A 229115-nucleotide genomic window follows, 5' to 3' on the forward strand; every position below is an offset into this window, starting at 1 on the left:
TTCAGCTCGTGGTTCGCGCGGGCGAGCACGAGCTCGTGCATCCGCCTGCGCGCCTCGGGGGCGTAGCGGGAGTCCGGATACTTCTCGACCAGCAGCTTGAAGACGTCGAAGGCATCGCGCGCGGCGTTCGCATCGCGGTCGGAGATGTCCTGCTTGGTGAGCCGGGCGAAGAATCCCTCGTCCTCGTTGAGCGTCGCGAGCGCCTTCAGGTAGAGCACGTAGTCGCTGGCCGGATGGTTCGGGTAGGAGCGCAGGAACCGGTCGCAGGCCTGGATGGCGGCCTCCGGGTCCTCGTCCTTCCAGGCGGCGTAGGCCATTTCGATCTGAGCCTGCTGCGCGTAGCGGCCGAACGGATAGCGGCTCTCCAGCTTCGTGTAGTACTCTTTGGCAAGCGACCAGTTGCTGTCGTCCAGCGCATCGCGGGCCTCGCTGTAGAGCCGGTCAGCAGACCACTCCGCGGTCGGGTCATCGGTCTTCGACGACATCCACGAGCACGACGACGTGACGGCGGCAACGGCGCAAAAGCAGGCGGCTAGCGCAAAGCGGTGAAGGGCTTTCTTCATTTAGAGGACAAACGATCAATTGAAAGGTTCTGTCGATTATAACCGGGACAACCCGGGGGCTGACGCAACCGAGGACAGCCTCTCGGAGTTCGTGGTCGGAGCGGAAATGAACGGCGTGAGGCTCGACAAGGCTCTCGCCGCCCTGATGCCCTCAGTGTCCCGCTCCCGGCTGCAGTGCTGGATCAAAGACGGCGCGGTGCTCGTGAACGGCCGGCCCGCGCGCCGCGTGAGGGACGCCGTGCTCTCAGGCGACGTGATCTCGGTGAGCGCCCAGCCCACGCCCGAGGAGCTCGCCTTCACCGCCCGGGACGTGCCTTTCGAAACGGTCTATGAGGACGAGGCCCTCCTTGTCGTCAACAAGCGCGCGGGGCTCGTGGTCCATCCCGGCGCCGGGCACTGGGACGACACGCTGCTGAACGGCCTGCTCTTTGCGCGCCCGGCCCTCGCGGCGCTTCCGAGGGCGGGGATCGTGCACCGGCTCGACCGGGACACGAGCGGGCTCATGGTGGTCGCAAAAACCCTGGCCGCGCAGACCTCGCTCGTGCGCCAGCTGCAGAGCCGCAGCGTCAAGCGCGAGTACTGGGCGCTGCTGCGCGGCCAGGCCCCCGAGCGCACCCTGATCGACCGCCCGATCGGCCGCGACCCGAGGAATCCCCTGCGGTTTGCCGTGGAGGTGCCGGGCTCGATGCGCGAGGCCCGCACCCGGCTCGCCACGGTCGCCCGCGCGAGCTGCGGCGGCCGCGCCATCTCCTGGGCCGCCTGCCGGCTCGAGACCGGCCGCACGCACCAGATCCGCGTCCACTGCGAGAGCATCGGGCTGCCGCTGCTGGGCGACCCCGTCTACCGCGGCGGGCTCGCGCCCTGGCCGCAGGACGGGACGCCTCTGGCTGCCATGAAGCGGCAGTGCCTGCACGCGAGCCGCCTCGGGCTCGTCCACCCGGAGAGCGGGCAGCGCCTGGAGTGGTTCGCTCCCCCGCCGCAGGACCTCGCCCGGGTCATGGAATTCCTGGGCTTCGGGCCGCTCGACCGCCCGGTTTCGGTGTTTGAGGAAGCGCTCGGGGGAAAGCCTCTTTAAAATGAACGCATCCGGGCGCAGCGCCGCTTCGCCCGCCCCTTCATTCCTCACCCGGCAGACCTGATGACCAACCTGCAGAACCCCTCCCTCGGGCTCATACGAGCCGACTGGGCCGCCCCGAAGCGCGTCCATGCCCTCTTCACGCTGCGCACCGGGGGCGTCTCCTCGGGGCCCTTTGGCGGCATCGACGGGCTGAGCGGAATGAACGTGGGCCTGTACTGCGGGGACGTCCCCGCCTGCGTGCGCGCGAACCGCGCGATCCTCGCCTCCCTGGCCGGAGCGCAGCCGCACTGGCTGCGCCAGGTGCACGGCACCGCGGTCGTTCAGGCCGACCTCGCCGCGCCCGAGCAGGAGGCCGACGGCCTGTGGACCGCTTCCCCCGGGGTCGTCCTCGCCATCCAGACCGCGGACTGCCTGCCCGTGGTCCTCGCCGATTCCGAAGGCCGCGCGGTGGCCGCGCTGCACGCGGGCTGGAAGGGACTGGCCGCGGGCATCCTGCAAAAGGGCGTGAGGACGCTCCGCGGCGCGCTCGGCCCCGGCGCGAGGATTCTCGCCTGGCTCGCCCCGAGAATCGGCCCCGAGTCCTTCGAAGTGGGCGGCGACGTGCTCGAGGCCATGGGAAAGACCCTGCCGCGGGCGGATCTGGCCTTCGCCCCCGGGCCGAAGCCCGGGAAATGGATGGCCGACCTCGCCTGCCTCGCCCGCGAGGCGCTCGCCCAGGAAGGCGTCGCCGCGGAGGACGTCTCGGACTGCGGGCTCTCGACCGCCGCCGATCCGCAGCGCTTTTTCAGCTACCGGCGCGACAAGGGCAGGACCGGCCGGCACGCCACCCTCGTGTGGATGGAGCCCTGACTCTCCCGGGCCGGCCCGCTTCGCCTGGAAAACCACAAAGACCCCGACAAAGGCAACAAATGACAGCACATATTCCCACCATTGGTTTTGTTTCGCTCGGCTGCGCGAAGGCCCTGGTCGACACCGAGCGGGTGATCACCGAGCTGCGCGCCGAAGGCTATCGGATCGCGGGCGACTACAAGAACTCGGACCTCGTCATCATCAACACCTGCGGCTTCATCAACGAGGCGATCGCAGAGAGCCTTGACGCGGTCGCCGAGGCGCTGCGCGAAAACGGCCGGGTAATCGTCATGGGCTGCCTCGGGGGAAAGAAGAACGCGGACGGCTCCAATTACGTGCAGGGGCTGCACCCCGCGGTGCTGGGCGTGGTGGGGCCTGAGGAGGAAAAGAAAGTCCTCGAGCTCGTGCACCGGCACCTGCCCGCCCCGCACCCCGCCTTCGGGGAGCTGCGCCCGGGCGCGGGCGTGCGCCTCACGCCGCATCACTACGCCTACCTCAAGATCTCCGAGGGCTGCAACAACCACTGCACGTTCTGCATCATCCCGCAGCTGCGCGGCAGGCTCGTCTCCCGCCCGATGAACTCCATCATGATGGAGGCCGAGGCGCTCAAGGAAGACGGCGTGAAGGAGATCATGGTGATCGCCGAGGACACGCCGGCCTACGGCTCGGACCTCGGCTACCGCCTCTCCTTCGCGGGCGGCCGGCCCGTTCATACGAGAATCGAGGACCTGTGCCGGGAGCTCGGCAGGCTCGGCCTCTGGATCCGCCTGCACTACGTCTACCCCTACCCCGCGGTCGACAGGATCATCCCGCTCATGGCCGAGGGAAAAATCCTGCCTTATCTCGACATGCCCCTGCAGCACTCCGACCCGGAGGTCCTGCGCGCGATGGCCCGCCCCGCGCACGCCGACCGCACGCTCGAGCGCATCGAGGCCTGGAGGAAGCTCTGCCCGGACCTCACCCTGCGCTCGACCTTCATCGTGGGGTTCCCCGGGGAGACGGAGCGGCAGTTCGAGAACCTGCTCGAGTTCCTGCGCGAGGCGCAGCTCGACCGCGTGGGCTGCTTCGCCTACTCGCCGGTCGAGGGCGCGAAGGCGAACAGCCTGCCGGGAGCCGTGCCCGAAGAGGTGAAGGAGGAGCGCAGGCAGAGGCTCATGGAGCTGCAGGCGGAGATTTCCGCCGCGAAGCTCGCGCACCGCGTGGGCGGCGTTGAAAAGGTGCTGATCGACGAGCCGGAAAACGAGGACGGAGTGGCCGTTGGCCGCACGGTCCACGAAGCCCCGGAAGTGGACGGCGTGGTCTATGTGACGACCGGAAAGCCCGTGAATCCGGGCGACTTCGTCGAGGCGAAGATCGTCCGCACCGAAGAGCACGACCTCGTCGCGCTGCGGGTGGACGACGGGGACTGAAAAAAAGAGCGCTGCATCAGGCCCGCCTCGGACGAAGGCCGCTCGCGGCGCCGTCTGACGAAGGCGCCTCAGTCGTCGGGCGGCGGGAAGCCGCGGCGCAGCCGCGAGCCGCGGAGCATGGCGGCCGAATAAGCCACCGTCCCCCAGAGCAGGCAAAGCAGCAGAAGCTGCAGCACGATCGGCCGCGCGGAGGCGAGCGAGGCCCCGTTCTGGCTCACGGCGAGCATGCCGTTGATGCCCGGCACCGCGGGGATGATCTGCGCAAACGCGTGGGCCCACCAGGCGAAGTTCTCGGAAGGATAGATGCAGCCCGCGAGGAAGACCGAAGGCGCCGAGGTGATGACGGCGAAGGCCGTGGTGTTGTGGTTGCTGCCGAAGGCAAAGGTGAAGGCGAGCGCGAAGAAGGCGAGCAGCGCCGCGTAGACTGTCCCGAGGACCAGGGTTCCGGTCACATCGCCCATGGTCGGGAACTCCGTGATTCCAAAGTAAAAGCCCTCGGCGTATAGCACCCAGAAAAGCGCGACGGCGAACACGGCGGCCCACATTCCGAAAAAGCCCCAGGGCTTTTCCATCGCGGCCCGCACGAACGGCTCGCGCCGGCGCCTCGAGATGAAGTCCCCGACGCTCACCGAAATGCCGATCAGCAGCACCGACTGGATGATCAGCACGCCCACCATCGGCACGAGGTAGTTCCGGTAGCCGCCGATCGTGTTGAACATGTCGCCCTGGACGAGCAGGGGCGGCGCGAGCCTCGAGCGGGCGAGCGAGTCGGCCGGCGCCCCGTGGGTGAGCAGGTAGTGGGCAGAGGCCGCGGAGGCCCTCGCGTTCACAAGCGACATCATCATGCCGTAGACGGTGTGGGCCTGGGCCGGGAAGGCGCCGTTGCCGAAAACGGTGACCGAAGTCCGGCGGCCCCCGCCGAGATCCGACTCAAAGTCCCGCGGGATCAGGATCGCGGCGTTCACCTTGTCGGCGCGCAGCATCTCCACGGCCTCGCGCTCGTCAGAGACCAGCGCGACGGGCTTGACCTTGGAGGTGCCCGAAATGTCACGGATGAGGTTTCGCGACGCGGCCGAGCCGTCCAGGTCCACAATCACGGTGGGCACCTGGGTGATCTGCTGGGCGCTGTAGGGCCAGCCGTAGAAAATGAGATAGAAGGCGATGCCGCCCGCAAGCACCGGAAAGGAATTGACGTTGAAGATGATCCGCTTCAGCGTGATGCGGAAAACGTCCCAGGCGCAGCTGCAGGGCTCCTCGCGGGGCTGCGCGGGCGGCTTTGCCGGGCTTTGCGCCCGGCGCCTGATGCGCCGCAGCAGCAGCGGCAGGCACAGCGCCTGGGGCACCACGGCAAAGAGCAGTGCGATGCCCAGCGTCGGCAGCCAGACGGAGGCCGGGGACCCGAGGACCCACTGCTGCTCCTGGCCGTGGATATACCAGGTGAGCGGCAGCAGGTGCGAGAGCGTCCTCGCCCCGAGATCCATGTTGAAGTCCGGGAAGGTGAAGCCCGTGAACGGGATGGTCGGCGCGGTCGTGATCACGCACATCACCATGGCGGCGAACCAGGTGGGGGCGACCGAGCAGAAGAGGACCGCAAGCGAAACCATGCCCGCCACGAAGGCGAGGCCAAAGAGCAGCCACACCGCCATGCTGCCCGCGGGCTGCGCGCCCTGAACCGCAGAGAACCAGGCGATGAAAGTGAACATGTAGACCGTGTAGACCCCGAACCAGAAAAGCAGCTTGCCAAGAACCGCCGCAGAGGGCGATCCGGCGGCCCGCACCAGCACGGCCTCGCGGTTCCGGCGCCATTCGCGCACGAGCGAGTTGCTCACCGCGAGCACGCAGGAGAGCCCGATCAGCATCGGGATGAGGCCGCTCAGCAGATAGGAGCGGAAGTTGAAGGCCTGGTTGCCGAGAAGCACCTCGTTCAGCTCGAAAAGCCCTGTGATCCTCGCCGTCCCCTCGGTGCCCCCCATCGGCATGATCTGCAGCCGCGTCTTATCGACCGACCAGCTGCTCAGGGCCTTCTTCACGTCAAGCTCGAGCATCGTGCTCACGGCAAAAAGCGTGCGAGACACATAAAGCTGCAGGGACTTCCCGCCCGGGCGCCGCCAGGTCTCGGACCAGCCCCGGGGAATGAGGAGCATGCCCTTGAGCTCCCCGGAGCGCAGCTGCTCCACGGCCTGCTGCTGGGGCAGTTCGACCAGTTTCAGGGAAGGCAGCGCCCGCACCTGCCGGACCACTTCTGAGGCAAGCGGCGTCTGGTCCTCGTTCACAATGCCGAAGGGAATGCTCCTGTACAGGCCCTGGTTGAACAGCCCAGCCAGAAGCACGCACCAGACGACCGGCATCACCAAGCAGGAAAGCACCTCCCTCGGGCTCGAGAACACAGTCGAGACCTCAAGAAAGAGGGCCCTGCGCAGGCTTCTGAACCAGCTTCCGGCAGACATGTCCCGGCCCGTCCGAAGCTCAGCGCTCGATGAGCGCCGTCATCCCGGGCCGCAGCCCCTCGACCGGGCTTACGGGCCGCGCCCTCACCTCGAAGGTGCGCAGGTCGTAGCCCGAGTTCTGGCGCGTGGCGCGCCAGTTGGCGTAGTCGGCCTTGGGATTGATGAAGTAGATCTTGAAGTCATGCGCCCCGCCGCCGATCGCCGGGATCTTCACCCGGATCACGGAGCCCATCCTCAGGTCCTTGAGCTCGTCCTCGCGCAGGTTGAAGGAGGCCCACTGGTCGTTGAGGTTCACCACGGTCACGACGGCAAAGCCCTGGGGGGCCACCTCGCCCTCGCGCAGCAGCACCCGCGAGACCTCGCCCGAGATGGGCGAGACAATCTTCGCCTCCTCGGCATAGGACTTCGCCTCAGCCACGGTGCCCGCAGCCTGGGCGGCCAGCGCGGCCGCGGCCTGCTTTTCCTGGCGCCGCGCGCCGGTCTGCGCGATGCTCCACTGCTCGCGCGCCGCCTGCGACTGCTTGCGGGCGGCCTTGAGGTTCGCGGTCACCTCGTCCAGGCGCTGCGCGGGAACGAACCCCTCGCGGTAGAGCCTCGAGATGCGCTCGTAGGTCTTCTGCGCGAGCTCCTCTGCGGCCTGGGCCCGCTCATACTGCGCCTTCGCCGCCTGGATTTCCTGCGGCCGGGCGCCTTCCTGCGCGAGGCTTTCCTGAGCCTGGCGGGCCTTCTCGTAGGCCTCGGCCTGGCGCACCTTCGCCTCGATCTCAGGCACGTAGAGGGTTGCGATCACCTGCCCCTTGCTCACCTGGTCGCCTTCCTTCACATTCACCGTCTCCAGCCTTCCGGGCACTTTGGCCGCCACATCGATCGTGGTCGCGTCCATCTGCCCCTGCAGCGGAGGCGCCTTCGGGTGGCTTGCGAGCCACACGCCCCAGACGATGAAGCCGATCAGAGCGAGGCCCGCCGCCGCGGCGACCGCGCCCAGGATACGGCTTCTCCTGCGGCGCGCCGTGCGCTCGTCCGGGCGCTCGGGGAGAGTCTGCGACGTTTCTTTTTCCGTAGGCGTAGGCATCCGTACAGTCCTTATTTCTCAATGGTTTTATCGGAGCGCTCGAGCGACTCGCTGAAGCGCTCCATCGTGCCGGCGGCGGAGTTGAGCTCCGCCCAGGCGACGACGAATCGATAGGCCGCCACCTTCTGTTCGACCCGCGCCCCGGTGAGCTTGGTGCGGGCGTCCCAGACTTCGTTGGCGGTCGACAGGCCCGTCGCGAAGGCTGACTCGCGCATGCGCAGGTTCTCCGCCGCGAGATCCACGGTGCTGCGCGTGAGCTCGTACTGGCTCTGCATCTGCGTCGTGCGCAGCCACGCCACCTCGACTCCGGTGAGCAGCTGGTTTCTCGCCTCGGCGGTCCCCGCCTCGGCCTTCGCCCGGGTGGCGCGCGCCGAGGCGATCGAGGCGTTGCGGTCGCGGTTGTTCCACAGCGTGTAGGACACCCCGACGCCCGCGATCCAGTCCGGCTCGGTGAGCGTGAGGTAGTGCTTGATCACGTTTTTCGCCCCGAAGGCGTAAAGGGTCGGCTTCCAGGCGCCGCGCGCGGCCCGCAGAAGCTGTTCGGCCTGTTCGGTTTTCGCGCCGTAGGCGGCGAGAACCGGACTGGAGGCGAGGGCCTGGTCCTGCCAGCGCCTGAGCGGATCGATCGGCCCGCGGAGAACGAAAAGCGGGGTGGACAGGCCCCCGAGGCTGCCCTCCCGCAGCAGCCGCCCGAGCTCGGCCTCGGCCACCTTCTGGTCGGACTGCGCGGCAAGCAGCTCGCGCCTTGCCTTGTCGCGGTTCACTTCGACGGAAAGCCGCTCGAGGCGACTTACCGTTCCGGCGCGCTCGAACCCCCGGGCCCGGCGCACCTCGCGCTCCTGGTCCTCGAGTGCCTCCTCGCGCAGCTTCGTAATCGAGCGGGCGAGCTGGACGGCGAAGTACTTTCGCGCCAGCTCGGTGTCGAGCCTGTCGTTCTCGTTCTGCAGGCTGTCCTTCGCCTCGCGGGCTGCGGCCTCGCTCGCCTTCTGGCGCGCCTCGATGCGGCCGCCCGTGTAAATCGGCCAGTAGCCTTCGAGCGTCACCCGCGGGCCGTCCAGATCCGTCTTGGCGTGCAGCGGGATGCGAAGTCCCGAAAGCCCTTCGCGCAGCCCCTGGGGAAGCCCCTGCAGGGCCTGTCCCAGAGCCGGGCTTGAAGAAAGCGCCCTGGGGGCCGCGCCCCCGACGTCCAGCGTCCCGTAGTCGATCGTCTTCGTGCCCCAGTCGTACTGGGTGTTCACGACGACCTTCGGCTGCGAGAGGCTGCGGTCGGCCTCGGCCGCCTGCTGCCGGGCCTCCAGCTCCGCCTCGCTCGCGCGCAGGCGGTCCGAGCGGCCCCGCAGCAGCGCGCGGGCCTCCTGGAAGGCAAGCCCCCGGGCGGCGCTGCCGCGGGCGATCTCCGAAAGGGATTCTGCGGGCGCCGCGGCCTCCGAGGCCGAAGCACAGCCGCAGGCCGACGCGCACAGAAGCGCGGCCAGCAGTGGCTGCAGAGCGAGGCTGTTTTTCATTTTTGTTTTCCGCATCCGCGGCTTGGGTGAAAATTTTCTTATAAAAAGCTGTCCAACATCTTACGGCTTTCCGGCCGGTGGAGGCGGATTTTAGCTTTTTATTTGCGGCTATATTGATTAGCCTCTGCTAATATGGGCGTCCAAAGCCCGGTCCGGCCGGGCTAAAAAGACTAGGTCTCTTCTTAAATAAGTGTTAAATTCTTTTTCAATCAGCCGCACTTCGTAAGGACGAGCCCCTCTCTGGGCTGGCGCCCCCGCAGAGCGGCCCTTGAAGCACTTTATCCGTTACCTGAGTAAAGGACAGAACATGGAGAATATTTTCCAGGAACCCGATTTTGATCCGGACACTCGCAGGAACCTCGGCCCCCTCAAGCACCTTGCCGGAGTCTGGGAGGGCAAGCTCGGCGAAGACACCCATCCGGAGGAAAGCGGCCCGGTGACCGAGCCGTACGTCGAACGCTGGGAGTTTGAGGTGATCGACCCGCAGACCAACGGCCCGCAGCTCTTCTACGGGCTGCGCTACCACCAGCACGTGACCCGCCCGGGCGAACTCGAGGCCTTCCACGACCAGGTGGGCTATCTGCTCTGGGAGCCGGCGACCAAGCAGCTCTACATGACGGCCTCCATTCCGCGCGGCCAGACGGTGCTCGCCGTCGGCACGACCGAGGAGAACGCCCTCGAGTGGACCGTTCAGGCCGCCAAGGGCGACGAGGTGAGCGGCATCCTCTCCAACCCCTTCCTCGAGAAGAACTTCAACACCGTGGGCTTCAGCTTCAAGCTGACCTACAACGACGACGGCACCGTGAGCTACGAGGAGACGACGGTCCTCAAGGTGGCGGGCAGCGACCAGGCTTTCCTGCACACCGACCGCGACACGCTCCAGCTGGTCGAAGCCCCCGTCGCCCTCAACCCGTCGGCCATCCAGGCCGGCAAGTGGTCGAAGCGCTGATCAGGGCCTCCTTTTGAAGGAGGACTCCGGCCGCCCCTTCAGGCGCGGCCGGAAACGCCAAAGCCCGGCTCCCTTTTGAAGGGACGCCGGGCTTTTTCGCCTTAAGGGGCCGGAAAACAAACGCCTCAGGCGCTCGCCTTCTCCCTTCTCGGCGCGGTCCCGAGCCTGCACTTCGACTCGACGAAGAACTTCCGCTCGAGGAACTCGCCCTGCTTGCCGATGTTAAAGGACTGGACCGGACGGTGATAGCCCATCACCCGGGTCCAGACTTCGCACTTCTGCCGCTCGCTGTCCTTCAGCTCGATTTCACTCATCTTTTTTCCTCCGGGGGACGCACCCGCCCCACGGCGGGCCGCATCCCCTCTATATTCATCTTGGCCCAATTGATTGGGCCGGCTTCGAAAGAATACCACAATCTATGGCCCGCCGAACCCTCCGAAAGGGGGATCCGGCGCTCAGCGCCCCGCGGCTGCGCTGCCGGGCTCCGGGATGAAGCTGAGCGCCACCTCCTCGTTCGAGGTCCGCCCGAAGCCGGGCAGGCTCATGATGACCCTGCGGCCGTAGGAATGCCACTTGTCGAAGGCCCTCGGGTCGCACAGGATCAGCACGCCCCGGTCGGTTTCGCTGCGGATCAGGCGGCCCGCGCCCTGGCGCAGCGCCGTCACCATTTCCGGCACCTGGTAGTCGAGGAAGGGGCTGCCGCCGTTTTGCTCGATCCACTCGCGGCGCGCCGCGACCACCGGGTCGTCGGGCGGCGCGAAGGGAAACTTGTCGATCACGACGATCGAAAGCGCGTCGCCCTTGATGTCGATGCCTTCCCAGAAGCTCATCGAGCCCACGAGGACCGCGTGCTTTTCCTCGCGGTACTGCTCGAGCAGCCCCTTTCGGGTGCCGCTGCCCTGGCGGAGCACCCGCAGCTGCACCCCGGCCTCGAGCGCGAGGGACTCGAGCCGGTCGGCCACCGCCTCCACCGCCTTCAGGCTCGTGCACAGGAAAAAGGCGCGGCCCCCGGCCTTGCGGACGAAGGGCCAGGCGCACTCCGCCACGAACTGCGGGAAGCCGGGCGCGCGGGGATCGGAGGGCAGCCCCTTCGGAATGTAGAGCGCCGCGTGCGTGGCAAAGTCAAAGGGCGACTCCCAGGCCGCGGTCTTCGCGTCCTCGAGCCCGAGCTCGGTGAGAAAGTGCGTGAAGTCGCCCGCGGTCGAGAGCGTGGCCGAGGTGAGCACCCAGGCCTCGCCCTTCTCCTCGCGGATCGCGCGGATCTTGTCCCCCACGGAGAGCGGCGTGTCGCACAGCCTCAGCCCGAGCTTGCCCATCTGCAGCCAGCGCACATGCGGGGCGGTGCCGTCTTCACTCCGGGGCTCCCCGTCCCGGATGAAGGCGTTCCACGAGTCGGCCTGCTCCATGTAGCCCGCGCAGCGCGGCAGCAGCAGGTCGAGGTCGGGGTCGCGGCCCGCGTTCTCCGAGAGCGCGGCGGCCAGCTGCGAGAGCTTCGAAGAGAGCCTGGAAAGCGGCCCGGAGAGCCCCCCGAGCTCCTTTTCCCCGGCCCTCACGCGGTCGCCCTCCTCGAGCCCGAGGCTTTCGGCCGCCGCGGCCGGAATCTCCTTGGCCGCGAGGCTCACCGCCTGCGTGAGCTCGTCCCAGCGGGCGCCGCCCGGCGCCTTCGTCTTGGCCAGCAGCAGCGCCTCGCGCGCGAAGTCCACCACCGAGTAGGTGGAAAAGACGCTGCCGAAGAAGTCCGTGGCGATCGCGGGCAGCTGGTGCGCTTCGTCGATCACGGTGACGGGCATCGCGGGCAGCAGCTCCTCGGCCCCCTCCTCCCCGATCGCAAGCGAGGACAGAAAGAGGTGGTGGTTCACGACGAGGATGTCGGAGGCCCGGGCGCGCTTTCTCGCCTTGTTGAGGAAGCAGTCCTTGAAGCAGGGGCACTTCTGCCCGGTGCAGTTTTCCCTCGTCGAGGTGACGAGCGGCCAGATCGGGTCGTTTTCGGGAATGTGGACGAGCTCCGAGCGGTCCCCCGCGGCGTTCGTTTCGGCGAAAATCCGGATGTCGCGCAGGTAGGCCACGTCCTCGCGGGTCGGAAGCCGCTGCACCTCCCGCAGCCGCTTGAGGCAGATGTAGTTCGAGCGCCCCTTGAGGATCGCGCAGTCGGCCTGCAGCCGCAGCGCCCGAAGAATCTGCGGCAGGTCCCTGCCGAAGAGCTGGTCCTGCAGGGGCTTGCCCGCGGTGGAGACCAGGACCCGGGCCCCGGCCAGAAGAGCCGGCACCAGGTAGGCGAAGGTCTTGCCGGTGCCGGTGCCGGCCTCCGCGACGAGAGTGCCGCGGCTGATGATCGTGCGGGCCACCTCGAGGGCGAAGCCGCGCTGGCTGTCGCGGGGGACGAACCCCGGAAGCGCGCGCTGCAGGGCTCCCCCGGGGCTGAAGGCCTCCTGCACTTTCCGCAGGAGCTCCTCCCCGGCCTTGATTTCGTTTGCGAGCGGCATGATGGCGTGCGGACTCCCTTTCCCGGAGGTCACTGGAAGGGGTTCAGGGACTTCTGCCGCTTTTTCTTTTCCTCGTCGTAGCGCTGCTGGGCCGCGGCGCGCTTTTCGCGCTCGGCCTGGGCGGCGGCGCGGCGGCGCTCGCGCTGCTCCTGCAGCCGGGCTCCCTGCTCAGCACTCTTTTTCTCGCGCTCGGCGGCCTGCTGCTCGCGGCGCTGTGAGGCCTTCTCATAGCTCGGGTCCTCGGCGCGGCGCTGCGCGGCCTTCTGCCGGTTGGCCGCCACGCGCTCCCGGGTCTTTTCAGCGCTCGCGGCGCGCTCGGCCGCCTTCTGGCGGTTCTCCTCGGCCTTCGCGCGGCGCTCCGCGAGCGAAGCCTCGCGTTTGGCGGCGTCGGCCTGCGCCTGCAGCTCCTTGCTCTGCTTCTCCAGCGCGTCGGCCCGGGCCTTCGCCACGCGCTCTTCGGCCGCGGCCTGGCGGCGCAGCCGCTCGTCGGCGTCGGCCTGGCGGCGGGTGGCCCGCTCGATGCTGCCCGCGGCGAGGGCGCGCTCCTCGGGCGTGAGCTCGACGCCCTCCTCAATCTTCGCCGCGAGCTTCTTGTTCTGCTCCTTCTCCGTGTTTTCCGCGCGGATGAAGTTCTTCGCCTCGAGCTCCACGCGGCGGAACTCCTTCTCGCGGTTAAAGCGCGCGGTGCGGACGCGATCCCAGCAGTTCGAGACGAGGAAATGCCCGATGCAGACATCGTGCGCCTCGTCGGCTTCCCGCTCCATGGCGCTTCTCGAGCGGTCCACGTCCTTCAGGGCCGCCTCGGCCTTGTCGTGGCTCGTGATGGAGCCCTCGGGCCAGCGCTCGAGAATCGAGCGGTCGTCGATCCCCGCGGGCAGCTTCGCAAAAAGCGCGTCCCATTTGTCCTTGAGCACCGAGCTCTTAGCCGGCGCGGCCGGGTCCTTCGCGGGCGTCGTGGACGCGATCACGGCCCGGGCCTCGGCGGCGGCCCGGTCGAGCTCCTTCATGCGGGCGTTCGCGGCCGAGCGCACGCGGCCCCGGCAGTAGTCCATGAAGATCGTCCCGTCCTTGCAGGCGAGGTGCTTCTTCAGGGCCGCGTCATGGACGCGGCCGCGCAGCTCCTCGATGTCCTTCAGGGCCTGGCGGGCCTGCCCGGGCGTCTGAATAGACCCTTCGGGCCAGCGCTGCGGGATCTGCCTTTCGTCGTAGATGTTGAAGTCCGGCGCGGCCTCGTCCCCGCCCGGGGCGGCGTTCTGCGGCGCCGGCCGCGAAACAACGGGAGCCGGGCTCCCTTTTTCCGTGACGATCTGCGAGCCTTCAAGCACGGCCCCCAGGGGCTCGGCCAGGGCGGCCGCGCAGCCAAGCATCGACAGGCAGAAGACGGTGGACTTCATGCGTTGTTTCATGAAAAGCAAACCCGAAAAGAAAAACCTTCTGGCAACAGGGGAATTTTAAAGGCATTGGCCGAAGAAAAGAGGCGCGCTTCGAATCCCGCCCGGGCCGGAGCTGAAAAAGAGCTCTGCGGAAACCTTTCAGGGCCCCGGCCCTTTCGTTAAAATGAACCCGTTTACCTAGGCCTCCGGCGCACAGACTCCGCCGGGAGCGGCGAAAGGAGAAACAAAACTTATGACCTGTCCAGCCAATCACCCCAAACTGAATCCTACGGTGCGCGTCACCATCACCGGCGCGGCCGGCAACATCGGCTACGCGCTGCTTTTCAGGATCGCAAGCGGCGCGGTCTTCGGCCCGAACACGCCGGTGCAGCTGCAGCTGCTCGAGCGCGACAACGAGCAGTCCAAGGCCTCGCTGAACGGCGTGTGCATGGAGCTCTTTGACAGCGCCTTCCCGCTGCTCACCCGCGTGATCACGACGACCGACCCGCTCGAGGCCTTCGAAAAGACCCAGGCGGCCTTCCTCGTGGGCTCCATGCCCCGCGGCCCCGGCATGGCCCGCTCGGACCTGCTGCTCGCAAATGGCCCGATCTTCCAGAGCCAGGGCGAAGCCCTCGACCAGACGGCGGACCGCAACGTGAAGGTGCTCGTGGTGGGCAACCCCTGCAACACGAACGCCTACATCGCGATGCACAACGCCCCGTCGCTCTCGCCCAAGTGCTTCAGCGCCATGATGCGCCTCGACCACAACCGCGCGGTCGCGCAGCTCGCGCAGAAGACCGGCAGGCCCGTGTGCTCGATTTCCGGGCTCAAGGTCTGGGGCAACCACTCGAACTCCATGTACCCCGACATCTCCCAGTGCACGATCGCGGGCGTCAAGGCGACGGAGCTCGTTGACGAAGCCTGGTACAACGACTACTTCCTGCCCACCGTCGCCAAGCGCGGCAGCGCCATCATCAAGGCGCGCGGCAAGTCCTCCGCGGCCTCCGCGGCCTCCGCCGCCATCGACCACATGCACGACTGGTGGAACGGCTCGAACGGCCGCATCGTCACGATGGCCGTTCCTTCCGACGGCTCCTACGGCGTGCCCGAGGGCCTGGTCTGCGGCTTCCCCTGCATCTGCACCGGCGGCGGCGAGTACGAGATCGTGAAGGACCTGCCGATCACCGCCTCGGGCCGCGCGAGGCTCGATGCGACGATCGCCGAGCTCGTGAAGGAGCACGACACGGTCGCCCAGCTCTGCGAGTAAGCAGCGCGGTCCTTTGCGGCGCCCCGGCCAAGCGGGGCGCCCGCTCCTCGCCTGCCGGGCGGTTCTCCGGCAGGCGTTGTTTTTCCCCAAAAGACTCATGCCCAAAAGCTCAGAAATAAAGGCATTCCTCAGCCTCCTGCGCTCAGGCGGCGAGAGCGCTGAAATCCCGAAAGGCCTCCCCGCGGCGGTGATCGACACCAACGTGCTCATGGACTTCTGGCATTTCAGGGATCCGCAGGCCCTGCCCCTGCTCGCGCTGCTTGAGGCCGGAGCCTTCACGGCGGTCCGCGACGAGGACACGGAAAACGAATTCGCGGAGGTTCTCGGCCGGCCGCAGTTCGGCGAGCCCCTCGAGCGCCAGAAGGAGATCCTCGGGCGCTGGCACCGGCTCGCGCGGCCCGCGCCGGGGCGCGCCTGCTCGCCCTTCGGCTGCCGCGACCCCCTCGACCAGAAGCTCTTCGACCTCGCGGAGGCTGCGGGCGCGAGCCTGATCGTCACCAAGGACCGCCTGGTGCTGAAGGCCGGGCGGAAAACCGCGCGCTCGGGGCTGCGGATCCTCATGCCGGCCCAGGCCGCCGAAGCGCTCCGGAAGCCCCGGGAGTAAGGGGCCGGGCCCTTTTTTCAGGCCTCCCCGGACTCCCCGGAGGGCTTCTGAGGAGCTTCGGCCGCCGCCTGCCCGCCGTTCTGGAGCGCCCCGGGGCGCTCCGGGGCCTCGATCCCTTCGAGGCTGCGGCTCATCCGGCGCGTGCGGCTCTGCACGCGGTTCACGGCCTCCTCGGCCTGGGAGAGCTTTTTCTGCACCGAGTCCATGGCGCCCGCGAAGGCCGCGAACTCCGACTTCACGGCCGCGAGCAGCTTCCAGACCTCGGCGGAGCGCTCCTGCACCGCAAGCGTCCGGAACCCGACCTGAAGGGAGTTGAGAAGGGCGGCGGTCACCGTGGGGCCCGCGGGCATCACGTGCAGCTCGCGCTGCAGCTTTTCGGCCAGCCCGGGCATTCGGAGCAGCTCTGCATAGAGGTTCTCGGTGGGCAGGAACATCACGGCGAAGGCCGTGGTCTCGGGCGCGCGCAGGTACTTCGCGGAAATGTCCTTCGCCTCGGACTCGAAGCGGGTCCGGAGCGCCTTCTGCGCGGCCTGCTCCATTTCCCGGTCGCCCGAGGAGCGCGCGTCCTCGAGCCGCTCCCAGTCCTCGCGCGGGAACTTGGAGTCGATCGGCAGCCAGACCGTCTCGCCCGGGGCGGCGCCGGGCATCTTCAGCGCGAACTCCACCCGCCTGCCGGATCCGGGCACCGTCTCGACGTTCTCGGCGTACTGCCCGGGGGCGAGGAACTGGGAGAGGATCGCCCCGAGCTGCACCTCGCCCAGGGTGCCGCGGACCTTGACGTTGGTCATCACGCGCGTGAGCGTGTCAACGCTACCCGCAAGGGAACGCATTTCGCCCAGCCCCTTTTCCACCTCGCCCAGCTGCGCGGCGAGCAGCCTGAAGTGCTCGTTCAGGCGCGACTGCAGCACCGTCTCCATCTTCTCCTCGACCGTGGCGCGCATCGCCTCGAGCTTTTCTTCGTTGGAGGCCCGCAGCGTCGAGAGCTGCGCGTTCACGGCCTGGCTCACGGAGGCGAAGTTCTCGGAAAACGCCCGGGTCATTCCGGCCAGCTGCCGGTTCTGCACGTCGGAGAGCCCCTGGGCCTGCCGCAGCATCGACTCGCGCATCTGATCGATCGAGCCGCGCAGCAGGCTGTCGGCCTGGGCAAGCCTCATCTGAAGCCGGTTGTCGCGGGCCTCGGCCGCCTCGGCCTCGCGCCCGAGCCCCTCCTGGAGGGCCGCGAGGAGCTCCCGCCTCAGCTCCTCGCGGTCCCGCCGCAGCCGCAGCGCGAAAAGGACGGCAGGCGCTGCCGCGAGCGCGAGAAGAACCAGAACGGCATAGAGGGGAATGCTGGGCATGAAGGAGGCCTGGTGAAAAAGGAATCGAACGGAAACGCCGCGCCCCTGATCTTAGCCCGCGGGGACGGGTGCGGTGTTTTTTCAGGATCCGGGGCCTTTGGCGCCCTTTGAAGGGGCGCCCGCAGAAAAAGCAGGCAAAACGAAACCCCGGTCTGAAACTTCAGATCGGGGCTCTGAATTAATCTTCAGCAGCTACACCGCGCGGGTGCAGGCTTCCAGATTAGTTCTTGGCAGCGGCGGAAGAAGCCGGAGCAGAAGCAGCGGCAGAAGCCGGAGCAGAAGCAGCGGCAGAAGCCGGAGCGGAAGCGGCGGCGGAAGAAGCCGGGGCGGAAGCGGCGTCAGAAGCCGGAGCGGAAGCGGCCATGGAAGAAGCCGGGGCGGAAGCAGCGGCGGAAGAGGCCGGAGCGGAAGCGGGCTTCGAGCAGGCAACAGCCATCATGGCAACGGCAGCGGCAGCGACGATCTTAAGAGCGGTATTCATCGGTATACACCTCAAAAACGTCCATCTAGGATGGAATTGAAATTTATCATTTGTTCCTCCCAGAAGTGACGGTAGATAAATTACCCGCTTCATTTCTGGTGAACGACGTCATTCTTCCACGTCCGAGAGATGCTTGCAAGTGAAATTAGAACAAACACCAATCGGATAAAACCCTGAAAAAACGGAGCGTTCCGAGGAAACTTCGTTTCCCATCGCCGGACGGTTTTCCGCCGGTTAAAAACCCTTTTGGAAACAATTCCAAAAGGGTTGGGATTCGTGGTGCGCCCGGTAGGATTCGAACCCGCGACCCCCTGGTTCGTAGCCAGGTGCTCTATCCAACTGAGCTACGGGCGCGCACGGATGGGGCATATTACTGAGAAAAAGAAAACTTGTCAATAAAATGGCACAAACGAAGTACCGCCTTTGAGGGATCTTCAGCCCCCGCCGCCTGAAAAACCGCGCGGCCGAAGCCTTGCGCGGGCGCTACTCCCGCCCAGGGGGCCGCCCCGCAGGCGGGAGAGAACCGTCCGGCAGGGCCCGGAGGCCTGGTCCGGCGCCCCGGCCTCGTCCGGCCGGACTAAGACGATCGCATGAAATGTGAAAACTGCATTATTAATAATAAAAAATAACCATTGGCTATTCATGACCTGCCTTTTTAAACTCGGGCCTAAGCGCGGATGTCCCGCGCCGTCAGTTCAGGGAGCCATTTCATCATGACGAGTTTTTCCAGACGTTCTGTCCTCATGGCCGCGGCGGCAGCGGGTCTGACCGGCGAGGCCTCGGCCTCCGCCCCGCAGGAGGCCGGCCCGGATCCAGAGCTTGACGCGATCCGCCGCCGGCTCCTGACATTAAAGAGCCGCGCCCCAAGCCTTTCCACGGATCAGAAATACTGCGTGCTGCTTGCCGTGGTGACCGCTGGGGGCACGCCCGGGGAAGCGGGGCTGCTCACCCGGCTCGCGCTGCGCGACGGGGTCTCCCCCGAGGTGATCCATGAAAGCATATTCCAGACTTCGCCCTACAGCGGGCTCGCCCGGGCCGAGGCCGCGCTGCGCGCCGCGGCGCTGGCCCTCCGGGAGGCGGGCAGGAGCTTTCCCCGGGGGCTCGGCACGACCGACGACTCGAACCGCTTCAGCAAAGGGCTCGAAGTCCAGAAGAAGATCTTCGGGGCCGCCATCGACAAGATGCACCAGTCGGCGGCCGACTCCGAGCGGGCGCTCATCGTGGACGACCTGACCGGGTGGTGCTTCGGCGACTACTACACCCGAAAGGGGCTTGCGGTGCGCGAGCGGGAGCTCGTCACCTTTTCCGCCATCGCGGCGCTGGGCGGCTGCGAGCCGCAGCTCGCGGCCCACGCGGGAGCCTGCCTCAGAAGCGGCCTCACCCGGCAGAACCTGATCGACGCGCTCCAGGCCGGAGCCCCCTATCTGGGGTTCCCGAGGACGCTCAACGCCCTGGCCGTCGTGAGAAAGGCCTGAGGCGGCTCAGGCTCCCCCGCAAAGCGCCGAGAGCTCGTTCCAGAAAAGCTCGGGCGCGCGGGCGAGCCGCCCCTGGCGGCGGCGGATCAGCCGGTGGCCGGTCCGGATCTCCGGCTCGATCGGCACAAAGCGGCACTCGGGCGAGGGGCGGATCGCGAAGGCGCCCTCGATGCAGACGGCGGCTCCGATGCCCGCCTCAATCAGAGGAAACGCGTTTGAGACCAGGCTCACCCTGCCCGCCGTGCGCAGCGTCCCGGGGACGTTTTCAAACCAGCCGGAGACGGCGTCGTCGACGATGCTGCGGTAAGGCAGGATGAGCGGCTGAGCCTTGAGCTCCGCGAGACTCACGCTGTCGAGCTCCCAAAGCGCGCTCGCCTTCCCGACCAGCGCGCCCCAGCGCTCGGTGACGGGGAACACCAGCGATTCGTACTTCGCCACCTCCACCGGCTCTATCACCACCCCCATGTCCAGGGTGCCGCGGTCAAGGCCCGAGGAGATGCTGTCGCTCGTGGCCGACAGGATTTCGAATTCGACCCGCGGGTGCTCGGCGCGCCACCGGCCGATCTCGCGCGCGAGAACTTTCATGGCGTTTGACTCGACCACGCCGATTCTCACGCGCCCGGCAAGCTCCCCGGAGCGAAGCGCCTGCCGGACCTCGGCCGCAGCGTCTTCGGCCAGCGCCAGAATGGCCGCCGCGCGCTTCTGGAAAAGCAGCCCGCCCTCGGTGAGCGTCACCTGGCGCCTGCTGCGCAGGAACAGCGGCGCCCCGAGCTCCTCCTCAAGCTCCTGAATCTGCCTGGACAGAGCCGGCTGCGACAGGTGGAGGAGTTCAGAGGCGCGCGTGATGTTGCCCGTGCGGCAGACCATTAAAAAAGACTTCAGTACACGCAGGTTCATGAGTGCCTCTCCGCTCTGGCAGGCCGCGGCCTTCCGGCCCTGCGGGCGCTGTCTTCCGTGCCGGCAAGGCCGCGGATCCAGGGAATGATCTTCACCTCCTCGGGCACCACATCCCGCACATAGGCGGCCTTGAGCACCCCGGCCACCTTTTCGGCGCAGCGCGGATCCGCCCCCGCCTTCGTGACCACGCTCGCCCGGCGCATCAGCTGCGCGCCCGGAACCGGAAAAACCCGCACCTCGCGCGCGAGCTCCGGGTGCTGGGCGAGCGTCGCCGGCTTGGTGACGCCCCAGCCGAGGCCCCTTGCCACAAACTGCAGCAGCAGGGCGTTTTCATTCACCACGAGCCGGCTGAGGAACACAACGCCCTGCTCGCTCATATTCTTCTGCTCCTCCTCGGTTGTGGCGTTCATTTTGGCGCACCTTACATAAGGCAGCCCGCAGGTCTGCAGATCGTGCCAGCCCGGAGCACTGCCGGCGGCGGCAAGCGGGGCCCCCTTTGGAAAGATGAGCACCATCGGCTCCTCGAAGACGAAATGGAAGGCGAGGTCGTTGCGGTTGACGAAGGGGTTCGAGCAGAAAAGCATGTCGAGGTCCCCCGCGTCCATCTGGGCGAGCAGGCTGTAGCTCGCCCCGACCAGAATGGTCATGGAGGAAAAGCCGCTCTTCGCCTCCTGCGCGAGCGCCGAGGAGAAGCTCCAGCTCAGGCTCTCGCAGATGCCGATTCGCAACGGCTGCCGGACGGCGTTCTCGCTCCTGAGGCCCGTGAGCAGATGCGACAGCCTCGCGTGCTCGCCCTTCAGGAATTCCCTCAGGGCCCTGCCCTCCGGGGTGAGCCGCACCGGGCGCACGCTGCGGTCAAGCAGCTCCACGCAGAGATCCGCCTCGAGCGCGGCGACCGAGCGCGAGACCGCGGGCTGGCTTTTTCCCAGCCGGGCCGCGGCTTCCTGGAAGCTCATGGTCTCGCCCAGAACCAGGAAGGCGCGCACGCCCTCCTGCAGGACTCCGGCGGTCACGTCCGGCTGCTTTTCACGACCCAGCGCTTTCTTTCCCATGTTCAGAACTTATCCGATTTAACGGTACAACATAAAGAATATTCGAAAAATGCATATTTATTTTGTCAGATTATGCGGATTTATATGATTAAGAAAGTCCGCGGCGATTCCAACCACAACTCAACCAGCGCCGCGGCCCGCTAAAAAGGAGACTTAAAAATGACAGGCATTGACTTGACCCGCCGCAGCGTCTTCCGCGCCGGCGCCGTTCTGGCCGCCGCCACGACGATCAGCGGCATTCCGATTGTGGCCCAGGCCGCGGAGGAACAGAAAAAGGTCCGCCCGCTCACGGGCAAGAACCTGAAGATGAAGGACGTTCTCGACCGGGCCCGTGAAATGATGATGCCGCGCTGCTACGTCTGCGCCGAGTGCAACGGGCGCGGACCGTGCATCGGCCAGGTGCCGGGCTTCGGCGGCATGGGCGCGAGCCGCTCCTTCCAGGCGAACTACGACGCCCTCGCCGCAGTGCGCCTCAATGCCCGCATGGTTCACGACGTCCACAAGCCCGACACCTCGATCGACTTCTTCGGCACGAAGCTCTCCATGCCGGTGATGGCGGCCCCGACCGGCGGCACGACCTACAACATGGGCGGGCGGCTCACGGAAGAGGAGTTCGTGACCGCGATCTGCGGCGGCTGCACGGCCGCCGGCACCCTGGGCGCCGTGGCCGACGGCATCGGGGATCCCCTCGAGGTCTTTGAAAAGAGACTGCAGACCCTGAAGTCCAAGGGCTTCAAGGCGATCGTGGGCCTCAAGCCCCGCCGCCAGGCCGACATCATTGAACGCATGAAGATCGCCGCAAACGCCGGCGTGGTCGCCTTCACCATCGACCTGGACTCCGCCGGCCGCGCGGCCCGCGCGACCAAAGGCCAGACCGTTGAGCCGAAGACCCCCGCGCAGCTGCGCGAGCTGGTGAAGGCTTCGCCCCTGCCGCTGCTCTTCAAGGGCATCATGACCGTGGACGAAGCGAAGGCCTGCCTGAACGCCGGAGCCGCCGGCATCGTCGTGTCGAACCACGGCGGCCGCACCCTTGCCGACACCCCGGGGACGGCAGAAGTTCTGCCTGAAATCGCGGACGCCGTGAAGGGACGCTGCATGATCCTGGTCGACGGCTGCGTCAAGCGCGGCACCGATGTTGAAAAGTACATCGCGCTCGGCGCGAACGGCTGCCTCGCCGGGCGGCACTTCGTGCGCGCGGCCCACGGCGCGCTGGCCGACGGCGTGGAGCTGTTCGCCCGCACGATCCGCAACGAGCTCGTCGTCGCAATGACCCTGACCGGCGCGGCCTCCGTGAAGGACATCAGCCGCCGGATGATCCGCATGACCCCTCCGCCGCCGCTCGCCTTCGGCGTTCCGGCCTGACGGGGCACCAGGCGCCTGAGCGGTCTGGCGCGGCGCGTCCTGCTGCCCGCGCCAGGCCTCTCTGAAGCGAAGACCGGGAAGGGACTCTCTCCCCCTTCCCGTTTTTTTTATTCCTTTTTTGAGCCATTACCTGCCCGGGGCCCGCGCCGGCGACGCAGCCTTGCACCCGGTGAGGCAGAATGGGGCCACAGGATGCAGCCCGGGCAGGGCCGGGTCCGCCCCCTGCGGCCCGCCCCCGCCGCCCGGCCGTCCCTTCCTTTCAGAAATTCAGGAGCCCAGAGCCATGTCACAGAGAACCCGCCCGCCATTCAGAGCCGACATCGTCGGCAGCTTCCTGCGCCCGCCCGAGGTAAAGGCCGCCCGCGCCGACTTCGCCGCCGGACGAATCAGCCGCGAAGAGCTTGACGCCGTCACCCGCCGGGCGATCGCGGAGCTGGTCCGGCATGAAAAAGAGTGCGGACTGCAGGCCGTCACCGACGGGGAGTTCCCCCGCGCGCTCTGGCACCTGGACTTCCTCGAGGCCCTCGAGGGGGTGAAGAAGGTGAGCGCCGAGGAATGGTCCGTCCATTTCAAGGGAGCCTCGCCCAAAGGCGCCCAGCTGGTCTTTACGGAGAAAATCGGCTTCGGGAACCATCCGTTCCTTCAGGCCTTCAGGAACATCCGGGACATCGCCGGCCCGCAGCAGCTCGTGAAGTTCACCATCCCGTCGCCGTCCATGCTGCATCTGATCCCGTGCGTGCGGGGGCTGCAGAACTACAGGCCCATCGAACGCTACCGCAGCGAGGACGTGCTGTTTGACGACATCGTCCAGACCTACCGCGACGCACTTCTCGCCTTTTACCGGGAAGGCTGCCGCTACCTGCAGTTCGACGACACCTCCTGGGGCGAGTTCTGCGACCGGGAGAAGCGCGCCGCCTACAGCGCCCAGGGCATCGACCTCGACCGGCTCGAGCGCCGCTACGTCGACACCATCAACCGGATCCTCGAAGTGAAGCCCGAGGACATGACGGTCACGATGCATATCTGCCGCGGCAATTTCCGCTCCACCTGGTTCTCCTCCGGCGGCTACGACCCGGTCGCCCCCATCCTCTTTGCCAACGCCCGCGTCGACGGCTTCTTCCTCGAATACGATTCAGACCGCGCCGGCGGCTTCGAGCCGCTGCGCTTCATCAGGGACCAGATCGTGGTGCTGGGGCTCGTCACCTCGAAGTTCCCGCAGCTCGAGGATCCTGAGGCCGTCAAGGCGAGGATCAGGGAAGCCTCGAAATTCGTGCCGCTCGAGCGGCTGTGCCTGTCCCCGCAGTGCGGCTTCTCGTCCACCGAGGAGGGCAACGTGCTCACCGAGGAGGATCAGTGGAAAAAGCTCCGGCTGATCCGCCGAATCGCCGACGAGGTCTGGGGAAGATAAAGCCTGCTGAACGGCTGCTCCGCCGCGGGGGAAGAGCCCCTGAGGCGGGGCGTCTCCTCCCTTTCGTCGGGCCGCAGCGCCGGGTTAAAATAGCCCCAGATACGCCCTCTTCCGACGGGGCTTACCCTTTGGGCCTCCCTTCGATGAAACAAAACGTTCCCTCTCTTGGCACCTATGTCTACAACGAACTGCTCAAGAAGATCAGTTCCCCCGCGGCCTTCCCTGCCGGCGCAAGACTGCCTTCCGAGGAGCGGCTCGCCCAGGAGTTCAAGGTCTCACGCCCCATCGTCCGCGAGGCCCTGTCGCAGCTCAGGGAAGACGGCATCATTCAGTCAAGGAGAGGAGCCGGCTCCTTTATCGTGCGCAAGCCCCAGCCGCTGCTGCCCGACAGCGAGACCGTAGACAACTGGAACGACCTGCTCCAGGGCTACGAGTACCGGTCTGTGCTCGAGAGCAACATCGCTTACCTTGCCGCGCTCCGGGCAACGACCGAGGACAAGGAAAGCATCCGGCGCGCCTATCTGCGCGTCATCAACGAGTACCACAGCAACACCGACGGGACGGTCCCGGGAACGGACTCCGACATGGATCGGGACACGGCCTTTCACATGGCGGTGGCCCGGGCCACCCACAACCACTACTACGTCGAGGCCCTTCAGGCGCTGCTCGATCAGATGAAGGCCACCATGCTGATGATCGTCAAGATCTTCAGCGGCAACCCCGCGCGCCACATCCAGATCCTCACCGATGAGCACAGCTGGATCGTGAACGCCATCCTCTACGGAAACCCGGAGCAGGCGAAGGCCGCCATGATGCTTCACATCCAGAACGCCCGCGATTCCATTCTGCCCACCGAGCTGACGAACAAAATGCAGGGGCTTCCCCTGGAGTCCCGCCTCACGCGGCGGTAGTCTTCATACTGGAAAATACAACTTCTCTCGAAAATTCTGCTCGAAAAGGAACTGAACTCCCAACTATTTGGGCATTTTCAGCCTATACAAGTAAAAATTAGTAATAATTAGTTGTTTGTCATGCGTCAAAAAAGTAAAAATAATTTACTTCTTTTGGTAAAACTTGTAAAAATAAGTGCTATTCTGGATGCTGAAGTCTCCAGAAAGCTGCTTTTTTCGTGATTTTATTTACAACTTGTTTTCCATTGTCGTGCACAGCCCGAGGGGGAGCCGCCCCGACGGCTGCGGCGCGGCTGTTGGGGAGAAGAAGCCATGACAACTCAAATGATCATCGCTCAGGTGCTGATGGTGATCACGCTGATCATCATGATCACCGGTAAAACGCCTATCTACCTCACCGCCATCGTCGGGGCCGCCGTGGCGGGCATTGCGGCCGGATTTCCGATATCCGGCAAAGCCCCGATGACCATCGCCAAAATGATCAATGCGGGCCTCAACCCCGTGATCGCGGACATGACCGGCATCCTGCTGTTCATCGGCATCATGCAGGCCACCGGCTTCCTTGACGTCATCGTGCGCGACATCGTCCTGGTGGGCAACAAAATAGGCGGGGGCCCGGGCGTGTGCACCGCGGGCGGCATCGCCGCCGGCCTGATCGGCGCCCTCACCGGATTCACCCAGCCGGTAATCACTGCTGTGATTACCGGCCCGGCGGCTGTCCGTCTGGGCGTTGACCCCAACAAGGTGGCCGGCATCCAGGCCCACGCAGGGCACATCGGCAACCTGGCGGGCTTCACCCATCCGACCCAGGTCGCCATTCTCGCCACGGCCGGCATCGGCTACGGACTGTTCAACGTGCTCGGCCTCATCGCCGCGCTGTCCATCTTCGCCTTGTCCTACTTCCGGGTTATCGCCGACATGCGCCGCAGGGGCGTCAACATTTCGGCTGCAGACCGCGAGAAGGTCATCGAGCAGATCAAGGCGAAGAAGTACACCACGACCTCGTTGCGCGCCTTCACCCCGTTCCTGATCCTGTTCATCGGGTTCGTGATCGGGCTGCCGATTTTCCTCGTGGGCGTAGCCGCGGCCATCGTGACCGCCCTGCTTGCTGCGAAGAACTTCAAGGAAGCTGAAAAGGACATGCTCAAGGGCGTGGGCCTGATCGCCACTCCGCTGGTGGCCACGATCGGCTTTCTGTTCATGTCGACCGTGATCAAGCAGATCGGCCTGGTCAGCACCATTTCGCAGTTCGCCGCCCCGGTGCTGTCGCTCTCCCCGATCCTCGTGATGTTTGCCGTCGCTTTCGTCACCGGCTTCATGACGCAGTCCTATGCGGCCTCAGTGGCCGTGCTGGTGCCTTTCCTGCAGGTGGTTCTGGGCACCGGGGCCGACCCGTTCGCCGCTGCCTTCGCGGCCGCCTCGGGCGCGTCCCTCATCCAGTATTTCCTCACCGGCGGCCCCGTGGCTGCCCTGGCGACCGTGATCCCGGTGATCCCGGGCTCCGACCTGAAGACCGCGAACGCCTTCCAGCGTCCCTCCATCCTCTTCGGCTGCCTGGTAGCCTTCATCATCACGGTTATCCTCACGCTGGTCTGACGCGCTGAGGAACCGGCAGGCCGGCGGAGCACTCCGCCGGCCGCCTTCCTTCAGTCCAGCAAATGAATGATTCTGGCTCCCTAAAAAACAAAAGAGACAAAAAAATGAAAAAAGTTATCGTGTTTACAACCGGCGGGACCATCGCCATGAAATACGACGAGGCCCGCGGAGGACTCGTCCCGGCCGTCAGCGGCGAGGATCTTGCCGCCGCCGTCCCCGGCCTGGGCAGCCTCGCCCGGGTGGAGGTCCGGGAGTTTTCCAACGTCGCCTCCTGCAACATGAGCCCGCAGAAGATGTTTGAACTCTCGCAGCAGATCGAATCCGCTCTGGCCGACAGCGAAGTAGCCGGCGCGGTGATCACGCACGGCACGGACACCCTGGAGGAAACCGCCTATTTCCTCGACCTCCTGCACGGTTCGGACAAGCCGGTCTGCGTCGTGGGCGCCATGAGGGGAGCCTCCGACACTTCGCCCGACGGCCCCGCGAACATCTACTGCGCCGTCCAGACCGCCGCTTCCGAAAATGCCCGCGGCAAAGGGGTTCTGGTCGTCCTCAACAACGTCATACACGCGGCCGGCCAGGTTCGGAAAACCCACTCCGCCAACTGCGCCACCTTTGAGTCGCCCTGGTGGGGCCCTCTGGGCTACTGCGACCAAGACCGGGTCATCTTCAGGCGCGCCCCGGTCGGCCGCCAGGTCTTTCACCCAAGGACCCTCACGGCGCGGGTCGACCTCATTCCCGCCCAGACCGGGCTGGGGCCCGAGTACATTGACTTCGCGCTGTCGCGGGGCTGCCAGGGCATTGTGATCGAGGGCTACGGGCGCGGGAACATTCCGCCGGCACTCGAGGACGGCATCGCAAGGGCCGCCGCTCAGGGCGTCGCTGTCGTCATAGCCACCCGCGCCTTCGCCGGACGCCCCTATGAGACCTACGCTTATCCCGGTTCGGTCGGAGACTCGAAGAAGCACGGCGCGGTCCGCGGCGGGGAGGCCTCGGGCGCCAAAACCAGGCTCAAGCTCATGATCGTGCTCTCCGAGCGCCCCGAGCTCGCTCGAGATCCCGCGGCGCTCGAAAAGGTCATGGACAGCTGACGGACAGGCCTCCTGCCCTCAGGCTGCGGTCGGCCCGGCATCATGCACGCCTGCACGATGCCCACACGGCCGAGGGCATTGTCCTTGCGCGCTGGGCGGCCGCGCACCTTTCGGAGCTGTGCGGAAAGCTGAAGCTCATCTTCCAGCCTGCGGAGGAAGGCACGCGCGGGGCCGCGGCCATGGTGTCCGCAGGAGCGGTCGACGACGCCGACTGGTTCATAGGCTCCCATGTCGAGGCCCCCGCCCGCCTCGGGGAGATTCGCATCTGCGCCGAAAGGTTCATAGCGACCACAAAGTTCGATGTGGACTTCACCGGAATCGCCTCGCATGCGGGATCCCGCCCGGAGGCGGGCCGAAGCGCCCTTATCGCGGCCGCGACCGCTTCCGCTGCTGCTCACCGCCATTCCCCACGCCTCTCAGGGCGACACCCGGGTTTCGGTCGGGCTGCTTAACGCGGGAGAGGGCCGCAACATCACCCACGCCCACCTCAAGTTCGAAGTGCGCGGCAGCACCCACGAGGCCAACGCCTTCATGGCCTCGCGCGCGATCGAGGCCGTGCGCGGAAGCGCGGCCGCCCTGGGCGTCCGCTCCGACATCCCCAGGGCGGGCTAGGCCGATGCGATCACCTCGACGCAGGCCTCCTGCGTCCTGCTTATGGAGTGCGCCGCCGCGATTCCCGGCGCAAGGCCCATGCTCGTGCATGAAGCGGCCGGCAGCGACGACTGCACGCTCTACATGCACCGGGTCGTGGAGCGCGGCGGAAACGCCGGATTTTTCCTCTACGGCTGCAACACCCGGGGGCATCACCGGCCAGACTTCGACATCGGGGGCATGGAAAGTATGGGGCCGGGCTTTCTCATGCTGAGCGGCGCCGTGAGCCGGATTCTCGGCCTCAAGGCGGCGGGCGGCTGCCCGCGCCTGAAGTGAAGGCGCAGTCCGTTTTTTTCGCCCTAAAAAAAGCCGCCGGCGGCGCTAGCCCGCCCCCCAGACGGGCAGCGGAAAAAGGAGGCTCCTTCCTGGACTGACCCAAAAAGTTAAGACACTCCGTAATATTCAAAAAGAGTGTCTTCCGTGGTCAAACGCCTCACCTTCCAAGAACGCATCGATGTCGTCAAATACGCCGCGAGGCACGGCAACTCAGGCACCGCCCGCCACTTCGGCATTACCGCAACGCAAGTGGATTCCTGGACGGCATTTGAGAAGGCCGGCCGCCGTGAGCTCTATGAGCCCGCTTACAAGCCGCCAAAAATCACTGAGGAGCTACTTCAGAGCATCTTTTTCGACCTGGACAACGGATTATCGCTTTTGCAAGCCTGCGTCAAATACGGCTTCAAGAACACAGGCAACCTCTGCGTCGCCTTGGAGAAATCAAGGAGTGAAAAGTCCCTGCCGGCGCGGCCGTCGGCCAAAGGATCCCGGGGCCCAGGCTCCTGACCCGCTTAACGAAAAGTTGCCGGAGATAAAGCCGAGGGCCATCAGGCAGGAGCTCGGGGCACTGTGCAGGAAACAGGCAGACCTGCTCAAGGCATTTAAGGAGGAGCTAATGCAGGGCTGACCTGCTAAAAAATTCGGAGCCTTAGTCCGCGACTCACTCAAAAACAGCGGCGGGTGCTGATTGTGAAAGCGATCGATGAACTAAGGCGAAGCTATCCGCTGGCCCTGCTGTGCAGGCTTGCCGGCTTCAGCGTCAAGACGTTTTGCTACCAGAAGAAGCCTGCCGCCGGTCTGGACAAGTACGCCGCCGCCAGACAGGGCATTCTGGAGATCTGGAAGCGCCACAGGAGCTGCTGCAGGTATGACCGCCTTACCCATCCCTCAAGGCCGAGGCTGGCCTCTCCCTGGACCGCAAGACCGTGTACAGGCTGATGAAGGAGATGGACATCGCCGGCAGGGCTGCCCGGCGCAAGTACAGCTCCTGCAAGGGCGATGCGCACTGATGCATTCCCAATGAACTCAAGCGGGATTTCAACCCGCCGGCTCCGTTCAGGAGCTTCGTCACCGCCATCTCGATGTTCAGCGTCAAAGGCCAGTGGGTGTACCTCTCGCCGATCATGGACTTGTACAGCCGCGAGATTGTCGGGCTTGCCTGCGGCACCGGCCAGAGCAGGCTCTTGATCAAGGCCATGCTCGATGACTTCAAGCAAAACATGGATGCGCGCGGCGTCAGCCTGGCAGGATTGCTGCTGCACAGCGACATGGGATGGCAGTACCAGCACGGCACCTATCGCAGCGCCCTGGCCCGGATGGGGATGCGGCAAAGCATAAGCCGCAAGGGTAACTGCCTTGACAAGGCAATCATCGAGATTTTCTTCGGGAGGCTCAAAGTGGAGCTGTTCTACGGGCAGGAGAGGAAATTCAAAACCGCCCAGGAACTGATCGATGCCTTGCCGGCCATGATTCGCTGGTACAACAGGAGCGCATCAGCAAACGCACAGGCTGGAAACCCTTCGCTGAATACTCTGCAGAATATGAAAGCGCCCGCCGGATGGCGGGCGCTTTGGCGGAAACTCCCGCGATCCTAGCTCCAGAAGGGGTTGACGCAGGACAAACTCAGGCCAAATTAATTTCAAATATCCCGGAAATTCAATGATTTGAATTTGCCGGGATATTTATTTTATGGTAACATAGTCTATAATTAATAAAAACATGCTATCGCCATGGATTCTTCTGAAAACGCCTCCGGCAAAATGAACTTTTCCACTTACACGGACAAACAGGGAAGGACCTATGTCTACACCTACCGCAACAAGTGGGATCCAAAGAAGCATCAGTCGCGCATTGCGGAGCGGCATCATGTCGGCAGGCTGGATCCGCAGACCCGTCAGGTCCGTGTGGGAAAAGCCTTTCTTGCCCTTCATCCGGAATACGCCGGCAGGGACTGGTACTGGGCTGGAAACTCACTGGTCAGCGCACAGGACGTCGGAGAAGCGGAGCCGCAGGAACCGGCTTCCGATGAAGGCTGGGAGCAGAACGAGACCGTTTCCATGGGCTGCACCTGGGCGGCCCGGGAATACTGCATTCTCCACGGCATCAGGGATGACCTGAAGTCCGTGTTTGGTGCGGATCTTGCTGAAAAGCTCATGGATCTGGCCATCTTCCAGTTTGACGCCGGCCAGGCCATGATGCTCTACAGCGACTGGCTCTCAGGGGTTTATCTGCCGGGGGCCCGGCCTTTGTCCAGCCAGAGAATTTCCGAAGTTCTGGAACAGGTGGACCGCGACAAGCTCAAGGCCTATTTCAAGCTCCGCTTCAAACGCTCTGCCGAGGAAGCCCGGCAGCGCAGCGCCCTGATCAAAGCCTCGCTCAAGCCCGGCAGCTATGTCCCGCCGCAAATGCTGGCGCTGGACAGCACGAGCATCTCCACCTACTCCGAGACGATCAGAGACGCCGCCTACGGTCATGCCAAACAGAACCCGGAACTCAGGCAGGTCAACCTCGCCTTCGTCTGCGACTACGTCACCGGAGAGGCAGTCTTCGCCCACATTTACGAGGGGTCCATCAATGACGCGGCCTCTTTCCGTGAAATCCTTTTCCAGATGCGGGACGAAGGCATTGAACTGGACAAGATGCTCCTTGTCACGGACCGCGGCTACAGCAGCATCATGAACACCCAGAAATCCCTGGAGCTGAACCTGCGGTTCGTCCAGGGCGTGCGGGTCGTCGAGGACTCGGTCAAACGAAAGTTCGACAAACACAGGAAGGATTTTGAAAAACCCGCCTGCCAGTCCGGCCTGCTGGAGGTTGCCGCCGTCACCGCGCCTGACGCCGAATGGCGCTCCAACCGCCAGGACGTCAAGGTTGCCCTCCATCTCTACAGAAACAACATCCGGGCAGCAAAGGAATCTTTTGACCTGCTCAAGGCCATCGAGAAAGCCTTGAAAAAGAAGAATGAAGGGCGTTCTGTCGACAGCCAGGCCTGGCAGGACGTTAAAAATTTTCTGACCTGCACAAAGGATGACTCAGGACGCCCGGTATGGAAGCCTGACTACGAAGCAATCGAAAAGGAAACGCGCTATTACGGCTGCTTTGTCATCCGCACCAATGAGATTGCGGATCCTTTCGCCGCTTTGGAAATCTATCGGGAAAGGAATGTGGTCGAGCAGTCCTTTGACCAGTTTAAAAACGAAATCCACGGCGACAGGATCCGCTCGACGGACAGCACCTACATCGGCCGGCTGTTCATTTACATCCTCGCGCAGACCCTCAGGACCAGGATGTCCTTCAGTGCGAGGGCTCAGACTCAAAGAAATTCTGATCTGAAGCTCCCGGGCAATTCCCTGACCCTCGCACTGGCCAAACTCAGGAACGTCCAGGCCACGAAGCTGAAGACTCACAACAAATGGGTCAGCCAGCAGTTAGCAAAAAAGCATCGTGATTTGTTCACGATGCTTGGTCTTCCCGTTCCTCCCAGGGTTCTTAAAGACTAGAAACCCCGGGAGTTCAGGCTTTGGGATAAAAACAGAGTGCCTAAACTTTAAGGGTTAGTCTATTCCGAATCCCCCTCTTTTATCCCGAAGCCATCAGCCGGAGTCTTTCCTGCCGGCCGTTACATGCAGGCCTTGAACTCGCCTTCGAGCTTTTCGAGGGCACTGTCGATCTGAGCGCGCAGTTTCTGCGCCTCGGCCTTCCCGGCCTCAAGCTTCGCGCCGAACTCCTTGATCATCGCGTCCACCTCAGCCGGGGCGCAGCTCCCCTCGGTCTTCCTGCCCTCCACGATCTTCTTCGGATCCAGGGCGTCCAGGAACTCCGCCTCGCTCAACGGCAGCTCCGGGGAGGCCTCGGGGAACTCCTGCTCGATCTCCTCGCGGTAGATCTTCTTCATCTGCTCGTAAGGGAAGGCCTTCGGCAGCACGTTGTTCGCGCGAGCCCAGGAAACCATGCGACTGGCCATGTGGTGCCCGATACGGAAGGGCAGTCCGTGGTCGCGCATCAGCCGGTCGGCGATTTCCTGCGAGGCCGTCCAGTCGCTGTTGAGCTCCTCGAGAGCGCGCTCTGGGTTGATCCGCAGCGCACCCAGCACCTTGAGGAAGCGCTGCAGCATCGCCACCGCGCGGGAGGCCATGCGGCTGTTCTTGGCCGAGCTCTTGCCGTCGACCATGCCAGGCACGAGGTTGTGGGCGCGGATGTAGACCGCGTTCATTTCGGCGAGCACGTCGGAGGCGTCGGCGCGGCAGTTGTTCATGAGCCCGGGGTTCCTCTTCTGGGGCATTGCGGAGGACACGTAGGTGTTCTCGCCGCCTTCCTGCAGGATGATCCAGGGGCGCGGCTGCGCATACTGGACCATGACGTCGCTCACAAAAGAACCCACGTGGATCGCAATCGAGCCAGCGATTGAGGCGACCTCGAGCGGGAAGTCCACGGGCGTCTCGCAGGTGCAGTCGAAGGCGTTGCGGCGCGGACGGTCGAACCCGAGCGCCTCGGCCATGGCCCTGCGGTCCAGCGGCCAGCCGGTGCCGTTGAGAACCGTAGCGCCCATGGAGCACTCGTTGCTGCGCACGAGGCACTGCGCGAGCCGCTCGCGGTCGCGCTGGAACGCGGCGATGAAGCCGAGCAGGTAGTGCGCGTAGCTGTTGGGCTGCGCGGCCACGCCGTTCGTGTAGTTGGGGACGATCGTGCCGCGGTTCGCGCGGGCGAGCTCCAGCATCTTTTCAATCACGGCATCGAGCGCCCCGCAGATGGAAAGCGCGTCGTCGCGGTCGATCGCGACTCTCATCGTCGAGAGGATGTCCTGGCTCGAGCGGCCTGCGTGAATCGCGGTCACTTCGGGGCCGGTGGCGGCAATGAGCATCGGCTCATAGGTGATGTACTTGTTCACGCGCTTTGCGGGATCTTCTTCCGCGGCCTTTTCGACCGCGGCGATTCCCCGCGCCGCCTCGGAGGCGAGCTGCCTGGTGAGAAGGCCGTGCTTCAGGTTGACGACGACGGTCGCCTTGTTGATTTCAGAGATCCAGAAAAATTCGTCACGCTTCACTTCGACCTCCTTTTTGGGCCTAAGCTTGATTTGTTAAGCAAAGTGTCTTAGTTTGAAAGAAGCTTCACAACGCTCTCACTGCAAAACTATTTTGCGGCAGGGGCAAACCGCGAAGCCCGGCCGCCCCAGGGCGGCGGAGCTTCCAAAAGTGCATAATCCTATGCATAAGCAGCATCTTATACCCATTAACCCATGTCAAAAGCCGATGATCTGACCTGCTGGCGCTACTTCGCCGCCTTCGCGAAAGCCGGAACACTCACGGCCGCCGCGAACGCCCTGCAGGTGGAAGTCTCCAGCATCTCGCGCGCCATCTCGGGACTCGAGAAGGCGCTGGGCTGCGCGCTGATCCGCCACAGCTCCCGCCCCCAGACCCTCACCGAGGCGGGACAGACTGCGCTCAAGCGCATCACGCCGATCCTGAGGGCCCACGAGTCTCTCAAGCAGACCCTGATGGACGACAAGAAAACGCTCTCGGGGAACATCCGCCTGTCCTCCGCACCGGGGTTCGCCTCGCGGCAGCTCATCCCGTTGCTGCAGGAGTTCAAGAAGCTCTATTCCGCCATCACCGTGGAAATCCTCACCGGATTCAAGGAAAGCGACGTGCAGAAGGGCCTGTGCGACGTGGCGACGCTCACCGGCGTGCCGCAGCTGCCGGGGCTGTGCTTCATGAGCCGCGGGCGCAACGTCTACCTGCCGGTGGCGAGTCCGCGCTACATCGAGCAGCACGGCATGCCGCTCGAGCCGCGGCAGCTCAAGAACCACGCGGGCCTCGTCTACAACGGGCCAGTGAGGCCGGAGACCCGGGCGCTGCAGCGCGGGGAGCGCACCGAGCCGGTCATTTTTTCCACCTGCACCCGCTCGACCGACATTCTCGCGATCCGGACCGCGCTCCTCGACGGCCTGGGGGTAGCCGTGGACATGCCGCTCGTGCAGATCTACCAGGACCTCAACAAGGGCACGCTCGTTCCCATCCTTCCGGGCTGGTTCAGGCCGCCCCTCGAGTGCTTCATCGTGACCAGCCGCTCCGCCTGGCACCTGAAGCGCATCCGCATTTTCCTCGAGTGGTACGCAACGATCATGCAGAAGCAGTTCGCCTTCTACGAGTCGCAGGTGGAAGGCATCGTCGCGCTGCCGAAGGACTCCGGCCGCTGGGACAAGAAGGAGCTCTACAGAACCTGACCGGCAGGGACCCTCCGCCCCCTCTTTTCCCTTTGCGCAAACTGCAAAACTATTTTGGGCAACGGGTCTTGGGAAGAGGGCGGCGCCAACCTATGCTCTTCGTATGGCCCATAAAGCCGAGTTTCGCCGCAGCGGCCCCGCGGGCCGCTTGGGCCGGCCGAAACGAAGGCCCCGCGGCCCGGAAAAAGGAGAAGGCAATGAATACGATGTGGAAGAAGTGCATCTGCGCAGCGGCCGTCATGACCCTGATGGGGTCGGCCGCAGCCCTGGAAAACACGGTGAAGCCCCAGGTCACCGAACCGATCGCCAAAGCCCCGAAGGTGGCCCTGCTGATCGGAAACTCATACTCCTTCTACAACTGCGGCGTGCACGGCTACCTGCGCGGCTTCATGAAGGAGTCGAATCCGAAGCTCGGCATGAAGACGCGCATGATCACCATCAGCTCGGGGCCGCTTTCCTTCCACGACATGAAGTTCTACCTGAGCCCGCATGAGCAGGATCCGTACGCCCATGTGGAAAACGGCAGGCTCACGAAACCGATGTTCGACGTCGTGATCATGCAGGGGCACTCTGAGGCGGCCACCTCGGACAAGCGCCTGCCCTACTTCCGCAAGTACGCGGTGCAGGACGCGAAGCTCGTGCGCGAGGCGGGCAGCACCCCGCTGCTGGTCATGACCTGGCCGCGCCAGAACAAGCCCGCCGACATCAAAAAGATCGCCGACCGCACGATCGAGATCGGCAATGAAGCCGGCGTGCGTGTCGTGCCCGTGGGGCTCGCCTTCGCCGAAGCGCTCAAGGAGAAGCCCGATCTCGTGATGTACCAGCCCGACAAGAGCCACCCGAGCGCCGCGGGCTCATACCTTTACGGCGCGGTGCTCTACTCGGTCCTTTTCCATAAGTCGCCCGAGGCGATCAACTACCTCGGCGAGTGCGAAAAGCCCCTGCCCCCCGAGACCGCCCAGTTCCTGCGCAGAATCGCCTGGAAGACCGTGACGGAATTCTACGGCTGGAAGCTGCCTTAAAAAAAATGCTTCCCCGGCCGCTGCGTCCGCCGCCATACCCTCCCAGGCCCGGATGCGGCGGCTTTTTTGCGTCCTGCGGAAAGCGCGGCCGTCCCCGGACGGCCTCGGTCCTTGCCGCGTTGCTGTTGGCCGCCTCCCAGGCCCCGGCCGGACAGCCCCCGGGCATCCTGATCACCGGAAATTCCTACTCTTATTACAACTGCGGCGCGGACGAAGTTCTGCGCGGGCTCATGCGGGAGACCAGGCTCCGGCTGCGCTCCAAGGTCACGCTTGAGGCGGTGAGGGCGGCGCCGTCGCCGCGCATCCGCTGCCGCAGCTGCTCCGGTCACGCGGCGGCCTCCCGGGGCCCGGCATCGTGATCCTGCAGGGCAATTCGGCCGCTGCGGCTGCGGGGCACTCCGGCTTTTACCGCCGCGGAGTCCTCGTCCAGGCCGAGGCCGCGAGGCGCTTCGGGCCGGACGCGAAGCCCGCCTGAAGGTGATCCCGGTCGGGCTCGCCTTCGAACTCGCTGAAAAAACGGGGCGGGCGAAGCTTCGGATGCCCGACGGGCGGCATCCGTCGGCCGCCGGCACCTACCTCTACGGCGCTGTGCTCTACTCATCGCTTTTCGGCCGCTCGCCCGAGGGCCTCGCCTACCGCGGAGGCTGCGAAAAGCCGCTCGAGCCCGCTCTGGCCCGCTTCCTGCAGGGCTGCGCCTGGAAGGCGGTCACGGACTTCAGCGCCGGGCAGGACGGGCAGAAGGAGCGCTGAAGGCTGGGGAAGTGAGGCCGGCACAGCAGCCTCTTTTCCCCTTCCGGCCTCAAAGCGCCCGGGCGCGCACCGCCGCGGGTTCGCGGCCTCCTTCAGGACCGTCCCGCAGGAATCCCTCTTACGCGGGAGGCCGCTCCCGCAAAGGCGCATCCCGCACAAGCGTTATGCAGGATCCGAAGCGTCCCGCATAAGAAGAAATTCTTATTTATTAATAACGAGTTACCTAATACATAAAACAAATTTTCGAGCAATCCCATAAATGCGGTATAGACTTTGTATCTACCGTGTTTTCATCGTTATTCAAACAAAGAATAGCCGAAACGTGCTTCACGCATAGAAAAAATGCGCTAAGTGTAAACGCTTACTACTACAAGTTTACGCAAACCGCATTCAAAAAAGGAAAAACGTTCGGCTTTCGAAGGCGGCACCCCTCCTTGCGGCGAATTCCTCCCGCGGTCAAGCCCGTGGAAGATGGCTCTTGAAACAAGAAGCAGGCTTGTTTTGAATCCACTCGGCCGCCTCGCGCTGAACCTGTTCCCCCGGGAGACCAGACGGGGAAAAAGAGGCGGCAGGAGCCACTAAAAAAACACTCCACCGTAGGAGATCGACAATGGAAGTTTCCCGCAGAAGTTTCTTTAAGCGCGGTTTTCTTTTGGGAGGACTCGGGACCGGACTGTCCGGCGCCGCAGCTGCCGCCTCCGGCCATAAAAAGGCGCCCTACAAGCTCACCGGGGTCCAGGAATTCACCAACATCTGCTGCTACTGCTCCGGCGGCTGCGGCACGATCTGCTCGACGCGCAACGGCGAGCTCGTGAACCTCGAGGGCGACCCCGACAATCCGGTGAACCTCGGCGGCCTGTGCCCGAAGGGAGCGGCCATGTGGGGGCTGCGCAGCATCGTCACCGCGGACCGCCGCGTCCAGGCGCACCCCGACCGCGTCATCTATCCGATGGTGCGCCGCCCGGGCTCGAAGAAATGGGAAAGGATCAGTTGGGAGCAGGCCGCCAGCGAAATCGCGCGCCACGTGAAAAAGACCCGCGACGCGACCTTCGTTGAGAAGGAGTCCGGAGTCACCGTGAACCGCTGCGACGGCATCGCCACCTTCGGCGCGGCCCAGCTCAACAACGAGGAGGCCTGGCTCGTACAGAAGTTCACGCGCAGCCTCGGCTCGGTCACGATCGACAACCAGACGCGCGTGTGCCACTCCTCGACCGTCTCGGGCCTCGCCCCGAGCTTCGGCCGCGGCTCGATGACAAACCACTGGTGCGATCTCGCCAACTCCGACGTCCTCATGACGATCGGCTCGAACAACGTCGAAAACCACCCGCTGTCCTCGCGCTGGGTCGAGCGCGCCCAGGACAAGGGCGCAACCTGGATCGTGGTCGACCCCCGCTTCTCGCGCTCGGCAGCCCGCGCCGACATCTACGCGCGCATCCGCCCCGGCACAGACATCGCCTTTTTCGGCGGCCTCATCAACTACATCCTGCAAAACGAGCTCTACCAGAAAGAGTACGTCCTGCACTACACGAACGCGGCCTGCCTGATCAGCCCGGACTTCAGCTTCGATCCCGAGACCGGCCTGTTCTCGGGCTGGGATCCGAAGACGAAGCGCTATTCGAACAAGACCTGGGGCTACAACTACGACAAGACCGCGGCCTGGAAGACCGACGCGGGCTCGCAGTTCGCCTGGGTGAAGAAGCCCGGAACCCCGAAGTTCAAGACGCCGGATCTGGAGATCCTCAAGCGCGACATGACGCTCAAGGACCCGAACTGCGTGCTCAACATCATGAAGCGCCACTACGCGCGCTACACCCCCGAGGCAGTCTCGCGCGTGACCGGAATGGACATCGACGTGATGAAGAAGGTCTGGCAGGTCTACGCCTCGACCGGCAGGCCCGAGCGCTCCGGCACCTTCATCTACGCCCTCGGCCTCACGCAGCACACCTACGGCTCGCAGAACTGCCGCGCGATGTGCGTGATCCAGCTGCTGCTCGGCAACGTGGGCGTGGCCGGCGGCGGCATCAACGCGCTGCGCGGCGAGCCCAACGTCCAGGGCTCGACCGACGTCGGCGCGACCTCCCACCAGGCCCCGGGCTACCTCAACTGGCCTGACGCGAACAAGCACCCGACGCTCGCCGACTACCTCTCGCGCGAAACTTACGCAGCCGGCTACTACTCGAACAAGCCGAAGTTCTGGGTCTCGGCCCTGAAGGAATGGTTCGGCAAAAACGCGACCTACGACAACGACTACTGCTACGACCTGCTGCCTAAGATCGGCGTGGGCCGCGACGGCGGGGACTACTCCACGATCATGTCGTTCAACGAGATGCGCGACAACAAGATCAAAGGCTACTTCGTCTGGGGCATGAATCCGGCGCATTCGGCCGCGAACGCGAAGCACGTGCGCCACGCGATGGCCAACCTCGACTGGATGGTCGTCGCCGACTGGTTCCAGACGGAAACCTCGACCTTCTGGGAAGCCCCGGACATGAAGCCCGAGGAGGTGAAGACCGAGGTCTACTTCCTGCCGGCCGCGCTCATCTACGAGAAGGCGGGCTCGATCAACAACTCCGGCCGCTGGATGCAGTGGCGCCAGAAGGCCGTGGAGCCCGCCGGCGAGGCGAAGTCCGACTTCGAGATCATGATGGACCTCTGGGCCCACATCCGCGCGCTTTACGACAAGGAAGGCGGCGCCTGCAAGGACCAGATCCTCAAGGCGAACTTCGACTACACGATCGACGGCAAGCCCGACCTGCGCGCGCTGTGCTGGGCGATCAACGGCTACGAGTGCGACAGCGGCCGGCTTCTCAAGGGCTACAGCGAGCTCGGCGCCGACGGCTCGACCGCCTGCGGCATCTGGATCTTCTCGGGCTACTACAACAACGAGGCCGACAAGATGGACCCGATGAAGCAGCCCACCGCGCGCCGCGGCAAGGAAGACCCCACCGGGCTCGGGCTCTTCCCGCAGTGGTCGTTCGCCTGGCCCGCGAACCGCAGGATCATCTACAACCGCGCTTCGGCCGACCCGCAGGGACGGCCCTGGAACCCGAAAAAGGCGCTCGTCGCCTGGGACGGCCAGAAGTGGATCCAGAACGACGTGGGCGACTTCGTCACCGCGAAGGGCCCCGACGACAACGCTTTCTTCATGACCTGGGAGCAGCGCGCCAGGCTCTTCGCCTATCCGATGGCCGACGGACCGCTGCCCGAGCACTTCGAGCCGCTCGAGGCCCCGGTCAAGAACGGCCTGAACGGGCAGGGCTCGAACCCCTGCATGCGCTTTGCCGACGATCCCTCCGTGCAGCGCGGCACCCCCGAGGAGTTCCCCTACGCGGTCACGACCTACTCGGTGGTCGAGCACTGGCAGTCCGGCACCCAGACCCGCAACATCCCCTGGCTCGACGAGATCATGCCCAGCAACTTCATCGAGATTTCCACCGAGCTTGCCAAGGAAAAGGGCATCAAGAACGGCGACATGGTCCGCGTCTGGAACAAGCGCGGCTCGGTCAAGGTGCCCGCCATGGTCACGATCCGCATGAAGCCGATGCAGGTGGAGGGCAAGACCGTGCACGTCGTCGGCATGCCGCACCACTTCTCCTGGGCCACGAAGTTCGCCACCGGCGACAACGTGAACGACCTGACCCCCAATGTCGGAGATCCGAACTCCTGGATCCCGGAGTACAAGGCGTTCCTCGTCAACCTTGAGAAAGCGGCTTGATGCGCGCAGAGAATTTAGGAGATACAGATGGCTAACAACAAGGAAGTCGCCATACTTTTCGACGCTTCGCACTGCACGGGCTGCAAGGGCTGCCAGGTCGCCTGCAAGCAGTGGAACGTCCTTCCGTCCCCGCTGGGGCTCAACGCCACGCCCTTCACGGGGTCCTACCAGTGCCCGCCGGATTTAAACGGCGACACCCGGCTCATCATGACCTTCAAGGAGACCGAGTCGGGCGACAAGTACCATCCGATCAACCTGGCGATCGGCCGCCGCTCGTGCTTCCACTGCACGGACGCGGGCTGCGTGAAGGCCTGCTCTTCGGGCGCCCTCTACAAGAAGGAAAACGGCATCGTCGCCATTGACCCGGAAAAGTGCAACGGCTGCACCTTCTGCCAGAGCGGCTGTCCCTTCGACGTGCCCCGCTACCGCCCCGGCGACGGGATCGTCGACAAGTGCACGCTGTGCATGGACCGCATCGAGGAGGGCGGCGTCCCCGCCTGCGTGAAGACCTGCCAGCCCGAAGCGCTCAAGTTCGGGCCGCGCGAGAAGATGATCGCCGCCGGGCGCGCCAGGGTCGAATTCCTGAAGAAAAAGGGATTCGAAAAGGCCGAGCTCTACGGCGAGAAGGAATGCGGCGGCCTGCACATCCTTACGGTCTGCCAGTACGGCCACGAGGCCTACGGGCTGCCCACTGACCCGCATCCGAAGGCCGTGCTCGGCGCCATCCGCGGCATGAAGGCCGTCACGGGCGTGGGGACCGCCGCCGTCGTGGCCGGGCTCGCGGTTTCGTTTGCCGCCGCAGCCGGCTACCGCAGGAAGAAGGTCTCGCTCGAGGAGGCCAAGAAGAGCTGGACGCCTGAGCAGCGCGCGAAGGCGGACCGCGAAGTCAAGGAACTTCTTGAAAAAGAAGCGTCTGGAAAATAAGGAGAGCCGATCATGACACGTTACATCCAGCGCCATTCGCTGCTCACCCGGGTCACGCACGGCGTGGTGGCCATCGCCTGCATCGGGCTCGCCGTCACGGGCGTCTTCGTCTTCGTCCCGAGCTTGGGCGGAGACCTGATGGGCGGGCGCTTCACCCACGTGATGAGGGTCCTGCACCGCATCATCGCCATACCCTTCATCCTTTTCCCGATCTACTCGCTGCTCAGGTCCCCCAAGGGAGCCGCCAAGCTCTTCAAGGAGGACATCTTCGGCAAGTGGGACAAGGACGACGTCGCCTGGGCGATGAAGTTCCCGCTTTACCTGTTTGCGCCCGCGAAGGTGCACATGCCCCCGCAGCACCACGTGAAGTCCGCCCAGAGGCTGGCTGACGGCGGACTCGTGTTCTGCTGCCTGTTCATGGCGCTCTCGGGCCTCGTGCTCTGGCTCAACACCGGGCTGCTGCCCGGCGGAGGCGCCAAAGTGGCCTTCGGCGCCGAGACGCTGCTCGCGGCCCGGCTGGTCCACGACGTCTTCTTCTGCCTCACGGTGATCCTGAGCCTCGCGCACATCTACCTCGGCGCGGGCATCTGGCAGCCCTACCGCGGCACTGCCCGGATCATGTGGGGCGACGGCAAGGTGAGCGAGGCCGACGCCGCCTACCACTGGGGCTACTGGGCGAACCAGGAGCTCGCGCTGGGCAAGAACGTCACTGAAGTGAAGGACGAAAAGGAAGGAAAAGCCTGAGCCTGAAACTCAAGGGGCGCCTCCCGCTCCGGTTCTCCGGGCGGGAGGCCCGTCCGGAAAGAAGCCCTGAAGGCCCGCATGAAGCGGCTTCTTTCCAGACGCAGGCCCCCCAAAAGCCTCGCCTCAAAAACAAGAAAAGGAGATTTTCCTGATGCTCAACGCAAAGAAAATTGAAAAAGCCGTCACGCACTACGCCTCGCACAAGGACGAGAGCGTCCGCGCCAATCTGAGGGCCTTCGCCCCGGCGCTCCTCAAGGCCGCGGAGCTTCGGGCGAGGCTCGACCGCCCGGTGCCCGAATGGTCGGATCAGGAGATCAAGTCGGCGGCCCTCGGGCGCGCGAGCCTGCTGTCGGCGAGAGCCCCGGAGATCGACCCCGGGCAGTTCCTCGAGGCCGCCGGGGAAATCGCCGCCGCCCTGCGCGGGGGGCTCGGGCCGCAGGAGTCCGGGGCGCTCGAGGCCGTCGATTTTTCCGCCTATGCGGATGCCTCCGCGCTGCAGCTGGCCGCCCGGGATCCGATGGCGTGGCTCGCCGAGGTGGAGGAAAAAGCCGCCGGGCTGCCCGCGCTGGACTCCTACGTGCTGCCCGTCCTGGGCCTCACGCTGCGGGTGTTCCTCGAAGCCGCGGCTGACGCGGCCTCGAGGCGGATCGATCCGCTCATCCGGGACTACGCCCACCACAACCGGCCGCTTCGCTGCCCGGTCTGCGGCTCGGAGGCCGCCGTGGCCTGCGTGGCCGAGACCCAGAGCAACGGCAGCGTGAAGCGCCTCTTCTGCACCTGCTGCGGGGCCGACTGGCTTTTCGAGCGGATCCGCTGCGCGCACTGCGGCACCCAGGTCGTCTCCGACCTCTCCTACGTCCACGACGAGGCCGACCAGGAGCACCGGCTGCACCTGTGCAGGCACTGCGGCAGCGCCTTCCCCACGGTCTTTGCCAAAGACTCCGAACGGTTCTCGCCCGAAGTGGAGGAAATCGTGATGTCGGGGCTCGAGGCCTTCTACGCCGGGCAGTCCGGGCGCTGAGCGGCGGCTTCTTTGAAAGGCAGAACACACACTGGGGAGATCCGGCCATGAACGTCTGGGAAAACGAAGGAATGGAGGTCCGCGCCGCGGCGGCGGGCTTCGGCGCGGAAACCTTGAGCGGCGCGCCCGAGGGCGGCCCGGAGGTCAAGCTGATGGGAGCGCGCACCGTGGGCATGCGCCGCATGAACGCCCCGGCCGACGAAACGGACTGGGTGGCCGAAGAGGCTCCCGTGGCGCTGGTCTACAACGGGATATCGCACGCCGTGATGATGGCCGTTCCGAAAGACCTGGAGGCTTTCGGGCTCGGATTCTCCCTGTCGGAGGGCATCATCCCCGACCCCTCCTGCCTTTACGACATCGAGGCGCGGCAGGCCTGCGGGGGATACGAGGTGTCGATGCGGATTTCCTCCGAATGCTTCTGGAAGCTGAAGGATCACCGCCGCTCGATGGCCGGCCGCACGGGCTGCGGGATCTGCGGCATCGAGAGCCTGCGCGGCATCGCGCACGCGGCGGGCCCCGTGGGCCACGAGGAGACGTTCAGCATGAGGCACTACGAAGGCGCCCTCAGGTACCTGAAGAAGGTCGAGCAGCTGGGCAGCCTCACCGGCTGCACCCATGCCGCCGTCTGGATCCGCCCGGACGGGTCGCTGGCCGGAGGAGCCGAGGACGTGGGCCGGCACGTGGCCCTCGACAAGCTGCTCGGCATGAGGGTGCAGAAGGGCTGGCGGCACGGGGCGCTGCTGATCAGCTCCCGCGCGTCCTTTGAAATGGTGCAGAAGGCGGCGCTCTGCGGCGTGGAGATCCTGCTGGCCGTCTCCGCCCCCACGGGGCTCGCGATCGACCTCGCCCGCAGGGCCGGAATGACGCTCGCGGGCTTCTGCCGCAGGGGCAGCGCCAACGTCTACTCGCACCCCGAGCGCCTGATCGGGCTCTGAGAAGAAAGAGCGGGGGGCGGGAGGCCCCCTTTCCCCGCCGCCCCTTCTCCCGGCTCCGGGCTCTGCGGGCGGGAAGCACAAAGGCTGCGGACAAAGAAATCCCCGGAAATCAATCGCTTGACTCCGGGGATCCATATTTCTTAATGGCGGAGAAGGAGGGATTCGAACCCTCGAGGCCCGTAAATTTGGACCTGCACCCTTAGCAGGGGTGTGCCTTCAGCCACTCGGCCACTTCTCCACCAAGGCGAATCGCTTCGCCGAAACCGATTGTATTGCTGCCGGGAAGCGGCTTTGATTCACCGCCCCCTAACAGTTAGCCCTGAAAACTTCCGCTTTCAGGGCTAATAAAAAATTGGTGCGCCCGGTAGGATTCGAACCCGCGACCCCCTGGTTCGTAGCCAGGTGCTCTATCCAACTGAGCTACGGGCGCAATCGAGATTTAGAATACTACGCCTGCAATTTAAAAAAAGCAAGTCTTTTTTCTTTCTTCCCGCAAAAAATGAAAATCCGGCCTGGAAAACTTCTCCTCGCGCTCGCCCTGTCGGCTTGGATCGCGGCCATTCTCGCGGGCACGGCGCTGCTCGTGCACAGGCTCTCGGGCTCCTGGGCCGCGGCGGCGGCCGCAGCCGCCGCCTGCCTCGCGCTGCGGCTCACGCTCATTCCAAGCCTGCTCACGGCCTGGTACCTCTTCGCGTACACCGACTGGAGCGCGGCCGCGCTCATCGCGGGCGGCTTCGGCTTCGGCGGCTCCTGGTCGAAGGACGGCCCCCGGGGCCTGCCCGACCTCGCGCTCAGGCTTTTCCGAGAGGGGCTGGGGCTGAAGCCTGACGGCCCTTCGGATCACCCAGATCGTTCGAATCCTCCGCGCAGATCTCATTGAGCCGGTTCTGCAGCGCCACCACGATGCTGTAGTGGTTCACGATGTCGCGCACGAACTGCAGGAAGGTCATGTAGAGCTCGCAGCCGCGCAGCGACAGGCGGTACTCCGAAATGCCCGCGAGAAGCGCTTCCTGGTCGCGCGCGACCTGGTCGATCATCTTCTGGGCCTTCTTCTGAACGTCCGCGGCGCTCGCCCACCCTTCGCTGAAGTCGCGGATCACCTCCTCGGTGTCGGAGAGCTGCCCGGCGAGGTGCACCAGGTTCTCCGCAAGGTCTCCGCTGAAGATGCGGTGGCGGTTGGCCACGTGCTCCTGGGCCTGGGAGGCCACGCGCTGCAGCGAGCGGCACACCTCCTTCATGTTGGTGAGGCTGCGGTAGTAGAGGAAGCGCGCGTCGAGGTCGTCGTGCGTGCCGTGGTACTTCGCCATCGCGTAGTAGAGCGAGCGGCTCGCGGAGACCTCGTCCATCAGCACCGTGGCGCGGTTGTTCGTGTGCCGCAGCGCCCGCTCGCTGTCGGCAAGCAGCGCGTTCACCACTTCGCCGAAGATGCTCACCGAGGCAATGTAGTTGCGGGCGACGTCTTCGTTCAGGAGCGTGCGCACCCCGAACCGGTCGAGGCTGCGGACGTCGATTCTCTTTTTCTTCTGGTCCCTGCGCTTCGACAGATTCATCCGCACGATCACGGCGAGCACGAGCACGATGAGCAGGATGCTCACCGGGCGCCCGCCGTAGAGCACCAGGGTGGCCACGAGCGAGGCGGCGATGAAGGCCGTGAGCGCCGTGAGGAACCATCCCACCACGACCACGAGGACGCCGGAGATGCGGTAGACGGCCGACTCCCGGTCCCAGGCGCGGTCGGCAAGCGACGAGCCCATCCCGACCATGAAGGTGACGTAGGTGGTCGACAGCGGCAGCTGCATCGAAGTGGCCGTGGAGATGAGGATCGCCGTGAGGATGAGGTTCACCGAGGCGCGCACGTAGTCAAAGGGCAGGGGCTCGGTCCCCGCGGGAGGCTCCACGGGCTCGAAGCGGCGGTTGACCGCCCTCTGCAGGGAAAGCGGGATGAAGGCGAGCACGACCTGCCCCACCCCCATCATGGTCCGCACGATGAGCCGGCCTGGCGCCGAGGCCCCGAACTGCTCGCGGTCTCCCGTCGAGGATGAGGAGAGGTTGAGCGAGGTTTCGATCACGCGCCGCGCGCTTTTGGAAAACCGCAGCGTGAGCACCATCACGATGCCCGAGAGCAGCAGCAGGATCGTGGGCGGGGCGATCGGCAGCGCGAGCGCGTCCATGTAGAAGGCCTCGGGGGGAACCGCCCCGCCGCCCGCGCTGTAGATCTTCCAGCTGTCGAGCGCGGCGATCGGCACGCCCACGAAATTGACGAGGTCGTTGCCCGCGAAGGCGAAGGCGAGCGCGAACGTGCCCGCAAGGATGACGACCCGGAAGACGTTGAGGCGGAAAAACACCATCCCCAGCTGCAGGATGACGCTGCCCGCGGCGAAGATCGTGCCGAGGATCTGCCAGGTGTGGCCGTCAAGGAAGGCGAGCAGCTCCGGGGTCATGAAGGAGGCGCCGCGCGCGCCCTTCATCACGAGGAAGTAGAAGACCATCGCGAGGCTGAAGCCGCCGAAAAGGCCGCCCAGCTTCCGGAAAGTCTTCTCGTAGCGGAAGGTGAAGACGATCCGCATGAGATACTGCACGACCACGCCGCTCACGAAGGCGACCACCACCGAAGCGAGGATCGCCGCGATCATGGCGAAGGCCTTCTCGTTGTTGATGTAGCCGCCCAGCTCCGAGAGCGTCCCGCCGTCCGCGAGTATCTCGTTGGCGGCGACCCCCACGGAGGCGCCGAGCAGCTCGAAGACGATTGACACCGAAGTCGAGGTCGGCAGCCCCAGCGTGTTGAAGAAATTGAGCAGCATCACGTCGGTCACCATGACCGACAGATAGATCACCATCACGGACTTGAAGGTGAACATCCCGGGGTTGAAGACGCCGCTTTTCGCGATCTCCATCATGCCGCCCGAGAAGGTGGCGCCCAGCAGCACGCCCGCGCCCGCCACCGCGAGAATCACCTTGAAGGGGGCGATCCTGCAGCCCACCGCCGAATTAAGGAAGTTGGTGGCGTCGTTGCTCACCCCCACGAAGAGGTCGATGACGGCAAGCAGCGCGAGAAAGCCAAGAATGACTAGATAAAAGGTTTCCATACGTGGAAATGGAGGCAAAGACCGCAGGCCGAAAACCGGTGAGCCGCCGGGCCGCCCCGGGCTCCTTTCAGAGCCGGAAGCCGCCTTCTTCGAGAGCTTTTCTGCGCCTGGCGCGCGGATTTCGTCCGAAGAATATTAAACGCTGGCGACTTCGAAGGAAAGTCTGAGGAGACCGAAAGCGCAAAAAATCACCGCTCGATAAGGGAGCCCTGAACACCCCATCTCTTTTTTGAGGGCAGGGGCGGGGAAAACGGGCCCGCCGCCCCTTTTTGTCCCCGCCCTGCCTTTTCAGGCCTCAGATCTTTTCAAGCTTTGCCATGGCGGCGAGCAGCTGCTTCACGCCCGCTCCCGCAAAAGCGACCTGCACCTTGGTGAGGGCTCCGGAGCCCGAGACCGAAATCACCACGCCCTTGCCGAACTTCGGGTGCCTCACGTGCTGCCCCGCGCTCCATCCCGCCTCGGTCCTCTTCTTAAGAAGCGGCTCCGTCTTCGAGCCGTTGTAGGAGCTGTCCGCGCCGCGGGGCCGCCAGGAGTAGCCGTAGGAGGCGCGCTCCTGCCCGGAGTCCTCGTCCCCGCTGCGGCGTCCCGCCCAGCCGCCCCGGGCCGATGCCGCGCCCCTGCGGCCGCCGCCCTCGTCCCAGGCCCCCGCCTCCTCGCTCAGGCCCGCGGGGCTGCGGCGCCAGACGAGGTGCTCGCGGGGAATCTCGTCCAAGAACGAGGACTGCTGCTCGTTCTGGTACGTGCCGTTGATGAAGCGGCGCGCCGCGTAGGTGAGGTAGAGCTCGCGCTTCGCGCGGGTGATCGCGACGTACATGAGCCGGCGCTCCTCCTCGCGCCCCGCCTGCCCGCCCTCGCGCAGCGAGCTCACGTGCGGGAAGAGGTTCTCCTCGAGCCCGGTGATGAAAACCACCGGGAACTCGAGCCCTTTGGCCGCGTGCACCGTCATGAGCTGCACGGCGTCGGCCTCGGCGCCGGCCTGGTTGTCGCCCGCCTCGAGCGTGGCCAGCGCGAGGAAGGACGAAAGGGGCGAAAGCTCGTCCTCGCCCCGGGGCTCCATCGCGTCGGCCTCCGGGTCGATGTCCGCGCTTTTCAGGAAGGCCGCGGCGGCGTTGACGATTTCGGCGAGGTCCTCGGCCTTCGCGCTTTTTTCCCGGCGGTCCAGGTCCGCGTAATAGGCCTTGAGGGTCGACCGCTCGAGCACGATTCTCACCAGGTCGGTGAGGCTGCGCCCGGAGGCGGCCCGGCGGATGCCCATCACGAGCTCGCCGAAGCCGCGCAGCTTCGAGGCCGCCGCGCCCTTCATTTCGGAGACCGCGCCCATGAGCGAGAGGTCCGCGGCCCGGGCGGTCTCGGCCAGCTTTTCAAGCGTCTTCGCCCCGACGCCCCGCGCGGGCGTGTTCACCGCGCGCAGGAACGCGGTGTTGTCGGAGGGGTTCTCCACGAGCCGCAGGTAGGCGAGCACGTCCTTCACGTGCGCGCGCTCGAAGAACCTGTGCCCGCCGTAGATGCGGTACGGGATCCCGCCCGCCATGAGCACCGACTCGATCGCGCGCGACTGGGCGTTGGAGCGGTAGAGCACCGCGAAGTCCCGGTAGGCGCGCCCCCGGGAGTGCCCGGATTCGATTTCCTCGGCCACGAAGCGCGCCTCGGCCTCGCCCGAGGGGCAGGGCATCACCTGGATGCGGCTGCCTTCGCCCGCGTCCGTCCAGAGGTTCTTGCCCAGCCGCTTCGTGTTGCAGCCGATCAGGGCGTTGGCGGCCCCGAGGATGTGGCCGGTCGAGCGGTAGTTCTGCTCGAGCCTGATCACCTTCCGCACGCCCAGCTCGCGCCTGAAGTCGTCCATGTTCCCGACGTTCGCGCCGCGGAAGGCGTAGATCGACTGGTCGTCGTCGCCCACGGCGAAGATCGTGTTCGCGGCGCCCTCCTCGCGCACCGGCCCCCGGCCGTAGCCCGCGAGGGTCTTGAGCCAGCGGTACTGCAGCACGTTCGTGTCCTGGAACTCGTCGACGAGGATGTGCGAGAAGCGCTGCTCGTAGTGGCGGCGGATGAGCTCGTTTCGCTGCAGCAGCTCGTAGCTGCGCAGCAGCAGCTCCGCGAAGTCGACGATGCCCTCCTCGACGCAGAGCCTTTCGTAGGCGCGGTAGAGCTGCAGCGCGACCGCGGCGTTCGCGGTGTGCATGTCCGGTCCCTTCACCTCCGAGGCCCGCAGCCCCTCCTCCTTCATGCGGGAGATGTAGTTCTGCACGGCCCGCGGCTCGATCGTCTCCTTGCCCACGCCCGCGGCCTTCATGACGCGCTTAACCACCGAGAGCTGGTCGGCCTGGTCGATGATCTGGAAGGACGGCTGCAGGCCCGCCTCGGCCGCGTGGACGCGCAGCAACCGGTTGCACAGCCCGTGGAACGTCCCCACCCACATGCCGCGGGTCGACACCCCCGGCATCTGCCGCTCAATTCGCTCGAGCATCTCGCGCGAGGCCTTGTTCGTGAAGGTGACGGCGAGAATTCCCGAGGGCCTCGCCCGGCCCTCGCGGATCAGCCAGGCGATGCGGCTGGTGAGCACGCGGGTCTTTCCTGAGCCCGCCCCTGCGAGCACGAGCACGTTCTGGTCGGGAAATGTCACGGCTTCCCGCTGCTGGGGGTTGAGCCCCGCGGTCAAAGGATCTTCCTGGGTCATGGATTCAGACGTCGGGGAGCGCGCCGCGCCCGCCCGCCGGAAAAAGAAGGGATGAAAAGAAGCACACGCATTCTACCCGCAAAGCGCTCCGCGCACCTCGCGCCCGCCCTAGGCGCGGGTCTGCCGGTACTATACTTACTGGATTGTTTTCATTTTTCAAAGACTGGAACTCCACAAATGCGTGAGAATTATTCCCCGGAGCTCGTCGAAGCCGAAATCCAGGCCAAATGGAAGGCGCAGGACGTCTACCGGGCCGTGGAACACGCGCTTGACGCGAACGGCAGGGAAAAGCCGAAGTACTACGTCTGCTCGATGCTGCCCTATCCGTCGGGCAAGCTGCACATGGGGCACGTGAGGAACTACACCCTGAACGACGTCCTCTACCGCTACCGCCGCATGTGCGGCTACAACGTCATGACGCCGATGGGCTGGGACTCCTTCGGGCTGCCCGCAGAGAACGCCGCGCTCGCCAAGAAGGTCCCGCCCGCGAAGTGGACGTACAGCAACATCGCCGACATGAAGGCGCAGATGGCCCCGCTCGGGCTCGCTTTCGACTGGTCGCGCGAGGTGACCACCTGCAAGCCCGAGTACTACCGTTGGAACCAGTGGCTCTTCCTCAAGATGCTCGAGCGCGGCATCGCCTACCGCAAGACCCAGGTCGTCAACTGGGACCCGGTCGACAAGACCGTGCTCGCCAACGAGCAGGTGATCGAGGGCCGCGGCTGGCGCTCCGGCGCGATCGTCGAGAAGAAGGAGATCCCGGGCTACTACCTGCGCATCACCCAGTACGCCCAGGAGCTGCTCGACGACCTGGACAAGCTCGGAGGCTGGCCCGAAGAGGTCCGCACGATGCAGCGCCACTGGATCGGGCGCTCCGAGGGCGTTGACTTCGCCTTCCCGTACACGCTTGAAGGAGAAGAGCGGCAGCTGCGCGTCTACACGACCCGCGCCGACACGATCATGGGCGTCACCTTCGTCGCCGTCGCGGCCGAACATCCGCTCGCCAAGTACGCGGCCAAGAGCGACCCGAAGGTCGCCGCCTTCATCGAGGAGTGCGCGAAGGGCGGCGTCTCCGAGGCCGACCTCGCCACCCGCGAGAAAAAGGGCGTGAAGACCTCGCTCACCGTGCGCCACCCCCTCACCGGAGAGGAAATCCCGGTCTGGGTCGGCAACTACGTGCTCATGACCTTCGGCGAAGGCGCCGTGATGGGCGTGCCCGCCCACGACGAGCGCGACTTCGCCTTCGCCAAGAAATTCGGCATCGCGATCCGCCAGGCGGTGAACGTCGACGGCGTCGAGCCCTTCACCACGGATCACTGGCAGGAGTGGTACGGCGACAAGACGCTCAATCCCTACTGCGTGAACTCCGGCCGCTTTGACGGGCTGCACCTGCACGAGGCGATCGACGCAGTGGCCGAGGCGCTGCACGAGAAGGGCCTCGGAGAAAAGAAGGTGCAGTTCAGGCTGCGCGACTGGTCGATTTCGCGCCAGCGCTACTGGGGCACCCCGATCCCGATGATCAACTGCCCGAAATGCGGCGCCGTCCCCGTCCCCGAAAAGGACCTTCCCGTGATCCTCCCCGAGGATCAGATTCCCGACGGCTCGGGCAACCCCCTCAACAAGGACGAGGCGTTCCTCAACGTGCGCTGCCCGAAGTGCGGCGGCCCGGCCCGGCGCGAGACCGACACGATGGACACCTTCGTCGACTCGAGCTGGTACTTCATGCGCTACTGCTGCCCGGGCGCGAAGGACCGCATGGTCGACGAGCGCAACGACTACTGGATGCCGATGGACCAGTACATCGGCGGCATCGAGCACGCGGTGCTGCACCTGCTCTATGCCCGCTTCTGGACGAAGGTGATGCGCGACCTCGGGCTCGTGAAGTTCGACGAGCCCTTCACGCGGCTGTTCACGCAGGGCATGCTCTGCGCCGAGGCGTTCTACCGCGACCTGCCCGACGGGCACAAGCGCTGGTACTACCCCGACGAGATTGAGATCAAGACCGACGAAAAGGGCAGGCCCGCGGGAGCGGTCGCGAAGGAAGACGGCCAGCCCGTCGTCTCGGCCGGCATCCAGAAGATGTCGAAGTCGAAGTGCAACGTGGTCGAGCCGCGCGACATCATCAAGAAGTACGGCGCCGACACGGCCCGCACGTTCGTGATGTTCGCCGGACCCCCGGACCAGTCCGCCGCCTGGAGCAACGCGGGCGCGGAGGGCACCTACCGGTTCCTCAAGCGCCTGTGGGCCTGGGTCTACGCGCACCACGACGAGCTGCTCGCGGCGCGCCCCTACGACGCCGCGCGCGCCTCCGAGCCTGAAAAGGCGCTCCGGCGCGAGATGTACGTGAACGTCGCCCAGGCGACCGCCGACCTCGACCGCATGCAGTACAACACGGTGGTCTCGGCCGCCATGAAGATGATGAACGCGATCGAGGCCTTCAAGGACGACGGCAGCGAGGGCGCGGCCGCGGTTCTGCGCGAGTCGATGTCGCTGCTGCTGCGCGTGCTCTACCCGCTCGCGCCCCACATCACGACCTCGCTCTGGGACGAGCTGGGGTTCGTGCGCCAGATCTCCGAACTGATCGACGCGCCGTGGCCCCGCCCGACGGAGGCCGACCTCGCGGCCGACGAGATCCAGCTCGTGGTCCAGGTTAACGGCAAGCTGCGCGGCCGCATCATGGTGCCCGCCGGCGCGGCGAAGGAGCAGATCGAAAAAGCCGCGCTCGAGAACCCGGACGTGAAGCGTTTCATCGGCGAGGCGCCCGTGAAGCGCGTCATCATCGTTCCCAAGCGTCTTGTGAACATCGTGGCCTCCGTTCCCAAGAACTGAGGCTTACAGGCCGCTGAACCCGCCGCCCTCCTTTGGCTCGCATCGAAGGAGAGCGGCGGGTTTTTGATTATGCGAAGCTAAACCAATGAAACCTACAGATGGTTCGTTCTATAACGGTTCGGCGTTTTGTTTTTTCCTTCGCATTACCTTCCTGCCTGGCCGAACTGAAGAGACGAGGCTTCATGCCGCCTCATCCGCAAGCGCCTAATTTCAATTCACAACGGACACCTCCTTCTATTTATTAGCTAATTGGCTAATTTGCCAATTAGCAGGCATTTTAAAGAGATGTCTCTAGTTATTTTTTCTGAAAAACAAGATATCTATTATTGCAAAAGGTAATAGCGTTAAAAACGCCGTAACCCTCATGGCTGACATACCAACCGCCTCTGCCGCCCCTTATCTCTATGAGCAAGGACTGCGCTTGAAGACATCTGAATTCCCCAAAAAGCTTTCTAGAACACTTCGGGCGCACGAAACTTGTTTTATAATTTGGCAAAAAAGGAAAGAATGTATGCAGCTGCAAGATCCTCTTTTGCTTGAACAGGCCCAGATTTTCAAGGCCCTCGGGCACCCCAGCCGTCTTCTTATCGTTGAGACGCTGCGCGGCGGCCCGCGCTGCGTCTGCGAGCTTCAGGCCCTCGTCGGCAGCGATCTGTCCACTGTGTCCAAGCATCTGTCCGTGCTCCGGCAGGCCGGCATCGTGACTTCTGAAAAAAAAGGCACCAGCATCTATTACCGGCTCGCCATGCCCTGCCTCGAACGATTCCTGAGCTGTCTCTGCGACATTGTTGAAAAACGCTGCGCGGCCCGGCAGCAAATTCTGGACGACGCCCTTCGGGCCCTCAGGGACGAAAGGAGGGCCGGGAAGTGAAGGCGCTCCCGTTTCGACTTCGCCCGGCGTTGCTCGGCCTGGTCCTTTTCGCTGGCTGGTCCGCCACTTACGCGGCGCTTCCTGCCTCTTCCCGGCTCTTTGCCTTTCGCGTCCTAGGACTGGATCCCGCCTCAGCCGCCGGGCAGGCCGCGGAGTTCTTTTTCTATGACTCGACCAAGATCCTGATGCTGCTCGTGCTGATGATCTATGTCATCAGCTGGCTCAGAGCCGGGCTGAAGCTGGAGCGGGTCCGCAGCTGCCTTGCCGGCCGGGGACGGCTGCCAGGCTACGCCCTGGCCGCGCTGTTCGGGGCGGTAACTCCCTTTTGCTCCTGCTCCAGCATTCCGCTTTTCCTTGGCTTTACTTCTGCGGGCATTCCCTTCGGGATCACGATGGCTTTCCTGATTACCTCGCCGCTCGTCAACGAAGTGGCCGTGCTGCTGCTCTGGGGGCTGCTTGGCTGGAAGTTCACAATCCTGTACGTCCTGACCGGGCTGGCCGCCGGGGTGGCCGGCGGCCTGCTGATGGACGCGATGCGCGCCGAGCGCTGGCTGCGTCCCTTCGCCCGTGAACTCTCCGGACAGGCTCCCGCGCCAGCCGCCGCAGGAGCGCCCCCTCGACCTTTCGGCTTTGCCGAGCGCCATGCGTTTGCCGCAACAGAAACCAGGGACATCCTGAAGCGCGTCTGGCCCTGGGTTCTGGCCGGCGTCGCCGTCGGGGCGCTGCTACACGGCTATGTGCCGCAGTCCTGGATCCAAAGCCGCCTCGGCGCGGGTCAGTGGTGGGCAACTCCCGCGGCCGTGGCTCTGGGCATCCCGCTTTATGCGAACGCCACCGGCATTATCCCCGTCATGGAAAGCCTGATGACAAAGGGCCTTCCGCTCGGAACCACGCTCGCCTTTTGCATGAGCACCGTCGGGGCCAGCCTGCCGGAGGCGATGATGCTGCGGCAGGTCATGACCGGCAGGCTGCTTGTCCTTTTTTTCGGGACCCTCCTGGTGCTTTTCACGCTCACAGGCTGGTTTTTCAACCTGTGCCAGTCTTTTCTCTTCCCTTCATTTTCTTAACGGAGCATCTGATGAACATTAAAGTCGTTGGGCCGGGCTGTCCGAGGTGCGGAAAGACCGCAGAGATCGTCGTCGAGGCGCTGCAGGACTCCGGGCTGCAGGCCGAGGTGAAAAAAGTGACGGACCTGAAGGAAATGGTGGCCGCCGGCATCATGGCCACGCCCGCCGTCCTGATCGACGAACGGGTTGTCTGCTCGGGGCGCGTTCCCTCGAAAAAGGAAGTGCTCGGCTGGCTGCAGGAAGCCCGGGAAAAAGAGTCCGGCCGGGGCTGACCGGAAAAAGGGTGCCGAGGGCGGCCTCCTTCCGTCCCGCCGCCCGAAGAGGCTGCCACTGGACCCCGCAACGCCCTCAGGCACCCCGTATAATGAACGCATCGTCTTTTCACCGTTTGGGGGAGCGTCATGTCAGAACTCGGCCTTTCAAGGCGAGGGATCCTTGCCGCCGTTGCCGCAGCGGCTCTCGCCTCGGGGTGCGGCTTTCGTCCGCGCGGCCGCTTTTCCGTTCCCTTCAAGACACTCTACATCGAGATGAGCGGCCAGTCGCCCCTCACCCACGAAATCCGCCGCCGGATCGAGGCGGAGACCTCCGCCACCGTAGTGGACGACATCCGGGATGCCGAGGCGATCCTCTCGACCGACTCGACCAGCCGCACCCGCGTCGTCAACTCCTACAACGACAGCGGCGACGCCCGCGAATACCGCCTGGGGCTCGACATCACCTTCAGGCTCACCTCGCCCGAAGGCTACGAGTTCATGCCGGCCACGACGCTTTCGGCGAGGCGCGACATCCCCTACACCTACAAGAACTACCTTTCCCGCGAAACGGAAGAGGCGACGCTCTACCGCGACATTGAAAAAGACATCGCGATACAGCTGCTGCGCCGCCTCGAGGCGGCCAAGCCCCATGCGGTTCAATAGCGCGGCGCTCTCCCCGAAGCTTGCCGCCCAGAAGAAGGCGGGCGCGGTCGATCCCCTCTGGCTGATCGCGGACCGCGAGCCGCTTCTCGCCCAGGAGGCGGCCAACGCGATCCGGGCGGCCGCGCGGGCCGCCGGCTGCTCGGAGCGGCGCGTGCTCGTGCTGGGCGCCGGCAGCGACTGGCGGCAGCTCGCCGAGGCCGTGGGCGAAACCTCGCTTTTTTCGGAGCGCAGGATCATCGAGGCGAGGCTCTCGGCCCCCTCGCCCGGAGTGCGGGGGGCGGCCGCCCTCGAGCAGCTCGCGCAGACGCCCCTGCCGGGCCTGTGCGTCATGGTTTCCGTTCCGCAGGCCGACTGGCGCGTCGCCAAAAGCCAGTGGTTCAAGGCCCTCGCCGCCGCGGGGAACCTGGTGGACTGCGACCCCGTCGCGCGCGCGCAGCTTCCTGCCTGGCTCGGCCGCAGGCTGAAGGGCGAAGGGCTCGAGGCGACCGAGGAGGCCCTGCGGTGCCTCGCCGACCAGACCGAGGGAAACCTCCTTGCCGCGGCGCAGGAAATCCGCAAGCTCGCCCTGCTGCACGACTCCGAGGGGCCCGTGACGCTCGAGGAGGTCGAGGCCTCGGTGCTCGACAATTCGCGCTACGATGTGGCCACGGTCTCGACCTCAGCGATGCTGGGCGACGGGGCGCGGGCCTGCCGGGCGATCGAAGGGCTGCGGGGCGAATTCACGACAAGCCAGGTGATGCCCATCCTGCTCTACACATTCAGCGAGGACATCCGCCGGATGATCGCCCTGCGGGCGCGGCTCGACCAGGGCGAAAACGCGCAGGCTGCGGCGCACGAGCTGCGGATATTCCCGCGCGAGAAGGCCGCCGCGGTCATCGCGGGCGCGAAGCGCCTGAGCACCGCAAAGCTCAGGAACGCGCTTGTCGTGTGCGCCGACATCGATCAGATCTACAAGGGGCTCGAGGTGCCGGGCAGGGACTCCGACCCGTGGATCGAACTCAAGTCGGTCGCGGCGTTTCTCTCGCGCTGAAAAAAAGGCCGATGGCTCAAACAAATTGTTGAAGGAACTCCGGCGGCGGCCTCCAGCGCAGGCGCCCCGGCTCGCTCCGGGAGGACACACAAGGAAATGGCAGACGAAAATCTGGATCCCGCGCTTTACATGAAGCGCCTCGGGCAGGACGCCCGCAAAGCCTCCAGGGAGCTCGCGCGAGCCTCCACCCGGGCCAAGAACGAGGCCCTGCTCGCGCTCGCGGCCCTGATCCGCGCCCGCGCGGCCGACATCCGCTCCGAAAACGAAAAGGACCTCGAGGCGGCTCGCTCCGAAAACTACCCTGCGGCGTTCCTCGACCGGCTTGCCGCGACCCCCGCGGTGATCGCGCGCATGGCCGAAAGCCTCGAGCAGACCGCGCGGCTCCCAGACCCCGTGGGCAGCGTCGAGGAGCTGCGCCCGCAGCCCTCCGGCATCATCGTGGGCCGGATGCGCGTACCGCTCGGCGTGATCGGCATCATCTACGAGAGCCGCCCCAACGTCACCGTGGAGGCCGCGGCCCTCGCGCTGAAAAGCGGGAACTGCGCGATCCTGCGCGGCGGCAGCGAATCGATCCGCACGAACCGGTTGCTCGCCCGGCTCGTCTCCGAGGCGCTGCAGAAGGCGGGGCTGCCGGCCCTGGCGGTTCAGTACGTGGAGACGACGGACCGCGCCATGGTCGACCAGATGATCACCTCGCCCCAGTGGATCGACGTCATCATCCCGCGCGGCGGCAAAGGGCTCATCTCGCGGCTCATGGGAAAAGCGCGCGTGCCGATGATCAAGCACCTGAACGGCATCTGCCACACCTACGTGGACAGCCCCTGCGACCTGGAGCTTGCCGTGCGGGTGACCGACAACGCGAAGACCCAGCGCTACTCGCCCTGCAACGCGACTGAAACGCTGCTCGTGCACGAGAAGTCCGCCGTCGAGTTCCTGCCGCGCATCGCCCGGATTTTCCACGACAAGGGCGTCGAGATGCGCTGCGACGAGGCGAGCCTCTCGCTCGTGCAGAACGCGGGCTACGCCGCGATCGAGGCTACGCCCGAGGACTGGGACACCGAGTACAACGCCCCCGTGATTTCGATCGCGGTGGTCAGGAGCCTCTCCGAGGCGATCGACTTCATCAACGAGCACGGCTCGCACCACACCGACGCCATCATCACCTCGAGCCACGAGGCGGCCGAGCGGTTCCTGCGCGAGGTGGACTCCGCCTCCGTCATGGTGAACACCTCGACGCGCTTCGCCGACGGGTTCGAGTACGGGCTCGGGGCCGAGATCGGCATCTCGACCGACAAGCTGCACGCCCGCGGCCCCGTGGGGCTCGAGGGCCTCACAAGCCAGAAGTACATCGTGCTCGGGCACGGGGAGCTGCGGGCCTGAGAAAAGGGGCCTGCGCCTGCAAACTAAACAGAAGAGCGCTGCGATGACAGACCGAAAGAACCACCGTTTTTACGCCGCCTGCCCCTGGGGGCTTGAAAAGCTCCTCGAAGAGGAGGCCCGCTCGTGCGGAGCGAAACGCACGCGTGCGACCCCTTCGGGCGTTGCCTTCGAGGGGCCGCGCCAGGCCGCCTGGGAGCTTTGCCTGCGGTCTCGCCTCGCCTCGCGGGTGCTCGAGGAAGTGGGATTCCACGACTATTGGGACAGCCGGGACATCTACGCGCTCGCCAGATCCGTCGCCTGGGAAAACTACTTCCTGCCCTCGCAGTCGATCCGCGTTTCGGTCTCCGCGCACCGCGCGCCGCTCAAGTCCCTCGACTTCACGACGCTGCGCATCAAGGACGCGGTCTGCGACCACTTCGTGCAGGCCTGCGGCAGCCGCCCCGACGTGGACCGCGACAGCCCGGACGTCCAGATCGCGGCCTACCTGGATGAAAAGTACTGCACCCTCTACGTCGACCTCGCGGGGGAGCCCCTTTTCAAGCGCGGCTGGCGCACGGACAAGGGCGAGGCGCCGCTCAAGGAGAATCTCGCCTCGGGGCTGCTGATGCTCTCGGGCTGGGAGCCCGGGACGACGCTGCTCGACCCCTTCTGCGGCTCGGGCACCATCGCGATCGAGGCGGCCTGCGCGGCCTGCGGCGTCGCGCCGGGCCTGCGGCGGCACTTTGCCTTCGAGCAGCTGCTCAGCTTCGAGCCGGAAACCTGGCAGGAGCTCCTCGAAGACGCGAAAAGCGAGGTGAACCTGCACCGGGAGCTGCGGATCGAGGCGAGCGACATCTCCTCGATCGTGGTCGGAAAAGCGCACGCGAACGCCCTGCGCGCCGGGCTCGCGCCGCTGCTTGAGGACGGGAGGCTCTCCTTCCGCACGGGCGACGCGCGCGAGATCGTGCCTCCCGAAGGAACGGAGCCGGGGCTGATCGTCGCCAATCCTCCCTACGGCGAGCAGTCCTCGCCGCGCAGCGCCACGGTGGGCTCGATGATGCGAAAGGTGGCCGACAACCTAAAGCACGCCTTCCCGGGCTGGAGGGCGTGGATGCTCACCTCGGACCTGCACCTGCCGGGAGAGATGCACCTGAAGGAGAGCCGCCGCACGGTGCTCTTCAACGGCCCACTCGAATGCCGCTTCTTCCGCTTCGACCTGGTCGCAGGCTCAAACCGCAGGCAGAAAAAAGGCGGCGCCGGCCGCCCCGGCACGCCCTGAGAAGGCCGCAGGAGGAGGGCTCCCCCGCCCTTCCCGCCCACGGCCGGGGAGCGCCGCGGCCTTCCTGCGCCGTCTTGTGGAAAAAAAAGGAAGTCCCGATGAAAAAAGGGCTTCCTTTTTCTCTTGGACCAGGCGCTCAGGCCCCGGCCTTCTGCCCGATGATGTAGCCCTGCGTCAGTGTGCGGCCCAGCCCGTGCTGGCTGCAGCCCCCGGCGCTTTCTCCTCCGCAGTAAAGGCCCTCGATCACCCGTCCCCTCAGGTCGAGCACCCGGCAGTTCTCGTCGATCCGCAGACCCGCATAGGAGTCGTGCACCGCAAAGCTCGCCCAGGCCGCGTAGAAGGGCCCGGTCTCGATCTTGAAGCGCGGCGACGGCTTGTCAAAGTCCTCGTCCCTGCGCGCATCGACAAACCCGTTGTAGCGCCGCACGGTCTCGGCGAGCACCTTCGGGTCCATCTTCGACCTCTGCCAGGGCGAGGTGTTGATTTTCTGCGCGAGCTCCTCAATCGTGGGGGCCGAGAAGAACACCTGGGGATCGCAGCAGCCCGGCTCGATTTTCATGTGCTCGCGAGCCGCGCCCTTTGAGTCAAAGACCGCCCACTGGGGGCCGGCGGAGAAAAGCGGCGGCTTCGAGCCCTCGTTCAGCGCCAGCGCCGCGTCGATGTAGTTGCGGGGCCGGAACTTGATTCTCGTCGTGTTGCGCCAGCTGCCCTGCACATAGGGCGCGCCGTCCTTGTAGAAGCCCTCGTGGGTGCCGTTGGGGTAGCCGTTCTCGAGCTCGCTGTAGAAGCGCCGGCCCGCCTGGTTCACGATGATCGCGTCCTGCCAGTTGAGGATCCGCAGCCCCGGGTATTTCACGAACGGGAACACAGGCGACTTCTTCGTCCAGCTCACGTAGTTCGTGCGCACGCCGATCACCTGGCGCTTGCGCAGCGACCCGTTCCTGTCCATCGCCTGGTTGGCCGCGCCCCAGAGCGAAGCGCCCACCGCCATCGCCGCAAGCTCCCCGGAGGCGTCCTGCGGCGAGTACTCGCCCGCGGCATTCGCATACTCCCCGGTGAGCCTCGGGTCGAAGATGCGCCGGAACTCGACGTTGCCGGAGTTCCCGCCGGTCGCGATCACGACCGCCTTTCTCGCGCGAACCGTGACGGAGGGCTCGCGGCAGTCGATGCCGCCCTCGCTTCTGAAGCTCTCGAGGCGCTTCCCGTCGGGCAGGATCCGGGGCGTGTAGCGGGCCTGGATCCCGCAGACGCGGCCGCGCCCGCCGTCCTCGCGAAAAATCTCGTCCATGTGGTAGTTGAGAAGGAAGCGCACGCCCTTTTTCCGGGCCGAGTACTCAAGCGGCCGCATGAGAGCGGCCCCTCCGGCCCCCGCCGGGCTCTCAGCGCACTGGCCCGATTTCCAGACGCAGTGGTGCTCGCGGCGGGCCGAGATGCCCACGGCGTGCGCGCCGAGATTGTCAGGGGCGCGGTCCTCGAAGCGCACGCCGTGGGCGACGAGGAAGTCGTAGGTCCGGGCGGCGTTCATCGCGATCGCGTACTGCACGGTCCGGTCGTTGTAGCGGTAGTCAGGCATCCCGCTCGTCTCCACGACCGACCAGTCCGTGAGGTCGCGGAAATAGGTCATGGGGTCGTCCCTGATGCCGTACTTCTTTTGCTGAGCCGTACCGCCGCCCAGCGGCACGTTGCCGCCCGAGACGATCGCGTGTCCGCCCACGTCGTAGTTCGCGTCGACCACGATGACGGAAAGCCCCCGGTCGCGCGCCCCGATCGCAGCGGGCAGGCCCGCCCCGCCGCCGCCCACGACGACCACATCGGCCTCATAGGTCCAGGCGCGCGGCAGCGCCGAGGGTCCCGAGGCGAGGGCCGGCATCGCCGCCAGGCCGCCCGCGGCGGCGCTGCCCTTGAGAAAACTTCTGCGGGAAATCTCTTTCATGGCTGCTCCTCTTCAAATCCGGCCGCGGAGGTCGCTCCGCGCGGCTTCAAACAGCGACAGGCGCCTGCGGCCCCTAGTGTTCTCACCAATTCCATTATATTGAACCGAAGCTATGAAACAGCAGAAATAAAAAACGCCGCCCTGATCGGGGCGGCGTTTCTGTCGGCGGCCCTGCGGCCGGGGCGCAGGGCCCCGGGGCCGAAGGGCGGCCTGACGACGGGAAGCTTTTTTAGAAGAGCTTCGTCGCAAGGAACCCGAGCGCCACGCTGAACACGATGGCGAGGATGCCGGGAAGGAAGAAGGCGTGGTTGAAGACCCACTTGCCAATGCGGGTGGTGCCGGTGTCGTCCATCTGAACCGCGCCGAGCAGGGTCGGATAGGTGGGCAGAACGAACAGAGCCGAGACGGCCGCGAAGCAGGCGACCAGCATGTAGGAGTCGCCGGGGTTCGAAGAGGTGATGCCGAGGGCGGCAACGATGGCCGGGGTGATCGCCTTCGCGGTGGCGGCCTGCGAGTACAGCAGCATGGCCGCGAAGAAGAACACGACGGCAAGCAGGGCCGGGTAGGCGGCGACCGTAGAGGCCGCGAAGCTCTTGATCTCGGCGCTGTGGCCCGAGACGAAGGTGTCGCCAAGCCAGGCGACGCCCAGCACGCAGATGATGGCAACCATGCCGCTCTTGAAGACACTCGTGGAGGCGACGTTGCTGATGTCAGCCTTGCAGCACACGGTGATCAGGAAGCCGACCAGCATCATGAGGCTGATGATGGCCGCGTCGCGCGGGACGATCACATGCTTGATGAGGCCCACGGCCGGGGAGATGGCCGAGGCGTAGAACACCACGGCGAGCACGCCCAGCAGGAAGATCCCCACGGAGCGCTTGGCAAAGGGCTTGAGGGTCTTCACGGCGGAAGGCTCCGGAGCCTTCACGAGCCCCTTGGCGAGGCGCTGCTGATAGACCGGGTCGGAGTCCAGATCCATGTTCTGGATGTGGGTCATGATAAAGGCGGTGATCATGCAGCCGATGAACGTCGTCGCCAGCCAGATCACGAGCAGCACCGGATAGCTCCAGCCGAAGTTCTCCAGCACGCCGCTCATGTAGATCACGGCCGCGGAAACCGGCGAAGCCGTGATGGCGATCTGGGAGGCCACCACTGCGATCGACAGCGGGCACACCGGCTTGATGTGCTGCTCCTTGGCGACCTCGACGATCACCGGGATCATGGAGAAGGCCGTGTGGCCGGTGCCCGCGAAGATCGTGAGGAAGTAGGTCACGATCGGGGCGAGGTAATTGATGTGCTTCGGATTGCTGCGCAGGATCCGCTCGGCGATCTGCACGAGGAAGTCGAGGCCGCCCGCGAGCTGCATGGCGGAGATAGCCGAAATCACGGACGCGATGATGAGGATCACGTCCCACGGGATGTTGCCCGGCTTCATGCCGAGCACGAGCCCGAGAATAAGGACGCCGGCGCCGCCGGCGTAGCCGATGCCGATGCCGCCCAGCCTGACGCCGATGAAGATCGCGCCCAGCAGAACGATGATCTGCAGAATCAACATGATATCCATTTTGCTTTTATCAGCCCGCCCGGGAAAAAACAGCTCTCCCGGGTTCGCTGTCCCTGGTTGATTGATATGCGGGGGGCCTTCGGTTGCGGCCCGCCCGTCCACCGGCTCCCGTCATCTTCCGGATCCGGTCGTCTGCCGGACCGCCCGCTCCTTTGTTCCGGCGGTCCGGCCCGGAGGCCCCTTTGAACAGGCCTCCGGTCTGCCCTGGGGGCAAATTACATTTCGAACTTCGGCGCGATGAGGTTCTGGAAGGAGAACACCTCGTTCCACTTCTCTTCGGTCATGAGCCTGCGCTCCTCGACCACAATCTGGTGCAGGGACTTGTGCTGCAGGTAGCCTTCCTTCGCCATCTCGGCGCACAGCATGTAGCCGAAGTGGGGCTTGAGCAGCGTCACGATCCCCAAGGAGTTCATGACGAGGTCCTTCGTGTGCTCGGCGTTCGCGGTGATGCCGTCAACGCACTTCTCGCGCAGCGTCACCATGGCGTTCGTGAGGACCTTCATCGAGGTGAAGACCGCAAACGAGATCACCGGCTCCATCACGTTGAGCTCGAGCTGGCCGGCGGAGGCGGCGAGCATTACGGTGGTGTCAAGGCCGATCGCGAGGAAGCAGGCCTGGTTGGTCACCTCCGGGATCACCGGGTTCACCTTGCCCGGCATGATCGAGGAGCCGGGCTGGCGCATCGGCAGGTTGATTTCGGACAGACCCGTGCGGGGGCCCGAGGCGAGCAGCCGGATGTCGTTGCAGACCTTCGTGAGCTTCACGGCGAGGCTCTTCAGGGCCGAGGAAATCGCGACGTAGGCGCCGCAGTCGGAGGTGGCGGCGATGAGGTCCGTGCTGTTGTGGAAGTCAATGCCGGTCTGCTCGGAGAGGTACTTCACGGCCTTCGCCGGATAGTCCGGATGGCAGGTGACGGTGGTGCCGATCGCGGTGGCGCCCAGGTTGATCACGCGCAGATGCTTCTGGGCGTCCTTGATCGTCTCGATCTCGTCCTCGATCGTGCGGCCCCAGCCGTGGAACTCCTGGCCCATCGACATCGGGACGGCATCCTGCAGGTGGGTGCGGCCCATCTTGAGCACGTTCTTGAATTCATCGGCCTTCTTGTAGAAGGAGTCGCGCAGCTGCCCCAGGGCCTTCAGCAAATCCTCGGAGCGCAGGTACATCGCGAGGTGCAGCGCGGTCGGATAGGTGTCGTTCGTGGACTGGCCGAAGTTCGCGTGGTCGTTGGGCGAGACCTGCTTCTGGGAGCCCTTGGGCAGCCCCAACTTCTCGCAGGCGATGTTGCAGATCACCTCGTTCGTGTTCATGTTGGTGGAGGTGCCCGCCCCGCCCTGCAGCCAGTCGGTCACGAACTGGTCGTGGTACTTGCCCGCGATCAGGTCGTCGCAGGCGGAGATGAGGGCATCGGCGACGTTGGCCGGAATCGTGCCCAGCTCCTTGTTCGTGCGGGCGGCGGCCTTCTTCACCTGGGCGAAGGCCTCGATGAAGTACTTGTCCTCGCGCATGGAGTGCTCGGTGATGTGGAAGTTCTCCTTGCCGCGCAGCGACTGCACGCCGTAGTAGACGTCATCCGGGATCTCAAGATCGCCGAGGAAATCGTGTTCGATTCGAGACATCGCTCTCTCCTGTAAAGACCCGGGTCCCGCCCGGGTCATGCATTGTTTCGGGGTGGAGGGAAGGCATGCACCCGCCCTCGCTGACTACAATTTTTTACCTAAGGCGTTTTACCTACGAGACGAAACTATACCATATTATTTTGTCTTAGGGAATAGTATGTAGTTTATTGAGAGCTATTTGCTATAAATATATAAATATCAATATGTTATATTATAATTTTATTGCTGTTCATTTTAGTAATTGTTATTCTCATTTTTGTTTATAGGAAATACAGGAATCTGAAAACGACAGGGGGCCGGCCCGCAGCAGCGGGGTGGAGAAAGCAGCTGGGGGGAGGGACGGAGCGCCTGCGCGCAGGGCGGACTTCCGCATAAAAAAGGGCGCCCTGCCAAGCCCCGGCACTCAGGCCGGGACCCGGAAGGCGCCCTTCCCGCCGCCCGCCCCTGAGGCCGGACGCCGGGACTTTTTATCAGGCCGCGCCGGAAGCGAGGCCCTCGGTTCCGGAAGAACCCCGGACCACGCGCAGCGGGCCGCGCGAGCGCTCGATGTCCTTCTTGATCTCCGGGGCAGCCCGCATCAGCCTCAGGGCGCTCGCCACCACGATGAGCGTCACGCCCGTGTCGGCGAAGACTGCCATCCACATGGTGGCCAGCCCTATGAAGTCTAGCAGCGCGAAGGCGGCCTTCACCGAAAGCGCGAAGACGATGTTCCCGACGAGGAAACGCCAGGTCTTCTGCGAGAGGCGCTTGAAGAAGGCGATCTTGCCGATGTTGTCGTCCATCAGCATCACGCCCGAGGCCTCCAGCGCCGAGTCCGCGCCCTTCACCCCCATCGCGAAGCCGATATCGGCGGCCGCAAGGGCCGGCGCGTCGTTGATGCCGTCGCCCGCCATCGCGGTGAGGCCCTCCTTCCTGATCTCTTCAATCTTGGCGAGCTTTCCCTCGGGCCGCAGCCCGGAGGCGACGTGCTCTATCCCGACCTCGCCGGCCGCGGCGCGCGCCGCCTGCTCGCCGTCGCCGGTGAGAATCCAGGGCACGAGCCCGGCGGCCTTCAGATCGGCCACGGCTTCGCGCGCCCCGCTCTTCACGCGGTCGGCGACGCCGAAGGCGGCGACCGGCCCAAGAGCGTCAAGGAGAATCGAAACCGACTTGCCCCCGGTCTGCAGCGCCCTGACCGAGGCGGCCGCAGAAGCCGACAGTGCTCCGGCCGCAGCCGCGGACACGAGCCTCAGCCTGCAGCTGCCGCACCGGGCCTCGATGCCCGAGCCCGGAATCGCCTTCAGAGACGAAGCGGGTTCGCCCAGCGCGTGCTCGGCGGCGGCAAGCCTCGTGATGGCAGCCGACACCGGATGGTCCGAAAGCCTCGACAGCGAGGACGCGGCGCGCAGCAGCGAGGCGCGGTCCTTCGCGGGCCCGAGCGCAATCACGTCCGTGCACACCGGCCTGCCGGTCGTGATCGTCCCGGTCTTGTCAAGCGCCACGTTCCTGAGCCTGCGCCCCATCTCGAGGTACACGCCGCCCTTGATGATGATGCCCTCGCGCACCGCGCAGGCCAGCGAGGAGATGATCGTGACGGGCGTGCCGATCACGAGGGCGCAGGGGCAGCCGATCACGAGCAGCACGAGACCGCGGTAAATCCACTCGAGCCACTCGCCGCCAAGGAAAAGCGGAGGCAGCAGCGCGGTGGCCAGCGCCAGCGCGAACACCGAGGGCGTGTACCACGCGGCAAAGCGGTCGACAAAGCGCTGCACCGGAGCCTTCTTCTGCTCGGCCTCCTCGACCGAGGCGATGATGCGCGAGGCGCTCGAGTCGCGGGCCTCGGCCTTCACCCGCACTTCAAGCACCCCCGTGGAGTTGACGGTTCCGGCCATGACGGGACTGCCCGGACGCTTGGCGGCCGGGATGGGCTCGCCCGTGAGCATGGACTCGTCGGCCGAGGATTCGCCCGAAATCACTTCGCCGTCGGCCGGTATGCGCTCGCCGGCGAGCACCCGGACCGTGTCGCCCACGCGCAGCTCCTCGACGGACACGTCAACGAAAGCCCCGCCGCGCTTCACCGAGGCCGTCTGCGGAACAATCGAAAGCAGGGACTTCACCGCGTTCCTGGATTTTTCAAGGCAGAGCTGCTCAATGCCCTCCGAGAGCTCGAAAAGCGCCATCACCATGGCGCCCTCGGCCCAGTTGCCGGTAAGAAAGGCCCCTGCCACCGCCAGCGCCATGAGAGCGCTCATGTTGAAGCGCAGCCTGAAAAACGAAGCGAAGCCTTTTTTCAGAGTCTTCAAGCCCGAAAGCGCCACGGCCGCCAGCGCGAGAACAAAGCCCGCCGCCGCGGCAGCGCTCACGGACCAGACCCCGGAGCCGATCGCCGGGCCGGGAATCCCGGCCGCCTCGAGCGCCTCGGGGATGATTTCCGCGCAGAGAGCGAACGCGAAGGCGAGACCGAGCCGCTTCCAAGGAATCCGGCTCGAGTGAGCAGGGTCCGCCGCGCGCCGCCCGATCTGCAGGCTCGCCTCAAACCCCGCCCGGTGGATCGCCTCGATGATCTCGGGGGCGGCCCCGCGCCCCGTGCGGAAGGCGATCGTGCGCCGGGCCGTGTCGTACGTCCCTTCGGGCAGGCCGGGCAGCGCCTTAAGCGCCCGGCGGATCTCGGCCTCCTCGGCCGGGCAGTCCATCTCCGGAACCGAGATGACAATGCCGCCGTCTTCCTGCCCGGACTGCGTCTGCACGCTGCCCGGGTGCCCGGCGGCCTCAAGCGTCGCGAGGATTTCCGGCACGAGCGCCGGATCCGCCTCGAAGCGGATCGTGCGCTTTTCCGTGCTGTAAGTTCCCTGCGGAATTTCCGGATGCTTCTTCATTTCCGCCCGGATCTCGCCCTCCTCGACCGGACAGTCCATGTCCGGCACGCGGATGAGGATCTGCCGCGCGGCGGACGCCTCCTGCAGGCTGCCCGGGTGCCCCGCGGCCTTAAGCGCCGCTAGGATTTCGGGAACGAGGGCCGCGTCCGCCTCAAAGCGGATCGTGCGCTTTCCCGTGCTGTAAATCCCTTCCGGTATCTCCGGATGCTTTTTCATTTCCGCCCGGATCTCGCCCTCCTCGACCGGACAGTCCATGTCCGGCACGCTGATCACCAGGCTACTCTTAGAATCAGGCATTTTCCGTGCCTCCCTCAAGTCTTATGGCTTCATTAAAAAGCCTGCAGTAACTGCAGAGTCAAGGCAGGGAAAAAAGCGCGGAGCTCCCCGATGAGGAGTTCCGCGCCTTGAGGGACGCCGGGCCGAAGCCCTGCGGATGCCCTTAGAAGCGGTAGACGAAGCCCGCGCCAAGCAGGTAGGAGTTGAGGCTCTTGAAGTGCCCCACCTTCTCGCCCGAGCTCGTGTAGTCCGAATAGAGGTCGCGGTTGCCGAAGGCGTGCACGTGCATGGCCGCGAGGTCGAACTGCCAGCGGTCATTCAGGCGGTAGGAGGCGCCCAGCGACAGCCATCCGCGGTTCGCGTCCGGGATGATCGCCGTGCGGTAGCGCGCGTCCTTGATCGGGGAGCGGTCGTAGGCGACGCCGCCGCGGATCGTCCACTTCGGGGTGATGTCGAGGTCATAGCCGAGGGACACGAACCAGGTGTCGCGCCACTTCATCGGGATGTCGGTCGAGCTGTGCGGAAGGTTTCCCGCGGTGATGATGAGCTTGTCGAAGCTGCTCCAGTCCGTCCAGCGGATGGTGCTCGACAGGCGCAGTTTCGGAGAGTACTTCCAGACCACCGTAAAGTTCGCGTTGGCCGGCGACTTCATGTTCGCGCCGCCCGGCAGCGTCATCGAGCCGCTCGAGGCGAGGCTCATGAGGGCCGAGGAGCTGATGCCGTTTTGAGCGGCCAGCGCCTTCAGCTGGGCCATGATCGCAGAATTCGCGCTCGCGGCCTTCAAAAGGTTCTGGATGCCGCTCTGGGAAGCGCTGTCTGCCGTGAGCTTCACGTGCCCGTGGGCGTTATGGTTCATCTGCGAGCGGTACCCGAAGCCGAAGCGAAGCGTCTCGCTCGGCTCCCACATCGCCCCGACGTTCCAGCCGAAGCCCCAGTCGTCGGCCTCCAGACGGCTGTAGGCGCCGTAGCCCATGACGTTTTTCTTCATGGAAACAGTGGCGTCGATGTGCTGGGCCTGGAAGCCCGCGCCCACGGAGACCTTGTCGGTGAGCTTCCACGCGAGCGACGGATTGATCGTGACCGCGAGCAGCCTCGCGTCATAGCCGCGCTGGTTCTGCGCCCAGTCGACGCCGTAGGAAGTCGACAGCCCGTAGGGCATGACGATCGCCAGCCCGCCCCAGAGCCTGTCGCTGAACTGGTGGCTCATCATCTGGTGCAGAATCGGCGAAGAGCGCTTGCGGCCGTTCTCAGAACTGCCGTCCTTGCCCTTGTAGTCAAGGTCGAGCTCGACGTCCACGCCGCCCACCTGGATCTGAGTCCCGGGCAGAAGAGTGAGGCCCGCAGGGTTGTACCAGGCGGCCGAGACGTCGTCGCCCATGATGCCTTCGCCCGCATAAGAGCGGCCCATGCCGACGATGGACTGCTCGTTAAGCTGGAAGCCTGCGGCAAAGGCGCCGCTCGAGGCGAGCGCCGCGGCCACACCGGCCGCCGCAGCGGCGAGTTTTCTGAAATGAGTCATTTTTCTTCTAAAAAAGAGACAAAAAACGGATCGGCTCGCCGCGCGGAGGTAAATCTGCGCTGGGGAAAGCCTCTTCTTCCTTTAGCGTGGATGTATTCTATGGAGCCGCGCCCGGCAGAAAAAAAGAGGGTTTTTAAGCACAAACCCTAAGATGCCGCGCAAGGCTTCGGGTTACACACCATAATGTGCTGATTTTTTAATCTTTTAAGAATTTTGAAAACACCTCCCGGTCCGCTGCCGGCGGCTTTTCGAAGGTCATAGCGCGGATAGGCTAATCCTCGCGGACCGGTCCTTCGCGAGGGGTGTTTTCCGGAGAAGAAACCGCTTTATGTCAGTGCTCTTGCCAGGAATCGAGGGTCGGATCCGCAGCATTCAGGAAAGGATGAAGGCGGCCTGCGAGCGCTCGTCGCGCGGCCCGGGGGAGGTGCGGCTGCTCGCCGTCTCCAAGACTTTCCCCGCCTCGGCGGTGGAGGAGGCCGCGGCCGCGGGCCTGAGGGCCTTCGGGGAGAACTACGCCCAGGAAGGGTGCGAAAAAGTGGACTGGTTCCGCGAGAACCGCCCCGGGCTCAAGCTCGAATGGCACTTCATCGGGCCGCTGCAGTCCAACAAGACGCGGATGGTGGCCGAGCGCTTCGACTGGGTGCAGAGCGTGAACCGGATGAAAATCGCCCGGCGGCTCTCCGAGCAGCGGCCGCAGGACCTGCCCGACCTCAACGTCCTCGTCGAAGTGAACATCGACGGCGAAGCGAGCAAAAGCGGCCTCGCGCCGCAGGAGGCCGTCGCGTTCGCGCTCGAGGCCTCGAAGCTGCCTCGGCTGCGGGTGCGCGGCTTCATGGCGATTCCCGCTCCGGCCAGCGACCCCGCCAGCCAGGCCGGGCCCTTCAAGGCCATGCGAAGCCTCTTTTTGTCGGCGCAGGAGGCGGGGCTGCCGGTTGACACGCTCTCCATGGGCATGAGCGGGGACTTCGAGGAAGCGATCGCCTGCGGCAGCACGATGGTGCGGATCGGAAGCGCCATTTTCGGCCCGCGCGACTACGGCCCCGGGCACTGAACGGCGCGCCTTTTCAGGAGGACGGGACCGCCGGAGACCCGGCCGCCTTCAAGCTTCGAGGAACCCCTCGCGCTGTGCGAACCAGCGCTTCGCGTGCCGCAGCGCCGTCTGCGGATCGGTCCTCAGCCACTCGGCCGCGGCCTCGCGCGCGAGGTCGATCAGATCACCGTCTTCCTCAAGGCTCGCGAAGCGCAGCATCGGCATGCCCGACTGGCGCGCCCCGAGAAACTCCCCGGGCCCGCGCAGCTCGAGGTCCTTTCTCGCAATTTCAAAGCCGTCGCTGCTCTGGCGGATCACGCGCAGCCTCTCGCGGCCGGTCTCGGACAGGGGCTCGCCGTAGAGCAGCACACACCAGCTTTTCTCAGACCCGCGGCCGACCCGCCCCCGCAGCTGGTGCAGCTGCGCCAGCCCGAACCTCTCGGCGTGCTCGATCACCATCACGGTGGCGTTGGGCACGTCCACTCCCACCTCGATCACCGTGGTAGCGACGAGCAGATCCGTCTTTCCCTCCTTGAAGGACTCCATGACCGCATCTTTCTCGGCCTGGGGAAGAGCCCCGTGGATCAGCCCCACGCTCGCCGCGGGCAGCTTTGAGCGGATCTCCTCGAAGGCCGTCTTCGCGGGGGTGAGGTCGAGCTGTTCGTTCTCGTCGATCAGCGGGCAGACCCAGTAGGCCTGGCGGCCCCGGGAGATTTCGGAGCCGACCGCGGCGATGAGCTCGTCGCGCCGGGCGATCGACACGAGCCTCGTCGACACGGGCTTGCGGCCCGGCGGCAGCTCGTCAATCACCGAGACGTCGAAGTCGGCGAGGTAGCTCATCGCCAGCGTCCGGGGAATGGGCGTGGCCGAGAGCATGAGAAGATGGGGCGTGAGCCCGCCCGAGCCGCCGCGCAGCGCGAGGCGCTGCTCCACGCCGAAGCGGTGCTGCTCGTCGATAATCGCGAGCCCCAGACTGTGGAAGGCGACGCCGTCCTGGATGAGGGCGTGGGTGCCGACGACAAACTGCGCCTCGCCCGAGGCGATGCGGGCGGACATCTCGCGCTTCTCCGACCCCTTCATGTGGCCCGAGAGCCAGGCCGTGCGGACGCCCAGGGGCTCGAGCCAGCGCGAAATCCCCCGATAGTGCTGTTCGGCCAGGATCTCGGTGGGCGCCATAAGGGCGGCCTGCCGCCCCGACTCGATCGCGCGGCAGGCGGCAAGCGCGGCGATCACGGTCTTGCCGGAACCCACGTCGCCCTGGACGAGCCGGTTCATGGGAGAGGCGGAGGCGAGATCCGCGGCGACCTCCTTCCAGACCCGCAGCTGCGCCCCGGTGAGAGCAAAGGGCAGGCCTTCGATCAGCCTCGAGGTGAGGCGCCCTCCGTCCTGCGGCGCAAGCCTCGGCGCGCGGGCCGCCGAGCGCAGCGCCCTCGAGTGGCGCAGCGCGATCTGCTGGGCGAGCAGCTCGTCGAACTTGAGCCTCTTCCAGGCCGGGGCCGTGCGCTCCTGCAGCGCCGACAGATCCGCCCCGGGCGGCGGGCGGTGGAGATAAAGGAGCGCCTCGCGCAGCCGCGGCAGCCCGAGCTTTTCGCGCAGGGCCTGCGGCATCAGATCCGAGAGGTCCACGTCGAGCAGCGCCCGGGCGATCCTTTTTCTGAGCCAGAGCTGCGTGATGCCCTCGCCGGCCGGGTAGACGGGAGTGAGGGTCGAAGGCAGCCGCTCGCCCTCGGCGAGGGCCCGGCGCACCTTCGGGTGCACCATCTCGAGCCCGCCCGCGCCCCAGGCGGGCCGCGCCTCGCCGTAAAGGCGGACGCGGGAGCCGCGCTCGAGCTGGCGCACCTGCGAGGGATAGAAGTGCAGCAGCCTCACCTGCAGCCGCCCCGTCGCGTCGGCGACCTCGGCGGTGAGCGACCGGGGCGTCACCCGCTCGAGCGTCACCTCGCCCTCGACCTGGGCTGTCACCCCGGCCTTGAGCGAGCCGATCGGGACGATCGCGGTCTCGTCCTCGTAGCGCAGCGGCAGGTGCAGCACGAAGTCCCAGTCCGAGGCGAGCCCGATTCGGGCGAGCCGCTCGGAAAGCGGCGCGAGCTTTTCGCCCTTCTGCCTGAGCTTCGGGCGGCCCGCTCCGTGGTAATAGTCTTCTTTCGGTGCTGGCATGGCTTGGGCGCTTCGGAGCGGCTTTCCTTCTCTATTGTCTGTACGCTTATCATTTTATCCGCCCGATCCCCGTCCCTTCAGGAGGGAAACACGGTCGAAGTCAAGGTATTAGGTGTTTACTATATAAATCTAAATAGGTATAAAGTTTCTCCTTCTGACGGTCTCCTCCCCGAGGGGAGGAGGCCGCGGTCTCCGTATCAAATTCCGTGATCCGGCCCGGTCCCTGTTTGCGTGGAGCCGGCACAGCCTTATGGACAACGGCATTTAAAAGGGTTTTCCCTACTAGTTCGAACGGCGTATCGTTCACTACACTTCGTCCGTCCTTTTAAAATAAAGTTGGTTAGGGAATCCCACCTATCCGCAAAGAGGTGCATGCAGACCCGCGGCAAGGCGAAACAGCGTCCTGCCCGCCCTGAGACTCACGGCATGCGCCTCCCTGCCTTTCAGAGCGCAGGAGATGCAGACTCCGTGGTGCTCTGGCTGATGTCGATCTTTTTTAACTGGAAGCAGTCCCCGGATCCTTCCGGGGTCGGCCGGCCCCAATTGGACGCGAGCCCTGGAGCTCGGCACAATCAACGTGGTTCGCGGAGCTCGAAGCGCCGGGTTCCGCGCGAACCAACTTAGGAGACCTAGCAAACATGAAAATCATCTACACCGACGTATTGGTGATCGGTGCCGGGCTGGCGGGCCTGCGTATGGCTGTGGCGGTCAAGCGCCGCGGCCAGGATGCCATTGTTCTGTCCCTCTGCCCCCCGAAACGCTCTCATTCGAAGGCTGCGCAGGGCGGCATGCAGGCTTCCCTCGGCAACATGATCAAGGGCCTGGGAGACAACGAAGACCTGCACTTTGTCGATACTGTCCGCGGCTCCGACTGGGGCGCTGACCAGGACGTCTGCCGCATGTTCGTGAACACGGCCCCGAAGGCCGCCCGCGAGCTCGCAGCCTGGGGCGTGACCTGGTCGCGCATCACCGCCGGCGACCACGAGGTAGTGATCAACGGCCAGCGCGTCACAATCACCGAGCGCAAGGAATGCCAGGGGCTGCTGCGCCAGCGTGATTTCGGCGGCACGAAGAAGTGGCGCTGCGTGTTTGCTTCCGACGGCACGGGCCACGCCATGCTCAACGCCGTCTCCGACCGCGTGATCGCCGAGCACATCCCGGTGATGGAGCGCGTCGAGGCCCTCGCCCTGATTCACGACGGCAAGCGCTGCTACGGCGCGATCGTGCGTGACCTGATCACCGGCGAGCTGATGGCCTACGTCGCCAAGGCGACCGCCATGGCCACCGGCGGCTGCGGCCGCATCTACCGCGTCACGACGAACGCCGTGATCTGCGAAGGCATCGGCGCGGCTCTCGCCCTCGAAACCGGCGTGGCCGGGCTGGGCAACATGGAGGCGATCCAGTTCCACCCGACCGGCATCTTCCCGGCCGGCATTCTGGTGACCGAAGGCTGCCGCGGCGACGGCGGCCTGCTGCGCGACGTCGACGGTTACCGCTTCATGCCCGACGTGGAGCCCGAAAAGAAGGAGCTCGCCTCCCGCGACGTGGTTTCCCGCCGCATGGAGGAGCGCATCGCCCAGGGCAAGGGCGCCCACTCCAAGTACGGCGACCACCTCTGGCTCGACATCACGCTGCTGGGCGAGCACCACATCAAGCACAACCTGCGCGAGGTCTATGACATCTGCCACTACTTCCTCGGCATCGATCCTGTGAAGGACTGGATCCCGGTGCGCCCGGCGCAGCACTACACGATGGGCGGCATCCGCACCGACTACACCGGCGAATCGCGCCAGCTGAAGGGCCTGTTCGCGGCCGGCGAGGCGGCCTGCTGGGATATGCACGGGTTCAACCGCCTGGGCGGCAACTCCGTGGCCGAGACCGTCGTGGCCGGCATGATCGTGGGCGAGTACATCGCCGACTTCTGCGAGAAGCCCGAGAACGTGATCGACATCCCGACCTCCATCGTCTACGACTTCGCCCGCAAGGTCCAGGACGAGATCAACGGCTTCATCCACAACACCGGCAATGAGAACGCCGTCAAGATCCGCACCCGCATGCAGGAGATCATGACCTCCAAGATCGGCATCTTCCGCAACGGCAAGGCGATGCAGGAAGCGGTCGACGAGCTGCAGCAGCTGCTCGAGCGCTCCTACCACATCCCGGTCAAGGACGCCGTCGGCAACAACCCCGAGCTCGTCTACGCGTACCGCACCCGCAAGATGCTGAAGGTCGCCCTCACGGTGGCCGCCGGCGCTCTGGCCCGCAAGGAATCCCGCGGCGCCCACTCCCGCGAGGACTACCCGCGCCGCGACGACGTGAACTGGCTCAACCGCACGATCACGACCTGGAAGGATCCGAAGTCCACCCTGCCCGACATCTCCTACGAGAAGCTCGACATCTCCAAGATGGAGCTGCCTCCGGGATTCCGCGGCTACGGCGCGAAGAACTACATCGAGAACCCCGAGTCCGTCGCCCGCCAGAAGCAGGTCGACGAGATCCGCGCGAAGATGGAAGCCGAAGGCAAGGACCGCTTCCAGATTCAGGACGCCCTCATGCCCTATCAGGACAAGCTGCCCAAGCGCCTGCGCGGCCGCAATGAGCGCACCTACGAGCCTCTGAACGATTAATTAGGAGCAGACAGAAAAAAATGAGCAAGACACCCAACGAAACCCAGCACCGTCTGCTTAAGATCAGCATTCTGCGCTACAACCCCGCTGATCCGGAAAGCGTTCCGCACATGCAGACCTACGAGTTGCCCGAGGGCGACCGCATGACCCTGTTCATCGCGCTCAACGACATCCGCGACGAGCAGGACCCGACCCTGCAGTTCGACTTCGTCTGCCGCGCCGGCATCTGCGGCTCCTGCGCGATGCTGATCAACGGCAAGCCGGGCCTGGCCTGCCGCACGCTGACCCGCGACCTGCCCACGGAGTTCACGCTCGCCCCGCTGCCGGGCTTTGAGCTGATCGCCGACCTTTCCGTGAACACCGGCAAGTGGATGCGCAACATGTCCGAGCGCATCGAAGCCTGGGTGCACACGAAGGAAGTCGACATCGACATGCGCAAGCTCGAAAAGCCGATGGATCCGCAACTCGCGGAAGACCTCTACAACCTCGACCACTGCATCGAGTGCGGCTGCTGCGTGGCCGGCTGCGGCACCTTCCGCATGCGTCCGGACTTCGTCGGCGCGGTCGCAATCAACAAGATCGCCCGCTTCCGCCTTGATCCCCGCGACGACCGCAACGACGCGGACTACTACGAGCTCGTGGGCGACGACTCCGGCGTCTTTGGCTGCATGTCGCTGCTCGGCTGCGACGACTTCTGCCCGAAGAAGCTGCCGCTGCGCACCCAGATCGCCTTCGTGCGCCGCAAGATGGCCGAGCAGGGCATCAAGAACTACGACAAGGTTCTGCCCACTCCGAAGAAGCTGATCCCGATCCGCCAGATCTGACAGGTCCGGACTGAAGGACAACCTTTTTAAGGCGCAAACCCGGCTCCGGCCGGGTTTCTTTTTATCCGCACTCGTGAAGTGCTCTGCGGGGGGGCCTCGTTGAAAGCGTTCCCAGCGAACCACCGGGCGCTCTGACGCCGCCAAAGGCCCCTGCGTCTTTCTTCCCTGAAGCTCCCCCTTCCCCTGTCCGCGGAATGGGTTTTGCATTTTCACCCGTTTACTGGTAGATTATCCGACAGAATTACTCGGATATAAGAGAATTCCCCGGCCGCGGGCGCGCAGCGAAAGCGCCTTGCGTCAGACTTCTTTCATGCGGGCGCACGTACAAGCGCCTTGTTTCGGAGACAAACATCAAATGACCGTCTTTACCTCCATTGCCGACCTCGTTGGGCATACCCCCGTTCTCGAACTCGCCGGGCTTGAAAAAAAGCTGGGCCTTAAGGCGAAGATCATCGCGAAGCTCGAGGCCTTCAACCCCGCCGGCTCGGTGAAGGACCGCGTGGCCAAGGCCATCATTGAAGACGCGGAGGCCACCGGCAGGCTCAAGCCCGGCGCCACCATCTACGAGCCCACTTCCGGAAACACCGGCATCGGCATCGCCGCCATCGGCCACGCCAAGGGCTACAAGGTCGTGATCACCATGCCGGACTCCATGTCGGTGGAGCGCCGCAGCATGATCCGGGCCTACGGCGCGGAGATTGTGCTCACGCCGGGCAAGGACGGCATGAAGGGCGCCATCGCGAAAGCCGAGGAGCTGCATGAAAAGGATCCCGGCTCGATCGTGGCCGGACAGTTCGTGAACCCGGCCAACCCGAAGGTGCACTACGAGTCAACCGGTCCGGAGATCTTTGAACAGACCGGCGGAGCCGTGGACTATTTCGTGGCCGGCGTGGGCACCGGCGGCACGCTCACCGGCGTCGGCCGCTATCTCAAGGAAAAGAAGCCCTCCGTGAAGGTGGTGGCCGTGGAGCCCGCCTCCTCACCCGTGCTCACCCAGGGCAAGGCCGGTCCGCACAAGATCCAGGGCATTGGCGCGGGCTTCATCCCGAAGACCCTTGACACCAGCGTCTATGACGAAGTGATCGACGTCGAGAACGACGCCGCCTTTGCCGCCGGAAAGGAAGTGGCCGCCACGGATGCCGTCCTGTCGGGCATTTCGGCCGGCGCCGCGCTCTGGGCCGCCGTCGAGATCGCCAAGCGTCCGGAAGCTGCGGGCAAGACGATCGTCGTCCTCTTCCCGGACAACGCCGACCGCTATTACTCGACCCCGCTTTACGCGGCAGCCTGACCGGCCAGGCGGACCCGCCCGGGAGGCGGGTTCTATTGGAGTCGGAGAAACCGCTTCCGCGGAGGCCAGAAGCTTCCGCGATTTTTTTCTCCCGCCCTTCCTTTCCGAAGCTCCCGGCCTTCCGGTTCAAGGCATAATAAAAAACATTACCTCCGGCCCCGTGCGGCCGGCGGGGCCTCAAACTGAAAGGGAGTCGCAGAACTATGAAACACAGGAAGTCTCTGACCTGGGTGCTGGCCGGCCTGGCCGCCCTGACGCTTGCCTCCTGCGGAGGGCAAGGCAGCTCGCCCGCCGCCTCTTCAGCCGCAGCCTCCCCGGCGGCCTCGCCGACGAACGTGGGAATCATCCAGCTCGTGGAGCACCCTGCCCTTGATCTCGCGAACAAAGGCATCGTGGACGCGCTCGCCGACAGGGGATACCGTGACGGCGAAAAAATCAAGATCGACCGCCAGAATGCCCAGGCCGACCAGTCCAACATGAAGAACATTGCCCAGCGCTTCGTCTCGAACAAATGCGGCATCATCTTCGCCATCGCGACTCCCGCGGCCCAGACGGTCGCAAACACCACGAAGACCATCCCGATCGTGGGCACCGCCATTACGGACTATGAGTCCGCGAAGCTCGTGAAGAACCGGGACAAGCCCGGCACGAACGTCACGGGCACCTCCGACATGAACCCGGTGGCCGAACAGGCCGGGCTGATCAAGCAGCTCGTGCCCGGTGTGAAGACCGTGGGCGTCATCTACAACTCGAGCGAGGTGAACTCCGAAGTTCAGGTGAAGGCCTTCCGCGCCGAGGCGGGCAAGCTCGGCATGCAGCTCAAGGTCGCCACCGTCTCCAACGTGAATGACATCCAGCAGGCCGCCCACAGCCTGGTCGGCAAAGTCCAGGCCCTGTACATCCCGACCGACAACGTGCTCGCCTCGGCCATGCCCACCCTCGTCAAGGTCACGAATCCGGCGAAGCTGCCGGTGATCGCGGGCGAGCCCGGCATGGTGAGGTCCGGGGCGCTCGCCACGATCGGCATCGACTACTACACGCTCGGCCGCATGACGGGCGACATGGGCGCCGACATTCTCGAGGGCAAGGCCAAGCCCGAGACCACCGCGATCCGCTACCAGAAGGACTTCAAGGTGACGCTCAACGAAAAGGCGGCCGCCGAGATCGGCTGCAAGTTCCCCGAGAGCGTGCGCGCGAACGCTGAGATCATCAAATAAAAGGCTCCCGCCGCCCCCTTCATGCGGCTTTCCCGCAGTTGGGGGCGCGGCCTGCCGCCTTACTCCATCCTGGACTCTCTTCCGATGCTTGACATCCTCATTCCCACCGTGTCGCAGGGGCTGCTCTGGTCGCTGCTTGCGCTCGGCGTCTACATCACCTTCCGCGTGCTCGACATAGCAGACCTCTCGGTTGAAGGCACGTTCCCGCTCGGCGCCGCCGTGGCGGCCTCCTGCATCGCCTCGGGGCACTCGCTTGTGACCGCCTTCGCGCTCGCCGTTGCGGCGGGCTGCGCCGCGGGAGCCGTGACCGGGCTGCTCACCACGAAGCTGCGGATTCCGGCGCTGCTTTCGGGCATCCTCACGATGATCGGGCTCTACTCGGTGAACCTGCGCGTGATGGGGCGCGCAAACCTCTCGCTGCTGGGCTCCGACACCGTCTACAGCCTGGGCACCTCGGCCGGCCTCACCGAGGTGCAGTCGACGCTGCTGGTCGGCGTCATCGCCGTCGCGGCGGTGACCGGCCTCATCTACTGGTTCTTCGGCACGGAGATCGGGCTCGCGATCCGGGCCACCGGCTTCAATCCCCAGATGAGCCGCGCACAGGGCGTGAACACCGACAGCATGGTGGTGCTGGGGCTGCTGCTCTCCAACGGCCTGGTCGCCCTGAGCGGCGCGCTCGTTGCCCAGAGCAACGGCTTTGCCGACGCGGGAATGGGCATCGGCACCATCGTGATCGGCCTCGCCTCGGTCATCATCGGCGAGGTGCTCTTCGGCACGCGCAGCTTCAAGAACTGCCTGATTTCGGTCATCCTCGGCTCCATCGTCTACCGCCTCGTGATCGCCGCGGTGCTCGAGATGGGCATGCCGCCGAACGACCTCAAGCTCTTTACCGCGATCCTCGTGGCGCTCGCCCTGTCGCTGCCTCTCATCCAGTCCAGGCTGAAGGCGCTTCGCCACAGCTCAGGGAGGGCCTGAACCATGCTGCTGGTTGAAAACGTTTACAAGACCTTCTTTCCCGGCTCGCCCAACGAAAAGAAAGCCCTGCAGGGCGTAAGCCTGCGGCTCGAGGACGGGGACTTCGCCACGGTGATCGGCAGCAACGGAGCGGGCAAGTCCACGCTGCTCAACGCGGTCGCGGGCGTCTTCCCGGTGGACCGGGGCCGCATCGTGATCGGGGACACGGACGTCACGCGGATGCCCGAGCACCTGAGGGCGCGCTTCATCGGGCGCGTCTTCCAGGACCCCATGATGGGAACAGCCGCCGGCATGCAGATCGCGGAAAACCTCGCAATGGCGATGCGCCGCGGCAAGCGTCTGGGGCTGCGCTGGAGCGAGAACGCCGCCGAGTACAGGAAGTTCCGGGAGCTGCTCGCGCAGCTCGACCTCGGGCTCGAGGACCGGCTTTACTCCAAGGTGGGGCTGCTCTCGGGCGGACAGCGCCAGGCCGTGACGCTACTCATGGCGACGATCCGCCGCCCGGAGCTGCTGCTGCTTGACGAGCACACCGCCGCGCTCGACCCGAAGACGGCCGAGAAGGTCCTCGCGATCACGGACAGGTTCGTGCGCGAAGGACACCTCACCACGCTCATGATCACGCACAACATGCGCGACGCGCTGCGCTTCGGCAACCGGCTCATCATGATGCACAACGGCCGGGCGATCGTGGACGTCCGCGGAGAGGAGAAAAAGAAGCTCCAGGTGGCGGACCTGCTCGCGCTCTTTGAGAAGGCCTCCGGGGGCGAGGCCGACATCCCCGACAACATGCTGCTCGGATGAAGGCCGGCGGGCTGCCCAGAGCCGGGAGAAGCTCCGCTAAAAATCCGCAGACCTGAGTCCGCCGGACCCTTTCAGCACTGTATAAGCTGTTTCGAAAAACAGCTGGCAGGCTCGCGGCACATATTTGCCGCGCCTGCGGACGAGTGACAGTGTGTTGACTGGCAGGTCCCCGCCCAGGGAAAAGAACTCGACCTCCTTCTCGCCCAGCTCCGGGCACAACGTGTCCGGAACCAATGCCGCTCCCAGTCCTGCGGAGACCAGGGCCGGCACGGTCAGAATCGACTGCGTTTCAAGCGCCACCGCGGGCTTGACGCCGTAGCGCGCACACAAGATTTCAAAATACTCCCGGAAAGCCTGACCCGACTTCATGATGATGAAAGGCAGGTCCGCAACCTTGGAAAAGGAAATCCGGGGAAACGGCGGCCGGCCGGGGCCGGGTACCTTCATGCCGCCCCTTGCGGCCAATTTCCGAGGCACCGCCAGAAGCACATTTTCCTGATAGACCTCTACTCCGACGAGTTCCTTCGTCATCATCCGGGAAATCACGAAGGCGCAGTCCACCTCGCCGTTACCGGCCGCGGACACCAGTTCCTGCGTCGTGAGCTCGGTAATCCGAACGCGGATTCCAGGATAACGCTCGGCAAAAACCGGCAGAATGCGGCTTAGAAGAGTCTCCGAGCGGTACTGCGTAGACCCGACTCTCAGCTCGCCGGACAGACCAGTCTTGAGATCCTCGAAGTACTGGTGGCGCTCCCTGAGAATGGCCTCGATACGCCTTTCGCAGTCTAGAAAATATTTTCCTTCCAGTGTGAGCTTCCAAGGTCCGCCGCTTCGGTCGAAAATCACGATTCCGTTGTCCTCTTCGAGCCTCTTGACAAACTGCGACAGCGAAGGCGGAGAAACGAACAGCTGCCGCGCGGCAGCGGAAATGGCCCCGGTCTGAGCAACGGCTTCCAGATAACGAAGGGGTTTACCGGTCATCGCAATTTCCCCTAATTAATTTTTCGAACCAGGCTGAAACATTCGGTTCCGGCGGTTGTTTCAAGCGTTAACTTTTATCCTAATTTTTATCAACAAAATTAATAATAGTCAAAACATATTCCGCAGTCTACGATCCTCCCCATTCCTATCAGGCAGGCGTGACAAGCGCATCTTTTCAGCCTTTCACTCAGTCGGATATTTACTCATCGGGGAGACAGAGATGCTCGATATGATCATTCGGAACGGACGCATTGTCGACTGGAAGAACAATATGAACCAGATCGGCAATCTTGGAATAAAGGACGGCCGCATTGTCTTTGCCGGAGGATGCGATGCTGCGGCCAAAAAGGAAATCGACGCCCGGAACATGCTGGTCATTCCCGGCATCATCGACAGTCATATGCATGCCTCCTCATGGCTGGGCGGTCCCATGAGCTTCAGGATGCTTGCGGCGGCGGGCGTCACCACAGCCATGGAAATGGCCGGCCCCGTCGATTCAGTGAAACAATATCTGGCCGCTTACGGTACTGGACTTAACATCGCGCTGCTCGAACAGCTGCGGCCGTTCAAAAACATTTCCGGTCCTGCCCCCAATGAGGCCGAACTGAAAGCGGCGGTCGAGGCCGCTCTGGAAAACGGTGCATACGGCGTCAAGCTTCTCGGCGGACACTATCCGATGACCCCGGAGTCCACGGCCAGCCTGATCCGGCTGTGCGCGGAAAACAATGCGTTCCTTGCCATACATGCCGGGACGACGCAGCAGGGATCCAATATTTCAGGCATGTCCCAAATCATAGAGCTCGCGGCAGGGAATCCCTTTCACCTCGCTCACATCAACGCCTACTGCCGAGGCATGGTCTTGCCGCTGAAGGACGAACTCTCGCGGGCCGAGGAGTTGCTTCTTGCGCACCCTGAAATCGAGACAGAGTCCTACCTTTCCCCAATCAACGGCTGCAGCGGGCGGTGCTCGTCAGGGATTCCTGAAAGCGGGGTCACCCGCAACTGCCTAATCGCGTCGGGATATGAACCGACGCGCTCGGGACTTGCCGCAGCGATCCGGGACGGCATCGCGCAGGTTCACGCCCTGCGGGACGGACAAACCGTACTCGTGAACGCAACTGAAGGGATTGAGCTCTGGAAGCAAAAAAACAGTGATGTCCCCGTAAGCTTCAGCGTCAACCCCGGGCTGTCGCGTTTTTTCTTCGCTGTCGGCAAACGCCCCGACGGACGCTTTCTTGTCGACAGTTTCTGCACTGACGGCGGCGGAATACCCCGCAACGTGATCCTTTCCTGCGGTCTGGCCCTTGTCCGCTTCAAGGCGCTGTCATTAAATGAATTTGTCCTGAAGAGCAGCTACAAAGCCGCCTGCCAGATGGGGCTGACTTCAAAGGGACATTTTTCACCGGGTGCCGACGCCGACGTTACGGTTGCGGATCCCGCCAGACAGAAGGCCGTCTACACGATCAATGCGGGCCGGATCATTTACCAGAACAATCAATTTCCAGTCTCCGGCGGCGTATTGATCACCACCCCGCAGGGCGCGCGCGCGCCGCTTGCTCCCAGCCTGGGCAAGCTCGTGATCAACGTGAGGTCTCTGCTCCAAAAGCGACGGGGCGCAAAGCTCTCCTCCGGTCTTTGACTTTTCTCCGCAGCCCTGTCCTGCGGCACTCTCTTAAAACTTCCAGCAACGGGAGAATCTTTATGATCTGGATTGGTATTGCCATTGTCATTCTGACTTTCTACCTCATCTACAAAAATTATGAAGCCCGCCTAATCCTCGCTCTCTCCGGAATTGTGATGGCCGCAATCGGCTGGCTGGTCGAAGGCTCTCCGGTCACCGTCGGCACTGCAGTCAACGCCTTCGTCAATCAACTGGTCAACGGAGGACTGGTTCCGACGATCACCACGGTGATGGGATTTGGCGCGGTTATGACCTATACCCACTGCTCCGACCATCTCGTCAACGCACTGGTCCGGCCGCTGACGCATGTGCCGGCCATCGTCATCCCGGGGACTGTTTTGATTACCTGGGTTCTCAACATCGTCCTGCCGTCGGCAGCAGGCGTAGCAGCCGCTGTAGGCGTCCTGCTGATTCCCGCACTCATTACTCTGCGGGTCAACCCGGTCATGGCGGCCGCCGCCGTGTTTTTAGGAACTTGGGGTTCGACGATCAGCCCCGGGCTCATGTTCAACCCTCAAATCGCCGACATAGCTTACAAGGCTGGAGAAATCTCTGCGCCCGACGCCATGATCGTCATTTTCCAGGAAGCTGGTCCGGCCGTCTGCGGTGCTGTCGTGTCAGCCGTCGTGCTTGCGGTTATCTGCTGTATTCTCAAGGAAGGCGTAGGAACAGCGCATCCGGCGCTCAGCCCGGCCGGAGAAGTCAGGCACTTCAGAGTCAATCCCGTCATGGCGCTCATTCCTATTGTTCCTCTTTTCCTGCTCGTCATCGCCTCTAAGCAGGTAGGACTACTGCCGACGAAAACCTTCTCCGTGCCTGTCTGCATGCTGATTGGCACCGGCCTGGGCTTCATCGTGGGCCTGTTTCGCAGGCAGGATCCCGGTGACATCTCGCGTCAGTTCTGCAAGGGGGCGGGAGACGGATTTAACAATATCGTCATCTTAATTGCAGCCGCTTCTCTTTTCGCCGCTGGAATGAAGTCCATCGGCTTGACCGGAGCCATGATCGAAGCCATGAAGGGCTCCCGGTCGATTGCCATGATCTCCGCTGTCATCGGCCCCTTCCTCATGGCTGTTGTCTGCGGATCCGGCAACGCGGCAGCTTTAGCCTTCAATGAAGCCATCACGCCTTATGCGGCAGACTTCGGGATGACGATCGTGCAGCTCGGCGCCGTCGCTCAGCTTGCGGCCGGCATCGGCCGGACCATCTCTCCTATTGCGGGCGGGTTGATCGTGCTGTGCGGCATTGCGCACGTCAATCCCATGCTGGTTGTTAAACGGACCACGGTTCCCTGCCTGTTCGCGCTTGTAGTCGTTACGATAGGCATGTATTACATCTGAACGGGCAGGTCCGCGCTGTTAACGCGGACTGCCCGGGCGCAGGAGGGCGCGCTCTATCGGCCGCGTCTTCCTGAACCCCATGATGGGAACCGGCGCCTGTATGCAACTCGCACCGGTAGGGAACACAGCGGCTGAGCGTCAGCACCCGGGTGTGCAGAGCCGGATCGGCCGTCTTGCCGCACCAGGCCCGCAGACTCAGGTTGAGCTGTTCAAGAGACTCGCAGCGCATGCCCGCCAGCGCGTTGTGCTTGACGTACCCGACGCTGCGCTCGACCTTGCCTTTGGATCGGGGCTTGCGTACGGCGGTGGCGACAGGGGTGAAATCGTACTGGTCTGTCAGAAACTGGTAACGATCCGTGAAGCGAACCTCGCCCCGGCGCTTGTGGGAAGCCACCAGCGAGGCCGCGTTGTCGCTGATCACCTGCCGGGGAACGTCCTGGAAATAAATAAATGCCTGCTCTATGCCCTGCAGCCAGGCCTCCTGTGTTTCTTTTTCAAACGCCATGGCGAAAATGCGTCTCGAGTAACCCAGGACGGCGACAAAAACGTGCACTCGCGTCCGCAGCCCCGCTATTTCGACGTCTTTCTCTCCAAAGTCAATCTGCATCTGGTCTCCCGGCTGGGTCTCAAATCTGCCGGGCGAAGGCTGGTTCTGAAGCTTGACCTGGTGCCGGAAATCTTTGATGAAACGGTTGAAAGTGTCCTGCCGCACCACCACCCCATAGTTTTCCTTGATCAACCGAACAGTCACCGGGGCGCTGCATTCTGCCCTGAGAAAAAGCGCCCTGGATTCCTCGGCCTTTGCCTGGAGGAATGCCAGGCCGGGACCTGGATGCCGGCCGGCTTTCCGAGGAGCAATGCCTCTGATGCATCGCCTGATGGCCTGGCGAGAAACGTGCAGCGCACGGTGAATGGACCTGATGCTCTGGCCTTGCTCGTGCAGTGCCAGAATACTTTGCCGAATTGATTGTGAGAGCATGAAGTCAGACCTTTCGACTTTCTGCTCTGATGTTTTAACGAATCGCGATCCACAATGGAACCCTCTCATGTCGAAAAAAATGGGAGGGGCGGCCACTTCATTTTGAATAATTGGTGGTCAATTTATTTCGCTTCACAACATCCGTCAGGCGCGACCAGCTCTTCCTGAAGCTTCTCGGACTATAAAGATCACAGTCGCGATGGGATTCATGAAACCAAGTCAGAACTTTGCGGTTACCGAATGAAAAGCGCCGGATTCGACCTTGAAGACACGGTTCTTGTGACGGACCGGGGCTATGGGAGCCTCTATAACGTGCAGAAGATGCTCGATCTCGAGCTGCGCTTCATTCAGGGCGTCCGCATAGCTGAAGACTCGATCCTGCGTGCACTTGACCGCTACAGCGCGTCTCTGCGCAATGTGAGCTTCTACAACTCCAGGCTCGGGGTATACGCAAAGACGATCAAGGAAGACTGGACCCAGAACACGGATTTCGGCCCCGTTGGAAAACCGATCTACGTCCACCTTTACCGCTTTCCGGGAGGAGATGAGCTTGAGATGAAGCAGCTGGCGGACAGGATCGAGGATCTGCTTGACACCCTCAATGAAGGCGGCAGGCGGTCCGATGATCTGTGGAGAAGCTGCGGGCGCTTTGTAGAAATGGTCTCTGGCAGGAACGGAGCGGTGAGATGGGTCAGGAAAGATGACGCAATGCGGGACGCCTGCCGCTATGCCGGCATGTTTGTTCTGCGGACCAATGAGGAAGAGGATCCCTTCCGCGCTCTTTGGGCTTATCGCCTGAGGGGACGGGTCGAACTCGACTTCAACCAGTTCAAGAACCAGGTAGACGGAGACCGTCTGCGCTGCTCGCAGACCGGGTACATTGGAAAGCTGTTCATCTGCACTCTGGCCGCCGCCATCAGGCTCATGATGCTGAAGCGGGCCCGCGACTGTGCTGCTCCGGGAGTCTCTCTCCCGCACAACTCGATTGACTGCCTGCTGGCAAAGCTAAGGTGCATCAAGGCGGACAAACGCCCCAGCGGCAATGCCTGGGTGACGCGGCCCATAACGAAGAAGCAGCGGGATTTTCTCTCGCTGCTTCTGTCGGTGCCCTTCCCGCCTAAACGGAAACTCCCGCTATCCTAGCTCCAGAAGGGGTTGACACAGGACAAACTTAGGCCAAATTAACTTCAAATGTCCCGGAAATTCAATGATTTGAATTTCCGGGATATTTATTTTATGGTAACATAGTCTATAATTAATAAAAACATGCTATCGCCATGGATTCTTCTGAAAACGCCTCCGGCAAAATGAACTTTTCCACTTACACGGACAAACAGGGAAGGACCTATGTCTACACCTACCGCAACAAGTGGGATCCAAAGAAGCATCAGTCGCGCATTGCGGAGCGGCATCATGTCGGCAGGCTGGATCCGCAGACCCGCCAGGTCCGTGTGGGAAAAGCCTTTCTTGCCCTTCATCCGGAATACGCCGGCAGGGACTGGTACTGGGCTGGAAACTCACTGGTCAGCGCACAGGACGTCGGAGAAGCGGAGCCGCAGGAACCGGCTTCCGATGAAGGCTGGGAGCAGAACGAGACCGTTTCCATGGGCTGCACCTGGGCGGCCCGGGAATACTGCATTCTCCACGGCATCAGGGATGACCTGAAGTCCGTGTTTGGCGCGGATCTTGCTGAAAAGCTCATGGATCTGGCCATCTTCCAGTTTGACGCCGGCCAGGCCATGATGCTCTACAGCGACTGGCTCTCAGGGGTTTATCTGCCGGGGGCCCGGCCTTTGTCCAGCCAGAGAATTTCCGAAGTTCTGGAACAGGTGGACCGCGACAAGCTCAAGGCCTATTTCAAGCTCCGCTTCAAACGCTCTGCCGAGGAAGCCCGGCAGCGCAGCGCCCTGATCAAAGCCTCGCTCAAGCCCGGCAGCTATGTCCCGCCGCAAATGCTGGCCCTGGACAGCACGAGCATCTCCACCTACTCCGAGACGATCAGAGACGCCGCCTACGGTCATGCCAAACAGAACCCGGAACTCAGGCAGGTCAACCTCGCCTTCGTCTGCGACTACGTCACCGGAGAGGCAGTCTTCGCCCACATTTACGAGGGGTCCATCAATGACGCGGCCTCTTTCCGTGAAATCCTTTTTCAGATGCGGGACGAAGGCATTGAACTGGACAAGATGCTTCTTGTCACGGACCGCGGCTACAGCAGCATCATGAACACCCAGAAATCCCTGGAGATGAACCTGCGGTTCGTCCAGGGCGTGCGGGTCGTCGAGGACTCGGTCAAACGAAAGTTCGACAAACACAGGAAGGATTTTGAAAAACCTGCCTGCCAGTCAGGCCTGCTGGAGGTTGCCGCCGTCACCGCGCCTGACGCCGAATGGCGCTCCAACCGCCAGGACGTCAAGGTTGCCCTCCATCTCTACAGAAACAACATCCGGGCAGCAAAGGAATCTTTTGACCTGCTCAAGGCCATCGAGAAAGCCTTGAAAAAGAAGAATGAAGGGCGTTCTGTCGACAGCCAGGCCTGGCAGGACGTTAAAAATTTTCTGACCTGCACAAAGGATGACTCAGGACGTCCGGTATGGAAGCCTGACTACGAAGCAATCGAAAAGGAAACGCGCTATTACGGCTGCTTTGTCATCCGCACCAATGAGATTGCGGATCCTTTCGCCGCTTTGGAAATTTATCGGGAAAGGAATGTGGTCGAGCAGTCCTTTGACCAGTTTAAAAACGAAATCCACGGCGACAGGATCCGCTCGACGGACAGCACCTACATCGGCCGGCTGTTCATTTACATCCTCGCGCAGACCCTCAGGACCAGGATGTCCTTCAGTGCGAGGGCTCAGACTTAAAGCAATTCTGATCTGAAGCTCCCGGGCAATTCCCTGACCCTCGCACTGGCCAAACTCAGGAACGTCCAGGCCACGAAGTTGAAGACTCACAACAAATGGGTCAGCCAGCAGTTAGCAAAAAAGCATCGTGATTTGTTCACGATGCTTGGTCTGCCCGTTCCTCCCAGGGTTCTTAAAGACTAGAAACCCCGGGAGTTCAGGCCTAAAGTCCTGCGTTAGGGATCAGTTAACCGGGAGTTTAGGTGACGCGGCCCATAACGAAGAAGCAGCGGGATTTTCTCTCGCTGCTTCTGTCGGTGCCCCTCCCGCCTAAAGTCCTGCGTTAGGGATCAGTTAACCGGGAGTTTAGGTGGGATAGACATGGTTTTGGGCTCCTTTGTGTCCAAAAAACCAATACCACTTCAGGCGGAGGGCAAAAAAATACCCATCCGGGCGAAAGGATGGGTTCAAGTAGATAGAGCGAGAAATCAATCTACTTTTTATTTTATGCCGGAGTTTCCCGGCGTCAACTCAGGTCCAGTGAACCGTTTGATGTAGTCCATCATGTAGTCCACGCAGTTGTACCTGCCTCACAAGGCCTGAATTCATTGAATTCATGGCGTCCCCACAGGGATTCGAACCCTGGTTCTAACCGTGAGAGGGTCATGTCCTAGGCCTCTAGACGATAGGGACTTAACGCTCCCGAAGGGCTTGGCGCCCATCAGCAAGAGACAGAATAATACATCAAAGAAATATAAAAAGCAAGTTTTTCGTGAGGGACCCGCCCCGGAGGGCTTCCCGGCCCGGGTTTAGGACCCGGGCCTGAAGGCCGCCCCGGCGGGCCGCAGGGCTCAAAGCCTCGCGCGCAGCCTCTCGAGCACTTTGTCGCGCCCGATGATCTCAAGCGTCTGGTCGATCTGCGGCACTTTCGCCGCGGCCACCGCAATCACGCGCACCGGCGAGGCAATGACCCCGAACTTGACGCCCTGCTCTTCGCAGACCGCCTTCATCGCGGCGTAGATGCCGGGGGCCTTCCACTCGGGCAGCGCCTCGAGCCTGGGCAGCAGCGCCGCAAGAGCCTCGCGGCCGCCGTTTTCCAGCGACTTCGCGATGTCGGCCTCCACCGGGCTGTAGGGATTGAAGAAGATCATCGCCTGGTCGGCGAGGTCTTCAAGCGTCTGGGAGCGGCCCTTGAGCAGGGCGCAGATCTTCACGAGATCGGCCGATTCGGGGTCGCCGCCGCGCGCGGCGATCCTCTCCTTCACGAGGCCGGCGAGCCTCGCGTCATCGGCTTCCTTCATGTACTGGCCGTTCAGCCACGCGAGCTTCTTGAAATCCATGCGGGCCGCGGCGCGCGAGCAGTCGGCGAGATCGAAAACGCGCGCGAGCTCCTCGCGGCTGAACTTCTCCATGTTGCCGTGTCCCCAGCCCAGGCGCGCGAGATAGTTGAATATCGCCTCGGGCAGGTACCCCGCCTTCTTGTACTCGGTCACGGCGACCGAACCGTGGCGCTTCGAGAGCTTCTTGCCGTCCGGCCCGTTGATGAGCGGCAGATGGCCGAAGATCGGGGGCTCGACGCCGAGGGCCCGGTAGAGATTGATCTGGCGCGGCGTGTTGTTGATGTGGTCCGCGCCGCGGATCACGTGGGTCATCTTCATGTCGATATCGTCGACCACCACCGCGAAGTTATAGGTGGGGATGCCGTCGGCGCGCATGATGATGAGGTCATCGAGCTCCTTGTTGGAGACGGTGATGGTGCCGTAGACGGCGTCGTTCCAGGTCACCTCGCCCTCGTCCGGATTGCGGAAGCGCAGCACGGGCTTCACGCCCTCGGGCTTCACCAGCCCCAGGGCCGCGGCGCGCTCGGGCCTCCAGCGGCCGTCGTAGCGGGGCTTCTCGCCGCGGGCGCGCTGCGCCTCGCGCATCGCGTCGAGCTCCTCTTTCGTGCAGTAGTCCCAGTAGGCGAGCCCCTTGGCGAGCAGCTGGTCGGCCACTTCCTTGTAGCGCGGCAGGCGCTGCATCTGATACACCACGGCTCCCTGGTTGTCATAGTCCAGGTTCAGCCACTTCATGGAATCGAGAATCACCTGAGTCGCCTCGGGAGTGGAGCGCTCCTGGTCCGTGTCCTCGATGCGGAGCAGGAACTTGCCTCCGAAATGGCGGGCGACCGCCCAGCAGTAAATCGCCGTGCGGGCCGTGCCCAGATGCATCATGCCGGTGGGGCTGGGAGCAATGCGTGTGCGAACTTCTGTCATCTCGATTCTTTTAATTCCAGAAAGTAAAAAACATCCGACGTCCGTCCGAAGCCGGACTTTCTCTTGAAAATAACAGGTTATTTTAGTCCATCAGCGCCCCTTTCTCCCGAAGGACAGGGCCTACGCATGAATAACCTCGGCATAAACCTCTGAGAGGGCCTTCAGTGCGCTTGGGACTGCATGCAGTTTGTGCATGGATCGCCGCTTGCTCATTGCGTCCTTCCCGGTCTTTTCAGTTTCTTTCTGCTGGAGCTTGTTGAGGACGGCTATGCCGAATTTGTTCAGCAGTATCCTGTTGTTGATGTAGTTTGCGTTCTTGCACTGGGTTCGGTCCTGGTAGAAGTCGACGTCGAGCACACAATGCAGTTCGTTCTCTATGCCCCAGTGCCTTCTGACGGCACGGGCTGCCTGGTCTGCAACGAAGGGATGGTCCCAGCGCAAGGTGGAGATAAAGAATCGGTCGAGCTGTGAGGCATCCCCGCTCTTTTTGTTTTCGCAGGAGGTTGTTGCCCTGACAATGCAGCCTTCCTCCAGTCCGCCCCAGTCGTCCAAATGATCCTGTGCCAGCACAGAGGCCGGCAGCACACACACGGATCTGTGCCCGATGCGCCCGTGGGCCAGGGTGCACTTCGACCCCCAAAGCTTCCCCCTGGTTTCCGTGACATCGGCAAACGCCATCTGTATGTCCAGGTACAGATGCTTCTGGTTGCCTTTGACCGCGAGGCAGCAGTCGCCGCCGGCGTCGACCAGTTCCCGGGCAAATTCCTTCTGCGTATTGAGGGCGTCCGCAGTCACGACACAGCCTGCCAGATCAAAATCCTTGACCATTTCCGCTGCATACGTGATCTCGTTTCCCTTGGGTCCAATCAGCTTTTGCCCGAGGGCTATCCCGTTTTCCGTATCCCAGAAGCACAGAAGGTACCGGCCCGAGGCAGCCTGCGGATTCTTGCTGGCCCGAACCGCCTGGCCGTCCACTGCGACAATGCGGGATGCCATCTTGTCCAGCAGCGGCGTGACAAGACGACTGTAGAAGGAAGCAAACTGCTGCGGATCAATAAGCATCAGCAGCCTTCGCACGGTGTCGTGGGAGATGTTTTCCCGCGGAAAGTCAGGAAAATATTCTTCCGGCGCCGGGCGGTTGTTGGCCCAGTAATCCGCGATCTGCACGCAGCTCGTCTGTCCGGAAAGGCCGGCGGGCAGCGCAACGAGGTACACATAGTCCAGGGGGTAAACCACCTTGAACTGCTGCCGCTCATCCTTGATTTCCGGCATGAACGTCCTGACGGCGGACTCTGCTGCCGAAGGGGTCGCCCGTGCGGTCTTGTCCTGTTCCATCTGCTCAACCTGTTGGCGGAGCTGATAGTTCATGGAATACCGGAACTTGCCGTCCACTACGGTACCCGCCTGGGTCCTGATTTACTGCCCGCGCTTTTTTTCCGGGTTGTAGACATACTTTGACTTGAAGACGCCGTAGCGCTGGTTTTTGGCATTCCAGTTCACCCCGCAGCCCTCGGGGATCGATTCCAGAATTTTCGAATCAACCGGCATGGGAGTCACCATTATTTCTATGCATATATATTATATGCATATAACATAAAAAAGTCAAGTTCCTTTTGTCTCTTTTTCAGGCACTTGATTCGTTCAGCCAGATTTACTCATGCGTTCGCCCTGCCCGAAGGAGAAGGGAGGGCACCGGCTCCGTCCAAAGTCCGCGCAAAATGCTATACTGCCCGGCTCGATGGGGAGTAGTCGCGGGTTCCGGTCCTTGAAGTCCGGGCCCTGCCTTCGTCAACATACCTGGCCCGGACGGGCTGTGGCGAAGGCTTCCCGGGCGCAGACCCGGAAACGGCAAGACCAGAGGAAGGAGACGGATTCTGCTGTCCGGCTCTTCGGAACCGCCGCCCGACACCGCTTTTGTTGCGGCGCTGAGGTCCTCTTTAACCAAAATATAAAAGACCCCCTGTCATGCTGGAAACCATTCTTCTCAGCACCTGCGCCATTGCGCTCTCTGAAATCGGCGACAAAACGCAGCTGCTGGCCTTCGCGCTTGCCGCGCGCTTCAGAAATCCCCTGCCGATCGTGCTCGGCATTTTCGCCTCTACGCTTCTCAACCACGGACTCGCGGCCTCTCTGGGCTACTGGATCAACACCTGGCTCACCCCGGGCCTTCTCCGCTGGGTGCTGGTCGTCTCCTTCATCGCGATGGGCCTGTGGATGCTGATCCCCGATCGGGACGACGGCAGCGCGGAAAAAAGCCCGTATGCGAAATACGGGGCTTTCGCCGCCACCGCCATCCTGTTTTTCCTGGCCGAAATGGGAGACAAAACCCAGATTGCCACCGTGGCGCTCGCCGCCAAGCTGGGAACCGTGATCCCCGTGATGATGGGCACCACCATCGGCATGCTGCTGGCGGACGTGCCGGTCGTGTTCGTGGGCGACCGCTTTGCCAAATACATTCCAATGAAGCTGCTGCACGCAGCCGCCGCCCTCGTTTTCATCGGCTTCGGCATCGCGGCGTGGCTGACGGATCCGGCTTCGTTCATACAGTCGCTGCCTGAAGCCTCCCGGGCCGCCGCGCCCTGAAAAGACAGGCCGGGCTAGCGGCCGGAGGCCTCTGCGAGCCGGCTCCTGGCCGCGGCCTCATCCTCCCGCGCCTGCTCGGACTGCCTCGCCCGGCGCTCCTGCAGGGCGGACATCGAGAATTCGCACCCGCAGTAGAGCTGGTTGTAGAAATGGTTCTCCCGGAGCAGGGCGCCGCGGCGCTCCTGCAGGCCGCCCTTTCTCCAGTTCCGATCCCAGAACTCGACGTCGGGATAGTGCGAAACGGCCCATCGGCCGGCCTCCGAGACCTGGTCGAGGCGCTTCCAGCGGCTGGAGGCGAGCGTGGTCGTAAGCACGGGAATGCCCTGTTCATGGGCCACTCGCGCCGCCTCGAGCAGCCGGTAGCGGAAGCAGGCGAGGCAGCGCGCCCCGCGCTCGGGCTCCTGCTCGAGCCCCCGGACCGCCTCGCGCCATCCGCTGTGGTCCCAGTCCCCGTCGATCACGCGCAGTCCGAATCTCGCGGCGTAGGCGCTGAGCTCATTTTTCCGGACCTCGTACTCCGGCTGGGGAAAAATGTTCGGATTGTAGTAAAAAAGAACGGGCTCCCAGTCGTTCGCGAGCATCCATTCCAGGATCGCGGCCGAACAGGGCGCGCAGCAGCTGTGCAGAAGAACTGTTTTTTTCATCACCGGAGGAAACCGAAAGAAAAAAGCGGCGGAAGCCCTATTCTGCCACCGGACGGCCGGACTGTAGACGCCTGGAATGCAGGGCCGCCTTTTCGCTTATGATGGGGCCGTCAGCCTCGTGGAGCCGGTTCAGGCTGCGCTTTTATCCTTATCCGTTTGAGCGGCGTTTTCCATGACACTCCAGAAGCTCTTCATCACTGACATCGCGGACTCAGGCGCCGGCATTGCCTGGAGGCAGGCCGCAGGGCGTTCGGTGCGGGTGTTCGTGCCCGGGGGACTCCCGGGCGACGTGCTCGAGGCCCGGCTGATGCCCGGCCCGGCCGGCTCGCACTCGCTGAGCGCGCGCCCCGAGCGCTTCCTGCAGCGAAGCCCGTCCCGCCGCGAAAAACCCTTCTGCCCGCAGGCCTGCGTCTGCGGAGGCTGTCCTCTGGCCGCCCTCTCTTATCCGGCGCAGCTTGACTTCAAGCGCAGGCGCCTGGCGGAGCTTTTCAGGGACATCGTGCCCGAAGGCCTGATCCGGCCGGTCCTGGGGCTCGAGCCCGGCGAGCGCCCTGTCCGGAACAAGGCGCTGCTGCATTTCGCGGGCCGCAGCGAAGCCCTCTCGGTCGGGCTCTACGCCCCGGGCTCGCACCGAGTGCTCGAACAAACCGCACGCTGCCCTCAGTGCCCGGCGTGGATGGGAGAGACGGCGCTGGCCGTGGCGCGGGCCGGCGCCAAGCTCGGGCTCGGCGCCTGGGACGAACGCAGGCTCGAAGGCGCGCTGCGCGCGCTGCTGATGCGGGACGCCGGCGAGGGCGGAAGGCTCGCCGCCCTCGTCACCGGGGAAAAGCTCTCCGCGCAGGCCCTGTCCTGCATCCGCGAGGCCATGCGCTCGGCCGGCGTCACCTCCGCTTCGGTCTGCGTCAATTCCGAGCCTGGGAACGCGCCGCTCAGGGGAGAGATGACCCCGATTCTGGGCGACGGCTCCGTCAGGGTCTCATTGTGCGGGCTCGGCTTCAGGGTCCGCCCGGAAACCTTCCTGCAGGTCAATCCGCTTCAGACCCCGAGGCTTTACGACCTGGCCCTGTCCCTCGCTCAAATCCGCCCGCAGGACCGCGTGCTCGACCTGTACTGCGGCGTCGGCACGCTCACGCTTCTGGCGGCCCGGCAGGCCCGCGAGGCCTTCGGCGTTGAAATCGTGCGGGCCTCAGTCGAGGAGGCTGAGCGCAACGCCGAGGCCAACGGCATCCGCAGCGCCCGGTTTGCCTGCGGGCCGGCCGCCGGGATTCTGCCGGAAATCGCCCGCGCGGGCTTCTCGCCTCGCATCGTGATCGCCGATCCCCCGAGAAAGGGGCTGGAAGCGGGCGTGGCCGAAGCGATCTGCGCCCTGAGGCCCGAAAAAGTGGTCTACATCGCCTGCGGGCCGGGCGCCCTCGCCCGGGACTGCCGGAGGTTCGCGCAGCTCGGCTACCGGGTCTCGGCCCTGTGCCCCGTGGACCTCTTCCCCGAAACGCTGCATGTTGAGACAGTAGCGTTGATGTCAAGGGTCGAAGGGAAATAGCCGCGAAAGTTTAGGTATACTGCGGTTTTCGGGCAATCGGGCAAATTTAGCATAGTGCAGGACAAACGCTTCTCGGTAACTTTCTAAAGGCAAATCAGGTCAAATAGTGCGAGGGTTGAGTTGCCGCGATAGATGCCGCTATGTTGAGTTGCCAGGTTAGATGTTGGGTAGTTGTGACTGCGAGATAGATGTTGGAAAAAGCTTCCACACTACCATCAGAGGCGACAAGCTTTTTAAACAATATTACATTCACACATTTACAACTATGAATGTATACGATATAATATGTACCTCTCTCGGAGGTGAAAATCATGGGATTCAGAGAAGACGCCAAAAAAATAAAGGCGCTCACAGATGAGAACCGTCTTGCGATCATGCTTGCGCTCCAGCATGGAGAGAAGTGTGGATGTGATCTGCTGAGGGAACTGAATATCACGCAGCCGACTCTTTCGCACCACATGAAAATTCTTGCAGACAGCGGCCTTGTTGATTACTACAAAGAGGGAAAATGGATGCATTACTCCATCTCCGCAGACGGCGTCAAAGATTTCCGGGAAATGATCGGTTCCTATGCAAGATGCGAATGTGAAACAGACAGCAGCGTATCCTGCGGATGTAAAAAAAAGAAGTAATCCATAGCTGTCATTCACAGGCAGTCCTTTGGGACTGCCTATATAAAGGTCATAAGCATAGATATATATCAATACATCAAACTAATGGAGGCAAAGGCATGAACAATCAAAGCAAAGGCATGAATACATTTCAGCGGTATCTTTCTGTGTGGGTACTGCTCTGCATGGCTATAGGGGTACTGATTGGGCATTTTGCCCCGGCCATTCCTGCCACACTCGGCAAATTTCAGATTTCCGGCATTTCGATTCCTATCGCTGCTCTCATCTGGGTCATGATCTACCCTATGATGATGAAAGTAGATTTTCAGAGCGTAAAACAGATTGGGAAGAATCCAAAGGGACTTCTGGTCACATGGGTGACAAACTGGCTGATCAAGCCTTTCACTATGTATGGAATTGCTTACCTGTTTTTGTTTGTCGTATTCAAAGCCTTCATATCTCCGGGACTGGCAATGGAGTATCTTGCCGGAGCTGTGCTTTTAGGAGCTGCTCCATGTACAGCGATGGTGTTTGTGTGGAGTACGCTTACAAAAGGGAACCCTGCTTATACGGTTGTGCAGGTGGCCACCAATGACCTTATTATTCTGGTGGCATTTGTTCCGATTGTAAAATTCCTTTTAGGTGTTTCCAATGTGGTTGTTCCCTACAGCACTCTGTTCGTCAGCATTTTTCTGTTCGTCGTGATTCCGCTTGTGGGCGGTATCCTCACTAGGATAACCGTCACGAAACAAAGAGGCGCGGATTATTTTGAGAGCACGTTTGTCCACAAATTCGACAATGCCACAACAATAGGTCTGCTGTTGACGCTGGTGATTATCTTCAGTTCACAGGCAGAGGTGATTCTGTCTAATCCACTTCATATTGTGCTGATCGCGGTGCCGCTAACCATTCAGACATTTTTGATTTTCTTTATCGCTTATGGAGCAAGCAAGCTACTGAAATTACCGCATGATATTGCGGCTCCTGCCGGGATGATCGGTGCATCAAATTTCTTTGAACTTGCGGTAGCTGTGGCGATTGCACTATTTGGTACGACAAGCCCTGCAGCGCTCGCTACTACTGTAGGCGTTCTGACGGAGGTGCCCGTCATGCTCTTGTTAGTGCGAATAGCAAATAAAACGAAAGCGAGTTTTGCGTAATGTGGACTTTTGTTCAGGATCAGATCCTTGGGATGAGGTGGTTGAATGCCCTGATTGAGCAGTTGCTGCTCATGGTTGGACTTAATTTAGATAGTCGGATTGGCGGCAGTATACAGTTCTTCATTTATGACACAATTAAAATCACGGTATTGCTCTGTGTATTGATCTTTCTGATTTCTTACATTCAGAGTTTCTTTCCTCCGGAGCGGAGCAGGAAGATCATGGGAAAATTTCATGGAATAGGAGCAAATGCTGTAAGCGGAGGGTATGGAAATTCTTGTGGGCGCCCCCTTTAGGTTAATCGAAGAAAGGTGCGATCCTGTCTCCGAACTCAATGGTTAATTCTCGCATGGCAGTTTTCCAATAAGGTGATGGCCTCACCCATCTCCTCTCCACCTTTCGGATCGCCAGGTAAAGCAGCTTCAGCGCAGCGGTCTCGCTTGGGAAAGAAGCTCTTGTCTTGACAACCTTTCGCAGGTCCCGGTTCAAGCTTTCAATGGCGTTGGTGGTGTAGATCAACCGCCTGACGGCGGGTGAGAACTCAAAGAAAGGAATCACGCGATCCCATGCGTCCAGCCAGATTTTTTCGATGTAGGAATATTTTTTCCCAAGTTCCGACTGGGCAAAATCGTTCAGCGCCTGACGTGCTTCCTCGGCGTTGACAGCACGGTAAACAGGCTTCAGCGCAGCAACAACCGCCTTGTAATCCTTGTAGTTGACCATTTTGAGGCTGTTGCGGATCAAATGGACGATGCAGGTCTGCAGCATCGTTTTCGGAAAAGCCGTCTCCAAAGCCTCCTGCATCCCTTTAAGCCCGTCCGTGACGGCGATAAGAATGTCGTTGACGCCTCGATTCTTCAGCTCGTTAAAGACTTTAAGCCAGTATTTGGCACTTTCATTTTCGGCCATCCAAAGACCCAGGACATCCTTCTTTCCATCGGTATCCACGCCCAGGGCGATATGGACTGCCCGGGGAGTGACCACCCCGTTTTCGCCCCTTGTCTTGATCCTGATGGCGTCAAAGAAAATCACCGGATAGACAGGGCTGAGAGGACGGTCCTGCCATTTCTGAAGCTCGGGAAGTATGGCGTCGGTCACATCGCTGATGAACTCGGCGCTGGTTTCCATCCCATATTCGTCGTAAAGATAGCCCTGGATTTCCCGTGTCGTCAGGCCTCGGGCATAAAGGGCCAAAATTTTTTCGTCGAACCCATCCAGCGTCCTTTTGTGCTTCGGAACAATCCGGGGTGTGAAGCGGCCTTTGCGGTCCCGGGGTACGTCCACATGGATGGTTCCAAGCTTGGGAGACTTCAGGGTTTTGGAGCTGTGGCCATTGCGCTCATTGTCACCCGGACGTGCCTGGCCCTTTTCATAACCCAGATGATGGGTCATTTCGCCCTCCAGCATTTTCGTCAGCAGCCGCCCCAGCAGGTGGGCCATGAAATCATCCGCTTCCCCGGAGGATTTGATTTCCCGGCCGGACTTCTTCAGGTCTTCCAGAATCTGTTCCGCGAGTTTGTCAAAAGGATCAGGTGTGCGTCTCATATTTAGGCTCTCCAAGAAGCATTATCTCAGAGCGCCCACAAAATTCTTTACACCCTCTGTAAGCGCTCTGCTTGTGGGACGGTGACACCTTTCTGCTCTTGCTCCTCCATTCCAATCTTCATGGGCTTTACGAGCGCAGGATGCTCGCGCCGGACGACGGCACCCGCATCGAGCTCTTCAACTATGTGACCGGCAGACCCCGGCCGCCGGCCCGCACCTGCGATATCGGCTACCAGCACATGGCTGTGCTCGTCGACAACCTTCCCGAGGTCTGCCGCCGCTTCACCGCGATGGGGGCAGGCTCTACCGGGCCGCCGGCAGCGCGGACGGCCGTCCCGGCGAGGACACCGGCTGAATCTACGGCGAGACGCCCTGGGGCAGCGTGGTGGAAATCCTCGCCAGCTCTTCCTGAGGCCGGCCGAAGGCCGCGCGCCGCATCCCGGGGGCATAAGAAAACGCCCGGAGGGGTACCCCCGGGCGTTTCGCGTTGCTTCGCTCAAGCCCCCTGCAAGGGGCTCTCGCCCGCCTTACTTCGCGGCAGCGGCCGCCTTCTTGCGGATCGTGAACTTGTGGCAGTCATTGCAGACGATCTGCGGCTTGGCCAGATCCGGCTTGTGGCAGTCCGTGCAGTTCACGTCGCCCAGATGGCTGTGGTGAGGATTGGGATCCAGGTTCTCCGTCATCTTGGCGAGCTTGTCGTAGTCGCCGTGGCACTGCTTGCAGGCCTGCTTGGTCACGTAGCCGTCCTTGTTCACCGGCCACTGCTTGCCGTGCAGCTGGGAAATGCTCTGTTCCGCAGCGCCCGCGGAGAGCGACAGCGTGAGTCCCATGGCGAGGGCGGTGAGAACCGCGAAAGTCTTTTTCATCATCAAAGTCTCCTAAGTCCTGTTCGATGGGATTACCGGGCAGCCTTCGCACGAGCGGCCATTTCGCGGCCGGCGATGCGGCCGAAAACCGTCGCGCCGCCAAGCTGCGCACCGCCGATGTAATCGCGGAAGAAGAGTCCGCCCGCGGCGTTGCCCGCCGCGTAGAGGCCCGGAATGCTCCGGCCTTCGAGGTTCTGGACTTCCGCCTTCGTGTTAATCAGCGGGCCGCCGAAGGTCGCGGTCATGCCGCCTTCGTACGGAATCGCGTAGAACGGGGCCTTTGCGATCGGGAAGGGCTGCTTGTAGGTGCAGGGCGGGTTCATCTTCCCGAGCGTGCCGTTCTTAAGGGCGTCGTTGTAGTCGTCGACATCCTTCTTGAGGACCTTCGGGTCGATGCTGATCTTCTTGGCGAGCTCCTCGACGCTGTCGGCCTTGTAGTAAGGCGTGTTGAGCATCTCGAAGCGCTTGACCATGCGATCGATCACCTTGCAGTCGGAGTCCACGATGGCGTAGGCGTGGTTTTCAATCGTCAGCTGGGCGCAGGCCTTCGCCTTGATCACGTAGGTGTTGCGCTCGTCGACGAAGCGCTTGCCGCGGTTGTCCACAATGATGCCGTAGCCGGAGTTGAGCACTTCGTTGGGGTTCACGTGGGTCGAGGCGATAATCGGGCCGGCGTGGAACTGGTCCATGTTCACGAACTTCGCGTTGAGCGGACGGGCCAGCGTGATGTTGGCGCCGGTGGTGGAGCGCGAGCCGCGGATCGCGAGACGGGAGGCCCAGCCGCCGATGTACTGGTCGGTGAGCTCGGGGTTGGCCGAGAAGCCGCCGGTCGCGAGCGTCACGCCGCCCTTCGACATATAGGTCTTGTAGCCCTCGGGGGTCATCGTCTTCACGCCGATCACGCGCAGGCGGTTGTCGGTCAGCAGCTCGAGAGCGCGGTTTTCCCAGAGGAACACGACGCCCTTGGACTTCGCGAGCTTGAGCAGCATCTGAACCATCTGGGAGCCGCCGGTGATGCCCTTGCCGTTGATCGAGTTCACGCGGTACTCGCGCGGATAAGGAGCCTTCTTCACAGGCCTGAACTCAATGCCCACGACATCGGCCAGCCAGTCGAGTCCGGCGGGGATTTCCTTCGCATAGGTGCGGGTCAGGTCCGGATCGGCGCGGCCGTTCGAGACCGCCATCATGGCCTTGTAGAAATCTTCCTCGGTATCCTTGATCCCCTGCTTGATCTGACGCTTGGAGCCCCAGCCGCAGACGGAACCCAGAGCATAAATCGCGTTGCCGTCCGGGCGGTCCTTCTGTTCGATGACGGCGACTTTCTTCGCGCCGCTGTCGATGGCGGAAATCGCGGCGACAAGGCCGGCTGCGCCCGCGCCGATGATGAGGGCGTCATAGGTTTCGGCCTTGGCGGGACGAGCCTTCACCTTGGCGAACGTGAGCCCCGGCACTGCGGAAAGGGCAATGCCGGCCGCGCCGGCCTTCAAAATGGAACGGCGGGAGAGCTGAGTCATATTTTTCTCCTAAAGGAAAGCTGCCTTTATTGGATGTAAAGCTTTGTCGGCAGCCGGTGTTGTGGTTCCCTGATTTTCCGAACCTGAATACGTACGTAGCCTGATCCGGATCAAGCGGAATCATCAGAAATACGGCAAACGATCCTGTTTGTAATGATAAGGCGGACGGCGCTCCGGAGCCCTTCGGGCGAGGGAAACAACTTAAGGAAAAAGTCCGCCCTGAACAGGGCGGACCCCAAGGGATCCCCGCGGGGCGAAAAGGCGTTTTTTATCGGGAATTGCGCCTGAAGCCGCCGCCAAGCAGTGCGCACACGGCGCTGCGGTGCGGCGCAAGCCGCGAGCCCCCCGCAAGGCCCGAAAGGCTCCTGCCGCGCGGAGCGGGCTCGGCGCCCGGGCGGACGGCCGCCGGGGCGCTCGGCTCGTAGGGATGGTCGAAGATCGGATCGGCGGGCGGCGCCGGAGGCGTGTAGGTGCAGGCGCGGCCGCTCCTGCGGTGCACGCGCGCCCCCTCCCGGGGCTCCCGGTGCACGGCCAGCGCCTGGCGCTCCACCTTCTTCTTGATGAGCTCCTCGATCGCGGCGAGCTGCTTTTCGTCCTCGCGGGTCGCCAGCGTGATCGCAAGGCCCTTCGAGCCCGCGCGGCCCGTGCGGCCGATGCGGTGCACGTAGTCTTCCGCTGCAAAGGGCACGTCAAAGTTGATCACGACGGGCAGCTCCGCGATGTCAAGCCCGCGGGCGGCGACGTCGGTGGCCACAAGCACGTGGGTCGCGCCGCTCTTGAAGCCCTCGAGCGCCTTCAGGCGCTCTTCCTGGGTCTTGTCGCCGTGGATCGAGTCGGCGGCGATCCCCGCGTTCACCAGCAGCCTCGTGAGCCTGCGGCACACGAGCTTCGAGTTCACGAACACGAGCACCTGGCGCAGCGCTGCGCCGTCCTCGCCGCCCGTGCGCAGCAGCTGGATGAGCGCGGCCGACTTTTCGGTATCCCGCACGACGAACCATTGCTGAGTGATGGTGTCGGCCGCGGCGTTCTGGCGCGCCACCTCGATGAGAATCGGAGTCTTGAGGAACTGACGGGCGAGCTTCTTGATTTCCGGCGAGAAGGTGGCCGAAAACATCAGACTCTGCACCCCCTTCGGAATCAGCTGCAGAATGCGGGAAATATCAGGCAGAAACCCCATGTCGAGCATGCGGTCAGCCTCGTCGAGCACGACGATCTCCACCTGGGAGAGATTCGTGGCCTTCTGCTCGATATGGTCAAGGAGCCGCCCCGGAGTCGCGGTCAGAACCTCAACGCCGCGGCGCAGCATCTCGCTTTGCGGACGGATGTCGACGCCGCCGAAGACGACGCCCACCCTCAGGCGGGTCTTCGACGCGTAGGCCTTCAGGTTCTCGTTCACCTGGTCGGCGAGCTCGCGGGTCGGCGCGAGAATGAGGGCCCGCACGGGATGCCGGGCGGGCGACGCGCTCGAGTTCTCGTGCGGCAGGATCCTCTGCAGCAGCGGCAGGCCGTAGCCCGCGGTCTTGCCCGTGCCGGTCTGGGCCGCGCCCATGACGTCCTGGCCCGCGAGCACCACCGGAATCGCCTTCTGCTGAATCGGGGTGGGCTTCACATAGCCCACCTCACTGATCGCCGCGAGGATTCGGGGATCAAGCTGAAACGAGGAAAAATCCTGAGGTTCTGTCATAGGCAAAGGGTCACTCCACGAGACATACGAAACTGCCGGGGCCGGAACAGCCCGGGAGGCGCGCCGACGCAGGCTGGGCCTGGAGGGAACGGGATGAAAATGGTAGGCCAGGTAGGACTTGAACCTACGACCAAGCGATTATGAGTCGCCTGCTCTAACCGACTGAGCTACTGGCCCGGGCCCGCACCGGTCCGCCCCTCAATCGGGAAGGACCGGACGGTCGCAACGAGGAAGGTATTGTACAGAAATTTTCCGGGCCTAATCCTCAAAGTCCTTGTAGTCCTTGAGCCGGGCCTTGGCTGCGTTGCTGCGGAGCTTCCGGAGCGCCGCAGACTCGATCTGCCTCACGCGCTCGCGGGTGAGGCCGAGCGCCTTGCCCACCTCCTCGAGCGTGTGGTCGCGATTCGAGCCGATCCCGTAGCGCAGCCGGATGACGGAGGCCTCGCGGGCCGTGAGGTCATCGAGCGACTTCACGATCTCGTCGCTCATCGCCGTCTCCATGTAGCGGCGCTGGGGATCCGTGTCCTCATCGCCGCGCACGAAGTCGAGCTTCGTCGCGTCGTCGTCATCGCCGATCGGCGCGTCGATCGACTCGACGCCGCGCATCGCGTTCATGAGCAGGTGCACCTTGGACAGCGGCATGTCGCCCAGCTTCGCAAGCTCGGAGTCGGTCGGGGCGCGCCCGTCGTGGGTCTGCAAATAGCGCTGCTTGATGCGGCGCAGCTTGTTGTAGGACTCGGTCATGTGCACCGGCACGCGGATCGTCGCGCCGTAGTCGGCCACGGCCCGGGTCACCGACTGCTTCACCCACCAGGTCGCGTAGGTGGAGAACTTGTAGCCGCGCCGGTATTCGAACTTGTCGACCGCCTTCATGAGCCCGAGGTTGCCCTCCTGGATGAGGTCGGTCATGGCGAGCCCCCGGTTCACGTACGACTTGGCGATCGAGATCACAAGCCTCAGGTTCGCCTCGATCATCCGGCTCTTGGCGGCCGAGAGGTTGTTCTGGGCGATCTTCACGGACTTGGCGAGCTCGCGCTGCTCGGACAGCGACAGGCACATGCCCTTTTCCAGCTCTCCGAGCTCCTCCTGCAGCGCGAGCAGCAGCGGCATCTTCTCCTGCACGCGCTGCGCGTACGGCGCCTTCTCTGCGGCAAAGCGCTCGAAGAAGTCGGGCTCGGAGGAGCGCAGCGAGAACTCGTCGAGAAAGTGCTGAAGCGGAATGCCGCAGTCCTCGACCGCGAGCGCCCTCATGCGCGACATGAGCTCGTTCACCTTCTTCATGTGATCGCTCACGAGCTCGGAGAGTGCGGCCACGGTCTTTCCGGAGAAGCGGATCACGGAGAGCTCCTTCACGATCGCCATCCGCTCGCGGTTGTACTCGGCCTGGCGCTGCGGATCCGGGAAGCACTCGCGCACCTTCGCGTAATGCCCCTCGCAGCGCCCGATGATGTCCACCACACGCTGCTTCATCGCCTTGAGCTGCTCGGTGCTCATGCCCGAGGCGCCGATGTCGCCCGAGGGCTGCTGGCCGTCGGCCTCGGGGGCCTCGTTCTCGAGCGCCTCGTTGAAGCCGTCGGCCACATTGTCGATCGTGACTTCGTCGGCCTCAAGCTGGCCGCGGATCTCAAGCAGCTTCGGCATTACAAGCGGGAAGCCCGCGAGCACCGACACCAGCTTCTGTGTGTAGAGCTCGATCTGCTTGGCAACCTCGATCTCCTCCTCGCGGGTGAGCAGTTTGTGCGTGCCCACGCCCCTCAGGTACGCCCTCAAGGGATCGCGCGACAGCCCCGCCGACTCCTCGGGCGAGAGGATTTCCGCGGCGTCGTCCTCATCGATGTCGTCCTGCGAATCGGCCGTGACGGAGGCGAGCAGCATGTCGTCGCTGTCGGGGGCCTGGTCGAACACCTGGATGCCCAGCAGCGCAATGCGCTCGGCGACCTCGGAGACCGCGTCCTCGTGGCTGAGGGCGCTCTCGGGCAGGTGGTCGTTGATGTCCTCGATCGAAATCCAGCCCCTCTGGCGCCCCAGGTGGACCAGGGCCTTGTAGCTGTTCGTGAGCTCCTCGGAGGGCGCAAGCGGCTCCTTGATCGAGGCGCTTTTTTCAGCTTCCTCGAGATCGCGCTGCTCTTCCGAGGCCTCGTCCTCATCCTCCATGAAGCTGTCGTCGCCCAGATCGAGGATGCCCTCGCCGCCCTCGGCGGCGCCTTCGGCCGCCTCGGGCTTTGTCTTCGGGCGGCCGCGCCGGCCCTTGACAGCCGCGCGGGACGGCGCCTTCTTCTTCGAGGCCGGGGCAGCGTCGGCCGCTGCCGCAGAACGGGCGCTGCTGCGCTTCTTCCTCGGTTTTTCCTGTTCCGTGTTCTGCACTGATTCAGTCACTTCTGACACCCAAGCAATGTTCGTTGCCGGCTCCGGGCCCCGGACCACAGGGCGCCCGACGAAAGCCGGGAGGCCGCCACCGGAGGCGGCCCGCATGATGTTCTTTCCGTCCGCCCGCTCAAACCGGGTGGCTCCTCTTACTTCTTGCCCTCGCCCTCGATGAAGCTCTTCAGCTTGTCGGAGCGCGAGGGATGGCGCAGCTTGCGCAGCGCCTTCGCCTCGATCTGGCGGATGCGCTCGCGGGTCACGTCAAACTGCTTGCCGACCTCCTCGAGCGTGTGGTCGCTTGACATCTCGATGCCGAAGCGCATTCGGAGCACCTTCGCCTCGCGCGGCGTGAGCGAGTCGAGCACCTGGCGGATCGCCTCCTCGAGGTTCTCGTTCTGGGCGGCGTCGGCCGGGGCCTCCGTCACCGTGTCCTCGATGAAGTCCCCGAGATGCGAATCCTCGTCGTCTCCGATCGGCGTCTCCATCGAGATCGGCTCCTTCGCGATCTTCAGGATGCGGCGGATCTTGTCCTCGGGAATCTGCATCCGCTCGGCCAGCTCCGAGGGATCGGGCTCCATGCCCGTCTCCTGGAGCACCTGGCGGGTGATGCGGTTCATCTTGTTGATCGTCTCGATCATGTGCACGGGGATGCGGATCGTGCGGGCCTGGTCGGCGATCGAGCGGGTGATCGCCTGACGGATCCACCACGTGGCGTAGGTCGAGAACTTGTAGCCGCGGCGGTATTCGAACTTGTCCACCGCCTTCATGAGCCCGACGTTGCCCTCCTGGATGAGGTCGAGGAACTGCAGGCCGCGGTTCGTGTACTTCTTCGCAATCGAGATCACGAGCCGCAGGTTCGCCTCCGTCATCTCCTTTTTGGCGTTGCGGGCCTTGGCCTCGCCCGTGGCCATCTGCTTGTAGATGTCGCGCAGGTCCGCGATCGGCAGCAGCGCGTCGGTCTCCATGCCGATCAGCTTCTGCTGCAGCTGCACCACGGCCGGGATGTTGCGCCGGAGCACCTCGACGAAGGGCTTGCCCGAGTCGAGAAGCCGCGGCGCCCAGTCGAGGTCCGTCTCATGCTTCATGAAGTCCGACAGGAAGAAGTCGACGTCGACCCCGGAGCGGTCCACAACGATTTCCTTGATCTCTTTTTCGATCCCGCGCACCTCCTCGATCGTCCGGCGCAGCGTGCCGCAGAGCCGGTCGACGGTCTTCGCGGTGAAGCGCACGAGCGAGAGCTCGGAGCGGATCGCCTCCTGCTTGGCGATGAACTCCGGAGTGCGGGAGCGGTCCCGGTCGTAGACCTTCTTCAGGTCCTCGTAGAGCGCGGCGACGCGGTCGAAGATGGCAAGCGACTTCTTCTTCAGGTCCTCGAGCTGCCCGGCGGTCATGCCCGAGGCGCCGATGTCGGCCATGTCGTCGTCCATGCGGCTCTTCGGGTCGTTGATGCCGTCGACCACCTCGTCGATCGCAAGCGTCCCCTCGCGGATCTTCTTCGCGTCGGAGAGGATCTCGCGGATCGTCGTGGGGCTGGTCGAAATGGCGATCACCATGTGGTTGAGGCCGTCCTCGATGCGCTTCGCGATGGCGATCTCGCCCTCGCGGGTGAGGAGCTCGACCGAGCCCATCTCGCGCATGTACATGCGCACCGGATCGGTCGTGCGCCCGAACTCGCTGTCCATCGAGGAGAGCGCGGCGTCGGCCTCGTCGTCGCTGTCGGAGTCCGTGACGGCGTTGTCGTTAAGCAGCATCGCCTCGGCGTCCGGCGCCTGGTCGTAGACCTGGATGTTGAGGTCGGCCAGGGTCGAGACCACCTGGTCGATGTCGTCCTGCTCGACCATGGTTTCAGGCAGGTAGTCGTTGAGCTCGGCGTAGGTGAGGTAGCCGCGGTCGCGCCCGAGCTTGATCAGGGTGCGCCATTTCTGCTGCCTCGACTCCGCGTCCTCCTCCTGCGCGTGGTAGGACTTCGCGATCGCCTCGCGCATCGCCTTCTCGCGCTCCTGCTTGCTCGAGCGGCGGCGGCGCGCAGGCGCCTTCCCCAGGGCCTCCTCGGCAATCCGCGCGTCCTCGTCGCCGTCCTCGTCCGAGTCCTCCCCGGACTCGAAGTCCCCGTCCTCGTCGAAGTCTTCGGGCGCGGCGGCCTCGGCCCGCGGGGCCTTCTTCGCGCCCCGGCCGGAGGCGGCCTTCGCGCGGCCGGCTCCCTTCGCGGGCTTTTTCGCGGCCTCGGGCTGCGCCCCGGCCCCGCCGCCCGCGAGCTCGGCAAACTCCTCATCGGAGACCAGGCAGATCCATCCGTCCGAGTCTTCCCCGTCCTCCGGGGCGCCTTTGCCGCCGTCCGATTCCGATTTCATCAGCTCCTGGTATTCCTTATCTGAAACAAGAAGGATCTCTCCGGACTGGAGAGCATCGTCATCAGAGGCCGGGCGCGAAACAGATTCCTGCGCCGTCTCCGCCGAGTGTTTGTTTTTTGCCATTTGAATCCTAAATTCTCTGAAGGGCGAGCTTTCCGCATCGGCGCGAACCGCGCGCGCCGCCGGCCGCCGGCCGGCCCGCGGTCGAAGCGCCGCCCGAGGCGGCCGCTTTGTCCCGCAGGCTGCGGGCGGCGCAGTCTGCCCTTGGAATTCCTGCAGCCGGCGCCCGTTGATGCGGGGACTGATCGTAAGTTGTGCTGCCGGGACTAGTCATCCGGCTCCCCTCGCGCTCGATGCTGCTGGAAAAAGTTTGTGCCGGCGCCTCCGACCATGGTGTCTCCTGGGCGCCCCTGCGCGAAACGCTGCCGTTTCTGCAGGCAAATATAGATGAAATTATAACACAGGCCCCTCTTTTCCTGACAGGAAAATTTTCCGGCGGGCCTGCGGCGCCGGGCTCTTCCCCGGCCCCGCCCGGAGGCAGGAGGGCCGCCGCCTCAGATCCCCGCGGACGGCTCGCGCCGGGGCGCGCCTTCGCCCGAGCCCGCCTCGCGGATCTCCCGGCTCACCTCGGCCAGGCGCTTCGCGAGCGACCTGTAGAGCTCCTCGTCGAAGGGCTCCTTCGCGCCCGCCTCCTGGCAGCGCCGTCGCAGCTCCCCCTCGGCGATCTTGAGAAAGGCGAGGTTCAGGCTCCCGCGGGCCTGCTCGAGCGTGGTCTCGATTTCGAGCTCCCGGTCGAGCAGCGACTGGTAGAGCTCGAGGTTCGGGCTGTCGCGCAGCGCGTTGAGCAGCGCGCCGCTGGTCTGCGGAGCGTCGTCCTCGGTGCCGCAGCAGGCTCTCCAGACCTCGAGCAGCCGGCGGTCGAGCTCGGTGCGGCCGCCCGCCACCCAGTCCTCCATCTGTCCGGAGAACTCGCGCCCGAGTTCGGGCCAGGCGAGCAGGCAGCGCAGCATCTTCTCGCGCAGGTCCGGCACGGGCACCGCCCCCTGCCTGCGCCCGGCGGCAAAGCGCCCGAAGCCTGGGGCCGGGGCCGCGGCCGCCCGGCCAGGGGCCCAGCCTGTCCGCTGAGCCTGGCTCGGCTCTGCGGCGACGAGGGTCGGGATCCCGATGAGCTCGGCGAGCTCCTGGGGCGCCATCTGGACCTCCATCGCGAGCGATCCGAGCAGCTGCCGGCGCAGCATCGGGGCGTGGGTGAGCGAGGCGAGCAGCGGCTTGGCCTCGCTCACGAACTGGGCGCGCCCTTCGGGCGAGCCCATCGCCTTGCCCTCCTTGAGCGAATTCACGAGAAAGGCGGAAAGCGGGAAGGCGTGCTCGAGCTCGCGCTCGTAGGCCTGCGGCCCCTCGGCCTTGATGAGGCTGTCGGGGTCGTGCTCCGGGGGCAGCAGCACGAAGCGGGCCTCGAGCGTGTCCTCGATCACGGGCAGCACCTGCTCGAGGGCCCGCCGCGCGGCGTGCCGGCCGGCCGCATCCCCGTCAAAGGAAAAATAAATGCGCGGAACGATCTTGAAGAGCTTCCTGATGTGGGCCTGGCCGATCGCCGTGCCGAGCGCGGCCACCGCCTCGCCGAACCCCGCCTGCGAGAGCTGGATCACGTCCATGTATCCCTCGCAGACGATCGCCCGCCCGGCCCTGCGGATGGCCTCTCGCCCCTCCCAGAGGCCGTAGACCTCCTGGCCCTTCCTGAAGATGTCGGTCTCCGGGCTGTTCAGATATTTGGGCTCGCCCTGGCCCATCACGCGGGCGCCGAAGCCGATCACCTGCCCGCGCGGATTGCGGATCGGGAACATCACCCGGCCGCGGAAGCGGTCGTAGCGGTGCCCGTCCTTCGAAATCACAAGCCCGCAGTCCTCGAGAGCCTTGTCGCCGTAGTGCGCCCCGAAGAGCGCCTCGAGCGCCTGCCAGGCGTCCGGCGAGTACCCGAGGCTGAACTTCGCCTGCGTCGCCTCGGAAATCTGCCGGCCCTGGAGGTAGGCCAAAGCGGCGGGAGACTTCCTGAGCTCGAGCGCGTAAAAGCCGCGGGCCCGGTCCATGAGCTCGGTGAGCGACTCGGTCTTCTCGCGCCGCCGCCTCGAGCCCGGCTCCTCGGGCACCTGCATGCCGACCTCCGCGGCGAGCTCCCGGATCGCCTCGGGATAGCTGATGCCCTTGTACTGCATGAGAAAGCCGATCGCGTTGCCGTGGGCCCCGCAGCCGAAGCACTTGTAGAACTGCTTGCTCTGGTTGACCGAGAAGCTGCCCGTCTTTTCGTGGTGGAAGGGGCACAGCCCGAACCAGTTGATGCCCTTTTTCTTGAGCGTGACGAAGCGCGAGACGACATCGACGATGTCGACGCGGTCGAGCAGGTCTTTGATAAACGACTCAGGGATCATCGCGCGGGCCTCCCGGGGCGGGCTTGTGGAGAAAACTGAAGGGCAGGGGCAGAAAAAACGCCCGGACAGTCTAGACCATTCCGGGCGTTCGGGCTCGCGGGCGGAAACACCTCCTTCACCCGGAGCAACTCAATGCGTTTGAACAATGCCGGGGGCGGGGCCCGCGGCTCAGCGTTTTTCTTTCCTCAGGCCTGCTTGCCGGCCGTCAGGCGCTCGCGCACCAGGGCCGAGACGCGGCTCATGTCGGTGCGGCCGGTGAGCCTGGGCTTCACCGCGCCCATCACGCGGCCCATGCCGGCCAGCCCCGAGGCGCCCGTCTTGGCGATCGCCTCGTCGATGACCGCCTTCACTTCGTCTTCCGTGAGGGGCTTGGGCAGATAGCCGGTCAGAACCTTGATCTCGAAGTTCTCTTTGTCGACGAGATCCTGGCGGCCGCCTTTCTCATACTGCGCGACGGAGTCGCGGTGCTCCTTCACCGCTTTCGCGATGAGGGCCGTGATGATGGCGTCGTCGGCGGTCACGCGCTCGTCCACCTCTTTCTGCTTCACTGCAGACCAGAGCATGCGGATCGCGTTGAGCCTCGCGCTGTCGTGGGCGCGAAGGGCGTCCTTCATATCAGACTGAATCTGTTCCCTGAGAGCCATTTTCCTGCCTGGATGCTGAAAAATTAACGCTGGTGTGTGGAATTAGTAGAGCTTCTTCGGCAGCATCATGCTGCGCAGACGCTTGTAGTGGCGCTTGATGGCGGCAGCCTTCTTGCGCTTGCGCTCGGCCGTGGGCTTCTCGTAGAACTCGCGGGCGCGCAGCTCGGTGAGCAGGCCCGACTTCTCGATGGTGCGCTTGAAACGGCGCAGGGCGACTTCAAAGGGTTCGTTTTCCTTGACGCGAATGGTTGGCATTGAGTAAAAACCTTTATTAATGATGAAAGGGAAGAGTGTTTTCCCAAAAAACAATAAAACCCTGCGCTTCCCTCCGCGGAGGGAAACGGCAGACTGGTGATTCTCTCACAAATAAAAGGCTTTGTGTAGCGCAGCAGGACCGGGGCCGCGCAGGAGAAACCCTCCCCCCGGACGGGACCGGAGCCGGCTCGTTTACAATACGGCCATGCTTATCCTAGGTATTGAATCTTCCTGCGACGAGACCGGAGTCGCCCTGATCGACTCCGGCCTGGGGCTGCTCGCCCACCGCATCCACACCCAGATCGACATGCACCGCGCCTTCGGCGGGGTGGTGCCCGAGCTTGCGAGCCGCGACCACATCCGCCGCGTGCTCGCGCTCACCGACGAAGTGCTCGAGGAGGCGGGCCGCAGCCGCGGCGACCTCTCCGCGGTCGCCGTCACCGAGGGCCCGGGGCTGGCCGGGGCGCTGCTCGTCGGCGTGTCGGTCGCGCACGCCATCGGCTACGCGCTCGGGCTGCCCGTGATCGGGGTTCACCATCTCGAAGGGCACCTGCTCGCCTCGCTGCTGGCCGACCCGGCTCCCCGCTTCCCGTTTGTGGCGCTGCTCGTCTCGGGCGGACACACCCAGTTCATGCGCGTGCAGCGCTTCGGCAGCTACGAGCTGCTCGGCGAGACGCTCGACGACGCCGCGGGCGAGGCCTTCGACAAGACCGCGCAGCTGCTCGGCATGTGCTACCCGGGCGGCCCCGCGGTGTCCGCGCTGGCCGAAAAAGGGCGCCCCGGCGCCTTTGAGTTCCCGCGCCCGATGATCCACTCCCCGGACCTCAACATGAGCTTCTCGGGGCTCAAAACCGCGGTCCTCAACACCGTCACCCGGGCCGAACACCCGGAGGATCCGCAGTTCCGGGCCGCCGTCGCGCGCGGATTCGTCGACGCCGTGACCGACGTGCTCACCGCGAAGGCCGTGCGGGCGCTGAAGAAAACCAGGCTCAGCTCGCTCGTGGTCGCCGGGGGCGTGAGCGCGAACAAGCAGCTGCGGGCCGCGCTCACCGCCGCCGTCGAGGCGCGCCGCGGGAAGATCTTCTTTCCGCCCCTCGCCCTGTGCACCGACAACGGCGCGATGATCGCCGTGGCGGGCCTGAAGCGGCTCGAGGCCATGACGGAAGAAGAGCGCGAGGCCTGCCGCCACCGCCTCGCCTTCACGGCCAAGCCCCGCTGGACGCTCACCGAGGCCGCGCACCCGGACGGCGCGGCAGAGCTCTGAAAGCAGAAGAACAAGGAAACGGGGCGCCGGAGGGCGCCCCTTCTTTTTCCCCACCTTCGTCGTTCTTCCGATCAGGCCGCGGACTGCGAAGCGGCCTTTTCCCCGGCCGCCAGAGGCCCGTCCGCATCGAGGACGCTTTCCACGGGCAGACCGAACTCCCGGTATATCCGGCGCCACCGGACTCCCCCGGTCCGGGCCTCCTGCTGCCGGAACCAGTTTGCAAAGCTGAGCAGCTCGATGTTTTTCAGGCTGCTGCGCAGGATGGCGACATGCTTGTGCTAGACCGGCCGGTGCCAGCCCGGCAGCACGGGCACCAGAAGCCCCGCCTTCAGCCTGGGCTCAAGAAAGCTGAGGGGAATGTCGACCGCAATGCCCTGATCGTTCATGACGGCGGCATAGCTCACGTACTCGTCGCTGCTGCGCTTTTCCGGCCCCGGCCCGCCGGCCCGGCCGATCAGCTCCCGGCGCCCGCTGCGGGGGTCGAAGACCCAGTGCTCGAGCGAGTCAAGGGAAAATTCCTCGCTGCCGCAGATCAGCCTCGAGGTCGCCGGCACGTCGCTGCGCTGCGAAAGCAGCAGCGTGTGGCGCGCGAGATCCTCCACCCGCAGGGGCGTGCCGCGGCGCTTCAGGTAGGCCGGCGTCGCGACGAGGCAGTTCGCGCAGCGCACGCACGGCAGCTCATAGAGCAGCGGATTGTCTGCATGGCCGTATAGATAAACAATGTCGGCCTTTCCCTTGAAGAGGGAGTCGAGCGAGTTGTCGGGCTTCACCTCGACCCGGGTTCCGGGGTGTCCGGCTTCGTAGCTGCGCAGCATCTCGAGCACATGCCGGGCCAGCAGCACCGTGGCAAGCCCGAAGCGTATGCGCACGGACGGATTCGCATGCCGGCAGCACTCCGCCTCCCTTTCAATCTGCTCGGAAATCCGGATCATGCGGCGGATGAGGGGAAGCTGCTTGTCCGCAAACTCGGACAGCCGGACGGGCTTTGACGTGCGCTCGAGCATGCTCACCCCCATCGCGGACTCAAGCTGGGAGACAAGCCTGGAAACATGCGGGAGCTCCAGGCCGAGCTCAATTGCCGCGCCGGTGAGCGAGCCGGTGCGGGACACGGCGTCGATCACTTTCCAGACCAGGAGATTGTCAGTAATGTCTACGGCCACGGGCGCGCTCCGCTTCTTCGCCCGGCGCAGGCGCGCACGGGCTTTTATCCATTATAAAAAACACGCCCCTGCGGGGCTCCGCCGCACCGGGCTTCGGAGAGTGAAAGCCCGCCGCGGCGGAGCTTCGCAGGGGAAGCTCCGGGTTTCAAGCCTTCAGCGCAGGAGCCCCTTCGCTGCCTCCTCGCCCGCGATGCGCCCCGTTGAGAGCGAGCTCTGGATGGACACGCCCGTATAGGCGTAGCAGTCGTCGTAGAGAATGCCGTTCGCGACTTCGCCGGCCGCGTAGAGCCCGGCGATCGGGGCGCCGTTCCTGTTAAGCACCCGCGCGTTTTCATCGGTCTTCAGCCCGCCGAAGGAGGCGACGATTTCAGGCTCTGCGTGAATCGCATAAAACGGCGCCTTCCTCACCCCGGTGAGCAGCTTGTCGGGCTTGCCGAAATCGACATCCGAGGGCAGGTTGTTGTAGCGCTCGACCGTCCTGCGGAAGGCTTTCCGGTCAATGCGCATCCGGTCGGCAAGCTCCTCAAGGGTTGAAGCCTTGAGGGCCCTGCCTTCGCGCGCGGCCTTCTCAAGGCCCGCGGTATCCTCGCTGCTGTCGTAGACGCGGAAGTACCGCTTGGAGTCATTGAGCACCATCGCCTTGCCGATGTCATCGTAAAACCCGGCCTCGTTCACAAAGCGGCGGCCCCGCCCGTCCACATAGAGGAAATTTTTCGGAATCCCCGCGGTTGCGTCAGCCCGCACCGACAGCATCGTGCCCTTGCCGCCCTGGAACACGGTGTCTGCGCCGACCGCCATCGCCATCTTGTGGCCGTCGCCCGTGTTGCCGTGAGAGGTTTCGTCCGGCAGTCCCACCGTGGGGCCCGCATACTGGCGCTGCAGGTCCGGATCCCGGTTAAAGCCGCCCGTTGCGATCACCACCGAGCGGGCATTCACCGTGAGCCTGCCGCCCCCGGGCGTGCGGGCGATCACGCCGGTCACCTTTCCGTTCTTATAAATCAGGCTCTGCGCAGGCGTCTGCATCCGGAAGACCACATGGTGCCTGAGCGCGTCCTGGTGGAGGGCCTTCACGATGTACATGCCGCTCGTGCGGGCGAATTTTCCCTCCGGGTCCGGGTTCTCGAGGCGAAGCGCCGGATAGCCCGGATACACGGGCTTGAAGGACGTGAACTTCACGCCGAGATCCTTGATCCAGTGGTAGGTGCCGTTGGACATGTCTGCGATTTTCCGGACCATGGGCGCATAGGCTTTGCCGTTCGAACGGCCCATGATGTAGCGGAACATCGTGTCAGGCGAGAAGCTGTTGTCGGCATCGCGGCCGTCGGTCGCGCGCAGCACGCAGCCCGAGGACAGTCCGGTGGAGCCGCCGAGGACGCCCTGTTTTTCAAGGACGAGCACCCGGCGCGCGCCTTTGACGGCGGCTGTATCGGCCGCCGCGAGGCCCGCCGCGCCGGTGCCGAGAACCACCACGTCCGCGGAGACCGTCTCATGGGCCGCGGCCGCACGCCCGGAGGCGGCTTTGGGGGCCGCCCGGTACCGGCTCAGCCCGGAGCCTGATTTTGAAAGCGCGTCGGCTACAGCGGCGATGATCGCGTTGGAGGTGACCGTCGCGCCGCTCACCGCTTCAACGTTGAGAGACTGATGCTTCACAATCGCCGCGGGCACAGCGGCGATGGCCGGGTCGGAAATCCCGGGGCTTTCATGCTGGCTCGTCACGCGGACGCTGCGGATCGCGCCGCCCTCCAGAGTGACCTCGACCGCAACCGGACCTTTCTTGCCCTGGGCCGTGCCTGTGTAAACCTGGGCCTGGGATGCCGCGGCGAAAGCCATCAGGACGGCGCCGGCGCACAAAAGGAACTTCCTTTTCTTCATGTCTGCCTCTCTTTTTCCGGGAAGGAATCTGGGAACGCCCGAACCTTCGCCCCCGCGCGTCGGTCCGCGCGAGAGGGCTCTTCAGGGCTGAAACCAGTGTAGGAACCGGAGGGGCTCCGCCGCTAGGCAGTTTTGGAAACTCCACTTTCCGCGGCGGAAACATTCCGCCCGCGGCAGGCTTTACCGGGAGGCCGTCATTCCTTGGGGTTCGCGACGTGCACCGGGACCGCCTTCAGCACCTCGGTGAGGACGCTGCCCGCCATTTCGGCGATCACCCCGCGGCGGCCGCCGTTGATGTAGATCACGGGCAGCTGCGCCACCGTGTCCTGCACGTAGACGGGCATCCGCTTCCGGGTCCCGAAGGGGCTCGTGCCGCCCACGAAGTAGCCGGAATTGCGCTGCGCCTGCTCCGGCTCGCAGGGCGCGATGTGCTTGCGGCCCACCTGGCGGGCGAGGTTCTTCGTCGACACCACGCAGTCGCCGTGCATCAGTATCACAAGCGGCTCGCCGTTCTCGTCCTCCATGATGAGGGTCTTGATCATGATGTGGGGGTCGACCCCGAGCTCCTTCGCCGCCTGGTCGGTCCCGCCGTGAGGCACGAAGCCATAGGTGTGCAGCCTGAAGTCGACCTTGTGCGCCTTGAGCCAGTCCGTAGCGGGCGTCGCGCTCACATGTTTTTCCTTTGACATTTCTTCCGGTCTTTTCCTGACAGTTAAAACCACCAGCGGATCGTCTGCTCGGCCTCGCGCAGGAGCAGCGCCCGCTTCACCTCCAAAAACGGCCCGTCCGTGCGCCCGTGGTAGCCCACAAGCCCCGAGGCCCCCACCACGCGGTGGCAGGGCAGCAGGATCGCGAGCGGGTTCGTCCGGGCGGCGTGCCCCGCGGCCCGGGCGCCCCCGGGGCTGCCCGCCCGGGCGGCGAGCTCCCCGTAGGTTTCGGTCGCCCCGCAGGGGATGGCGGCGAGAGCGCGCCAGATCCGCTGCTCGAAGGCGCTCCCGCGCGCGAGGCAGGGCTCGTCCGTCCAGTCCCTGCAGTCGAGGCTCTGCGGATTTTCGGCATAGGCTTCAAGCGCGGCGCGCGCCCTCTCCACCGATTCCGAGCCGCAGGTCGCGGAGGCCTCCGGACGGCTTCCGGGAGGATACACCTCCACGCCCGAGAGCATCCCCGAGCCGTCGGCGAGGATTTCGACGTCGGCAAACGGCCAGCGCAGCAGCCGCACCGCGCGGCCCGCCGAGGACCGCCTCATGAGGCCTCCCCTGCGGGCGCCGCCCGGGCGGCGCGGGCCGCCTCGAGGTCCCGGTCCCAGAGCCCCTTGGGCAGCGGGAAGACCAGCGACTCGCGCTCGCCCTCCTGCTCTTCGACCAGGGCGCCTCCGCAGGCGCTGCGGATCCGCTCGACCACGTCCCGCACGAGCGGCTCGGGAGCCGAGGCGCCCGCCGTGATGCCGATCCGCTCGATCCCCTCGAGCCATTCGAGCCGCACGTCGCCGGCCGTGTCGACCAGGTGCGCGGGCACGCCGACGCGCTCGGCCACCTCGCGCAGGCGGTTGGAGTTCGAGCTGGTCGAGGAGCCGATCACGAGCACGAGCTGCACGGCCGCGGCGAGCCGCTTCACGGCGTCCTGCCGGTGCTGCGTCGCGTAGCAGATGTCGTCCTTTTTCGGGCGGTCGATGTCCGGAAAGCGCCGCCGCAGCGCCCGGGCGACCTCCTCGGAGTCGTCGAGCGAGAGCGTCGTCTGCGTGACGTAGGCGGTCTTCGCGCCCGCGGGAACCTTCAGGCCGGCGACATCGGAGGCGGTCTCGACGAGCTCCATGCCGCCCTCGGCCTGCCCCATGGTGCCCTCGACCTCCGGGTGCCCGCGGTGCCCGATCATGATGACGACGCGGCCCGCCTCGCGCATGCGGGCCACCTCGCGGTGCACCTTGGTCACCAGCGGGCAGGTGGCGTCAAAAACCCTCAGACCGCGGCTTCTCGCCTCGCGCTCGACCGCGAGCGGCACCCCGTGCGCCGAAAACACGAGCGTCGCCCCCTCGGGCACGTCCGCGAGCGAGTCGATGAACACCGCGCCGCGGCGCCTGAGCCGCTCGACCACGGTGCGGTTGTGCACGATCTCGTGGCGCACATAGATCGGGCGGCCGTAAATTTCAAGCGCCCGTTCGACGATCGCGATCGCGCGGTCGACGCCCGCGCAGAATCCGCGGGGCTGGGCGAGCAGGATTTTCACCATCGCAAGCTCCTTATGAGGGAAAGCGCCGCGCCTCTGCCGGGCGGCGCCTTCCGCGTATTTTAAAAGAGGCGGCAGTATTCCTCCTGATGCGCGATCGCCTCGGTTCGTATACAATCCGACCCGCGTTGAAAAATTCCGGCCGCAGGAGAGGCACTTCGCCGCGGACTCCGGAAGAGCAGTTGCCGCTTGTGGCAAATAAATATTTTTTGACGTATAATTAATGTTTTCAGCAACGCCATTGCGTGCGAGATAACTTTTGCTTCCTCAGCACCCGGCGTTTTTTTATCATTTTGAACTGGAGATAGCGATGGCACGAGTGTGTCAAGTCACCGGCAAGGCGCCGATGGTCGGCCATACCGTCTCGCACGCGAACAATAAAACCAAGCGTCGCTTCATGCCCAACCTGCAGTATCGTCGTTTCTGGGTTGAGAGCGAAAACCGTTGGGTCCGCCTGCGTTTGACGACGGCGGGTCTGCGGACGGTTGACAAGGTTGGTATCGATGCGGTTTTAGCGGATCTCCGCGCCCGCGGTGAGATGTAATTCAGGAGCTTCACCATGGCAAAGGGAAATCGCGAAAAGATCAAGCTGGAGTCGACCGCCGGTACCGGTCACTTCTATACGACCACGAAGAACAAGCGCACCACTACGGGCAAGCTGGAGTTCAGCAAGTACGACCCGGTGGCCCGCAAGCACGTGATCTACAAGGAAACCAAGCTCAAGTAATTTCGGGCTGCACTTTCCTCACAAAACCGGATGGCTCGCTCCATCCGGTTTTTTTGTGCGCATATGCTTCAAGAGAGACCCACCAGCATAGCTGGTGGTTCTCCCTGAGCGCCTGAAAGGCTCTCATACCAGCCGCGCCCAAACGGGCGCTCATGCGTCTGTCATTCGCATATCTGCTGCCAGCCGCCCGTAAAACGGGCTATTTGCAGATTACCTGCCCTTGAATGGGTCCTCGGCAAACGGCATGCTTAATTGGGCACCCAGTTTGTCTTCATCCAGTTGGTGTCTGATGTACTCCGCGATCTTGGTCTTGTTTTTGCCAACCGTGTCCACGTAGTACCCTCTGCACCAAAATTCTCGGTTTCGGTACTTAAATTTCAAATTCGCAAATTGCTCGTAAATCATTAGGCTGCTTTTCCCCTTGAGATACCCCACAACTGCTGAGACGCTGTACTTCGGGGGCATTTCCAACAGCATATGCACGTGATCCGGGCAACACTCCGCTTCTACGATGTTGATGCCCTTCCACTCGCAGAGCTTGCGAAGTATTTCTCCGACAGCCCGCTTTTTCTCGCCGTAAAACACCTGCCGGCGATACTTTGGCGCAAACACGATGTGGTACTTACAGTTCCACGTCGTGTGCGCCAAGGTTTTTGTATCATTCATTCTCGCAACTCCTCTTAGTTAGGCTGGAGCAAATGCAGTGGCTAGACCGCATTGCTCTTTTTACCAAACTCGGAGGAGTTGTTTTTTGTGCAAAGCTATAAGCTTTACTGAACTCCCAGCCTAGCTGGGAGTTTTCTATTTACCAAAAAAGCCGCGCGGGCACCCCAGCGCGGCTTTTTTGTCCCCCGGAGCGCCCGCCTTTCGGGCGGGCCCTCTTTTTTTTCAGCGGCCGCGGGGGGCCCCGCCCTCGTGCGCGGCCCGCGCCGGGTCCTCGGCCACCCGCTCAAGCACCGCGGAGAAAAAGCCGTCGGTCGCGTTGGCCTGCGGGAGCATGACGAAATAGCTGCCCATCCTCTCGCGCTCCTCGGCTGTGAAAGGCACCTTCTGGGCGGCGAGGATGTCCGGGGCGCTGCGCAGCTCGAACTCCGGGTGCTCGGCGAGGAACGCCTCGACCACGCCCTGGTTCTCCTCGCGCAGCACCGAGCAGGTCGCGTAGACGAGCCGGCCGCCTTTTTTCACGAGGCGGGCCGCCGAGCGGATCACAGAGGCCTGGACCGCGTTGATGCGCTCGAGCTCCGCCACCGAAAGCCGCCAGCGCAGGTCGGGATTGCGCCGCAGCGTCCCCGTGCCGGTGCACGGGGCGTCGACCAGCACGCGGTCGAATTTTCCGATCAGGCGGCCGAGCCGGCGGTCGTACTCGTCGCGGATCGCTATCGGGTGCACGTTGGTGAGGCCCGAGCGGCGGAGCCTGGGCACCATGCCGGCGAGCCGCTTCGCGTTCACGTCGAAGGCGTAGAGCGATCCGGTCGACTTCATGAGCGCCCCGATGGCGAGGGTCTTTCCGCCCGCGCCCGCGCAGAAGTCGCAGACCATCAGCCTGCGGCAGGGCGCGAGCAGCCTCGCGATGAGCTGGCTGCCCTCGTCCTGGATGTCGACGCGGCCCTCGCGGTAGACGGGCCAGGAGCCGATGCCCACCTTCTCGGCGAGCCTCAGCCCGTCGGGCGAGTAGTGCATCGGGGAGGCCTGCACGCCGCGCTCGGCGAACTCCTCCGCGACGGACTTCGGGTCGGCCTTGAGGGAGTTCACGCGCAGGTCGAGCGGCGCGGGCTGGGCGATCGCGCGGAAGAAGGCCTCGGCGTCGGGGTACTGCGCCCTGATCCTGTCGTAGAGCCAGTCGGGCAGCTCCGCGCGCACCGGGGCCGGGGCCTCACTGACGTCCTTGGCCTTTGCGAGAACCGCGTCGAGCGCGGCGGCGTCGCGCCCCGCGGCGGCCTCGGAGATCTGCCCGCGGCCAAAGCGCAGGGCGAGCGCCACGAGGGCGGCAAGCCGCGGCGAGCGCTCGGGCACGGCCGGCGCCATCGCCCAGGCGATCGAGGCGAGGTGCCGCAGCGCGTAGTACACGGTTTCAGCCACCAGGCCCCGGTCGCGCGACCCGAGCTCGTGGTTTTTTCTGAAATAAAGCGACAACAGCACGTCGGCCGGGCCGTCGAGCTTAAGCACCATGTGCAGCGCGTCGGCGAGGTGCCCCACGATGAACGGCGTCCCCGCCACGGCCTCGCCGCGGGGGCCGCGGCCGCCGCCCGGCCGCCCCGCGCCCGCCGCCCGGGGACGGGAGGCGCCGCGTCCTTTGCCGCGCGCCCCGGCTCTCCCCTCGAAGTGTCTGTTCCGCTGTCCGGGCATGCCCATAGCTCAAAGCCTCCAGAATGCAAAAATGCAGGCCGCCTCTTTCCCGATCAGGGCGGAAAGCGGGCGGCCGATGAAAACAGGTTTCCTGAACAAAAGCACGAAAGGCCGTTCAGGCGAAAATCGCAAGCTCCCGGGCGGTGTCGTCGTCCATCACCGCGCGGCCGCCCTCGAGGCGGACGCGGCCCTCGAGCACCGCGCGGCACACGCGCGGATAGAGCACGTGCTCCAGCTCGAGCCCGCGTGCGGCCAGGGTCTCGGCGGTGTCGCTCGGCAGCACCGGCACGACGGCCTGCCCGATGATGGCCCCGCCGTCGAGCGCCGCGGACACGAAGTGCACGGTCGAGCCGTGAACGCGCACGCCCGCGTCGATCGCCCTCTGGTGCGTGTCGAGGCCCTTGAAGAGCGGCAGCAGCGCCGGATGGATGTTGAGGATCTTCCCTTCGCGCGGCGCGACGAACCGCTCGGTGAGAATCCGCATGAAGCCGGCGAGCACGATGAGGTCGGGCTCGAACCGGTCGACCTCCTGGGCGAGCCGCTCCTCGAAGGCCTCGCGGGTCGGGAAGAGCTTGTGGTCCACGGCGACCGCGGGGATCCCCTCGCGCCGGGCCGTCTCCAGCCCGCGGGCGCCGGGGCGGTTGGAGATGACCGCGGCGATGCGGGCCCCCGGGTTCTGCTCCCAGCGCTGCTCGCGGCTTGCGCGCAGAATCGCCTCGAAGTTGGAGCCCCGGCCGGAAATCAAAATGACGATGTTTTTCATAATGACGCTATTGTAACGGAAGGCCGGGGCTGCACTTCGCAGCCGGATCCCGCGGCCGGTATAATGTCTGCTCTTTGTTCCCACAGAAACGGACGCAGTTTCCTCCTCCCATGAAGGTCTTCCTAGGCTTCCCCCCGCAGCGCGCCGCGGCCCGCACGGCCGTCGCGATCGGCAATTTCGACGGCGTGCACCGCGGCCACCAGGTGCTGCTGCGCGGCGCGGCGGACTTCGCCGTCTCGCACCCCGGGGTCACGGCCTGCGCGCTCACCTTCGAGCCGCACCCGAAGGAGTTCTTCTGCCCGGACAGCGCTCCGGCCCGCATCTCGACCCTGCGCGACAAAATCGCGCTTTTCTCCCGCTACGGCTCGGAGATGGCCTGCGTCGCGCGCTTTACCCGCGCGCTCGCGGACATGACCCCCGAGCAGTTCGTAAGCGGCATCCTTGGCGCGAGGCTGCACGCGGCCTTCGTCGCCGTGGGCTCGAACTTTACCTTCGGGCGCCGGGGCAGCGGCACGGCCGGCGACCTGCGGCGGCTCTGCGAGCCGCTCGGCATCGAGGTGTTCGCGCCCGAAGTGCTGCGCGAGGACGGCGGCTGCGTCTCCTCCTCGAGGCTGCGCGGGCTGCTTGCCGCCGGGGATCTCGAGGAGGCCGAGCGCCTGATGGGACACCCCTGCACGATCACGGGCCGCGTCGGGCACGGCGAGGAAATGGGCAGGAAGCTCGGCTTTCCCACCCTCAACCTGAGGCCGCTGCCGCCCGGCTGCCGCTCCAGGCCCGCGGCCGAAGGAGTGTTCGCCTCCTGGGTCTGCGGGCTGGCCGACCGGCCCCTGCCCGGCATCACGAGCATCGGCTGCCGCCCGACGCTGGGCGAGCGGCTGCGCTACACCTGCGAGACGAACGTGCTCGGCTGGAGGGGAAACGCCTACGGCCGGATGATCCAGGTGCGGCTCGTGCGCAAGCTGCGGGACAATCGCAAGTTTTCCGGCCTTGAGGAGCTCAGGGCCGGCATCAGGGGCGACGAGGCTGCGGCCCGCGCCTTTTTCTCGGAGACGCAGGGAGGCCCCGGCCGGGCCTTCGAAGAGCGTCCCTCCAACACTTAATCCAACCGAAGAGCCCGAGGGGGCCGGGAGATTAACAGAACATGGCCAACAGCGACAATCAGACGAGGAAGTATCCGCTCAACCTGCCGGATACGCCGTTTCCGATGCGCGGAAACCTTCCCCAGCGCGAACCGCGCTGGATCGACGAGTGGGACCGCAAGGACCTCTACCACGTGGTGCGGCGGGCCCGCCAGGGAGCGAAGAAGTTCATCCTGCACGACGGCCCCCCGTATGCGAACGGCGACATCCACCTCGGCCACGCTGTTAACAAGATCCTGAAGGACATCATCAACAAGTCGAAGCTGCTCGAGGGCTACGACGTGCCCTACGTGCCGGGCTGGGACTGCCACGGCATGCCCATCGAGATCCAGATCGAAAAGCAGTACGGGAAGAACATCCCCGTTCTGGAGCGCCAGAGCAAGTGCCGCGCCTACGCCCACGAGCAGGTGGCGCGCCAGATGAAGGACTTCAAGCGGCTCGGCGTGCTCGCCGACTGGGGCCACCCGTACCTCACGCTGCGCCACGAGACCGAGGCGACGGAAATCCGCGCCCTCGCGAAGATCATGGCCAAGGGCTACGTCTACCGCGGCCTGAAGCCCGTCAACTGGTGCTTCGACTGCCAGAGCGCGCTGGCCGAGGCCGAGGTCGAGTACAAGGACATCAAGAGCCCCACGCTCGACGTCGCCTTCCCGCTGCTAGAAGAGGACCGCGCGAAGCTCGAGAAAGCCTTCGGAGTGGCCGTCACGAAGCCCGCCGCGGCCGTGATCTGGACCACGACGCCCTGGACCATTCCGGCCAACCAGGCCCTCAACGTCCACCCCGACCTCGACTACGCCCTGATCGACACGGGCGACAGGCTGCTCATCCTGTGCGAGAAGCTCGCCGCAGAGGCCCTCAAGCGCTACGGAATGACCGGCCGGACGCTGGCCGTCACGAAGGGCCGCGCGCTCGAGATGATCCGCTTCCGCCATCCGCTCGCGCAGATGGACAAGGGCTACGACCGCTGCTCGCCCGTCTACCTGGCCGAGTACGTCGACGCCACCGCCGGCACGGGCATCGTGCACTCCGCCCCCGCCTACGGCGTGGACGACTTCAACACCTGCAAGGCCTACGGGATGAAGAACGACGAAATCCTGAGCCCCGTGCAGAACGACGGCACCTACGCGGCCTCGCTGCCGCTTTTCGGCGGCATGAACATCTGGAAGGCCGGCCGCAAGGTGCTCGACACGCTGCGGCTTGCCGGCAACCTGCTCAACGAGGACTCGATCGTCCACAGCTACATGCACTGCTGGCGCCACAAGACGCCGCTCATCTTCAGGGCCACCTCCCAGTGGTTCGTGAGGATGGACCGCTCGACGCCCGACACCAGGGGCGTGCTGCAGCCCGAAGGGGCCCCCGAGCCCGAGCCGCTGCGCGAGATCGCGCTGCGCGGCGTGGACGCGACGAAGTTCTATCCGCCCTGGGGCTACAACCGGCTGCACGCCATGATCGCGAACCGCCCCGACTGGTGCCTGTCGCGCCAGAGGACCTGGGGCGTGCCGATGCCCTTCTTCGTGAACAAGGCGACCGGAGAGCTGCACCCGCGCACGCTCGAAATCATGGAAGAGGTCGCGAAGAAGGTCGAAAAAGGCGGCATTGAGATCTGGACCACGGCGAAGGCCGAGGACTTCATGCCCGAGGACGAGGCGAAGCTCTACGAGAAGACCAACAACACGCTCGACGTCTGGTTCGACTCGGGCACCACGCACTACACGGTGATGCGCGGCAGCCACAAGGACGATCTCGGCTTCCCGGCCGACATGTACCTTGAGGGCTCCGACCAGCACCGCGGCTGGTTCCACAGCTCGCTGCTCACCGCCTCGATGCTCGACGGCCGCCCGCCCTACAACGCGCTGCTCACCCACGGCTTCACGGTGGACGAGAACGGCGAGAAAATGTCCAAGTCGAAGGGCAACGTCGTCCGCCCGCAGGAGATCTCCGACAAGTTCGGGGCTGAAATCCTGCGCCTGTGGGTCGCCTCCACCGACTACACCGGGGAGCTGCGCCTCGGCAAGACCATTCTGAAGGGCGTCGTCGACTCCTACCGGCGCATCCGCAACACGCTGCGGTTCCTGCTGGCCAACACGAGCGACTTCGACATCGAGCGCGACGCCGTTCCGGTCGCGCAGATGCTCGACATCGACCGCTGGGCGCTCGCGCGCGCCGCGCAGCTCCAGCGCGACGTGATCGCCGACGCGGACCGCTGCGAGTTCCACACGATGGTCTCGAGGCTGCACTCCTTCGCCTCCGACGACCTGGGCAGCTTCTACCTCGACATCCTCAAGGACCGGCTCTACACCTGCGGGGCGAAGAGCCTCGCCCGCCGCTCGGCCCAGACCGCGCTGTGGCACATCACGGCGAGCTACCTGCGGCTCATGGCCCCGGTGCTCACCTTCACCGCCGAGGAGGCCTTCGCGGTCTTCAGCCCGAACAAGACCGGCACGATCTTCACCGAGACGCACCACAGCCTGCCCGAGATTCCGCAGGCCCGCGAGCTGCTCGCGCGCTGGGCCCTCATCCGCGAGGCCCGCGCCGTCGTGCAGAAGACGGTGGAGGACCTGCGGGGAACCGGAGCGGTGGGCTCGTCGCTGCAGGCAAACGTCTGCATTACCGCCTCGGGCGACACCTACAAGGCGCTGGCGGGCCTGGGCGACGAGCTGAAGTTCGTCATGGTGACGAGCCGCGCCGAACTCCGGCAGGGCAAGGAAGGCTCTCCCACGGCCTGCACCGCCGAGGCGAGCCGCGCGAAGAAGTGCCTGCGCTGCTGGCACTATGAGGAGGACGTCGGCTCCGACGCCGCCCATCCGGACCTCTGCCCGCGCTGCGTCGAGAACCTCTTCGGGGCGGGAGAGACCCGCACGAAGGCCTGAGGCCCCGGAGGACAGCCGATGAAGCCAAGCAGCAGGACAGGCGGCGCGGCCCGCTGGTTTCTGATCGCCCTGGCGGTCTTTGCGGCCGACCAGGCCGCCAAGGCCTGGGCGAACGAGGCGCTCGCCGACGGATGGATCGAGGTGACGGGATTCTTCAGCCTCGTGCTGCTGCGCAACACCGGCTCCGCCTTCTCGTTTCTCGCCGACGCGGGCGGCTGGCAGCAGCTTTTCTTCGGCGCGGCCGCCCTCGGCATTTCCGCCTTCCTCGCCGCGCTCATCCTCAGGCACCGGACGGACGCCCTGCTGTGCACGGGCTGCGCGCTTGTGATCGGAGGCGCGCTCGGCAACCTCGCCGACCGGCTCCTCGCGGGCGCCGTCACAGACTTTCTCGACTTCCACATCGGCTCGCTGCACTGGCCCGCGTTCAACATCGCCGACGCGGCCATCGTGGCCGGGGTGGCGCTGCTGTGCCGGAAGGAGATGAAAAGCGGCCGCAGCTGAAAAGGCGGGCGGACCCCCGCCCCTTTGCAGCCCGGTCCTGCGCCTCCGGTTTTTTCCGGAGGCGTTTTTTTGCGGCGCGCCGTGCAGCGGCGGGAGGCGCCGCAAACTTCGTATAATGCCTTCATCATGCTGAAAAACATCATCTCCAGAGCCGGCCTCAAAGCCGCCATGAACCTCATCGCCTCCGACATGAAGCGGGTCGACGAGACCATCCACCGCGAGCTGGGCAGCGAAATCCGCCGTGTCGCCGAAGTCGCCGACTACATCACGAGCTCTGGGGGCAAGCGCATGCGCCCCGCCCTCGTGCTGCTGACGGCGGGAGCCCTGGGCTGCACGGGCGACAAGCCCGTGTACCTCGGAGCCGTGATCGAGATCCTGCACACCGCGACGCTGATGCACGACGACGTGGTGGACGAGGCCGACATGCGGCGCGGCAAGCCCACCGCGAACGCCCGCTGGGACAACCCGACCGCGGTGCTCGTGGGCGACTTCCTCTACACCCGCGCCTTCCAGATGATGGTGAAGACCGCCAACCTCCGGGCGATGGCCGAAATCGCAGCGGCCGCCAACCGCCTGGCCGAGGGCGAGGTCCTGCAGATGGACAACGCGCACGACCCGGCCGTCGGGATCGACCGCTACTACCAGGTGATCGAGCGCAAGACCGCCTGCCTCTTCGAGTGCGCCGCTCTCATCGCCTGTTCGGTCTCCGAGGCCTCCGAAGAGGAGGAAAAGGCCCTCGCGGAATACGCCCGGCGCCTGGGCTACGCCTTCCAGATCGCCGACGACTACCTCGACTACGCGGGCGATGCGGCCGTGACCGGCAAGAACCTGGGGGCCGACCTCGAGGAAGGCAAGGTGACGCTGCCGCTCATCTACGCCATGCAGCGCGCGCAGCCCGAAAAGCGCTCGATGATTGAGGAGGCGGTCCGCCGGGGCCACGGCGACTTCGAGGCGATCAGCGCGATCGTGCGCGAAACCGGGGCGCTTGAGGCCTCGCTCGAGCGGGCCGCGCAGGAGGCCCGCGCCGGCAAGCAGGCCCTGCAGGCCCTGCCGGCAAGCCCCTACCGGGACGCGCTCGAGACGATCATCGACTACACCGTTTCGCGCAGCCGCTGAAAAACGCGCCCTGGCGCGCCCCTTTGAAGGCGCCGGCCCGAAGCGCGCGCCTTCACGGGGACTTTCCCCCTTGACCGTGGCCGCCGCAGCCGGCGGCCGGGAGTGACTTCCAATGCCGATCCTAGAGAACCGCCGCATCGTGCTTGCCGTCACCGGCGGCATCGCCGCCTACAAAAGCTGCGAGCTCGTGCGGCTGCTGAAGAAAAACGGGGCCGACGTCTCCGTGGTGATGACCGCGGAGGCTGCGCGCTTTGTGACGCCGCTCGCCTTCGAGGCGCTCAGCGGGCACCCCGCCGCCGTCTCGGAGTGGGACGGCCGCGGCGGGCCGATGCCTCACATCACGGCCACCGAGGGGGCCTCGCTGCTTCTTGTGGCGCCCGCGACCGCCAACATCATCGCCAAAGCCGCCCTGGGCATCGCAGACGATCTCGTGAGCACGCTGTTTGCCGCCCGGCGCTGCCCGGCGGCCTTCGCGCCGGCCATGAACACCCGCATGTGGCGCAATCCCCCGAACCTGAGAAACATCGAGCAGCTCGCCGAGGACGGCAGCCTCGTCTGGGGGCCGGCCTCGGGCGGGCTCGCCTGCGGCGACAGCGGCCCGGGCCGGATGCTCGAGCCGGGCGAAATCCTCGAGCGGGTGATCGGCTTCTTTTCAGAAAAATACCTCCGGGGGCGGCGGGTGCTGGTGACGGCCGGGCCGACCGCCGAACCGATCGACCCGGTGCGGATCCTCACCAACCGCTCGAGCGGCCGCCAAGGCTTCGAGATCGCGCGCGAGGCCGCGCGGGCGGGCGCCTCCGTCACGCTCGTCGCAGGCCCCTGCGCGCTTGAGACCCCCGCGGGCGTCACGCGCATCGACGTCGAAACCGCGCAGGAGATGCGCGGCGCCGTGATCGGGCATCTGCCCGGGACCGAGCTTTTCGTGTCCGTGGCCGCCGTGAGCGACTGGAGGCCTGCCAGCGCGGCAGCCGAGAAGCTTCGCAAGACGGACGCGGCCCCGGAAATCAGGCTGGTTGAAAATCCGGACATTCTGGCCGAGGTGGGCGCCCTGAGCCCTGAGTTCCGCCCCTACACGATCGGCTTTGCCGCCGAGACGAGCAGGCTCGAGGAGCGGGCGCGCAGAAAGCTCGAGGTGAAAAAGGCCGACGCGATCGTCGGCAACCGCTTCGACCTCGCCGCCGGCTCGGAGCGCAACACGATTCTTTATGTCACCCGCGAAGGCGCCGAGAGCTTCGGCCCGGCGGGCAAGGACGAGGTGGCCCGGTTCATTCTGCGCCGGGCGGCCGGCGCGCTCGGGCGCTAGAGAGCCCCCCTTTTGGCCTCCCCCGCCGCAGGCGGGGGAGTAGGATGAAGGCGTCGGGCAGCCCCCCCTCAATCGAAGTGAGAAGCGAATGAACGATCCCTTTGGACTTGAACCGCCCCATGGCGATTACGTGGCTTACCTGCAGGCGCTGCAGGCCGGCCGCATCAGAAACCTGGACCCGCTGCAGATCGCGGGCTCCCAGGGCTCGCCGTCCCCGGCTGCGCCGCGGCGGCATCGCTCCGCGCTCGAGGAGCTCGCCCGGATCTCGCTGCCGGGCGGAGCCCCGGAGAGCGGCCCCGCCCCGGGCGGCCCGGCACTGCCGGAGTCACCCCAGGAGAAAATGCGGCGCCGCGCCCGCAGCGCGGGCCGCAGCCAGGCGATGGCCGCTTTCGGCGGCCTCACGGCCTTCATCGGCTTCACGCTCTTTGCGATCGGCGGCGCGCTCGACCGCGAGGAGCTCGTGCTGCTCGGCATGGCGGTCGCCTTCCTCGGCTTCCTGGGCGCGGTGAAAAGCAAGAACTGAGCGCCACCTCCTCTTTAAAACCTACTTTTTCCCTTTCTTCACAGCATGCAGATCGACCTTCGAATTCTTGACCCGCGCATCCGCGCCTGCCTGCCCCGCCCCGCCACGAGCGGCAGCGCGGGCGTTGACCTCCGGGCGCTGCTCGAGCGGCCCCTCACGCTCGAGCCCGGGCAGACCGAGCTGGTCCGCACGGGGCTTGCCATCCACATCGCCGACCCCCGCTACGCGGCCCTTGTGCTGCCGCGCTCGGGCCTCGGGCACAAGCACGGCATCGTGCTGGGCAATCTCGTGGGACTGATCGACTCGGACTACCAGGGCGAGCTCATGATCTCGGCCTGGAACCGGAGCCATGCGGCCTTCACGATCGAGCCTTTCGAGCGGCTCGCGCAGCTCGTGATCGTCCCTGTGGTCCAACCGGAGTTCCGCGTGGTCGACAGCTTCGAAAAAAGCAGCAGGGGCGAAGGGGGATTCGGCTCCACGGGCCTGTCCTGAAGCCCCCCGCCCTCCGCCCTTCGCCCTTAAGCGCGGAGGGCTTTTTTCGCGCGCGCGGCGGGCGCGGCCCCGCCCTCCTGGGGGAAGCGCAGCGTCACCTCTCCGCCCTGGAACCCGACGGTGACGCAGCCGCCCTTCTGCAGGCGCCCGAACAGCAACTCGTCGGCCAGCGGCCGCTCGACCCTGTCCTGCACCAGCCGGCGCATGGGCCTCGCGCCCATCCGGGGATCGACCCCTTTTTCCGCAAGGAAGGCTCTGAGCGCCGGGGTGAAGACGGCGCGCACCTTTTTCGCGGCAAGCCTTTCGGAGAGCTCCGCAAGGAGCTTGTCCACGATTTTCGCGATGAGCTCCCCGCCGAGAGGATCGAACCTCACGATCGCGTCGAGCCTGTTGCGGAACTCGGGCGGGAAGATGCGGTTGATCTCCGCCGTGTCGTCGCCCGCGCCGCCCGCCTCGCCGAATCCGATGACGTTTCTCGAGACAAGCCTCGCCCCGGCGTTCGAGGTCATGATGAGGATGACATTGCGGAAGTCCGCGTGCCGCCCGTTGTTGTCGGTGAGGGAGCCGTGGTCCATCACCTGCAGCAGGACGTTGAAGATGTCGGGATGCGCCTTTTCGATTTCATCGAGCAGCACCACCGCGTAGGGCTGCTTTGCCACCGCGTCCGTGAGCAGTCCTCCCTGCTCGAAGCCCACGTAGCCCGGGGGCGCCCCGATCAGGCGGCTCACCGAGTGGGGCTCCGCGTATTCGCTCATGTCAAAGCGGATGAGCTCCACGCCGAGAGCGCGGGCGAGCTGCCGGGCGAGTTCGGTTTTTCCGACGCCCGTGGGGCCGGTGAACAGGAAGCTGCCCACGGGGCGGTCGTGGCCTCCCAGCCCGGACCTTGAGAGGCGGATCGCGCTCACGACCGCGTCGACCGCCTCGTCCTGCCCGTAGATCGCGCTGCGGATCGACTCGCCCAGGCTCTTCAGGCGGCCGGCCTCGCCCGCGCTTACCGCGTCCACCGGCACGCGGGCCATGGCGGAAACGGTGGCCGCGATCTCCCCGGGGCCGATCACGGTGGGCTTGTCCCCCGGGGCGAGGAGCCGCTGCGCGGCCCCCGCTTCATCGATGACGTCAATCGCCTTGTCGGGAAGCCGCCGGTCGCTGATGTAGCGCTGCGAGAGCTTCACCGCGGCCCGAAGCGCCTCCTCGCTGTAGGCGATCCCGTGGAACTTCTCGAATCGGCCCCTGAGCCCTTTAAGGATCTCGAAGGTCTCCTCCTCGCTCGGCTCCTTCACGTCCACCTTCTGGAAGCGGCGCGAGAAGGCGTGGTCCTTTTCGAAAATGCGCCGGTACTCGTCGTAGGTGGTGGCGCCGATGCACGACAGGCTGCCGTCGGAGAGCGCGGGCTTGAAGAGATCGGCCGCGTCGAGGGATTGCGAATTCGAGCTCGAGCCCGCCCCGATCACGCTGTGGATTTCGTCTATGAACAGGATCGTCTCAGGATGCGCCTTCACCTCGTCAAGGAGGGCCTTGATCCTCGCCTCGAAGTCCCCGCGGTACTTGGTGCCCGCAACGAGCCCGCCCAGGCTGAGCGAGCGCACGACGCGGTTCCGGAGCACGCAGGGCACCCGGCCCGAGGCGATCCTCTCGGCCAGGCCCTCGGCCAGGGCCGTCTTGCCGACCCCCGCCTCGCCCACGAGCAGCGGGTTGTTCTTTCTGCGCCGGCAGAGGATCTGGATCATCCGGCAGATTTCCTCCTCCCGGCCGACCAGCGGATCAAGACCCCCTTTCTCCGCCTTCTCATTGAGGTTGACGGTAAAGGACTCGAGGGCGCTGCGGCGCCTGGGAGGCCGCTGCGCGCCGCGGCAGGGAGACGCGCCGGCCTCGGCTTCATCAGCGGCATCGGCCCCGGCTTCGTCCTCCTCCTCTTCCTCCCCGTCTCCGGGGCAGGGGCTGTCCGGGCTGCCGGCAAAACCGTTACGGCACAGCCACTCCGTCACCCGGAGCTTCGTCACCCCCTGCTCGGTGAGGAAGCTGACCGCCCAGCTCTCCGGCTCGTCGAAAATCGCGACCAGGAGGTCTTCGCCGTGCAGCAGGACGTCGGCCCGCTCGGACTGCTGCACATGCATCATGGCGCCCTCCACCACGCGCTGAAAGCCCACCGAGGGCTGGGGCTCGTCCTCCGGCCCCGTCAGCTTCGGCACCTGGGTGCGGACGAACTCGTCGAGCTCGCAGCGCAGCCGCGCGATGTCGCAGCCGCAGGCGCCCAGCACCCTGCAAACACCGTCGTTCGAGAGCAGTTCGCGCAGCAGGGCCTCGACCGTGATCAGCCGGCATTTTTCGGACGAGGCGGCTATAAAGATGTTCTGGAAATTCTTTTCAAGCTGCTTGTCTATCATTTTCCGCCCTGTATCTTGACTTCGCAGCGAAGGGGGAATCCCGCCGCGCGGGCCTTGTCCATCGTCTCCGCGGCCAGGCTCTCCGCGATGTCCAGCGGATAGACGCCCGCGAGCCCCCGGCCCTCGCGGTGCACCTTCATCATGATGGCCTCGGCCTCCTCGAGGCTGCGGCCGAACACCGAACGCAGCACCTTCACCACAAAATCCATGGTCGTGTAGTCGTCGTTCAGGAGAAAGACGCACCAGGGGCGCGGCCTCCAGAGCTGCGTCTTTTTGTCGGCAAGCGCGAGGCAGCCGCAGTCGGTCTCTTCTTCTCTGTCTTTCTTGCTCATCTGGAATCGGTTGCTGAGGCTTCAGGTCTCTATATTGATTTCGTCTTCCTCCATTCTGCTAAAAAAAACGCCGGGGCGTGAGCCTTTTGCCCGGCCGCGGTCCGCCAAAAAGCGGGAATCCCTGACGAAAGATATTTTTTTATTAGTTAAATCCCTCTTCCCTTGTGCAACTTTTCTTCAGTTGGCGTATTGTCTGATTTCGTGCGGTAAGCTTGATGGGCAGTACTCTGTAATCACGCTCGCTGCTCATACCCTTCGGGCTTTTCCGCGGGTAAGTTTGCGCCGTTCGTCCCGTATGGTCGGGCAACCGGGCGGTTTTTGCTTCAGATGGAGAATTATCAAATGGCTACTGGTACCGTGAAGTGGTTTAATGACGCCAAGGGTTACGGCTTCATTACCCCGGATGAAAAGGGTGAAGATCTCTTCGCTCATTTCTCCGCGATCAAGATGGACGGCTTCAAGTCCCTGAAGGAAGGCCAGCGCGTCACGTTCGACGTGGTTGAAGGGCCGAAGGGCAAGCAGGCCGCCAACATCACCCCGGCCGAATAAGCTGCTTCAGGTCTCGGATCCGCCCGTTTCTTTCAGAAGAAAGGGGCGGATTTTTTATGCTCGGAATTTTCCTCCGGTGCCTCGCCGCCGCAGCGGCCCTGGGGCTGTCTGCCGGGAGCGCCCCGGCGGCGGAAACCGTCCGGCTTGAGGCGGCCGGGTCGGTCCTTGAGGCCGAAGTCGCCCGCTCGCGCGCCCAGCTCGAGCGCGGCCTCATGGGCCGGCCCGCCCTGCCCGAGGGCCGCGCGATGCTGTTTGTCTTCCCTCACCCCTCGGGATGGTGCATGTGGATGAAGGACACCCCCGCGCCGCTTTCCATCGCCTTCGTGTCGGAAGACGGGCGCGTCATCAGCGTGGAGCCGATGCAGCCCTTCTCGACCCGCCTGCACTGTCCGCCCGAGCCCGCCGCCTACGGCATCGAGGCGCCGGCGGGCAGTCTGGAAAAGCGGGGGCTGAGGCCCGGGGTGCGCGTGCAGGGGCTGCCGCGCTAGGAACCGGGTTCCCCCCGCCCGTTCCCGGTCATCATCCGCAGCCCTTCGCCCAGCCGCACGCCGTCCACCGTCGCCCAGGCCTCGCCGTCGCGGAAAATCAGCCTGATTTTTCCGCCTGCCTTCAGCGACGCGGCGCTTTTCACGGCGCCGCCTTCCGAAACCACCACGGCAAAGCCCCGGCCCAGCACTTTCAGGAAATCCATGGCGAGGAAGCGGGCCTCCAGGGCCTCGAAGCGGCGCCGCCGCTGCTCAAAGCCGCCGCTGAGCCTCAGCCGCAGCCGGGCCTCGGCCTGCGTAAGGCGCGCCTGCCGCCCGGCGGTGCGCGGCTTCACCCGCGCGAGCCTCAGCTCGAGCCCCTGCAGCCTCTCGGCGCGATCCGCAGCAATGCTCCGGCCGCAGACGAGCAGCCTCCCCCTGAGCCGCTCGAGCCCCTGGGCCCGGGCAGAGGCCTGGTCCTTCAGGCCCCTGCCTGCCGCGTTCCGAAGCTCCGAGAGCCTCAGGGCCTCGGACTGCAGGCGCTCGGACGCGATCGAGCGGGCCCGCTCGGCGAGCCACTCGAGCCGCTCGCGGCGCTGGCGCAGGTAAAAGCCGGGCGGGCGCAGCCTCGCCGAGGCCCCGTCCAGCCTCTGGTAGCGGACATTGAGTCCGTTTTCGGCGGCGGCGCGCAGCCTTGAGGCGAGCTGCCGCAGCTGCCCGGAGAGCACGCCGGCGTCCGCCGCGCACCGCTCGGCGGCGGCCGTGGGCGTGGCCGCCCGGAGATCGGCCGCGAGGTCGGCAAGCGTCGTGTCCACCTCGTGCCCGATGCCGGTCACCACGGGGATCGGACAAGAGCGCACGGCGCGGGCCACCTCCTCGGTGTTGAAGCAGGCGAGATCCTCGAAGGAGCCTCCGCCGCGCACGAGCAGCAGCACGTCGGCCTCGCGCCGCCTGCCCGCCTCCCCGAGGGCCTGCACGATCTCGGCGGAAGCGCCGCGGCCCTGCACCGCAGCCGGGTAGAGGATGATCGAGGCGTAGGACGCGCGCCTCTCGAGGGTCTTCAGGACGTCGCGCAGGCCGGCCGCGGCGAGGCTCGAGACGATGCCGATCGTCGCGGGCATGAAAGGCAGGGGGCGCTTGAGCGAGGCCTCGAAGAGCCCCTCCCGGGCGAGCCTCTCGCGCAGCCTGAGAAACTGCTCGTAGAGCTCCCCGAGCCCCGCCCTGCGCATCCGGGTCACCTGCAGCTGCAGATTGCCGCGCGCGGCATAGATCGAGGGCGCCCCGTAGACCTCCACGCGGTCTCCCGGCTGGGGCCTGAAGGCGAGGCCGGCCGCGCTGCCGCGGAACATCACGCAGCGCAGCTGCGCCGAGGCATCCTTGAGCTCGAAGTAGCAGTGCCCGCTTGCGGCCCGCATGAAGGAGGCGATCTCGCCGCCGACCCAGGCCGGCGGGAAGTTTCTCTGCAGCGAGGCGCTCCAGCTGCGGCAGACCGCCGTGACCGTAAGAACCGGCTGCGCGGCGGGCCGCGGCCCGCCGGCCGCCCCGCTCAGGCCCGGGGCCTCGTCCGCGGGCCTGCGGCCCCTGGAAGATCCGGCCGCGTCAGCCCCGAAAAAATCCGCATCAAAAAAATCAGCCATGGCTTACCCGTAATGGAGACGGCGGGAAGGGAAGCCTGCCGCCGGCTTTTCAGCATACACCGCGGCAAATCCCCGCGCCGGCGCTCCGCATGGGGGGCCTGCGGCTCCCCTTTTTCCGGAGCCGGGGAATCTGCCGGGCTGCAGTTTTGCACAGTTTTCCTCTTTTTCGTTTTGTCAAGCCCCCTTTTTATCCCCCCGCTTCCGAAGAAGCCTGATTATTCCTGGCAAATTATTGTTTTTATTTTACTTTTTGTGTTTGCTCCCCTTCCCCGCGCTTCCAGAAAAAGTACCGCTTCTTCAGTCACTTAGCGAGATTATTCTTTTTTTTGCACAAAGTTATCCACAGCAGCGGGAGGAAAAGCGGGGAAAATCGCCGCGCAGGCCCGGAGCAGGACTGCGGCGGAGCTGCGAAAAGGCAGGAAAAGTCCCTTTCTGCACTCCCCGGAGCGCAAAAAAAGCGCCGGACGGCCTCCGCCCCTCCCGGACGGGAAAAGTCCTGTCCTCAGCCTTTTGATTAATTTGAATATTTTTGATTGCTCAAATTTTAGGCAATTTGTACATTCTCCTTTCTATTCATTTAATTAAGCCACTTATCCTTGAGCTTCCTGACATGCTTTCCACCTGAGCGGTGGAATGACCTGCTTTACTTTGTTTCCAAAAGATTTTCTTTTCCACATGCCTCTTTCCGGGACTTTGAGCGGGTCCGGCGGGAATAAATGATGATTTTTGTTTAAAAACAAAGAGATGCATTCCGTTCGCCCTGCCCCGTCCCCTCAGGGGGCGCCGGCTGCCGCGCGGGCGGCCCCGGCCCGCCGCTTTCGGCCCTTCCGTCCGGGCCGGGCGAAGCGCCTTCGCAAGTCATTGAAAAATTTATTCTTTTAAAGTTATCCAGTTATCCACAGAATCCAATTTATCCTTTGTGATCAATGGGCTGGGCCTCTTTCCCTCGCTTTTCCCCGATTTCTTCCACACCCCCCTTTCCGCCTTCATCCCGGGTATCATTGCATTCATTTCAGAAGGCCTTCGAAAGAGCCCGCACCGCCGTCTCCAGCTACGGAAAGGCCGAGGCTCCAATTTCAGGATATGGACACTGATCGACCTCGATCGCGTATTTCAGAATCATCCCCGGGAATGCCTCGCAGCCGCGCCCTCAACGCCCGCGCAAAGCTTGAGTCGTGGGTGCACCGGCAGTGGTCCGGAAAAGGGATCATCCCCTGGCTTCTCTCCCCGCTCTCCTTCATCTATCTCTGCGTCACGCAGTGCCGGCGCCGCGACGCCGTTCCCAGGCGCCTGCCGGTTCCGGTGGTCGTGGTCGGCAACATCTACGTGGGCGGCACGGGAAAAACGCCGGTCACGATTGCGCTTGTGAAGCAGATGGCCGCCCGAGGCTGGCGCCCCGGGGTGATCTCCCGCGGGTACGGACGCAGGGAAGATCCCCCGCTGCTGATCAGCCCCGAGACCGCTGCGGCCTCCAGCGGCGACGAGCCGCTGCTCATCGCGAGGAAAGCGCGCGTGCCGGTCGCCGTGGGCCAGGACCGCGTCGAGGCCGGGCGGCTTCTCCTGAAAAGCCATCCGGAGGTGAACCTCATCATTTCCGACGACGGGCTGCAGCACTACGGGCTCGCCCGGGACGTCGAGCTGTGCGTCATCGGAGCCCGCGGACTCGGCAACGAGTGGGTGCTGCCGGCCGGGCCGCTTCGCGAGCCTCCGTCGCGGCTGGACCACGTCGACGCGATCATCCTCAATTCAACCGACGAGGTGCTCGCCACGCGCACGCCGCGGTTTGCCGCCGCCCCGTCGCTCGACTCCTGCCGCAGGCTTGCCACGGGCGAGACGGCGGACATCGACGAGCTCGCCGAGCGGATGAGCGGCAGAAAAACCGCTGCCGCCGCGGGCATCGCGGCCCCGTCGCGCTTTTTCTCGATGCTGCGGGCCCACGGCTTCGTCTGCTCCGAAACACTGGAGCTGGGCGATCATTTCGACTACGCCGAGAATCCCTTCAAGGCGCTGCAGGCCGACTGCATTCTCATTACGGAAAAAGACGCGGTGAAATGCCGCCAGATTCCCGAAATCCGCTCGGATGCCCGCATTTGGGTCGCCCAGTACGACATCACCCTCGAAAACTACCTGATCGATCTCATTGAGCGGAAAATTCGAGAGCATTTTCCAAGGAAGGAAGAAAAGCCCCATGGATCCCAAAATCACTGAAGTCCTGGTCTGCCCCGTCTGCAAGGGGCCGCTCGCCGCCAACAAGGCCGGCGAGCTCGTCTGCACGGCCTGCCGGCTCGCCTACAGCGTGAAGGACGGCATCCCCGACATGATCGAGCACAACGCCCGGACAGTAAGCGAAGAGGAAGCCGAGAAGCTGCGCGCGGCGCGCGCGGCCGCTCCCCTCGAGCCCCTCTGACGGGGGGTGGGCGCTCCGCCCCTGCCCCGCCTCAACCTCAGAAGCAGACACATGAGCTACACCATCATCATCCCCGCGCGCATGCACTCCACCCGCCTGCCGCGCAAGCCCCTGGCGGACATCGAAGGCCGCCCCATGGTCGTGCGGGTCGCCGAACGGGCCTCCCTCACGCAGGCCTCAAGGATCATCGTCGCGACCGACCACAGCGAGATCCTCGAAGCCTGCCGCAGCCGAGGCGTCGAGGCGCTTCTCACGAGCCCCAGCCATCCGACGGGCACGGACCGGCTCGCCGAGGTCTGCGACAAGCTCGCCCTCGGCGATGACGAAGTCGTCGTGAACATCCAGGGCGACGAGCCGCTCATCCCGCCTTCGACCGTGGACAAGGTGGCCGCGCTCCTGGCCGCGAGGCCCGGCTGCGCCATGGCCACGGCCGCGCACCCGATCGGCTCGATCGAAGACTTCATGAACCCCAACGTTGTCAAGGTGGAGCTCAACGCGCGCTCCGAGGCGATGACGTTCAGCCGCGCGCCGCTGCCCTGGCCGCGCGACGCGTTCCGAAAGGACCCCGGGCGGCTGCCCGCGCAGTTCACGGCCCTGCACCACATCGGCCTCTATGCGTACCGCGCCGGCTTTCTGAAACGCTATCCGAAGCTGCCGCCCTCGCCGATCGAGAGCGCCGAGAGCCTCGAGCAGCTGCGCGCGCTCTGGAATGGGGAGCGGATCGCCGTGCTGGTCCTTCCCGAGGCGCTTCCCCCCGGGGTGGACACCGAGGCCGACCTCGAGCGGGTGCGCGAAGCCTACCGCCGCGGCACGCTTCCGTCCTGACCGGCGCCCCGCGGGCGGCAGCGCTTTCAGGGTCCCGTCCGGAGCGGCTAGAATAGGCCATGTTTATTTCTTTACACTGGAGACACAAGCAAAATGCGTCTTATTCTGATCGGCCCCCCCGGAGCGGGAAAGGGAACCCAGGCTGCATTCATCAAGGAACGTTTCGGGATTCCGCAGATCTCGACCGGTGACATGCTTCGCGCTGCCGTCAAGGCGGGGACCCCGCTCGGACTGAAGGCGAAGGCCGTGATGGAATCCGGCGGCCTTGTCAGCGATGACATCATCCTGGGCCTCATGAAGGAGCGCCTCGCCAAGCCGGACTGCGAAAAGGGCTTCCTGCTCGACGGCTTCCCCCGCACCATTCCCCAGGCCGAAGCGCTCGGGCAGACCGGCATCCCGATCGACTTTGTGCTCGAAATCTCCGTGCCTGACGAGGAAATCATCACCCGCATCAGCGGCCGCAGAATCGACCCGGCCTCGGGCCGCACCTATCACGTCAAGTACAACCCGCCCAAGGTCGAGGGCCGGGACGACGTGACGGGCGCCCCTCTGATCCAGCGCGATGACGACAAGGAAGACGTTGTGCGCAACCGCCTGAAGGTCTACCACGCGCAGACCGAGGCCCTCGTGAAGTTCTATTCCGACCTGGCCGCCTCGGGCGACGCCTCCGCGCCGAAGTACCGCTCCATTTCCGGGCTGGGCACGATCGAGGAAATCACCGCCCGAGTCTTTGACGCGCTTAAGTAACAACAGGCTCTGAGAAGCCCCGGCCGCAAGCCCGCGAGGCTGCGGCCGGGACTGCGCTCTGCCGGGAACGCCCCCGGTGCGCATTTCGACGGCGCGCCGGGGGCGTTCTCTGTATTCAAAGGGCGCTCTCCCCTTTGCGCCTTTTCCCGCCCTTCGGCCCCATCCCGCCCTCCGCAAAATAATTAAAATCACCCCAGCGTTTTATCCGGCGGACCCAGGCTTTGCGGTCCGCGTTAACTTTCCGGCAAAAATAATGGCAAACAATCTTTCCGTGAAACTCAGCCGCCTCAGCGCTGTCGCTGCCGCCGCTGCCTGCGCCCTGCTGCTGGGCGGCTGCCAGAGCGCCCCCAAGGCCGCGGCACCGGCCAAGCAGGAGCCTGCTCCGGCCGCCGCGGCCGAGACCCCCGTCCCCGTCACCGGAGACCGGTTCTCCGACGGCACCTACGGCTTCATGCTCTCTTCCGTGCCCTCCATCAAGGGAGCCCGGCCGCTTAAGTCGCTTTCCACCCGCGAGGCCTTTGAAAACAAGGGCGTCTACTATTTCAACGACACGGAAGAATCCTCGTTCCGCATCACGGGCAAGGACGGCCAGAACCATTACGCCGTTCAGGAATCCTTCGTCAAGGGCAAGCTCCACGGATTCGCCATGAACACGAACCTCACGCCGGTCGTGCGCAACGGCGAGGCCGTCTCCATCGAAAACCCGTCCTACATCACGGAGGAATCCGACGGCACGGTGAAGGTGACGGGCGTCACGGGCTCGTCCCCGCTGTCGCTGCGCCTCAAGCTCTGGGCCTTTGACGTCTCCGGGCTCCCGGTTTACAAATTCCTGCGCACCCGCACGAATTACCCGACCGACACCGCCCGCTACACGACCGCAGTCTTCCCCAAGGGCTCGATCGCCTACATGCCCCAGGTTTTCGCCCCGGAGGACACCTTCATCGTCCTGCATCCCAATGCCTTCACCGGCTCGGGCTCCGTGGAAGGGTTTGTGCGCAACTTCAGCAAGGACATTCCCTACTGCCTGAGCTACCTGTCCCGCGAGGGCTACCAGGCCTACGGCGTCTCCTTTGACCCGTCTGCGCTTTCCGCCGGTTCTGCCACGACCTACAAGACCGTCAAGCAGACCACGTGGGTGAAGAACAAGCGCGGCAAGAAAGTGAAGAAAGTCATCACCAAAAAGGTGCCCGTCACGAGCCAGAGCAGCGTTCCGGCCAGCGGCCCGGTGAGCCTGATGCACGTCAAGACCGGCACCGTGTTCTGCCAGCGCACGACCGATACGCCCGCGGCCAAGGGCACGTACAAGATCGTCACGCTCAACGGCACGCGCGGCCTTTCCATGACCTTCCCGGCGACGGTGCGCGCGCCTGACACGGGCATTTTCGAGCTCTCGCGCAACGCCGTGAGCCCGGCCCTCGTTGAGATGAAGAAAGGAAACACGGTCTCGGTGGTGCCAGGCTACCACGTCCACGCCAACATTCCCGTGACCGACTTCCAGTACCGCTTCAACGAAACGGCGGCAAACGCCGTGAGAAAGGCGATTGCGGAAGCCGCCCCGGCAGTGAAGGCCGCGAAGCACTGATTCCTTCCGCTGCGGCAGACCCGCCCCTCCCGGCCCTGCGCCGTCGAGGGGCGTTTTTTTCTGCCCGCCAGAGAGAGCCGCGCCCTGCCGGGCTCCGCTTCAAAAGGCGGCCCGGGAACAAAAAGCCCGCTTTTTCAGGCTCAGGAGCGAACCCCCGGGTCCGCCACATGACGCCAGGCGCTCAGGATGATCTCCCGCGCCCGCAGGCGCCGCCAGGACTCAGGCGAGGTAAGCTCGCGCCGCCAGGCCCGCGCTCCGGCCAGCCCCTGGGCGATGCCCATCAGGTGATTCGCAGCCGTCCGGGCCGCAAGCGGCTCTTCCTCCTGCACGCCCGCGATGTAGTCCGCCATCTCCCGGATGACGTCCGTGCGGCTGATCCCCGAAGGCCGGCTGTCCCACAGAACTTCGTCCACCCTCGACAGCAGCCAGGGATTGTTGTACGCCTCCCGCCCGACCATCACGCCGTCAAAGCGCTGCAGCTCCGAGCGGCATTCCTCCAGCGTCCGCAGGCCGCCGTTCACAACGATGACGGCCTGGGGAAAGTCTTCCTTGAGCCGCGCCGCGAGACCGCGGTCAAGGGGCGGCACATCGCGGTTTTCCTTCGGGGACAGCCCCTGCAGCCAGGCGGCCCTCGCGTGCACGATGAACACGCGCACGCCGGCCTCGTAGAGCGTGCCGACAAAATCGCGCACGAACTCATAGGAAACGCTGCGGTCGACGCCGATGCGGTGCTTCACCGTGACAGGGACGCTCACGGCGTCCTGCATCGCCCTGACGCAGTCGGCCACAAGGGCGGGCCTGAGCATCAGCACCGCGCCGAACGACCCGGACTGGACTTTCTCGGACGGACAGCCGCAGTTCAGGTTGATCTCATCGTATCCCGCCTCCTCGCCCCAGCGCGCGCACTTCGCGAGAAGCTTCGGATCCGATCCCCCGAGCTGGAGGGCGCACGGATTCACGCCCTGTTCGTAGCCAAGCAGCCGGCGGCGGTCGCCGTAGAGAAGGGCCGGCGCAGCGATCATTTCGGTGTAAAGCCTCGCGCGCCTGGTAAGCAGTCTGTGGAAATGGCGGCACCAGCGGTCCGTCCAGTCTAGCATGGGCGCCACGCAGAAACGCCAGGACTCCGGTTTGATCGCTTCGGTCATCTTTGTGCAAAGGAAGGTTGCCGCTCCAGAGCGCCGGGCGTCAGCCCGTCAGTGCCGGGCAGTCCGGCGCCGGCTTCCGGATTCGGAAAGAAAAGAAAAAGCCGCCCGGGGCGCGGGCCCCGTCAGGGCGGCTAGGGGAGCAGGTCCCCGTCGACATAGAGCCAGCGGCCCTGCCGGCGCTCGAAGCGCGCCTTTTCGTGAAGCCTGAAGGCCGCGCCCCCGCCGACTCTGCCGCGGGCGACGTACTCGACTTCGGCCCGGTCTTCGCCGGTTTCCCTGAAAGAGCGGATCCGCAGCCCCAGCCACTTAATCCCGTCGTTTTCGAGGTCAAGGCGCTGCGGCCGCTTCTCCTGCGCCCACGTGTCCCTCAGGTAGTCTTCCAGCCCCAGCGCGTATGCGCTGTAGCGGCTTGCCATCAGGGCGCGGGCGTCGGGGGCCGGGGCCCCCGCGTGAAGCGCTCCGCAGCACTGCCCGTAGCTCAGCCCGCTGCCGCAGGGGCAGGGGCTGCCGGGGCTGAGGGCCTTCTTCATCTTCTCGGGACTCCTGCGTCCGGTCAGTTCGCGACCGTCGCCTCGGAGTCTCCCAGCTCAGCCTGGGCCGCGCGGGCGGCGCGCTTGCGCTCGTACTCCTTCAGGTAGCGCTTGCGCAGGCGGATGGACTTCGGGGTGATCTCCACGAGCTCGTCATCGTTGATGAATTCGACGGCGCTCTCCAGCGTGAGCTGCGTGGGCGGCACCAGGCGGATCGCCTCGTCGGAGCCCGAAGCGCGGACGTTCGTCAGATGCTTCGTGCGGATCGCGTTCACCACGATGTCGTTTTCGCGGGAGTGCTCGCCGATGATCATGCCCTCGTAAACCGGGTCGCCGGGGTTGACGAAGAGCCGGCCGCGCTCCTGGATGTACCAGAGCGCGTAGGCCACCGCGTTGCCGTCCTCGCCGGAAATGATGGCGCCGGAGCGGCGTTCGCCCACGCTGCCGGGCTTGATGACGTCATAGCTGTCGAACACGTGGCTCATGACGCCCGTGCCGCGGCACATGGTCATGAAAAGGCTCTGGAAGCCGATGAGGCCGCGGGCGGGGATGCGGTACTCCAGCCTCACGCGGCCCTTGCCGTCAGGCTCCATGTCGGTGAGCTCGCCCTTGCGGCGCCCGAGCTCCTCCATCACGGCGCCCTGGTTTTCCTCCTCGACGTCAACCGTGAGGAGCTCATAGGGCTCGAGCTTCTTGCCGTTTTCTTCCTTGAGAATGACGCGCGGCCTCGAGACTGCGACCTCAAAGCCCTCGCGGCGCATGTTTTCAAGCAGAACCGTGAGGTGCAGCTCGCCGCGGCCGGCCACCATGAAGACCTTCTCGTCCTTGGTCGGCTCGACCCGCATTGCGACGTTCGACTTGAGCTCACGGGCGAGACGCTCGCGGATCTGGCGGCTCGTCACGAACTTGCCTTCCTTGCCGGCCAGCGGCGAAGTGTTCACCATGAACTCCATCTTCAGGGTCGGCTCATCGACGTGCAGCATCGGAAGCGCCTCGGGGTGATCGACGCTGGTGATGGTCGTGCCGATGTTCAGGTCCTCGATGCCGGTCACGAGCACGATGTCGCCGGCCTGCGCCGACGGGGTCTCCTTGCGGGCGAGGCCCTCGAACTGCAGGATCTGGTTGATCTTGCCGTGCTTGGGGGTGTCGTCCGGGCCGTCCATGAAGCACACGGTCTGGCCGGCGTGCAGCGTGCCGCGGTGAACGCGGCCGATGCCGATCTTGCCCACATAGCTGGAGTAATCGAGCGAGCAGATCTGAAGGATCAGGTTCCCGTCGGGATCGTCCTCGCGGACAGGCACCTTCTCGAGCACGGTGTCGAGAATGGCGTTCATGTTTCCGATCTTCTTGAGCTCCTCGACGTCCTCCGTCTCGCCGGCGTAGCCGTTAAGGGCAGAAGCGTAAATCACGGGGAAGTCGAGCTGGTCCTCGGTGGCGCCCAGCTTGTCGAAAAGCTCGAAGGTCTGGTTGACGACCCAGTCGGGGCGCGCGCCCGGACGGTCGATCTTGTTGATGACGACAATCGGCTTCAGGCCCTGGGCAAGCGCCTTGCGGGTCACGAAGCGGGTCTGGGGCATCGGGCCGTCCACCGCATCGACCAGCAGCAGCACGCCGTCGACCATGGACAGCACGCGCTCCACCTCGCCGCCGAAGTCCGCGTGCCCCGGGGTGTCGATGATGTTGATGTGCACGCCCTTCCATTCCACCGCGCAGTTCTTGGCGAGAATGGTGATGCCTCTTTCCTTTTCAATCGCGTTGCTGTCCATCACACGCTCTTCAACCGCCTGGTTGGCGCGGAAGGTGCCCGCTGTCTTCAGCAGGGCGTCGACCATCGTGGTTTTGCCGTGGTCGACGTGGGCAATAATGGCGATATTGCGAATAGCTCGTGTCATTTGTTCTGTCTCTTTCTCTAATTTGTTGCTATTAATCTTTCCGGAGCCAGGACCCCGCGCTCATTGACCAGCGCGGTTCCCAGCAGTCTGCTGCCCGGGCCGTAAACCCTGACGCGGCCCCTGTTCGGGAGGTGCAGTGCGAGCCGCTGTCCGTTTTTAAGCCTGAGCTCATCCTCTGCGCTGAGCTCTACCGGCTCAAGCGCCTGAATCAGGGCGTCTGGAGGGCGCAGCATCGCCGCCCGCTCCCGGGGACCGGGGAGCTTTTCAAGCTCCGCGAGCGTGACCGCATCGTCAAGCCTGAGGCTGCCCACGCGGGTGCGGCACAGAGCCGCCATGGTGGCTCCGCATCCCAGAATCCGGCCCCAGTCCTCGATCAGGGTGCGGATGTACGTGCCCTTCGAGACCTCGCAGTGCAGCTTCACCAGACCGTTTTCTTCGGAAAGGACGCTGAAGCTGTAAATGCGGACGCTGCGCGGCTCGCGCTCCACGGTCTTGCCCTCGCGGGCCAGACGGTAAAGGGCCACGCCGTCGCGCTTGAGCGCCGAGTACATCGGCGGCACCTGCTTGATGTCTCCGGTCAGCCGGCCGGCGGCCTGCCGCATCGCCTCGAGGCTGACGTTCACCGTATGGCGCTCGAGAACGACTCCGGTGACATCGCCCGTGTCCGTCATCTCCCCGAGACGGGCTTCGGCCTCATAGGCCTTGTCGGCGTCGAGCAGGTCGGAGGAAAACTTCGTCGCTTCGCCGAAGGCTATCGGGAGCAGGCCCGTCGCCAGGGGATCGAGCGTTCCGCAGTGCCCCGCCTTGGCGGCGTTGAGCAGCCTTCTGGCCACCTGCAGCGCATGGTTTGAACTCACGCCGCCGGGCTTGCGCAGAAGCAGCACCCCGTTCACTTCCTCTCCCCGATGAGCTCTTGGCACCTTACTCTCCCGTCTTCTCAACGGCCCTGGCGATCAGCCGGTCCATCTCAAAGCCGCGGTCCACGCTGTCATCGTGGACGAAGTGCAGCGTGGGGACCGTATGGATCCTCAGCTTCTTGAAAATCAGGCTGCGAAGCATTCCGGCCGCCGCGTTCAGGCCCGCCGTGCACTCGCCCACATCCGCGCCCATCACCGTAAAGTAAAGGGTCGCGTGAGCATAGTCAGGCGTGATCTCGCAGCCCGTCACTGTAACGAAGCCCACGCGGGGATCCCGCACTTCCTTCGGGATCAGCTCGGCGATGTCACGGGCGATCTGATCGGCTATGCGAGTCGAGCGTCCAGGTTTTGCCTTTCTCACTTGATTTCTTCCCCTTGTTCTTAAAGGAAGCGGAAAGCCGTCGGCAAACCCGCCCAGCGGGACGGACATGAGGCGGCTTTCCTGCGTCCTTTTCTTACAGCGTCCGGGCGACCTCCGTCACTTCGAACACTTCCAGCTGGTCTCCGGCCTTGATGTCATCGTAGCCCTTGAGCGATATGCCGCATTCCTGACCGGCCGAAACCTCGCGGACGTCGTCCTTGAAATGCTTGAGGGAGGCCAGCTCTCCGGTCCAGACCACCACGTTGTCGCGCAGCAGCCGCACGCTCGCGCTCCTGCGGACCACGCCTTCCGTGACGCGGCAGCCCGCGATGTTGCCCACCTTCGGCACGTGAATGACCTGACGGATCTCCGCCAGACCAAGGTTCGTCTCCTTCTTCACAGGGGCGAGCATACCGCTCATGGCGGCCTTGATCTCGTTGACGGCATCGTAAATGATGTCGTAGTAGCGGATGTCGACGCCCTCGTGCTCCGCGAGCTTGCGGGCGCCGGCGTCGGCGCGCACGTTGAAGCCGACGATCACGGCCCCCGCGGCGATGGCGAGGTTGACGTCCGTCTCGGTAATGCCGCCCACCGCAGAGTGGACCACCTGCACGCGCACCTCATCGGTGGACAGCTTGTTGAGCGACTGAACCAGCGCTTCCTGCGAGCCCTGCAGGTCCGCCTTGATGATCAGCGGCAGGGTCTTCTGCTTGCCGTCGCTGTTCTTGAAGATGTTCTGCAGGTTGGCCGCCTGCGCGCGGGCCAGCTTCACATCGCGGTACTTGCCCTGGCGGAAGAGCGCGATCTCGCGCGCCTTCTTCTCATCGGGCAGCACGAAGAACTCGTCGCCCGCCTGAGGAATGCCCGACAGGCCCTGGATTTCCACAGGAATCGAGGGGCCGGCCTCCTTCAGGGCCTTGCCGTTTTCACCGACCATGGCGCGGACGCGCCCGAACTGGGCTCCGGCCAGCACGATGTCGCCGCGCTGCAGCTTTCCGGACTGCACCAGCACGGAGGCCACCGGACCGCGGCCCTTGTCAAGGCGGGACTCGAGCACGAAGCCCTTCGCAAGGCCTTCGGCCGGAGCCTTAAGCTCGAGCACCTCGGCCTGCAGCAGCACGTTTTCAAGCAGCTCGTCAACGCCCTGGCCCGTCTTCGCCGAAACGAGAACGAAAGGCGAGTCGCCGCCGTACTCCTCGGGGATCACGCCGGCCTGCACCAGCTCCTGCTTGACCACTTCGGGGTGGGCGTCGGGCTTGTCGCACTTGTTGATGGCGACCACGATCGGCACGTTGGCCGAACGGGCGTGCGCAATGGCCTCCTTGGTCTGAGGCATCACGCCGTCGTCGGCGGCCACGACCAGAATCACGATGTCCGTGACCTGAGCGCCGCGGGCGCGCATGGCGGTAAAGGCCTCATGCCCCGGGGTGTCGAGGAACGTGATGATGCCGCGCGGCGTCTTCACGTGGTAGGCGCCGATGTGCTGAGTGATGCCTCCGGCCTCGCCCGCGGCGACCTTCGTGCGCCGGATGTAATCGAGGAGGGACGTCTTGCCGTGGTCGACGTGGCCCATGATGGTCACGACAGGCGGGCGCGGCGTCGGCTCGACCTGGTTGGTCTCGCCGATTTCTCCCAGGAAGGCTTCCGGATCGTCCGCCTTGGCCTGGATGGCCTTGTGGCCCATTTCCTCGACCACGATCATGGCCGTGTCCTGATCCAGCATCTGGTTGATGGTCACCATCTGACCGTCCTTCATCAGCTGCTTGATGACCTCGGTCGCCTTGACGGCCATCTTCTTGGCCAGATCGGCCACCGAAATCGTCTCCGGGACCTCGACCTCGCGGACCACGGGCTCCACAGGCGCAGGAGCCGGCTCCGCATTGCGGCGGGAATCCTGCGAGCGGCGGCCTCGTGCGGTGCGCCATCCGTTCGGATTCTCATCGATCACGCCGCGGGTCTTGATCGTACGGTGATGCTCCTCCTCATCGCGGCGTCCGCCGCGGCGGCCCTTCTTGGTGCGCGCAGCGCCTTCGCCCGCGTTCTTCGGGGCGGCGGCCGGACGCAGGTGCGCCGGGCGCTTGGGTTCATCCTTCTTGGCCGCCTTCGGCTTGGCCGCAGCCGCGGCCTCGGCCTTCTTTTCAGGCTCCTCGGGCTTCGGCTTCTGGACATTGCGCGGGCGGTTGAGCATTTCGCGAATCGCGCGGGCTTCCGCCTCAGCCTTGGCGCGGGCCTCGGCGCGGCGCTTGGCGGCCTCGGCATCTTCCTTGGCCTTCTGGGCGGCGCGGGCCGCAGCCTCGGCCGCGGCCTTGGCGCGCTCAGCCTCGCGGCGCGCAATCTCTTCCGGAGACTCTTCCTTCTTCTTCGCAGCAGCCCGAGCGGCCATTTCGCGGGAAGCCCTCATGGCAGCCGCATCGCGCTCGATGCGGGCGCGCTCTTCGGCGGCTCTGCGGGCGCGGGCGGCCTGCTTCTGCACCTTCTGCTCCTTCATCTGGCGCTCTTTTTCCTCAGCGTTTTTCTTCGCTTCCTCAGCAGCCTTGGCCCTGGCGGACTCGGCCTCGGCTCGCGCCTTCTCTTCGGCCTCGGCGGCCTCGCGGGCGAGCCTGTCGGCCTCCGCCTTCGCGGCGGCAGCGCGCTCAGCCTCAGCCTTCGCCTCAGCCTCGCGGGCGGCAGCCTCCGCCTTCTCCGCAGCCTCTTTCTCGGCCAGAGCCTTTTCAAGCTCAGCCCTCTGGGCGGCCTCGGCGGCGGGATTCTTCACGAAAACGCGGCGGCGGCGGACCTCGACCTGGACCGTACGGGTCCGGCCCGTGGCATCCGCCTTCTTGATCACGGACTTTTCCTTGCGCGTCACCGTAATCCGGCGCAGCGTCCTGCGGGGCGCATCGCCTTCGTCCTCCTTGTGACGCTCAAGCCTCAGCGACTCGAGCAGACGCGTTTTGTCCCCCTCGGAAAGCTCGTCGGACTCGGAATTCTTGTGCACGCCGGCAGCCTTCAGCTGTTCAAGCAGCGTCTTGGCCGCAACCTTCAATTCCTGGGCAAATTCGAAAACTGTTTTATTCGCCATAGATCTCTTTACCTCTCGAATTCCGCTTCAGCCTAGGGATACACAACCGCACGGGCCGCGATAATCAGGTCAGCCGCCGCTTTTTCGTCCATGCCGGTCTTTTCAACCAGCTCATCGGTCGCCAGATCCGCCAGATCCTCAACCGTCTTGATGCCGCTGCCCACCAGCAAGCTCACGGTATCGCCGTCGATGCCGGGCAGCTCGAGCAGCTTCTTGTCGGCCTGGCGCAGGTTCTCCTCACGCTTGATCGCTCGGCGGGTCAGAACGGATCTCGCGCGCGAGCGCAGCTCCTTGACCGTATCCTCGTCGAATGCGCCGATCTCGAGCAGTTCCTTCTCAGGGATGTAGGCCACGTCCTCGATGGAGGCGAGCCCGGCGTCGATCAGCACGTCGGCCGCTTCCTCATCCAGCCCCAGCTGCTCAATGAATTCCTTGCGGCTCGCAGCGGTTTCCTTCTTGTGCTTCTCGTCGGCCTCGTCAGCGGTCATGATGTTGATCTGCCAGCCCGTAAGCTCCGAGGCAAGACGGACATTCTGGCCGCGGCTGCCGATGGCGACGGCGAGCTTTTCCTCCGGCACCACGACGTCGGCGCTCTTGTCATCCTCGTTCAGGACGATGGACTGAACTTCCGCGGGCTTCAGGGCCTCGAGGACGAACAGGGCCGGATCCTCGTTCCAGAGGACGATGTCGATGTGCTCGTTGGAGAGCTCCGCCGTCACGGCGTTGACCCGGCTGCCGTGGATGCCCACGCAGGTGCCGATCGGATCAATGCGCTTGTCGTGCGCGTAGACGGCCACCTTCGAGCGAAGGCCGGGGTCGCGCGCCACGCTCTTGATCTCAAGAAGGCCTTCCTCGATTTCGGGGACTTCCAGCTCGAAGAGCTTCTTCAGGAATTCGGGCGAGGTCCTCGAAAGGATCACCTGCTTGCCGCGCTGGCTGTCCTCAACCTTCAGGAAGTAGGCCCTCACGCGGTCTCCCGGGTGAATGTTCTCGCGCGGAATCATCTGGTCGCGGGGAAGGCGGGCGTCGAGGCGGCCGATCTCTACGATCGCATCACCCTTGTCCATGCGCTTGACCTGGCCGCTCACCACGGAGTCGCCGCGGTCGAGGAATTCCTGCAGGATCTGGGCGCGCTCGGCATCGCGAAGGCGCTGCAGGATCACCTGCTTCGCGTCCTGGGCGAAGCGGCGGGCGTCGGCATGCTCCGGAACAACCGGATGGGTGATGTAGTCGCCCACCTTGAGGTCGGGATATTCGTCATGGATGTCGCTGAACATCTCCTCGCGGTCCGGCTCCTGCAGGCCCTGTTCGTCGGGAACGACGACCCAGCGGCGCTGCACGGAATACTCTCCGGTTTCCCGGTCGATGTGAACCTGAATGTCGGCGTCCTCGCCGGGGAAGGTCGAGCGCTTGATCGCTGTGGCCAGGGCGGACTCGACAACGCCAAACACCACGTCGAGGGGCACGCTCTTTTCGTGCGCCAGAACCTCGACCATATCCAGCAGGTCCCTGCCGTTCATCTCTTTACTCATTTACGTCCACCTTTAAAATCTAATTCAGCTATCAAATGTGCGTGTTCAACTTCCGACAGCGGGAACTCCACCGGGATGCTCACTGCCTCGCCGGCCGGCTTGCCGCTTCTGCGGGCCGCGTTCCTTTCGCGGAAGGCCTGGGAGGGCGTCCGCACAGGCCGGGTGCCCGTGAATTCGAACCGGACGGTTTCGCTGCCCGGCTCGCCTTCGATGGAAAGGATCTTTCCGTCAAGCTTTCTCCTGCCCGCCTCGGGGAAGCCCTCCGCATGCAGCGGCGCATACAGCTCCACATGCGCCTGGGAGCCTGCGAAGCGCGCCCAGTCGCGGGCGCGCCTCAGGGGCCTTTCCACGCCGGGGCTCGAGACCTCGAGCCTCTCATAGTCGACGTTTTCGACAGTAAAGAGAGCCGTGAGCTGATTGCTGACCGCCTCGCAGTCGTCAACCGTCACCCCGCCCTCGCGGCTGCTGTCAATCGTCACCCGGAGCTGGGAGCCCGGCAGGCGGTCGAAGCCGACGAGCTCAAAGCCCATGCCCTCGAGCGTCTGTTCGACCAGAGCGGACAAATCCAAAGTCTTGGCTGTCATGAAAATGCGTTATCTCCAGAACGGGCCCTGCAGAAGCCCGTTTCAGAAAAAATCCAAAAAAAAATGGGCCCGACGCCCATTTCCATAGCTTTCCCGGAAGAACTCCGATCCAGCGACATTCCCCGCCGCAGCCGGCGCATCCGACGCTCCGTCAGACGGGGAACATGAAATCGAGACGCAGAGCTGCGAAAACCAATGAAGCCCTGCGATTTAAAGACGCACGGATTATATCCTGTTTTTTCCCTCTTTACTAGCTAAAAAGCCATTTATTTTCAATCATTGGAATAAATCCGCAGACGGGCAGGAAACTTCAGGGGCGGCTGCCGCCGCCCATCCGCCCGCCGTGTCCGCCCGGGCGGCCGCGGGAAGCCCCCGCAGCCGGATGCGCAGAAGGCGGCCGGCGCTTCGCGGCGGCGCCGTTGCGCGCCGTTTTGCTGCGCCCGGCGGCATGCCCGCGGGTAAATTCTCCCCGTTCGGGCGCTTTCGCCTCGCGCGAGCGCAGGCTCAGGATCCATTTCTGGATCCACTCGGGATTCATTTCGGCGTACTGTCCGCGGTGCAGGCCGCGGGGCAGGTCGACCTCCCCGAACCGAACCCGGATCAGGCGGCTCACCGTGAAGCCCACCGCCTCGAACATTCGCCGCACCTCCCGGTTGCGTCCCTCGGACAGCCTCACAAGATACCAGTGGTTGACGCCTGTGCCTCCCTGGTCCGAGATGTGCGAGAAGTGCGCCGGGCCGTCCTCCAGCTGCACCCCGTCGACGAGCCGCTGCCCCTGCTCGTCGGAAAGCGCCCCCGAAACCCTCGCGAGATACTCCCTTTCAATGGCGTACCTCGGGTGCATGAGGAGGTTGGCGAGCTCGCCGCTTGTCGTGAAAATCAGAAGCCCCTCGGTGTTGAAGTCAAGCCGGCCCACCGAGATCCACCTTCCCTCCCCGGCAGCAGGAAGGCTCTCGAAGACGGAGCGCCGGCCCTGAGGGTCCTTCATGGAGACGATTTCACCCATGGGCTTGTTGTAGAGCAGAACCCTCGGAACCCGGTCCTTGAGGGCCGGCCGCTCGACCGGCTTCCCGTCAAGCTCGATGCAGTCGCCGGGCATCACGCGCTGCCCGAGGCGGGCCATTTTCCCGTTCACCCTGACGCGGCCCCCGGCGATGACCGCCTCCATGCTGCGGCGCGAGCCGAGGCCGGCGTCAGCGAGGACTTTCTGCAGCTTCTCGGAGCCCTCGCGGCATTTTGCCTTCAGGTTGTCTAGCTCTTCCTTTACCTCATTGTCCATGGCTGGTACCTCATTGTCGATGAGCGCGGCTTCTCACCGGAAGAAAAGCCGCTAGCGCTCCGGCTGCCGCCCGATAATATCCGAGAACTCCCCCTGCTGTCCGGGCGTCCCGCGCTGGGCGGAGCCCTCCGGCGGCTGCGGGCTGTCCTGCGCCTCAAGCGACGGCAGCCCCGAGAGCGACTTCAGCGAAAAATCCTGCAGGAAGCGCCGGGTCGTGGCCCAGAGAGCCGGGCGGCCGGGGGTTTCGCGATGCCCTACGCACTCGATCCAGCCCCGGTCCTGGAGCTGCTTCATGACGTTGCTGTTCACGCTCACGCCGCGTATGTCCTCGATATCGCCGCGGGTCACCGGCTGGCGGTACGCGATGATGGCCAGCGTCTCCATGAAGCTGCGGGAGTAGCGCGGCGGCTTTTCTTCGGAAAGCCGGTCAAGGTAAGGCTGCAGATCGCGGCTTCCGACGAAGCGCCAGCCGCCCGCGGTTTCCTCCAGCCTCACGGCCGAGCCCTCCCATTTGCTCTGAAGCTCCGAGAGCCACTGCAGAATCTGCTTTCGCGGCCAGGCCCGTGCAAAAAGCCGAACCAGGTCATTCACCTTCAGAGGGCGGCCGGCGGTAAGAAGCGCCCCCTCGATGACGAGGACGGGATCGTTAATGCTCATCGGCTGAATTTACCCCGAGGTCAAGTCCGGATTGCACCTACAATACCTCCAATCAACGGAATGAAGTTTAACATGCGGCCTCCGGCGGCTCAGGCACAGCCGCGGGGTCAGGCCGCCCCTGAGGGAACTCGACTATGGCGGAAAGCGCCGGCCGGCCGCGCAGGCTTACGCCGAAACAGTTCGGCATTTTGAAATTCATCCGCGACTACGTCTCGGAAAACGGCTCCGCCCCCACCCGGGCGGAAATCGCGGGCAGATTCGGCTTTTCGTCGTCCAACGCGGCGGAGCAGCATCTGCGCGCGCTCGCCCGCAAGGGGCTGATCAGGCTGGTGCCCGGAAAAGCGAGAGGCATTCTGCTGCTGGAGCCCGCGCTGCGATTCCGCGCTTCCGACGCGGCGCTTCCGGTCGATCTCTTTGGAACGGCCTCCGGAGAGGCAGGGGCAACGGCCTGGGTGAAAATCTCCCCGGATGTTTTCTCTCCCCGCGCCGACGGGCTTTACAGCGCTCCGGACGAATCCATGAAAAGGTCTGGAATCCGGCAGGGCGACTGGGTCGCCATCCGCCGCACGACGCAGTGGCCGCCGGAGGGCAGGATCGCGCTGGTGCGCTTCGGCGGGAAGGCAATGCTGCGGCGCGTCAGAAAAGACGGCGGCCGGATGCTCTTTGAGGCAGATGCTCCCGGGCTCGATGAACTGGAATGTCCGGAGACCGCGCGCCGGCATCTGATCGGGGAGGCTGTGGGACTGATCAGAAGAAACCTGAGCTGAGACCGCAGGCCGCCCGAATCGCAGCCCCAAATGACAAGAGCCGGACCATGAGGTCCGGCTCTTTCGTTCAGGCCAGCAGTCCCGCAGGATCAGCGGCTGGTCTTCTTTTCAATCTTGTCGATGAAGGTTTCCTTCTCTCCAGCCTCATGCCAGGAGTGGTACAGGGTCGCGACGATCGGGCCGGAAATGTTGTGCCAGAAGGAGAACACGGCGGACGGAACGGCAGCCATCGGCATTGCAGCGAAGTGCGTGGTGGCAAGCGCGACGCCCAGACCCGAGTTCTGCATGCCCACTTCGATGGACAGGCACTTGCGCTTGGCAAGCGACATTCCCGTGAGCTTTGCCACAATGTAGCCGAACAGATAGCCGAAGCCGTTGTGCAGAACCACGACGAGGAAGACGAGCGGTCCGACGGCGAGCAGCTTGTTCGCGGTGGCGGCCACGACCGCAGCCACAATGAGGGCGATGGCGGTCACTGAGACGAGGGGCATCACCGCGGCCACGTTCTCAACTTTCTCACCGAAGAGAGAGTGCAGCAGAACGCCGAGGGCGATCGGGATGAGCACGATCTTGACGATCGAAAGGAACATCGCGTACGGGTCGATCTGGATCCACTGCTTGGCAAACAGCCAGATGAGGAACGGCGTGACCACCGGAGCGAGCAGCGTGGTGCAGGCGGTAATGGTGACGGACAGCGGAAGGTCGCCGCGGGCGAGGAAGGTCATCACGTTCGAAGACGTGCCGCCAGGGCAGCAGCCAACCAGAATCACGCCGACGGCGATTTCAGGCGGAAGGTGCATGACGACGCAGAGGACATAGGCGATGACCGGCATCACGACGAACTGGGAGACAATGCCGATCAGAACATCGCGGGGCTGCCTGACCACTTCGCGGAAATCAGAGGTCGTGAGGGTAAGGCCCATGCCGAACATCACGATGCCGAGCAGGTACGCGATATAGCCGCCAAGGGGCTTGAAAGTTGAGGGGAAAAAATAGGCCAGCGCGCCGACGAGCACAACCCAGAGCGCGAAGGTCTTATTAAAAAACAGACTGATACGAGCAAGCGTCTGCATGACACTCTTCCTAAAAAACACCCGAATGCGAGTAGAAAGAAAATTTTTTTAAAAACTAATTGTATATATTTTAGAGATTTGATTTCAAAATGCAGGCGTGATGCCCTAAATTGGCTACCTTTCACATGAGCAATAAGAAGGAAATAGTCTTTAAGACAAAAGAAATAAGGAAAAAGACCTAATTCCCACCCGGGAGAAAGGCCTGGGGCAGTGCCGCGCCCCTGCTGAGACAGGGCAGGCGGAAATCGGAACGGAAACTCCCGCTATCCTAGCTCCAGAAGGGGTTGACGCAGGACAAACTTAGGCCAAATTAACTTCAAATGTCCCGGAAATTCAATGATTTGAATTTGCCGGGATATTTATTTTATGGTAACATAGTCTATAATTAATAAAAACATGCTATCGCCATGGATTCTTCTGAAAACGCCTCCGGCAAAATGAACTTTTCCACTTACACGGACAAACAGGGAAGGACCTATGTCTACACCTACCGCAACAAGTGGGATCCAAAGAAGCATCAGTCGCGCATTGCGGAGCGGCATCATGTCGGCAGGCTGGATCCGCAGACCCGCCAGGTCCGTGTGGGAAAAGCCTTTCTTGCCCTTCATCCGGAATACGCCGGCAGGGACTGGTACTGGGCTGGAAACTCACTGGTCAGCGCACAGGACGTCGGAGAAGCGGAGCCGCAGGAACCGGCTTCCGATGAAGGCTGGGAGCAGAACGAGACCGTTTCCATGGGCTGCACCTGGGCGGCCCGGGAATACTGCATTCTCCACGGCATCAGGGATGACCTGAAGTCCGTGTTTGGCGCGGATCTTGCTGAAAAGCTCATGGATCTGGCCATCTTCCAGTTTGACGCCGGCCAGGCCATGATGCTCTACAGCGACTGGCTCTCAGGGGTTTATCTGCCGGGGGCCCGGCCTTTGTCCAGCCAGAGAATTTCCGAAGTTCTGGAACAGGTGGACCGCGACAAGCTCAAGGCCTATTTCAAGCTCCGCTTCAAACGCTCTGCCGAGGAAGCCCGGCAGCGCAGCGCCCTGATCAAAGCCTCGCTCAAGCCCGGCAGCTATGTCCCGCCGCAAATGCTGGCGCTGGACAGCACGAGCATCTCCACCTACTCCGAGACGATCAGAGACGCCGCCTACGGTCATGCCAAACAGAACCCGGAACTCAGACAGGTCAACCTCGCCTTCGTCTGCGACTACGTCACCGGAGAGGCAGTCTTCGCCCACATTTACGAGGGGTCCATCAATGACGCGGCCTCTTTCCGTGAAATCCTTTTCCAGATGCGGGACGAAGGCATTGAACTGGACAAGATGCTCCTTGTCACGGACCGCGGCTACAGCAGCATCATGAACACCCAGAAATCCCTGGAGATGAACCTGCGGTTCGTCCAGGGCGTGCGGGTCGTCGAGGACTCGGTCAAACGAAAGTTCGACAAACACAGGAAGGATTTTGAAAAACCTGCCTGCCAGTCAGGCCTGCTGGAGGTTGCCGCCGTCACCGCGCCTGACGCCGAATGGCGCTCCAACCGCCAGGACGTCAAGGTTGCCCTCCATCTCTACAGAAACAACATCCGGGCAGCAAAGGAATCTTTTGACCTGCTCAAGGCCATCGAGAAAGCCTTGAAAAAGAAGAATGAAGGGCGTTCTGTCGACAGCCAGGCCTGGCAGGACGTTAAAAATTTTCTGACCTGCACAAAGGATGACTCAGGACGTCCGGTATGGAAGCCTGACTACGAAGCAATCGAAAAGGAAACGCGCTATTACGGCTGCTTTGTCATCCGCACCAATGAGATTGCGGATCCTTTCGCCGCTTTGGAAATTTATCGGGAAAGGAATGTGGTCGAGCAGTCCTTTGACCAGTTTAAAAACGAAATCCACGGCGACAGGATCCGCTCGACGGACAGCACCTACATCGGCCGGCTGTTCATTTACATCCTCGCGCAGACCCTCAGGACCAGGATGTCCTTCAGTGCGAGGGCTCAGACTCAAAGCAATTCTGATCTGAAGCTCCCGGGCAATTCCCTGACCCTCGCACTGGCCAAACTCAGGAACGTCCAGGCCACGAAGTTGAAGACTCACAACAAATGGGTCAGCCAGCAGTTAGCAAAAAAGCATCGTGATTTGTTCACGATGCTTGGTCTGCCCGTTCCTCCCAGGGTTCTTAAAGACTAGAAACCCCGGGAGTTCAGGTCGGAAGAAAGGGGCCAAAGAAGCCGCAGCCTGTTGTTTGTTGTTAGTCCACTTTCCGGAGTGCCAGGCGAAGGCCGCAGCGTTGCGAGCAAGGCAGGAGCCGCCCCCTGCGAGGCCCCGGGAAAGGAAAAGCCCCTCCGGGCGGATGTCCGGAGGGGCTTGATGGAGGAGCCTGACGGTGACCTACTTTCACCAGAAATACAACTGACTATCATCGGCGCGAAGGCGTTTCACTGTCCTGTTCGGAATGGGAAGGAGTGGGGCCGCCCTGCTGTGGCCGTCAGGCAAAGGCTTTGGCTCCTGTCTGCGGAAATTTTTCCGAGGCACGAACCGAATGGCTTTCGGAAGGAATGAGACTTTCAAGGGCGCGATCGCTTTTTTTCACGCCTTGCTTTTCCCTTTTCAAAACCTCTGCAGCTTCTTTCTCTTCAAGCAGCACGGTTATAGGATCAAGCCGCACGGGCAATTAGTACTGGTTAGCTCCACGCCTCGCGGCGCTTCCACACCCAGCCTATCAACGTCCTGGTCTAGAACGACCCTTCAGTGAGGTCAAGCCTCAGGGAAGACTCATCTTCAGGCAAGTTTCCCGCTTAGATGCTTTCAGCGGTTATCTCTTCCGCACGTAGCTACCCGGCAATGCGACTGGCGTCACAACCGGTACACCAGAGGTGCGTCCACTCCGGTCCTCTCGTACTAGGAGCAGCCCCTGTCAATCTTCCAGCGCCCGCGGTAGATAGGGACCAAACTGTCTCACGACGTTTTAAACCCAGCTCACGTACCTCTTTAAATGGCGAACAGCCATACCCTTGGGACCGGCTACAGCCCCAGGATGAGATGAGCCGACATCGAGGTGCCAAACACCGCCGTCGATATGAACTCTTGGGCGGTATCAGCCTGTTATCCCCAGAGTACCTTTTATCCGTTGAGCGATGGCCCTTCCATTCAGTGCCACCGGATCACTATGACCTGCTTTCGCATCTGCTCGACTTGTAGGTCTCGCAGTCAGGCACGCTTCTCCCATTGCAGTATCCGCACGATTTCCGACCGTGCTTAGCGTACCTTCGCACTCCTCCGTTACCCTTTAGGAGGAGACCGCCCCAGTCAAACTGCCCACCATGCACGGTCCCCGGCCAGGTTCACTGGCTTAGGTTAGAACCTCAAACAAATCAGGGCGGTATTTCAACGTCGGCTCCAAGCGGACTAGCATCCGCTTTTCACAGCCTCCCGCCTATCCTACACAGATCGGTTCAAAGTCCAATGCAAAGCTGCAGTTAAGGTTCATGGGGTCTTTCCGTCTAGCCGCGGGGAGATTGCATCATCACAAACATTTCAATTTCACTGAGTCTCGGGAGGAGACAGTGTGGCCATCATTATGCCATTCGTGCAGGTCGGAACTTGCCCGACAAGGAATTTCGCTACCTTAGGACCGTTATAGTTACGGCCGCCGTTTACTGGGACTTCGATCAGAGGCTTGCACCTCATCAATTAATCTTCCAGCACCGGGCAGGCATCACGCCCTATACGTCGACTTTCATCTTTGCAGAGCGCTGTGTTTTTAGTAAACAGTTGCAGCCACCGATTCTCTGAGGCCCCTTCGCCCTCAGGGTTTCTCTCCCTTCAAGCTACCAGGGCACACCTTATTCCGAAGTTACGGTGTCAATTTGCCGAGTTCCTTCTCCCGAGTTCTCTCAAGCGCCTGAGCATATTCAGCTCACCCACCTGTGTCGGTTTACGGTACGGTCGGCGTTGAACTGAAGCTTAGAGGGTTTTCCTGGAAGCGCTTCAAGTGGCTTCGCCTTCATAAAGAAGGCCCGATTCTTCGTCCTGGATATTCGACAGCGGATTTGCCTGCTGCCATCCATCGCTCGAAAGCCGGGACATCCAACACCCGGTCCACTCTGGCTGCTCCGTCACCCCATCGCATTCAACGCCGGTTCAGGAATATTGACCTGATTCCCATCAGCTACGCTTCTCAGCCTGGCCTTAGGGACCGACTCACCCTGCTCCGATGAACGTAGAGCAGGAAACCTTGGGTTTGCGGCGAGCGGGCTTTTCACCCGCTTTATCGTTACTCATGTCAGCATTCGCACTTCTGATACCTCCAGCAGTCCTTGCGGACCACCTTCGCGGGCTTACAGAACGCTCCCCTACCACTCCGCGCTTAACGCGCGAAATCCGCAGCTTCGGTTATCGGCTTAGCCCCGTTACATCTTCCGCGCGGAAGGACTCGATCAGTGAGCTATTACGCTTTCTTTGAAGGATGGCTGCTTCTAAGCCAACTTCCTGACTGTTTTAGCCTTTCCACTTCGTTTTCCACTTAGCCGGTATTAGGGACCTTAGCTGGCGGTCTGGGTTGATTCCCTTTTGAGTCCGGACGTTAGCACCCGGTGCTCTGTCTCCCGTGCGAAGCTTCGCGGTATTCGGAGTTTGCCATAGTTTGGTAAGACGCCATGTCCCCCTAGCTATAACAGTGCTCTACCCCCGCGAGCTCGTGCACGAGGCACTACCTCAATAGTTTTCGGGGAGAACCAGCTATCTCCAGATTTGTTAAGCCTTTCACCCCTAACCACAGCTCATCCTCTGGTTTTGCAACACCAGTAGGTTCGGCCCTCCAGTGTGTGTTACCACACCTTCAGCCTGGCCATGGTTAGCTCATCTGGTTTCGGGTCTATGCCGTGCGACTCATTCGCCCTGTTCGGACTCGCTTTCGCTGCGCCTTCCCTATCCGGTTAAGCTTGCCACACAACATAAGTCGCTGACCCATTATGCAAAAGGTACGCAGTCACTCCTTGCGGAGCTCCTACTGTTTGTATGCATGCGGTTTCAGAATCTGTTTCACTCCCCTCCCGGGGTTCTTTTCGCCTTTCCTTCACAGTACTTGTTCGCTATCGGTCGATCACTAGTATTTAGCCTTGGAGGATGGTCCCCCCGTCTTCAGCCAGGGTTTCACGTGCCCCGGCCTACTTTTCGAATCCTTAGTACCTTGTCGACGGTTCCCGTACGGGGCTGTCACCCTCTGCGGCGGACCTTTCCAGGTCCTTCCGGTGTCGTCTTCAATATCGAATTCAGGCTGCTGCGCTTTCGCTCGCCGCTACTGGCACAATCTCGGTTGATTTCTTTTCCTGAAGCTACTGAGATGTTTCAGTTCGCCTCGTTCGCCTCCGAGGGCTATGTATTCACCCCCGGATCAGGCTAAAGCCTGGAGTTCCCTCATTCGGACATCTCAGGATCAATGCTCGTTGTCAGCTCCCCTGAGCTTTTCGCAGACTGCCGCGTCCTTCATCGCCTGTGATCGCCAAGGCATCCACCACATGCACTTAGTCGCTTGATCCTATAACCCTGCCGCCTTTTGCCGGCACGGGCTTCAAGTGACCTGTAACGTGTCGCTGTTCTCTTGAATCTGCTTCGGTTTCTACTTGGAGAAACTTGCAATTCGTGAATGCAATCACAACCCATGTTCCAAACTGCCGCTGGAAACCTCATCAATCTCCAGCTGTTTGAAACTTCTCATTCCTTCCTAATTGTTAAAGAACTGAACAGAACCCCTTCGCAGGGATCTTGTTTGAAAAAACGCTTCTTTTCAGCAGCGTCCTTTCAGACATCATCCCGCGGTCATTGCCTTCCGATGGGGAAAACTGGTGGAGACAAACGGGATCGAACCGTTGACCTCCTGGTTGCAAACCAGGCGCTCTCCCAACTGAGCTATGCCCCCGGCGGCCCTTGGTGGGTCTGGATGGATTCGAACCATCGACCCTCGCCTTATCAAGACGATGCTCTAACCAGCTGAGCTACAGACCCGGCCTGTCCTTCTCGCGTTCTGTTTTTGTACAACGAACGATAAGCGTGGGCTCTGACTCCTGAAAGCCTTGCTCTCTTAAAAGGAGGTGATCCAGCCGCACCTTCCGGTACTGCTACCTTGTTACGACTTCACCCCAGTCATGGAACCCACCGTGGTCGTCGTCCTCCTTGCGGTTGGACAAACGCCTTCTGGCGAACCCCACTCCCATGGTGTGACGGGCGGTGTGTACAAGACCCGGGAACGTATTCACCGCGGCATGCTGATCCGCGATTACTAGCGATTCCGACTTCGTGCAGTCGAGTTGCAGACTGCAGTCCGGACTACGATCGGTTTTCTGGGATTTGCTCCGCCTCCTGGCTTAGCTGCCCTCTGTTCCGACCATTGTATGACGTGTGAGGCCCTAGCCGTAAGGGCCATGACGACTTGACGTCATCCCCATCCTCCTCCGGTTTGTCACCGGCGGTCTCATCAGAGTGCTCTTGCGTAGCAACTGATGACAAGGGTTGCGCTCGTTGCGGGACTTGACCCAACATCTCACGACACGAGCTGACGACAGCCATGCAGCACCTGTGTTCAGGCTCCCTTGCGGGCACCCCGGACTTTCATCCGGGTTCCTGACATGTCAAGGCTAGGTAAGGTTTTACGCGTTGCGTCGGATTAATCCACATCATCCACCGCTTGTGCGGGTCCCCGTCAATTCCTTTGAGTTTTAATCTTGCGACCGTACTTCCCAGGCGGTCAGCTTCACGCGTTGGCTTGGTTACCCAGAAATTGCTTTCCGAACAATCAGCTGACATCGTTTAGGGCGTGGACTACCAGGGTATCTAATCCTGTTTGCTCCCCACGCTTTCGTGCATGAGCGTCAGTCATGTCCCAGAGGGCTGCCTTCGCCATCGGTGTTCTTCCGCATATCTACGCATTTCACTGCTACACGCGGAATTCCACCCTCCTCTGACAGACTCCAGCCGTGCAGTCACAAATGCAGTTCCCAGGTTAAGCCCGGGGATTTCACATCTGTCTTGCACAGCCGCCTGCGCACCCTTTACGCCCAGTAATTCCGATTAACGCTTGCACCCTGCGTATTACCGCGGCTGCTGGCACGTAGTTAGCCGGTGCTTATTCTTCAGGTACCGTCATCAAAACCGGTTGTTCACCGGTCCCTTTTCGTCCCTGACAAAAGCGGTTTACAATCCGAAGACCTTCATCCCGCACGCGGCATTGCTGGATCAGGGTTGCCCCCATTGTCCAAAATTCCCCACTGCTGCCTCCCGTAGGAGTCTGGGCCGTGTCTCAGTCCCAATGTGGCTGGTCGTCCTCTCAGACCAGCTACTGATCGTCGCCTTGGTAAGCTTTTACCCCACCAACCAGCTAATCAGATATCAGCCGCTCCTGTCGCGTGAGGCCTTGCGGTCCCCCACTTTCACCCTCGGGTCTTATGCGGTATTAGCTGATCTTTCGACCAGTTATCCCCCACAACAGGACACGTTCCGATACATTACTCACCCGTTCGCCACTCGCCGGCAGGAGCAAGCTCCCCCGCTGCCGTTCGACTTGCATGTGTAAGGCATGCCGCCAGCGTTCAATCTGAGCCAGGATCAAACTCTTGAGTTCAATCACTGCTGTTACTGCTGCCCTGTTTCCAGGGCGTCGCGCTCAAAATCATCGACTGGTGATGCGAAAGCTTCTTTCGAAGCTTCCTATCTTCCATTCGTTTCTTCGAGCACCTGATTTCTTTTGAGCGGAACTCCCGAAGGAATCCCTGAGGCTCTCAAAAACCAGATGCCCACGCTTATCGGTTCGTTGTTCAGTTTTTAAAGATCACTGCGCTTTAAGCGGCGCAGATCATTATTATGCATCATCAATTTCGAAATGTCAAATATTTTTTAAACAAGTTTTCATTCCGCCCGCTTCACCGTCCGTTTCAGGACGCAATGGCCTTCAAACAGCAGGCCTCTATACAATAGATTCCCACAGCCCAATGAACCACAGGCAGCTATTCAAAGATGAATCCCACTTTCAACCGCAGGCCCGTCTCCTACCAGGAGGCGCGTTCCTCCATCCAGTCTTTTGTCCGTCCCGTGCGCGAGACGGAAGAGCTCCCCATTGAAAAAGCCCTCTCAAGGGTTCTGAGCGAAGACATCGTGAGTCCCGTCAATGTGCCCGAGGCGAACAACTCCGCCATGGACGGCTACGCCATGAAGTTTTCGGATCTCGCCGCCGACGGCAGCGGCACGCTCAGGCTCGCCGGCGAGTCTTTCGCGGGGCACCCCTTCACCGGCCGGATTGAGCCGGGCGAGTGCATCCGGATCATGACGGGCGCTGAAGTTCCCGACTGCTGCGACACCGTGATCCAGCAGGAGCTGGCCAGCGTCGAAGGCAGCCTCGTTTCCTTTGCGGCGGGCGTCGGCCGTGGCGGGAACGTGCGCCTGCGCGGAGAGGAGCTCCGCCGGGGCTGCCCGGCGATTCCGGCCGGCACCCGGCTCACGCCGGCCTGGATCGGCCTGACGGCCACGCTGGGTCTGCGGACGGTCCGCGTTTACAGCCGCCCCCGGGTCGCCATCCTCTCAACCGGCGACGAGCTCACCGATCCCGGGCAGCCGCTTGGGAAAGGGCGCATTTACGATGCAAACTCCTTCTCCATCGCGGCGCTTGCGCAGCGGGCCGGCGCAGAGATCGCCATGAGGAAAATCGTCAGGGATGATCCGAAGGAGCTGCTGCAGGCGCTCGAGGAAGCACTTGAAGCCGATGTCATTCTCACCAGCGGCGGCGTTTCCGTCGGCGCAGCGGACTTCACCCGTTTTGTCGCCGCGCAGAAGGGAGAGATTTTCAACTGGGAAGTCCCCATGCGTCCCGGCCGCCCCATGGCCGTCGGCGTCGTGGCGGGCAAGCTCCTGTTCTGCCTGCCCGGCAACCCGGTGGCCGCAGCCGTGACCTTCCTTGAATTCGCCCGGGGAGCCATAAGGAAAACAGGCGGCGAGCTGGGCGACGTGGACCCGCCCTGCCTCACGGCGACCGCGGAGGGCCGCTTCAAGAAGCGCCCGGGGCGCTACGAAATGCAGCGCGGGATCTTCCGGATTGATGAAAAAGGCCGCGCTGTGGTGAAAAGCACGGGCATGCAGTCCTCGGCCATGCTCACCTCCATGTGCAGGGGGAACTGCATCGTCTGGCTCGACAAGGACAGAGGCGCGGTCGAACCCGGCGAGCAGGTTCTGGTTCAGCCCTTCTTCGGCCTGCTTGACAGCTGATCGGAAGTCCGCCAGGGCTGAGCCACTATCTTTCCCTTAAGCGTCTGGGCCTTGGCGGAGCAGCACTTCTCATCGATCACGACGAGCGTGGCGTCTCCCCCGGAGCTGCCGAGAACCAGCTCTCCGCGGGCGGCCATCGCAGCCGCGTCCTTGGGATCAAGCTGCGACTCGACGACTTCCTCGCCCCTTAAATTCACGATGCCGCGCAGGCCCACCGCTCTGGTCCATATGCCGCCGCATTTCCCATAGGCGATGCTTTCATGCTGGTGGCCGTGGAAAAGCCAGCGCACGTGCAGGTCCTGGGCCAGCCGGTCAATGGCGGCAAAACCCTTCCTCCCGAGTTTATCAGCTTAAAAATGAATAAACCCTTGTATTGCAAGGGCTTATTCATTAATTATTTTTCATCTCTGGTAGTACAACTTTTCGGTCGGGCAATGTCTTTGAGCCGCAGCTTCTTGCATAGTGACTGTGCCGTCTCATAGTGGCAGGGCGGCTCCAGGCTGAATGCCCTGAGGATCGAGTCAAAGCGGCCCTCCTTTGGATAAAGCCTCAGGTACAGGGGCATTTGGGGATTGCCGTCATCGAGGGCAACTTCGGCACCGCGCAGCGCCGCGTTGATTTCGTCACAGGTGATGTCCCTGATCTTCTGTTTGAGGACATGCTGCATGTACTTTTCGATCACGAGGCTGATGAAGCAACTCGCAAAATGTCCTCTGACATGACTGTCTGTCCAGACAAAGCAGGGGCGGGCTTCGAGCGTGGTCTTGCTTACCCAGAAGCAATCCTCGATGCGCCAGAGATTGCGGTAAATCTTCATGATGTCCTGAGAGGACTTCGTCTTCAGATTCGTGCAGACGGCGTAATAGCCGGCCCACCGCCTCGCCTCTTCGATTTTCTTCATATCCAGTGACGGCTCGCCTTCGCCTTTCGGCACCTTGATCAAAGACCTGTATCCGCGGCTGGAGGTCAGCGATCCCCTGCTGCGCAGGGCTTTTTTCGCCTTCTCAACGGCACGGTCGATGTCGCTATTGTCCTTGTTGGCCCGGGACTGCGAATGCGAGACGATCCAGCGGACATCCAGAGAATCCACTTTCTTCGACGACTGATACTTGCGCCCTGTGGTTTTGCTGATTTTGGTTACGAAAACCGTCTTTGACAGATCCATTGTCTTGTAGCGGCAGACAATCTCGTCGCCGTCCATGACGGTCTCATCCCAATTTCCGTCGTCAAGGATCTGTTTGCGCAGCTCCTTCGTGCTGTTCTTAACCTTCTGCGCGAGGACAAAGTCGCAGCCGATGTCCTTGAGCCCGAGCAGGTTCTCGTTTGAATTGAGCCCCCTGTCGGCAACGACAATGAGCGTCTGCAGGTCATAAGCCGTTTTGATCCGCCTGATCATGGGGAGCATCGTGCCGAACTCTGAGGTGCTGCCGGGGAAAAGCTCGTAATCAATGGGGATGCCGAACGCATCCATCACGAGTCCGAGAACTACCTGGACCTCGTTGACCTTGTGGTCCTTGCTCAGCCCGAACTGGCGCAGCTCGCCTTCTTTCCGGCTCTCAAAGGCATATGTCGTCACGTCATAAAAGGCGGCTGAGACCGTGCGGTTCAGCCTGCTGCTGATCTCGCGGTTAAGGTGTTTGACAATCGCTTCCTTGTCCTCCGCAAGCCGGTCGAGCACCCGGTACACGACATTGTTGTCTGCGATGCCGTCGAACGGCACGATGCTTGAGCCGCGCTCCTCGAAGGCTTTTTTCTTGCTGCCCGGACTGACGATCCTTTGCGAGCACAGCAGGAACGCTGCCTTGTCGTACGAATACTCGATTTTGCGCTTGCTCTGCAGATAGCGGAACACCTGCGGCAGATTCAGATCGTCCTTCCATACCTGCCGAATGACGGCAGCGCCGAGCTTCAGCCTTGCGGCGCACGAATAGTCAGCGCCTTTTTGGGACTGCTCGAGCTTGCGGATTCTTGTCTGGGCCGAGTTGTCTAGCTCCTCCAGCCTGGCCTTCCTGACCGCCTCGTTCTCGGCTGCCACGCGGGCACGCAGGTTCTTGAGATAGTCGGGATCTTCTTGCTCAAGGACGTCGAGGTTGCCGTGATTCTCCAAGAGCCGCGACCGGGGCTTGCCGTCCGCATTGCGGTAGCTCTCGACAACGCGGACGTACTTGCGCCCCTGGGTCGTGACGATGGCAACGTGTTTGGACATGGAGAGCTCCCGGTAACTGACTCTGGATACCAGCATTATACCACCAATGGACTACATTGTAACTACGTAGAGTGTAAAATTTTTGCCCCGCCGACCCAATGCCGACGGGGCTTTACTCAATTTTTAGCTGAAAAAGACGGGAGCACGGGCATGCAGTCCTCGGCCATGCTCACCTCCATGTGCAGGGGGAACTGCATCGTCTGGCTCGACAAGGACAGAGGCGCGGTCGAACCCGGCGAGCAGGTTCTGGTTCAGCCCTTCTTCGGCCTGCTTGACAGCTGATCGGAAGTCCGCCAGGGCTGAGCCACTATCTTTCCCTTAAGCGTCTGGGCCTTGGCGGAGCAGCACTTCTCATCGATCACGACGAGCGTGGCGTCTCCCCCGGAGCTGCCGAGAACCAGCTCTCCGCGGGCGGCCATCGCAGCCGCGTCCTTGGGATCAAGCTGCGACTCGACGACTTCCTCGCCCCTTAAATTCACGATGCCGCGCAGGCCCACCGCTCTGGTCCATATGCCGCCGCATTTCCCATAGGCGATGCTTTCATGCTGGTGGCCGTGGAAAAGCCAGCGCACGTGCAGGTCCTGGGCCAGCCGGTCAATGGCGGCAAAACCCTTCCTGTGGCACGAGGGGGCTTCATGCGTGACCAGTATGTCGGCATGCTGGCGCGACAGGTTTTCGTAAACCGAAGGGAAAATGGTGGTGCGGTGCCGCCTGGGCAGCCCTCCGCGCCAGGTGTTGTTGCGGCCGATGCGCCGCAGAAAGCTGCCGACGGAGCTGTAGTTCGGCTCGCCGTCGGGCATCCAGATCTGTCCGCGGAATACGCCTCCCAGGCCGGCCACCCTCAGCCCGGCCACATTGCCGACGCGTCCGTGAAGGTTATGGCTGGCCAGAGGCCCCTTCCAGAGGCGGTCGTAATAGGCGTCCGTATCGGAGTCGTGGTTGCCGGGAATCCACCAGACGTCGGTGAAGGCAAGCGCCTCCTCCAGCACCCGGTCGAGCTCGTCGGGCGGCTGGAGATCCCCCAGAATGATCATCGCATCGGGCTTGTATTCCCGCGCGGCGGTGTTGATCTGATCAAACTCGCCGTGGGGATCGCCGCAGAAAAAAATCTCAGGGAGCTGCGCCTTCCTCTTGAGGGGGCCGCGGCGGCCCGCATCGTGGCGCCGGTGACCATGAGAGCTCATGACCGGCCTCCGCGACCCGGAAGCACCGGCCCGGCCGCAGGGCGCGGCGCCGGACTGCCGGAAAAGAAAAAAGGCACGGACGAGAAGGCGCCGCCCCGTGGGCGGCCCTCCCCCAGGCTGGCAATGCGCATCGCGCGCATTAGAAAATCCATCAAAGGAACCCCGCTTCGGCTGAAGGACGCCTCCGGCGACATTCAGCCTTAATTGCTTACGATAAGTTGATTATACGGGGAACGCACTCACCTTAAGAGCAGGCGTCATTCTTTCAGGATCTCAGTCCCGCGGGGAGGCTTGAACTCAAAGCGCGCCGGGGCGACGGCGGGATTCTTCTTCCAGCCGGAAAACTTCAGGCTGAGCGTCTGGCCGAAGCTGTCGTGCATCACCATCGCGACAGGCATCGCTGCCCGGAACCCGATTCTGAAATCCCTGAAGGACGAATCCTTGTTTTTGGGAACGGCCTCGATCCACTCGGCGCCGTCTTCAGCGGCCAGCTCCTTCACCGTAAAATCCCGCCTGAAGTCATTGTTCCCGAACAAAATGGCGGCCGGACTCGCGGGCATCGCCCCCACAACCGAGCGCACCGTCACCTGCCTGAGGTCCGGGTCCCATACGGAGACCTGGCGTCCGTTGGAGTAAATGTCCTGCTTATAGGGCTTGTCGTAGGACCACACAAATTTTCCAGGGCGCTTGAAAACAAAAGTTCCCGAAAAGTTTTTTTTCGCCGAACCGTTTCGGCCGGAATTTTCCTGCACGAAGCTGCCCGAGGCCGACTGAGTGCTTTTAAGGAACTCAGAAAGCTGCTCAATGCCGGAGGCCCAGGACGGCGCGGCTGAAAAGGCGGCCGCCGCAGCCGCGGCAAGGCACCATTTAGCGAAACTCATGCGTTTTCCCCTTTCAGAGGCTGCACAGACAGCCGGACAGCCTCAGACTTGTCCGCCACATGCCGGTAGAGGAGATCGCCCTTTTTCAGGCTCTCCCCGCCGAGCGCGCCCAGCAGCGACAGCGACTCCCGCCGCGAGGGCACGCCCAGGCAGATGCGGTCGGAGATTTCCGCCTTAAGGAGGGAGGGCAGCCTTTCGGGCTCTGCGCTGGACGTGCAGACGACGGGCAGCATGCCGCAGGCCCGGCCGTACCTCGCGGCAAAGCAGAGCTGATCCGTAAAGGGCCTGCCGAACCTCGTCAGGCAGTCCTGATAGTTTTCCAGGATAAAAAGCTGAAACGGCATCGGAGCGAGCTTTCTTTCGGCAGCGAAGGCGTTGTAATGGGGAAGATTGTTCGACCCGGCCGCCTTCATCTGCCCGTAGCGCCTGATCTGCTCGCTGCAGAAATCCTTCAGGCGCTCCAGCGCCTTTTCTTCCTCGGCAAATTCCACGCCTTCGGCTTCCGGCCTGTCTGCGCCGCACCAGACGGCGGCCGTTCCCTCTTCGAGCAGAAACGCGGCGAGCATGGCCTGGACGGTCTGCTTTCTCGCCGCGGCAGTGCCCCCGCCGACGATGACCCCGTGGCTCTTGCCCAGGTCCAGGGGATAAGGGGCTCCGTTCGCGCACCAGCCGACGGGCATTCTCCGGCTGAAGCCGCTCAAATTAATCTGTGACGTCTCGTCCATGAAATACGATCCTCAAATAAGGCTGCGCGGGGCGGCCCTGCAGGCGCAGGCGCCGCCTAGTCCTTGTTGACCGGAACCAGGATCGTGCGCTTGCCCGACCCGTCCGGGGCGGACACAATGCCTGCCTCCTCCATCGCCTCGATCAGATTTGCCGCACGATTGTACCCAATGGACAGATGGCGCTGAAGGGAAGAAATCGTCGGCCGGTTGGTGGAGAGAACGATCTCCACCGCCTTGTCGTAGAGGGCGTCGGCCTCGCCGCCAGCCTTGCCGCTGCCGGCTGGCTCCTCGGGCTTGTCCATCACTTCGTTGATGTAATCGGGCTCTCCGCGCTTTTTGAGCTCCGCCACCACATTCTCGACATCCTCGTCGGAGACGTAGCAGCCCTGGATCCTCACGGTGGAGCTCATGCCGGGAACCCGGAAGAGCATGTCGCCGTTGCCGATCAGATTCTCCGCGCCGGGCTCGCCCAGAATGACCTGCGAGTCATAGCGCGTCACCACCTGGAATGCGATGTGGGCCGGGATATTCGCCTTAATGAGAGGAGTCACCACGTCAGTGCTCGGCCTCTGGGTGGCAAGGATCAGATGGATGCCCGCCGCCCTGGCCTTTTGCGCGAGGCTGGTGATCAGCATCTCCACCTCCCTGCGCGCGCCGGCCAGGATCAGGTCGGCCAGTTCGTCCACGACCACGACGATGTAGGGCCAGGGAGACAGGTAGGAGGGCTCGTCAGGCGAAGTGCTGAAAGGATCGGCAATGGGCTGTCCGCGCAGCTGGGCGGCCTTCACCTTTTCGTTAAAGGCCTCGAACCTCTTCACCCCCACCCGCCTCATGACGGCGTAGCGGCGGTTCATCTCCCGGGTGAGCCACTGCAGGGCGTTCACCGCCTTGCTCATGTCGGTGACCACCTGGCAGAGCAGATTGGGAATGCCTTCATAGGGCGAGAACTCCACCATCTTGGGGTCGATCATCACAAAGCGGACATCCTCGGGCGTGCTCTTGTAAAGGATTGAGAGGATCATCGCGTTGATGCCGACGGATTTGCCCGAGCCCGTGGTCCCCGCCACCAGAAGATGCGGCATCTTGGCGAGGTCCACCACATAGGGCCGTCCGGCGATGTCCTTGCCCAGAGCAAGCGTCAGCTTCGAGGTGGAATTCCGAAATTCATCCGAGCCGATGATCTCGGAAATACGGACCGTCTGCCGCTTGGCGCTCGGCATTTCCAGCCCCATGCAGGTCGTGCCGGGCAGGTTCATGACAAGCCGCAGGCTGCCCACGCCGAGGGCCCGGCCGAGGTCGTCGCAGACATCGGCGATCCTTGAGCCCTTCACGCCCTCCCCGGGCTGAAGCTCGAACTGGGTGATCACGGGACCGGGGCGGGCGGAAACGACCTGGGCGTCGATGCCGAAGCTCTTCAGCTTCGACTCGATCAGCCGGCAGGTGAGGCCAAGCGAATCCTCGTCGACATCGTCGACAACCGGATCGGGCGGCACAAGCAGCGACAGGGGCAGGTTCGGAGAGGACGCGTCCGCGAGCCCCGGCAGATCAGGCTCCCGGACGGAGTCCTCGTCCTGCGCGCCTTCGGCCGGCGCCTGCGCCTCCGCAGCGGGCGCCTCCGGCCCGGAGCGTCCTTCCTCCGGCAGGGGCTGCGCAGAGGCAGCGGGCGCGAGGGCCGCAGGCTGGGCCGTTTTTTCAATGCTCACCTCATGCTGCGCGGGCAGTTCCGAGGCCTGCTTTTCCTGCCGGATCTGCTCGCCGATGCGGCGGTCCTCAGCCTCTTCCCTGCGGGTGCTGCCCCAGTGAAGAATGCGGTCAACGATTGTTCCGATGCGCTCGCACAGATCAAGCCAGGAGAAGCGGAAGACAATTGAAACCCCTACCACGACCATCGCCACGAACAGGGCGAGGGCGGGGTAAAGGGTGAGAATCTGAACCGGAGCCTTGCAGAAGTAATGCCCGAGCAGCCCCCCGGGACCGGCGGGCAGCAGCCCGAAGAAGTCCAGCTCGAGGAAGCGCTCCAGGCAGGAGGAGCCGAGCATCAGGCACACGAAGCCGGCCAGGCTCACGAAAACCGACAGCAGCCCCTCTCCGGCCCGTGCTTCAGCCGACCGCCGGGTTTCGAGAAGCCGGGAAAAGAGCGCAAAAACGCCGGCGATGACGATCCACCAGGACGACCCCCCGAACAGATACATGAGGGCGTTGGAAATCCAGGCGCCGGGGCGCCCCAGCAGGTTATGGGTATGAGCAACGCTCATGCTGATGGAAAAGCCCGGATCGGCTGCGCTGAAGCTGGCCAGCGCAATGCCCAGCAGCACGAGGGCCGAAAAGCACCCCAGCCAGAGGCAGACGCCTGCCGCCCTGTATAAAAAGCGGCCGAGCCCGGCAAAGCTCCTGTGCGGAACGGCTTCTTCCTGCTGCCTGTAGTTCGGCAGGTAGGGCTTTCCTACGGCGGCCCGATGAGCGCGGGGGCTCGCTTTCTTGGTTGAAAATAAAGTCATGCGTGAATTATAGGAAAGCTGCCTGCCGGTCCCGGACCAGCCGGCCTCTCATGGGTAAACGCTTTTCAGTAACATACCGTTATACATCATTTTAAGGAACACCCGACATGTCTGGAATTGAACACAGTCCTGTCCTGATCTTGGGTTCCGGCCCTGCGGGCTGGACCGCTGCCATTTACAGCGCCCGTGCCGGCCTGTCCCCCACGCTTATCACCGGAATGGAAGAAGGCGGACAGCTCACGACCACCAGCGAGGTGGACAACTGGCCCGGCGCCATCAACGGCATCATGGGACCGCAGCTGGTGGCCGACATGGCCAGCCACGCCAAGCGGTTTGGAACCCGCGTTGTGAACGACGTCATCACGTCCGTTGACTTTTCGTCCCGCCCCTTCCGGCTTACCGGCACGCGCGGCGTGTACACGGCCGACAGCGTCATCATCGCCACCGGGGCTTCCGCCCGCTACCTCGGGATACCGAGTGAAACGGCCTACAAGGGCCGCGGGGTCTCCGCCTGCGCGACCTGCGACGGATTTTTCTACCGCAAGAAGACAGTGGCCGTCGTGGGCGGCGGAGCCGCGGCCATCGAGGAGGCCCTTTACCTTGCCAACATCGCCTCGAAGGTTCATCTGATCCACCGCAGGAACACCTTCAGAGCCGAGCCGATCGAGGTGAACCGGGTGAAGGAGGCCGCCGAATCGGGCCGCATCGTCATCCATACGCCGCGAGTCGTCGACGAGGTGCTCGGGGACGCCACGGGAGTCACCGGGCTGAGGCTGAAGAACCCTGAAACCTCCGAAACCGAAGAGCTTCCGGTCGACGGCGTCTTCATCGCAATCGGCCACACTCCGAACACCGCCGTTTTCGGCGACGCGCTGGAGCTCGACCGCGGCTACATCGTGACGGGCCGCTACGGCCGCGGGGATACGGCCACCTCCGTCCCCGGCGTCTTCGCCGCCGGCGACGTTCAGGATCCGGTTTACGCCCAGGCCATCACTTCGGCCGGCACGGGCTGCAAGGCCGCTCTTGACGCTCAGAAGTGGCTGGAGGAAAACAGCAACTGAAAATGAAAACGCTCAGCAGTTTCTCCGATCTGAAGTCCGTCGGCGCAAAGCTCAAGGAAGAGGCCGAGCTGCGGCTTGAGGAAAAGCGGCGCGCTGCTGAGCGCGCCGCACGGCGCAGGCAGGAAGCGAGCCTGTTTTCTTCCGCCATGAGCGACATGGGGGTCCAGCCCCTCAAAAAAGAGGAGCGCGCGGACACCGGGAGACGCCGCCCGCAGCCCATTCCGCGCCAGAGCATCGCCGAACGCAAGGCGGTGCTCCACGCCTCCGTCTCCGACGAAGTCGACACGCTCGTCTTCCTGCAAAGCGAGGACGGGCGCTGCTACTGGCGCGAAGGGCTCGCGCCCGACATCTGCCGAAAGCTGCGCCGGGGGGACTGGACTGTCCAGAACCACCTCGACCTCCACGGCCTGAGAACCGACGCGGCCCGCGAGGCGGTGCTCGAGTTCCTCCGCTCTTCTCAGAAGGCGGGGGCGCGCTGCGTGCGCATCGTCCACGGCAAGGGCAACGGCAGCCCGGGGCACCAGCCGGTGCTGAAGGAAAAAGTCCGCCGCTGGCTCAAGCAGTGCGGGGCCGTGATGGCGTTTGCCGAGGCGCCCGAAATCGACGGCGGAGCGGGCGCCGTGCTGGTGCTGCTGTCGGCCTCCGCGAGAACTTTGTCGACGGGGGCGCCGCATTTATAATGTGACCCCCCGCTCTCCGGGAGCAGACGGCTCCCAGCACTGCCATGGACATCAGCGCACAGACTTTTTCCGATCTCGCCGACCTCATAGGCATCGTCGCCTTTGACATCGCCGGCATCCTGGCCACCGAGAATAAAAAGATCGACCCCGTGGGCGTGTTCGTGCTCGCATTCACCACGGCCTTCGGCGGGGGCATCATGCGCGACGTCGTGATCGACAACCGGCCCTTCTGGTGGGTGTCGCACGAAGGCTACGTCTGGCTCACGCTGGTGCTCACCTTCTTCGCTCCGGCGCTGATCCGGCATTTCAGCAACCGCATTTCATATTCGGCCTACATCTGGGCCGACGCGATCGGCCTGGGATTCTTCTCAGCGGGCGGCACCGCCCTGTCCATCGCCGCGGGCATCCCCGCGCTGCCGGCCACGCTGCTCGGGGTCTGCACGGGAGCGGGCGGCGGCATGCTGCGCGATGTCTTCCTGGACCGCCTGCCGCTGGTGCTCTCCGACCGCAAGCCCTACGCCTCCGCGGCGTTCGCCGGCTGCTGGCTGTACATCGGCCTGATCGCCCTGGACATCGACAGCACCGCCGCGGTCTGGATCTCTTCGGTTTTCATCTGCCTGTTCCGAATGGCCTGCTGGTACAACAAATGGGAAATCCGCTACGGCGACGCCGACACGGTGGCTTTTGTCGGAGTGAAGGACGCTCCCGCACGGCCGCAGCCTCCGGAGGCAGAGCAAAAGAAATGACGCTTCTTTCCATTTTCATCGCCTGCCTGATTGCAACGGTTCTTGCAATCACGACAGCCCGGCTGCTCGACGGCCGGATCCTGTTTCGCCTGGGCGACAGCCTGACCTGCGTCTCGACGGGGCTGCTGCTCGCGCTGGCCTGCACGCACCTGCTGCCTGAGGCCTTCGAGCAGGCCTCGAACCCCCACGCAGTCGGCTTCACCGTGTGGGCGGGCATATTCCTGCTGATTTTCCTGGAGCACGCCTTCGGCATCCACAGCCACGGCGCCGCGCAGAAGGGCGCCCGCGGGCAGAGCCTTGCGCTTCGGGGCGTCTGGCCGATCATCGTGGGCGACTCGCTGCACACCTTCACCGACGGCCTTGTGATCGCCAGCTCCTTTCTTGTGAGCCCGGCCCTCGGATGGGCCATCACGGCGGGGATCCTGATGCACGAGATGCCCCAGGAGATCGGCGACTTCGTGCTGCTGCGCCGCCAGGGGCTCAGCCAGAGCCGCGCCTACAGGCTCATGCTGATTGCCGGAGCTTCCGCGGCCGCGGGCGGCCTCCTCGGCTATTTCGTGATGGACGCCGTCAAGTGGCTGCTGCCCTACGCTCTCGCCCTGTCGGGAGCGAGCTTCCTCTACATTTCGATGTGCGAGCTCATTCCGCGGCTCGGCGCTGAAATCTCCAGCCGGCGCGATTTCCTGCGCCAGTTCCTGCTCATCGGGCTGGGCGCAGTCATCGCGTTTTTCATCGGGCACGGCCACTAAGGCGGCCGCGCCCCGGCAGGGCCGGCTCAGACCGCGGCGTCGCCGGTCTCGCCGGTGCGGATGCGGATCACCTGCTCGAGCGAGCTGACGAAAATTTTCCCGTCCCCGATCTTGCCCGTGTAGGCCGCCTTCTGAATCGCCTCCACGCAGCTGTCGCACAGCTCGTCGGACACCACCGCCTCCACCTTCACCTTCGGCAGGAAATCCACGATGTATTCGGCGCCGCGGTAGAGCTCGGTGTGGCCCTTCTGGCGTCCGAAGCCCTTCACCTCCGTGACCGTCATGCCGGAAATGCCGAGCTCGGCCAGCGCCTCGCGGACCTCGTCAAGCTTGAATGGTTTAATGATGGCTACGATCTGTTTCATGTTGGTTCCTCTGAAGACCATCCTTTCGCGCCGCGGCAGAGTCCTGCGCGGAGGCGGCCGCGAGTTCCGGGCCGCACAGGCCGCGCCCGGGGCGGCGAGTCCGTATCATATCAGCCCCCCGCCGGCGCGCCCTGGGGAAAAGGGATTCAGCCGGCGGGACAGCCCCGGGGCCGCATCCGAATGTCCTGCCCCGATATTTTAGGGCCCGCCGGTCACCCGTTCAGCCGGTCCATCACCTCAAAGACGCTGCGGATGACCTCCTCGTCGCGGGGATCGCTCATGTGCACGAAGCGGAACCCCGCCTCGCGGACCACCGCCTCGCTTCTGGGGTGGATCACCACGGCCCCGCCGGAAACAAGCCACTTCCAAGCGCCTTCCACGGGGTGCAGGGCGTGCATGAGGGTGCCCACCGTCTCCGAGCTCGTGATATAGATGACGGGCGGCGGCAGGCCGCGGGCGAGCTGCCCGATCTGCTGCCGCTCGGAGTCCGTGAACGCGAGCGGCGTGCGCTCGTAGCAGGTGAGCGTCTGGACGTCCGCGCCTTCTGCGATCAGCTGCTGGGAGAGCCACTCGCGGCCGGTCTGACCGCGGCAGATCAGCACCCGCGACGGGATTCCCCGGTGCCGGAGCTCGGCCATCAGGGCCTCGCTGCCGGACTGGGAGGCGCTGCCGTGCGGATAGACGATCGGCACGTCCTCGCCCCAGGCCTTCCGGGCGATCCGCGCCGTGCCCTCGCCCACCGCGGCCAGCGTGATGTGGGAGGGCCAGCGGTCCACCCAGTGCGCCACGGCGGCCACGGCCGAAGGGCTCACGAGAAGCACGAGCTCGACGTCGTCCAGGCTGGAGAGCCGCCGGGCCACCGGCTGCTCGTCGGCCGGCAGCCGGATCTTGAAGGCCGGCCAGAGCAGAACCCTCGCGCCGAGCTGCTCAAACTCCGTTCCCAGCCGCTGATTGACCGCGCCGGTTCGCGTGAGGATGACCGGATTTGCTGTCGCGGCGCGCACTTGGTTCAGCCCCCGAGTACTTCTTTGAGGATGCGCTCCGCGCCTTCTGCGCGAAGCCGCCCGAGCACCTCCCCTGCGGCCTCCAGCGGAGCCTCGAGCCGCCCGTGGGTCTCGGCGAAGATCGCCTCGCCGGTGCGGTGGTTGCCGACCATGGCGCGAAGCCACATTCCGCCGTCTCCTTCGGGAACCGCGTAGGCCGCAAGCGGCACCTGGCAGGATCCGCCGAGGGCGCGGGAGACCTCGCGCTCGGCCGCCGTGCAGGCGCGGCAGGCCGCGTCGTTGATGAAGGCGACGGCCTCGCGGGTCCGCAGGTTGTCCTGCGCCACCTCGATGCCGAGGGCGCCCTGCCCGGGCGAGGGCAGGCTCACTTCGGGCTCGATCACAGAGCGGATCCTCTCGGAAAGCCCCAGCCGCTTGAGCCCGGCCGAAGCCATGACGAGCGCGTCGTACTGCCCCTCGTCGAGCTTGCGCAGGCGCGTGCCGACGTTGCCCCGCACGGGCCTGACGACCAGATGCGGATAGCGGCAGCGGACCATCAGCTCGCGCCTCAGGGAGGCCGTCCCCACGACGGCTCCGGCCGGCATTTCCTCGAGGCTTGCGTAGCGGGCGCTCACGAAGGCGTCCCTCGGATCCTCGCGGGAGGACACCGCCGCGAGGACGAATCCCTCGCTGAGCTCCATGGGGATGTCCTTGAGGGAATGGACGGCGAGATCCGCCCGTCCCTCGCGAATCGCCGCCTCAAGCTCCACCACGAAAAGCCCCTTGCCGCCGATCTTCGAGAGCGTCTTGTCGAGAATGCGGTCGCCCTTGGTCGTCATGCCGAACAGCTCGACTTCCATGCCCGGGCTGTGCCGCTCGAGAAGCTCCTTCACATGAACGGCCTGCCACATGGCCAGAGGGCTCTCGCGGGTGGCGATGACGCACTTTTTCATTTCTGCCATTCAAAACAACCTTTCAATGTTTTCGACCGGCCTCTCCCTGCGGGAAGGCCTTGGAATTATTCTAACAAGCGAGTATTTCGACAAGCTGAATACATTCGGCCGTCCCCCTTCCGGGGCCGGAAGCTTCAGGTTCGTGCGCGGCTTCTTTCCGCGCCCGTTTCTTTTTTAGACTGCAGACGGCTCCGCGGCCGGCGGGCTTCGCATGCTCGCCAAATGGGCGGTAAAATAACGATTTTCTTTCAATTAGCGGGTTCCCGCAACCCCACTGAGCAATGGCAAACATCAACGATTCCTCCGATCCGCTTCACGCTAAAAACAAAGCCTGGTCCGGGCGTTTTTCCGAGCCTGTGGCTGATTTCGTGCTGCGCTACACCGCCTCCGTCGGCTTTGACAAGCGCATGGCGATGGCCGACATCCAGGGGTCGCTCGCTCACGCCGCCATGCTGCAGAAGTGCGGCGTCATCAGCGCCGGGGACCTCGAGGACATCCGCCGCGGAATGGCCCAGATCCGCGAAGAGATCAAAAACGGAACCTTTGACTGGCAGCTCGCCCTGGAGGACGTGCACCTCAACATCGAGGCGAGGCTCACCGCCCTCATCGGCGACGCCGGCAAGCGGCTGCACACCGGCCGCTCCCGCAACGACCAGGTCGCCACCGACCTGCGGCTTTACCTGCGCGAGGAGCTCGACGAGATCACGTTCCTGCTCAACGACCTGCAGAAGGTGCTTGTGAACCTGGCCGACAAGGAGGCCGACACGGTCATGCCGGGCTTCACCCACATGCAGGTCGCCCAGCCGGTCACGTTCGGCCACCACATGCTCGCCTACGCGGAGATGTTCGAGCGCGACCGCGAGCGGCTCATCAGCCTGCGCCACCGGGTGAACCGCTCCCCGCTCGGCGCCGCCGCCCTGGCCGGAACGACCTACCCGATCGACCGCGAGTACAGCGCGAAGCTGCTCGGGTTCGAGGCCGTCATGCAGAACTCGCTCGACGCCGTCTCCGACCGCGACTTCGGCCTCGAGTTCCTTTCGGCCGCCAGCCTGATCATGATTCACATCTCGAGGCTTTCCGAGGAACTCGTCTACTGGATGAGCCAGCGCTTCAACTTCATCCACCTGCCCGACCGCTTCACAACGGGCTCGTCGATCATGCCCCAGAAGAAGAACCCGGACGTGCCGGAGACCGCCCGCGGCAAGGCCGCCCGCGTCGTGGGCGAGATGTGCGCCTTCGCCGTGCTTCTCAAGGGCCTGCCGCTCGCCTACAACAAGGACCTCCAGGAGGACAAGGAGCCGGTCTTCGATGCGATCGACACCGTGAAGGACACGCTCCATGCGTTCATCGAAATGATGCCCGGGGTCGAGCCCCAGCGCGAGGAGCTGCGCCGGGCCTGCCAGGCGGGCTATCCCACCGCCACGGACCTCGCCGACTACCTGGTGCGCAAGGGCGTGCCGTTCCGCACGGCCCACGACGTCGTGGGCCGCGTGGTTCGGAAGGCCTCGGAGCTGAAGGTGGACCTGCACGAGATGCCGCTGTCGGTGCTGCGCTCTTTCAGCGATAAGATTGAGGATGACGTGTACGACTGCCTCACGCTCGAAGGCGCCCTCAAGGCCCGCAACCACACCGGCGGCACGGCGCCCGCCCAGGTCCGCCGCCAGGTGGCCCTCTGGAAGCAGCTTTTCGAAAAGCGCCTTACCGACGCGCACGCCGGCGAATACGACCGCTGACCGGCAGCCGCTTTTTCCGGTTCCATCAGGCAGCGCCGCCCCGAGAGCCGTCGGGACGGCGTTTTTTGGAAGGACACTGAAATTATGCAGATCATGACCCGGGATCCTTACGCCTTCGGCGACGACGGCGAGGTCGACGACGAAGGCTCCGGCCCCAGCAAATCCGAAATCAAGCGCGAAATGCACGGGCTGCAGGAGCTCGGCCGGGAGCTCACGAAGCTGCCCGAGGAGACGCTCGCGCGCGTTTCGCCCGTGCTGCCCGAGAACGTGCTGGAGGCCGTCCGGGAGTTCCGGCGCATCAAGACGTTCAAGGCCCAGCAGCGCCACATCCAGCACATCGGCAAGCTGCTGCGCGCGGCTGACGCCTCCGCCATCCGGACGGCCATGGAAGACGCCGGCGGAGCGAGCGCCGCGATGGTGGCGATCCAGCACCAGTGCGAGAGGCTGCGCGACGAGCTGCTCGCCTCCGACGAGGCGCTCACCCGGCTGGTCGACGAGCATCCCTCGACGGACATCCAGCGGCTTCGGCAGACGATCCGCATGGCCCGCAGGGAGGCAGCCAAGGAGGATCCCGCAAAGCGCAGCCCGCGCCCCTTCAGGGAGATCTACCAGATCCTGCGCGAAGCCCTCACGGCCGAGCGCGAGGCCGGCCTCGCGGCCCAGGTCCGGGCAGGCGCTGAACAGGAGAACGAGTAATGGAAACGACGAACGCTGGCGAAACCGTAATCGGGCTCGTGTCGATCTCCGACCGGGCGAGCGCCGGAACATACGAGGACAAGGGCATTCCCGCCCTGGTCGAATGGTGCACCCGGGCCATCACGACTCCGGTGAGGTTCGTGAAGCGGCTCATCCCCGACGACCGCTACGCCATCGAGCGCACGCTCGTCGCCCTTGTGGACGACGAGCGCTGCGACCTCGTGCTCACCACGGGGGGCACCGGCCCGTCGCGGCGCGACGTGACGCCGGAGGCGACGCTGGCCGTCGCGACCCGCGAGCTGCCGGGCTTTGGCGAGCAGATGAGGGCCGTGTCGCTGCACTTCGTGCCCACCGCCATCCTGTCGCGCCAGGTCGGGGCCCTTCGCGAAATCCCCGGACACGCAGCCCTCATCGTGAACCTGCCGGGCCAGCCGAAGGCGATCGCGGAGACGCTGGGGGGCGTGCGCGGCCCCGAAGGCGAGCAGATCGTCCCGGGCATTTTCGCCGCCATCCCCTACTGCATCGACCTCATCGGCGGGCCGTGGATTGAAACCGACCCGGCGGTCTGCCGCGCCTTCAGGCCGAAGTCCGCCCTCAAGGCGAGGCAGGAAAGGCTCTCGCGCGAGGCGCAGGCTGAGGCGGCGCCGGCCGCGCCGGCAGAGCCTGAGCCCCCTCAGGGCGGCCGCCCGCAGCAGCAGCCCTCCGCGGAGGCCCTGTCCGAGCCCCCCGAAGCCGAAGGCGCCCGGCGCGCTTTCGTGGACCCCGCGCCGCTGCGCGTGCCCGGCGGCAGGACCGTGGAGATCACGCCCGCCGCGGAGCAGCTGGAGGTTTTCCGGCTCGATCCCGCCGGCGGCAGGCTGCCCGCGCCCTGCGCGATCGTCTGGCTGGGCGGCATGGGCACCGACGTGCACGACTTCTCGGAGCTGCCCGAGCAGATCTCCGAGCTGCGCGGCCCCTTGGCCCAGTTCTACATGGTGAACGCGCCGCAGCTCGAGCTGAGCGCCACGCCGGGCAAGCTCGTGCGCGCCTGGTATGACCTGCCCGGCCGCGGGCTCTCCGACGAAGAGGACGAGCCGCGCATCCGCCAGGCCTGCGGCCGCATCACGAGGCTCGTGGATGAGATTGCCGCAAGGGGCATGCCGCGCCAGAGGATCTTCCTCGCGGGCTTCTCCCAGGGCGCCTCGATGGCGCTCTTCACCGGAGCGCGCCAGGAGCTCGCGCTGGGCGGCGTGATCGCGCTGTCGGGCTACCTGCCCCTCGCGGAGTCCCTGACCGCCGAGATCCGCAGCGGCGGGCGCGCCACGCCCTTTTTCATCGGGCACGGCGCCTACGACGAAATCGTCCCGCTGCCCTTCGCGGAGCACAGCGCGCGGCTGCTCGCGCAGCTTGGCGTGAACGTCACCTGGCGTGAATACGAGGCGGAGCACGACTTCGGCGGCGAGGCGCTGGCCGACGTCGCAGGGTTCCTGCGCCGCGTCATGAAGTACTGAGGCGGGACGGGCGCCGGCCCCGTCGTGTAGGATTGCGGCGGAGGGCGGCGGCATTCGGCCCGCGGCATTTTTCCTTCATCCGTTTGTTTCTTTTCTGAGGTTACTGATGAGCGTTTTGGTTCTGGGGCACAAGAACCCCGATACAGACTCCATCGTCGCGGCCCTGTCCGCCGCCAATCTTTACCGGGCCCGCGGCATCGACGCCGCTGCGGCCGCTCAGGGCGCGCCCGCTCCCGAGACCGCCTTCGTGCTGAAGCGCTTCGGCCTTGAGGCTCCGCAGGTCGTCACGTCCGTGGCCGGCCGCGACGTCTATCTCGTCGACTACTCCGACCTCGCCCAGGCTCCCGCGGATTTCGGCAAATGCCGCCTGCTCGGCATCGTCGACCACCACAAGCTGGGCGACGTGACTTCCGACGCCCCGCTCGAGTGCTGGATCCAGCCGGTCGGCTGCTCGAACACGGTGCTCAAGCTGATGTACGACTTCTACGGAGTCAAGGTGCCGCGGGAGCTGGCCGGCGCCATGCTCTGCGCGATTCTCTCCGACACCGTGCTCTTCAAGAGCCCGACCTGCACGGAAGCCGACAGGAAGGCTGCCGCCGAGCTCGCCTCGATCGCCGGCGTCACCGACGTCGAGGCTCTCGGCATGGAGATGTTCAAGGCGAAGAGCAACCTCGAGGCCTCCCCGCGCGATCTCATCTTCCGCGACTTCAAGGACTTCGACATGAACGGCCGCAAGGTGGGCATCGGGCAGCTCGAGCTCATCTCGCTGTCGATGGTGGGCCCGGAGCTGAAGAAAGCCCTCTCCGAGGAGCTCTCGCGCGTGAAGGCCGAAGGCCGCCACTCGGCCCTGCTCGTGCTCACCGACATCATGAGGGAGGGCTCCGAGCTGCTCGTGTGCTCCGATGAGCCCGGACTCATCGTGAAGGCCCTGAAGGCCGATCCGGCCACGATGTGGATGCCCGGCGTGATGAGCCGCAAAAAGCAGATCGTGCCGCCGCTGCAGCAGGCCTTCAAGGCCTGAAGCCGGAGCCCGCGGGGCGCAGGCCGCGCCCCGCCGGAAGAAACGGGAGAGCCGCTCAGAAGCGGCCCTCCCTTTTTTTCGCCCGTCCGCCCTGTCCCGCCCGGGGCATACAATAGAAAAAGCCCCATGTGTTTTCAAAGACAGGAGGTTGACGAAATGCCTGATTTCTGCTTTGACCAGACCGCCGACCATCGCCTGGACGGCTCCTACCGCTGGGAGCAGCCCGCAGGCCGCAGCGATGTGATCGGCATGGACACCGCGGATCTCGACTTCGAGTGCCCGCCGTGCGTGCGCGAGGCGCTGCGGCCGATTGTCGAAGAAAACACCTACAACTACAGGCGCCTGCCCGAGGGCTATTTCCGCGCCGTCGAGGACTGGTACAGCCGCACCTACGGCCTCAGGATCGAGCGCGAATGGCTCTTTTGCGTCCCGGGAACGCTTGCCGCCGTGCGGCTTGCCCTGGGGCTGTTCATGAGGCCCAACAGCCAGGTCATCCTCCAGTGCCCGAGCTTCGGGCCCATCCGCCGCATGATCTCGCTGTCGGGCTGCCGGGTTCTCAGAAACCCGATGAAGCCGGTGCGCGGGCGCTTTGAAATCGACTTCGAGGACTTCGAGCAGAAGGTCCGCGAGGAGCGGCCCGCCGCCTTCGTTCTGGTCAATCCCCAGAATCCCACGGGGCGGGTCTTCACGAAGCAGGAGCTCGCCCGGCTCGCCTCGGTCTGCGCGCGCTACAGCGTCCCGATCATCTCCGACGAGGTGCACTCGCTGCTCACCTACGGCAGCCACCTCCACACGCCTATCCTCGCGGCCTCGGCCGAGGCCCGCGCGGTCTCGATACAGATCGTGAGCATGAGCAAGGGGTTCAACCTGATGGGGCTGCCCCACGCGATCGTCGCCGTGGCCTCCCCGAAGCTGCGCGAGCGCTTCGCGCAGGCCTCTCAGGCGCACAGCTTCGACTACGCCGTGAACGCCTGCGCCGCCGCAGCGGCCCGCTCCGTCCTCGAGGGCCGGGCCGACGACTGGCAGCGGCAGCTGCGGGCCTACCTGCTCGGCAACATCGACCTCGCGCTGCAGTTCTTCGAGCGGGAGCTCCCCGCGGTGCGCGCCTACCGCCCCGAGGCCGGGTTCCTGCTCTGGCTCGACTGCAGGGGGCTCGGCATCCGGGCCGAAAAGCTGGGCGAGGCCTTCTTCGAGCGGGCGGGCGTGAGGCTCTGCAACGGGCTTGACTTCGGCCCCGCGGGCGGGGGCTTCGTGCGCATGAACATCGCCGTGCCCCGAGCCGTCCTCGAGGAGGCGCTCGGGCGCATCAAAAAAGCCTTCGCGCAGCCCTCCGCCTGAAAAGGCGCGGCCGGGGGGAGCGCTTCAGGCTCCCCCCTTCGGCCCCCCGTGGGCCTTCACTCCGCGGCCAGGCCGGGGAGGGGGCCTTTGTTGCGGAAATTGGACATAAGTTATTGTTCTTAAATAAAATAAGCTAATCAGAACTGCTCAAGACTTTCTCCCTGCCGCAGCGTACACTGGCCTTGAAGCCCGCCCCAGTTCAGGCGCTCTCCCCGCGCCCCGGGGGCCGGGTCTCAACAAGGGAGAAAGCAATGGCCTCAAAAACTAAAAAACTGGGCCTAGCCACCAAAATTCTTCTGGCCATGGTGGTGGGCGCCGCGTTCGGCTTCATCTTCAAGGGCAGCTACGACATCTGGGGTCAGGTGACCCAGCCCATCGGGACGATCTTCATCCGGCTTCTCAAGATGACGATCATTCCGCTCGTCTTCTTTTCCATCGTCTGCGGCGTGGCGAGCGTGGCCAACCTCCAGCGGCTCAAGAAAGTAGGCGGAACCTTCCTCATCTTCTGGTTCCTCGCCTCGATGCTCGCCGCCGTCTCCGGCATCTTCTGGGCCTACGTGATCGAGCCCGGCGTGGGCATCCACCTCGCCGAGAAGGCCGCCTTCAGCACGAAGGACGTGAGCGTCGTGAACAGCCTCGTCAACTGGTTCCCCGACAACGTGTTCGCCTCCTTCACGAACTTCAACATCCTGCAGGTCATCATCTTCTCGCTCTTCCTCGGGTTTGCGATCGCGCTGCTGCCGGCCGGCTCCGAAGCGAAGCGGCTGCTCAGCAAGGGGTTCGAGGTCTGCAACACGGCCATTACCAAAGTGGTTGAAATCGTGATGATCTTCGCCCCGCTGGGCGTGCTCTGCCTCATGGCCGACGTCACCGGCACCCTGGGCACCGAGGTGCTCACCGGTCTGGGCAAGATGCTCGTGACGCAGTACGTGGCCTACGCGACGGTCCTGCTCGTCATGTTCCCGATCATCCTGAAGTTCATCGCGAAGGTGAGCCCCCTGCGCCACTACGCGAACGTGTTCCCGGCGATGATCCTCGCCTTCTCGACCTGCAGCTCGAGCGCGACGCTGCCGCTCACGATGAAGTGCACCAAGGAGCGCGCCGGCGTGCCCGACGAGACCGTGAACCTGCTCGCCCCGCCCGCGGCCACCATCAACATGCAGGCCTGCTGCGCGGAAATGCCGATCTACGCCATCTTCGCGGCGCAGATGTTCGGGCTTGACTTCGGCTTCGGGCAGCTCGTGCTCATCTGCTTCCTCGGCATCATCATGGCCGCCGGCGTCGCGGGCGTGCCCGGAGGCGGCATCATGATGTCGGCCATCATGATGCAGACGATGGGCCTGCCGCTCACCATCGTGCCCTGGGTGGCGGGCATCTACCGCCTGATCGACATGCCCAACACGATGCTCAACGTGACCGGCGACACCGTGGGCATGGTGACGACCGCGTCGCTGCTCGGCACGCTCGACCGCGATAAATTCAACGCGCCCAAATCCATCTACGGCTAAGCGCCGGGGCCGCCCGCCGCGCGCCCGCCCCCCCTTTTTGCAGCAGGGGAGGCGCACGCGCGCCGCGGCCTGTTTTTTTTTTCAGCGGGACTTCCGTTTTATGACCACTATCCGTCTGTCAGAGAAAGCAAAGGGCCGCTTCGGCATCGTCGGGCACGCGGGCGTCGGCCACGTGCACAGCCACAGCGGCTTCGTTCAGGACGACTCCGCAGGGTTCGCGGCCGCAGCCCGGATCCTGAAGGAGGCGCTGCCGGCTGACACCCGCATCGCGCGCGCGTTCGCCGACCGGGACCGGGGGCTCGTCACCGTGGAGACCGGGAGCGGGGGGAGGGGCTGCGCCTCGACCTCGCGCGGGATCACCCCGGCCGAGCAGGAGCTGCTCGAGCGCTCGATCGGGCTTGACGCGGCGCTGCCCCAGAACGCCGCGGTCCACACCTTCGGGCGGGTCTACGGCCAGGGCGCCCTTCCCCTGCCCTCGGCCTTCGAAGGGGCCTGCGCGCTCGCGGCCCTCGACTCCTTCGAAAAGGCGGGAGGAGGCCGCTTCCTGCTCTCGCCCGTCTCGCCCCCGCCCAACTACGACCGGTGCGGCGGGACGGTGATCGAGCTCGACGGGCTGCCCGTGTCGCTGCTGCTCGTGGTGAACGGCACCCGCGGCGGCCTCGGCCCCGACGAGGATCTCGAGGGCAACGTCTGCGAGGGCGTCAAGAAGGACCTGATGGAGCGCCTGGGGCTGGAGCGCATCCCGACCGTTGTCGTCGAGTCCAAGGCGTACGCCCCGGCCCCCGCCCGGGATCTGAAGGAAAACCGCTACCTCGTGCGCGCCCAGAAAAACCTGGACTGCGGGGAGCTCGGGCAGGCACTGCTTCGCGCAGGGCGAAGCCTCGGGCTGCCCATCTTCCTCGCCGAGGACGCCATGCCGCTCGAGCCGGGGGCGCTGCGGCAGGCGACCCGCGCGGTGGGCGAGCAGATCGTCCGGCTGGGGCAGGAGTTCATGGACGCGGAGAGCGCGGCCGAAAAAGTGAGCATCATCGCCCGGCTCAACCGGCTCGCGAGCGAGGACGCGGGCGGCGTCACCTTCATGAGCAACGCCGTGCACGACCGCATGCGGGGAGCGGGAACGCTGCCCGGGATCAGCGCGCTGCTGTCCATGAACGTCACGAGCGATTACATCCGCCAGGCGGTGATCCCGACGCTCACCCAGGAAGACCTCGAGGGCTACCGCACGATCATCGTGAGGGCGCTGCAGGAGCTGGGCTCGGAAGCGAGCCGCTCCTGAAGCGCCGGGCCAAAGGGCGCGGGGCTAAAATGTCCCGCGGCGCCCGGCCGCCCCGCCCGGCGGGCCGGCCGTCTTTTTCCCGCAACCCTCGAGGCCCTCCAAGTGAAGCTCTCCTCCATCCTCAATTTCCTGCTTCTTCTCGGATTCATACCCGTGTGGCTGATCGGGACCGAGTGGCACAGGAAAAACAGGCCGAACTACCTCCGGGGCGTCCTTTTCACGGCGGTGTACCTCGCTGTGATCGAGGCGCTCGACTTCCTCGTGCTGGGCGAGTAGCCCCGGGAGAGAGCTGCGGAAAGCGGGCCGCGCAGACGAAAAAGCCGCGGAACCCGGCGGGGCTTCGCGGCCTTTGAGGCGCCGTGCAGACTGCGCCTCGAGAATTTGGTGGAGAAGAGGAGGATCGAACTCCCGACCTCAGCGATGCGAACGCTGCGCTCTCCCAGCTGAGCTACTTCCCCGGATCTCTCATACGAGAGGTGATGTATTTTACACGTTGCCAGGAAAAAAGCAATTCCTGCGCCTGGGGCCCGCCCGGCTTACTTCTTCCAGACGCCCTTGCGAAGCACGACGCGGTAGCCGTCCGGATCCTCATAGGCGGCCGTCGACGGGTCTGCGTAGAGCTGGGGGTTGGTCACCTGCGGGAAGCCGTTTTCAAACATGCGGGCGAGCACCGCCTTCCACTCCTTGTCATCGGGAATGGAAAACACGATGAAGTGATTGAGCGTCGGAGCGCGCGGCACGTCCTCGGTCTCGCGCTTCTGGGAAAACTCCAGCTGGTAGGGCCAGTCCCTGTGGCCGCAGATCACGCCGTCCCATCCGTTTTGCTGCTCGTAGCGGTCGAGGATCTCAAAGCCCAGGCCCGAGCAGTAAAAGACGATCAGTTTCTCAAGGTTGTTGGTCGAACGCGACAGGCGCAGTTTTGGCACAGAATCCATGGAATCCTCCGAAAAAGAGAAGGGCTACGGAGACATTATGGACGGCGGAGCACCGCATGGCAAAGGCGGACCCGCCCGGCGCCGTTAAACTGAGGGCATGCCTAACGGAACTTTTTCCCCCTTGAACAGCCAAAATGCAGCAGATTGATTTTCACTTCAACGTGGGCAGCCGCCTGCAGTACGCCTGCCTCTTCGTGCGCAAGGTCTGGAGGATGGGCAAGTCGGTGGCCGTCTGGAGCTCGGACTCCGCGCGGCTCGCGGACTTCAACCGCAGGCTCTGGGCCTTCGACGACCTCTCCTTCATCCCTCATGCGATGGCCGGCTCGAAGGACGCACAGGAGGCGCGGGTCGTGCTGAGCGAGGATCCCTCGCGGCTGCCCGACTCCGACGTGCTGCTGCTGCTCGACGAGTCGGTGCCTCCCGGCTTCGAGCAGCTCTTCGAGAGGTTCGACCGCGTGGTGGACATCGTCTCCTCCGTGCCGGAGGAAACCGCCGCCGCGCGCGCCCGCTATAAAATCTACCGAAAGCTCAACTGCCCGCTGAAGGCTTACGACCAAGGAAGCCGCTGAAAGACATGACAGAACCTTATTCCTCCGCCCGCGTCATCCCGACGCTCTCGCGTCCCATCGTGGCCTCCTGGAGCGAGCTCGAGGCCTGCTCGAGCCGGGCCGGGGCGCTGCCCGCGATGGAGCCGGCCGAACCCTCCCGCGAGCCGTCCCTGGAGCCCGCTCCCGCCCCGGAGCCGGATCCCGCGCCCCGCAGCGCGCAGCCTTCGGCCTCCTTCTTCAGCGTGCCTTCGTTCTCGGGCGCCGGGACGGCCGGGCGCATCGAGCCGGCCCCCTTAAGCCCTCCTGCCGGGCGGCCCGCCGAGCGCCCGGGCGAGCCCGCAGCGCGCGGGCCGGCCCGCTTCAGCGGACTCTCCGCGGCCGAGGCCCCGCGGCCCGCGCGCTCGCTTTCGGCCGAGGAGCTCATCGCCTACCTGCAGCCCCGGATCCAGCGCTCGATTCTCGAGCAGCTCGAGCCGGTGATCGAGCAGGCCGCCCGCTCGGCCGCCGCCTCGGCCGCCGACCGCATCCGCAACGACGTCTCCGGACGGCTGGACCTCATCGTGAAAAACGCCGTTTCCGAGGAAATCGCGCGGTATTTCAGAAACTGACGCCGCGCCAGGGCGGAAATGCGATAATTCCCCCTCATTACCCCTTTGGATTCAAGACATCTGATTTTCCAAGATGACATCTGCTAACACCTCTGAACTCGCCAAGAGCTTCGAGCCCGCCGACATCGAGGCCCGCTGGTACCCGGAATGGGAAAGGCGCGGCTACTTCCGCGCGGGCCTTGAAGCCGGCCGCCCGGCCTTCTCCATCCAGCTGCCCCCGCCCAACATCACGGGCATCCTGCACATGGGACACGCCTTCAACCAGACCGTCATGGACACGCTCACCCGCTATCACCGCATGGCGGGCTACAACACGATGTGGCTGCCGGGCACGGACCACGCGGGCATTTCCGCCCAGATCGTGGTCGAGCGCCAGCTCGAGAAGCAGGGCATCAACCCGAAGTCGCTCACCCGCGAGCAGTTCGTCGCCAAGGTGCTCGAATGGAAGAAGTTCTCCGGCGGCACCATCCTCAAGCAGATGCGCCGCCTCGGCGACTCGGTCGACTGGCAGCGCACCTACTTCACGATGGACGAGAAGCTCTCGCGGGTCGTGCGGGAGACGTTCGTGCGCCTGTACCGCGAGGGCCTGATCTACAAGGGCACCCGGCTGGTGAACTGGGACCCGAAGCTGCAGAGCGCGGTCTCCGACGTCGAGGTGGAGCCCGAGGAGGAGGACGGCTTCCTCTGGGAGATCCGCTACCCGGCCGCTGACGGCGGACGCGACGTCGTCGTTGCGACGACGCGCCCTGAGACGCTTTTTGGCGACGAGGCGATCGCGGTGCACCCCGAAGACGAGCGCTACAAGGATCTCGTCGGGCACAAAGTCCATCTGCCGCTGTGCGGCCGCGACATCCCGGTGATCGCCGACGCCTACGTCGACCGCGAATTCGGCTCGGGCTGCGTGAAGATCACGCCGGCCCACGACTTCAACGACTTCGAGGTCGGACGCCGCCACGGCCTGCGCTGCCTGTCGATCCTCACCAAGGACGCGAAGATCAACGAAAACGCCCCGGCCAAATACGTGGGCATGGACCGCTACGAGGCCCGCAGGGCGGTGCTCGCGGACCTGAAGGCGCAGGGGCTGCTGCTGGGCGAGAAGAAGATCCGCCACATGGTGCCGCGCGTTCCGCGCACCGGCGAAATCGTCGAGCCGATGCTCTCCGAGCAGTGGTACATGGCCATGAGCAAGCCCGCGGGCGAGCACTCCACCCATCCCGGCAAGAGCCTCGCGCAGATCGGACTGGAGGCGGTGGAATCCGGCGAGGTGAACATTTTCCCCGAGCAGTGGAGGAGCGTCTACCGCCACTGGCTCACCAACATCCAGGACTGGTGCCTGTCCCGGCAGCTGCTCTGGGGCCACCAGATCCCGGCCTGGTACGACGAGAACGGGCACTGCTACGTCGCCGCCTCGCTCGAGGAGGCCCAGCGGCAGGCCGGCGAAGGCGTCGCGCTGCGCCAGGACCCCGACGTCCTCGACACCTGGTTCTCTTCGGCCATGGTGCCGTTTTCCACCCTGGGCTGGCCCGACCCCCAGGGAGACGACAAGAAGGCCTACGAGCTTTACCTGCCCTCGACGGTGCTCGTGACGGGCTACGACATCATCTTCTTCTGGGTCGCCCGCATGGTGATGATGACCAAGCACTTCACGGGGCGCGTGCCGTTCAGGAACGTCTACATGCACGGGCTCGTGCGCGACGCCGACGGCCACAAGATGAGCAAGAGCGAGGGCAACACGATCGACCCGCTCGACCTGATCCAGGGCATCGACCTCGAGGGCCTCATCAAGAAGAACACGATGGGGCTGCGGCGCCCGGAGAAGGCGCCCCAGGTGATCGCCAAGCTGAAGAAGAACTTCCCGAACGGCATGCAGGCCTACGGGGCGGACGCCCTGCGCTTCACGATGGCGGCCTACGCGACGCTCGGCCAGAACGTCAATTTCGACGTGAAGCGCTGCGAGGGCTACCGCAACTTCTGCAACAAGCTGTGGAACGCCACCCGCTACGTGCTGATGAACGTCGAGGGCCGGGACTGCGGCCTGCAGGGCGGGGAGATGAAGCCCGGCTTCATCGACCGCTGGATCGAGGGCGAGCTCTCGCGCACGATCCGCACGGTGATCAAGTCCTATGAGGGCTACCGCCTCGATCTCGCCGCAAACGCCATCTACTCCTTCGTCTGGGACGAGTTCTGCGACTGGTACCTCGAAGCGGCCAAGGTGCGGCTCACCTCCGGCAGCGAGGCCGAGCAGCGCGCCACCCGCAACACGCTCGCGCGGGTGCTCGAGGCGACGCTGAGGCTCGCCCACCCGATCATCCCCTTCATCACCGAGGAGCTCTGGCAGAAGGTCTCCGTCGCGGCCGGACGCCGGGCGCCCGGCGAGACGGCCTCCGTGATGGTGGCCCCGTACCCGAAGCCCGAAGACTTCGCGGAGTGCCCGCAGGCCGACCGCCGCATGGCCGTCACGAAGAAGATGGTGGAGGCCGTGCGCGCGCTGCGCAGCCAGATGCTGCTCGCGCCCTCGAAGCGCGTGCCGCTTGCGATCCAGGGTCCCGGCGACGAGGCCCGCGAGATCGCCCCGTACCTGAAGGGCCTCGCGCGGCTCGAGTCGGTGGAGCTCGTCGACAGCATCGACAGCATCAACCCGGGCTCGATCGCCCCGGTCTCCATCGTCGAGGACTGGCACCTGATGCTCGTGATCAAAATCGACGTGGCCGCCGAGCGCGACAGGCTCGCGAAGGAAATCGCGCGGCTTGAGGGCGAAGTGCGCAAATGCCGCGCGAAGCTCGGCAACGAGCGCTTCGTCTCGAAGGCCCCCGCCGCGATTGTGCAGCAGGAGAAGACCCGGCTCGAGGACTTCTCCAAGGCGCTCGAGAAAAACCGCGAGCAGCTCTCGAAGCTCCCCGCGGCCTGAGCCGGGGGCAGCGCCGCCTGCGGAAAGGGCTGAGACTCCCCCTCTCTCCGCGGGCGCGCAGCCGCCCGCGCCCGCAGCGCACCGGCCCCGGGGCTTTTCCCCGGGGCTTCGCTTTATCCCGTTACAGAGGAACCCACCGCCATGCAGGTTGAAAAACTCCTGAAGCCCACCTGGATGATTCCCGTCGTCCCCGAGGGGGTCGTGCTCAAAAACCATGTGCTTGCCGTGAGCGAAGGACGGATCGCGGCGATCGCCCCCGCCTCCGAGGCCGGGCAGTTCGAGGCCCGCGAGACCGTGGAGCTGCCCGGGGAGGTGCTGCTGCCGGGCCTGGTCAACCTGCACTCGCACGCGGCGATGAACCTGCTGCGCGGGCTCGGCCCCGACCTGTGCCTCCAGGACTGGCTGCAGAAGAAGATCTGGCCCGCCGAAGGGCGCTGCATGGGGCCGGAGTTCGTCTACGAGGGCAGCCGGCTCGCCGGCGAGGAAATGGTCCAGTCGGGCGTCACCTGCACCAACGACCATTACTTCTTCCCGGCCGACGCCGCGCGGGGCCTCACGGAGGCCGGGATGCGCTGCGCGGTCTCGGCCTTCCTGATCGGCTTCCCGTCGGCCTGGGCGAAGACCGATGACGAATACCTGAAAAAAGCCGAGGAAGTGATCCAGCAGTTCCGGGGCAGCCCCCGCGTGCACGTGACGGTGGCCCCCCACGCCCCCTACACGGTGGGCGACGAGGCCATGCGGGCGCTGGCCGGCCTGTCGGAGCGCTACGGGCTGCCGGTGCACATTCACGTCCACGAGACGGCCGCCGAGATCCGCGAATCGATGGAGAAGTACGGCTGCCGCCCGATCGAAAGGCTGCGGCGGCTCGGCATCGTGAGCAGCCGCCTCATCTCCGTGCATTCGGTGCACCTGAACGACGAGGACATCGGCACCCTCGCGCAGGCCGGCGCCTCGGTGTGCCACTGCCCGAGTTCCAACCTGAAGCTCGCAAGCGGCTTCGCCCCGGTCGACCGCATCATGAAGGCCGGCATCAACCTGGGCATCGGCACCGACGGCGTGGCGAGCAACGACAAGCTCGACATGCTCGCGGAGACCCGGCTCGCGGCCATGCTCGCCAAGGCCACGGCGGGCGACCCGACCGCCGCCCCGGTCCACAAGATGTTGTATGCGGCCACGATGGGCGGAGCGAAGGCGCTCGGCTGGGACAAGGAGATCGGCTCCCTCGAAGTTAGTAAAAATGCTGATGTTTTCAGCGTTCTTCTTGAGGAAATTACCAGTGTCCCGGTACTTGAACCGGCCACGCAGTTGCTTTACAGTGCCGGTAGGGAAAATATTACCCATGTGTGGATAGATGGCCGGCTGGTTGTCGAAAAACAGCAAACCATCCGTTCCCTCTCGGGGATGTCCCGTAGTCGAGCACTCTCCATTGCCCATAAGTGGCAAAATATGGTAGAGCCATAGCTTGGAAGACAGGTCTTTCCTGTAAAAAAGGAGAGCGGCTGTTTCCCGAGGATGCAGGCAGTGATCAGCGATAGGGTCGTACCCTGCTCATCTGCTTTTGGGATTATTAATGGTTCCCGGAGACGGGGGCCGAAAAAAAAGGAAAGAGGAAAAAATGAACACTTCCGCGAAGATTGGTGGTCTGCTGGCTGCCGTCATGCTCGCCGCTTCTGGTTCTGTCATGGCTGCTGAAACGGCAAATCCTTATGTCATTTCCAGCGACGGCAAGGTTGTGATGGATCCGTACGGCCTTTGCTGGCGCACCGGCTACTGGACCCCGGCTCTCGCCGAAGCCCAGGGCCTTAAGGGCTTTGGCTGCCAGTGCGACAAGGAAATCCTGAGCAAGGCTGCCTGCACCGCTCCGGCTCCGAAGGCTGCTCCGGCTCCGAAGGCTGCTCCCGCCCCGGCTCCTGCTCCCGCCCCGGCTCCTGCCGCCGCCCCGAAGCGTGAAAAGGTCACCCTCTCCGCCGACACCCTGTTCGACTTCGACAAGGCCACTCTGAAGCCCGCCGGAAAGGCGAAGCTCGATGAGCTGGTCTCCCGCCTCGCCGGCGTGGATCTCGAAGTGGTCAACTCCACCGGCTACACTGACCGCCTCGGCAAGGCCTCCTACAACCAGAAGCTGTCCGAGCGCCGCGCTGAAGCCGTGAAGGGCTACCTGGTCAGCAAGGGCGTGAGCGCCAACGTGATCAAGACCGCCGGCAAGGGCGAGGCGGATCCGGTTGTGAACTGCCCGAACCCCTCCAAGAAGGGCAAGATCAAGAACTTCAAGCAGCTCGTCAAGTGCCTGCAGCCGAACCGCCGTGCTGTGATCGAAGTGGTCGGCACCCGCGAGGCCAAGTAATCTCTCTCCTCCGCACGAGGATCTGAGATAAAAAAATCCGCTCCTTCATGGAGCGGATTTTTTATGCCCGTCTTTCGCCCTCCCTGCAAAAATGCCCTCTTCTTCGACAAACTGCCGGTGCGTCCTGTTCGACATGGACGGCACCCTCGTGGATTCCGTCCGCGATCTTGCGGCGTCCGTCAACGTCCTGCGCCGTGCGAAAGGCCTTGAGGCCCTGCCGCCCGAAAAGTACCGGGCGGCGGCCTCGGAGGGGTCTGTCGCGCTGTTGCGCGCGGGGCTCGGAGTCACGCCCGCATCGCCCGGCTACGAACAGCTGCGCCAGGCCTTCTTCGAAGACTACGAGCGCAGGTGCGCCGCAGCGCCCAGCCTCTTTCCCGGCATTGCGGAGCTCCTCGGGGCGCTCGAGCGCACGGGGATTGCCTGGGGCGTGGTCACGAACAAGCCCGAGCCTTTCGCGCGCAAGATCGTCCGGGCGCTCAAGGCCTTTGAGCACTGCGGCTGCGTGGTGGGCGCCCGACCGGGGCTTCCTCCAAAGCCCGCCCCGGACGGAGTCCTGCTGGCTCTGAGCGGGCTCGGGGCAGAGCCCGCTCAGAGCGCGCTTTGCGGCGACGACCCCCGAGACCTCCTGGCGGCCCGCCGGGCGGGCGCGGCGCCTGTGTTCGCCTCCTGGGGCTACTACGACGGCGGCCGCGCCGCAGTCGAGGCGCTCGCCCCCCTCGCGGTGCTCAGGGACCCGGCCGACCTCCTTAAAGTTTTATCCAAGATTTGAAACAATTCTTGTCCAGGCCGGCGACCGGAAGCGCCCCGAAGAGTCCGTTCTGACACCGCACGACCCCAAAGGCATTAGACTTTTCTCAACTGCCGGCTCCGCGCATCCCGCGTCAGCCGGCCTCATCGGCATTTGCGAAAGGAAGGTTCGAGGATGAGGCTCAACCGGGTTTCAAAGGTTGCCATTGGCGTGGCGGCTGCGTACGGCATTTATTCAGCGCTGGGCTGGTGGGCGCTGCCGTCAGGCTTGAAGTGGGCGGCCTCCGGGCCTGTCTCGAATCTGCTCGGGCGCCAGCTCTCGATCGGAGAAGTCCGCTTCAACCCCTGGACCGTAGAGCTCACGGCGCGGGACATACGGCTGTCGGGCCGCTCGGAGGCCGACAAGCCGGTCACCATCGGCAGCCTCTACGCCAACGTGGCCGCCCTGTCCTCCATCACCCGCTTCGGAGTCGTGCTCGACGCCCTGTCGGTCGACCATCTGAGCGGCGCGCTGAGCGTGGACGAAAACGGCGTCACGAACTTCCAGGACGTGATCGACAGCATTCACAAGCGCTTTCCGCCCCAGCCCGAAAAGCCCGGCGAGGAGCCTTTCCGATTCAGCCTCAACAACGTGAGGCTTTCGAATTCGGACTTCCGCATCTCGATCCCGTCCCACGGGGTCGATGAGCAGATCACGGAGATCAACCTTGGCATTCCCTTCATCGGCTCGATCGGCTCGGACCGCAACATCAACGTCCTGCCCGAGCTCAGGCTGAAGGCGAACGGCTCGGCCTTTGAGGCGCACGGCCGCTCGCTGCCCTTCAAGGACACCCGCGCCACGCAGATGCATTTCGACCTGAAGGACTACAGCCTGCCGCACCTCGCGCGCATGCTGCCGCTCAACGCAGCCGTAAGCGGCGGCTCCGTCACGGCGGCGGCCGACGTCACCTTCGCGCAGGGCACGGCCAAAACCCCGGGCACGATCCTGATCGACTTCAGCGCCGAGGCGAAGGACTTCGCCATGGCCCTGAAAGGCGCGCCGGCGGCCAACTCGATCGCCTTCAGCTCGCTTAAGGTCGACTCGGCCGAGATCGACCTCATCAACCGCAGGGCCGAGGTGAAGTCCGTGAGCCTCGAGTCGCCCACCGTGCGGATGCAGCGGCTCGCCGACGGTTCGCTCGCCTGGAGCGGCCTCATCAAAACCGCTTCCGCGAAGGCCGGAGAAAAGCCCGAGGAAGCGGCCGCCGCCGGATCCGCGCAAGCCCCTGAGGCTGAAAAGAAGAAGGACGGCTCGGAATTCGCCTGGGTTGTCCGCAGCGCGGCGCTCGAAGGCGGACGCTTCCTGCTGGAAGACCAGGCCGCGCACGGCGCCCGCATCGACGCGGAAAGCCTCACGGCCGCCGCCACCAACATCACGATGAAGGAGGGCGAAACAACGCCTTTCGAGGTTTCGGCCAGGCTGCTGGGCGGATCGCTCCGGGCCAACGGCGGCATCGAGCTCGGGGCGCTGCGCGGCAAAGCCGCCGTCGACGCCCAGCGGCTCGCCCTGGGGAAACTGTCGGGCTATGCGCAGAGCGCAGGCTGGAGCCTGGACGGGCAGGCCACCCTCAAGACGAACCTCGACTTCGATCTGAGCTCCGAACCGCTTTCGGTGCACGCTCAGGGCGACCTCGGCCTGAAGAAGGCCGCCCTCGCGCAAAACGGAGGCTCCTCCCTCGACATCCGCCTCGAATCGGCCCGGGCCGGGCAGTTTGACGCCGCCTATAAAAAAGACCTCAGCCTGAAATTCGCGAAGCTCGACCTGGGAGACGGGCACTTCGCGCTGCCCGAAAGCGGCTTTTCGGTCGACACTTCGGCCGCAGCCCGCAGCCTGGAGCTCGGCTGGGCCGCGGAGTCCGGCCGGCTTGATCTCAACGCGCGCTCGCTTGCCCTCACCACGCCGGAGCTGAAGGCCGGCACCTTTGAGGGCAGGCTCGAGAAGCTCAATGCGGAGAGCCTGCGCGTAGGCTGGGACGGAAAGACGGAAAACGCCGCCGTCTCCGGAATGAAGCTCTCCGCGGAGGGCACTTCGCTCAAGGCCGGCTCCTTCAGCGGCACGGCGCGCGGCAGCGACGCCCAGAACCTGTCGGTCCTCTGGAAGGGAAAGGCCAGGACGCTCGGCGTCAACGCGAAGGCGGCCTCCGTCTCTGGCGGCGCCTTCAGCGCCTCGCCCGTGCAGGGAGGAACCGACCGGATCGGGCTTGAGGGCCTGCGCATCGCGGTCGACACGAATCCGAACGGCGCGGTCGACGTCGGGGTGGAGCGCGTGAGCTCCCAGCCCTCGCACATCGAGGTGGCCGGAGACACGCCGGTCAAGGCGAGCCTGAGCTCGCTCACCGTCTCGGGCAGCGCCTTCAGGCTCGCCGACCGGATCACCTTCTCCGCGCCCGACATCAGCGCCGACGGGGTGAAGTCCACGGTCGATCTGTTTGACTTCAACGCCGAGCATGCGGCGCTGCGCGGCGCGGCCTTCGAAAAGGCCGCGGAGACTTCCTTCAGGCTTGACAGCGCCGACCTCGCCAAGGCCCAGGCGATTTCGCCTGTGAACGCCGCCCGCGTCTCCACGCTCTCCGACACGCTGGCCGTGCGGAAGTTCGACTGGCAGAGCGGGACGGCGGGCCACCTTACGCTGGAGTCGGCCGCGGCCCGCTCGAGCGCCTTCCAGATCGAGGGCGGCGGCGCCCGGTTCGGGCGCGTGGCCCTCGCCTCGGTCACGGGGGTCAACGCGCCGGCCAGCGGCACCGTGAACATCGGCCGCATCGCCATTGAAAAGCCCCGCTACAGCATCTCGCGCGACGCCAAGGGCAACCTCGACATCGATCCGCTTCTGGGCAAGAGGGGATCGGCCGAAAAGGCGAAGAAGACCCGGGAGGAAATCAAGAAGAAGGTCGCAGCCGAGGAAAAGCGCGTCGGCCGCCAGCCCAACCAGCCGGTGCGGGTGGGCGAGTTCTCCATCAGGGACGGGGGCTTCGCCTTCATCGACAAGGTCGTGCGGCCGGCCGGGCAGTTCCGCTTCGGCAGCCTCAACGTGAGCGTGAAGCCCGTGGTCTACGGGGGCGACAACACGCCCTCCACCCTCACCGCGAGCGCCCTCATCAACGGCTCCTCAAAGCTGAGCATCACCGGCAGCGGCTCGCCCTTCGTCGACAAGGGCAAGCTCACCGCCAAGGGCACCCTCACGGCGGTTTCCATGCCGTTTTTCACGCCCTACAGCGTCCACTACGTCTCCTACCCGATCCAGAAAGGCAACCTCAGCGTGAAAAGCGACATCACGATGACCGACAAGACGAAGATCAAGGCGGACAACCACGTCGTGATCGAGCAGCTCGGCTGGGGCCCGTACATCCCCAACGAGACCTCCATCAGCCTGCCGGTCACCCTGGCCACCTCGCTGCTCACCGACGGCAAGGGCAACATCGACTTCGAGCTGCCGATTTCAGGCGACCTCGCCGACCCGCAGTTCTCGCTGAGCGATCTCGTGCTCACGGGACTGAAGAACCTGATCATCAAGGTGGTCGCCTCGCCGGTGAACCTGCTCGCCTCGCTTGCGAACTTCAGCACGAGCTCGTCTTCCAAGCCCGTCCTGGTGCCGTTCCTGTCGGGCCAGAGCAGGCTCACGGCCGACCAGCAGAGCACGGTCACCCAGATCGTGAAGGCCCTGAAGGAGCATCCTGAGGCGAAGCTCGAGATCACGCCGCTCATCAACCAGAGCGGCGACAGCGAGGCGCTTCACCAGAGAACCTACAACGGGCTGCTGAAGGTCGCCCAGTCGACCATGCCTGAAAAAGAGCGCAGCCGCGAGGCTGCCGTGCGGGCGCTTTTCTCGATGCAGTTCCCGAAAGAGGATCCGAAGGGGCTGTCGGTGTCCGAGATGGAAAGCAGGCTCTACAAGGCAGTCGCCCCCGACCGCTCGAACATCGGGCAGCTCGCCGATGCGCGCTGCCGGCACATCGCCCGCGCCGTCTCGGAGGCCGGGATCAAGGAGAACCGGATCTTCATCACCGGGCCCGAGTTCGACAAGAAGTCGACGGTGGGCGGCGTGAAGCTGCGCTTCGTGCGCTGAAAAAAAGAGCCGCCTGCGCCTTCCCGGGCGGGGGAAAAACGCTTCTCCCCCCCCCGCCCGAAGGGGCGGCGCGGAAAGCCCTCAGCCCGCCGTGAAGGCGTCGCTGTAGATGCGGTCCGGGGTGATCCCGGCCGCCTTGAGAGCAGCCGTGGCGTCAGCCACAAGCCTGCCGCTGCCGCACATGTAGGCGTCGAACCCCGAGGCGTCGGGATGGTCCGCGAGGAAAGCCTCCTGGACGTGGCCGCGCCGCCCGTCCCAGTCCGCCTCGCGGCTGAGCACGGGGCAGTAGTGGAACCAGTCGTGCTCGCGCTCCCAGCGGCGGCAGAGCTCGTCCATGTAGAGGTCGGCCTTCGTGCGGCCGCCCCAGTAGAGGTAGACCTGGTGGGGCTTCGCGGCGGGCAGCCGGATGTAGTTCTCGATCATCGCCTTGGCCGGCGCAAAGCCCGTGCCCGTCATGAGGAAGACCAGGTCGTGGTCGGTTCTCTTGTGCAGCCGGAATTCGCCCGAGGGGGCCGTGACCTTAAGCGTGTCGCCCGCCTTGAGGGGGCTGGCCGTGACGCCGAAGAACCGGTCGGTGAAGCGCCCTCCCTTCACGTGGCGGATGTGCAGCTCGATCACGCCCGCGACGGTGTCGCAGGCGATCGAGTAGCTGCGGCGCTCCTCGCCCTGCACGATGTCCACAAACTGCCCCGGCGTGAACACGACGGGGGCGCCGCAGGGGCGCAGCACGACGCGGATCACGTCGGGAGCGAGCCGCTCGCAGCTCTCCACCTTCATGTCGGCCGCGGCGACCAGCCGCTTCCAGGCGATCTCGATCTCGGCATCGCTCAGCGCCGAGGACGAGCAGCAGAGAATGTTCAGGCCGGAGGCCGGGTGCCCTTCGCTCGAGCCCGGGGCGTAGGCGAGAAACGACCCGGAGGCCACCTTGGCGCTGCAGGCTCCGCAGAAGCCGCTGCCGCAGGCGTGCGGCAGCTCGATGCCGGCCCTTTCGGCCGCCTTGAGAATTCTTTCTCCCGGCTCGGCCGGGAAGGAAACATCCGAACCCTTGATCCTGATTGTGTATGTCATCGTGTAGTCAGTCCTGTTGTCTTGCCCGGCGGCGCGGCGATGCTCCCGCCGCCGTCCGGGCGCCTCCTCTTAGCATATCATTGTGCCTTAAATCCAAAGCTTCCCTGCGGCCCGGCGCGCCGGCTTCAGGAAACGGACGGCAAAGCGCACGCCGCGCGCTCTTTCAGAACAGAGGAGAATTCAGATGAACGGTGTCGTTGAACAGCTGCAGGCCTCAGCCGCCGCCGCGGAAATCCGGCGGATGAAGTCGCTGCGCCCCCTCGTGCAGTGCATCACAAACGACGTGGTCCAGGAAGTGACTGCCAACGTGCTTCTGGCCTGCGGCATGTCGCCCGCCATGGTGCCGGGGCTGGAGGAGTGCGCCGAGTTCGCCCGCGGCGCGGCCGATGCGCTGCTTTGCAACGTGGGCACGCCGAACCGGGAGAACGTGCAGGCCATGAAGCTCGCGGCCGCGGCCGCCGCGGACGCGGGCAAGCCCTGGACGCTCGACCCGGTGGGAGCGGGCGGCACCGCCTGGCGCGACAAGGCGATCGAGGAGCTGATCGCGCTGCGCCCCACGGTGATCCGCGGAAACGGCTCCGAGATCCTCGCCGCCGCAGGGTTCGAGCACCGCTACAAGGGCGTCGACTCGCTCGACTCCAGCGCCTCGGCCCTGGAGGCCGCGCAGGCGCTCGCCGCGCGCTCCGGCTCCGTCGTCTGCGTGACCGGCGAGACGGACTACGTGACCGACGGCCGCAGGACGGTGTCGGTTTCGGGCGGCTGCGCCATGGTCACGCTCGTCGTGGGCACGGGCTGCGCGCTCTCGGCGATGGCCGCGGGCTTTGCGGCCGGAGCGTCCGACCCCCTCGCGAGCACCGCGGCCTGCTGCCTGCTCGCCAAGCGCGCGGCAGAGCGCGCGGGGCAGACGGCCCGCGCGCCCGGATCCTTCCACAACGCCTACCTCGACGCGCTTTACCTGCTCAGCCCTGAGGAAGCGGCCGGTCTGATGAGCGCCTGAGGCCAAGCGATGAACAGCGTGAACCTCGAGCTCTATCTCGTCCTCGACCCGGTGCTGTGCGGAGGCGAAGACGGCATGGTCCGAACCGCTCTTGAAGCCGTGCGGGGCGGCTGCACGATCGTGCAGCTGCGGGCCCCGGGCTGGAAAAAGCGCCGGCTCGCCGAGTGCGGGCGCGCGCTCCTGAAAGCGCTCGCCCCCTCGGGCACGCCGCTGATCGTCGACGACCACGTCGACGTCGCCCTCGCGATCGGCGCCCAGGGCGTGCACGTGGGCCAGCAGGACCTGCAGCCGCAGGACGCGAGGCGGCTGATGGGGCCGCGCGCGATCATCGGCTACTCGGTGTCCAGCGGGCGCGAGCTCGCGCTGTGCGCCCCGCTCGTGCAGGAGGGCGCCGTGGACTACCTCGGCATCGGCCCGGTCTGGGCCACCGCGACGAAGCCCGACGCGGCCTCCCCCCTCGGGCTTGCGGGCTTTGCCGAGCTTGCCGCCCGCAGGCCCTGCCCGGCGGTCGCCATCGGAGCGGTGAACGCCGGCAACGCGGCCTCGCTGGCCGGGGCCGGCGCGGACGGCCTTGCCGTGGTCTCGGCCATCTGCGGACAGCCCGACCCCAGGGCGGCCGCCGCCTTGCTGCTGCACGCCTTCCGACAGGGGCTTTCCCGCTAAAATGAAGGGATTCGGGACGCTGCAGGAAGCCCTCCTGAGGGCTCCTGCCGCTCTCCCCTCCCCCTTTCCGCAAGGACCGCAGGATCATGGCTTTTTTTTCTGGAAAAATTCCCGGCAGGCTGAAGTACCCCATCGAGACGGCCCGGACCGTCTGCCTCGTCAAGGCAGTCGAGACCTCGGAGGCCGGAAAGAAGTACTGGTCGCAGGAAGAAGCCTCGCAGGTCACGCGGGACCTGCTCTCGGAGACCTCCCGCTCGACGCCGCCCGCCCGCTTCATCGAGCAGCGCGCGCAGCTCGCCTACTCGCGCATGGCGAAAAAGTCGCACACGCTGCGGACCCTGAGGTTCGGGGGCAGCCCGGCCCTGGGCTACCTCACCTCGGCGGCGATCATTCTCTGCGCCTACCTGATCGGCGCTTTTGCTGAGCGGTTCTTTTCCTCCGGCTCGGAGGTGAACCTCTTTTCTCCCGTGTATGGCGCGCTCTGCCTCTGGAGCCTTTTCATCTACGCGCTGATGATCGTCTACGGCGCGCTCAGCCTCGTGCGCCGGCGGCACATGGAGCTGCCCTTCCGCACGGTGCTCGCGCGGCTCACCTCGGGGCTTGTCGCGCCGAAGCTGATCAGCTCGGGGCTGCGGCGGGCGTTCCTCGCCATCTGGGCGCCCGCCTGCCTGAGGCTCGCGCAGTTCCGGATCGCCCGGGTCTTCCACTGGGCTTTTCTCGCGCTCACGGCCGGAGTTGCCTCGAGCCTCATCGTGCGCGGGCTGGGCGGCACCTACATCATCGGCTGGGAGCTGCCGCTGTTTGACAGCGCGCCCGACCGGGTCTGCGAACTCTTCAGCCGCCTCTGGGGATGGATTCCCCAAGCGCTCAACCTGCCGCCCCTGCCGGACGTGGAGGGCGTGGCCGCCATGAGGCTCGACCGCATCGCGGCGGCGCCAGAGGCCGCCTCCCGGATCGCGCCCGCCTCGGCGTGGATGCCGCGGCTTTTCCTGCTGGCGCTTGTGCTGATCGTGATCCCGCGGCTGCTGCTGATCGCCTGGGACAGCGCGGCGCTGCGCCTGCTGAAGCGCCGCGTCGCCATTCCCGTGGATGACTATTTCCGCAGCCTTCTCGAACCCGGGGAGGAGCACGCCTCCGGGCCCGCCCCGGAGCCTGCGGCCGCAGGAGCGGAGAGCGCCGCCGGCCAGGCGGCCGAGTCTTCTCCCGCCGCCGCACCGAAGAAGGAAGCTCCCGCGAAGCAGGAAGGCGGCGCCGCCTGAAAGGCTTCCGTCGAAAGGCATCCTCTTTCCTGAGACTCCGGTTCGCTCTTCAAGGCGGGCCGGAGTTTTTTTCATCCCCCGGCCCGAAGCCCGCCCCGGAAGGAGCCGGAGTCCCAAGGCCGCCCCGCCCCTTTTCAGGGCGCCGCCCCGGAAATCCGCCTTGCCTTTTCCCCCAAAAGCCCTGCCGGCAGGCCCCGGGCCGCAAAGCCCCGCCTCCCTGCGGCGGCTCCGCCCGAAAGGGCCCGGGGGGCTTCAGACCCAAGCCAAAGCAGCCCAAAAAATATCCGGCTCCCCCGGAAAGGCCGGGAAAGCCGGATCAGCCGAAAGGCCCGGAAAGCGCTCCTTTCCCGGGGGCCCGCTGAAACCGGACCGCGGGCGGGAGGGAAAGGCTGCGCCGTCCCCCTTAGGGCACCATCTCGGAAATCTGCTGCTTGCGGGGCTTGTGCACGAGGTCCTCGCGCTTCACCTTCAGGTACATCGCAAGAGCCGCCGCCACGAACACGGAAGAGTAGACCGAGCAGCAGATGCCCACCGTCAGGGCGAGGGCGAAGTAGTGCAGGGCCGGCCCGCCGAACAGGTACATCGAGATCGTCATGCACAGCGTCGAGGAGTGCGTGATCACCGTACGGGAGATCGTCGCCGTAATGGCCGAGTTGATCACCTCGACGGTGCTCGCCCTGCGCATGGTCCTGAAATGCTCGCGGACGCGGTCGAAAATAATCACCGACTCATTCACGGAGTAGCCGAGCACCGCGAGGAGGCTCGTGAGCACCTGCAGCGAAAACTCCCACTGGAAGAAGGCAAAAAGGCCCAGCACGATCACAATGTCGTGCAGGTTGGCGATCACGGCCGAGACGGAGAACTTCCACTCGAAGCGGAAGGCGAGGTAAACCATGATGCCCAGCACGACCAGCGCGAGGGCGGTCGCCCCGTCGGTGGCGAGCTGCTGGCCCACCTGCGGCCCGACGAACTCGACGGAATGCTGCACCACGCCCGGAGTCTGCTCGGAGAGCACGGCCATCACCTGCTTGGCCTGCTCGCCGGAGCTCTCGCCCTTCTTGAGCGGGACGCGGATCAGCACGTCGCGCGCCGTCCCGTAGTTCTGGACGGAAGCTTCAGGAGAAATCTTCTCCACCAGCAGCTGCCGGACCTTGTCCGTATCGGCCGCCGCTGGATAGGTCACCTCCATCGTCGTGCCGCCGGTGAACTCAATGGAGAAGGCGAGTCCGCGGGTGGCGAGGAAGAAGACCGCAAGGCAGAACATAACGATCGAGAAGATATTCAGGTAAATCGAATACTTCATGAAGGGGATCGTTCTGTGGATCCGGAAAAATTCCATTTTGTCTCTCCTCCCTTACTGTCCGGAACCCGTGGTGCCGGCCGCGCCGGACTTCTTGGGATCGGGGCGCCAGATTTCGCCCACATGGATCTTCTTCAGGTGCTTCTGGCGGCCGTAGATGAGGTTCACCAGGCCGCGGGACACGAACACGCCGGTGAAGATCGAGGTGATGATGCCCAGGCAGTGCACGACGGCGAATCCGCGGATCGGGCCGGAGCCGAAGATGAGCAGCGCGATGCCGGCGATGAGCGAGGTGACGTTCGAGTCGACGATGGTGCCGAAGGCGCGGTCGTAGCCTTCCTTAATGGCCACCTGCGGGGTCTTCCACGCGCGCAGCTCTTCTCGGATGCGCTCGTTGATCAGCACGTTCGCGTCGACTGCCATGCCAATGGAAAGCGCGAGGGCGCCGATGCCCGGCAGCGTGAGCGTCGCCTGCATGAGCGAGAGGATCGCGATGATCAGCAGCACGTTGAAGAACAGGCAGAAGGCGGAAATCAGGCCGAAGACCTGGTAGTAGAGCGCCATGAATATCGCGACGACGATGAAGCCGTAGACCGACGAGCGGAAGCCCGCCTCAATATTGGCCTGCCCGAGGCTCGGGCCCACGAGGCGCTCCTCGACGATCTCCATCGGGGCCGCGAGGGATCCGGCGCGCAGCAGCAGCGCCGTGTCGGTTGCCTCGATCGTGGTCATGGCCCCGGAGATCTGCACGTGCCCGCCGCCGATTTCCTGGCGGATCACAGGCGCGGTCACCACCTGTCCGTGGCCCTTCTCAAAGAGAATGATCGCCATGCGCTTGCCGACGTTGTCGCGGGTCACTTCCTTGAAGATGCGGGCGCCCTTGTTGTCGAGCGTGAGGTTCACGGTCGGCTCCTGGGTCTGCGGGTCAAAGCCCGGCTGGGCGTCCTGGAGGTTTTCGCCGGTGAGCACCACGCGGCGGCGCACGAGCACCTGGTGGTTCTCGCGGTCGGTGAAGAGCTCGTCGCCGAAGGGGACGGTGCCGGAGGCCATCTGCGTGTAGGCTTCCGGCGTGTCGTCCACCATGCGGATTTCAAGGGTCGCGGTGCGTCCGAGGATGTCCTTCGCCTTGGCGGTGTCCTGCACGCCCGGCAGCTCGACCACGATGCCGGTGGCGCCCTGCTGGGCGATCACCGGCTCGGCCACGCCGAGCTCATTGATTCGATTGCGCAGCGTTCCGATGTTCTGCTTGATGGCGTAGTCCTGAACGTCACGGATCGCCTTCTCGGACATCGTCGCGCGGACGATGTAGTCGCTGCCGTCGCGGCCGGTGGTGAAGGTCATGTCAGGCTGCGAGAGGCGCATCTGGTCGTAGCCGCGGTCGCGCTGGGTCTCGTCGGCGAACTTCACGACGATCTCGCTGCCGCGCCGGTCGATGCCCGTCTGGCGGATGTCCTTGTCGCGCAGCAGCGTGCGCAGGTCAGCCGCATTGGACTCGACGCGCTTTTCGATGGCCGCCTTCATGTCGACTTCGAGGCGGAAGTGCACGCCGCCGCGCAGGTCGAGGCCGAGGTAGGTGGGCTTGCCGCCGATCGCCGCGAGCCAGTCGGGCGTGTTCGGCACGAGATTCAGGGCAATCACGTAATCCGCGTTGCTCGGGTCGGGATTGAGCGCCTTCTCGAGCGCCTCGCGTCCCTTGAGCTGCAGCTCCGTGTCGGTCACGCCGAACTTCACGCGCACGCTGGAGCTCACCTGCTGCGAGCCCTCTTCGAACTTCACGCTCTCGGTCTTGATGCCTGCCGCCTTGAGCGCCGCTTCGACCTGCGTCATCGTCTGGGCGGTCACCTTCACGGTTGCCTTTCCGGAGGAGACCTGGATGGCAGGCGACTCGCCGAAGAAATTAGGCAGCGTGTAGAGAATGCCGATGACGAGGGCGAACAGGATGACGATGTATTTCCAGATTGGATAACGATTCATCTTGACTACCCCAAATCCGGCGCGGAGCGCGCCGAACCTGAAAAAAACAGAGCAGGCGAACCCGGGGCGGATTCACCTGCAGCCGGGGCTGCCGCCCCGTGCCGGGGCCGGAGTCCCGGCCTGCCCTTGAGCCCTGGAAGAGTCCGCAGGCTTAGAACTTCACCGTGCCCTTGGGCAGGACGTTGGCCACGGTCTGACGCGACAGCTGCAGCGTCACGGCCTTGCCGTCGACCTGGGCGATCTGGATCCTGATGTTCGCGTTGTCGAGCGCCGTCACCTTGCCCATGAGGCCGCCGGCGGTCATCACCTCGTCGCCCGTCTTGAGCCCGTCCACCATCTTCTGGTGCTCCTTGGCGCGCTTCTGCTGCGGCCGGATGAGGAACAGCCAGAAAACGACGATGATGAGGATGAGGGGCACGAACTGCATCGCGGCAGCGGCGGCGCCGCCCGCGGCGGCATCGGCCGCCAAGGCATCGGTAATGAAAAGCATGAATACTCCGGTTTTAAATGGGCGGCCCGCCCCAGTGGAGGGCGCGCGGGCCGCAGGAAAAAATAATCTGCTGATTATAAAAGAAGGAGTGGCGGGATGCAGGAAGACCGCGCACTCCCCGCGCCGGGGCCTCAGCCGATCCCGCGGCTGCGGTCCTCGTAGAACTTCGCCTTCCACTGCTCGAAGCACCCCTTGTCGAGCGCATCGCGCATCTCCTGCATCAGCGTGAGGTAGAAGTGCAGGTTGTGGATGGTGTTGAGCCGCGCCCCCAGGATTTCGCCCGCCTTGTGCAGGTGGTGCAGGTACGAGCGGTCGAAATGCCGGCACGTGTAGCAGCCGCACCCCTCGTCAAGAGGCTTGAGGTCGGCCGCGTAGCGCGCGTTCTTGATCTTGATGTCCCCGTAGCGCGTGAAAAGCCACCCGTTGCGGGCGTTGCGCGTCGGCATCACGCAGTCGAACATGTCGATGCCGTTGGAGACCCCCTCGACCAGGTCCTCGGGAGTGCCCACGCCCATCAGGTAGCGGGGACGGTCCTCGGGCAGCTGGTGCACGATCTCGGACTCGATCCGGTTCATGACCTCCTTGGGCTCTCCCACCGAGAGGCCGCCCACGGCGTAGCCGTCGAACCCGATGTCGACCAGCCCCTGGAGCGACTCCTCGCGCAGCTTCTCGTACATGCCGCCCTGCACGATGCCGAACAGGGCGTTGGGATTGCCGAGCCGCCTGAACTCGTCGCGGCAGCGCCGCGCCCAACGCAGCGACATCCGCATGGAGTCGGCCGCCTCGCGCTCGGTGGCCGGGCGGCCGTCGATCTCGTAGGGCGTGCACTCGTCGAGCTGCATCACGATATCGGAATTGAGGCAGGTCTGGATCCTCATCGACTCTTCGGGCGAGAGGAAAAGCCTGCGGCCGTCAATCGGGGAGGCGAACTTCACGCCCTCCTCGGTGATCTTGCGCAGCCCCTTGAGGGAGAACACCTGAAAGCCGCCCGAATCCGTAAGGATCGGCCGGTCCCAGTGCATGAAGCGGTGCAGCCCGCGGTGCAGCCCGATCACATCGAGGCCGGGCCGCAGCCACAGGTGGAACGTGTTGCCGAGGATGATCTGGGCTCCGTTGTCGAGGAGCTCCTCGGGCGTCATGGACTTCACCGTGCCGCAGGTGCCGACCGGCATGAAGATCGGGGTCTGCACCACGCCGTGGTTGAGGGTGAGCTCGCCGCGCCGGGCCTTGCCCGAGCGCGCGAGGACTTTAAAGGATAATCCCATGTGCGGGTGCTCCGTTAAGAGGCCTGAGGCGCGTTTTCCAGGAACATGGCGTCGCCGTACGAGAAGAAGCGGTAGCGCTGCTCGATCGCGTGGCGGTAGGCCGAGAGGATGCGCTCGCGCCCGGCGATGGCCGACACCAGCATGACGAGCGTCGACTTCGGAAGGTGGAAGTTCGTGATCAGCGCGTCGATCGTGCTGAAGCGGTAGCCCGGCGTGATGAAAAGCGTCGTGTCGCGGGAGCCCGGCCGGATGCGGCCCGGGGCCACCGCCGCAGCCTCCAGCGTGCGCAGCGACGTCGTGCCGACGGCCACCACGCGGCGCCCCTCGGCTTTCGCGCGGTTCACCTTTTCGGCCACCTCCTCGCTCACCGAGTACCACTCGGAGTGCATCTTGTGCTCGGAGATCTTCTCCTCGCGCACCGGCTGGAAGGTCCCCGCGCCGACATGCAGCGTCACATAGGCCTCCTCGACGCCCTTCGCGCGGAGCTCCTCGAGCAGCTCCTTCGTGAAATGCAGCCCGGCGGTCGGCGCGGCCACGGCGCCCGGGATCTTCGCGTAGACGGTCTGGTACGTCGACTCGTCGGCCGCGTTCGCGTCGCGCTCGATGTAGGGCGGCAGAGGCGTCTTGCCGAACCGGTCGAGGCAGGACAGCACCGCCTCGGGGAACTCGAGCTCGAAGAACTCGCCCTCGCGCCCGAGCACCTTCACCTCGAGCCGCTCCCCTTCCGGGTTTTCAAAAACAACGGTCGAGCCGGGCTTGGGCGACTTGCTCGCCCGGATCATCGCGATCGCGCTTTTCTCGCCCGTCACGCGCTCGATCAGGGCCTCGACCGCGCCGCCCGTCGCCTTGTGGCCGCGGAGCCGGGCCTTGATCACGAAGGTGTTGTTCATGACCATGAGGTCGCCGGGGCGCAGCAGCTTCACGATGTCGTGGAAAACCAGGTCCTCGAGGCCCCCCTGCGGAATCACATGCAGCAGCCTGCATTCGTCGCGGTTTTCAAGGGGGTACTGTGCAATCAGCTCCTGGGGGAGCTCGAAATCGAAGTCGGAAAGGTATTGTTCGGTCATGGCTTGACTGGCCAGAGGTAAGGAAAGGGGGCTTATTATAAACGGAAGGAAGGCGGAAGGCCTTGCCGCCTCCCGGCCGTTTTGGCATAATCCAAAACCTGCTACCGCCCGGGTGGCGAAATGGTAGACGCAGCGGATTCAAAATCCGCCGGTTAACAGCCGTGAGGGTTCGAATCCCTCTCCGGGCACCATGTTTCTATTTTAAAATCAAAAACTTAAACTGTTTTTGATTTTCCCCTTTCCTCCCCTTCTTCCCCGCCGCAGGGCCGGGAGCCTCCCCCTTTGCGGCCCGCCGCAGCCCGCTCCTCAGAAAAAAACGTCTCCGGCCCGGCCTCTGCGCCCGGAATTTTTCTGCGCGGCCCCGCGGGCCGCGCAGGCCGCCCTACAGGAACTGGGCCCCGATGATCCCCATCAGCATGAGCGGAATGTTGAAAACGAGGAAGGTGGGCACGCAGGTGTCCCAGATGTGGTCGTGCTGGCCGTCCGCGTTCAGGCCGCTCGTGGGCCCGAGCGTGCTGTCCGAGGCGGGGCTGCCCGCGTCGCCCAGGGCGCCTGCGGCGGTCATCAGCAGCACGGTGGCCGGCAACGAAAAGCCCACGGCCGAGCAAAGCGGCACGTAGATCACGGCCAGGATCGGGACGGTGCCGAAGGAGGTGCCGATGCCCATCGTCACGATGAGGCCGATCACGGTGATGATCGCGGCCGCGAGAATTCTGCTCGAGCCGATGAAGGGCACCACGCCCTCGACGAGCTCCTTCACCGCGCCCGTCTCCTTGAGCACCGCGGCGTAGCCGCCCGCGATCAGCATCACAAAGGCGATGAGGCCCATCATCGAAATGCCGCTGTCGATCCGGGAGTCAAGCTCGCTGAAGCGGAAGGCCTTGCCCACCATCATCACGGTGAGGCCGAGCAGCGCCGCAAGCGGCAGCGACTCGAGCGTCACCTGCACCACGACGGCGAGCAGAATCGCGGCGAGCGTGACCCAGTGCTTCGCGGTGAGCCTGCCGCCGCGGGGGGCTTCCGCGAGCGTGGCGTCGAGCGGCACGTCGCGGTAGGCGCGGGGCCGCCGGTAGAGCACGAACACCGCGAAGAGCAGCCCCGCGAGCATGGACAGCCCGAGCAGCCAGGCCACCGAGGCGACGTCCGAGACCGTGGTCTTCATGCCGCTCGAGGTCATGCTGTCGGCGACGATGCCCTGGAAGATGAGCCCGAAGCCCACGGGCAGCGAGATATAGGGCGCGGTGAGCCCGAAGCCGAGCGAGCAGGCGATCGCGCGCCGGTCGAGCTTCATTTTGTTCATCAGCGCGAGCAGCGGCGGAATGAGCAGCGGGATGAAGGCGATGTGCACCGGCACCACGTTCTGCGACAGGCAGGAGATGAAGGCGATTGTGAGGCAGAACACGACGGGCCGGTGCGCCATGTGCCGCCCCAGCCAGTCGACCAGCAGCTGCATGAGGCCGGTCTTCGCGATGGAAACGGCGAACGTCCCGAGAAGAATGTAGGAGAGGGCCGTCGTCGCGTTGCCCGAAAAGCCGTTGGCGAGCACCGTCATCGTCTTGGTGAGCCCGAGTCCTCCTGCGACGCCTGCCGCGATCGCCGCGACGAGCAGCGAGATGAGAACGTTCACTTTGGCGAGGCAGAGCACGCAAAGCAGGACGACGGAGAGAATGATCGGATTGAGGACGAGGTCCATCAGCGGCTCCCGTTTGTGAAGAAATGTATCTCAAGCATACCCGAAGGCTCCCCCTTCCTGCATCAGGCCGGGGGCGGCAGCTGCTGCGGGCCGGCCCCTGAGGCGAGGGGGAACCAGAGCGTGATCCGGGCTCCGCCCTCGGGCAGGTTCTCGGCCCGGATGCGCCCGCGGTGGGCCTCGACCGTAAGGCTCGCGAGCGTGAGCCCGAGCCCGGCCTGCTCGGCGCCCTCGAGCGCCTCGGCGTCGGTGCCCTCGCTGTTGATCAGCCGCAGCAGGAACTCAGGCAGCCCGCGGCCGTGGTCCCGCACGGAGAACTCGACCCCGCCCGAGGCGCGCTGCACGGACACGGCCACCGCGGTGCCGCGCGGGGAGAACTTGTCGGCGTTGTCGATCAGGCATTCGAGCGCCCGGCGCACCAGCATCGGCTCGAGCTCCAGCTCGGGGATCTCGCCCCGCACCACGGTCTCTATCGTCTTGCCGTAGCCCTGGGCCCAGGCCCGGCGCGCGACCTCGTTGAGCAGCCCCGGCACCGAAACCCGCTCGGTGCGCAGCTTCACGTTGCCCGCCTGCAGCCTGGAGAGCTCCTTCAGGTTGCCGGTGAGCCTCTGGAGCATCGAGGCCTGGGAGCGGATCGCCGCCGCCCCTTCCTTTTCATAGGACGTCCCCGGGGGCGCCTTGAGGATGCGCTCCGCGGTCTTCGCGATCAGGGCGACGGGCCGCGAGAGGTCCTGGATCACCGCTCCGATCAGGGCGGCCCTCGTGCGCTCGGCCTCGCCCTTCACGAGCGCGTCGCGGGCGATGCCGGCGTAGTCGATGCGCTCGAGCGTCTGCGCGATCTGCGCGGCGCAGGCGTCGAGCAGCCGCTTGTTGTCGGGATCGGAGAACAAAAAGGCGCCCGAGGGGCGGATCGCGAGCACGCCCCAGCTTTTCTTCGAGGCGAGCAGCGGCACGGTCCGTTCGGGCGAGGCCGACAGGGTCTGGGTGCCCAGGCCCGCCTCCTTGCCGTGGTCGAAGCTCCACTGCGCGACCTCGATGTCCGCGTCGCCCGCCGAGTCGACGTAGGCGAGCTCCCCGGTCCGGTCGGGCAGCGCGAGCCTGATATCGGACTTGAGCAGCGGCGACAGGTGCGTCCTCACCACCTTCGAGACCTGTCCGGGGGTGAGCGCGGTGGCGAGCTCGCGCGCGAGCCCCGCCACCGCGGAGCTGCGGAAGTCGCGCGTGCAGGCGAGGTCCGCCTCGCGCCGCAGCCTCCCGGACATGTGCCCGACCCAGACCGCGGTGAGCAACACCAGCCCGAAGGTGAAGAGGTACTGGGGGTTGTTCGCCGTGAACTCAAAGACCGGGGGCATGTAGAAGTAGTCAAAGCAGAAGCCCGCCGCCACCACGGCCCAGACGGCCGGGCCGATGCCCCACAGGGCCGAGACGAACACGGCAAGCAGGAACACGACGATGATGACGTTGGCGGGCTCGAACACGGTGAGCAGCGCCGCGGCCGCGGCCATGACGGCCGCGCAGGCGAGCGTCGCCCACAGGTAGTTCACCGGCGGAACCCCGCCCGAGGCGAGCAGCTCCGAGCGCCTGCGCTCCCTCGGGGTCTCGAGGGCGATCTGCACGATGTCGAGGTCCGGGTAGGAGCGCAGCAGCCGGTCGGCGATCCCCGGCCTGAAAAGCGAGCGGACCGTGCGCGCCCTCGCCCCGAGCACCACCTTGGTGACGTTGCGCTTTCTCGCGTACCGGGCGATGAGCCCGGCCCGGTCGCTGCCCGAGAGCACCGTGGTCTCGGCCCCGAGCTGCGCGGCGAGGTTGAGGTTGTCGAAGCTCCTTTTGCGCAGCTTCATGTCCGAGGCGGCCGGATCCTCCACATGCACCGCTATCCACTCGGCCTTCATCCGGTTCGCCATCCGAGCGGCCTCGCGCACCACGCGCGCGCTCTCCTCGCTCGAGCCCACGGCAACGAGAATCCGCTCCTGGGCCTCCCAGACCCGGTCGATCGAGCGCTGCTCGCGCCACGCCCTCATCTGTGCGTCGACGCGGTCGGCGGTGCGGCGCAGCGCGAGCTCGCGCAGCGCGATGATGTTGCCCTCGCGGAAAAAGCCCCTCGCCGCCCTTTCCGCGACGTTGGGCAGGTAAATCTTGCCCTCGGCGAGCCGCCGCAGCAGCTCCGCGGCGGGCAGGTCGACCAGCTTCACCTCCCAGGCTTCGTCAAACACCCAGTCCGGCACCGTCTCCCGGACCTTGATGCCGGTGATGCCCGCCACGACGTCGTTCAGGCTCTCGAGGTGCTGGACATTGAGCGCGGTGTAGACGTCGATGCCCTCGTCGAGCAGCTCCTCGACATCCTGCCAGCGCTTTCTGTGGCGGCTGCCCGGCAGGTTCGTGTGCGCGAGCTCGTCGAGCACGAGAAGCGCCGGGCGGCGCCTGAGCGCGGCCTGCATGTCGAATTCGTGGAGGGTGCTGCGGCCGGGCAGGCTGCGCTTGGGCAGGATTTCGAACCCCTCGAGCAGCGCCGTCGTCTCGGGCCGGCCGTGCGTCTCGGCCAGCCCCACCACGACGTCCACGCCGGCCTTGAGCCGCTCCTTCGCCTCCTGCAGCATGGCGTAGGTCTTGCCCACGCCCGCGCAGGCGCCGAAAAAGATCTTGAGGCGGCCGCGCCCCCTGTCCTTCTCCTCCTTTTTCAGAGAGGCCAGCAGGGCGTCCGGGTCGGGCCTCTTGTCGCGCTCTTTGTCGTCCATAGCGTCAGCTCCTCTTCGGTTGGGGCGGGATGCTCTTTCCGGGGCGGTTCAGCGCCTTGCGGCGCCCCGCTTCGTCCTGCCCCGCGCGGCCTTGCCGCGGGCGGGCTCCGCGGCGGGGTAAAGCCGGTCAAGCTCCAGGTTGATCCGCAGCACGTTCACCCGCTTTTCGCCCAGGAAATGCAGCAGAGGCTTTTCCGTGCAGTCCTTCACGAGCCGGCGGATCTTTGCGGGCGGAACGCGCCTCGCGCGGGCGACGCGCTGAACCTGCCAGAGCGCGGCCTCGACGGTGATGTGGGGATCGAGCCCCGAGCCCGAGGCGGTGACCAGGTCCTGGGGCACGGGGCCTTTCGCCCCGGGGTTGTCCCTGCGCTGGTCGGCGGCGCGCTCCTGCACCTTCTCGAGCAGCCACACGCTCGCGGGCCCCTCGTTGCTGCCGCCCGAGACCATGGCGTTGTTCGGCCCGCCGGGGCTCGCGCTCGGGCGCCCGTGGAAATAGCGCGCCTCGCTCCAGTCCTGCGCGATCAGGGCGCTGCCCACCGGAACGCCGTTCCTGTAGACGAGCGAGCCGTTCGCCTGCTCCGGGAACCAGTACTGGGCCGCCACGGTGACGAGGACCGGATAGAGCACGCCGCAGACCGCCCCGAGCATCAGGAAGGACAGGAGCGCGTTTTTCAAAGCCTTCAGCATGCTTTCGTGTCCCTCCCGCTCATCAGTAAAGCCCCATGTAAAAAAGCACGAGGTCGATCGCCTTGATCAGCACGAAGGGGACGGCGAGGCCCCCCAGGCCGAAGACGATCACGTTGCGGCGCAGCAGCTTCATGGGCGAGGCCGCGCGCGTCGAGACGCCGCGGATCGCCACCGGGATCAGCAGGAACATGACCAGCGCGTTGAAGATCACCGTCGAGAGCACCGCGCTCACGGGCGAGGCGAGGTGCAGGAAGTTGAGCACCTCGAGCTCCGGGTAGGTCACGGAAAACGCAGCCGGAATGATCGCGAAGTATTCGGCGATCACGTTGCTCACGGCGAATATCGTGATCGCCCCGCGGGTGAGCATCATCTGCTTGCCGATGTCGATGATGTCGAGCAGCTTCGTGGGATTGGAGTCGAGGTCGATCATGTTGCCCGCCTCCTTGGCCGCCTGGGTGCCGTTGCCCATCGCCACCGCCACGTCGGCCATCGCGAGCGCCGGCGCGTCGTTGGTGCCGTCGCCGCTCATGGCGACGAGCCTGCCTTCGGACTGCAGGCGGCGGATGATGGTGAGCTTGTCCTCGGGGTTCGCGTCCCCGATGAAGTCGTCGACGCCCGCCTCTGCGGCGATGGCCGCGGCGGTGTACTTGTTGTCGCCGGTGAGCATCACCGTGCGGATGCCCATCTCGCGCAGGCGCTTGAAGCGGTCGCGGATCCCCCTCTTCACCACGTCCTTGAGCTCCACGATGCCGAGCACCCGGTCGTTGTCGGCCACGATAAGCGGGGTGGACCCGCGCCGGGCGGCGGAGACCGACTTCTGGGCGATCTCGGGCGGAACCGCGGCGCCCATGCCCTGCAGCCACTGCGCTATGGCGTCCATCGAGCCCTTGCGGATCCTGCTGCCCTCGAAGTCAATGCCCGACATGCGCGTCTGGGCGCTGAAGGCGAAGAATTTCGCGCCCTTGTAAAAATTGACGTCGTGCTTCACGTTGTAGCGCTCGCGCGCGAGCCTCACGATCGAGCGCCCCTCCGGCGTCTCGTCGGCAATCGAGGCGGCCGCCGCGGCCTCCGCCAGCTCGAGCACGGTCACCCCCGGGCTGGGAAGAAAGGCGATCGCCTCGCGGTTTCCCACCGTGATCGTCCCGGTCTTGTCGAGCAGCAGCACGTCCACGTCGCCCGAAGCCTCCACCGCCCGGCCCGACATCGCGATGACGTTCGCCTTCATCATGCGGCTCATGCCTGCCACGCCGATGGTCGAGAGCAGTCCCGCGATCGTAGTCGGGATCACGCACACGAGGAAGGCGACCGCGGTGATGACCCGCACCGGCAGCCCGTGCCCCCCGTGGTTCGTCGCGTAAAAGGAAAAGGGCACCAGCGTCGAGCACGACAGCAGCAGGATCACCGTCATCGAGGTGAGCAGGATCGTGAGCGCGACCTCGTTGGGGGTGCGCCTCCTGCTCGAGCCGTCCACCATCGAGATCATCTTGTCGAGGAACGAGTCGCCCTGGTCGACGCTCACGCGCGCGATCAGCCGGTCGGAGAGCACCCGGGTGCCGCCCACGACGAGGTTCGAGCCCTCGCGGGGCTCGCGCACGACCGGGGCGGACTCGCCGGTCACGGCCGACTCGTCGACTGCGGCGACGCCCTCGATCACCTCCGCGTCGGCCGGGATGATGTCCCCGGGCTCGATGAGCAGCAGGTCGCCCTTCTTCAGGTTCTCCGCGAGCACGAGCTCAGGCGAGGCGGCCTCGGAGACCGAGCGGATGCGCTTGGCGAGGATTTCGCTGCGGGTGCCGCGCAGGGCGGTGGCCTGCGCCCGCCCGCGCTCCTCGGCGAGCGCCTCGGAGAAATTGCCGAGCCAGATGATGATCCAGAGCCAGACCGCGAGCGAGAACGCGAAGAAGGTCTCGCTCAGATGCCCCTCGGGCACGGGGGTGGGGAAGATCCACTCGTAGACGGCGAGGATCGTGACCACCACGGCCGCCGTCCAGACGACGAACATGACCGGGTTGCGCATGACCGCCACGGGGTTGAGCCTGTAGAGGGCGAGCCCGAGGCACTGGAGCACGAGCTTCGGAGTGAAAAGCCGCCTTCGCAGCAGCCTGGCGGCATCGCGGTCTTCTTCCTGCATCGCCTCAGGCTCCTCCCCAGAAAAGCCGGATGCCCTCGACCACCGGCCCGAGCGAGAGCGCGGGCAGGTAGGTGATGATCGAGATCACCACGGCGACCAGGATGAAAATGAGGGAGAAGACCGGGCCGTCGGTGCTGATGCCCTGGGCGGAATGGGTCACCCGGGGCTTGGAGGCCATGTTGCCTGCCACGGCGAGCAGCGCGGTCATCGTGAAAAGGCGGCTCACCCACATGCAGATGCCGAGCGCCGTGTTGTAGAAGGGCGAGTTCGCCGCGAGCCCGCCGAAGGCGGCCCCGTTGTTGTTCGAAACCGAGGAGAAGGCAAAGAGGATCTCGGTGAAGCCGTGCGGGCCGGAGGAGGTCACGGCGTTCGTGCCGGCCTCGGTCACGCAGGCCACCGCGGTGCCGATGAGCGTGCAGATCGCCGGCACGAGCAGCGCCACGCACACCATCTTCATGTCGTAGGCGTCGATCTTCTTGCCGATGTAGCGGGGCGTGCGCCCGATGAGCATGCCCAGCACGAAAACCGCGACGATGGCGAGCCCGAGCATCGTGTAAAGGCCGGAGCGGGCGCCCCCGAAGACCACGTCGCCCAGCTCGATCAGCCAGAGCACGACCCCGCCGCCCAGCGGCAGCATCGAGTCGTAGGAGCCGGCGGCCGAACCCGCGGAGCTCGCCGCCGAGGTCGCGGAGAACAGCGAGGTGAGCATCGTCCCGAGCCGCACCTCCTTGCCCTCCATGTTGCCGAAGCCGGGCGAGACGCCCTGCGCGGTGATGAGGGGATTGGCGCGCCCCTCCGACCAGGCGATGAGCAGGAACGCCGCGGTGAAGACGAGCGCCATGCCGAAAAGGATGGAAAAGCCCTCGCGCACGTTGCCCGTCATGCGCCCGTAGGCGAACACGAGGCTGCTCGCCATGAGCAGCATCATGACGATCTGCACGAGGCAGATGAAGGCGGTGGGCGTCGCGAACGGGTGGGCGGAGTTCGCGTTGAAGAAGCTGCCGCCGGTCACGGTGAGCAGCCGCAGCGCCTCCTGCGAGGCCGCGGGGCCCACCGCGATGTGCTGCGTCGCCCCCTCGAGCGTCTTCAGGGTGATCATGGCCTGGTCGGTCTGCACGCAGCCCTGGGAGACGAAAAGCAGCGAGACGAGAAACGCCGAGGGCACCATGAGCCAGAGCACGCAGCGCACCATGTCCTGCCAGGCGTTGCCGAGCGAGGGCTCGCGGCTCTGCACGAGCCCCCGCGCGAAGGCAAACGCGGCGACCACGCCGATCGAGGACGACAGGAACACGAGCACCGTGAGCCCCACGGTCTGCGAGAGCAGGCTCATCGTGCTCTCGCCCGCGAAGGACTGCCAGGTCGTGCTCGTGGAGAAGGACACGGCCGCGTTGAAGGCGAGGTCGGGCGAGAGCCCCGGATAGTGCAGGGGGTTGAGGGGCAGGAGGTCCTGGAAGCGGAAGATGAGGTAGGCGGCCACCGTCCCCACGACGGTGAGCGCGATGAGCGACAGGCAGTACTCGTGCCAGTCCATCGGCCTGCGCCCGCTCTCGCCCAGCGGAAAGAGAAAGACGCCCTCCACGCGGCGCATCCAGGCAAAGCGCCCCGCGAGCCTGCCGCTGAACACCGCGTCCATGTACAGGCCGAGAGGCACGCTCGCGGTGAAGATCACCGCGAAGACCCCGAGCAACAGGAAGACCGCGGAAAGTTTCATCAGTCAAGCAGCTCCGCGTTGAACAGCACGGCAAGGAGGTAGATCAGCACGAGCGCTGCGGCGATGCCCCCCAGCCACAGGATCCAGGCCGGGTCAGTCATCTGCGCCCCCTGTATTTGCGGCAAATGCCGAGGAAAACCAGCGCGAGCCACACCAGGGCGGCGAAAAGCGCCGCGTAGAGAACGTCGCCCATATCATCCCCCCTCCCCCCGGCCGCCGCTGCCGAGCCGCTCGATCCGCTGCTGCGACACGGCTCCGAGGAAATTCCGGGCCGGCCCGCGGCCGGGGATCACGGCTTCGGGATCGAGCTCGAGCAGCGGCTCGAGCACGAAGGCCCGCTCGTGCATCCTCGGATGCGGCACGACAAGCTCCGGCGCGAGGCTGATCTGAAGCCCGCCGTAGAGCTCGAGGTCCAGGTCGATCGTCCGCGGCGCGTTGTGCACGCCGGGCGGCCTCACGCGCCCGAGCTCGCGCTCGATCTGCTGCAGGCCGTGCAGCAGCTCCAGCGGCGGCAGCGTCGTCTCGACCAGGGCCGCCGCGTTCGTGTAGTCGGGCCCACCGGCGTCCACCGGGGCGCTGCGGTAGAGGCTGCTCATCCGCACCGAGAGCACGCCCGGCAGCGAGGCGATCCGGCGCGCCGCCTCCCGAAGCGCCGCGGGCGCGTCGCCGAGGTTCGCGCCAAGCCCGACGCAGGCCGTCACCGGAGAGCGCTCTGTCATCGCCTCAGCCCTCCCTCACGTCCGGATCGGCCTTGGCCGGCCGGTAGGGGCGCTGCTGGCGCGTGAGCTTCCGGTCGGATTCCGGCGGCACGAAAAACGTGGTCGGGGCCTCGGGGGCCTTCGCGCGGCTGCGGCGCCGCCTCGGGCCGCGCAGGCGCCTGCGGCCCCCGGCCGCGTCCCCGGCTTCCTCGCCCTGCGGGCGCGGGATCGGCCCCTGGCCGGGCTGCGGATTGAGGGCGAGGGAGGCGGCCTCGGCGGGCTGCAGGGGCGAGGCCCGCCGCTTTGCGGAGCCGGCCCTGCGGGCCTCCTTTTCGGCCTCCGCGACCAGCGCGTGGCGTTCCTGCTCGTCGGCCTCGTAGAAGTTCTTCCACCACTGCACGACCTCGATCGGGACCTGGCCGATCTGCGCACGCAGCATCATGAAGTCGTAGGCCGCGCGGTACTTGGGGTGCTCGACCAGCCCGAAGGGCGCCTTGCCGTAGCGGCGCTCGAAGCGGTACTGCAGCATCCAGATGAGGCGGATGTCGGCGATGTAGCGGCGCTGGATCGTGAGGTCGCGGCACTGGCTGTCAAGCACGAGCCCGCTCGCGTCGTAGAGCGCCTGGGGGCGGCTCTCGCCCTTGGCGATGAAGGAGTTCCAGCGCTTGAGCGTCTGCGGCCACAGCAGCGTCGCAAAAAGGAAGGCGGGCGAGGTTTTCTTGCCCGCATTGATGCGCTCGTCGGTCCTCTGGAGAGCGAGCATCAGGAATTTCTCGCCCTCGGAGGCGGTGTCCATCAGGTCGAGCACCGGCAGCAGCCCGTGGTGCAGCCCCTCGCGCTTGAACTCCCTGATGCAGGCCAGGGCGTGGCCGCTCGTGAGCAGCTTGATGATTTCGTCAAAGAGCCGCGCGTCGGGCACGTTCTTGAGCAGCGGGGCCATCTTCGGGATGGGGCGCCGCGTCTCCTCGTCGATGCGGAAGCCGAGCTTCGAGGCGATGCGCACCGCCCGCATCATCCTCACCGGGTCCTCGCGGTAGCGCACCTCGGGGTCGCCGATGATGCGCAGGCACTTCGCGCGAAGATCCTCGTAGCCGTTGTGGTAATCGAGGATCTCCTGGGTGGCGGGGTTGTAGTAGAGCGAGTTGATCGTGAAGTCGCGGCGGGCCGCGTCCTCCCACATCTCGCCGTAGATGTTGTCGGAGATCACGCGCCCGTTCTCGTCCTTGCGCACGCCCTGGGTGTCGAGCGAGCGGAAGGTCGCGCATTCAATCACCTCGCGGCCGAAAATCACATGCACGAGCTTGAAGCGCCGGCCGATGATGATCGCGCGCCGCTCGCAGGCCTTCACCTGCTCGGGCGTCGCGTCGGTGGCGACGTCGAAGTCCTTCGGCGTCACCCCGAGCAGCATGTCGCGGACCGCGCCGCCGACGATGTAGGCCTTGAAGCCGCGCCGCTGCAGCGCCTCGCAGGTCCGTATCGCCTGCCAGGCGACGAGCTTCGGGTCGATGCCGTGGACCGAGGCCGGAATGATCCTCGGAGTCTTCTGAACCTGCGTGCCGGCCGTCACGCCGAGCATGTTCCTTACCTTGCGTACAAAAGTCTGAAAAACTGCCATTTCTTTATTTTCATCAAGAGCCCGCCCTTCAGGCCGAAGGCTGCGGGCGGGCGTCATCCTGGCCTTCCTCCGCGCGCTTCGGGGCGAAGCACTGGCGCACGAGCGCGCGGGTGACGCGCCGGGAAGTCTTCAGCGCGTAGCGCTCCACCTCGAACACCGCCTCGGTGAGCGTGCCCATGTCGCGCGGCAGGTGCAGCAGCAGCCACTGCCGGGCGTCGTCCGGCAGCTCGATCCTGCTGTCGCGGGCGATCTTGGCGAGCGCCCGGTCCTTCTGCTCGTCGGTGAGCGGCCGCACCTGGAACACGAGCCCCCAGGACAGCCTCGAGAGCACGTCCGGACGGCCCTTCATCTGGGAGGGCGGGCGGCTGCCCGCCGTGACGAGGCAGTAGTCCGGAACCCCGCCGCTGCCGGGGTGCGCGTGCACCTCGTTCATGAGATCGAAGAGCTGCTGCTGCTCGGGCTCGGAGAGCTCGTCGACGTCGTCGACCGTGTAGATGCGCCTGCCGGGCGCGAACCGGGGCACCCGCTCAAATCCCGCGAGGGGATCGATCGCGTGCAGAAGGTGCGTGCGGCCCACGCCGGCCCCGCCCCAGATGTAAATGAACTGGGCGGAAGGCCGGGCGTTCTCGACTGCGGAGAGCACGGCGACGAGCTCAGCGTTGTCGCCTACGGCGAAATTGCCAAGACTCGGCGCCGGCCGGATCTGCAGGTCCAGTGTGAGCTGCTCTTGTGCCATTTAAAGCGGTCGGACCTCGGTGAGCCGCGCCGCGCTGAAAAACAGGCGGTCTGAAACTGACTTCACGGAAAGCCTAGACTAGAATCTTTAGAATAATGTAACTGCGCAGGGTGAAGTTTACCGCGCTCCTCTTTTCTCATGTTTCTCTGAGACCGCACTCATGACACAACTTTCGTACGATGCCGCCGGCGTTTCCATCGACAACGGCGATGAACTGGTCGAACGCATCAAGCCTTTCGCAAAGCGCACCCTGATTCCGGGAGTCCTCGGCTCCATCGGGGGCTTCGGCGCGCTTTTTGAAATCAGCAGAGACTACAGGGAGCCGGTGCTCGTGACCGGCACGGACGGCGTCGGCACGAAGCTGATGCTCGCGTTCCGGCTGAACCGCCACGACACCGTGGGCCAGGACCTGGTCGCCATGAGCGTGAACGACGTGCTGGTGCAGGGCGCGAAGAACGTCTTTTTCCTCGACTACTTCTCCTGCGGGAAGCTCGACGTCGACATCGCCGAGCGCGTGGTGAAGGGCGTCGCCCGGGGCTGCGAGCTCGCGGGCTGCGCGCTCATCGGCGGGGAGACGGCCGAGATGCCGGGCATGTACCCCGAGGGCGAGTACGACCTCGCGGGCTTCGCCGTGGGCGTGGTGGAGAAGTCGAAGATCATCGACGGCTCGGCCGTGAAGCCGGGCGACGCCGTGCTCGGGCTGGCCTCCTCCGGCCCGCACAGCAACGGCTTCTCCCTCATCCGCAAGGTGGTCGAGGTAAGCGGCGCGGACTGGAACATGCCCTTTGACGGAGCGACCCTCGCCGACCGGCTGATGGAGCCCACGCGCATTTACTGCAAGTCCGTGATGAAGGTGCTCGAGCAGGTGCCGGTGCACGCGATGGCCCACATCACGGGCGGCGGCCTCGTCGAAAACGTTCCGCGCGTCATCCCGCAGCACAGCCAGGTGGTGATCCACCGCGACGCCTGGAAGCGGCCGGCGATCTTCGACTGGCTGCAGCAGCAGGGCGGCATCGCCGACGATGAGATGCTGCGCGTCTTCAACAACGGCATCGGCATGGTGGTGGTCGTCCCCGCCGAGGCGAAGGACGCCGCCCGGGCCGCCTTCGAGCGCGAGGGCGAAAAGGTCTACGAGCTGGGCGAAGTCGTCCCCCGCCGCGATCCGAAGGATCCCGGCTGCATCGTGATCTGATCCCCTTCCGGGGTGAAAGAGGCGCCTTCCCCTGATGCCGGGGGCGGGCGCCCATCCGGGCCGAAGGCCTGCAGGGGCGCCGCTCCTCAGGCCTTCGGCTTTTCTTTGTCCGCAGCCGCGGGCAGCCCCCAGGGCTGGCCGGAGAGCGCCCCGGCGGCCTTCAGCCCCGCCTCCTTCGCGCAGGGATCGAAGACGGCCGAGACGGGCATGGAGCGCAGCCAGGTGATCTGCCGCTTGGCCAGCTGGCGCGTCGCGGCGACCGCCTTTTCACGGAACTGCCGCTCGGAGACGCCTCCCCCGAGGAACTCGAGGGCCTGGCGGTAGCCGACCGAGCGCATGGCGGGGCTGTCCGGGTCGAACCCGGGCAACGCGGCGAGCCTCTTCACTTCCTGCAGGAACCCCGCGGCGAGCATCGCGTCGAACCGCCGCGCGATCCGCTCGTGCAGCCAGGCCCGGTCGGAGGGGATGAGGGCGGCCGTGAAAAACGAGAACGGCGCCTTTTTCGGGGGGTGCTCGGCAAGCAGCTCGGTCATCGTCCTGCCCGTCATCCGGTAAAGCTCGAGGGCCCGGCTGATTCTCTGGCTGTCCAGGGGCTTGAGCCGCGCGGCCGCCTCGGGGTCGACCCGGGCGAGCTCGGCGTGCATCGCCTCCCAGCCGCGCCGCGCGCCTTCCCGGAGAACCTCCCCGCGCACCTGCGGGTCCGTGCCCGGCAGGTCCGAGAGCCCGCGCAGCAGCGCGTTCGCATAGAGCATGGTGCCGCCCGCGAGCACCGGCAGCCTCCCCCTCGCGCGGATCTCAGGCACCAGCCGGCAGACGTCGGAAAAGAAATCGGCCACGCTGTAGGGCTCGCCGATGTCGCGGATGTCGATCAGGTGGTGGACCACGGCGAGGCGCTCCGCGCGCGTGGGCTTGGCGGTGCCGACGTCCATGCCGCGGTAGACCAGGGCCGAGTCGATGGAAACAATCTCGGCGGGCAGCCGGCGGGCGAGCTCGAGCGCGAGCGCGGTCTTGCCGCTTGCGGTGGGCCCGAGGATCATCAGAGCGTCAAAGGCCATCAGCGCCCCCGCAGGAAAAGCCGGTCCAGGTCGGAGAGCGAGAGCTGCACCCAGGTGGGGCGCCCGTGGTTGCACTCGTCGGCGCGCTCGGTCTTCTCCATCGAGCGCAGGAGGCTGTTCATCTCCTCGCGGGTGAGCAGCCGGTGCGCCCGCACCGCCCCGTGGCAGGCCATCGTGGAGAGGATCTCGTTGCGGTGCTCCTCGAGCAGCCTCGTGCCCCCGTAGCGCCGGAAGTCCGCGAGCACCTCGCGGATCAGCCCGGGGCCCTCCTCGTCGATGCCCTGGGAGATCACCGCCGGGACGCTGCGCAGCTTCAGGTGCTCGGGCGACGCGGCCGAGACGTCGAGCCCGAGGGCGCGCAGATCCTGCGCATGCTCCTCAAAGGTCGCCATGTCGACCGGGTCCACGGAAAAAACGAGCGGGATGAGCAGCTGCTGCACGGGCATGCGCGAGGCATCCATCTGGGCCTTGAGCCGCTCGTAGCAGATGCGCTCGTGCGCGGCGTGCATGTCGACGATCACGAGCCCCTCGCGGTTTTCCGCGAGGACATAAATGCCGCCCACCTGGGCGAGGGCCTCGCCGAGCGGATAGGGGGTGTCCCGGGTCGCGAGCCCCCCGCCGCCCGCCTCCTCGGGGCCGGCCTGCGCGGGGGCGGCCTCTGCGGCGCCGCCCGCGGGGGGCGCGAGCGTTTCAAACTCGGCGGGAACGCGCTCCGGCCCGGTCCCGCCGCGGGTATCGAAGAGCCTGAGGCAGTCCATTCCGGGAACCGGGGGCCTGCGCCGGTCGTAGCCTGGGGCGGCCCCCCGAGGGGCCTCCCTCGGGGCGCGGAAGGCCGCGGCCGCCTCCGCCGCCCCGGCCGGCCGGGAAAAGAACTCGGCCGCGCGCGGCAGGTCCTGCGCCTCGGGCTTCGGGCTCTCCCCGGAGAGCGACTCCGGGGCCCCGCCTCCGGTCATCGCCGGGGCGAGCGCGGCCTCCACCGCATGGAAGACGAACTGGTGGACGCGCTGGCTCTCGCGGAAGCGCACCTCGTTTTTGGTCGGATGGACGTTCACGTCGACCTGCGAGGGATCCACCTCGAGAAAGAGGCAGAAGGAGGGCTGGGCGCCGTTGTAGAGCACGTCGCTGTAGCCCTGGCGCAGGGCGTGCAGGAGCATCCGGTCGCGGATGCAGCGCCCGTTGACGAAAAAGTACTGCGCGTCGCTGCGCGAGCGCGCGGCGGTCGGCAGCCCCGCCCAGCCGCTCACCCGCAGCCCCTCGGACTCGGCGAACACCTCGCGCGAGGCCTGGGCGAAATCGCGCGGCAGGATCGCGTTCGCGCGCTCCCGCGCAGACTGTGCGGGCAGCACCGACACGGCGCGCCCGTTGGCGAAGAAGCGCATCTCGACGCCGGGGTGGGAGAGCGCCGCGTGCTCGAACTCGCGCAGGCAGTGCGCGGTCTCCGTCGCCTCCGACTTGAGGAACTTGCGCCGGGCCGGGGTCTTGAAGAACAGATCCGTCACCTCGACGCGCGTGCCCGTCTCCCCGGAGGCGGGCTGAACGCCCTCCGGGCCGATGCTCCAGGCGTGATCCGCCCCGGGCACGCGGCTCGTGAGCACCAGCCCCGCGATCGAGGCGATCGAGGCGAGCGCCTCGCCGCGGAAGCCCAGGCTCGCGACGGACTCGAGCTCCAGAAGGCTGCGGATCTTGCTCGTTGCGTGGCGCCGAAGCGCGAGGGGCAGCTCCTCCTTCGGGATTCCGCAGCCGTTGTCCGACACCGCGATCCTGCGCAGCCCCCCGCCCTCGATCCGCACCTCGATGCGGCCGGCCCCCGCGTCGATCGCGTTCTCGACCAGCTCCTTCACGACGGAGGCGGGCCGCTCCACCACCTCGCCCGCGGCGATCTGGCTGATCAGCTGGTCGGAGAGCTCCGCAATCGGCCTGCGGGCCGCGCGCTTTTCTTCTGGCATTCGTCACTTTCCTCGAGTCGGCGGCAACGGGTTTTTTACCGCTTCCTTGTTATCATATGGAAATCTGCGGAATCCATCCGCCCTTTTCTCTGTTCGTTCTTTTTATGGATTTAGCGACCATCGGCCAGCTGTTTACCGACATGAACGGGTTCCTTGCGAACCTTGCCGACAGCCACGGCCTCACCCTTTACGCGGTCATCTGCCTGATCTTTTACCTGGAGACGGGCGTCTTCATCTTTTCATTCCTGCCGGGAGACTCGCTGCTGTTCGTCGCGGGCACGGTCGCCGCGGCCGGCACCTCCAGCCCCTTCGGGCTCATGCTCGCCGTGGTGATCGGGGCGGTGATCGGCAACACCCAGGCCTACACCTTCGGGCGCTGGTTCGGGGGAAAAATCTACACCCACAACTTCCGCTTCCTCAACCGCGAGAAGCTTTTCAAGGCGGCCGCCTTCTACGAAAAGCACGGCGGAAAAACCGTCTTCCTCGGCCGCTTCCTGCCCATCGTGCGCGCCTTCGTGCCGATCATCGCGGGCGCGGCGGGCATGACCTCCGCGCGGTTTGAATGCTATTCGTTCAGCGGAGCCGTCGCCTGGGCGGTGAGCATCATCGGGGCGGGCTACCTTTTCGGCAACATCCCCATCGTCCGCGACAACCTCACGGTGATCGTGACCCTCGGCGTCGCGGGCGCCTTCTGCGGACCGATTTTCGTCGCCTGGCTGCTGCAGCAGCTCAAGAAATTCGAGCATCGGGGCGGCGCGGCCGCGCGCAGGGACTGAGAGGCGCTCCGCGCCCGGCGCTGCCCGGGAAGAAAGTCCTCCGGGGCCCCGCCTGAGCGGGGCCCCTCATTTTTTTAGAGGCTCACCGGATCGTCGGCCCTCGCCTCGAGCGCCGCCACCGCCGGCAGAGTCTTCCCCTCGAGGAATTCGAGGAACGCGCCGCCGCCCGTGGAAATGTAAGAGACCTTGTCGGCAACGCCGAAGGAGCGGACCGCGGAAATCGTGTCGCCTCCTCCCACGATCGAGAAGGCCCCCTGGGCGGTGGCCGCCGCCACGGATTCGGCGAGCGCCTTCGTGCCGCCCGCGAAAGGCTCCATTTCGAACACGCCCACCGGGCCGTTCCACACGATCGTCCTGGCGGCGCGGACCTCGCGGTCGAGCGCGCGGCGCGACTCGGGCCCGATGTCGAGGATCATCTCGTCGTCGGCCACCTCGCCCACCGCGCAGGTGCGGTACGGGCCTTCGGGCGAAAAGCTCTTGGAGACCACCACATCGACGGGCAGCGGCATTTCGGCCCCCTTCGACTTCAGCGTCTCGAGCACCTTCAGGCACTCCGGCACGAGGTCGGGCTCGGCCAGCGACCGGCCGATCGAGGCGCCCCGGGCGAGCAGGAACGTGTTGGCGATGCCCCCGCCCACCACCAGCCGGTCGACCCGGCCGGCGAGGTGGTTGAGGATCGTGAGCTTGGTGGAGACCTTGGAGCCGGCCACGATCGCCATCAGGGGATGGCGCGCCTCTTCGACCGCGCGGGTGAGCGCGTCGATTTCCCGGGCGAGCAGCGGCCCGGCGCAGGCGACCTTCGCGGCCCGCGCGACCCCCTCGGTCGAGGCCTGGGCGCGGTGCGCGGTGCCGAACGCGTCGTTCACGTAGACGTCGCAGAGCGAGGCATAGCGGCGCGCGAGCTCCGGGTCGTTCTTCTTTTCGCCCTTGTTGCAGCGGCAGTTCTCAAGGAGCACGATCTCGCCGGGCTTCACCTCGACTCCGCCGAGCCAGTCGCGCACGAGCGGCACCCTGCGGCCGAGCAGCTCCGAGAGCCTCGCGGCGACGTGCTCGAGGCTGTCCTCGGGCCTGAGGCTGCCCTCGGTCGGGCGGCCCCGGTGGCTCATCACCATCACGGCCGCGCCCGCTTCGAGCGCCATGCGGTAGGCAGGCAGCGAAGCCCGCAGGCGCGTGTCGTCGGTCACGTTTCCCGCCTCGTCGTGAGGGGCGTTGAGGTCGCTTCGGATCAGGACGCGGCGGCCCTTGAGCACGCCGGATCCGGCCAGTTCTTCGAGTGTTTTGACCCGCATGGATCACTCCCGTAAAAATGTGGGAAGAAAAAAGGAATCAAGCGGGAGGCGGCGGGCCTCCCCTTGCAGGCGCGTCTATTGTAAAAGCCGCACCGCCAAAAGGACAGGGCGCCCTGCGGCTCAGCGCGCCCGGCCGGCCCTCCAGCCGCCCCCGGGCTCTGCCGCCCGCTGCGGCTGCCCCGGGCGGGCCTTTCTCGGGCGGATGACCGCCGCGCAGATCGCCCTCAGCAGCACCACCTCGTCGTCGCTTGGCGCGGCGCGGTCAAACAGCGTGCGCAGCCGCTCCATGATCCGGTGCGGGTCGCCCGGGGCGGTCATCCCGACCGCCTCAAGCGCCCGCTCCAGGTGCCCCATGAAGCCGTCCATCGCCTCGGCCGAGGCGGGGGCGGCGCGCCGGAAGCGCTTCTCCCAGGGCAGCAGCGTCCCGCCCTCGCCGGAGGCGAGCCGCAGGGCTCGCCTCATCTCGTAGGCGCAGACCTGCACGGCCTGCGCGAGGTTGAGGCTCGTCATCGACTCCGAGGCGGGGATGGCGGCGATGCCCTGGCAGAGCAGCACCTCGCTGTTCGCAAGCCCGTCGCGCTCGGTGCCGAACACAAAGGCGATGTCGCCCGCGGCCCCGGGGTCGGCGAGCATCCGGGCCGAGGACCGGGCCGCTTCCTCGAGCCCGCAGATCGGCGGGCCGTACTCCCGGTCGTAGCCCGAGAGCGCCCAGGCGAAGCGCACGCCCTCGAGCGCCTCGCTCAGGGTGTCGGTCCGGCGGCTCGAGCGCAGGACGTCGAGCGCCTGGGTGGAAAGGCGCACCGCATCCGGGTCCCCGCGGTAGTCGCACACCCGGGGATTCGACACCCAGAGGCTGCCGAAGCCCATGGTTTTCACCGCGCGGGCGGCCGCGCCGATGTTGGCGGGAATGCTGGGATCGGCGAGCACGAAGCGCACGCGCGAAAAGAAATCCTTCATCTGCTTAAAGGCTTCAAAGGGGGAAAAATCAGGGAACAAGGCGGACGCGGCCCGTCTTCTTCGGCTGGAGAAGAGGGCCGTCCGGGCGGCCCCGGGGCCTTTCCCCCGGGCCGCAGGCCGCCTTACTTCGCGAGCGCCATCGCGCGGGCGGTGTCGAGCATGCGGCAGGAGAAGCCCCACTCGTTGTCGTACCAGGAGCCGACCTTCACGAAGTTCGAGCGGCCGCCGATCACGCGCGTGAGCGTCGCGTCGAAAGTCGAGGAGGCGCTCGTGTGGCAGAAGTCGCAGGAGACCAGCATTTCGTCGCTGTAGGCGAGCACGCCCTTGTAGTCGGGCTTCGAGGCCTCGTCCTTCATGATGGCGTTGACTTCCTCGGGGGTCGTCTCCCGGGCCGCCTCGAAAGTGAGGTCGACGAAGGACACGTCCATCGTGGGCACGCGCATCGCGAACCCGTCGAGCCTGCCGGCGAGCTCGGGCAGCACCACGCCGATCGCCTTCGCGGCCCCGGTCTTGGTCGGGATCATCGAGGCGATCGCGGAGCGGGCGCGGCGGATGTCCTTGTGGTTGCGGTCGAGCAGCACCTGGTCGTTGGTCACGGCGTGAACCGTGGTCATGAGGCCGTGGACGATGCCCAGCCTGCGGTTGAGGGCCTTCGCGAGGGGGGCGAGCCCGTTGGTCGTGCACGAGCCGTTCGAGACCACCTTCATCTCGGGCGTGAGAATGCCCTCGTTCACACCGAACACCACCATCGCGTCCGCGTCCTTGCTCGGCGCGGAGATCAGCACCTTTTTCGCGCCGGTCTTGAGATGGACGCCGGCGGTGTCGCGCGTGCGGAACTTGCCGGTGCACTCGAGCACCACGTCGACGCCGCACGAGCCCCAGTCGGTCTCCTCGGGGTTGTAGGTCGAGAAGGTGCGGATGCGGTCGCCGTTCACGACGAGGTCGCGCCCGTCGGCCACCTCGACTTCGGCGTTGAACAGGCCGTGCGTCGAGTCGTGCCGCAGCAGCAGCCGGTTGGTTTCAATCGGGCCGGTCGCATTCACCGCCACCACCTTCACGTCATCCCAGAGCTTCTCCTCGTAGAGGGCGCGCAGCGCGCAGCGGCCGATGCGGCCGAATCCGTTGATGCCAAGGCGAATTGTCATTTAAGGTTCCTTTAGTCCTTTCGTGTACTTTCCAGGGGTTGATTCGTTAAGTCCTTCAGCGCAGGAGATCCTTCACGCGGGCCACGCCGTTTTCGACCGTGAAGCCGAAAAGCGGCCACAGGGCCGAGGCCGGAGCCGAAGCCCCGAAGCGGTCGATGCCGATCGAGCTGCCGCGCCCGCCGAGGTAGCGGGCCCAGCCGGCCGTGACGCCGGCCTCGATGGTGAGCACCGGCAGCCCCTCGGGCAGCACGCTCTTTCTCCAGGCCTCGTCCTGCGCGTCGAACCGCTCGGTGCAGGGCATGGAGACCAGCCGGACGGGGATCCCCTCCTCGGCGAGCTTTGCCTGGATGTCGGCCGCGAGCTGGACTTCGGTGCCGGTCGCGACGATCACGGCGCGCGCCCCTTCGGCGTCGCGCAGCACGTAGCCGCCGCGCCTGATGTCCTCGGCGCAGCCGCCCTGCTCATGCATGAAGCGGGCGCTCTGGCGCGAGAAGATGAGGGCGCTCGGACCGTCTTTCTTCGCGATCGCGCAGCCCCAGGCCACCGCCGCCTCGACCGTGTCGCAGGGCCTCCAGACGTCCAGCCCCGGGATGAGCCTGAGGCTCGCCGTCTGCTCAACCGGCTGGTGGGTCGGCCCGTCCTCGCCCACGCCGATCGAGTCGTGAGTGTAGACGAAGATCGAGCGGATCTTCATGAGCGCGGCCATGCGGATCGCGTTCTTCGCATAGTCGGAGAACGTGAGGAAGGTGGCCCCGAAGGGAATGAGCCCCCCGTAGAGGGCGATGCCGTTCATGATGGCCGACATCGCGAACTCGCGCACCCCGTAGGAGATGTGCCGCCCGGAGAGGTGGTCGGCCGAGAAAGGCTCGACCCCGGTCCAGTTGGTCAGGTTCGAGCCGGTGAGGTCCGCCGAGCCCCCGAGCATCTCGGGCACGTGCGGGCAGATGGCGGAAAGCGCCTTCTGGCTCGCCTTGCGGGTGGCGACGGTCTCGGCGGCCTGCTGCGCCCCGGAGACGGCCGCGCGCACCACCTCCGCGTAGTCCGCGGGCAGGTCGCCGGCGATGCGGCGGCGCAGCTCCGCGGCGAGCTCCGGGTAAGCCTTCTCGTAGCGCGCGAACATCTCGTCGTAGGCCGCCTCGAGCCGGGCTCCGGCCGGACGCGCGTCAAAGGCCCTGTAGACATCCTCGGGGATCTCGAAGGGGCCGTACTCCCAGCCGATCGCCCGGCGGGTCGCGGCGATCTCCTCCTCGCCCATGGGCGAGCCGTGCACCTTGTTCGTGCCCTCGAGCTTCGGAGCGCCCTTGCCGATCGTGGTGCGGCAGATGATGAGCGTCGGCCTCTCCTCCTGCGACTCGGCCTCGGTCAGCGCCCGGTCGACCGCGTCGATGTCGTGGCCGTCGATCGGCCCGATCACCTTCCAACCGTAGGCCTCGAAGCGCTTCTTCGTGTCGTCGCGGAACCACCCCGAGACGTTTCCGTCAATCGAAATCCCGTTGTCGTCGTACAGCGCGATGAGCCGCCCCAGGCGCCAGACGCCCGCGAGCGAGCAGGCCTCGTGGCTGATGCCCTCCATCATGCACCCGTCGCCGAGGAACACGTAGGTGCGGTTGCTGATGACGGGGAAGCCCGGGCGGTTGAATTCCGCCCCGAGGATCTTCTCGGCGAGCGCCATGCCCACGCCGTTGGCAATGCCCTGCCCGAGCGGCCCCGTGCTCGTCTCCACGCCGGGGGTCACGCCGTATTCGGGATGGCCCGGCGTGCGCGAGCCGAGCTGCCGGAAGGCGCGGATGTCGTCCATCGACAGGTCGTAGCCCGTGAGGTGCAGCAGCGCGTACTGCAGCATGGAGCCGTGCCCGTTCGAGAGGATGAACCGGTCGCGCCCCAGCCACTTCGGATCGGCGGGATTGTGCCGCAGATGCCGCGTCCAGAGCGCCACGGCGATGTCGGCCATGCCGAGGGGCATGCCGGGGTGGCCCGATTTCGCTTTCTGGACGGCATCCATGGCAAGGGCGCGGATCGCCGAGGCGAGCCGCTGCGGGGAAACTGAAGAGTTGGGCATTTTTGTATGCTAAGGATTCTGAGAGGTGAATTAATATTGCGGTCGGGGAAACGCGGCGGCGAGCCGCGCCCCGTCCCCTGGAATTTTAATGTCTTTCGGCGGCCTCCAGCGGCAAAAGGCGTCCTGGGGCTCCAGGGCGGCCGCCGCCGGGAATAAAGGAGCTTTCAAGTTGACCACCCCGCGTTTTTACGTGCCCGGACCCTGGGCCGAAGGCCGCATCGAGCTGCCGCAGAAGGCCTCGCACCATGCGATGATCGTTCTTCGGCTGCGCTCCGGCGACCGGGCGGAGGTCTTCGACGGCCGCGGCAGGTGCGTGGAGGGCCGCCTCGTGTTCAGCAGCGAAGGCACCGTGCTGCTCGACCCGAAGCCGCTCGACCGCAGCCTCGAGTCCCCGCTGCGGCTCACGCTCGCCCAGGCCTTCGTTTCTCCCGAGAAGCTCGACTGGATTGTGGAGAAGGCCGTTGAGATCGGCGCGGCCGAAATCGACCTTTTCCCGGCCCGGCGCTGCGTGACGCGGCTCTCGGGCGAAAAG

At 64.8% G+C, this 229115-nt stretch carries 187 protein-coding genes, 9 tRNA genes and 3 rRNA genes (2 of these 199 running past the window's edge); 99 read left to right on the forward strand and 100 right to left on the reverse strand.

Annotation, left to right across the window (positions count from 1 at the left end):
• Positions 1-563, reverse strand: partial view of an outer membrane protein assembly factor BamD gene (locus MUN46_RS00295; protein ID WP_243376886.1) — the 5' portion only. It extends 205 nt beyond the left edge of the window; the window shows 563 of its 768 coding nt (coding positions 1-563); its start codon is at positions 561-563; its stop codon lies beyond the left edge, outside the window.
• A gap of 19 nt (positions 564-582) precedes the next feature.
• Between MUN46_RS00295 and MUN46_RS00300 the strand changes: the two genes are divergently transcribed.
• The 3 genes from MUN46_RS00300 (at position 583) to rimO (ending at position 3899) form a co-directional block, all read left to right on the forward strand.
• Positions 583-1638, forward strand: coding sequence for an RluA family pseudouridine synthase (locus tag MUN46_RS00300; RefSeq protein ID WP_243376885.1), 1056 nt, complete (start codon positions 583-585; stop codon positions 1636-1638).
• A gap of 63 nt (positions 1639-1701) precedes the next feature.
• Positions 1702-2490, forward strand: coding sequence for a peptidoglycan editing factor PgeF (pgeF, locus tag MUN46_RS00305; RefSeq protein ID WP_243376883.1), 789 nt, complete (start codon positions 1702-1704; stop codon positions 2488-2490).
• Positions 2491-2549: 59 nt separating this feature from the next.
• Entirely contained in the window at positions 2550-3899 is a 1350-nt protein-coding gene (gene rimO, locus MUN46_RS00310; RefSeq protein ID WP_243376882.1) for a 30S ribosomal protein S12 methylthiotransferase RimO, read from the forward strand.
• Positions 3900-3967: 68 nt separating this feature from the next.
• Here rimO and MUN46_RS00315 read toward each other — a convergent pair whose 3' ends face one another.
• From MUN46_RS00315 to MUN46_RS00325, 3 genes are read right to left on the reverse strand one after another with little or no spacing between them, the layout of a single operon-like run.
• Positions 3968-6346, reverse strand: coding sequence for an ABC transporter permease (locus tag MUN46_RS00315; RefSeq protein ID WP_243376880.1), 2379 nt, complete (start codon positions 6344-6346; stop codon positions 3968-3970).
• Positions 6347-6365: 19 nt separating this feature from the next.
• Positions 6366-7418 carry an HlyD family secretion protein gene (locus tag MUN46_RS00320; protein WP_243376879.1) on the reverse strand — a complete coding sequence of 351 codons (1053 nt, stop codon included), beginning with the start codon at positions 7416-7418 and terminating at the stop codon, positions 6366-6368.
• Positions 7419-7429: 11 nt separating this feature from the next.
• On the reverse strand, positions 7430-8923 hold the full coding sequence (locus tag MUN46_RS00325; RefSeq protein ID WP_243376878.1) for a TolC family protein: 1494 nt from the start codon (positions 8921-8923) through the stop codon (positions 7430-7432).
• Between the two features lie 307 nt (positions 8924-9230).
• Between MUN46_RS00325 and MUN46_RS00330 the strand changes: the two genes are divergently transcribed.
• Positions 9231-9872, forward strand: a complete 642-nt coding sequence (locus MUN46_RS00330; RefSeq protein ID WP_243376876.1) for a heme-binding beta-barrel domain-containing protein — start codon at positions 9231-9233, stop codon at positions 9870-9872.
• A gap of 125 nt (positions 9873-9997) precedes the next feature.
• Here MUN46_RS00330 and nrdD read toward each other — a convergent pair whose 3' ends face one another.
• The 3 genes from nrdD to MUN46_RS00345 all read right to left on the reverse strand — a co-directional run bounded on the left by nrdD (position 9998) and on the right by MUN46_RS00345 (position 13761).
• A complete protein-coding gene (gene nrdD / locus MUN46_RS00335; RefSeq protein ID WP_237978517.1) occupies positions 9998-10186 on the reverse strand; it encodes an anaerobic ribonucleoside-triphosphate reductase in 189 nt (62 codons plus the stop codon).
• Positions 10187-10327: 141 nt separating this feature from the next.
• Positions 10328-12355: a DNA repair helicase YoaA gene (locus MUN46_RS00340; RefSeq protein WP_243376875.1), complete on the reverse strand. Its 2028-nt coding sequence runs from the start codon at positions 12353-12355 to the stop codon at positions 10328-10330.
• Between the two features lie 29 nt (positions 12356-12384).
• Positions 12385-13761 (reverse strand): hypothetical protein, encoded by a 1377-nt coding sequence (locus tag MUN46_RS00345; RefSeq protein WP_243376874.1) that lies wholly within the window; start codon positions 13759-13761, stop codon positions 12385-12387.
• Between the two features lie 220 nt (positions 13762-13981).
• Between MUN46_RS00345 and MUN46_RS00350 the strand changes: the two genes are divergently transcribed.
• Positions 13982-14995, forward strand: coding sequence for a malate dehydrogenase (locus MUN46_RS00350; protein WP_243376872.1), 1014 nt, complete (start codon positions 13982-13984; stop codon positions 14993-14995).
• A gap of 97 nt (positions 14996-15092) precedes the next feature.
• Positions 15093-15599 (forward strand): PIN domain-containing protein, encoded by a 507-nt coding sequence (locus MUN46_RS00355; protein WP_243376870.1) that lies wholly within the window; start codon positions 15093-15095, stop codon positions 15597-15599.
• A gap of 17 nt (positions 15600-15616) precedes the next feature.
• On the opposite strand, the gene MUN46_RS00360 is transcribed toward MUN46_RS00355, so the two are convergent.
• Positions 15617-16936: a DNA recombination protein RmuC gene (locus tag MUN46_RS00360; RefSeq protein ID WP_243376869.1), complete on the reverse strand. Its 1320-nt coding sequence runs from the start codon at positions 16934-16936 to the stop codon at positions 15617-15619.
• 227 nt (positions 16937-17163) lie between these two features.
• Between MUN46_RS00360 and MUN46_RS00365 the strand changes: the two genes are divergently transcribed.
• On the forward strand, positions 17164-17457 hold the full coding sequence (locus MUN46_RS00365) for a hypothetical protein (RefSeq protein WP_243376868.1): 294 nt from the start codon (positions 17164-17166) through the stop codon (positions 17455-17457).
• A gap of 237 nt (positions 17458-17694) precedes the next feature.
• Here MUN46_RS00365 and MUN46_RS00370 read toward each other — a convergent pair.
• A tRNA-Arg gene (locus MUN46_RS00370) sits at positions 17695-17771 on the reverse strand.
• A gap of 359 nt (positions 17772-18130) precedes the next feature.
• Here MUN46_RS00370 and MUN46_RS00375 point away from each other — a divergent pair.
• Positions 18131-18892 (forward strand): carboxymuconolactone decarboxylase family protein, encoded by a 762-nt coding sequence (locus tag MUN46_RS00375; protein WP_243376867.1) that lies wholly within the window; start codon positions 18131-18133, stop codon positions 18890-18892.
• Positions 18893-18898: 6 nt separating this feature from the next.
• Here the strand turns inward: MUN46_RS00375 and MUN46_RS00380 are convergent, their stop codons facing one another.
• Both MUN46_RS00380 and MUN46_RS00385 read right to left on the reverse strand, forming a co-directional pair.
• Positions 18899-19789, reverse strand: coding sequence for a LysR family transcriptional regulator (locus MUN46_RS00380; RefSeq protein WP_243376866.1), 891 nt, complete (start codon positions 19787-19789; stop codon positions 18899-18901).
• The gene (locus MUN46_RS00385; RefSeq protein WP_243376864.1) at positions 19786-20841 is read right to left on the reverse strand and encodes a LysR family transcriptional regulator; all 1056 of its coding nucleotides are present in this window, start codon (positions 20839-20841) and stop codon (positions 19786-19788) included. The genes MUN46_RS00380 and MUN46_RS00385 overlap by 4 nt, the downstream gene beginning before the upstream one ends.
• A gap of 159 nt (positions 20842-21000) precedes the next feature.
• Between MUN46_RS00385 and MUN46_RS00390 the strand changes: the two genes are divergently transcribed.
• The 11 genes from MUN46_RS00390 (at position 21001) to MUN46_RS00445 (ending at position 31636) form a co-directional block, all read left to right on the forward strand.
• Positions 21001-22203 carry an alpha-hydroxy-acid oxidizing protein gene (locus MUN46_RS00390; protein ID WP_243376863.1) on the forward strand — a complete coding sequence of 401 codons (1203 nt, stop codon included), beginning with the start codon at positions 21001-21003 and terminating at the stop codon, positions 22201-22203.
• 283 nt (positions 22204-22486) lie between these two features.
• A complete protein-coding gene (locus MUN46_RS00395) occupies positions 22487-23611 on the forward strand; it encodes a 5-methyltetrahydropteroyltriglutamate--homocysteine S-methyltransferase (protein WP_237978528.1) in 1125 nt (374 codons plus the stop codon).
• Between the two features lie 143 nt (positions 23612-23754).
• The gene (locus tag MUN46_RS00400) at positions 23755-24522 is read left to right on the forward strand and encodes a FadR/GntR family transcriptional regulator (RefSeq protein ID WP_243376862.1); all 768 of its coding nucleotides are present in this window, start codon (positions 23755-23757) and stop codon (positions 24520-24522) included.
• A gap of 312 nt (positions 24523-24834) precedes the next feature.
• Positions 24835-26118: a transporter permease gene (locus MUN46_RS00405; RefSeq protein ID WP_237978530.1), complete on the forward strand. Its 1284-nt coding sequence runs from the start codon at positions 24835-24837 to the stop codon at positions 26116-26118.
• Positions 26119-26222: 104 nt separating this feature from the next.
• Positions 26223-27209, forward strand: a complete 987-nt coding sequence (locus tag MUN46_RS00410; protein WP_243376861.1) for an asparaginase — start codon at positions 26223-26225, stop codon at positions 27207-27209.
• 77 nt (positions 27210-27286) lie between these two features.
• Positions 27287-27661 carry a M20/M25/M40 family metallo-hydrolase gene (locus tag MUN46_RS11765; RefSeq protein WP_422732587.1) on the forward strand — a complete coding sequence of 125 codons (375 nt, stop codon included), beginning with the start codon at positions 27287-27289 and terminating at the stop codon, positions 27659-27661.
• 238 nt (positions 27662-27899) lie between these two features.
• A complete protein-coding gene (locus MUN46_RS00425) occupies positions 27900-28136 on the forward strand; it encodes a hypothetical protein (protein WP_243376858.1) in 237 nt (78 codons plus the stop codon).
• Between the two features lie 144 nt (positions 28137-28280).
• Positions 28281-28643 (forward strand): helix-turn-helix domain-containing protein, encoded by a 363-nt coding sequence (locus MUN46_RS00430; protein WP_243376857.1) that lies wholly within the window; start codon positions 28281-28283, stop codon positions 28641-28643.
• Between the two features lie 174 nt (positions 28644-28817).
• Positions 28818-29075, forward strand: a complete 258-nt coding sequence (locus MUN46_RS00435) for a hypothetical protein (RefSeq protein WP_243376856.1) — start codon at positions 28818-28820, stop codon at positions 29073-29075.
• A 143-nt stretch (positions 29076-29218) separates the two neighbouring features.
• Positions 29219-29731: a DDE-type integrase/transposase/recombinase gene (locus MUN46_RS00440; RefSeq protein ID WP_243376855.1), complete on the forward strand. Its 513-nt coding sequence runs from the start codon at positions 29219-29221 to the stop codon at positions 29729-29731.
• A 135-nt stretch (positions 29732-29866) separates the two neighbouring features.
• Complete coding sequence (locus tag MUN46_RS00445) at positions 29867-31636, forward strand: IS1634 family transposase (protein WP_285230516.1); 1770 nt, start codon at positions 29867-29869, stop codon at positions 31634-31636.
• Positions 31637-31755: 119 nt separating this feature from the next.
• On the opposite strand, the gene MUN46_RS00450 is transcribed toward MUN46_RS00445, so the two are convergent.
• Entirely contained in the window at positions 31756-33180 is a 1425-nt protein-coding gene (locus tag MUN46_RS00450) for an argininosuccinate lyase (RefSeq protein ID WP_237978535.1), read from the reverse strand.
• Positions 33181-33372: 192 nt separating this feature from the next.
• Here MUN46_RS00450 and MUN46_RS00455 point away from each other — a divergent pair, with 192 nt between their 5' ends.
• The 9 genes from MUN46_RS00455 (at position 33373) to fdhD (ending at position 43470) form a co-directional block, all read left to right on the forward strand.
• Entirely contained in the window at positions 33373-34359 is a 987-nt protein-coding gene (locus tag MUN46_RS00455) for a LysR family transcriptional regulator (protein ID WP_243377689.1), read from the forward strand.
• Between the two features lie 197 nt (positions 34360-34556).
• Complete coding sequence (locus MUN46_RS00460) at positions 34557-35381, forward strand: SGNH/GDSL hydrolase family protein (RefSeq protein WP_243377690.1); 825 nt, start codon at positions 34557-34559, stop codon at positions 35379-35381.
• A gap of 125 nt (positions 35382-35506) precedes the next feature.
• The gene (locus tag MUN46_RS00465) at positions 35507-35740 is read left to right on the forward strand and encodes a hypothetical protein (RefSeq protein ID WP_285230517.1); all 234 of its coding nucleotides are present in this window, start codon (positions 35507-35509) and stop codon (positions 35738-35740) included.
• Positions 35741-35858: 118 nt separating this feature from the next.
• Positions 35859-36131 carry a hypothetical protein gene (locus MUN46_RS00470; protein ID WP_243377692.1) on the forward strand — a complete coding sequence of 91 codons (273 nt, stop codon included), beginning with the start codon at positions 35859-35861 and terminating at the stop codon, positions 36129-36131.
• A gap of 610 nt (positions 36132-36741) precedes the next feature.
• A complete protein-coding gene (locus MUN46_RS00475; RefSeq protein ID WP_243377693.1) occupies positions 36742-39846 on the forward strand; it encodes a molybdopterin-dependent oxidoreductase in 3105 nt (1034 codons plus the stop codon).
• A 27-nt stretch (positions 39847-39873) separates the two neighbouring features.
• Complete coding sequence (locus MUN46_RS00480; RefSeq protein WP_237978541.1) at positions 39874-40770, forward strand: 4Fe-4S dicluster domain-containing protein; 897 nt, start codon at positions 39874-39876, stop codon at positions 40768-40770.
• A gap of 12 nt (positions 40771-40782) precedes the next feature.
• Positions 40783-41514 carry a cytochrome b/b6 domain-containing protein gene (locus MUN46_RS00485; RefSeq protein ID WP_237978542.1) on the forward strand — a complete coding sequence of 244 codons (732 nt, stop codon included), beginning with the start codon at positions 40783-40785 and terminating at the stop codon, positions 41512-41514.
• Positions 41515-41665: 151 nt separating this feature from the next.
• Positions 41666-42535: a formate dehydrogenase accessory protein FdhE gene (locus tag MUN46_RS00490; protein ID WP_243377694.1), complete on the forward strand. Its 870-nt coding sequence runs from the start codon at positions 41666-41668 to the stop codon at positions 42533-42535.
• 47 nt (positions 42536-42582) lie between these two features.
• Entirely contained in the window at positions 42583-43470 is an 888-nt protein-coding gene (gene fdhD, locus MUN46_RS00495; protein WP_243377695.1) for a formate dehydrogenase accessory sulfurtransferase FdhD, read from the forward strand.
• A gap of 144 nt (positions 43471-43614) precedes the next feature.
• On the opposite strand, the gene MUN46_RS00500 is transcribed toward fdhD, so the two are convergent.
• Both MUN46_RS00500 and MUN46_RS00505 read right to left on the reverse strand, forming a co-directional pair.
• A tRNA-Ser gene (locus tag MUN46_RS00500) sits at positions 43615-43708 on the reverse strand.
• Positions 43709-43823: 115 nt separating this feature from the next.
• Positions 43824-43900 (reverse strand) — tRNA-Arg (locus tag MUN46_RS00505).
• Between the two features lie 69 nt (positions 43901-43969).
• Here MUN46_RS00505 and MUN46_RS00510 point away from each other — a divergent pair.
• The gene (locus MUN46_RS00510) at positions 43970-44350 is read left to right on the forward strand and encodes a hypothetical protein (RefSeq protein WP_243377062.1); all 381 of its coding nucleotides are present in this window, start codon (positions 43970-43972) and stop codon (positions 44348-44350) included.
• Here the strand turns inward: MUN46_RS00510 and MUN46_RS00515 are convergent.
• Together MUN46_RS00515 and MUN46_RS00520 are read right to left on the reverse strand one after the other, a co-directional pair.
• Positions 44262-46556: an inorganic phosphate transporter gene (locus tag MUN46_RS00515; protein ID WP_243377063.1), complete on the reverse strand. Its 2295-nt coding sequence runs from the start codon at positions 46554-46556 to the stop codon at positions 44262-44264. The genes MUN46_RS00510 and MUN46_RS00515 overlap by 89 nt on opposite strands.
• Positions 46557-46851: 295 nt before the next feature.
• Complete coding sequence (locus tag MUN46_RS00520; RefSeq protein WP_243377064.1) at positions 46852-49230, reverse strand: ATP-dependent helicase; 2379 nt, start codon at positions 49228-49230, stop codon at positions 46852-46854.
• A gap of 177 nt (positions 49231-49407) precedes the next feature.
• Here MUN46_RS00520 and leuS point away from each other — a divergent pair, with 177 nt between their 5' ends.
• From leuS to MUN46_RS00560, 8 genes are all read left to right on the forward strand, one after another.
• The gene (gene leuS / locus MUN46_RS00525; RefSeq protein WP_243377065.1) at positions 49408-52059 is read left to right on the forward strand and encodes a leucine--tRNA ligase; all 2652 of its coding nucleotides are present in this window, start codon (positions 49408-49410) and stop codon (positions 52057-52059) included.
• Between the two features lie 511 nt (positions 52060-52570).
• Positions 52571-52930 (forward strand): ArsR/SmtB family transcription factor, encoded by a 360-nt coding sequence (locus MUN46_RS00530; protein WP_243377066.1) that lies wholly within the window; start codon positions 52571-52573, stop codon positions 52928-52930.
• A 29-nt stretch (positions 52931-52959) separates the two neighbouring features.
• Complete coding sequence (locus MUN46_RS00535; protein ID WP_245398934.1) at positions 52960-53997, forward strand: permease; 1038 nt, start codon at positions 52960-52962, stop codon at positions 53995-53997.
• A gap of 11 nt (positions 53998-54008) precedes the next feature.
• Complete coding sequence (locus MUN46_RS00540) at positions 54009-54269, forward strand: thioredoxin family protein (RefSeq protein WP_243377068.1); 261 nt, start codon at positions 54009-54011, stop codon at positions 54267-54269.
• 129 nt (positions 54270-54398) lie between these two features.
• Positions 54399-54914 (forward strand): LPS-assembly lipoprotein LptE, encoded by a 516-nt coding sequence (locus MUN46_RS00545; protein ID WP_243377069.1) that lies wholly within the window; start codon positions 54399-54401, stop codon positions 54912-54914.
• Positions 54901-55944 (forward strand): DNA polymerase III subunit delta, encoded by a 1044-nt coding sequence (holA, locus tag MUN46_RS00550; protein ID WP_243377070.1) that lies wholly within the window; start codon positions 54901-54903, stop codon positions 55942-55944. Before MUN46_RS00545 ends, holA begins: the two co-directional genes overlap by 14 nt.
• A 96-nt stretch (positions 55945-56040) precedes the next feature.
• Entirely contained in the window at positions 56041-57324 is a 1284-nt protein-coding gene (locus MUN46_RS00555; protein WP_237980587.1) for a glutamate-5-semialdehyde dehydrogenase, read from the forward strand.
• Positions 57325-57367: 43 nt separating this feature from the next.
• Complete coding sequence (locus MUN46_RS00560; RefSeq protein ID WP_243377071.1) at positions 57368-58582, forward strand: THUMP domain-containing class I SAM-dependent RNA methyltransferase; 1215 nt, start codon at positions 57368-57370, stop codon at positions 58580-58582.
• A gap of 136 nt (positions 58583-58718) precedes the next feature.
• Here the strand turns inward: MUN46_RS00560 and MUN46_RS00565 are convergent, their stop codons facing one another.
• The 5 genes from MUN46_RS00565 to MUN46_RS00585 form a co-directional block, all read right to left on the reverse strand.
• Positions 58719-60515: an FAD-dependent oxidoreductase gene (locus tag MUN46_RS00565; RefSeq protein ID WP_243377072.1), complete on the reverse strand. Its 1797-nt coding sequence runs from the start codon at positions 60513-60515 to the stop codon at positions 58719-58721.
• A 229-nt stretch (positions 60516-60744) separates the two neighbouring features.
• On the reverse strand, positions 60745-62079 hold the full coding sequence (locus MUN46_RS00570) for an anaerobic C4-dicarboxylate transporter (protein ID WP_281069878.1): 1335 nt from the start codon (positions 62077-62079) through the stop codon (positions 60745-60747).
• Positions 62080-62294: 215 nt separating this feature from the next.
• On the reverse strand, positions 62295-63695 hold the full coding sequence (locus MUN46_RS00575; protein ID WP_237980578.1) for an aspartate ammonia-lyase: 1401 nt from the start codon (positions 63693-63695) through the stop codon (positions 62295-62297).
• A gap of 470 nt (positions 63696-64165) precedes the next feature.
• Positions 64166-66847 (reverse strand): heavy metal translocating P-type ATPase, encoded by a 2682-nt coding sequence (locus MUN46_RS00580; RefSeq protein WP_243377073.1) that lies wholly within the window; start codon positions 66845-66847, stop codon positions 64166-64168.
• 142 nt (positions 66848-66989) lie between these two features.
• Positions 66990-68345: an OmpP1/FadL family transporter gene (locus MUN46_RS00585; RefSeq protein WP_243377074.1), complete on the reverse strand. Its 1356-nt coding sequence runs from the start codon at positions 68343-68345 to the stop codon at positions 66990-66992.
• Positions 68346-68685: 340 nt separating this feature from the next.
• Between MUN46_RS00585 and MUN46_RS00590 the strand changes: the two genes are divergently transcribed.
• Positions 68686-69396 carry a YggS family pyridoxal phosphate-dependent enzyme gene (locus MUN46_RS00590; RefSeq protein ID WP_370659320.1) on the forward strand — a complete coding sequence of 237 codons (711 nt, stop codon included), beginning with the start codon at positions 68686-68688 and terminating at the stop codon, positions 69394-69396.
• Positions 69397-69444: 48 nt separating this feature from the next.
• Here the strand turns inward: MUN46_RS00590 and recG are convergent, their stop codons facing one another.
• On the reverse strand, positions 69445-71532 hold the full coding sequence (gene recG, locus MUN46_RS00595) for an ATP-dependent DNA helicase RecG (RefSeq protein WP_243377075.1): 2088 nt from the start codon (positions 71530-71532) through the stop codon (positions 69445-69447).
• A gap of 638 nt (positions 71533-72170) precedes the next feature.
• Here recG and MUN46_RS00600 point away from each other — a divergent pair.
• The 6 genes from MUN46_RS00600 (at position 72171) to MUN46_RS00625 (ending at position 79264) form a co-directional block, all read left to right on the forward strand.
• Positions 72171-74159, forward strand: coding sequence for a fumarate reductase flavoprotein subunit (locus tag MUN46_RS00600; RefSeq protein ID WP_237980571.1), 1989 nt, complete (start codon positions 72171-72173; stop codon positions 74157-74159).
• A 20-nt stretch (positions 74160-74179) separates the two neighbouring features.
• On the forward strand, positions 74180-74983 hold the full coding sequence (locus tag MUN46_RS00605; RefSeq protein WP_237980569.1) for a fumarate reductase iron-sulfur subunit: 804 nt from the start codon (positions 74180-74182) through the stop codon (positions 74981-74983).
• A 355-nt stretch (positions 74984-75338) separates the two neighbouring features.
• Positions 75339-76271 (forward strand): cysteine synthase A, encoded by a 933-nt coding sequence (cysK, locus tag MUN46_RS00610; protein ID WP_237980344.1) that lies wholly within the window; start codon positions 75339-75341, stop codon positions 76269-76271.
• Positions 76272-76474: 203 nt separating this feature from the next.
• Positions 76475-77488, forward strand: a complete 1014-nt coding sequence (locus MUN46_RS00615) for an ABC transporter substrate-binding protein (RefSeq protein WP_243377076.1) — start codon at positions 76475-76477, stop codon at positions 77486-77488.
• Positions 77489-77572: 84 nt separating this feature from the next.
• Complete coding sequence (locus MUN46_RS00620; protein ID WP_243377077.1) at positions 77573-78463, forward strand: ABC transporter permease; 891 nt, start codon at positions 77573-77575, stop codon at positions 78461-78463.
• Positions 78464-78466: 3 nt separating this feature from the next.
• Positions 78467-79264, forward strand: a complete 798-nt coding sequence (locus MUN46_RS00625) for an ABC transporter ATP-binding protein (RefSeq protein ID WP_243377078.1) — start codon at positions 78467-78469, stop codon at positions 79262-79264.
• Positions 79265-79300: 36 nt separating this feature from the next.
• Here the strand turns inward: MUN46_RS00625 and MUN46_RS00630 are convergent, their stop codons facing one another.
• A complete protein-coding gene (locus tag MUN46_RS00630) occupies positions 79301-80245 on the reverse strand; it encodes a LysR family transcriptional regulator (protein ID WP_243377079.1) in 945 nt (314 codons plus the stop codon).
• A 271-nt stretch (positions 80246-80516) separates the two neighbouring features.
• Between MUN46_RS00630 and MUN46_RS00635 the strand changes: the two genes are divergently transcribed.
• Both MUN46_RS00635 and dcuC read left to right on the forward strand, forming a co-directional pair.
• Positions 80517-81884, forward strand: coding sequence for an amidohydrolase family protein (locus MUN46_RS00635; protein ID WP_285230518.1), 1368 nt, complete (start codon positions 80517-80519; stop codon positions 81882-81884).
• Positions 81885-81946: 62 nt separating this feature from the next.
• On the forward strand, positions 81947-83266 hold the full coding sequence (gene dcuC, locus MUN46_RS00640; protein ID WP_237980332.1) for a C4-dicarboxylate transporter DcuC: 1320 nt from the start codon (positions 81947-81949) through the stop codon (positions 83264-83266).
• Here dcuC and istA read toward each other — a convergent pair.
• Positions 83241-84314, reverse strand: a complete 1074-nt coding sequence (gene istA / locus MUN46_RS00645) for an IS21 family transposase (protein WP_340309650.1) — start codon at positions 84312-84314, stop codon at positions 83241-83243. The two genes, dcuC and istA, sit on opposite strands and share 26 nt — an antisense overlap.
• 171 nt (positions 84315-84485) lie before the next feature.
• On the opposite strand from istA, the gene MUN46_RS00650 reads away from it, so the two are divergent.
• A complete protein-coding gene (locus MUN46_RS00650; protein WP_285230519.1) occupies positions 84486-85388 on the forward strand; it encodes a hypothetical protein in 903 nt (300 codons plus the stop codon).
• A gap of 134 nt (positions 85389-85522) precedes the next feature.
• Positions 85523-87109 (forward strand): IS1634 family transposase, encoded by a 1587-nt coding sequence (locus MUN46_RS00655; protein WP_285230520.1) that lies wholly within the window; start codon positions 85523-85525, stop codon positions 87107-87109.
• Positions 87110-87705: 596 nt separating this feature from the next.
• On the opposite strand, the gene MUN46_RS00660 is transcribed toward MUN46_RS00655, so the two are convergent.
• The 4 genes from MUN46_RS00660 to MUN46_RS00675 all read right to left on the reverse strand — a co-directional run bounded on the left by MUN46_RS00660 (position 87706) and on the right by MUN46_RS00675 (position 90891).
• Positions 87706-87781: transfer RNA gene (locus MUN46_RS00660), tRNA-Glu, on the reverse strand.
• A gap of 158 nt (positions 87782-87939) precedes the next feature.
• On the reverse strand, positions 87940-89343 hold the full coding sequence (gene gltX / locus MUN46_RS00665) for a glutamate--tRNA ligase (RefSeq protein ID WP_237980326.1): 1404 nt from the start codon (positions 89341-89343) through the stop codon (positions 87940-87942).
• Between the two features lie 120 nt (positions 89344-89463).
• Entirely contained in the window at positions 89464-90735 is a 1272-nt protein-coding gene (locus MUN46_RS00670; RefSeq protein ID WP_243377729.1) for an ISAs1 family transposase, read from the reverse strand.
• Between the two features lie 24 nt (positions 90736-90759).
• Positions 90760-90891, reverse strand: a complete 132-nt coding sequence (locus MUN46_RS00675; protein WP_281069905.1) for a hypothetical protein — start codon at positions 90889-90891, stop codon at positions 90760-90762.
• Positions 90892-91308: 417 nt separating this feature from the next.
• Between MUN46_RS00675 and MUN46_RS00680 the strand changes: the two genes are divergently transcribed.
• On the forward strand, positions 91309-91926 hold the full coding sequence (locus tag MUN46_RS00680) for a TMEM165/GDT1 family protein (RefSeq protein ID WP_243377728.1): 618 nt from the start codon (positions 91309-91311) through the stop codon (positions 91924-91926).
• Between the two features lie 14 nt (positions 91927-91940).
• On the opposite strand, the gene MUN46_RS00685 is transcribed toward MUN46_RS00680, so the two are convergent.
• A complete protein-coding gene (locus MUN46_RS00685) occupies positions 91941-92570 on the reverse strand; it encodes an epoxyqueuosine reductase QueH (RefSeq protein WP_243377727.1) in 630 nt (209 codons plus the stop codon).
• Between the two features lie 172 nt (positions 92571-92742).
• Here MUN46_RS00685 and rlmD point away from each other — a divergent pair, with 172 nt between their 5' ends.
• From rlmD to arsB, 3 genes are all read left to right on the forward strand, one after another.
• Positions 92743-94110, forward strand: a complete 1368-nt coding sequence (rlmD, locus tag MUN46_RS00690) for a 23S rRNA (uracil(1939)-C(5))-methyltransferase RlmD (RefSeq protein ID WP_243377726.1) — start codon at positions 92743-92745, stop codon at positions 94108-94110.
• Positions 94111-94421: 311 nt separating this feature from the next.
• Positions 94422-94742, forward strand: coding sequence for an ArsR/SmtB family transcription factor (locus MUN46_RS00695; RefSeq protein ID WP_237980314.1), 321 nt, complete (start codon positions 94422-94424; stop codon positions 94740-94742).
• 98 nt (positions 94743-94840) lie between these two features.
• Positions 94841-95881 carry an ACR3 family arsenite efflux transporter gene (arsB, locus tag MUN46_RS00700; protein WP_243377725.1) on the forward strand — a complete coding sequence of 347 codons (1041 nt, stop codon included), beginning with the start codon at positions 94841-94843 and terminating at the stop codon, positions 95879-95881.
• Positions 95882-96178: 297 nt separating this feature from the next.
• On the opposite strand, the gene MUN46_RS00705 is transcribed toward arsB, so the two are convergent.
• The 10 genes from MUN46_RS00705 to rpsU form a co-directional block, all read right to left on the reverse strand.
• On the reverse strand, positions 96179-97426 hold the full coding sequence (locus MUN46_RS00705; protein ID WP_285230521.1) for an IS256 family transposase: 1248 nt from the start codon (positions 97424-97426) through the stop codon (positions 96179-96181).
• Between the two features lie 527 nt (positions 97427-97953).
• Positions 97954-98295, reverse strand: coding sequence for a cytochrome c3 family protein (locus MUN46_RS00710; RefSeq protein WP_243377555.1), 342 nt, complete (start codon positions 98293-98295; stop codon positions 97954-97956).
• Between the two features lie 29 nt (positions 98296-98324).
• Complete coding sequence (locus MUN46_RS00715; RefSeq protein WP_237980305.1) at positions 98325-99806, reverse strand: FAD-dependent oxidoreductase; 1482 nt, start codon at positions 99804-99806, stop codon at positions 98325-98327.
• Positions 99807-100074: 268 nt separating this feature from the next.
• Positions 100075-101490: a DEAD/DEAH box helicase gene (locus MUN46_RS00720; protein ID WP_243377553.1), complete on the reverse strand. Its 1416-nt coding sequence runs from the start codon at positions 101488-101490 to the stop codon at positions 100075-100077.
• 100 nt (positions 101491-101590) lie between these two features.
• A tRNA-Ile gene (locus tag MUN46_RS00725) sits at positions 101591-101667 on the reverse strand.
• A gap of 81 nt (positions 101668-101748) precedes the next feature.
• Positions 101749-103866 (reverse strand): sigma-70 family RNA polymerase sigma factor, encoded by a 2118-nt coding sequence (locus MUN46_RS00730; protein WP_243377552.1) that lies wholly within the window; start codon positions 103864-103866, stop codon positions 101749-101751.
• Positions 103867-104003: 137 nt separating this feature from the next.
• Positions 104004-106328, reverse strand: coding sequence for an RNA polymerase sigma factor RpoD (gene rpoD, locus MUN46_RS00735; RefSeq protein ID WP_243377551.1), 2325 nt, complete (start codon positions 106326-106328; stop codon positions 104004-104006).
• A gap of 431 nt (positions 106329-106759) precedes the next feature.
• Positions 106760-108631 carry a DNA primase gene (gene dnaG / locus MUN46_RS00740; protein ID WP_243377550.1) on the reverse strand — a complete coding sequence of 624 codons (1872 nt, stop codon included), beginning with the start codon at positions 108629-108631 and terminating at the stop codon, positions 106760-106762.
• A 185-nt stretch (positions 108632-108816) separates the two neighbouring features.
• Entirely contained in the window at positions 108817-109275 is a 459-nt protein-coding gene (locus MUN46_RS00745) for a GatB/YqeY domain-containing protein (protein ID WP_243377549.1), read from the reverse strand.
• A 42-nt stretch (positions 109276-109317) separates the two neighbouring features.
• Positions 109318-109530 carry a 30S ribosomal protein S21 gene (gene rpsU / locus MUN46_RS00750; protein ID WP_008811706.1) on the reverse strand — a complete coding sequence of 71 codons (213 nt, stop codon included), beginning with the start codon at positions 109528-109530 and terminating at the stop codon, positions 109318-109320.
• A gap of 205 nt (positions 109531-109735) precedes the next feature.
• Here rpsU and tsaD point away from each other — a divergent pair, with 205 nt between their 5' ends.
• Positions 109736-110794 (forward strand): tRNA (adenosine(37)-N6)-threonylcarbamoyltransferase complex transferase subunit TsaD, encoded by a 1059-nt coding sequence (gene tsaD, locus MUN46_RS00755; protein ID WP_243377547.1) that lies wholly within the window; start codon positions 109736-109738, stop codon positions 110792-110794.
• Positions 110795-111072: 278 nt separating this feature from the next.
• Here the strand turns inward: tsaD and MUN46_RS00760 are convergent, their stop codons facing one another.
• From MUN46_RS00760 to ispH, 5 genes are all read right to left on the reverse strand, one after another.
• Positions 111073-111954, reverse strand: a complete 882-nt coding sequence (locus MUN46_RS00760; RefSeq protein WP_243377546.1) for a LysR family transcriptional regulator — start codon at positions 111952-111954, stop codon at positions 111073-111075.
• A 153-nt stretch (positions 111955-112107) separates the two neighbouring features.
• Positions 112108-113826 (reverse strand): FAD-dependent oxidoreductase, encoded by a 1719-nt coding sequence (locus MUN46_RS00765; protein ID WP_243377545.1) that lies wholly within the window; start codon positions 113824-113826, stop codon positions 112108-112110.
• A gap of 194 nt (positions 113827-114020) precedes the next feature.
• Positions 114021-114515 carry an aminoacyl-tRNA deacylase gene (locus MUN46_RS00770; RefSeq protein ID WP_243377544.1) on the reverse strand — a complete coding sequence of 165 codons (495 nt, stop codon included), beginning with the start codon at positions 114513-114515 and terminating at the stop codon, positions 114021-114023.
• A gap of 23 nt (positions 114516-114538) precedes the next feature.
• Positions 114539-115072 carry a methylated-DNA--[protein]-cysteine S-methyltransferase gene (locus MUN46_RS00775; protein WP_243377543.1) on the reverse strand — a complete coding sequence of 178 codons (534 nt, stop codon included), beginning with the start codon at positions 115070-115072 and terminating at the stop codon, positions 114539-114541.
• On the reverse strand, positions 115069-116052 hold the full coding sequence (gene ispH / locus MUN46_RS00780) for a 4-hydroxy-3-methylbut-2-enyl diphosphate reductase (RefSeq protein ID WP_243377541.1): 984 nt from the start codon (positions 116050-116052) through the stop codon (positions 115069-115071). Before ispH ends, MUN46_RS00775 begins: the two co-directional genes overlap by 4 nt.
• 307 nt (positions 116053-116359) lie before the next feature.
• On the opposite strand from ispH, the gene rpmB reads away from it, so the two are divergent.
• The gene (gene rpmB, locus MUN46_RS00785; protein WP_237980287.1) at positions 116360-116593 is read left to right on the forward strand and encodes a 50S ribosomal protein L28; all 234 of its coding nucleotides are present in this window, start codon (positions 116360-116362) and stop codon (positions 116591-116593) included.
• Between the two features lie 15 nt (positions 116594-116608).
• Entirely contained in the window at positions 116609-116776 is a 168-nt protein-coding gene (gene rpmG / locus MUN46_RS00790; protein WP_237980285.1) for a 50S ribosomal protein L33, read from the forward strand.
• Between the two features lie 210 nt (positions 116777-116986).
• On the opposite strand, the gene tnpA is transcribed toward rpmG, so the two are convergent.
• The 3 genes from tnpA to purN all read right to left on the reverse strand — a co-directional run bounded on the left by tnpA (position 116987) and on the right by purN (position 119885).
• Entirely contained in the window at positions 116987-117442 is a 456-nt protein-coding gene (gene tnpA, locus MUN46_RS00795) for an IS200/IS605 family transposase (RefSeq protein ID WP_285230522.1), read from the reverse strand.
• 222 nt (positions 117443-117664) lie between these two features.
• Positions 117665-119122 carry an RsmB/NOP family class I SAM-dependent RNA methyltransferase gene (locus tag MUN46_RS00800; RefSeq protein WP_243377157.1) on the reverse strand — a complete coding sequence of 486 codons (1458 nt, stop codon included), beginning with the start codon at positions 119120-119122 and terminating at the stop codon, positions 117665-117667.
• A gap of 115 nt (positions 119123-119237) precedes the next feature.
• Positions 119238-119885, reverse strand: a complete 648-nt coding sequence (purN, locus tag MUN46_RS00805) for a phosphoribosylglycinamide formyltransferase (RefSeq protein ID WP_243377158.1) — start codon at positions 119883-119885, stop codon at positions 119238-119240.
• 110 nt (positions 119886-119995) lie between these two features.
• Between purN and MUN46_RS00810 the strand changes: the two genes are divergently transcribed.
• From MUN46_RS00810 to dut, 7 genes are all read left to right on the forward strand, one after another.
• Positions 119996-120985, forward strand: a complete 990-nt coding sequence (locus tag MUN46_RS00810; RefSeq protein WP_243377159.1) for a bifunctional riboflavin kinase/FAD synthetase — start codon at positions 119996-119998, stop codon at positions 120983-120985.
• A gap of 41 nt (positions 120986-121026) precedes the next feature.
• A complete protein-coding gene (gene ileS, locus MUN46_RS00815; protein WP_243377160.1) occupies positions 121027-123894 on the forward strand; it encodes an isoleucine--tRNA ligase in 2868 nt (955 codons plus the stop codon).
• Between the two features lie 18 nt (positions 123895-123912).
• Positions 123913-124395 carry a signal peptidase II gene (lspA, locus tag MUN46_RS00820; protein WP_243377161.1) on the forward strand — a complete coding sequence of 161 codons (483 nt, stop codon included), beginning with the start codon at positions 123913-123915 and terminating at the stop codon, positions 124393-124395.
• Positions 124396-124521: 126 nt separating this feature from the next.
• On the forward strand, positions 124522-125511 hold the full coding sequence (locus MUN46_RS00825) for a polyprenyl synthetase family protein (protein ID WP_243377162.1): 990 nt from the start codon (positions 124522-124524) through the stop codon (positions 125509-125511).
• A 112-nt stretch (positions 125512-125623) separates the two neighbouring features.
• Positions 125624-126814 (forward strand): bifunctional phosphopantothenoylcysteine decarboxylase/phosphopantothenate--cysteine ligase CoaBC, encoded by a 1191-nt coding sequence (gene coaBC, locus MUN46_RS00830; protein WP_243377163.1) that lies wholly within the window; start codon positions 125624-125626, stop codon positions 126812-126814.
• 88 nt (positions 126815-126902) lie between these two features.
• A complete protein-coding gene (locus MUN46_RS00835; protein ID WP_243377164.1) occupies positions 126903-127337 on the forward strand; it encodes a hypothetical protein in 435 nt (144 codons plus the stop codon).
• Between the two features lie 45 nt (positions 127338-127382).
• On the forward strand, positions 127383-127829 hold the full coding sequence (gene dut, locus MUN46_RS00840) for a dUTP diphosphatase (RefSeq protein WP_243377165.1): 447 nt from the start codon (positions 127383-127385) through the stop codon (positions 127827-127829).
• A 26-nt stretch (positions 127830-127855) separates the two neighbouring features.
• Here dut and MUN46_RS00845 read toward each other — a convergent pair whose 3' ends face one another.
• Entirely contained in the window at positions 127856-130213 is a 2358-nt protein-coding gene (locus tag MUN46_RS00845; protein ID WP_243377166.1) for an AAA family ATPase, read from the reverse strand.
• Positions 130210-130545 (reverse strand): ATP-dependent Clp protease adaptor ClpS, encoded by a 336-nt coding sequence (locus MUN46_RS00850; RefSeq protein WP_243377167.1) that lies wholly within the window; start codon positions 130543-130545, stop codon positions 130210-130212. The genes MUN46_RS00845 and MUN46_RS00850 overlap by 4 nt, the downstream gene beginning before the upstream one ends.
• Positions 130546-130887: 342 nt before the next feature.
• On the opposite strand from MUN46_RS00850, the gene cspD reads away from it, so the two are divergent.
• On the forward strand, positions 130888-131094 hold the full coding sequence (gene cspD / locus MUN46_RS00855) for a cold shock domain-containing protein CspD (protein ID WP_237980261.1): 207 nt from the start codon (positions 130888-130890) through the stop codon (positions 131092-131094).
• Between the two features lie 56 nt (positions 131095-131150).
• Positions 131151-131582, forward strand: coding sequence for a DUF192 domain-containing protein (locus MUN46_RS00860; RefSeq protein ID WP_243377168.1), 432 nt, complete (start codon positions 131151-131153; stop codon positions 131580-131582).
• On the opposite strand, the gene xseA is transcribed toward MUN46_RS00860, so the two are convergent.
• On the reverse strand, positions 131579-133195 hold the full coding sequence (gene xseA, locus MUN46_RS00865; RefSeq protein WP_243377169.1) for an exodeoxyribonuclease VII large subunit: 1617 nt from the start codon (positions 133193-133195) through the stop codon (positions 131579-131581). The genes MUN46_RS00860 and xseA overlap by 4 nt on opposite strands.
• Before the next feature lie 573 nt (positions 133196-133768).
• Positions 133769-133945, reverse strand: coding sequence for a hypothetical protein (locus MUN46_RS00870; protein ID WP_243377170.1), 177 nt, complete (start codon positions 133943-133945; stop codon positions 133769-133771).
• 381 nt (positions 133946-134326) lie between these two features.
• On the opposite strand from MUN46_RS00870, the gene lpxK reads away from it, so the two are divergent.
• From lpxK to MUN46_RS00895, 5 genes are all read left to right on the forward strand, one after another.
• A complete protein-coding gene (gene lpxK, locus MUN46_RS00875; protein ID WP_243377171.1) occupies positions 134327-135403 on the forward strand; it encodes a tetraacyldisaccharide 4'-kinase in 1077 nt (358 codons plus the stop codon).
• The gene (locus MUN46_RS00880; protein WP_243377172.1) at positions 135384-135602 is read left to right on the forward strand and encodes a Trm112 family protein; all 219 of its coding nucleotides are present in this window, start codon (positions 135384-135386) and stop codon (positions 135600-135602) included. Before lpxK ends, MUN46_RS00880 begins: the two co-directional genes overlap by 20 nt.
• A 51-nt stretch (positions 135603-135653) precedes the next feature.
• Positions 135654-136427, forward strand: coding sequence for a 3-deoxy-manno-octulosonate cytidylyltransferase (kdsB, locus tag MUN46_RS00885; protein ID WP_243377173.1), 774 nt, complete (start codon positions 135654-135656; stop codon positions 136425-136427).
• A gap of 93 nt (positions 136428-136520) precedes the next feature.
• On the forward strand, positions 136521-137174 hold the full coding sequence (adk, locus tag MUN46_RS00890; RefSeq protein WP_243377174.1) for an adenylate kinase: 654 nt from the start codon (positions 136521-136523) through the stop codon (positions 137172-137174).
• A 253-nt stretch (positions 137175-137427) separates the two neighbouring features.
• Positions 137428-138756: a hypothetical protein gene (locus MUN46_RS00895; protein ID WP_243377175.1), complete on the forward strand. Its 1329-nt coding sequence runs from the start codon at positions 137428-137430 to the stop codon at positions 138754-138756.
• A 140-nt stretch (positions 138757-138896) separates the two neighbouring features.
• Here the strand turns inward: MUN46_RS00895 and dusA are convergent, their stop codons facing one another.
• From dusA to scpB, 10 genes are all read right to left on the reverse strand, one after another.
• Positions 138897-139901 carry a tRNA dihydrouridine(20/20a) synthase DusA gene (dusA, locus tag MUN46_RS00900; RefSeq protein WP_243377176.1) on the reverse strand — a complete coding sequence of 335 codons (1005 nt, stop codon included), beginning with the start codon at positions 139899-139901 and terminating at the stop codon, positions 138897-138899.
• Between the two features lie 131 nt (positions 139902-140032).
• Entirely contained in the window at positions 140033-140431 is a 399-nt protein-coding gene (locus tag MUN46_RS00905; RefSeq protein WP_243377177.1) for a YchJ family protein, read from the reverse strand.
• 23 nt (positions 140432-140454) lie between these two features.
• Positions 140455-142323 carry a translational GTPase TypA gene (gene typA / locus MUN46_RS00910; protein ID WP_243377178.1) on the reverse strand — a complete coding sequence of 623 codons (1869 nt, stop codon included), beginning with the start codon at positions 142321-142323 and terminating at the stop codon, positions 140455-140457.
• A gap of 17 nt (positions 142324-142340) precedes the next feature.
• Positions 142341-143243, reverse strand: coding sequence for a tRNA pseudouridine(55) synthase TruB (truB, locus tag MUN46_RS00915; protein ID WP_243377179.1), 903 nt, complete (start codon positions 143241-143243; stop codon positions 142341-142343).
• 1 nt (position 143244) lies between these two features.
• Positions 143245-143601: a 30S ribosome-binding factor RbfA gene (rbfA, locus tag MUN46_RS00920; RefSeq protein ID WP_243377180.1), complete on the reverse strand. Its 357-nt coding sequence runs from the start codon at positions 143599-143601 to the stop codon at positions 143245-143247.
• Between the two features lie 94 nt (positions 143602-143695).
• Entirely contained in the window at positions 143696-146662 is a 2967-nt protein-coding gene (infB, locus tag MUN46_RS00925) for a translation initiation factor IF-2 (protein ID WP_243377181.1), read from the reverse strand.
• Between the two features lie 32 nt (positions 146663-146694).
• Positions 146695-148194 (reverse strand): transcription termination factor NusA, encoded by a 1500-nt coding sequence (gene nusA / locus MUN46_RS00930; protein ID WP_422732579.1) that lies wholly within the window; start codon positions 148192-148194, stop codon positions 146695-146697.
• Complete coding sequence (rimP, locus tag MUN46_RS00935) at positions 148191-148763, reverse strand: ribosome maturation factor RimP (RefSeq protein ID WP_243377187.1); 573 nt, start codon at positions 148761-148763, stop codon at positions 148191-148193. Before rimP ends, nusA begins: the two co-directional genes overlap by 4 nt.
• Before the next feature lie 325 nt (positions 148764-149088).
• Positions 149089-150057 (reverse strand): pseudouridine synthase, encoded by a 969-nt coding sequence (locus tag MUN46_RS00940; RefSeq protein WP_243377182.1) that lies wholly within the window; start codon positions 150055-150057, stop codon positions 149089-149091.
• 51 nt (positions 150058-150108) lie between these two features.
• Positions 150109-150714, reverse strand: a complete 606-nt coding sequence (gene scpB, locus MUN46_RS00945) for an SMC-Scp complex subunit ScpB (protein ID WP_243377183.1) — start codon at positions 150712-150714, stop codon at positions 150109-150111.
• Between the two features lie 134 nt (positions 150715-150848).
• On the opposite strand from scpB, the gene MUN46_RS00950 reads away from it, so the two are divergent.
• Positions 150849-151481, forward strand: coding sequence for a LexA family protein (locus MUN46_RS00950; protein ID WP_243377184.1), 633 nt, complete (start codon positions 150849-150851; stop codon positions 151479-151481).
• 89 nt (positions 151482-151570) lie between these two features.
• Here the strand turns inward: MUN46_RS00950 and MUN46_RS00955 are convergent, their stop codons facing one another.
• Positions 151571-152554, reverse strand: a complete 984-nt coding sequence (locus tag MUN46_RS00955) for a bile acid:sodium symporter family protein (protein WP_243377185.1) — start codon at positions 152552-152554, stop codon at positions 151571-151573.
• A gap of 407 nt (positions 152555-152961) precedes the next feature.
• Between MUN46_RS00955 and MUN46_RS00960 the strand changes: the two genes are divergently transcribed.
• Positions 152962-154731 (forward strand): IS1634 family transposase, encoded by a 1770-nt coding sequence (locus tag MUN46_RS00960; RefSeq protein ID WP_285230523.1) that lies wholly within the window; start codon positions 152962-152964, stop codon positions 154729-154731.
• Positions 154732-154919: 188 nt separating this feature from the next.
• Here MUN46_RS00960 and rrf read toward each other — a convergent pair.
• The 6 genes from rrf to MUN46_RS00990 form a co-directional block, all read right to left on the reverse strand.
• Positions 154920-155034, reverse strand: a 5S ribosomal RNA gene (gene rrf, locus MUN46_RS00965).
• Positions 155030-155188: a hypothetical protein gene (locus tag MUN46_RS00970; protein WP_285230524.1), complete on the reverse strand. Its 159-nt coding sequence runs from the start codon at positions 155186-155188 to the stop codon at positions 155030-155032. The genes rrf and MUN46_RS00970 overlap by 5 nt, the downstream gene beginning before the upstream one ends.
• Positions 155189-155194: 6 nt before the next feature.
• Positions 155195-158080 (reverse strand): 23S ribosomal RNA (locus tag MUN46_RS00975).
• Between the two features lie 305 nt (positions 158081-158385).
• A tRNA-Ala gene (locus MUN46_RS00980) sits at positions 158386-158461 on the reverse strand.
• 9 nt (positions 158462-158470) lie between these two features.
• Positions 158471-158547 (reverse strand) — tRNA-Ile (locus MUN46_RS00985).
• A 79-nt stretch (positions 158548-158626) separates the two neighbouring features.
• Positions 158627-160159: ribosomal RNA gene (locus tag MUN46_RS00990) — 16S ribosomal RNA — on the reverse strand.
• Together the 16S, 23S and 5S rRNA genes with 2 tRNA genes alongside form the textbook arrangement of a ribosomal RNA operon.
• Positions 160160-160551: 392 nt before the next feature.
• Between MUN46_RS00990 and moeA the strand changes: the two genes are divergently transcribed.
• Positions 160552-161793 (forward strand): molybdopterin molybdotransferase MoeA, encoded by a 1242-nt coding sequence (gene moeA, locus MUN46_RS00995; protein WP_285230525.1) that lies wholly within the window; start codon positions 160552-160554, stop codon positions 161791-161793.
• Here the strand turns inward: moeA and MUN46_RS01000 are convergent.
• Complete coding sequence (locus MUN46_RS01000; protein ID WP_285230526.1) at positions 161763-162083, reverse strand: hypothetical protein; 321 nt, start codon at positions 162081-162083, stop codon at positions 161763-161765. The two genes, moeA and MUN46_RS01000, sit on opposite strands and share 31 nt — an antisense overlap.
• Before the next feature lie 104 nt (positions 162084-162187).
• Positions 162188-163999 (reverse strand): IS1634 family transposase, encoded by a 1812-nt coding sequence (locus tag MUN46_RS01005; RefSeq protein ID WP_285230527.1) that lies wholly within the window; start codon positions 163997-163999, stop codon positions 162188-162190.
• A gap of 150 nt (positions 164000-164149) precedes the next feature.
• Here MUN46_RS01005 and MUN46_RS01010 point away from each other — a divergent pair, with 150 nt between their 5' ends.
• Entirely contained in the window at positions 164150-164281 is a 132-nt protein-coding gene (locus tag MUN46_RS01010; protein ID WP_285230528.1) for a hypothetical protein, read from the forward strand.
• Here MUN46_RS01010 and MUN46_RS01015 read toward each other — a convergent pair.
• The 4 genes from MUN46_RS01015 to MUN46_RS01030 all read right to left on the reverse strand — a co-directional run bounded on the left by MUN46_RS01015 (position 164251) and on the right by MUN46_RS01030 (position 169287).
• Positions 164251-165183, reverse strand: coding sequence for a metallophosphoesterase family protein (locus tag MUN46_RS01015; protein WP_285230529.1), 933 nt, complete (start codon positions 165181-165183; stop codon positions 164251-164253). The two genes, MUN46_RS01010 and MUN46_RS01015, sit on opposite strands and share 31 nt — an antisense overlap.
• Before the next feature lie 257 nt (positions 165184-165440).
• The gene (gene lolA, locus MUN46_RS01020; protein WP_243375750.1) at positions 165441-166064 is read right to left on the reverse strand and encodes an outer membrane lipoprotein periplasmic chaperone LolA; all 624 of its coding nucleotides are present in this window, start codon (positions 166062-166064) and stop codon (positions 165441-165443) included.
• Positions 166061-166789, reverse strand: a complete 729-nt coding sequence (locus tag MUN46_RS01025) for a hypothetical protein (protein WP_243375751.1) — start codon at positions 166787-166789, stop codon at positions 166061-166063. Before MUN46_RS01025 ends, lolA begins: the two co-directional genes overlap by 4 nt.
• A gap of 56 nt (positions 166790-166845) precedes the next feature.
• Positions 166846-169287, reverse strand: a complete 2442-nt coding sequence (locus MUN46_RS01030; RefSeq protein ID WP_243375752.1) for a DNA translocase FtsK — start codon at positions 169285-169287, stop codon at positions 166846-166848.
• Between the two features lie 107 nt (positions 169288-169394).
• On the opposite strand from MUN46_RS01030, the gene trxB reads away from it, so the two are divergent.
• Genes trxB through MUN46_RS01050 form a run of 4 tightly spaced genes read left to right on the forward strand, consistent with a single transcriptional unit; the run spans position 169395 to position 172523 of the window.
• Complete coding sequence (gene trxB / locus MUN46_RS01035) at positions 169395-170348, forward strand: thioredoxin-disulfide reductase (protein WP_243375753.1); 954 nt, start codon at positions 169395-169397, stop codon at positions 170346-170348.
• A 2-nt stretch (positions 170349-170350) separates the two neighbouring features.
• Positions 170351-171028, forward strand: coding sequence for a Smr/MutS family protein (locus MUN46_RS01040; protein WP_243375754.1), 678 nt, complete (start codon positions 170351-170353; stop codon positions 171026-171028).
• A 44-nt stretch (positions 171029-171072) separates the two neighbouring features.
• Positions 171073-171774, forward strand: a complete 702-nt coding sequence (locus tag MUN46_RS01045; protein WP_243375755.1) for a trimeric intracellular cation channel family protein — start codon at positions 171073-171075, stop codon at positions 171772-171774.
• Positions 171771-172523, forward strand: coding sequence for a ZIP family metal transporter (locus tag MUN46_RS01050; protein WP_243375756.1), 753 nt, complete (start codon positions 171771-171773; stop codon positions 172521-172523). The genes MUN46_RS01045 and MUN46_RS01050 overlap by 4 nt, the downstream gene beginning before the upstream one ends.
• A gap of 26 nt (positions 172524-172549) precedes the next feature.
• Here MUN46_RS01050 and MUN46_RS01055 read toward each other — a convergent pair whose 3' ends face one another.
• The 3 genes from MUN46_RS01055 to hemC form a co-directional block, all read right to left on the reverse strand.
• Positions 172550-172888, reverse strand: a complete 339-nt coding sequence (locus MUN46_RS01055) for a P-II family nitrogen regulator (protein ID WP_243375757.1) — start codon at positions 172886-172888, stop codon at positions 172550-172552.
• Between the two features lie 212 nt (positions 172889-173100).
• Positions 173101-173892 carry a uroporphyrinogen-III synthase gene (locus MUN46_RS01060; RefSeq protein ID WP_243375758.1) on the reverse strand — a complete coding sequence of 264 codons (792 nt, stop codon included), beginning with the start codon at positions 173890-173892 and terminating at the stop codon, positions 173101-173103.
• Between the two features lie 5 nt (positions 173893-173897).
• The gene (hemC, locus tag MUN46_RS01065; protein WP_243375759.1) at positions 173898-174833 is read right to left on the reverse strand and encodes a hydroxymethylbilane synthase; all 936 of its coding nucleotides are present in this window, start codon (positions 174831-174833) and stop codon (positions 173898-173900) included.
• A gap of 272 nt (positions 174834-175105) precedes the next feature.
• On the opposite strand from hemC, the gene argH reads away from it, so the two are divergent.
• From argH to MUN46_RS01105, 8 genes are all read left to right on the forward strand, one after another.
• Positions 175106-176557 carry an argininosuccinate lyase gene (argH, locus tag MUN46_RS01070; protein WP_243375760.1) on the forward strand — a complete coding sequence of 484 codons (1452 nt, stop codon included), beginning with the start codon at positions 175106-175108 and terminating at the stop codon, positions 176555-176557.
• A gap of 84 nt (positions 176558-176641) precedes the next feature.
• Positions 176642-177253: a ribosome biogenesis factor YjgA gene (gene yjgA / locus MUN46_RS01075; RefSeq protein ID WP_243375761.1), complete on the forward strand. Its 612-nt coding sequence runs from the start codon at positions 176642-176644 to the stop codon at positions 177251-177253.
• Complete coding sequence (gene mog, locus MUN46_RS01080) at positions 177253-178743, forward strand: molybdopterin adenylyltransferase (protein ID WP_243375762.1); 1491 nt, start codon at positions 177253-177255, stop codon at positions 178741-178743. The genes yjgA and mog overlap by 1 nt, the downstream gene beginning before the upstream one ends.
• A gap of 106 nt (positions 178744-178849) precedes the next feature.
• Positions 178850-179764 (forward strand): manganese-dependent inorganic pyrophosphatase, encoded by a 915-nt coding sequence (locus tag MUN46_RS01085; protein ID WP_243375763.1) that lies wholly within the window; start codon positions 178850-178852, stop codon positions 179762-179764.
• Positions 179765-179920: 156 nt separating this feature from the next.
• Entirely contained in the window at positions 179921-181102 is a 1182-nt protein-coding gene (locus MUN46_RS01090) for a MalY/PatB family protein (protein ID WP_243375764.1), read from the forward strand.
• Between the two features lie 251 nt (positions 181103-181353).
• Positions 181354-182610: a dicarboxylate/amino acid:cation symporter gene (locus MUN46_RS01095; RefSeq protein WP_243375765.1), complete on the forward strand. Its 1257-nt coding sequence runs from the start codon at positions 181354-181356 to the stop codon at positions 182608-182610.
• A gap of 100 nt (positions 182611-182710) precedes the next feature.
• Complete coding sequence (locus tag MUN46_RS01100) at positions 182711-183886, forward strand: hypothetical protein (protein WP_243375766.1); 1176 nt, start codon at positions 182711-182713, stop codon at positions 183884-183886.
• 102 nt (positions 183887-183988) lie between these two features.
• Positions 183989-184162 (forward strand): hypothetical protein, encoded by a 174-nt coding sequence (locus MUN46_RS01105; protein ID WP_243375767.1) that lies wholly within the window; start codon positions 183989-183991, stop codon positions 184160-184162.
• Positions 184163-184268: 106 nt separating this feature from the next.
• On the opposite strand, the gene MUN46_RS01110 is transcribed toward MUN46_RS01105, so the two are convergent.
• Both MUN46_RS01110 and MUN46_RS01115 read right to left on the reverse strand, forming a co-directional pair.
• Positions 184269-184344 (reverse strand) — tRNA-Ala (locus tag MUN46_RS01110).
• A 78-nt stretch (positions 184345-184422) separates the two neighbouring features.
• Positions 184423-184821, reverse strand: a complete 399-nt coding sequence (locus MUN46_RS01115; protein ID WP_243375768.1) for a VOC family protein — start codon at positions 184819-184821, stop codon at positions 184423-184425.
• Between the two features lie 134 nt (positions 184822-184955).
• Here MUN46_RS01115 and MUN46_RS01120 point away from each other — a divergent pair, with 134 nt between their 5' ends.
• The 7 genes from MUN46_RS01120 to MUN46_RS01150 all read left to right on the forward strand — a co-directional run bounded on the left by MUN46_RS01120 (position 184956) and on the right by MUN46_RS01150 (position 196078).
• Positions 184956-185390: a DNA polymerase III subunit chi gene (locus MUN46_RS01120; protein WP_243375770.1), complete on the forward strand. Its 435-nt coding sequence runs from the start codon at positions 184956-184958 to the stop codon at positions 185388-185390.
• 5 nt (positions 185391-185395) lie between these two features.
• A complete protein-coding gene (locus tag MUN46_RS01125) occupies positions 185396-185977 on the forward strand; it encodes a hypothetical protein (RefSeq protein WP_243375771.1) in 582 nt (193 codons plus the stop codon).
• 73 nt (positions 185978-186050) lie between these two features.
• Positions 186051-188885 carry a valine--tRNA ligase gene (locus MUN46_RS01130; protein ID WP_243375772.1) on the forward strand — a complete coding sequence of 945 codons (2835 nt, stop codon included), beginning with the start codon at positions 186051-186053 and terminating at the stop codon, positions 188883-188885.
• Between the two features lie 141 nt (positions 188886-189026).
• On the forward strand, positions 189027-190346 hold the full coding sequence (locus MUN46_RS01135; protein ID WP_243375773.1) for a TRZ/ATZ family hydrolase: 1320 nt from the start codon (positions 189027-189029) through the stop codon (positions 190344-190346).
• Positions 190347-190500: 154 nt separating this feature from the next.
• The gene (locus tag MUN46_RS01140; protein ID WP_243375774.1) at positions 190501-191229 is read left to right on the forward strand and encodes an OmpA family protein; all 729 of its coding nucleotides are present in this window, start codon (positions 190501-190503) and stop codon (positions 191227-191229) included.
• A gap of 91 nt (positions 191230-191320) precedes the next feature.
• The gene (locus MUN46_RS01145; RefSeq protein ID WP_243375776.1) at positions 191321-191998 is read left to right on the forward strand and encodes an HAD family hydrolase; all 678 of its coding nucleotides are present in this window, start codon (positions 191321-191323) and stop codon (positions 191996-191998) included.
• A gap of 153 nt (positions 191999-192151) precedes the next feature.
• The gene (locus MUN46_RS01150) at positions 192152-196078 is read left to right on the forward strand and encodes a DUF748 domain-containing protein (protein ID WP_243375777.1); all 3927 of its coding nucleotides are present in this window, start codon (positions 192152-192154) and stop codon (positions 196076-196078) included.
• An 81-nt stretch (positions 196079-196159) separates the two neighbouring features.
• Here the strand turns inward: MUN46_RS01150 and MUN46_RS01155 are convergent, their stop codons facing one another.
• A complete protein-coding gene (locus tag MUN46_RS01155) occupies positions 196160-197146 on the reverse strand; it encodes a 2Fe-2S iron-sulfur cluster-binding protein (RefSeq protein ID WP_243375779.1) in 987 nt (328 codons plus the stop codon).
• 184 nt (positions 197147-197330) lie between these two features.
• On the opposite strand from MUN46_RS01155, the gene thiM reads away from it, so the two are divergent.
• From thiM to MUN46_RS01170, 3 genes are all read left to right on the forward strand, one after another.
• A complete protein-coding gene (thiM, locus tag MUN46_RS01160) occupies positions 197331-198143 on the forward strand; it encodes a hydroxyethylthiazole kinase (RefSeq protein WP_243375780.1) in 813 nt (270 codons plus the stop codon).
• A 9-nt stretch (positions 198144-198152) separates the two neighbouring features.
• The gene (gene thiE, locus MUN46_RS01165) at positions 198153-198806 is read left to right on the forward strand and encodes a thiamine phosphate synthase (RefSeq protein ID WP_243375781.1); all 654 of its coding nucleotides are present in this window, start codon (positions 198153-198155) and stop codon (positions 198804-198806) included.
• A gap of 86 nt (positions 198807-198892) precedes the next feature.
• The gene (locus MUN46_RS01170) at positions 198893-200065 is read left to right on the forward strand and encodes a DUF2868 domain-containing protein (RefSeq protein ID WP_243375782.1); all 1173 of its coding nucleotides are present in this window, start codon (positions 198893-198895) and stop codon (positions 200063-200065) included.
• Between the two features lie 403 nt (positions 200066-200468).
• Here the strand turns inward: MUN46_RS01170 and secF are convergent, their stop codons facing one another.
• From secF to queA, 5 genes are all read right to left on the reverse strand, one after another.
• Entirely contained in the window at positions 200469-201404 is a 936-nt protein-coding gene (gene secF / locus MUN46_RS01175) for a protein translocase subunit SecF (RefSeq protein ID WP_243375783.1), read from the reverse strand.
• Positions 201405-201419: 15 nt separating this feature from the next.
• A complete protein-coding gene (secD, locus tag MUN46_RS01180) occupies positions 201420-203339 on the reverse strand; it encodes a protein translocase subunit SecD (RefSeq protein ID WP_243375784.1) in 1920 nt (639 codons plus the stop codon).
• Between the two features lie 151 nt (positions 203340-203490).
• Entirely contained in the window at positions 203491-203829 is a 339-nt protein-coding gene (gene yajC / locus MUN46_RS01185) for a preprotein translocase subunit YajC (protein WP_243375785.1), read from the reverse strand.
• A 131-nt stretch (positions 203830-203960) separates the two neighbouring features.
• Entirely contained in the window at positions 203961-205094 is a 1134-nt protein-coding gene (gene tgt, locus MUN46_RS01190) for a tRNA guanosine(34) transglycosylase Tgt (protein WP_243375787.1), read from the reverse strand.
• Positions 205095-205108: 14 nt separating this feature from the next.
• Positions 205109-206161, reverse strand: coding sequence for a tRNA preQ1(34) S-adenosylmethionine ribosyltransferase-isomerase QueA (gene queA, locus MUN46_RS01195; RefSeq protein ID WP_243375788.1), 1053 nt, complete (start codon positions 206159-206161; stop codon positions 205109-205111).
• Between the two features lie 106 nt (positions 206162-206267).
• On the opposite strand from queA, the gene MUN46_RS01200 reads away from it, so the two are divergent.
• Positions 206268-206352 (forward strand) — tRNA-Leu (locus MUN46_RS01200).
• Positions 206353-206543: 191 nt separating this feature from the next.
• Here MUN46_RS01200 and MUN46_RS01205 read toward each other — a convergent pair.
• From MUN46_RS01205 to MUN46_RS01245, 9 genes are all read right to left on the reverse strand, one after another.
• Positions 206544-207854: a Na+/H+ antiporter family protein gene (locus MUN46_RS01205; protein WP_243375790.1), complete on the reverse strand. Its 1311-nt coding sequence runs from the start codon at positions 207852-207854 to the stop codon at positions 206544-206546.
• Positions 207855-207916: 62 nt separating this feature from the next.
• Entirely contained in the window at positions 207917-210586 is a 2670-nt protein-coding gene (locus MUN46_RS01210; RefSeq protein ID WP_243375791.1) for a sensor histidine kinase, read from the reverse strand.
• A gap of 48 nt (positions 210587-210634) precedes the next feature.
• A complete protein-coding gene (gene kdpC, locus MUN46_RS01215; protein WP_243375792.1) occupies positions 210635-211273 on the reverse strand; it encodes a potassium-transporting ATPase subunit KdpC in 639 nt (212 codons plus the stop codon).
• A gap of 22 nt (positions 211274-211295) precedes the next feature.
• Positions 211296-213404: a potassium-transporting ATPase subunit KdpB gene (kdpB, locus tag MUN46_RS01220; protein ID WP_243375793.1), complete on the reverse strand. Its 2109-nt coding sequence runs from the start codon at positions 213402-213404 to the stop codon at positions 211296-211298.
• 4 nt (positions 213405-213408) lie between these two features.
• Positions 213409-215115: a potassium-transporting ATPase subunit KdpA gene (kdpA, locus tag MUN46_RS01225; protein ID WP_243375794.1), complete on the reverse strand. Its 1707-nt coding sequence runs from the start codon at positions 215113-215115 to the stop codon at positions 213409-213411.
• Positions 215115-215216, reverse strand: coding sequence for a potassium-transporting ATPase subunit F (locus MUN46_RS01230; protein ID WP_243375795.1), 102 nt, complete (start codon positions 215214-215216; stop codon positions 215115-215117). The genes kdpA and MUN46_RS01230 overlap by 1 nt, the downstream gene beginning before the upstream one ends.
• A gap of 93 nt (positions 215217-215309) precedes the next feature.
• Complete coding sequence (gene folK / locus MUN46_RS01235; RefSeq protein WP_243375796.1) at positions 215310-215834, reverse strand: 2-amino-4-hydroxy-6-hydroxymethyldihydropteridine diphosphokinase; 525 nt, start codon at positions 215832-215834, stop codon at positions 215310-215312.
• A gap of 4 nt (positions 215835-215838) precedes the next feature.
• Positions 215839-217428, reverse strand: coding sequence for a polynucleotide adenylyltransferase PcnB (gene pcnB / locus MUN46_RS01240; RefSeq protein ID WP_243375797.1), 1590 nt, complete (start codon positions 217426-217428; stop codon positions 215839-215841).
• A gap of 28 nt (positions 217429-217456) precedes the next feature.
• Positions 217457-218164, reverse strand: coding sequence for an HdaA/DnaA family protein (locus MUN46_RS01245; protein WP_243375798.1), 708 nt, complete (start codon positions 218162-218164; stop codon positions 217457-217459).
• 160 nt (positions 218165-218324) lie between these two features.
• Between MUN46_RS01245 and purM the strand changes: the two genes are divergently transcribed.
• Positions 218325-219356 (forward strand): phosphoribosylformylglycinamidine cyclo-ligase, encoded by a 1032-nt coding sequence (gene purM, locus MUN46_RS01250; RefSeq protein ID WP_243375799.1) that lies wholly within the window; start codon positions 218325-218327, stop codon positions 219354-219356.
• 86 nt (positions 219357-219442) lie between these two features.
• Here the strand turns inward: purM and miaA are convergent, their stop codons facing one another.
• A complete protein-coding gene (gene miaA / locus MUN46_RS01255; RefSeq protein ID WP_243375800.1) occupies positions 219443-220411 on the reverse strand; it encodes a tRNA (adenosine(37)-N6)-dimethylallyltransferase MiaA in 969 nt (322 codons plus the stop codon).
• Positions 220411-222357, reverse strand: a complete 1947-nt coding sequence (gene mutL / locus MUN46_RS01260) for a DNA mismatch repair endonuclease MutL (RefSeq protein ID WP_243375801.1) — start codon at positions 222355-222357, stop codon at positions 220411-220413. Before mutL ends, miaA begins: the two co-directional genes overlap by 1 nt.
• Before the next feature lie 104 nt (positions 222358-222461).
• Here mutL and MUN46_RS01265 point away from each other — a divergent pair, with 104 nt between their 5' ends.
• On the forward strand, positions 222462-223133 hold the full coding sequence (locus MUN46_RS01265) for a VTT domain-containing protein (protein WP_243375802.1): 672 nt from the start codon (positions 222462-222464) through the stop codon (positions 223131-223133).
• 74 nt (positions 223134-223207) lie between these two features.
• Here the strand turns inward: MUN46_RS01265 and MUN46_RS01270 are convergent, their stop codons facing one another.
• The 4 genes from MUN46_RS01270 to tkt all read right to left on the reverse strand — a co-directional run bounded on the left by MUN46_RS01270 (position 223208) and on the right by tkt (position 228583).
• The gene (locus tag MUN46_RS01270; RefSeq protein WP_243375803.1) at positions 223208-224422 is read right to left on the reverse strand and encodes a phosphoglycerate kinase; all 1215 of its coding nucleotides are present in this window, start codon (positions 224420-224422) and stop codon (positions 223208-223210) included.
• Between the two features lie 120 nt (positions 224423-224542).
• On the reverse strand, positions 224543-225379 hold the full coding sequence (locus MUN46_RS01275) for an RNA methyltransferase (protein WP_243375804.1): 837 nt from the start codon (positions 225377-225379) through the stop codon (positions 224543-224545).
• A gap of 122 nt (positions 225380-225501) precedes the next feature.
• Positions 225502-226524: a type I glyceraldehyde-3-phosphate dehydrogenase gene (gene gap / locus MUN46_RS01280; RefSeq protein ID WP_243375805.1), complete on the reverse strand. Its 1023-nt coding sequence runs from the start codon at positions 226522-226524 to the stop codon at positions 225502-225504.
• Positions 226525-226579: 55 nt separating this feature from the next.
• Positions 226580-228583: a transketolase gene (tkt, locus tag MUN46_RS01285; protein ID WP_243375806.1), complete on the reverse strand. Its 2004-nt coding sequence runs from the start codon at positions 228581-228583 to the stop codon at positions 226580-226582.
• A gap of 169 nt (positions 228584-228752) precedes the next feature.
• Between tkt and MUN46_RS01290 the strand changes: the two genes are divergently transcribed.
• Positions 228753-229115: the 5' portion of a 16S rRNA (uracil(1498)-N(3))-methyltransferase gene (locus tag MUN46_RS01290; protein ID WP_243375807.1), read on the forward strand. The gene runs 360 nt beyond the window's last position; the window shows 363 of its 723 coding nt (coding positions 1-363); the start codon lies at positions 228753-228755; the stop codon falls past the right edge of the window.

This window comes from Mesosutterella faecium, assembly GCF_022809315.2.
GTDB classification, from domain to species: Bacteria; Pseudomonadota; Gammaproteobacteria; order Burkholderiales; family Burkholderiaceae_F; genus Mesosutterella; species Mesosutterella faecium.

Excerpts from the sequence above, each read along its gene's own strand:
- pgeF (WP_243376883.1), top strand. The coding sequence starts at position 1,702 with ATGACCAACCTGCAGAACCCCTCCCTCGGGCTCATACGAGCCGACTGG.
- rimO (WP_243376882.1), top strand. The coding sequence starts at position 2,550 with ATGACAGCACATATTCCCACCATTGGTTTTGTTTCGCTCGGCTGCGCG.
- MUN46_RS00315 (WP_243376880.1), bottom strand. The coding sequence starts at position 6,346 with ATGTCTGCCGGAAGCTGGTTCAGAAGCCTGCGCAGGGCCCTCTTTCTT.
- MUN46_RS00320 (WP_243376879.1), bottom strand. The coding sequence starts at position 7,418 with ATGCCTACGCCTACGGAAAAAGAAACGTCGCAGACTCTCCCCGAGCGC.
- MUN46_RS00325 (WP_243376878.1), bottom strand. The coding sequence starts at position 8,923 with ATGAAAAACAGCCTCGCTCTGCAGCCACTGCTGGCCGCGCTTCTGTGC.
- MUN46_RS00330 (WP_243376876.1), top strand. The coding sequence starts at position 9,231 with ATGGAGAATATTTTCCAGGAACCCGATTTTGATCCGGACACTCGCAGG.
- nrdD (WP_237978517.1), bottom strand. The coding sequence starts at position 10,186 with ATGAGTGAAATCGAGCTGAAGGACAGCGAGCGGCAGAAGTGCGAAGTC.
- MUN46_RS00340 (WP_243376875.1), bottom strand. The coding sequence starts at position 12,355 with ATGCCGCTCGCAAACGAAATCAAGGCCGGGGAGGAGCTCCTGCGGAAA.
- MUN46_RS00345 (WP_243376874.1), bottom strand. The coding sequence starts at position 13,761 with ATGAAACAACGCATGAAGTCCACCGTCTTCTGCCTGTCGATGCTTGGC.
- MUN46_RS00350 (WP_243376872.1), top strand. The coding sequence starts at position 13,982 with ATGACCTGTCCAGCCAATCACCCCAAACTGAATCCTACGGTGCGCGTC.
- MUN46_RS00355 (WP_243376870.1), top strand. The coding sequence starts at position 15,093 with ATGCCCAAAAGCTCAGAAATAAAGGCATTCCTCAGCCTCCTGCGCTCA.
- MUN46_RS00360 (WP_243376869.1), bottom strand. The coding sequence starts at position 16,936 with ATGCCCAGCATTCCCCTCTATGCCGTTCTGGTTCTTCTCGCGCTCGCG.
- MUN46_RS00375 (WP_243376867.1), top strand. The coding sequence starts at position 18,131 with ATGACGAGTTTTTCCAGACGTTCTGTCCTCATGGCCGCGGCGGCAGCG.
- MUN46_RS00380 (WP_243376866.1), bottom strand. The coding sequence starts at position 19,789 with ATGAACCTGCGTGTACTGAAGTCTTTTTTAATGGTCTGCCGCACGGGC.
- MUN46_RS00385 (WP_243376864.1), bottom strand. The coding sequence starts at position 20,841 with ATGGGAAAGAAAGCGCTGGGTCGTGAAAAGCAGCCGGACGTGACCGCC.
- MUN46_RS00390 (WP_243376863.1), top strand. The coding sequence starts at position 21,001 with ATGACAGGCATTGACTTGACCCGCCGCAGCGTCTTCCGCGCCGGCGCC.
- MUN46_RS00395 (WP_237978528.1), top strand. The coding sequence starts at position 22,487 with ATGTCACAGAGAACCCGCCCGCCATTCAGAGCCGACATCGTCGGCAGC.
- MUN46_RS00400 (WP_243376862.1), top strand. The coding sequence starts at position 23,755 with ATGAAACAAAACGTTCCCTCTCTTGGCACCTATGTCTACAACGAACTG.
- MUN46_RS00405 (WP_237978530.1), top strand. The coding sequence starts at position 24,835 with ATGACAACTCAAATGATCATCGCTCAGGTGCTGATGGTGATCACGCTG.
- MUN46_RS00410 (WP_243376861.1), top strand. The coding sequence starts at position 26,223 with ATGAAAAAAGTTATCGTGTTTACAACCGGCGGGACCATCGCCATGAAA.
- MUN46_RS00425 (WP_243376858.1), top strand. The coding sequence starts at position 27,900 with ATGCTCGTGCATGAAGCGGCCGGCAGCGACGACTGCACGCTCTACATG.
- MUN46_RS00440 (WP_243376855.1), top strand. The coding sequence starts at position 29,219 with ATGTTCAGCGTCAAAGGCCAGTGGGTGTACCTCTCGCCGATCATGGAC.
- MUN46_RS00445 (WP_285230516.1), top strand. The coding sequence starts at position 29,867 with ATGGATTCTTCTGAAAACGCCTCCGGCAAAATGAACTTTTCCACTTAC.
- MUN46_RS00455 (WP_243377689.1), top strand. The coding sequence starts at position 33,373 with ATGTCAAAAGCCGATGATCTGACCTGCTGGCGCTACTTCGCCGCCTTC.
- MUN46_RS00460 (WP_243377690.1), top strand. The coding sequence starts at position 34,557 with ATGAATACGATGTGGAAGAAGTGCATCTGCGCAGCGGCCGTCATGACC.
- MUN46_RS00475 (WP_243377693.1), top strand. The coding sequence starts at position 36,742 with ATGGAAGTTTCCCGCAGAAGTTTCTTTAAGCGCGGTTTTCTTTTGGGA.
- MUN46_RS00480 (WP_237978541.1), top strand. The coding sequence starts at position 39,874 with ATGGCTAACAACAAGGAAGTCGCCATACTTTTCGACGCTTCGCACTGC.
- MUN46_RS00485 (WP_237978542.1), top strand. The coding sequence starts at position 40,783 with ATGACACGTTACATCCAGCGCCATTCGCTGCTCACCCGGGTCACGCAC.
- MUN46_RS00490 (WP_243377694.1), top strand. The coding sequence starts at position 41,666 with ATGCTCAACGCAAAGAAAATTGAAAAAGCCGTCACGCACTACGCCTCG.
- fdhD (WP_243377695.1), top strand. The coding sequence starts at position 42,583 with ATGAACGTCTGGGAAAACGAAGGAATGGAGGTCCGCGCCGCGGCGGCG.
- MUN46_RS00510 (WP_243377062.1), top strand. The coding sequence starts at position 43,970 with ATGAAAATCCGGCCTGGAAAACTTCTCCTCGCGCTCGCCCTGTCGGCT.
- MUN46_RS00515 (WP_243377063.1), bottom strand. The coding sequence starts at position 46,556 with ATGGAAACCTTTTATCTAGTCATTCTTGGCTTTCTCGCGCTGCTTGCC.
- MUN46_RS00520 (WP_243377064.1), bottom strand. The coding sequence starts at position 49,230 with ATGACCCAGGAAGATCCTTTGACCGCGGGGCTCAACCCCCAGCAGCGG.
- leuS (WP_243377065.1), top strand. The coding sequence starts at position 49,408 with ATGCGTGAGAATTATTCCCCGGAGCTCGTCGAAGCCGAAATCCAGGCC.
- MUN46_RS00530 (WP_243377066.1), top strand. The coding sequence starts at position 52,571 with ATGCAGCTGCAAGATCCTCTTTTGCTTGAACAGGCCCAGATTTTCAAG.
- MUN46_RS00540 (WP_243377068.1), top strand. The coding sequence starts at position 54,009 with ATGAACATTAAAGTCGTTGGGCCGGGCTGTCCGAGGTGCGGAAAGACC.
- MUN46_RS00545 (WP_243377069.1), top strand. The coding sequence starts at position 54,399 with ATGTCAGAACTCGGCCTTTCAAGGCGAGGGATCCTTGCCGCCGTTGCC.
- holA (WP_243377070.1), top strand. The coding sequence starts at position 54,901 with ATGCGGTTCAATAGCGCGGCGCTCTCCCCGAAGCTTGCCGCCCAGAAG.
- MUN46_RS00555 (WP_237980587.1), top strand. The coding sequence starts at position 56,041 with ATGGCAGACGAAAATCTGGATCCCGCGCTTTACATGAAGCGCCTCGGG.
- MUN46_RS00560 (WP_243377071.1), top strand. The coding sequence starts at position 57,368 with ATGACAGACCGAAAGAACCACCGTTTTTACGCCGCCTGCCCCTGGGGG.
- MUN46_RS00565 (WP_243377072.1), bottom strand. The coding sequence starts at position 60,515 with ATGAAAGAGATTTCCCGCAGAAGTTTTCTCAAGGGCAGCGCCGCCGCG.
- MUN46_RS00570 (WP_281069878.1), bottom strand. The coding sequence starts at position 62,079 with ATGGATATCATGTTGATTCTGCAGATCATCGTTCTGCTGGGCGCGATC.
- MUN46_RS00575 (WP_237980578.1), bottom strand. The coding sequence starts at position 63,695 with ATGTCTCGAATCGAACACGATTTCCTCGGCGATCTTGAGATCCCGGAT.
- MUN46_RS00580 (WP_243377073.1), bottom strand. The coding sequence starts at position 66,847 with ATGCCTGATTCTAAGAGTAGCCTGGTGATCAGCGTGCCGGACATGGAC.
- MUN46_RS00585 (WP_243377074.1), bottom strand. The coding sequence starts at position 68,345 with ATGACTCATTTCAGAAAACTCGCCGCTGCGGCGGCCGGTGTGGCCGCG.
- recG (WP_243377075.1), bottom strand. The coding sequence starts at position 71,532 with ATGCCAGCACCGAAAGAAGACTATTACCACGGAGCGGGCCGCCCGAAG.
- MUN46_RS00600 (WP_237980571.1), top strand. The coding sequence starts at position 72,171 with ATGAAAATCATCTACACCGACGTATTGGTGATCGGTGCCGGGCTGGCG.
- MUN46_RS00605 (WP_237980569.1), top strand. The coding sequence starts at position 74,180 with ATGAGCAAGACACCCAACGAAACCCAGCACCGTCTGCTTAAGATCAGC.
- cysK (WP_237980344.1), top strand. The coding sequence starts at position 75,339 with ATGACCGTCTTTACCTCCATTGCCGACCTCGTTGGGCATACCCCCGTT.
- MUN46_RS00615 (WP_243377076.1), top strand. The coding sequence starts at position 76,475 with ATGAAACACAGGAAGTCTCTGACCTGGGTGCTGGCCGGCCTGGCCGCC.
- MUN46_RS00620 (WP_243377077.1), top strand. The coding sequence starts at position 77,573 with ATGCTTGACATCCTCATTCCCACCGTGTCGCAGGGGCTGCTCTGGTCG.
- MUN46_RS00625 (WP_243377078.1), top strand. The coding sequence starts at position 78,467 with ATGCTGCTGGTTGAAAACGTTTACAAGACCTTCTTTCCCGGCTCGCCC.
- MUN46_RS00630 (WP_243377079.1), bottom strand. The coding sequence starts at position 80,245 with ATGACCGGTAAACCCCTTCGTTATCTGGAAGCCGTTGCTCAGACCGGG.
- MUN46_RS00635 (WP_285230518.1), top strand. The coding sequence starts at position 80,517 with ATGAACCAGATCGGCAATCTTGGAATAAAGGACGGCCGCATTGTCTTT.
- dcuC (WP_237980332.1), top strand. The coding sequence starts at position 81,947 with ATGATCTGGATTGGTATTGCCATTGTCATTCTGACTTTCTACCTCATC.
- istA (WP_340309650.1), bottom strand. The coding sequence starts at position 84,314 with ATGAGAGGGTTCCATTGTGGATCGCGATTCGTTAAAACATCAGAGCAG.
- MUN46_RS00650 (WP_285230519.1), top strand. The coding sequence starts at position 84,486 with ATGAAAAGCGCCGGATTCGACCTTGAAGACACGGTTCTTGTGACGGAC.
- MUN46_RS00655 (WP_285230520.1), top strand. The coding sequence starts at position 85,523 with ATGGATTCTTCTGAAAACGCCTCCGGCAAAATGAACTTTTCCACTTAC.
- gltX (WP_237980326.1), bottom strand. The coding sequence starts at position 89,343 with ATGACAGAAGTTCGCACACGCATTGCTCCCAGCCCCACCGGCATGATG.
- MUN46_RS00675 (WP_281069905.1), bottom strand. The coding sequence starts at position 90,891 with ATGCCGGTTGATTCGAAAATTCTGGAATCGATCCCCGAGGGCTGCGGG.
- MUN46_RS00680 (WP_243377728.1), top strand. The coding sequence starts at position 91,309 with ATGCTGGAAACCATTCTTCTCAGCACCTGCGCCATTGCGCTCTCTGAA.
- MUN46_RS00685 (WP_243377727.1), bottom strand. The coding sequence starts at position 92,570 with ATGAAAAAAACAGTTCTTCTGCACAGCTGCTGCGCGCCCTGTTCGGCC.
- rlmD (WP_243377726.1), top strand. The coding sequence starts at position 92,743 with ATGACACTCCAGAAGCTCTTCATCACTGACATCGCGGACTCAGGCGCC.
- MUN46_RS00695 (WP_237980314.1), top strand. The coding sequence starts at position 94,422 with ATGGGATTCAGAGAAGACGCCAAAAAAATAAAGGCGCTCACAGATGAG.
- arsB (WP_243377725.1), top strand. The coding sequence starts at position 94,841 with ATGAACAATCAAAGCAAAGGCATGAATACATTTCAGCGGTATCTTTCT.
- MUN46_RS00705 (WP_285230521.1), bottom strand. The coding sequence starts at position 97,426 with ATGAGACGCACACCTGATCCTTTTGACAAACTCGCGGAACAGATTCTG.
- MUN46_RS00710 (WP_243377555.1), bottom strand. The coding sequence starts at position 98,295 with ATGATGAAAAAGACTTTCGCGGTTCTCACCGCCCTCGCCATGGGACTC.
- MUN46_RS00715 (WP_237980305.1), bottom strand. The coding sequence starts at position 99,806 with ATGACTCAGCTCTCCCGCCGTTCCATTTTGAAGGCCGGCGCGGCCGGC.
- MUN46_RS00720 (WP_243377553.1), bottom strand. The coding sequence starts at position 101,490 with ATGACAGAACCTCAGGATTTTTCCTCGTTTCAGCTTGATCCCCGAATC.
- rpoD (WP_243377551.1), bottom strand. The coding sequence starts at position 106,328 with ATGGCAAAAAACAAACACTCGGCGGAGACGGCGCAGGAATCTGTTTCG.
- dnaG (WP_243377550.1), bottom strand. The coding sequence starts at position 108,631 with ATGATCCCTGAGTCGTTTATCAAAGACCTGCTCGACCGCGTCGACATC.
- MUN46_RS00745 (WP_243377549.1), bottom strand. The coding sequence starts at position 109,275 with ATGGCTCTCAGGGAACAGATTCAGTCTGATATGAAGGACGCCCTTCGC.
- rpsU (WP_008811706.1), bottom strand. The coding sequence starts at position 109,530 with ATGCCAACCATTCGCGTCAAGGAAAACGAACCCTTTGAAGTCGCCCTG.
- tsaD (WP_243377547.1), top strand. The coding sequence starts at position 109,736 with ATGCTTATCCTAGGTATTGAATCTTCCTGCGACGAGACCGGAGTCGCC.
- MUN46_RS00765 (WP_243377545.1), bottom strand. The coding sequence starts at position 113,826 with ATGAAGAAAAGGAAGTTCCTTTTGTGCGCCGGCGCCGTCCTGATGGCT.
- MUN46_RS00770 (WP_243377544.1), bottom strand. The coding sequence starts at position 114,515 with ATGTCAAAGGAAAAACATGTGAGCGCGACGCCCGCTACGGACTGGCTC.
- MUN46_RS00775 (WP_243377543.1), bottom strand. The coding sequence starts at position 115,072 with ATGAGGCGGTCCTCGGCGGGCCGCGCGGTGCGGCTGCTGCGCTGGCCG.
- ispH (WP_243377541.1), bottom strand. The coding sequence starts at position 116,052 with ATGGTGAAAATCCTGCTCGCCCAGCCCCGCGGATTCTGCGCGGGCGTC.
- rpmB (WP_237980287.1), top strand. The coding sequence starts at position 116,360 with ATGGCACGAGTGTGTCAAGTCACCGGCAAGGCGCCGATGGTCGGCCAT.
- rpmG (WP_237980285.1), top strand. The coding sequence starts at position 116,609 with ATGGCAAAGGGAAATCGCGAAAAGATCAAGCTGGAGTCGACCGCCGGT.
- tnpA (WP_285230522.1), bottom strand. The coding sequence starts at position 117,442 with ATGAATGATACAAAAACCTTGGCGCACACGACGTGGAACTGTAAGTAC.
- MUN46_RS00800 (WP_243377157.1), bottom strand. The coding sequence starts at position 119,122 with ATGCCCGGACAGCGGAACAGACACTTCGAGGGGAGAGCCGGGGCGCGC.
- purN (WP_243377158.1), bottom strand. The coding sequence starts at position 119,885 with ATGAAAAACATCGTCATTTTGATTTCCGGCCGGGGCTCCAACTTCGAG.
- MUN46_RS00810 (WP_243377159.1), top strand. The coding sequence starts at position 119,996 with ATGAAGGTCTTCCTAGGCTTCCCCCCGCAGCGCGCCGCGGCCCGCACG.
- ileS (WP_243377160.1), top strand. The coding sequence starts at position 121,027 with ATGGCCAACAGCGACAATCAGACGAGGAAGTATCCGCTCAACCTGCCG.
- lspA (WP_243377161.1), top strand. The coding sequence starts at position 123,913 with ATGAAGCCAAGCAGCAGGACAGGCGGCGCGGCCCGCTGGTTTCTGATC.
- MUN46_RS00825 (WP_243377162.1), top strand. The coding sequence starts at position 124,522 with ATGCTGAAAAACATCATCTCCAGAGCCGGCCTCAAAGCCGCCATGAAC.
- coaBC (WP_243377163.1), top strand. The coding sequence starts at position 125,624 with ATGCCGATCCTAGAGAACCGCCGCATCGTGCTTGCCGTCACCGGCGGC.
- MUN46_RS00835 (WP_243377164.1), top strand. The coding sequence starts at position 126,903 with ATGAACGATCCCTTTGGACTTGAACCGCCCCATGGCGATTACGTGGCT.
- dut (WP_243377165.1), top strand. The coding sequence starts at position 127,383 with ATGCAGATCGACCTTCGAATTCTTGACCCGCGCATCCGCGCCTGCCTG.
- MUN46_RS00845 (WP_243377166.1), bottom strand. The coding sequence starts at position 130,213 with ATGATAGACAAGCAGCTTGAAAAGAATTTCCAGAACATCTTTATAGCC.
- MUN46_RS00850 (WP_243377167.1), bottom strand. The coding sequence starts at position 130,545 with ATGAGCAAGAAAGACAGAGAAGAAGAGACCGACTGCGGCTGCCTCGCG.
- cspD (WP_237980261.1), top strand. The coding sequence starts at position 130,888 with ATGGCTACTGGTACCGTGAAGTGGTTTAATGACGCCAAGGGTTACGGC.
- MUN46_RS00860 (WP_243377168.1), top strand. The coding sequence starts at position 131,151 with ATGCTCGGAATTTTCCTCCGGTGCCTCGCCGCCGCAGCGGCCCTGGGG.
- xseA (WP_243377169.1), bottom strand. The coding sequence starts at position 133,195 with ATGGCTGATTTTTTTGATGCGGATTTTTTCGGGGCTGACGCGGCCGGA.
- MUN46_RS00870 (WP_243377170.1), bottom strand. The coding sequence starts at position 133,945 with ATGCATCTCTTTGTTTTTAAACAAAAATCATCATTTATTCCCGCCGGA.
- lpxK (WP_243377171.1), top strand. The coding sequence starts at position 134,327 with ATGCCTCGCAGCCGCGCCCTCAACGCCCGCGCAAAGCTTGAGTCGTGG.
- MUN46_RS00880 (WP_243377172.1), top strand. The coding sequence starts at position 135,384 with ATGGATCCCAAAATCACTGAAGTCCTGGTCTGCCCCGTCTGCAAGGGG.
- kdsB (WP_243377173.1), top strand. The coding sequence starts at position 135,654 with ATGAGCTACACCATCATCATCCCCGCGCGCATGCACTCCACCCGCCTG.
- adk (WP_243377174.1), top strand. The coding sequence starts at position 136,521 with ATGCGTCTTATTCTGATCGGCCCCCCCGGAGCGGGAAAGGGAACCCAG.
- MUN46_RS00895 (WP_243377175.1), top strand. The coding sequence starts at position 137,428 with ATGGCAAACAATCTTTCCGTGAAACTCAGCCGCCTCAGCGCTGTCGCT.
- dusA (WP_243377176.1), bottom strand. The coding sequence starts at position 139,901 with ATGACCGAAGCGATCAAACCGGAGTCCTGGCGTTTCTGCGTGGCGCCC.
- MUN46_RS00905 (WP_243377177.1), bottom strand. The coding sequence starts at position 140,431 with ATGAAGAAGGCCCTCAGCCCCGGCAGCCCCTGCCCCTGCGGCAGCGGG.
- typA (WP_243377178.1), bottom strand. The coding sequence starts at position 142,323 with ATGACACGAGCTATTCGCAATATCGCCATTATTGCCCACGTCGACCAC.
- infB (WP_243377181.1), bottom strand. The coding sequence starts at position 146,662 with ATGGCGAATAAAACAGTTTTCGAATTTGCCCAGGAATTGAAGGTTGCG.
- nusA (WP_422732579.1), bottom strand. The coding sequence starts at position 148,194 with ATGAGTAAAGAGATGAACGGCAGGGACCTGCTGGATATGGTCGAGGTT.
- MUN46_RS00940 (WP_243377182.1), bottom strand. The coding sequence starts at position 150,057 with ATGGACAATGAGGTAAAGGAAGAGCTAGACAACCTGAAGGCAAAATGC.
- scpB (WP_243377183.1), bottom strand. The coding sequence starts at position 150,714 with ATGAGCATTAACGATCCCGTCCTCGTCATCGAGGGGGCGCTTCTTACC.
- MUN46_RS00950 (WP_243377184.1), top strand. The coding sequence starts at position 150,849 with ATGGCGGAAAGCGCCGGCCGGCCGCGCAGGCTTACGCCGAAACAGTTC.
- MUN46_RS00955 (WP_243377185.1), bottom strand. The coding sequence starts at position 152,554 with ATGCAGACGCTTGCTCGTATCAGTCTGTTTTTTAATAAGACCTTCGCG.
- MUN46_RS00960 (WP_285230523.1), top strand. The coding sequence starts at position 152,962 with ATGGATTCTTCTGAAAACGCCTCCGGCAAAATGAACTTTTCCACTTAC.
- moeA (WP_285230525.1), top strand. The coding sequence starts at position 160,552 with ATGAATCCCACTTTCAACCGCAGGCCCGTCTCCTACCAGGAGGCGCGT.
- MUN46_RS01005 (WP_285230527.1), bottom strand. The coding sequence starts at position 163,999 with ATGTCCAAACACGTTGCCATCGTCACGACCCAGGGGCGCAAGTACGTC.
- MUN46_RS01010 (WP_285230528.1), top strand. The coding sequence starts at position 164,150 with ATGCAGTCCTCGGCCATGCTCACCTCCATGTGCAGGGGGAACTGCATC.
- MUN46_RS01015 (WP_285230529.1), bottom strand. The coding sequence starts at position 165,183 with ATGAGCTCTCATGGTCACCGGCGCCACGATGCGGGCCGCCGCGGCCCC.
- lolA (WP_243375750.1), bottom strand. The coding sequence starts at position 166,064 with ATGAGTTTCGCTAAATGGTGCCTTGCCGCGGCTGCGGCGGCCGCCTTT.
- MUN46_RS01025 (WP_243375751.1), bottom strand. The coding sequence starts at position 166,789 with ATGGACGAGACGTCACAGATTAATTTGAGCGGCTTCAGCCGGAGAATG.
- MUN46_RS01030 (WP_243375752.1), bottom strand. The coding sequence starts at position 169,287 with ATGACTTTATTTTCAACCAAGAAAGCGAGCCCCCGCGCTCATCGGGCC.
- trxB (WP_243375753.1), top strand. The coding sequence starts at position 169,395 with ATGTCTGGAATTGAACACAGTCCTGTCCTGATCTTGGGTTCCGGCCCT.
- MUN46_RS01040 (WP_243375754.1), top strand. The coding sequence starts at position 170,351 with ATGAAAACGCTCAGCAGTTTCTCCGATCTGAAGTCCGTCGGCGCAAAG.
- MUN46_RS01045 (WP_243375755.1), top strand. The coding sequence starts at position 171,073 with ATGGACATCAGCGCACAGACTTTTTCCGATCTCGCCGACCTCATAGGC.
- MUN46_RS01050 (WP_243375756.1), top strand. The coding sequence starts at position 171,771 with ATGACGCTTCTTTCCATTTTCATCGCCTGCCTGATTGCAACGGTTCTT.
- MUN46_RS01055 (WP_243375757.1), bottom strand. The coding sequence starts at position 172,888 with ATGAAACAGATCGTAGCCATCATTAAACCATTCAAGCTTGACGAGGTC.
- hemC (WP_243375759.1), bottom strand. The coding sequence starts at position 174,833 with ATGGCAGAAATGAAAAAGTGCGTCATCGCCACCCGCGAGAGCCCTCTG.
- argH (WP_243375760.1), top strand. The coding sequence starts at position 175,106 with ATGGCAAACATCAACGATTCCTCCGATCCGCTTCACGCTAAAAACAAA.
- yjgA (WP_243375761.1), top strand. The coding sequence starts at position 176,642 with ATGCAGATCATGACCCGGGATCCTTACGCCTTCGGCGACGACGGCGAG.
- mog (WP_243375762.1), top strand. The coding sequence starts at position 177,253 with ATGGAAACGACGAACGCTGGCGAAACCGTAATCGGGCTCGTGTCGATC.
- MUN46_RS01085 (WP_243375763.1), top strand. The coding sequence starts at position 178,850 with ATGAGCGTTTTGGTTCTGGGGCACAAGAACCCCGATACAGACTCCATC.
- MUN46_RS01090 (WP_243375764.1), top strand. The coding sequence starts at position 179,921 with ATGCCTGATTTCTGCTTTGACCAGACCGCCGACCATCGCCTGGACGGC.
- MUN46_RS01095 (WP_243375765.1), top strand. The coding sequence starts at position 181,354 with ATGGCCTCAAAAACTAAAAAACTGGGCCTAGCCACCAAAATTCTTCTG.
- MUN46_RS01100 (WP_243375766.1), top strand. The coding sequence starts at position 182,711 with ATGACCACTATCCGTCTGTCAGAGAAAGCAAAGGGCCGCTTCGGCATC.
- MUN46_RS01115 (WP_243375768.1), bottom strand. The coding sequence starts at position 184,821 with ATGGATTCTGTGCCAAAACTGCGCCTGTCGCGTTCGACCAACAACCTT.
- MUN46_RS01120 (WP_243375770.1), top strand. The coding sequence starts at position 184,956 with ATGCAGCAGATTGATTTTCACTTCAACGTGGGCAGCCGCCTGCAGTAC.
- MUN46_RS01125 (WP_243375771.1), top strand. The coding sequence starts at position 185,396 with ATGACAGAACCTTATTCCTCCGCCCGCGTCATCCCGACGCTCTCGCGT.
- MUN46_RS01130 (WP_243375772.1), top strand. The coding sequence starts at position 186,051 with ATGACATCTGCTAACACCTCTGAACTCGCCAAGAGCTTCGAGCCCGCC.
- MUN46_RS01135 (WP_243375773.1), top strand. The coding sequence starts at position 189,027 with ATGCAGGTTGAAAAACTCCTGAAGCCCACCTGGATGATTCCCGTCGTC.
- MUN46_RS01140 (WP_243375774.1), top strand. The coding sequence starts at position 190,501 with ATGAACACTTCCGCGAAGATTGGTGGTCTGCTGGCTGCCGTCATGCTC.
- MUN46_RS01145 (WP_243375776.1), top strand. The coding sequence starts at position 191,321 with ATGCCCTCTTCTTCGACAAACTGCCGGTGCGTCCTGTTCGACATGGAC.
- MUN46_RS01150 (WP_243375777.1), top strand. The coding sequence starts at position 192,152 with ATGAGGCTCAACCGGGTTTCAAAGGTTGCCATTGGCGTGGCGGCTGCG.
- MUN46_RS01155 (WP_243375779.1), bottom strand. The coding sequence starts at position 197,146 with ATGACATACACAATCAGGATCAAGGGTTCGGATGTTTCCTTCCCGGCC.
- thiM (WP_243375780.1), top strand. The coding sequence starts at position 197,331 with ATGAACGGTGTCGTTGAACAGCTGCAGGCCTCAGCCGCCGCCGCGGAA.
- thiE (WP_243375781.1), top strand. The coding sequence starts at position 198,153 with ATGAACAGCGTGAACCTCGAGCTCTATCTCGTCCTCGACCCGGTGCTG.
- MUN46_RS01170 (WP_243375782.1), top strand. The coding sequence starts at position 198,893 with ATGGCTTTTTTTTCTGGAAAAATTCCCGGCAGGCTGAAGTACCCCATC.
- secF (WP_243375783.1), bottom strand. The coding sequence starts at position 201,404 with ATGGAATTTTTCCGGATCCACAGAACGATCCCCTTCATGAAGTATTCG.
- secD (WP_243375784.1), bottom strand. The coding sequence starts at position 203,339 with ATGAATCGTTATCCAATCTGGAAATACATCGTCATCCTGTTCGCCCTC.
- yajC (WP_243375785.1), bottom strand. The coding sequence starts at position 203,829 with ATGCTTTTCATTACCGATGCCTTGGCGGCCGATGCCGCCGCGGGCGGC.
- tgt (WP_243375787.1), bottom strand. The coding sequence starts at position 205,094 with ATGGGATTATCCTTTAAAGTCCTCGCGCGCTCGGGCAAGGCCCGGCGC.
- queA (WP_243375788.1), bottom strand. The coding sequence starts at position 206,161 with ATGACCGAACAATACCTTTCCGACTTCGATTTCGAGCTCCCCCAGGAG.
- MUN46_RS01205 (WP_243375790.1), bottom strand. The coding sequence starts at position 207,854 with ATGGACCTCGTCCTCAATCCGATCATTCTCTCCGTCGTCCTGCTTTGC.
- MUN46_RS01210 (WP_243375791.1), bottom strand. The coding sequence starts at position 210,586 with ATGGACGACAAAGAGCGCGACAAGAGGCCCGACCCGGACGCCCTGCTG.
- kdpC (WP_243375792.1), bottom strand. The coding sequence starts at position 211,273 with ATGCTGAAGGCTTTGAAAAACGCGCTCCTGTCCTTCCTGATGCTCGGG.
- kdpB (WP_243375793.1), bottom strand. The coding sequence starts at position 213,404 with ATGCAGGAAGAAGACCGCGATGCCGCCAGGCTGCTGCGAAGGCGGCTT.
- kdpA (WP_243375794.1), bottom strand. The coding sequence starts at position 215,115 with ATGAAACTTTCCGCGGTCTTCCTGTTGCTCGGGGTCTTCGCGGTGATC.
- MUN46_RS01230 (WP_243375795.1), bottom strand. The coding sequence starts at position 215,216 with ATGACTGACCCGGCCTGGATCCTGTGGCTGGGGGGCATCGCCGCAGCG.
- folK (WP_243375796.1), bottom strand. The coding sequence starts at position 215,834 with ATGACAGAGCGCTCTCCGGTGACGGCCTGCGTCGGGCTTGGCGCGAAC.
- pcnB (WP_243375797.1), bottom strand. The coding sequence starts at position 217,428 with ATGGCAGTTTTTCAGACTTTTGTACGCAAGGTAAGGAACATGCTCGGC.
- MUN46_RS01245 (WP_243375798.1), bottom strand. The coding sequence starts at position 218,164 with ATGGCACAAGAGCAGCTCACACTGGACCTGCAGATCCGGCCGGCGCCG.
- purM (WP_243375799.1), top strand. The coding sequence starts at position 218,325 with ATGACACAACTTTCGTACGATGCCGCCGGCGTTTCCATCGACAACGGC.
- miaA (WP_243375800.1), bottom strand. The coding sequence starts at position 220,411 with ATGGCCTTTGACGCTCTGATGATCCTCGGGCCCACCGCAAGCGGCAAG.
- mutL (WP_243375801.1), bottom strand. The coding sequence starts at position 222,357 with ATGCCAGAAGAAAAGCGCGCGGCCCGCAGGCCGATTGCGGAGCTCTCC.
- MUN46_RS01265 (WP_243375802.1), top strand. The coding sequence starts at position 222,462 with ATGGATTTAGCGACCATCGGCCAGCTGTTTACCGACATGAACGGGTTC.
- MUN46_RS01270 (WP_243375803.1), bottom strand. The coding sequence starts at position 224,422 with ATGCGGGTCAAAACACTCGAAGAACTGGCCGGATCCGGCGTGCTCAAG.
- MUN46_RS01275 (WP_243375804.1), bottom strand. The coding sequence starts at position 225,379 with ATGAAGGATTTCTTTTCGCGCGTGCGCTTCGTGCTCGCCGATCCCAGC.
- gap (WP_243375805.1), bottom strand. The coding sequence starts at position 226,524 with ATGACAATTCGCCTTGGCATCAACGGATTCGGCCGCATCGGCCGCTGC.
- tkt (WP_243375806.1), bottom strand. The coding sequence starts at position 228,583 with ATGCCCAACTCTTCAGTTTCCCCGCAGCGGCTCGCCTCGGCGATCCGC.